Annotated in this window: 206 protein-coding genes, 4 tRNA genes, 1 pseudogene and 1 riboswitch (2 of these 212 running past the window's edge); of the genes and pseudogenes, 137 read left to right on the top strand and 74 right to left on the bottom strand. The window is 73.0% G+C overall.

Translation table 11 applies throughout. The features are described 5' to 3' along the window. From recN to AMYTH_RS0112700, 3 genes are all read left to right on the top strand, one after another. A protein-coding gene (gene recN / locus AMYTH_RS0112710) for a DNA repair protein RecN (RefSeq protein ID WP_027930648.1) crosses the window boundary here: on the top strand, window positions 1-1,350 show its 3' portion. It extends 441 nt beyond the left edge of the window; only the last 1,350 of its 1,791 coding nucleotides appear in the window; its start codon lies off the left edge, out of view; its stop codon occupies window positions 1,348-1,350. 104 nt (window positions 1,351-1,454) lie between these two features. Beyond that, complete coding sequence (gene steA, locus AMYTH_RS0112705) at window positions 1,455-2,639, top strand: putative cytokinetic ring protein SteA (RefSeq protein ID WP_027930647.1); 1,185 nt, start codon at window positions 1,455-1,457, stop codon at window positions 2,637-2,639. Next, window positions 2,636-3,583, top strand: a complete 948-nt coding sequence (locus tag AMYTH_RS0112700) for a copper transporter (RefSeq protein WP_020420659.1) — start codon at window positions 2,636-2,638, stop codon at window positions 3,581-3,583. Before steA ends, AMYTH_RS0112700 begins: the two co-directional genes overlap by 4 nt. Before the next feature lie 87 nt (window positions 3,584-3,670). Here the strand turns inward: AMYTH_RS0112700 and AMYTH_RS0112695 are convergent, their stop codons facing one another. Continuing rightward, window positions 3,671-4,510: a TIGR03621 family F420-dependent LLM class oxidoreductase gene (locus AMYTH_RS0112695; RefSeq protein ID WP_027930646.1), complete on the bottom strand. Its 840-nt coding sequence runs from the start codon at window positions 4,508-4,510 to the stop codon at window positions 3,671-3,673. Window positions 4,511-4,667: 157 nt separating this feature from the next. Between AMYTH_RS0112695 and AMYTH_RS0112690 the strand changes: the two genes are divergently transcribed. Continuing rightward, window positions 4,668-5,495, top strand: coding sequence for an LLM class flavin-dependent oxidoreductase (locus tag AMYTH_RS0112690; protein ID WP_027930645.1), 828 nt, complete (start codon window positions 4,668-4,670; stop codon window positions 5,493-5,495). On the opposite strand, the gene aroA is transcribed toward AMYTH_RS0112690, so the two are convergent. Next, window positions 5,488-6,774 carry a 3-phosphoshikimate 1-carboxyvinyltransferase gene (gene aroA, locus AMYTH_RS0112685; protein ID WP_027930644.1) on the bottom strand — a complete coding sequence of 429 codons (1,287 nt, stop codon included), beginning with the start codon at window positions 6,772-6,774 and terminating at the stop codon, window positions 5,488-5,490. The two genes, AMYTH_RS0112690 and aroA, sit on opposite strands and share 8 nt — an antisense overlap. A 97-nt stretch (window positions 6,775-6,871) precedes the next feature. On the opposite strand from aroA, the gene AMYTH_RS0112680 reads away from it, so the two are divergent. The 8 genes from AMYTH_RS0112680 (at window position 6,872) to AMYTH_RS0112645 (ending at window position 14,269) form a co-directional block, all read left to right on the top strand. Next, on the top strand, window positions 6,872-8,572 hold the full coding sequence (locus tag AMYTH_RS0112680) for a CTP synthase (RefSeq protein WP_017982010.1): 1,701 nt from the start codon (window positions 6,872-6,874) through the stop codon (window positions 8,570-8,572). Beyond that, window positions 8,569-9,195, top strand: coding sequence for an NUDIX domain-containing protein (locus AMYTH_RS0112675; RefSeq protein WP_027930643.1), 627 nt, complete (start codon window positions 8,569-8,571; stop codon window positions 9,193-9,195). Before AMYTH_RS0112680 ends, AMYTH_RS0112675 begins: the two co-directional genes overlap by 4 nt. A 46-nt stretch (window positions 9,196-9,241) precedes the next feature. Continuing rightward, on the top strand, window positions 9,242-10,144 hold the full coding sequence (gene xerD, locus AMYTH_RS0112670) for a site-specific tyrosine recombinase XerD (protein ID WP_027930642.1): 903 nt from the start codon (window positions 9,242-9,244) through the stop codon (window positions 10,142-10,144). 86 nt (window positions 10,145-10,230) lie between these two features. Then, window positions 10,231-11,202 carry a ParA family protein gene (locus AMYTH_RS0112665; RefSeq protein ID WP_027930641.1) on the top strand — a complete coding sequence of 324 codons (972 nt, stop codon included), beginning with the start codon at window positions 10,231-10,233 and terminating at the stop codon, window positions 11,200-11,202. Continuing rightward, entirely contained in the window at window positions 11,199-11,624 is a 426-nt protein-coding gene (locus AMYTH_RS0112660; RefSeq protein WP_026153074.1) for a hypothetical protein, read from the top strand. The genes AMYTH_RS0112665 and AMYTH_RS0112660 overlap by 4 nt, the downstream gene beginning before the upstream one ends. Then, on the top strand, window positions 11,621-12,475 hold the full coding sequence (locus tag AMYTH_RS0112655; protein ID WP_027930640.1) for a segregation and condensation protein A: 855 nt from the start codon (window positions 11,621-11,623) through the stop codon (window positions 12,473-12,475). Before AMYTH_RS0112660 ends, AMYTH_RS0112655 begins: the two co-directional genes overlap by 4 nt. Then, window positions 12,472-13,536 carry an SMC-Scp complex subunit ScpB gene (gene scpB, locus AMYTH_RS0112650; RefSeq protein ID WP_027930639.1) on the top strand — a complete coding sequence of 355 codons (1,065 nt, stop codon included), beginning with the start codon at window positions 12,472-12,474 and terminating at the stop codon, window positions 13,534-13,536. The genes AMYTH_RS0112655 and scpB overlap by 4 nt, the downstream gene beginning before the upstream one ends. Then, window positions 13,526-14,269 (top strand): pseudouridine synthase, encoded by a 744-nt coding sequence (locus AMYTH_RS0112645; protein ID WP_026153075.1) that lies wholly within the window; start codon window positions 13,526-13,528, stop codon window positions 14,267-14,269. The genes scpB and AMYTH_RS0112645 overlap by 11 nt, the downstream gene beginning before the upstream one ends. Before the next feature lie 39 nt (window positions 14,270-14,308). Here the strand turns inward: AMYTH_RS0112645 and AMYTH_RS44695 are convergent, their stop codons facing one another. From AMYTH_RS44695 to AMYTH_RS0112630, 3 genes are all read right to left on the bottom strand, one after another. Next, a complete protein-coding gene (locus AMYTH_RS44695) occupies window positions 14,309-15,706 on the bottom strand; it encodes an MFS transporter (RefSeq protein WP_037322517.1) in 1,398 nt (465 codons plus the stop codon). Then, the gene (locus tag AMYTH_RS0112635; RefSeq protein WP_027930638.1) at window positions 15,703-16,461 is read right to left on the bottom strand and encodes a DUF899 domain-containing protein; all 759 of its coding nucleotides are present in this window, start codon (window positions 16,459-16,461) and stop codon (window positions 15,703-15,705) included. The genes AMYTH_RS44695 and AMYTH_RS0112635 overlap by 4 nt, the downstream gene beginning before the upstream one ends. A 67-nt stretch (window positions 16,462-16,528) precedes the next feature. Then, window positions 16,529-17,548, bottom strand: a complete 1,020-nt coding sequence (locus tag AMYTH_RS0112630; RefSeq protein WP_027930637.1) for a sigma-70 family RNA polymerase sigma factor — start codon at window positions 17,546-17,548, stop codon at window positions 16,529-16,531. A 136-nt stretch (window positions 17,549-17,684) separates the two neighbouring features. Here AMYTH_RS0112630 and recQ point away from each other — a divergent pair, with 136 nt between their 5' ends. Both recQ and AMYTH_RS0112620 read left to right on the top strand, forming a co-directional pair. Next, window positions 17,685-19,520: a DNA helicase RecQ gene (gene recQ / locus AMYTH_RS0112625; RefSeq protein WP_020420645.1), complete on the top strand. Its 1,836-nt coding sequence runs from the start codon at window positions 17,685-17,687 to the stop codon at window positions 19,518-19,520. Continuing rightward, on the top strand, window positions 19,520-19,876 hold the full coding sequence (locus tag AMYTH_RS0112620; protein WP_027930636.1) for an arsenate reductase family protein: 357 nt from the start codon (window positions 19,520-19,522) through the stop codon (window positions 19,874-19,876). Before recQ ends, AMYTH_RS0112620 begins: the two co-directional genes overlap by 1 nt. Before the next feature lie 392 nt (window positions 19,877-20,268). On the opposite strand, the gene AMYTH_RS0112615 is transcribed toward AMYTH_RS0112620, so the two are convergent. Together AMYTH_RS0112615 and AMYTH_RS0112610 are read right to left on the bottom strand one after the other, a co-directional pair. After that, window positions 20,269-21,468 (bottom strand): cation:proton antiporter, encoded by a 1,200-nt coding sequence (locus AMYTH_RS0112615; RefSeq protein ID WP_017982020.1) that lies wholly within the window; start codon window positions 21,466-21,468, stop codon window positions 20,269-20,271. 4 nt (window positions 21,469-21,472) lie between these two features. Next, window positions 21,473-21,955: a cation:proton antiporter regulatory subunit gene (locus AMYTH_RS0112610; RefSeq protein ID WP_026153076.1), complete on the bottom strand. Its 483-nt coding sequence runs from the start codon at window positions 21,953-21,955 to the stop codon at window positions 21,473-21,475. Between the two features lie 115 nt (window positions 21,956-22,070). On the opposite strand from AMYTH_RS0112610, the gene cmk reads away from it, so the two are divergent. The 9 genes and pseudogenes from cmk to AMYTH_RS0112570 all read left to right on the top strand — a co-directional run bounded on the left by cmk (window position 22,071) and on the right by AMYTH_RS0112570 (window position 34,997). Then, window positions 22,071-22,772 carry a (d)CMP kinase gene (gene cmk, locus AMYTH_RS0112605; protein WP_027930635.1) on the top strand — a complete coding sequence of 234 codons (702 nt, stop codon included), beginning with the start codon at window positions 22,071-22,073 and terminating at the stop codon, window positions 22,770-22,772. Next, a pseudogene (locus AMYTH_RS47860) lies at window positions 22,769-23,447 on the top strand (lysophospholipid acyltransferase family protein). The gene cmk and the pseudogene AMYTH_RS47860 overlap by 4 nt, the downstream one beginning before the upstream one ends. After that, window positions 23,444-24,868: a ribosome biogenesis GTPase Der gene (gene der, locus AMYTH_RS0112600; protein WP_027930634.1), complete on the top strand. Its 1,425-nt coding sequence runs from the start codon at window positions 23,444-23,446 to the stop codon at window positions 24,866-24,868. The pseudogene AMYTH_RS47860 and the gene der overlap by 4 nt, the downstream one beginning before the upstream one ends. Before the next feature lie 141 nt (window positions 24,869-25,009). Continuing rightward, window positions 25,010-28,870: a Pls/PosA family non-ribosomal peptide synthetase gene (locus AMYTH_RS0112595; RefSeq protein WP_027930633.1), complete on the top strand. Its 3,861-nt coding sequence runs from the start codon at window positions 25,010-25,012 to the stop codon at window positions 28,868-28,870. After that, window positions 28,858-30,108, top strand: a complete 1,251-nt coding sequence (locus AMYTH_RS0112590; protein WP_027930632.1) for a M1 family metallopeptidase — start codon at window positions 28,858-28,860, stop codon at window positions 30,106-30,108. Before AMYTH_RS0112595 ends, AMYTH_RS0112590 begins: the two co-directional genes overlap by 13 nt. Before the next feature lie 242 nt (window positions 30,109-30,350). Further along, on the top strand, window positions 30,351-31,469 hold the full coding sequence (locus AMYTH_RS0112585; RefSeq protein ID WP_027930631.1) for a sugar ABC transporter substrate-binding protein: 1,119 nt from the start codon (window positions 30,351-30,353) through the stop codon (window positions 31,467-31,469). Between the two features lie 91 nt (window positions 31,470-31,560). Then, on the top strand, window positions 31,561-32,334 hold the full coding sequence (locus AMYTH_RS0112580) for an ATP-binding cassette domain-containing protein (protein ID WP_017982028.1): 774 nt from the start codon (window positions 31,561-31,563) through the stop codon (window positions 32,332-32,334). A 14-nt stretch (window positions 32,335-32,348) separates the two neighbouring features. Next, on the top strand, window positions 32,349-33,776 hold the full coding sequence (locus AMYTH_RS0112575) for a sugar ABC transporter permease (RefSeq protein ID WP_027930630.1): 1,428 nt from the start codon (window positions 32,349-32,351) through the stop codon (window positions 33,774-33,776). 45 nt (window positions 33,777-33,821) lie between these two features. Next, entirely contained in the window at window positions 33,822-34,997 is a 1,176-nt protein-coding gene (locus tag AMYTH_RS0112570; RefSeq protein WP_027930629.1) for an ROK family transcriptional regulator, read from the top strand. A 284-nt stretch (window positions 34,998-35,281) separates the two neighbouring features. On the opposite strand, the gene AMYTH_RS0112565 is transcribed toward AMYTH_RS0112570, so the two are convergent. Next, window positions 35,282-37,069, bottom strand: a complete 1,788-nt coding sequence (locus AMYTH_RS0112565) for a gamma-glutamyltransferase family protein (RefSeq protein WP_027930628.1) — start codon at window positions 37,067-37,069, stop codon at window positions 35,282-35,284. Window positions 37,070-37,152: 83 nt separating this feature from the next. Between AMYTH_RS0112565 and AMYTH_RS0112560 the strand changes: the two genes are divergently transcribed. Further along, window positions 37,153-38,145: a LysR family transcriptional regulator gene (locus tag AMYTH_RS0112560; protein WP_027930627.1), complete on the top strand. Its 993-nt coding sequence runs from the start codon at window positions 37,153-37,155 to the stop codon at window positions 38,143-38,145. Here AMYTH_RS0112560 and AMYTH_RS0112555 read toward each other — a convergent pair. Next, window positions 38,040-38,423 (bottom strand): VOC family protein, encoded by a 384-nt coding sequence (locus AMYTH_RS0112555; protein WP_027930626.1) that lies wholly within the window; start codon window positions 38,421-38,423, stop codon window positions 38,040-38,042. The genes AMYTH_RS0112560 and AMYTH_RS0112555 overlap by 106 nt on opposite strands. A gap of 17 nt (window positions 38,424-38,440) precedes the next feature. After that, on the bottom strand, window positions 38,441-39,757 hold the full coding sequence (gene lysA / locus AMYTH_RS0112550) for a diaminopimelate decarboxylase (RefSeq protein WP_027930625.1): 1,317 nt from the start codon (window positions 39,755-39,757) through the stop codon (window positions 38,441-38,443). Between the two features lie 150 nt (window positions 39,758-39,907). On the opposite strand from lysA, the gene AMYTH_RS0112545 reads away from it, so the two are divergent. Continuing rightward, entirely contained in the window at window positions 39,908-40,411 is a 504-nt protein-coding gene (locus AMYTH_RS0112545; RefSeq protein WP_020420622.1) for an OsmC family protein, read from the top strand. On the opposite strand, the gene AMYTH_RS0112540 is transcribed toward AMYTH_RS0112545, so the two are convergent. The 4 genes from AMYTH_RS0112540 to AMYTH_RS0112525 all read right to left on the bottom strand — a co-directional run bounded on the left by AMYTH_RS0112540 (window position 40,366) and on the right by AMYTH_RS0112525 (window position 44,202). Next, window positions 40,366-41,286 carry an ABC transporter substrate-binding protein gene (locus AMYTH_RS0112540; RefSeq protein ID WP_027930624.1) on the bottom strand — a complete coding sequence of 307 codons (921 nt, stop codon included), beginning with the start codon at window positions 41,284-41,286 and terminating at the stop codon, window positions 40,366-40,368. The two genes, AMYTH_RS0112545 and AMYTH_RS0112540, sit on opposite strands and share 46 nt — an antisense overlap. A 186-nt stretch (window positions 41,287-41,472) precedes the next feature. After that, the gene (locus AMYTH_RS0112535; RefSeq protein ID WP_027930623.1) at window positions 41,473-41,952 is read right to left on the bottom strand and encodes a pyridoxamine 5'-phosphate oxidase family protein; all 480 of its coding nucleotides are present in this window, start codon (window positions 41,950-41,952) and stop codon (window positions 41,473-41,475) included. 67 nt (window positions 41,953-42,019) lie between these two features. Beyond that, window positions 42,020-42,766 (bottom strand): IclR family transcriptional regulator, encoded by a 747-nt coding sequence (locus AMYTH_RS0112530; RefSeq protein WP_027930622.1) that lies wholly within the window; start codon window positions 42,764-42,766, stop codon window positions 42,020-42,022. After that, a complete protein-coding gene (locus AMYTH_RS0112525) occupies window positions 42,763-44,202 on the bottom strand; it encodes an APC family permease (RefSeq protein WP_027930621.1) in 1,440 nt (479 codons plus the stop codon). The genes AMYTH_RS0112530 and AMYTH_RS0112525 overlap by 4 nt, the downstream gene beginning before the upstream one ends. A 242-nt stretch (window positions 44,203-44,444) precedes the next feature. Between AMYTH_RS0112525 and AMYTH_RS0112520 the strand changes: the two genes are divergently transcribed. Together AMYTH_RS0112520 and AMYTH_RS0112515 are read left to right on the top strand one after the other, a co-directional pair. Beyond that, on the top strand, window positions 44,445-45,845 hold the full coding sequence (locus AMYTH_RS0112520) for an APC family permease (protein WP_027930620.1): 1,401 nt from the start codon (window positions 44,445-44,447) through the stop codon (window positions 45,843-45,845). 11 nt (window positions 45,846-45,856) lie between these two features. Continuing rightward, window positions 45,857-47,773, top strand: a complete 1,917-nt coding sequence (locus tag AMYTH_RS0112515) for a primary-amine oxidase (RefSeq protein ID WP_027930619.1) — start codon at window positions 45,857-45,859, stop codon at window positions 47,771-47,773. On the opposite strand, the gene AMYTH_RS0112510 is transcribed toward AMYTH_RS0112515, so the two are convergent. Continuing rightward, a complete protein-coding gene (locus tag AMYTH_RS0112510; protein ID WP_027930618.1) occupies window positions 47,694-48,698 on the bottom strand; it encodes a LysR family transcriptional regulator in 1,005 nt (334 codons plus the stop codon). The genes AMYTH_RS0112515 and AMYTH_RS0112510 overlap by 80 nt on opposite strands. Window positions 48,699-48,797: 99 nt before the next feature. On the opposite strand from AMYTH_RS0112510, the gene AMYTH_RS0112505 reads away from it, so the two are divergent. The 4 genes from AMYTH_RS0112505 to AMYTH_RS0112490 are packed head-to-tail and all read left to right on the top strand — an operon-like array spanning window position 48,798 to window position 52,726. After that, a complete protein-coding gene (locus AMYTH_RS0112505) occupies window positions 48,798-50,072 on the top strand; it encodes a CitMHS family transporter (RefSeq protein ID WP_027930617.1) in 1,275 nt (424 codons plus the stop codon). A gap of 8 nt (window positions 50,073-50,080) precedes the next feature. Beyond that, a complete protein-coding gene (locus AMYTH_RS0112500) occupies window positions 50,081-51,373 on the top strand; it encodes an acyclic terpene utilization AtuA family protein (RefSeq protein ID WP_027930616.1) in 1,293 nt (430 codons plus the stop codon). After that, on the top strand, window positions 51,373-51,681 hold the full coding sequence (locus AMYTH_RS0112495; protein ID WP_228685280.1) for an AtuA-related protein: 309 nt from the start codon (window positions 51,373-51,375) through the stop codon (window positions 51,679-51,681). Before AMYTH_RS0112500 ends, AMYTH_RS0112495 begins: the two co-directional genes overlap by 1 nt. 10 nt (window positions 51,682-51,691) lie before the next feature. Beyond that, complete coding sequence (locus tag AMYTH_RS0112490) at window positions 51,692-52,726, top strand: DNA polymerase IV (RefSeq protein ID WP_027930614.1); 1,035 nt, start codon at window positions 51,692-51,694, stop codon at window positions 52,724-52,726. Between the two features lie 393 nt (window positions 52,727-53,119). Here the strand turns inward: AMYTH_RS0112490 and AMYTH_RS0112485 are convergent, their stop codons facing one another. After that, entirely contained in the window at window positions 53,120-53,647 is a 528-nt protein-coding gene (locus tag AMYTH_RS0112485) for a CGNR zinc finger domain-containing protein (RefSeq protein WP_027930613.1), read from the bottom strand. A gap of 51 nt (window positions 53,648-53,698) precedes the next feature. Between AMYTH_RS0112485 and AMYTH_RS0112480 the strand changes: the two genes are divergently transcribed. Continuing rightward, entirely contained in the window at window positions 53,699-54,616 is a 918-nt protein-coding gene (locus AMYTH_RS0112480) for a DMT family transporter (protein WP_027930612.1), read from the top strand. On the opposite strand, the gene AMYTH_RS0112475 is transcribed toward AMYTH_RS0112480, so the two are convergent. Further along, window positions 54,522-55,460 (bottom strand): zinc-binding dehydrogenase, encoded by a 939-nt coding sequence (locus tag AMYTH_RS0112475; RefSeq protein ID WP_027930611.1) that lies wholly within the window; start codon window positions 55,458-55,460, stop codon window positions 54,522-54,524. The genes AMYTH_RS0112480 and AMYTH_RS0112475 overlap by 95 nt on opposite strands. A gap of 57 nt (window positions 55,461-55,517) precedes the next feature. On the opposite strand from AMYTH_RS0112475, the gene AMYTH_RS0112470 reads away from it, so the two are divergent. From AMYTH_RS0112470 to AMYTH_RS0112460, 3 genes are all read left to right on the top strand, one after another. Further along, window positions 55,518-56,372, top strand: coding sequence for a universal stress protein (locus AMYTH_RS0112470; protein WP_027930610.1), 855 nt, complete (start codon window positions 55,518-55,520; stop codon window positions 56,370-56,372). Window positions 56,373-56,873: 501 nt separating this feature from the next. Continuing rightward, window positions 56,874-57,644, top strand: coding sequence for an ABC transporter ATP-binding protein (locus AMYTH_RS0112465; RefSeq protein WP_027930609.1), 771 nt, complete (start codon window positions 56,874-56,876; stop codon window positions 57,642-57,644). A 2-nt stretch (window positions 57,645-57,646) separates the two neighbouring features. After that, window positions 57,647-59,491 carry an FtsX-like permease family protein gene (locus AMYTH_RS0112460; RefSeq protein WP_027930608.1) on the top strand — a complete coding sequence of 615 codons (1,845 nt, stop codon included), beginning with the start codon at window positions 57,647-57,649 and terminating at the stop codon, window positions 59,489-59,491. On the opposite strand, the gene AMYTH_RS0112455 is transcribed toward AMYTH_RS0112460, so the two are convergent. The 3 genes from AMYTH_RS0112455 to AMYTH_RS0112445 all read right to left on the bottom strand — a co-directional run bounded on the left by AMYTH_RS0112455 (window position 59,472) and on the right by AMYTH_RS0112445 (window position 62,449). After that, window positions 59,472-60,659 carry a cytochrome P450 gene (locus AMYTH_RS0112455; RefSeq protein WP_027930607.1) on the bottom strand — a complete coding sequence of 396 codons (1,188 nt, stop codon included), beginning with the start codon at window positions 60,657-60,659 and terminating at the stop codon, window positions 59,472-59,474. The genes AMYTH_RS0112460 and AMYTH_RS0112455 overlap by 20 nt on opposite strands. 15 nt (window positions 60,660-60,674) lie before the next feature. After that, entirely contained in the window at window positions 60,675-61,604 is a 930-nt protein-coding gene (locus AMYTH_RS0112450) for a PDR/VanB family oxidoreductase (RefSeq protein ID WP_084022574.1), read from the bottom strand. 83 nt (window positions 61,605-61,687) lie between these two features. Next, complete coding sequence (locus tag AMYTH_RS0112445; RefSeq protein WP_027930605.1) at window positions 61,688-62,449, bottom strand: IclR family transcriptional regulator; 762 nt, start codon at window positions 62,447-62,449, stop codon at window positions 61,688-61,690. Between the two features lie 89 nt (window positions 62,450-62,538). Here AMYTH_RS0112445 and AMYTH_RS0112440 point away from each other — a divergent pair, with 89 nt between their 5' ends. Next, the gene (locus tag AMYTH_RS0112440; protein ID WP_027930604.1) at window positions 62,539-62,955 is read left to right on the top strand and encodes a winged helix-turn-helix domain-containing protein; all 417 of its coding nucleotides are present in this window, start codon (window positions 62,539-62,541) and stop codon (window positions 62,953-62,955) included. Here the strand turns inward: AMYTH_RS0112440 and AMYTH_RS0112435 are convergent. Continuing rightward, window positions 62,948-63,286 carry a cupin domain-containing protein gene (locus tag AMYTH_RS0112435; protein WP_020420599.1) on the bottom strand — a complete coding sequence of 113 codons (339 nt, stop codon included), beginning with the start codon at window positions 63,284-63,286 and terminating at the stop codon, window positions 62,948-62,950. The genes AMYTH_RS0112440 and AMYTH_RS0112435 overlap by 8 nt on opposite strands. A 169-nt stretch (window positions 63,287-63,455) precedes the next feature. Between AMYTH_RS0112435 and AMYTH_RS0112430 the strand changes: the two genes are divergently transcribed. Genes AMYTH_RS0112430 through AMYTH_RS0112410 form a run of 5 tightly spaced genes read left to right on the top strand, consistent with a single transcriptional unit; the run spans window position 63,456 to window position 68,161 of the window. After that, the gene (locus tag AMYTH_RS0112430) at window positions 63,456-64,280 is read left to right on the top strand and encodes an ABC transporter permease (RefSeq protein WP_027930602.1); all 825 of its coding nucleotides are present in this window, start codon (window positions 63,456-63,458) and stop codon (window positions 64,278-64,280) included. After that, window positions 64,265-64,975 carry an ABC transporter ATP-binding protein gene (locus tag AMYTH_RS0112425; RefSeq protein WP_027930601.1) on the top strand — a complete coding sequence of 237 codons (711 nt, stop codon included), beginning with the start codon at window positions 64,265-64,267 and terminating at the stop codon, window positions 64,973-64,975. The genes AMYTH_RS0112430 and AMYTH_RS0112425 overlap by 16 nt, the downstream gene beginning before the upstream one ends. Further along, window positions 64,962-65,972 (top strand): ABC transporter substrate-binding protein, encoded by a 1,011-nt coding sequence (locus AMYTH_RS0112420; RefSeq protein WP_027930600.1) that lies wholly within the window; start codon window positions 64,962-64,964, stop codon window positions 65,970-65,972. The genes AMYTH_RS0112425 and AMYTH_RS0112420 overlap by 14 nt, the downstream gene beginning before the upstream one ends. 2 nt (window positions 65,973-65,974) lie before the next feature. Next, window positions 65,975-67,132, top strand: a complete 1,158-nt coding sequence (locus AMYTH_RS0112415) for an LLM class flavin-dependent oxidoreductase (RefSeq protein ID WP_037322516.1) — start codon at window positions 65,975-65,977, stop codon at window positions 67,130-67,132. 60 nt (window positions 67,133-67,192) lie between these two features. Further along, entirely contained in the window at window positions 67,193-68,161 is a 969-nt protein-coding gene (locus AMYTH_RS0112410) for a serine hydrolase domain-containing protein (protein ID WP_027930598.1), read from the top strand. Here the strand turns inward: AMYTH_RS0112410 and AMYTH_RS0112405 are convergent. Beyond that, a complete protein-coding gene (locus AMYTH_RS0112405) occupies window positions 68,151-69,059 on the bottom strand; it encodes a proline dehydrogenase family protein (RefSeq protein WP_027930597.1) in 909 nt (302 codons plus the stop codon). The genes AMYTH_RS0112410 and AMYTH_RS0112405 overlap by 11 nt on opposite strands. Before the next feature lie 11 nt (window positions 69,060-69,070). Next, complete coding sequence (pruA, locus tag AMYTH_RS0112400; protein WP_027930596.1) at window positions 69,071-70,696, bottom strand: L-glutamate gamma-semialdehyde dehydrogenase; 1,626 nt, start codon at window positions 70,694-70,696, stop codon at window positions 69,071-69,073. A gap of 96 nt (window positions 70,697-70,792) precedes the next feature. Here pruA and AMYTH_RS0112395 point away from each other — a divergent pair, with 96 nt between their 5' ends. After that, complete coding sequence (locus AMYTH_RS0112395) at window positions 70,793-72,349, top strand: PucR family transcriptional regulator (protein WP_027930595.1); 1,557 nt, start codon at window positions 70,793-70,795, stop codon at window positions 72,347-72,349. 9 nt (window positions 72,350-72,358) lie between these two features. Next, the gene (locus tag AMYTH_RS0112390) at window positions 72,359-72,676 is read left to right on the top strand and encodes a nuclear transport factor 2 family protein (protein ID WP_027930594.1); all 318 of its coding nucleotides are present in this window, start codon (window positions 72,359-72,361) and stop codon (window positions 72,674-72,676) included. 408 nt (window positions 72,677-73,084) lie between these two features. Here AMYTH_RS0112390 and AMYTH_RS0112385 read toward each other — a convergent pair whose 3' ends face one another. Next, entirely contained in the window at window positions 73,085-73,537 is a 453-nt protein-coding gene (locus AMYTH_RS0112385; protein WP_027930593.1) for a hypothetical protein, read from the bottom strand. 122 nt (window positions 73,538-73,659) lie between these two features. Between AMYTH_RS0112385 and AMYTH_RS0112380 the strand changes: the two genes are divergently transcribed. After that, on the top strand, window positions 73,660-74,400 hold the full coding sequence (locus AMYTH_RS0112380; RefSeq protein ID WP_027930592.1) for a TetR family transcriptional regulator: 741 nt from the start codon (window positions 73,660-73,662) through the stop codon (window positions 74,398-74,400). A 77-nt stretch (window positions 74,401-74,477) separates the two neighbouring features. On the opposite strand, the gene glgB is transcribed toward AMYTH_RS0112380, so the two are convergent. From glgB to malQ, 9 genes are all read right to left on the bottom strand, one after another. Further along, a complete protein-coding gene (gene glgB / locus AMYTH_RS0112375; protein WP_027930591.1) occupies window positions 74,478-76,664 on the bottom strand; it encodes a 1,4-alpha-glucan branching protein GlgB in 2,187 nt (728 codons plus the stop codon). Further along, complete coding sequence (locus tag AMYTH_RS0112370) at window positions 76,661-78,052, bottom strand: maltokinase N-terminal cap-like domain-containing protein (RefSeq protein WP_027930590.1); 1,392 nt, start codon at window positions 78,050-78,052, stop codon at window positions 76,661-76,663. Before AMYTH_RS0112370 ends, glgB begins: the two co-directional genes overlap by 4 nt. A 1-nt stretch (window position 78,053) precedes the next feature. Continuing rightward, the gene (treS, locus tag AMYTH_RS0112365; protein WP_027930589.1) at window positions 78,054-79,865 is read right to left on the bottom strand and encodes a maltose alpha-D-glucosyltransferase; all 1,812 of its coding nucleotides are present in this window, start codon (window positions 79,863-79,865) and stop codon (window positions 78,054-78,056) included. Between the two features lie 102 nt (window positions 79,866-79,967). Beyond that, complete coding sequence (locus tag AMYTH_RS0112360) at window positions 79,968-81,953, bottom strand: maltotransferase domain-containing protein (protein WP_027930588.1); 1,986 nt, start codon at window positions 81,951-81,953, stop codon at window positions 79,968-79,970. A 1,551-nt stretch (window positions 81,954-83,504) separates the two neighbouring features. Next, window positions 83,505-85,640, bottom strand: coding sequence for a glycogen debranching protein GlgX (gene glgX / locus AMYTH_RS0112355; protein ID WP_027930587.1), 2,136 nt, complete (start codon window positions 85,638-85,640; stop codon window positions 83,505-83,507). Between the two features lie 254 nt (window positions 85,641-85,894). Next, window positions 85,895-87,601, bottom strand: coding sequence for a malto-oligosyltrehalose trehalohydrolase (gene treZ, locus AMYTH_RS0112350; RefSeq protein WP_027930586.1), 1,707 nt, complete (start codon window positions 87,599-87,601; stop codon window positions 85,895-85,897). Continuing rightward, on the bottom strand, window positions 87,598-89,868 hold the full coding sequence (gene treY / locus AMYTH_RS0112345; protein WP_027930585.1) for a malto-oligosyltrehalose synthase: 2,271 nt from the start codon (window positions 89,866-89,868) through the stop codon (window positions 87,598-87,600). The genes treZ and treY overlap by 4 nt, the downstream gene beginning before the upstream one ends. Further along, the gene (glgX, locus tag AMYTH_RS0112340) at window positions 89,865-91,982 is read right to left on the bottom strand and encodes a glycogen debranching protein GlgX (RefSeq protein WP_027930584.1); all 2,118 of its coding nucleotides are present in this window, start codon (window positions 91,980-91,982) and stop codon (window positions 89,865-89,867) included. The genes treY and glgX (AMYTH_RS0112340) overlap by 4 nt, the downstream gene beginning before the upstream one ends. 58 nt (window positions 91,983-92,040) lie before the next feature. Next, complete coding sequence (gene malQ, locus AMYTH_RS0112335; protein ID WP_027930583.1) at window positions 92,041-93,981, bottom strand: 4-alpha-glucanotransferase; 1,941 nt, start codon at window positions 93,979-93,981, stop codon at window positions 92,041-92,043. 57 nt (window positions 93,982-94,038) lie between these two features. Here malQ and AMYTH_RS0112330 point away from each other — a divergent pair, with 57 nt between their 5' ends. Continuing rightward, window positions 94,039-95,304 carry an alpha-amylase family protein gene (locus AMYTH_RS0112330; protein WP_027930582.1) on the top strand — a complete coding sequence of 422 codons (1,266 nt, stop codon included), beginning with the start codon at window positions 94,039-94,041 and terminating at the stop codon, window positions 95,302-95,304. Here AMYTH_RS0112330 and AMYTH_RS0112325 read toward each other — a convergent pair. The 3 genes from AMYTH_RS0112325 to AMYTH_RS44690 form a co-directional block, all read right to left on the bottom strand. Next, entirely contained in the window at window positions 95,298-96,086 is a 789-nt protein-coding gene (locus AMYTH_RS0112325) for an SDR family NAD(P)-dependent oxidoreductase (RefSeq protein WP_027930581.1), read from the bottom strand. The two genes, AMYTH_RS0112330 and AMYTH_RS0112325, sit on opposite strands and share 7 nt — an antisense overlap. 196 nt (window positions 96,087-96,282) lie before the next feature. Beyond that, window positions 96,283-96,582 (bottom strand): hypothetical protein, encoded by a 300-nt coding sequence (locus AMYTH_RS0112320; RefSeq protein WP_017982079.1) that lies wholly within the window; start codon window positions 96,580-96,582, stop codon window positions 96,283-96,285. 72 nt (window positions 96,583-96,654) lie between these two features. After that, entirely contained in the window at window positions 96,655-97,293 is a 639-nt protein-coding gene (locus AMYTH_RS44690; protein ID WP_037322514.1) for a DUF6801 domain-containing protein, read from the bottom strand. A 258-nt stretch (window positions 97,294-97,551) separates the two neighbouring features. Here AMYTH_RS44690 and AMYTH_RS0112310 point away from each other — a divergent pair, with 258 nt between their 5' ends. After that, entirely contained in the window at window positions 97,552-99,057 is a 1,506-nt protein-coding gene (locus tag AMYTH_RS0112310; protein WP_027930580.1) for an AMP-binding protein, read from the top strand. Between the two features lie 140 nt (window positions 99,058-99,197). Here the strand turns inward: AMYTH_RS0112310 and AMYTH_RS0112305 are convergent, their stop codons facing one another. Both AMYTH_RS0112305 and AMYTH_RS0112300 read right to left on the bottom strand, forming a co-directional pair. Continuing rightward, window positions 99,198-100,466, bottom strand: coding sequence for a PucR family transcriptional regulator (locus tag AMYTH_RS0112305; protein ID WP_228684731.1), 1,269 nt, complete (start codon window positions 100,464-100,466; stop codon window positions 99,198-99,200). A 210-nt stretch (window positions 100,467-100,676) separates the two neighbouring features. Then, on the bottom strand, window positions 100,677-101,831 hold the full coding sequence (locus AMYTH_RS0112300) for a helix-turn-helix domain-containing protein (protein WP_027930578.1): 1,155 nt from the start codon (window positions 101,829-101,831) through the stop codon (window positions 100,677-100,679). Between the two features lie 156 nt (window positions 101,832-101,987). Between AMYTH_RS0112300 and AMYTH_RS0112295 the strand changes: the two genes are divergently transcribed. Further along, the gene (locus AMYTH_RS0112295) at window positions 101,988-103,061 is read left to right on the top strand and encodes a DUF2235 domain-containing protein (protein ID WP_027930577.1); all 1,074 of its coding nucleotides are present in this window, start codon (window positions 101,988-101,990) and stop codon (window positions 103,059-103,061) included. Between the two features lie 70 nt (window positions 103,062-103,131). On the opposite strand, the gene AMYTH_RS0112290 is transcribed toward AMYTH_RS0112295, so the two are convergent. From AMYTH_RS0112290 to AMYTH_RS0112280, 3 genes are all read right to left on the bottom strand, one after another. Next, window positions 103,132-104,244: a CapA family protein gene (locus tag AMYTH_RS0112290; protein WP_037322513.1), complete on the bottom strand. Its 1,113-nt coding sequence runs from the start codon at window positions 104,242-104,244 to the stop codon at window positions 103,132-103,134. Window positions 104,245-104,314: 70 nt separating this feature from the next. Continuing rightward, window positions 104,315-107,572, bottom strand: a complete 3,258-nt coding sequence (locus tag AMYTH_RS44685) for a PQQ-dependent sugar dehydrogenase (RefSeq protein ID WP_051362648.1) — start codon at window positions 107,570-107,572, stop codon at window positions 104,315-104,317. Window positions 107,573-107,636: 64 nt separating this feature from the next. Next, window positions 107,637-108,596 carry a sugar phosphate isomerase/epimerase family protein gene (locus AMYTH_RS0112280; protein ID WP_027930575.1) on the bottom strand — a complete coding sequence of 320 codons (960 nt, stop codon included), beginning with the start codon at window positions 108,594-108,596 and terminating at the stop codon, window positions 107,637-107,639. A 188-nt stretch (window positions 108,597-108,784) separates the two neighbouring features. On the opposite strand from AMYTH_RS0112280, the gene AMYTH_RS0112275 reads away from it, so the two are divergent. The 13 genes from AMYTH_RS0112275 to AMYTH_RS0112215 all read left to right on the top strand — a co-directional run bounded on the left by AMYTH_RS0112275 (window position 108,785) and on the right by AMYTH_RS0112215 (window position 124,087). Further along, entirely contained in the window at window positions 108,785-109,981 is a 1,197-nt protein-coding gene (locus AMYTH_RS0112275) for an ROK family transcriptional regulator (protein ID WP_027930574.1), read from the top strand. A gap of 307 nt (window positions 109,982-110,288) precedes the next feature. Continuing rightward, on the top strand, window positions 110,289-111,515 hold the full coding sequence (locus AMYTH_RS0112270; protein WP_027930573.1) for an ROK family protein: 1,227 nt from the start codon (window positions 110,289-110,291) through the stop codon (window positions 111,513-111,515). Beyond that, window positions 111,515-113,023 (top strand): sugar ABC transporter ATP-binding protein, encoded by a 1,509-nt coding sequence (locus AMYTH_RS0112265; RefSeq protein WP_027930572.1) that lies wholly within the window; start codon window positions 111,515-111,517, stop codon window positions 113,021-113,023. The genes AMYTH_RS0112270 and AMYTH_RS0112265 overlap by 1 nt, the downstream gene beginning before the upstream one ends. Then, on the top strand, window positions 113,020-114,051 hold the full coding sequence (locus AMYTH_RS0112260; RefSeq protein ID WP_037322511.1) for an ABC transporter permease: 1,032 nt from the start codon (window positions 113,020-113,022) through the stop codon (window positions 114,049-114,051). The genes AMYTH_RS0112265 and AMYTH_RS0112260 overlap by 4 nt, the downstream gene beginning before the upstream one ends. A gap of 50 nt (window positions 114,052-114,101) precedes the next feature. Continuing rightward, entirely contained in the window at window positions 114,102-115,157 is a 1,056-nt protein-coding gene (locus tag AMYTH_RS0112255; protein ID WP_037322510.1) for a substrate-binding domain-containing protein, read from the top strand. Next, window positions 115,132-116,334: a Gfo/Idh/MocA family protein gene (locus AMYTH_RS0112250; RefSeq protein WP_063630392.1), complete on the top strand. Its 1,203-nt coding sequence runs from the start codon at window positions 115,132-115,134 to the stop codon at window positions 116,332-116,334. Before AMYTH_RS0112255 ends, AMYTH_RS0112250 begins: the two co-directional genes overlap by 26 nt. Next, a complete protein-coding gene (locus tag AMYTH_RS0112245) occupies window positions 116,327-117,478 on the top strand; it encodes an inositol-3-phosphate synthase (protein ID WP_063630391.1) in 1,152 nt (383 codons plus the stop codon). The genes AMYTH_RS0112250 and AMYTH_RS0112245 overlap by 8 nt, the downstream gene beginning before the upstream one ends. Continuing rightward, window positions 117,475-118,329 carry an SCO3242 family prenyltransferase gene (locus AMYTH_RS0112240; protein WP_027930567.1) on the top strand — a complete coding sequence of 285 codons (855 nt, stop codon included), beginning with the start codon at window positions 117,475-117,477 and terminating at the stop codon, window positions 118,327-118,329. Before AMYTH_RS0112245 ends, AMYTH_RS0112240 begins: the two co-directional genes overlap by 4 nt. Next, on the top strand, window positions 118,326-119,738 hold the full coding sequence (locus tag AMYTH_RS0112235) for an EboA domain-containing protein (protein WP_027930566.1): 1,413 nt from the start codon (window positions 118,326-118,328) through the stop codon (window positions 119,736-119,738). The genes AMYTH_RS0112240 and AMYTH_RS0112235 overlap by 4 nt, the downstream gene beginning before the upstream one ends. Continuing rightward, the gene (locus tag AMYTH_RS0112230; protein ID WP_027930565.1) at window positions 119,738-120,613 is read left to right on the top strand and encodes a TatD family hydrolase; all 876 of its coding nucleotides are present in this window, start codon (window positions 119,738-119,740) and stop codon (window positions 120,611-120,613) included. Before AMYTH_RS0112235 ends, AMYTH_RS0112230 begins: the two co-directional genes overlap by 1 nt. Continuing rightward, window positions 120,610-121,695 carry a metabolite traffic protein EboE gene (eboE, locus tag AMYTH_RS0112225; protein ID WP_027930564.1) on the top strand — a complete coding sequence of 362 codons (1,086 nt, stop codon included), beginning with the start codon at window positions 120,610-120,612 and terminating at the stop codon, window positions 121,693-121,695. Before AMYTH_RS0112230 ends, eboE begins: the two co-directional genes overlap by 4 nt. After that, window positions 121,692-123,086 (top strand): alkaline phosphatase family protein, encoded by a 1,395-nt coding sequence (locus AMYTH_RS0112220; protein ID WP_027930563.1) that lies wholly within the window; start codon window positions 121,692-121,694, stop codon window positions 123,084-123,086. Before eboE ends, AMYTH_RS0112220 begins: the two co-directional genes overlap by 4 nt. Then, complete coding sequence (locus AMYTH_RS0112215; RefSeq protein ID WP_027930562.1) at window positions 123,083-124,087, top strand: sugar phosphate isomerase/epimerase family protein; 1,005 nt, start codon at window positions 123,083-123,085, stop codon at window positions 124,085-124,087. The genes AMYTH_RS0112220 and AMYTH_RS0112215 overlap by 4 nt, the downstream gene beginning before the upstream one ends. A gap of 39 nt (window positions 124,088-124,126) precedes the next feature. On the opposite strand, the gene AMYTH_RS0112210 is transcribed toward AMYTH_RS0112215, so the two are convergent. Next, window positions 124,127-125,131 carry a 1-aminocyclopropane-1-carboxylate deaminase gene (locus AMYTH_RS0112210; protein ID WP_027930561.1) on the bottom strand — a complete coding sequence of 335 codons (1,005 nt, stop codon included), beginning with the start codon at window positions 125,129-125,131 and terminating at the stop codon, window positions 124,127-124,129. Between the two features lie 713 nt (window positions 125,132-125,844). Beyond that, entirely contained in the window at window positions 125,845-126,468 is a 624-nt protein-coding gene (locus AMYTH_RS0112205) for a GntR family transcriptional regulator (protein WP_209440856.1), read from the bottom strand. An 85-nt stretch (window positions 126,469-126,553) separates the two neighbouring features. On the opposite strand from AMYTH_RS0112205, the gene AMYTH_RS0112200 reads away from it, so the two are divergent. The 7 genes from AMYTH_RS0112200 (at window position 126,554) to AMYTH_RS0112150 (ending at window position 133,300) form a co-directional block, all read left to right on the top strand. Then, complete coding sequence (locus AMYTH_RS0112200; protein WP_027930559.1) at window positions 126,554-127,723, top strand: AI-2E family transporter; 1,170 nt, start codon at window positions 126,554-126,556, stop codon at window positions 127,721-127,723. A 51-nt stretch (window positions 127,724-127,774) separates the two neighbouring features. Then, complete coding sequence (locus tag AMYTH_RS0112195) at window positions 127,775-128,344, top strand: biotin transporter BioY (RefSeq protein WP_027930558.1); 570 nt, start codon at window positions 127,775-127,777, stop codon at window positions 128,342-128,344. Further along, a complete protein-coding gene (locus tag AMYTH_RS0112190) occupies window positions 128,344-129,573 on the top strand; it encodes a class I adenylate-forming enzyme family protein (protein ID WP_027930557.1) in 1,230 nt (409 codons plus the stop codon). Before AMYTH_RS0112195 ends, AMYTH_RS0112190 begins: the two co-directional genes overlap by 1 nt. Before the next feature lie 272 nt (window positions 129,574-129,845). Beyond that, the gene (locus tag AMYTH_RS0112170) at window positions 129,846-130,952 is read left to right on the top strand and encodes a thiolase family protein (protein WP_027930556.1); all 1,107 of its coding nucleotides are present in this window, start codon (window positions 129,846-129,848) and stop codon (window positions 130,950-130,952) included. Continuing rightward, window positions 130,949-131,623 carry an energy-coupling factor ABC transporter ATP-binding protein gene (locus AMYTH_RS0112165; RefSeq protein ID WP_027930555.1) on the top strand — a complete coding sequence of 225 codons (675 nt, stop codon included), beginning with the start codon at window positions 130,949-130,951 and terminating at the stop codon, window positions 131,621-131,623. The genes AMYTH_RS0112170 and AMYTH_RS0112165 overlap by 4 nt, the downstream gene beginning before the upstream one ends. Next, window positions 131,620-132,219 (top strand): energy-coupling factor transporter transmembrane component T family protein, encoded by a 600-nt coding sequence (locus AMYTH_RS0112160; RefSeq protein WP_027930554.1) that lies wholly within the window; start codon window positions 131,620-131,622, stop codon window positions 132,217-132,219. Before AMYTH_RS0112165 ends, AMYTH_RS0112160 begins: the two co-directional genes overlap by 4 nt. A 304-nt stretch (window positions 132,220-132,523) precedes the next feature. Beyond that, entirely contained in the window at window positions 132,524-133,300 is a 777-nt protein-coding gene (locus tag AMYTH_RS0112150) for an adenylate/guanylate cyclase domain-containing protein (protein WP_027930553.1), read from the top strand. Between the two features lie 523 nt (window positions 133,301-133,823). On the opposite strand, the gene AMYTH_RS48790 is transcribed toward AMYTH_RS0112150, so the two are convergent. Genes AMYTH_RS48790 through ispH form a run of 3 tightly spaced genes read right to left on the bottom strand, consistent with a single transcriptional unit; the run spans window position 133,824 to window position 136,428 of the window. Continuing rightward, on the bottom strand, window positions 133,824-134,078 hold the full coding sequence (locus AMYTH_RS48790) for a hypothetical protein (RefSeq protein WP_027930552.1): 255 nt from the start codon (window positions 134,076-134,078) through the stop codon (window positions 133,824-133,826). A gap of 17 nt (window positions 134,079-134,095) precedes the next feature. Then, complete coding sequence (locus AMYTH_RS0112140) at window positions 134,096-135,142, bottom strand: terpene synthase family protein (protein ID WP_027930551.1); 1,047 nt, start codon at window positions 135,140-135,142, stop codon at window positions 134,096-134,098. Next, window positions 135,139-136,428 (bottom strand): 4-hydroxy-3-methylbut-2-enyl diphosphate reductase, encoded by a 1,290-nt coding sequence (ispH, locus tag AMYTH_RS0112135; protein ID WP_027930550.1) that lies wholly within the window; start codon window positions 136,426-136,428, stop codon window positions 135,139-135,141. Before ispH ends, AMYTH_RS0112140 begins: the two co-directional genes overlap by 4 nt. A gap of 393 nt (window positions 136,429-136,821) precedes the next feature. On the opposite strand from ispH, the gene AMYTH_RS44680 reads away from it, so the two are divergent. Genes AMYTH_RS44680 through AMYTH_RS44675 form a run of 3 tightly spaced genes read left to right on the top strand, consistent with a single transcriptional unit; the run spans window position 136,822 to window position 139,267 of the window. Beyond that, window positions 136,822-137,586, top strand: coding sequence for a polyprenyl synthetase family protein (locus AMYTH_RS44680; RefSeq protein ID WP_228685278.1), 765 nt, complete (start codon window positions 136,822-136,824; stop codon window positions 137,584-137,586). Window positions 137,587-137,603: 17 nt separating this feature from the next. Beyond that, window positions 137,604-138,260 (top strand): ABC transporter ATP-binding protein, encoded by a 657-nt coding sequence (locus tag AMYTH_RS0112120; protein WP_228684728.1) that lies wholly within the window; start codon window positions 137,604-137,606, stop codon window positions 138,258-138,260. Then, on the top strand, window positions 138,257-139,267 hold the full coding sequence (locus AMYTH_RS44675) for an ABC transporter permease (RefSeq protein WP_051362647.1): 1,011 nt from the start codon (window positions 138,257-138,259) through the stop codon (window positions 139,265-139,267). The genes AMYTH_RS0112120 and AMYTH_RS44675 overlap by 4 nt, the downstream gene beginning before the upstream one ends. 80 nt (window positions 139,268-139,347) lie before the next feature. Here the strand turns inward: AMYTH_RS44675 and AMYTH_RS0112110 are convergent, their stop codons facing one another. Further along, complete coding sequence (locus tag AMYTH_RS0112110) at window positions 139,348-139,869, bottom strand: YceI family protein (protein WP_027930548.1); 522 nt, start codon at window positions 139,867-139,869, stop codon at window positions 139,348-139,350. Window positions 139,870-139,978: 109 nt separating this feature from the next. On the opposite strand from AMYTH_RS0112110, the gene AMYTH_RS0112105 reads away from it, so the two are divergent. After that, on the top strand, window positions 139,979-141,100 hold the full coding sequence (locus tag AMYTH_RS0112105) for a sensor histidine kinase (protein WP_027930547.1): 1,122 nt from the start codon (window positions 139,979-139,981) through the stop codon (window positions 141,098-141,100). Next, window positions 141,088-141,741, top strand: coding sequence for a response regulator transcription factor (locus AMYTH_RS0112100; RefSeq protein ID WP_027930546.1), 654 nt, complete (start codon window positions 141,088-141,090; stop codon window positions 141,739-141,741). The genes AMYTH_RS0112105 and AMYTH_RS0112100 overlap by 13 nt, the downstream gene beginning before the upstream one ends. A 6-nt stretch (window positions 141,742-141,747) precedes the next feature. Here AMYTH_RS0112100 and AMYTH_RS0112095 read toward each other — a convergent pair whose 3' ends face one another. After that, window positions 141,748-143,211 carry an aminotransferase class I/II-fold pyridoxal phosphate-dependent enzyme gene (locus tag AMYTH_RS0112095; RefSeq protein WP_027930545.1) on the bottom strand — a complete coding sequence of 488 codons (1,464 nt, stop codon included), beginning with the start codon at window positions 143,209-143,211 and terminating at the stop codon, window positions 141,748-141,750. 183 nt (window positions 143,212-143,394) lie between these two features. On the opposite strand from AMYTH_RS0112095, the gene AMYTH_RS50870 reads away from it, so the two are divergent. The 7 genes from AMYTH_RS50870 (at window position 143,395) to AMYTH_RS0112060 (ending at window position 148,145) form a co-directional block, all read left to right on the top strand. Further along, on the top strand, window positions 143,395-143,517 hold the full coding sequence (locus tag AMYTH_RS50870; RefSeq protein WP_267283890.1) for a hypothetical protein: 123 nt from the start codon (window positions 143,395-143,397) through the stop codon (window positions 143,515-143,517). 74 nt (window positions 143,518-143,591) lie between these two features. Then, on the top strand, window positions 143,592-143,801 hold the full coding sequence (locus AMYTH_RS0112085) for a hypothetical protein (RefSeq protein ID WP_027930544.1): 210 nt from the start codon (window positions 143,592-143,594) through the stop codon (window positions 143,799-143,801). Window positions 143,802-143,832: 31 nt separating this feature from the next. Then, on the top strand, window positions 143,833-144,351 hold the full coding sequence (locus tag AMYTH_RS0112080) for an NUDIX domain-containing protein (RefSeq protein WP_027930543.1): 519 nt from the start codon (window positions 143,833-143,835) through the stop codon (window positions 144,349-144,351). Between the two features lie 105 nt (window positions 144,352-144,456). Beyond that, the gene (locus tag AMYTH_RS0112075; protein ID WP_027930542.1) at window positions 144,457-145,218 is read left to right on the top strand and encodes a 3-hydroxyacyl-CoA dehydrogenase; all 762 of its coding nucleotides are present in this window, start codon (window positions 144,457-144,459) and stop codon (window positions 145,216-145,218) included. Between the two features lie 79 nt (window positions 145,219-145,297). Further along, on the top strand, window positions 145,298-145,945 hold the full coding sequence (locus AMYTH_RS0112070) for a TetR/AcrR family transcriptional regulator (RefSeq protein WP_027930541.1): 648 nt from the start codon (window positions 145,298-145,300) through the stop codon (window positions 145,943-145,945). Continuing rightward, window positions 145,942-146,985, top strand: a complete 1,044-nt coding sequence (locus tag AMYTH_RS0112065; protein WP_027930540.1) for an enoyl-CoA hydratase/isomerase family protein — start codon at window positions 145,942-145,944, stop codon at window positions 146,983-146,985. The genes AMYTH_RS0112070 and AMYTH_RS0112065 overlap by 4 nt, the downstream gene beginning before the upstream one ends. Before the next feature lie 26 nt (window positions 146,986-147,011). Further along, a complete protein-coding gene (locus tag AMYTH_RS0112060; RefSeq protein ID WP_027930539.1) occupies window positions 147,012-148,145 on the top strand; it encodes a winged helix DNA-binding domain-containing protein in 1,134 nt (377 codons plus the stop codon). Window positions 148,146-148,147: 2 nt separating this feature from the next. Here the strand turns inward: AMYTH_RS0112060 and AMYTH_RS0112055 are convergent, their stop codons facing one another. Further along, the gene (locus tag AMYTH_RS0112055; RefSeq protein WP_027930538.1) at window positions 148,148-149,155 is read right to left on the bottom strand and encodes a zinc-dependent alcohol dehydrogenase; all 1,008 of its coding nucleotides are present in this window, start codon (window positions 149,153-149,155) and stop codon (window positions 148,148-148,150) included. Between the two features lie 354 nt (window positions 149,156-149,509). Next, complete coding sequence (locus tag AMYTH_RS44670) at window positions 149,510-149,887, bottom strand: zinc-binding dehydrogenase (RefSeq protein WP_027930537.1); 378 nt, start codon at window positions 149,885-149,887, stop codon at window positions 149,510-149,512. An 87-nt stretch (window positions 149,888-149,974) separates the two neighbouring features. Further along, window positions 149,975-150,052: riboswitch (S-adenosyl-L-homocysteine riboswitch) on the top strand. A 15-nt stretch (window positions 150,053-150,067) separates the two neighbouring features. Here AMYTH_RS44670 and metH point away from each other — a divergent pair. The 6 genes from metH (at window position 150,068) to AMYTH_RS0112015 (ending at window position 158,295) form a co-directional block, all read left to right on the top strand. Continuing rightward, window positions 150,068-153,676, top strand: a complete 3,609-nt coding sequence (metH, locus tag AMYTH_RS0112040) for a methionine synthase (RefSeq protein ID WP_027930536.1) — start codon at window positions 150,068-150,070, stop codon at window positions 153,674-153,676. Next, entirely contained in the window at window positions 153,673-154,542 is an 870-nt protein-coding gene (locus AMYTH_RS0112035; protein WP_027930535.1) for a hypothetical protein, read from the top strand. The genes metH and AMYTH_RS0112035 overlap by 4 nt, the downstream gene beginning before the upstream one ends. A 69-nt stretch (window positions 154,543-154,611) precedes the next feature. Further along, on the top strand, window positions 154,612-155,079 hold the full coding sequence (locus tag AMYTH_RS0112030; RefSeq protein WP_027930534.1) for a DUF6292 family protein: 468 nt from the start codon (window positions 154,612-154,614) through the stop codon (window positions 155,077-155,079). Between the two features lie 130 nt (window positions 155,080-155,209). After that, window positions 155,210-156,388: a 4-hydroxybenzoate 3-monooxygenase gene (locus AMYTH_RS0112025; protein WP_027930533.1), complete on the top strand. Its 1,179-nt coding sequence runs from the start codon at window positions 155,210-155,212 to the stop codon at window positions 156,386-156,388. A gap of 104 nt (window positions 156,389-156,492) precedes the next feature. Further along, window positions 156,493-157,989 carry a sigma-70 family RNA polymerase sigma factor gene (locus tag AMYTH_RS49920; protein WP_051362646.1) on the top strand — a complete coding sequence of 499 codons (1,497 nt, stop codon included), beginning with the start codon at window positions 156,493-156,495 and terminating at the stop codon, window positions 157,987-157,989. A 60-nt stretch (window positions 157,990-158,049) separates the two neighbouring features. Then, on the top strand, window positions 158,050-158,295 hold the full coding sequence (locus tag AMYTH_RS0112015; RefSeq protein ID WP_157360582.1) for a hypothetical protein: 246 nt from the start codon (window positions 158,050-158,052) through the stop codon (window positions 158,293-158,295). A 325-nt stretch (window positions 158,296-158,620) separates the two neighbouring features. Here the strand turns inward: AMYTH_RS0112015 and AMYTH_RS0112010 are convergent, their stop codons facing one another. The 6 genes from AMYTH_RS0112010 to AMYTH_RS0111985 all read right to left on the bottom strand — a co-directional run bounded on the left by AMYTH_RS0112010 (window position 158,621) and on the right by AMYTH_RS0111985 (window position 165,447). After that, a complete protein-coding gene (locus AMYTH_RS0112010) occupies window positions 158,621-158,974 on the bottom strand; it encodes an STAS domain-containing protein (protein ID WP_027930531.1) in 354 nt (117 codons plus the stop codon). Next, a complete protein-coding gene (locus AMYTH_RS0112005; protein WP_027930530.1) occupies window positions 158,971-160,050 on the bottom strand; it encodes a cobalamin B12-binding domain-containing protein in 1,080 nt (359 codons plus the stop codon). The genes AMYTH_RS0112010 and AMYTH_RS0112005 overlap by 4 nt, the downstream gene beginning before the upstream one ends. Window positions 160,051-160,058: 8 nt before the next feature. Next, window positions 160,059-161,726, bottom strand: a complete 1,668-nt coding sequence (locus AMYTH_RS0112000) for a PP2C family protein-serine/threonine phosphatase (RefSeq protein ID WP_228684726.1) — start codon at window positions 161,724-161,726, stop codon at window positions 160,059-160,061. A 79-nt stretch (window positions 161,727-161,805) separates the two neighbouring features. Beyond that, the gene (locus AMYTH_RS0111995) at window positions 161,806-163,005 is read right to left on the bottom strand and encodes an ROK family protein (RefSeq protein WP_027930528.1); all 1,200 of its coding nucleotides are present in this window, start codon (window positions 163,003-163,005) and stop codon (window positions 161,806-161,808) included. A 49-nt stretch (window positions 163,006-163,054) separates the two neighbouring features. Further along, entirely contained in the window at window positions 163,055-164,233 is a 1,179-nt protein-coding gene (gene xylA / locus AMYTH_RS0111990; RefSeq protein WP_027930527.1) for a xylose isomerase, read from the bottom strand. Window positions 164,234-164,340: 107 nt separating this feature from the next. Next, the gene (locus AMYTH_RS0111985; RefSeq protein ID WP_017987899.1) at window positions 164,341-165,447 is read right to left on the bottom strand and encodes an ABC transporter ATP-binding protein; all 1,107 of its coding nucleotides are present in this window, start codon (window positions 165,445-165,447) and stop codon (window positions 164,341-164,343) included. Window positions 165,448-165,552: 105 nt separating this feature from the next. Between AMYTH_RS0111985 and AMYTH_RS0111980 the strand changes: the two genes are divergently transcribed. Further along, complete coding sequence (locus AMYTH_RS0111980; RefSeq protein WP_027930526.1) at window positions 165,553-166,695, top strand: ROK family transcriptional regulator; 1,143 nt, start codon at window positions 165,553-165,555, stop codon at window positions 166,693-166,695. 107 nt (window positions 166,696-166,802) lie between these two features. On the opposite strand, the gene AMYTH_RS0111975 is transcribed toward AMYTH_RS0111980, so the two are convergent. After that, complete coding sequence (locus AMYTH_RS0111975; RefSeq protein ID WP_027930525.1) at window positions 166,803-167,789, bottom strand: NAD(P)-dependent alcohol dehydrogenase; 987 nt, start codon at window positions 167,787-167,789, stop codon at window positions 166,803-166,805. 92 nt (window positions 167,790-167,881) lie between these two features. Between AMYTH_RS0111975 and AMYTH_RS0111970 the strand changes: the two genes are divergently transcribed. Then, window positions 167,882-168,574 carry an alpha/beta fold hydrolase gene (locus AMYTH_RS0111970; protein ID WP_027930524.1) on the top strand — a complete coding sequence of 231 codons (693 nt, stop codon included), beginning with the start codon at window positions 167,882-167,884 and terminating at the stop codon, window positions 168,572-168,574. A 29-nt stretch (window positions 168,575-168,603) separates the two neighbouring features. Here AMYTH_RS0111970 and AMYTH_RS0111965 read toward each other — a convergent pair whose 3' ends face one another. Continuing rightward, window positions 168,604-169,065 carry an OsmC family protein gene (locus AMYTH_RS0111965; protein WP_027930523.1) on the bottom strand — a complete coding sequence of 154 codons (462 nt, stop codon included), beginning with the start codon at window positions 169,063-169,065 and terminating at the stop codon, window positions 168,604-168,606. Beyond that, window positions 169,062-169,697 carry a GntR family transcriptional regulator gene (locus tag AMYTH_RS0111960; RefSeq protein ID WP_027930522.1) on the bottom strand — a complete coding sequence of 212 codons (636 nt, stop codon included), beginning with the start codon at window positions 169,695-169,697 and terminating at the stop codon, window positions 169,062-169,064. Before AMYTH_RS0111960 ends, AMYTH_RS0111965 begins: the two co-directional genes overlap by 4 nt. A 53-nt stretch (window positions 169,698-169,750) precedes the next feature. On the opposite strand from AMYTH_RS0111960, the gene AMYTH_RS0111955 reads away from it, so the two are divergent. The 7 genes from AMYTH_RS0111955 (at window position 169,751) to AMYTH_RS0111925 (ending at window position 174,122) form a co-directional block, all read left to right on the top strand. Next, window positions 169,751-170,482, top strand: a complete 732-nt coding sequence (locus AMYTH_RS0111955; RefSeq protein ID WP_027930521.1) for a Type 1 glutamine amidotransferase-like domain-containing protein — start codon at window positions 169,751-169,753, stop codon at window positions 170,480-170,482. A 79-nt stretch (window positions 170,483-170,561) separates the two neighbouring features. Next, entirely contained in the window at window positions 170,562-170,828 is a 267-nt protein-coding gene (locus AMYTH_RS0111950) for a DUF1876 domain-containing protein (RefSeq protein WP_027930520.1), read from the top strand. A 28-nt stretch (window positions 170,829-170,856) separates the two neighbouring features. Continuing rightward, a complete protein-coding gene (locus AMYTH_RS50280) occupies window positions 170,857-171,156 on the top strand; it encodes an alcohol dehydrogenase catalytic domain-containing protein (protein WP_027930519.1) in 300 nt (99 codons plus the stop codon). Between the two features lie 10 nt (window positions 171,157-171,166). Continuing rightward, on the top strand, window positions 171,167-171,538 hold the full coding sequence (locus AMYTH_RS50275) for an MDR/zinc-dependent alcohol dehydrogenase-like family protein (protein ID WP_027930518.1): 372 nt from the start codon (window positions 171,167-171,169) through the stop codon (window positions 171,536-171,538). Between the two features lie 57 nt (window positions 171,539-171,595). Then, on the top strand, window positions 171,596-172,171 hold the full coding sequence (locus AMYTH_RS0111935) for an RNA polymerase sigma factor (protein WP_157360780.1): 576 nt from the start codon (window positions 171,596-171,598) through the stop codon (window positions 172,169-172,171). Continuing rightward, window positions 172,168-173,328 carry a hypothetical protein gene (locus AMYTH_RS0111930; protein ID WP_027930516.1) on the top strand — a complete coding sequence of 387 codons (1,161 nt, stop codon included), beginning with the start codon at window positions 172,168-172,170 and terminating at the stop codon, window positions 173,326-173,328. The genes AMYTH_RS0111935 and AMYTH_RS0111930 overlap by 4 nt, the downstream gene beginning before the upstream one ends. Before the next feature lie 176 nt (window positions 173,329-173,504). Beyond that, on the top strand, window positions 173,505-174,122 hold the full coding sequence (locus AMYTH_RS0111925) for a class I SAM-dependent methyltransferase (protein ID WP_027930515.1): 618 nt from the start codon (window positions 173,505-173,507) through the stop codon (window positions 174,120-174,122). Window positions 174,123-174,128: 6 nt separating this feature from the next. Here AMYTH_RS0111925 and AMYTH_RS0111920 read toward each other — a convergent pair whose 3' ends face one another. Further along, window positions 174,129-175,433 (bottom strand): cytochrome P450, encoded by a 1,305-nt coding sequence (locus AMYTH_RS0111920; RefSeq protein ID WP_228684724.1) that lies wholly within the window; start codon window positions 175,431-175,433, stop codon window positions 174,129-174,131. A 93-nt stretch (window positions 175,434-175,526) separates the two neighbouring features. On the opposite strand from AMYTH_RS0111920, the gene AMYTH_RS0111915 reads away from it, so the two are divergent. After that, window positions 175,527-176,120 carry a TetR/AcrR family transcriptional regulator gene (locus tag AMYTH_RS0111915; RefSeq protein ID WP_027930513.1) on the top strand — a complete coding sequence of 198 codons (594 nt, stop codon included), beginning with the start codon at window positions 175,527-175,529 and terminating at the stop codon, window positions 176,118-176,120. Window positions 176,121-176,206: 86 nt separating this feature from the next. Next, on the top strand, window positions 176,207-177,817 hold the full coding sequence (locus AMYTH_RS0111910) for an SLC13 family permease (RefSeq protein ID WP_027930512.1): 1,611 nt from the start codon (window positions 176,207-176,209) through the stop codon (window positions 177,815-177,817). A 49-nt stretch (window positions 177,818-177,866) separates the two neighbouring features. On the opposite strand, the gene ligM is transcribed toward AMYTH_RS0111910, so the two are convergent. The 3 genes from ligM to AMYTH_RS0111895 are packed head-to-tail and all read right to left on the bottom strand — an operon-like array spanning window position 177,867 to window position 180,681. Beyond that, the gene (gene ligM, locus AMYTH_RS0111905; RefSeq protein WP_027930511.1) at window positions 177,867-179,270 is read right to left on the bottom strand and encodes a vanillate/3-O-methylgallate O-demethylase; all 1,404 of its coding nucleotides are present in this window, start codon (window positions 179,268-179,270) and stop codon (window positions 177,867-177,869) included. Between the two features lie 5 nt (window positions 179,271-179,275). Beyond that, a complete protein-coding gene (locus AMYTH_RS0111900) occupies window positions 179,276-179,965 on the bottom strand; it encodes a 4-carboxy-4-hydroxy-2-oxoadipate aldolase/oxaloacetate decarboxylase (protein WP_027930510.1) in 690 nt (229 codons plus the stop codon). Then, a complete protein-coding gene (locus AMYTH_RS0111895; protein WP_027930509.1) occupies window positions 179,962-180,681 on the bottom strand; it encodes a PIG-L deacetylase family protein in 720 nt (239 codons plus the stop codon). Before AMYTH_RS0111895 ends, AMYTH_RS0111900 begins: the two co-directional genes overlap by 4 nt. A gap of 162 nt (window positions 180,682-180,843) precedes the next feature. Here AMYTH_RS0111895 and AMYTH_RS0111890 point away from each other — a divergent pair, with 162 nt between their 5' ends. From AMYTH_RS0111890 to AMYTH_RS0111865, 6 genes are read left to right on the top strand one after another with little or no spacing between them, the layout of a single operon-like run. Further along, window positions 180,844-181,689, top strand: coding sequence for a methylenetetrahydrofolate reductase (locus AMYTH_RS0111890; RefSeq protein WP_037322506.1), 846 nt, complete (start codon window positions 180,844-180,846; stop codon window positions 181,687-181,689). After that, window positions 181,686-182,549 (top strand): formyltetrahydrofolate deformylase, encoded by an 864-nt coding sequence (gene purU, locus AMYTH_RS0111885; RefSeq protein ID WP_027930507.1) that lies wholly within the window; start codon window positions 181,686-181,688, stop codon window positions 182,547-182,549. The genes AMYTH_RS0111890 and purU overlap by 4 nt, the downstream gene beginning before the upstream one ends. A 10-nt stretch (window positions 182,550-182,559) precedes the next feature. Then, window positions 182,560-182,904 carry a protocatechuate 3,4-dioxygenase gene (locus AMYTH_RS0111880; RefSeq protein WP_027930506.1) on the top strand — a complete coding sequence of 115 codons (345 nt, stop codon included), beginning with the start codon at window positions 182,560-182,562 and terminating at the stop codon, window positions 182,902-182,904. Between the two features lies 1 nt (window position 182,905). Next, on the top strand, window positions 182,906-183,745 hold the full coding sequence (locus AMYTH_RS0111875; protein WP_027930505.1) for a class III extradiol dioxygenase subunit beta: 840 nt from the start codon (window positions 182,906-182,908) through the stop codon (window positions 183,743-183,745). After that, entirely contained in the window at window positions 183,742-184,443 is a 702-nt protein-coding gene (locus AMYTH_RS0111870; RefSeq protein ID WP_027930504.1) for an alpha/beta hydrolase, read from the top strand. The genes AMYTH_RS0111875 and AMYTH_RS0111870 overlap by 4 nt, the downstream gene beginning before the upstream one ends. A gap of 12 nt (window positions 184,444-184,455) precedes the next feature. Further along, window positions 184,456-184,731, top strand: coding sequence for a muconolactone Delta-isomerase family protein (locus AMYTH_RS0111865; protein WP_027930503.1), 276 nt, complete (start codon window positions 184,456-184,458; stop codon window positions 184,729-184,731). A 326-nt stretch (window positions 184,732-185,057) separates the two neighbouring features. Here the strand turns inward: AMYTH_RS0111865 and gabT are convergent, their stop codons facing one another. Beyond that, complete coding sequence (gene gabT, locus AMYTH_RS0111860) at window positions 185,058-186,386, bottom strand: 4-aminobutyrate--2-oxoglutarate transaminase (protein WP_027930502.1); 1,329 nt, start codon at window positions 186,384-186,386, stop codon at window positions 185,058-185,060. A 73-nt stretch (window positions 186,387-186,459) separates the two neighbouring features. Here gabT and AMYTH_RS0111855 point away from each other — a divergent pair, with 73 nt between their 5' ends. Next, window positions 186,460-187,332, top strand: coding sequence for a LysR family transcriptional regulator (locus tag AMYTH_RS0111855; RefSeq protein WP_027930501.1), 873 nt, complete (start codon window positions 186,460-186,462; stop codon window positions 187,330-187,332). A 150-nt stretch (window positions 187,333-187,482) separates the two neighbouring features. Here the strand turns inward: AMYTH_RS0111855 and AMYTH_RS0111850 are convergent, their stop codons facing one another. The 6 genes from AMYTH_RS0111850 to AMYTH_RS0111825 all read right to left on the bottom strand — a co-directional run bounded on the left by AMYTH_RS0111850 (window position 187,483) and on the right by AMYTH_RS0111825 (window position 189,783). Then, on the bottom strand, window positions 187,483-188,091 hold the full coding sequence (locus tag AMYTH_RS0111850) for a LysE family translocator (RefSeq protein WP_027930500.1): 609 nt from the start codon (window positions 188,089-188,091) through the stop codon (window positions 187,483-187,485). 221 nt (window positions 188,092-188,312) lie between these two features. After that, complete coding sequence (locus AMYTH_RS0111845; protein ID WP_027930499.1) at window positions 188,313-188,831, bottom strand: hypothetical protein; 519 nt, start codon at window positions 188,829-188,831, stop codon at window positions 188,313-188,315. Between the two features lie 167 nt (window positions 188,832-188,998). After that, a tRNA-Val gene (locus AMYTH_RS0111840) sits at window positions 188,999-189,073 on the bottom strand. A gap of 1 nt (window position 189,074) precedes the next feature. Beyond that, window positions 189,075-189,145 (bottom strand) — tRNA-Cys (locus AMYTH_RS0111835). A 25-nt stretch (window positions 189,146-189,170) separates the two neighbouring features. Next, window positions 189,171-189,243, bottom strand: a tRNA-Gly gene (locus AMYTH_RS0111830). A 114-nt stretch (window positions 189,244-189,357) separates the two neighbouring features. After that, on the bottom strand, window positions 189,358-189,783 hold the full coding sequence (locus AMYTH_RS0111825; RefSeq protein ID WP_017987927.1) for an SsgA family sporulation/cell division regulator: 426 nt from the start codon (window positions 189,781-189,783) through the stop codon (window positions 189,358-189,360). A gap of 383 nt (window positions 189,784-190,166) precedes the next feature. Here AMYTH_RS0111825 and AMYTH_RS0111820 point away from each other — a divergent pair. From AMYTH_RS0111820 to AMYTH_RS0111750, 15 genes are all read left to right on the top strand, one after another. Then, window positions 190,167-190,241: transfer RNA gene (locus AMYTH_RS0111820), tRNA-Val, on the top strand. A 214-nt stretch (window positions 190,242-190,455) separates the two neighbouring features. Continuing rightward, window positions 190,456-191,262 (top strand): IclR family transcriptional regulator, encoded by an 807-nt coding sequence (locus tag AMYTH_RS0111815; RefSeq protein ID WP_027930498.1) that lies wholly within the window; start codon window positions 190,456-190,458, stop codon window positions 191,260-191,262. Window positions 191,263-191,831: 569 nt separating this feature from the next. Next, the gene (locus AMYTH_RS0111810) at window positions 191,832-193,355 is read left to right on the top strand and encodes a sugar transferase (RefSeq protein WP_027930497.1); all 1,524 of its coding nucleotides are present in this window, start codon (window positions 191,832-191,834) and stop codon (window positions 193,353-193,355) included. Between the two features lie 17 nt (window positions 193,356-193,372). After that, a complete protein-coding gene (locus AMYTH_RS0111805) occupies window positions 193,373-194,038 on the top strand; it encodes a PIG-L deacetylase family protein (protein WP_027930496.1) in 666 nt (221 codons plus the stop codon). Beyond that, window positions 194,035-195,108 (top strand): class I SAM-dependent methyltransferase, encoded by a 1,074-nt coding sequence (locus AMYTH_RS0111800; protein ID WP_027930495.1) that lies wholly within the window; start codon window positions 194,035-194,037, stop codon window positions 195,106-195,108. Before AMYTH_RS0111805 ends, AMYTH_RS0111800 begins: the two co-directional genes overlap by 4 nt. Window positions 195,109-195,324: 216 nt before the next feature. Next, a complete protein-coding gene (locus AMYTH_RS0111795; RefSeq protein ID WP_027930494.1) occupies window positions 195,325-196,599 on the top strand; it encodes a class I SAM-dependent methyltransferase in 1,275 nt (424 codons plus the stop codon). Further along, window positions 196,600-197,403: a glycosyltransferase family protein gene (locus tag AMYTH_RS0111790; RefSeq protein WP_017987933.1), complete on the top strand. Its 804-nt coding sequence runs from the start codon at window positions 196,600-196,602 to the stop codon at window positions 197,401-197,403. Further along, window positions 197,403-198,428, top strand: a complete 1,026-nt coding sequence (locus AMYTH_RS0111785) for an NAD-dependent epimerase/dehydratase family protein (RefSeq protein WP_027930493.1) — start codon at window positions 197,403-197,405, stop codon at window positions 198,426-198,428. Before AMYTH_RS0111790 ends, AMYTH_RS0111785 begins: the two co-directional genes overlap by 1 nt. Window positions 198,429-198,500: 72 nt before the next feature. After that, window positions 198,501-199,427: a glycosyltransferase family 2 protein gene (locus AMYTH_RS0111780; protein WP_027930492.1), complete on the top strand. Its 927-nt coding sequence runs from the start codon at window positions 198,501-198,503 to the stop codon at window positions 199,425-199,427. After that, window positions 199,424-201,580, top strand: a complete 2,157-nt coding sequence (locus tag AMYTH_RS0111775; RefSeq protein WP_027930491.1) for a glycosyltransferase family 2 protein — start codon at window positions 199,424-199,426, stop codon at window positions 201,578-201,580. Before AMYTH_RS0111780 ends, AMYTH_RS0111775 begins: the two co-directional genes overlap by 4 nt. Window positions 201,581-201,611: 31 nt before the next feature. After that, a complete protein-coding gene (locus AMYTH_RS0111770) occupies window positions 201,612-201,971 on the top strand; it encodes a hypothetical protein (RefSeq protein WP_017987937.1) in 360 nt (119 codons plus the stop codon). Continuing rightward, window positions 201,968-203,209: a lipopolysaccharide biosynthesis protein gene (locus AMYTH_RS0111765; protein WP_027930490.1), complete on the top strand. Its 1,242-nt coding sequence runs from the start codon at window positions 201,968-201,970 to the stop codon at window positions 203,207-203,209. Before AMYTH_RS0111770 ends, AMYTH_RS0111765 begins: the two co-directional genes overlap by 4 nt. After that, complete coding sequence (locus AMYTH_RS0111760) at window positions 203,206-205,215, top strand: hypothetical protein (protein WP_027930489.1); 2,010 nt, start codon at window positions 203,206-203,208, stop codon at window positions 205,213-205,215. Before AMYTH_RS0111765 ends, AMYTH_RS0111760 begins: the two co-directional genes overlap by 4 nt. Beyond that, window positions 205,212-205,775 (top strand): acyltransferase, encoded by a 564-nt coding sequence (locus tag AMYTH_RS0111755; RefSeq protein WP_017987940.1) that lies wholly within the window; start codon window positions 205,212-205,214, stop codon window positions 205,773-205,775. Before AMYTH_RS0111760 ends, AMYTH_RS0111755 begins: the two co-directional genes overlap by 4 nt. Continuing rightward, window positions 205,772-206,002, top strand: coding sequence for a hypothetical protein (locus AMYTH_RS0111750; protein WP_020420727.1), 231 nt, complete (start codon window positions 205,772-205,774; stop codon window positions 206,000-206,002). Before AMYTH_RS0111755 ends, AMYTH_RS0111750 begins: the two co-directional genes overlap by 4 nt. 5 nt (window positions 206,003-206,007) lie before the next feature. On the opposite strand, the gene AMYTH_RS0111745 is transcribed toward AMYTH_RS0111750, so the two are convergent. Next, on the bottom strand, window positions 206,008-207,345 hold the full coding sequence (locus tag AMYTH_RS0111745; protein WP_228684722.1) for a glycoside hydrolase family protein: 1,338 nt from the start codon (window positions 207,343-207,345) through the stop codon (window positions 206,008-206,010). Between the two features lie 68 nt (window positions 207,346-207,413). Here AMYTH_RS0111745 and AMYTH_RS0111740 point away from each other — a divergent pair, with 68 nt between their 5' ends. From AMYTH_RS0111740 to AMYTH_RS0111720, 5 genes are all read left to right on the top strand, one after another. Beyond that, window positions 207,414-208,250, top strand: coding sequence for a glycosyltransferase family 2 protein (locus tag AMYTH_RS0111740; RefSeq protein ID WP_027930487.1), 837 nt, complete (start codon window positions 207,414-207,416; stop codon window positions 208,248-208,250). A gap of 36 nt (window positions 208,251-208,286) precedes the next feature. Next, on the top strand, window positions 208,287-209,093 hold the full coding sequence (locus tag AMYTH_RS0111735; protein WP_027930486.1) for a glycoside hydrolase family 16 protein: 807 nt from the start codon (window positions 208,287-208,289) through the stop codon (window positions 209,091-209,093). Window positions 209,094-209,175: 82 nt separating this feature from the next. After that, on the top strand, window positions 209,176-209,790 hold the full coding sequence (locus AMYTH_RS0111730) for a malonic semialdehyde reductase (protein ID WP_017987945.1): 615 nt from the start codon (window positions 209,176-209,178) through the stop codon (window positions 209,788-209,790). Window positions 209,791-209,864: 74 nt separating this feature from the next. Then, window positions 209,865-211,892: a threonine--tRNA ligase gene (thrS, locus tag AMYTH_RS0111725; protein ID WP_027930485.1), complete on the top strand. Its 2,028-nt coding sequence runs from the start codon at window positions 209,865-209,867 to the stop codon at window positions 211,890-211,892. After that, window positions 211,889-212,440, top strand: coding sequence for an HIT family protein (locus AMYTH_RS0111720; protein WP_027930484.1), 552 nt, complete (start codon window positions 211,889-211,891; stop codon window positions 212,438-212,440). The genes thrS and AMYTH_RS0111720 overlap by 4 nt, the downstream gene beginning before the upstream one ends. Before the next feature lie 52 nt (window positions 212,441-212,492). On the opposite strand, the gene AMYTH_RS0111715 is transcribed toward AMYTH_RS0111720, so the two are convergent. Next, entirely contained in the window at window positions 212,493-213,041 is a 549-nt protein-coding gene (locus AMYTH_RS0111715; RefSeq protein WP_027930483.1) for a YceI family protein, read from the bottom strand. A 94-nt stretch (window positions 213,042-213,135) separates the two neighbouring features. Between AMYTH_RS0111715 and AMYTH_RS0111710 the strand changes: the two genes are divergently transcribed. The 6 genes from AMYTH_RS0111710 to AMYTH_RS0111685 all read left to right on the top strand — a co-directional run bounded on the left by AMYTH_RS0111710 (window position 213,136) and on the right by AMYTH_RS0111685 (window position 217,452). Beyond that, window positions 213,136-213,642: a MarR family winged helix-turn-helix transcriptional regulator gene (locus tag AMYTH_RS0111710; protein ID WP_027930482.1), complete on the top strand. Its 507-nt coding sequence runs from the start codon at window positions 213,136-213,138 to the stop codon at window positions 213,640-213,642. 144 nt (window positions 213,643-213,786) lie between these two features. Then, the gene (gene pgsA / locus AMYTH_RS0111705) at window positions 213,787-214,395 is read left to right on the top strand and encodes a phosphatidylinositol phosphate synthase (RefSeq protein WP_027930481.1); all 609 of its coding nucleotides are present in this window, start codon (window positions 213,787-213,789) and stop codon (window positions 214,393-214,395) included. Beyond that, complete coding sequence (locus AMYTH_RS0111700; protein WP_027930480.1) at window positions 214,395-215,309, top strand: phosphatidylinositol mannoside acyltransferase; 915 nt, start codon at window positions 214,395-214,397, stop codon at window positions 215,307-215,309. Before pgsA ends, AMYTH_RS0111700 begins: the two co-directional genes overlap by 1 nt. Continuing rightward, on the top strand, window positions 215,306-216,445 hold the full coding sequence (locus tag AMYTH_RS0111695) for a glycosyltransferase family 4 protein (RefSeq protein WP_027930479.1): 1,140 nt from the start codon (window positions 215,306-215,308) through the stop codon (window positions 216,443-216,445). Before AMYTH_RS0111700 ends, AMYTH_RS0111695 begins: the two co-directional genes overlap by 4 nt. Continuing rightward, a complete protein-coding gene (locus AMYTH_RS0111690) occupies window positions 216,442-216,936 on the top strand; it encodes a hypothetical protein (protein ID WP_017987953.1) in 495 nt (164 codons plus the stop codon). The genes AMYTH_RS0111695 and AMYTH_RS0111690 overlap by 4 nt, the downstream gene beginning before the upstream one ends. 9 nt (window positions 216,937-216,945) lie before the next feature. Then, the gene (locus AMYTH_RS0111685) at window positions 216,946-217,452 is read left to right on the top strand and encodes an XdhC family protein (protein ID WP_027930478.1); all 507 of its coding nucleotides are present in this window, start codon (window positions 216,946-216,948) and stop codon (window positions 217,450-217,452) included. A gap of 60 nt (window positions 217,453-217,512) precedes the next feature. On the opposite strand, the gene AMYTH_RS0111680 is transcribed toward AMYTH_RS0111685, so the two are convergent. Then, window positions 217,513-217,821: a hypothetical protein gene (locus AMYTH_RS0111680; RefSeq protein ID WP_027930477.1), complete on the bottom strand. Its 309-nt coding sequence runs from the start codon at window positions 217,819-217,821 to the stop codon at window positions 217,513-217,515. Between the two features lie 43 nt (window positions 217,822-217,864). Beyond that, complete coding sequence (locus AMYTH_RS0111675) at window positions 217,865-219,988, bottom strand: elongation factor G-like protein EF-G2 (protein WP_027930476.1); 2,124 nt, start codon at window positions 219,986-219,988, stop codon at window positions 217,865-217,867. Window positions 219,989-220,196: 208 nt separating this feature from the next. Here AMYTH_RS0111675 and pdxS point away from each other — a divergent pair, with 208 nt between their 5' ends. The 8 genes from pdxS to yajC all read left to right on the top strand — a co-directional run. Then, window positions 220,197-221,111 carry a pyridoxal 5'-phosphate synthase lyase subunit PdxS gene (gene pdxS, locus AMYTH_RS0111670; RefSeq protein WP_027930475.1) on the top strand — a complete coding sequence of 305 codons (915 nt, stop codon included), beginning with the start codon at window positions 220,197-220,199 and terminating at the stop codon, window positions 221,109-221,111. Window positions 221,112-221,198: 87 nt separating this feature from the next. Beyond that, a complete protein-coding gene (gene pdxT / locus AMYTH_RS0111665; protein WP_017987958.1) occupies window positions 221,199-221,834 on the top strand; it encodes a pyridoxal 5'-phosphate synthase glutaminase subunit PdxT in 636 nt (211 codons plus the stop codon). After that, window positions 221,831-222,583: a YebC/PmpR family DNA-binding transcriptional regulator gene (locus AMYTH_RS0111660; protein ID WP_020420710.1), complete on the top strand. Its 753-nt coding sequence runs from the start codon at window positions 221,831-221,833 to the stop codon at window positions 222,581-222,583. Before pdxT ends, AMYTH_RS0111660 begins: the two co-directional genes overlap by 4 nt. Window positions 222,584-222,759: 176 nt before the next feature. Then, on the top strand, window positions 222,760-223,278 hold the full coding sequence (locus AMYTH_RS0111655; protein WP_027930474.1) for a DUF4262 domain-containing protein: 519 nt from the start codon (window positions 222,760-222,762) through the stop codon (window positions 223,276-223,278). A gap of 96 nt (window positions 223,279-223,374) precedes the next feature. Continuing rightward, window positions 223,375-224,004, top strand: a complete 630-nt coding sequence (gene ruvC, locus AMYTH_RS0111650) for a crossover junction endodeoxyribonuclease RuvC (protein WP_084022571.1) — start codon at window positions 223,375-223,377, stop codon at window positions 224,002-224,004. After that, window positions 224,001-224,594 carry a Holliday junction branch migration protein RuvA gene (gene ruvA, locus AMYTH_RS0111645; protein ID WP_027930472.1) on the top strand — a complete coding sequence of 198 codons (594 nt, stop codon included), beginning with the start codon at window positions 224,001-224,003 and terminating at the stop codon, window positions 224,592-224,594. Before ruvC ends, ruvA begins: the two co-directional genes overlap by 4 nt. A gap of 12 nt (window positions 224,595-224,606) precedes the next feature. Beyond that, window positions 224,607-225,665 (top strand): Holliday junction branch migration DNA helicase RuvB, encoded by a 1,059-nt coding sequence (gene ruvB, locus AMYTH_RS0111640; protein ID WP_369794346.1) that lies wholly within the window; start codon window positions 224,607-224,609, stop codon window positions 225,663-225,665. A 97-nt stretch (window positions 225,666-225,762) separates the two neighbouring features. After that, window positions 225,763-226,083, top strand: the 5' portion of a protein-coding gene (gene yajC, locus AMYTH_RS0111635) for a preprotein translocase subunit YajC (RefSeq protein ID WP_027930471.1). Its footprint extends 72 nt past the window's final position; the window shows 321 of its 393 coding nt (coding positions 1-321); it begins with the start codon at window positions 225,763-225,765; the stop codon falls past the right edge of the window.

Genomic DNA, 226,083 nt, shown 5'->3' with positions numbered 1-226,083 from the left:
CTCGACCGGTTCGCCGGGGACGACGTCGCCGAGCCGCTGCGCCAGTACCGGGAGGTGCGCGACGAGTGGCTCGCGGTGGTCGCGGAGCTGACGGAGCGCACCAGCCGCTCCCGTGAGATGGCGCAGCAGGCGGACCTGCTCAAGCACGGTCTGGACGAGATCGCCGCGGTCGACCCGAAGCCGGGGGAGGACGCGGAGCTGGCCGAGCAGGTCAAGCGGCTGACCGCGACCGAGGAGCTGCGGGCCGCGGCGAGCGGCGCGCAGGCCGCGGTGTCCGGCGCGGCCGACGGCGACCCGGACCAGCCGGGCGCGCTCGGCCTGATCGGCGAGGCCCGGCGGCGGCTGGCCGGCGCGGACGACTCGGCCCTGCGCGACCTGGAGCCGCGGCTGGCCGAGGCCGAGATGCTGCTCAACGACGTCGGCGCCGAGCTGGGCGGCTACCTCGACGGGCTGGACGCCGACCCGGGACTGCTCGAGCAGATCCTCGCCAGGCAGGCCGAGCTGAAGACCCTGACCCGCAAGTACGCGCCCGACATCGACGGCGTCCTGGCCTGGGCCGAGGACGCGAACTCGCGCCTGGCGTCGATGGACACCTCGGAGGAGGCGCTCGCGGCGCTGGCCGCGCGGCGGGACGAGCTGGCCGCGCAGCTGGCCGTGCACGCCGCCGCGGTGTCGGCGGCCCGCACCGTCGCCGCAGCCGAGCTGGCCGGCGCGGTCACCGAGGAGCTGTCCGGCCTGGCGATGGGCCAGGCCCAGATCGAGGTGACGGTGAAGCGCCGGGCCACCGACGCGTCCGACCCCCAGGCGCTGCGGGTGGACGGCGAGCTGGTGCACGCGGGCGGCTCCGGTGTCGACGACGTCGAGCTGATGCTCAAGGCGCACCCCGCCGCGCCGGCGATGCCGGTGCACAAGGCCGCCTCCGGCGGTGAGCTGTCCCGCGTGATGCTCGCGATCGAGGTCGTGCTGGCCGACGCCGACACCGTGCAGACGCTGGTGTTCGACGAGGTCGACGCCGGGGTCGGCGGCCGCGCGGCCATCGAGATCGGGCGGCGCCTCGCTCGCCTCGCGCGCACCCACCAGGTGCTCGTGGTGACCCACCTGCCGCAGGTGGCCGCGTTCGCCGACCGGCACCTGGTGGTCGACAAGGGCACCGCGGAGGGCGTCACGCGCAGCGACGTCAAGACGCTGCGCAAGTCCGAGCGGGTGGTCGAGCTGGCGCGGATGCTCGCCGGGATGGAGAGCACCGAGACCGGGCGGGCGCACGCGGAGGAACTGCTCGCGGTGGCCGACGCGGACAAGGAAGCGGCGGCGAAACCGCGCCGGAAGACCGGCAAGCGCACCAAGCGCTGACCGTCCACACGCGCCGGTCCACCGGGGAGATCACGCCGAGAAACCGGATTGTGCACGGCGTGTTGCGAGCGGACATCCGGCGTTCGTTTGCCACCATCGGACGCATGAAGCTTCCCGGTCTGCTCAACCGCAACACCGAGGCCCTCCCCGGCATCGTCGGCGTCGCCCGGGTGGACCGGCGCACGCGCGACCTGCTCCGCCGCGTCGGCCCCGGCGACATCGTGGTGCTGGACCAGATCGACCTGGACCGCGCCACCGCCGACGCGCTCGTCGAGGCCGAGGTCGCCGGGGTGGTCAACGCCTCGCCGTCGATCTCCGGCCGGTTCCCCAACCTGGGCCCGGAGATCCTGGTGAACGCCGGCATCCCGCTGCTGGACAACGTCGGCGGCGAGGTGCTGCGCCGCATCAAGGACGGCAGCCGCATCCGGCTGCACGAGGGCGGCGTCTACGTCGGCGACCGGCACGTCGCCAGCGGCAGCGAGCAGACGCCGGACAGCGTCGCCGACCAGATGATCGAGGCCAAGGCCGGGATGTCCACCCAGCTGGAGGCCTTCTCCGCCAACACCATCGAGTTCCTGCGCCGCGAGCGCACGCTCATCCTCGACGGGGTCGGCGTGCCCGAGGTGCGGGTGCCGCTGCGCGACCGGCACGTGCTGGTCGTCGCACCGGGCAAGGGGCACGCCGAGGACCTCAAGGCGCTCAAGAAGTACATCGCCGAGCACCGGCCGGTGCTGATCGGCGTGGACGGCGGCGCGGACACCCTGCGCGCGCAGAAGTACCAGCCGGACATCATCGTCGGCGACCCGTTCGGCATCGACGCCGAGACGCTCAAGTGCGGCGCCGAGGTGGTCGTCCCGGCCCAGCCGGACGGGCACGCGCCGGGCGTGGCGCGCATCCAGGACCTGGGCATCGGCGCGGTCACGTTCCCCGCGTCCGGCAACCCGGAGGACCTGGCGCTGCTGCTCGCCGACGCGCACGAGGCCGGGCTGGTCGTCACCGTCGGGTTCCAGGCGACGCTGCGGGAGTTCCTCGACCACGGCCGGTCCGGGTCGAACCCGTCGACGTTCCTGACCCGGCTCAAGCTCGGCACCCGCCTGGTCGACGGCAAGGCGGTCGCCGCACTGCACCGCAGCCGCGTCTCGCTGGGCGCGGTGGTGCTGCTCGTCGTCGCCGCGCTCGTCGCGGTCGCGGTCGCGCTGCTCATGTCCGACGTCGGCGGGGCGTACCTGGACTGGGCGCGCTCCACCTGGGATTCCTTCACAAGCTGGGTCAAGGGGCTCTTCACGTGATTTCTCTGCGGTACCACATCGTCTCGATCGCGGCGGTGTTCCTGGCGCTCGCCGTCGGCGTCGTGCTCGGGTCGACGGCGCTGAACGGGGCGCTGCTGTCCGGGCTGTCCGACGAGAAGGGCAAGCTCGCGTCGCAGGTGTCCGACCTGGAGGCCCAGCGCAACGCGCTCAACGCGCGGCTGTCCGACGCGGACGCCTTCGCCGGCTCGCTCGGCCCGAAGGTCGTCGCGGGCGCGCTGGACCGCCGCTCGGTCGTGCTCGTCACGACGCAGGAGGCCAACCCGGCCGACCGCGACGCGCTGCGGCAGCTCATCGAGGCCTCCGGCGCGCGGGTGTCGGGGGAGCTGCAGCTCACGGACTCGTTCACCGATCCGGCGAAGGCCGACCAGCTGCGCCAGGTGGTGACCCGGCTGCAGCCGGCCGGTTCGACGTTCCCGACGGCGGGTGACCCGGGCACGCTCGCCGGTGCGCTGGTCGGTTCGGTGCTCCTGCTCAACAAGGACACCGCGCAGCCGCAGTCCACAACGGACGAACTGGCCGCGGCGATCGCGGGCCTGCAGGACGGCGGGTTCGCCAACGCCAGCCCGGGCATCGGGCCGGGCCAGCTGGCACTGGTGCTGACCGGCGGCCAGGCGACGGGCGACGGGGCCGGCGACAAGGCCGCGACACTGGCCCGGTTCGCGGCGCAGCTGGACCGCTCCGGCGCGGGCACGGTGCTCGCGGGCGACCCGGCGTCGGCCGAGGGCACCGGCGCGATCGGCTTCGTGCGGGCCGACACCTCGGCGACGTCCATCCTGTCCACTGTAGACAACGCGAACACGGCGGCCGGGCGGATCAGCGCGGTGCTGGCGCTCAAGGAGCAACTGGACGGCGGGACCGGGCGGTACGGCATCGCGGGCAACGCGCAGTCGCCCGCGCCCGGGGTGGCACAGCCGGGGAGCTGACTGCCGCCGCTGCCCGCCGGGGTTGACCCGGCGGGCAGCGTATAACGACCCATACCGCGCGGCTCTGAGTGATCAGATCTTGGGCGATCAGTTCCCGGCCAGGGCCTCGACCACCGGGATCGCCGCTTCCAGGGCGTGGGCGTTGATCGTCACGTACGAGACCCCGAACTCGTCCCGGCGGCGGCGCAGCGTGTCCACTACCGTGGCCGTGTCGCTGGTCAGCACCGCCGGGTTCGTGTTGTCCCTGGCCGCCGCCGGGTCGATGCCGAACTGCCGCATCCACTCCGGGAGCGGGCCGTCGCCGATGGCGAACACGTTCACGCTCAGCTCCAGCTCGTCGAAGCGGGCGCCGGCCGCCTCCCGGAGCACCGGCAGGCGCTCGCGCAGCTCCTCCTCGCTGCTGGTGTGCACCGCCACGATGTCGGCCTCCTGGGCGGCCAGCCGCAGCAACCGGGTCCCGCTGCCCGCCACCATGATCGGCGGCGTGGGCTGCTGCACGGGCCTGAACGTGCCGTCGGCGAACAGCTTCCGCACCGCCTGGATCGCCTCGCCCACCTGCCGCACCCGCTCGCCCGCGCTGCCGAAGGGCACGCCCAGCAGCTCCGCCGTGCCGCCGGCGTCCCCGCGGCCCGCGCCAAGACCCAGCTCGAACCGGCCTTCGGACAGCTGGTCGAGCGTCGCGGTTTCCCAGGCGATGCGGCCGGGGGAGTGCATCGGCGCGGCGAGCACGAACGTGCCGATCCGCAGCCGGGAGCTCGACGCGGCGACCGCGGCCAGCGCCGGGACCGACGCCTGCACCCCGGCCGCGTCGGGCACCAGTAGCGTGTCGAAACCGAGGTCCTCGGCGCGACGGGCCAGGCCCGCCCAGTGGCTCGCGGGCCCCGGCTGCCCGGTGACCAGGCCGAACCGGAAACGGCGATCGGTCATGAAAACCAGTCCTTCCCCAGATGATCTTGAGCTAAGATCGAAAGTACTCCACGGGACCGTGCCTGCCACCGAACCACAGCCGCAGAGGCAGCACCGCGAGAAATGTCCGGAGCGGGCGGCACTGTCAGTTCGTGATGCCCGTTTTCTGGAGGAATTCATGCATTTCGGTCTCGGCCTGCCCATCGGCAGCCCCGAACAGCTCACCGACTGGGCCCGGCGCGCCGACGACGGCCCGTTCCGCACCCTCGGCCTGCTCGACCGGATCGTCTACGACAACCCCGAGCCGCTGGTCACCCTCGCCGTGCTCGCCGGCGCCACCACCCGCGTCCGCCTGCAGACCGAGGTCCTGCTGGCGCCGCTGCGTGAACCCGCCCTGCTCGCCAAGCAGGCCGCCACCCTGGACCGGCTCTCCGGCGGCCGCTTCACCCTCGGCCTCGGGGTCGGCGGCCGCGCCGACGACCACCAGGCCACCGGCACCGACCCGCGTCAGCGTGGCCGGATCCTCGACGAGCAGATGACCCGCATGCGGCGGATCTGGTCCGGCGCCGAAGGGATCGGGCCGTCCCCGGCCACTCCCGGCGGTCCCGAGGTCCTGTTCGGCGCCTTCGCCGACCCCGCCCTGCAGCGGATCGCCCGGCACGGCGACGGGTTCCTGTGCGCCGCGCCCCCGCAGTGGGCCGGCGACCTGTTCGCCAAGGTCGAGCGGTTCTGGACCGACGCGGGCCGCGACGGCCGCCCGCGCATGGTCGCCCAGGTCAACGTCGCACTCGAGTCCGATGTGGACGAAGCGCGCACCGCGATCCTGGACTACTACGGCTTCACCGGTGACTGGGCGCGGCAGACCGCCGAGCGCATGCTCACCACGCCGGAGCAGGTCCGCGAAGCCGCCAAGCACTTCGCGGACCTCGGCGCCGACGAGCTGATGCTCTACTGCTGGGGCACCGACCCGGGCCAGGTCGACCGTCTGGCCGACGTGGTCAGCTGAGCATCCCCGCCCAGGCGGTGGTGAACCCGGGGAAGGTCTTGCCGACCGTCGCCGGGTCCTCGACCTCCACGCCCGGCACCCGCAGGCCGAGCACCGCGCCGGCCATCACCAGCCGGTGGTCCTCGTAGGTGTGGAAGACGCCGCCGTGCATCGGGGCCGGGGTGATCGCCAGGCCGTCCGCGGTCTCGGTCACCCCGGCGCCCAGCGCGGACAGCTCGGTCGCCAGCGCGGCCAGCCGGTCGGTCTCGTGCCCGCGCAGGTGCGCGACGCCGGAGATGACCGACGGCCCGTCGGCGAAGCACAGCAGCGCGGCGATCACCGGGGTCAGCTCACCCACCTCGTGCAGGTCGAGCCGCGCGCCCGGGATTTCGCCCGTTCCGGTGACGGTCAGCCCCTCCGGGGTGAGCTCCACGCGCTGGCCCAGCTCGGTCATCAGGCTGCGCAGCCAGTCACCCGGCTGGGTGGAGTACTCCGGCCAGCCCGGGATGCGCACCGTGCCGCCCGCGGCCGCCGCGGCCACCACGAACGGCGCCGCCGTGGACAGGTCCGGCTCGACCGTGAAGTCCGGGCAGGACAGCCGTGCCGGGCCGACGTGGAACTCCTGCCCGTCCCGCTCCGGGGACGCGCCGAACCGGCGCAGCATGTCCAGCGTCATCGCGATGTGCGGCTCGCTCGGCGGGGTGCCGCCGGTCAGCCGAACCGTCACCCCGGCCTGGAACGCGGGACCGGCGAGCAGCAGCGCCGACAGGAACTGGCTGGAGGCGCTGGAGTCCAGGTCGACCTTCCCACCGGGCAGGCCGCCGTGCCCGCGGACGGTGAACGGCGGCGCGCCCCGGCCCTCGTCGTCGATGTCCGCGCCCGCCTCGCGCAGCGCGGCCAGCAGCGGCGCGATCGGGCGGCGGCGGATGGCCTCGTCCCCGTCGAAGGTCACCGGCGCCGACCCCAGCCCGGCCAGCGCGGGCGTGAACCGCGCGACCGTGCCCGCGTTGCCCAGCACCACGTTCGCCGGTTCGGTCGAGCCGTGGGCGAGCGGGCGGACCAGCACGTCGTCGCCGCGCCGCTCCCAGCCGCCGCCCAGCGACTCCAGCGCGCCCAGCATGAGCCGGGCGTCCCGGGAGTCCAGCGGGGCGCGGACCAGGGTCGGCTCACCGGCCAGCGCGGCCAGCACGAACGCCCGGTTGGTGATCGACTTGGAGCCGGGGACGCGCACCGTCGCGTCGAGCGGGCCGGGCGCGACCGGCGCGGTCCAGGTGGGCTGGGAAGCGGGGGGCTGGGTCACGGTGCCTCTTTCACGCGCGAACGTCTGACGTGACCCATCGAACTACGTGGGCGCGGCGAGCGAGCGTCCGGGGGCCGGTGCGATAAGGTGGAAGCCCGTGGGACTTCAGCCGCGGACAGCCAAGTATGTTTTCGTCACGGGGGGCGTCGCCTCCTCCCTGGGCAAGGGCCTGACGGCCTCCAGCCTGGGCCAGCTCCTCACCTCTCGCGGCCTGCGGGTCACGATGCAGAAGCTGGATCCCTACCTCAACGTGGATCCAGGCACCATGAACCCGTTCCAGCACGGCGAGGTGTTCGTCACCGAGGACGGCGCCGAGACCGACCTGGACATCGGCCACTACGAGCGCTTCCTCGACCGGGACCTCTCCGGCTCGGCGAACGTCACGACCGGCCAGGTCTACTCCGAGGTCATCGCCAAGGAGCGCCGGGGTGAGTACCTCGGCGACACCGTGCAGGTCATCCCGCACATCACCGACGAGATCAAGCGCCGCATCATGGCGGTCGCCGAGTCCGACGGGACCGGGCAGCAGCCGGACGTGGTCATCACCGAGGTCGGCGGCACGGTCGGCGACATCGAGTCGCTGCCGTTCCTGGAGGCCTGCCGCCAGGTGCGGCACGAGATCGGCCGGGACAACTGCTTCTTCCTGCACGTGTCGCTGGTGCCCTACCTGGCGCCGTCGGGCGAGCTCAAGACCAAGCCGACGCAGCACTCGGTCGCCGCGCTGCGCAACATCGGCATCCAGCCCGACGCACTGGTGTGCCGGGCCGACCGCGACCTGCCCGAGGACCTCAAGCGCAAGATCGGGCTGATGTGCGACGTGGACACCGAGGCCGTCATCGCCTGCCCGGACGCCCGGTCGATCTACGACATCCCGAAGGTGCTGCACCGCGAGGCGCTGGACGCCTACGTCGTGCGCCGCCTCGGCCTGCCCTTCCGCGACGTCGACTGGACGGTGTGGGGCGACCTGCTCGACCGGGTGCACAACCCGTCCGAGACCGTCCGGGTGGCGCTGGTCGGCAAGTACATCGACCTGCCCGACGCCTACCTGTCGGTCACCGAGGCGCTGCGCGCGGGCGGGTTCGCCCACCGCGCCAAGGTCGAGATCGTGTGGGTCGCCTCCGACCGCGCGACCACCCCGGCCGGCGCGGCCGCCGCGCTGGGCGACGTCGACGGCGTCCTGGTGCCCGGCGGGTTCGGCGTGCGCGGCATCGAGGGCAAGATCGGCGCGATCCACTACGCCCGCACCCGCGGCATCCCGGTGCTCGGGCTGTGCCTCGGCCTGCAGTGCATGGTCATCGAGGCGGCCCGCAACCTGGCCGGCATCGAGGGCGCGAACTCGGCCGAGTTCGACGACACCACCGAGCACCCGGTGATCTCCACGATGGCCGACCAGAAGGACGTCGTCGCCGGCGAGCGCGACATGGGCGGCACGATGCGGCTGGGCGCCTACCCGGCCAAGCTCAAGCCCGGCTCGCAGGTCGCGAAGGCCTACGGCAGCACCGACGTGTCCGAGCGGCACCGGCACCGCTACGAGGTCAACAACGCCTACCGCAAGCGGCTGTCCGACGCCGGGCTGGTCTTCTCCGGCACCTCGCCGGACGACCGCCTGGTCGAGTTCGTCGAGCTGCCCGCCGACGTGCACCCGTTCTTCGTGGGCACCCAGGCGCACCCGGAGCTCAAGAGCCGCCCGACCCGGCCGCACCCGCTGTTCGACGCGTTCATCGACGCCGTCGTCCGGTACCGCACGGCGGACCGGCTGCCGGTCGAGCTGCCCGAGCCCACCGTGAGCGCGCATTGACCGCCCCCGGCGAGCACGACTTCCGGGTGGTGTCCAGCAAGGACGTCCACATCGGACGCGTGGTCGGGCTGCGGATCGACGAGGTCGCGATGCCCGGCGGCGGCACCGCCAAGCGCGAGGTGGTGGAGCACCTCGGCGCGGTCGCGATCGCCGCGGTCGACGACGAGGGCGCGGTCACCCTGGTCCACCAGTACCGGCACCCGCTGGGACGGCGGATCTGGGAGCTGCCCGCCGGGCTCCTCGACCACGCCGGGGAGGACCCGGTCGAGGCCGCGCGGCGCGAGCTGGCCGAGGAGGCCGGGCTCGCCGCCGCGCGGTGGGAGACGCTGGTCGACGTGGCCGCCTCGCCCGGGTTCACCGACGAGGTCGTGCGGGTGTTCCTGGCGCGCGACCTGACGGCGGTCGACCGGGACGTCCACGGCGACGAGGAGGCCGACCTGGTGGTGCACCGGGTGCCGCTGGCCGAGGCGGTGCGGATGGCGCTGTCCGGGGAGATCGTCAACGGCGCGACCGTCGGCGGGGTGCTCGCCGCGCACGCGGTCGTCCACGACGGCGCGCCGTCGCGGCCGTCGGACGCGCCGTGGCGGGACCGGCCGACGAGGTTCGCCGATCGCATTTCCTGACGGCACGCTCTAGGGTGTCGGCGTGCATGTTCTGCCGGCCGCCGAGGTGGTCACGGCCTATCTCGATCATCTCGCCGTGGAGCGCGGGACGGCACGCAACACCCTGGACAGCTACGCCCGCGACCTGCGCCGGTACCTGCGGTACCTGGAGCGGGCCGGGGTGCGGGACTTCCGGCGCGTCACCGAATCCGACGTGACCGGGTTCGGCGCGGCGCTGCGCGAGGGCGACGAGGTGCACCCGCCGCTGGCCGCGTCCTCGGCGGCGCGGGCGCTGGTCGCGGTGCGCGGGCTGCACCGCTTCGCGCACCTCGACGGGCTGACCGAGGACGACCCGGCCCGCGAGGTGCGGCCCCCGGCGCCGGCGAAGCGGCTGCCCAAGGCGCTGCCGGTGGACGACGTGCTGCGGCTGCTGGCGATGCCGCCCGCCGAGGGGGAGCGGCCGCTGCGCGACCGGGCGCTGCTGGAGCTGCTGTACTCCACCGGGGCCCGGATCTCCGAGGCCGTCGGGCTCGACCTCGACGACGTCGACCGCGAGGAGCGCACTGTCCTGCTCGACGGCAAGGGCGGCAAGCAGCGGCTGGTGCCGATCGGCCGTCCCGCGGTCGAGGCGCTGGAGGCCTACCTGGTGCGCGCTCGCCCGGTGCTGGCGCTGCGCGGCCGCGGCACCGCGGCGCTGTTCCTCAACGCCAGGGGGACCCGGCTGTCCCGGCAGAGCGCGTGGCAGGTCCTCAAGACCAACGCCGAGCGCGCCGGAATCTCCACCGGCGTGTCGCCGCACACGCTGCGTCACAGTTTCGCGACCCACCTGCTGGAGGGCGGAGCGGACGTCCGGGTGGTCCAAGAGCTGCTAGGCCACGCTTCGGTGACCACGACACAGGTCTACACCCTGGTCACGATGAACACTCTGCGTGAGGTATATGCTACGGCCCATCCTCGGGCGCTGGGTTGACCTGATCGCCTCCGGCGAGTTGCTTTGGCGACAAACGGCTCGCCGAATAGGCTGCGGCCAACCCGTCGAACGAGGAGTTTCGCGCCATGTCGACACCGCAGCCCTCGACCAGATCGGTCTCGGCCGCATCGGCCGCCGCGAACCTCGACAACCTGACCATCGCGACAGAGGGGGAGCCCGACATCGTGGACTCTGTCGTGGCCGTGGGCGCCGAAACGAACGGCAAGCCCAAGCTCGGCCCGACCGGCAGACCGTTGCGTGAGATTCCCGAACCGCCCCTGCTGGACAAGCACGGCCCGGCCACGGTGCTGGCCATGTGCAACCAGAAGGGCGGGGTCGGCAAGACCACGTCGACGATCAACCTGGGCGCCGCGCTCGCCGAGTACGGCCGCCGGGTGCTGCTGGTGGACTTCGACCCGCAGGGCGCGCTGTCGGTGGGCCTCGGCGTGCAGCCGCACGAGCTGGACCAGACGGTCTACAACGCGATCATGGAGCGGTCGGTGACCGCGCAGGACATCCTGCGGCACACCAGTGTCGAGGGCATGGACCTGCTGCCGAGCAACATCGACCTGTCCGCCGCCGAGGTGCAGCTGGTCGCCGAGGTGGGGCGCGAGCACACGTTGCTCCGGGTCGTGCAACCCCTCATCTCGGAGTACGACTATGTTCTGGTCGACTGCCAGCCATCGCTCGGGTTGCTCACGGTGAACGCGCTCACGGCCGCCGACGGCGTGATCATCCCGCTGGAGTGCGAGTTCTTCAGCTTGCGTGGCGTGGCTTTGTTGATCGACACGATCGAGAAGGTACGCGAACGCTTGAACCCCAAACTGGATATCACCGGCATCCTGGCCACGATGTTCGACCCGCGGACCCTCCACTCACGGGAGGTCATGGCGCGGGTCGTGGAGGCCTTCGGCGACACCGTGTTCGACACGGTGATCAACCGCACCGTGCGGTTCCCGGAGACCACCGTGGCCGGTGAGCCCATCACCCGCTGGGCCCCCAAGTCCGCCGGCGCGCAGGCGTATCGCGCGCTGGCGCGCGAGGTGATCGCTCGGTGAGCAGGCGAGCCTCCCTCCCCGGGGCTTCGGAACTCTTCCGCCTGACCAGCAGCCCGGCCCTCGACGTGCCCGCACCGCCCACGCCCGCCCCGCAGCGCCCGGAGGCGCAGCGGCCGGGCAACGGGCAGAACTCCGGGCACCGCGAGCAGCTGGAGCGCAGCGCCGCCGGGCGGCGCGGCAGCGGACGTCAGAAGCACGATTCGAAGATCACCGTCTACGTCTCCGGCGACGAGCTGGTCGCGATGGAGCAGGCGCGGCTGAGCCTGCGGGCCCAGCACGGCCTGGCCATCGACCGCGGCCGTCTCGTGCGGGAAGCCGTGGCGGTGCTGCTGGCGGACTTCGACGAACACGGCGCCGACTCGGTGCTGGTGCGCCGCCTCCGTGAGGGCGGCCTCGACTCCGAGGAAGCCGCCGGGACGTGAGCGAGAACGGGGCTCCGGTCGACGGGGCCCAGCCCGTCGAGGATTCCGCGGCGCCGAAGTTCAAGGTCCGCCTGGACAACTTCGAGGGGCCGTTCGACCTGCTGCTGCAGCTGATCTCGCAGCACCAGCTCGACGTCACCGAGGTCGCGCTGCACCAGGTCACCGACGACTTCATCGCCTACACGCGGGCGTTGGGGCCGGAGTGGGACCTGGACGAGGTGACGGAGTTCCTCGTCATCGCGGCGACCCTGCTCGACCTGAAGGCCGCGCGGCTGCTGCCCGCGGCCGAGGTCGAGGACGAGGACGACCTGGCGCTGCTGGAGGCGCGGGACCTGCTGTTCGCCCGGGTGCTGCAATACCGGGCGTACAAGCAGGTCGCGGCGCTGTTCGCGGAGCTGGAGGCCGGGGCGCTGCGGCGGTACCCGCGGTCGGTGTCGCTGGAGGAGCGCTACGTCGGGCTGCTGCCCGAGGTGACGCTCGGGGTGGACGCGGACAAGCTGGCGGAGATCGCGCTGGCGGTGTTCCGGCCCAAGCCGCCGCCCACGGTGTCGCTGGACCACATCCACGCGCACCGCGTGTCCGTGCGGGAGCACGCGGCGCTGCTGCGGCTGAAGCTGGCCTCGCGGGGCGAGGCGACGTTCACCGAGCTGGTCGAGGACTGCGAGCACACGGTCGAGGTGGTGGCCCGGTTCCTGGCGCTGCTGGAGCTCTACCGCGAGTCCAGTGTGCAGTTCGAGCAGGACGAGCCGCTGACGATGCTGCGGGTGCGGTGGACCGGTGGATCGGTCTCGGAGGCCGAGGCCGCCGCCGAGGCGGACCGGGCCCGCGTCGAGGAAGAGGAGTACGGGTGAGTCCCGAACAGGAACCGGCCCGGCCCGAGGGCGAGGTGGCCGCGCAGGGCGAGGTGCCCTCGGCGCCCGGCGCCGAGCCGGGTGACGTGGCGGAGGCGGAGCCGGCACGCGAGGCCGAGACGCTTGCTGCTGAGCAGGAGCCCGCCGATGGTGGATCGCCTTCCGAGGAGGCGCCCGCGCCCGATGCGGAGGCGGACGCCGCGCCTGCGGCGCAACCCGCGGAGCCCCGGCCTGAGGCGGCGGAGGCCGAGGCCGTGGAGCCTGAGGTAGCGGCGGAGGAGGCGCCGTTCGCGCCCGATGCGGACGGCGCGCCTCCTACGGAGGCCGGCGCGGCGCCTTCCGCGGAGAGCGCGGAGCCTCCCTCCGCCGAGGCCGAGCCTTCTACCGCCGAGGCCGAGGAGCCTGGGACCGAGCAGGCGTCCGGCGAAGCCACACTGCCTCCGGAGGACGCGCCCCTGCCGGACTACCCGGAGGAGCCCGACGAGGGCCTCGTCGCGGTGGGGGACGGGCTTCCGGACCTCACCGAGCACTCCGCGCTGGCCGCGGCGCTCGAAGCGCTCCTGCTGGTCGTCGACTCGCCGGTCAGCGAGGAGGCGCTCGCGAGCGCGCTCGGCCAGCCCGAGCCGCGCGTGACGCAGACCCTGCAGGTCATGGCGGCCGAGCTCACCGAGCGCGGCAGCGGCATCGACCTGCGCCGGGCCGGCGAGGGGTGGCGGCTCTACACCCGCGACACCTACGCGCCCTTCGTCGAAAAGCTCCTGCTGGACGGGCAGCGCTCCAAGCTGACCCGGGCGGCGCTGGAGACTCTCGCCGTCATCGCCTACCGGCAGCCCGTCACGCGTTCCCGCGTCGCGGCCGTCCGCGGCGTCAACGTCGACGGTGTGATCCGCACCCTGCTCGCCCGCGGTCTCATCGAGGAGAACGGCGCCGACCCCGAGACGGGTGGCACCCTGTACGTGACGACCGAACTGTTCCTCGAGCGGCTGGGCCTGTCGTCGCTGACCGACCTGCCGCCGATCGCCCCCCTGTTGCCGGAAGTGGACTCCATCGATGACATCTGAGCCCGAAGCCGAGGGCGTGCGCCTGCAGAAGGTGCTCGCCAAGGCGGGCGTGGCCTCGCGCCGCGCCGCCGAAGACCTGATCGTGCAGGGCCGCGTGAGCGTCGACGGCAAGGTGGTCCGCGAGCTCGGCCGGCGTGTCGACCCGGACAGTGCCGTGATCCACGTCGACGGCACCCGGGTCATCCTCCGCGAGGACCTGATCCACCTGGCGCTGAACAAGCCCCGCGGCGTGCACACCACGATGTACGACGACCAGGGCCGCCCGTGCGTCGGCGACTACGTGCGCGACCGCAGCGAGCGGCTGTTCCACGTCGGCCGCCTCGACGCCGACACCGAGGGCCTGCTGCTGCTCACCAACGACGGCGACCTCGCGCACCGGCTGATGCACCCCTCCTACCACGTGCCCAAGACCTACCTGGCGGAGGTCGACGGCAGGGTGCCGCGGGGCCTGGGCAAGGAGCTCAAGGAGGGCATCGTGCTGGAGGACGGCCCGGTGCGCGTCGACGCCTTCCGGGTCAAGGACAGCATGGGCGGGCGCACCCTGCTGGAGATCGTGCTGCACGAGGGCCGCAAGCACATCGTGCGGCGCCTGCTGGCCGAGGTCGGGTTCCCGGTGCGCAAACTGGTGCGCACGGCGATCGGCGACGTGCAGCTGGGCAACGGCAAGCCGGGCACGATCCGCAAGCTCAACCGCGAAGAGGTCGGCGGCCTCTACCGGCGCGTCGGTCTGTAGCGGCGCCCGCCGATCGACGGCGGGCGCCGCCGTGGACCACTACCGGGCCGGGGTCACGGCCGCAGCGCGGGGCGCACTGGCCCGCCCCGGAATGCCGAGCGCGACGAGCACGCCGGTGAACGCGAGCACGGCCACCGCGCCCATGCCCGCCGAGAACCCCGTGCTGAACTCCCCGGGCGAGGTGTAGCCGCCGCCCGCGGCCGCGAACACCGCGACCGTGACCGACGTGCCGAACACGCCGCCGAAGATCCGCAGCATCATGAACGCGCCGGATGCCTGGCCGATCTCCGGCGGGCTCACCGCGGCGACCACCGCCCGCTGCGCCGCCGGCATGGCCATCGTCACGCCGACGCTGCCGAGGACCAGGGCAGGCAGGATCTCCAGGTAGCCGGTGCCGGCGTCGGTGATCAGGGCGATCCAGCCCATGCACACCGACTGGAGCAGCAGCCCGCCCGCCACGAACGCGCGCTCGCCGAACCGGTCGGCCAGCCGCCCCGCGATCGGCGCGCACACCATCAGCGTCGCGGTCCACGGCACCAGCCGCAGACCGGCGACGAACGGCCCGTCACCGTGGACGATCTGGAAGTACTGCGCCAGGAAGAACATCGTCCCGTACAGCGAGGCGAACACCAGGAAGTTCGCCGGGTTGGCGGTGGCGAACGCCCGGGACCGGAAGAAGCGCATCGGCAGCATCGGGGCCTCGGTGCGCCGTTCCCAGAACACGAACGCCACCACCAGCGCGACCCCGACCACGAGCGCGCCCAGGACCTCGGCGCTGCCCCAGCCCGCCGCGTTCCCGCGGACCAGGGCCCAGACGATGCCGAAGCCCGCCGCGGTCACGAGCCCCATGCCACCCAGGTCGAGCCGCTTGGCCGGGCCGAAGCTCTCGCCGACGTGCCGCCTGGTGAGCAGGATCGTGATCAGCCCGGCAGGCAGGTTCAGCCAGAAGATCCACTGCCAGGCCAGGCCCTGCGCGACGGCACCGCCGATGAACGGGCCGCTGAAGGTGGCCAGACCGGTGATCCCCAGGTACAGCCCCATCGCCCTGCCCCGCTCGTTCGGCGGGAACGCCGCGCTGACCAGGGTGAGCGACAGCGGCAGCACCATCGCGGCCCCGGCCCCCTGGAACGCCCGGGCCGTGACGAGCGCACCGATGCCCGGTGCCAGCGCGCACGCCACCGACGCGACCGTGAACAACGCCAGGCCGGCGACGAACACGCGGCGGCGGCCGAACCGGTCACCCAGCGCCGCGCCGGTCAGCAGCAGCACCGCGAACGCCAGGTTGTAGGCGTTGACCGTCCACTCCAGCGATTCGAGCGACGCCGACAGGTCCTGCCGGATCGACGTGAGCGCCGTCGTCACCACCAGGCTGTCCAGGGCCATCATGAACGACGCCGTCGACGCCAGGCCCAGGACCCAGGCCTGCCGCGGGGTCACCGGGCGCCGCGCGGTTCGGCGCGGGTGAGCGGCGGGCGCTGATCGTTCGGGTCGTCCGGGTCGGGCTCGCCGAACCACCGCGACGGGGCGTGCCGGCCGTACTCGTCGTGCCAGTCCCACCACTCGTAGGGCGCCGTCTGCGGGTAGCCCTCCGGCGAGTCCTCCCAGGTTTCCTGACGGCCGAGCGCGGTCAGGTCCAGGTAGCTCCAGTTGGTACCCAGCGCCTCGTCGCCACGGTTGTTGACGAAGTAGGTGCGGTACACCCGGTCGCCGTGGTGGATGAAGGCGTTGGTGCCGTGCCACTCGTCGACGCCGAAATCGGCGTCGAAGTCGTCGGTGATGGTGTACCAGGGCATCTGCCAGCCCATCCGCGCCCGCACGCGCTCGATGTCGGCCTGCGGGGCACGCGAGGCGAACACCAGCGTGGTGTCCCGCGCGTTGATGTGGGCGAGGTGGCCGAGGTTGTCCGCCATCATCGAGCAGCCGCGGCAGGCGTGGTCCGGCCAGCCGTGCACGCCCGGTTCGAAGAAGGCGCGGTAGACGATCAGCTGGCGGCGGCCGTCGAACAGGTCGAGCAGGCTCGCCTCGCCCTCCGGCCCGTGGAACCTGTAGGGCTTCGTCACCTCCACCCAGGGCATCCGCCGTCGCTCGGCGGCCAGCGCGTCGCGCGCGCGGGTGAGTTCCTTCTCCTTGACCAGCATCCGCCGGTGCGCGGCCGCCCACTCGGCCGGTGACACGATCGGTGGTGTGTGCATGAGTCCGCCTTCCCGTTTCGTCGGATACCGGTACCGACACCGGCGGGGCCGGGAACTGGTCGGCGGATCACAGGCGCAGCGTGCGCGGGAAACCGAACCTGGTCAGATGCGAGTTGTCGAACCGGGTCAGCGCGCTGACCCGGTCGCCGCTGAGGGTAAGGACGAGCACCCCGTGCGCGTGCAGCACCGGGGTCCGCGGGTCGCGGACGTAGTAGCCGAACGCCGGCTGGCCGTTCGCCCTGGCCGGGTACAGCACGTACCGGCGGCCGTCGCGCATCACGACGGTGTCCAGGAAGGTCCGGATGGCGTCGAGCCCCTGGTACTCCAGCGGCAGCGGCGGCATGGTCAGCCACGCGTCGTCGGTCAGCAGGGCCACGATCGCCTCGACGTCCCCGGCCTCGAACGCGCGCGCGAAGGTGTCCACGATGCGGCGTTCCCGGGGCGAGTCCGGCAGCGGCGCGTCCGCCCGGCCCGGCAACTCGCCGGCCAGCGCGCCGCGTGCCCGGGTGAGCGCGCTGGTCACCGCGTTCTCGGTGGTGTCCAGCATCTCCGCCACCTCGGTGGCCCGGAAGCCCAGCACGTCCCGCAGCACCAGCACCACCCGTTGCCTGGGCGGGAGGTGCTGCAGCGCGGCGAGGAACGCCAGCGACACCGACTCCCTGGCCTCGTACCGGGCCTCCGGCCCGGCCAGGTGACCGGCGGCGGCCTCCAGCAGGTCGTCGGGACACGGTTCGAGCCAGCTCGGCTCCGGCCGGCGGCGGGATGGTTCGGGCAACGGAACGCCTCCTCGGGGGCTCGGGTGATCCCGTGGGCGGCGCGCCTCGGCGCGCAGCGCGTTCAGGCAACGGTTGGTGGCGATCCGGTACAGCCAGGTCCGCACGGAAGCGCGGCCCGCGTAGCCGCCGAGGCCGCGCCACGCCGCCAGCAACGTCTCCTGCAGCATGTCCTCGGCGTCCTGGACCGAGCCGAGGATGCGGTAGCAGTGCACCTGCAGCTCACGCCGGAAGGGGTCGACGAGCGCGCGGAAGGCCTCACCGTCGCCGCCGCGCGCCAGGGCCAGGAGTTCCTCGTGGTGGGTCGGGTGCATGGCGGCTCCTTCGTTCGCGCGGGGTCCTCACTGTGGTGGACACCGCCGGTCCCGGAAAATGGTCGCTTCGCGCGGCATGACCGGGCATCTCGTGTGGCGGCGCCCGGCGACCGCGGCGAGCCCCTAGGATCGCGGCGTGGCCTCCGCTGAAACCATCCCCGTGAGCGACGCGCTGCAGACGCTGCGCCGCGTCTTCGGTTACGACTCCTTCCGCGGTGACCAGGAAGCGATCGTCGAGCACGTGATCGGCGGCGGCGACGCGGTCGTGCTGATGCCGACCGGCGGCGGGAAGTCGCTGTGCTACCAGATCCCGTCGCTGGTGCGCCCCGGCACCGGCGTGGTCGTCTCGCCGCTGATCGCGCTCATGCAGGACCAGGTCGACGCGCTGCTGGCGGTCGGCGTGCGCGCCGGGTTCCTCAACTCCTCGCAGGACTTCGAGCAGCGCCGCGAGGTCGAGGCCGCGTTCCTCGCGGGCGAGCTGGACCTGCTGTACCTGGCGCCGGAACGGCTGTCCATGGAGTCCACGCGGAACCTGCTCGACCGGGGCAAGGTCGCGTTGTTCGCCATCGACGAGGCGCACTGCGTGTCCCAGTGGGGCCACGACTTCCGGCCCGACTACCTGGGCCTGTCCGAGCTGCACGAGCGCTGGCCGGACGTGCCGCGCATCGCGCTGACCGCGACCGCCACGAAGGCCACGCACGCCGAGATCGTGTCCCGGCTCAACCTCGGCGAGGCGCGCCAGTTCGTGGCCAGCTTCGACCGGCCCAACATCCAGTACCGGATCGTGCCGAAGGCCGAGCCGAAGAAGCAGCTGCTCGACCTGATCCGGACCGAGCATCCCGGCGACGCGGGCATCGTGTACTGCCTGTCGCGCAACTCGGTGGAGAAGACCGCGGAGTTCCTGGTGGCCAACGGGATCAGCGCGGTGCCGTACCACGCCGGCCTGGATTCCCGTACCCGCGCGCGCAACCAGGCCCGGTTCCTGCGCGAGGACGGGCTGGTCGTGGTGGCGACCATCGCGTTCGGGATGGGCATCGACAAGCCGGACGTGCGGTTCGTGGCGCACCTGGACTTGCCGAAGTCGGTCGAGGGCTACTACCAGGAGACCGGGCGCGCAGGCCGGGACGGGCTCCCGTCGACCGCGTGGCTGGCCTACGGGCTGCAGGACGTCGTGCAGCAGCGGCGGATGATCCAGACCTCCGAGGGCGACGACGCGCACCGCAGGCGGCTGTCGCAGCACCTGGACGCGATGCTCGCGCTGTGCGAGACCGTCGAGTGCCGGCGCGCGCAGCTGCTGAACTACTTCGGCCAGCCCGGGCAGCCGTGCGGCAACTGCGACACCTGCCTGACGCCGCCGGAGTCGTGGGACGGCACGATCGCCGCGCAGAAGCTGCTGTCCGCGGTGTACCGGCTGCAGCACGAGCGGGGCCAGAAGTTCGGCGCCGGGCAGATCATCGACATCCTGCTGGGCAAGCAGACGCCGAAGGTGACGCAGCACCGGCACGACCAGCTCACCGTGTTCGGGGTGGGGCAGGAGCTGTCGGAGAGCGAGTGGCGCGGCGTGGTGCGGCAGCTGTTGGCGCAGGGGCTGCTGGCCGTCGAGGGCGACTACGGGACGCTGCTGCTGACCGAGGCCAGCGGCGAGGTGCTGGGCCGCAAGCGCGAGGTGCGGATGCGCCGCGAGCCCAAGCGCGCCGGCCGGGCGGCCGCGGCGACCGCGAAGCGCAAGGCGGCGGCGGAAATGCCGGAGGAGGCGCGGCCGGTGTTCGAGAAGCTGCGGGCCTGGCGGTTCGAGGAGGCGAAGAACCAGGGCGTGCCGGCGTACATCGTCTTCAGCGACGCGACCCTGCGTCAGATCGCCACCGAGCAGCCGTCTACTTTGGACGAGCTGGCCGGGGTGAGCGGCGTCGGGGAGAACAAGCTCGCCCGCTACGGCGAGCAGGTGCTGGCGACCCTGGCGGGAGGCGAATAGTGGAGATCTGGGTCAACCCGCGGTGCTCGAAGTGCCGTTCGGCGCTGTCGATCCTGGACGAGGCGGGTGTGTCCTACGAGGTGCGCAGGTACCTGGAGGAGCCGCCGACGGTGGCGGAGCTGGACGCGGTGCTGAAGCGGCTGGGCCTGGACCCGTGGGACATCGCGCGGATGCAGGAGCCCGAGGCCGTCGAGCTGGGGCTGAAGAGCTGGCCGCGCGACGAGGCGACCCGGGGCCGCTGGCTGACGGCGCTGGCGGAGCACCCGAAGCTGATCCAGCGCCCGATCATCACCGCCGACGACGGAACAACGGTGGTGGGGCGGACGGAAGAGGCAGTGCGCTCGGTTCTGGCTTGACGGCGGCACCGCCGTGCCCTGAACAAAACCCGAGCTGGGTGGTCATCCCGTCGCCTGACACGCAACGATCACCTTGAGCCAGGGCCGCAACCCGCGCTGGGTCCGGCAGCCGAAAGCACAAAGCTTGCGGCCCTGGCTCAAGGTGATATGCACAAACCGGAAGGCGACGGGATGACCACCCGGCGACCACCTTCGCCCAGGCGAGGTCAGGCACCCCTAGGTCATCCCGGAGCCTGCCCGTCCGGCGAGGACTATCTCTTGATCTTTGAAGCGGCGCCCGATCATCACCGCCGACGACGGAACCACGGTGGTGGGGCGGACCGAAGAGGCCGCGCACTCGTCCTGCCTTGAGGGGAGCCGGCGACCACACTGTCGCCGCCCCCCGGGGGAACTCAGCCCGCGCTGGAGGTCGCCGGCTCGTGGCCGTGTCCGCGCCGCCGCTGCAGGCCCTTCGCGAGCGGCTCGACCACGCGGGCCGCGATGGGGCCGAGGATCGCCATCAGCAGCACGTACGCGGTCGCGAGCGCGGCCAGCTCGTCGACCACCGCGCCGGCGGACACGGCCAGCCCGGCGATGACGATCGAGAACTCACCGCGCGCCACCAGCGCCGCACCGGCGCGGGCGCGGCCCAGTTTCCCGACGCCCTGCCGCCGCGCGGCCCACCAGCCGGTCGCCACCTTCGTCAGGGTGGTCACCACCGCGAGCAGCACGGCCCAGCCGAGCACCGGCGGGATGGACGCCGGGTTGGTGTTCAGCCCGAACACCACGAAGAACACCGCGGCGAACAGGTCCCGCAGCGGCTCCAGCAGCCGCGTGGCGTTGTGGGCGGTCGAGCCGGAGATCGCGATGCCGAGCAGGAACGCGCCGACCGCGGCGGACACCTGCATCGCCGAGGCGAGCCCGGCCACCAGCAGCGCCGCGCCGAGCACCTTGAGCAGGAACACCTCGCGGTCGTCGGAGTCCACGATCGCCGACACGTACCGGCCGTACTTCAGCGCGATCACCAGGACCACGGTGATCACCAGCAGCGAGATCCCGACGGCCTCCAGGCCGCCGAGGAAGCTGACGCCGCCCAGGAGCGCGGTCAGGATCGGCAGGTACAGCGCCATCGCCAGGTCTTCGAACACCAGGATCGACAGCACCACCGGGGTCTCCCGGTTACCGAGCCGGCCGAGGTCGCCGAGGACCTTCGCGATGATCCCGGACGAGGAGATGTAGGTGACGCCCGCCATCACGATGGCGCCGATGGGGCCCCAGCCGAGCAGCAGCGCGACGGCCGCGCCGGGTGCGGCGTTGAGCACGATGTCCAGCAAACCGGCCATCCACGAGCGTTTCAGCCCGGTGAACAGCTCGGCCGCCGAGTACTCCAGGCCCAGCAGCAACAGCAGCAGCACGACGCCGATCTCGCTGGCCAGGTGCGTGAAGTCGCCGATGTCGCCGAGCGGGATCAGGCCGCCCTGCCCGAAGGCGAGGCCGCCGAGGAGGTAGAGCGGGATGGGGGAGAGGCCGATCTTCCCGGCGAGGCGTCCCAGGACGCCGAGCACGAAGAAGACGGCCCCGAGTTCGATCAGGGCCAGTGCGGTGTGCTCCAAGGGCTCAGCCGTTCTTCAGGATCTTGAGGGCGCCCTCCAGGCCTTCCGACGTGCCGACCGCGACCAGCACGTCACCGGCGGTGAACGTGAAGTCCGGGGTGGGGGAAGGGTGCACCTGGCCGGCGCGCATGACGGCGACCACGGACACGCCGGTCCGGGTCCGCATCGCCGTGTCGCCGAGGGTGCGGCCGTCGAACGGGGAGTTGGCCTTGATGGGCAGCTGCTTGGTGTTGATGCCGGGGACCTCGCGGTGCTCCTCGGTGAGCTGCGCGACCAGTTGCGGGGCGCCGAGCAGGTTCGCCAGCGCGCCGGCCTCGTCGGCGGTCAGGGGCAGGGACGCCAGGCACGCGTCGGGGTCGTCGGACTTGGACACGATCAGCTCGATCTGCCCGTCCCGGTGCGTGACCACGCCGATGCGGCGGCCGTTCCGGGTCGCGAAGTCCTTCCGCACACCGATGCCCGGTAGGGGCGTTACTTCCACGTTCACGACCGCCACGGTACCGGTGCGGTCGCCGCACCGCGGGCCAGGCACAATGGAGAACCGCAGGTACAGACCGATCGAGACGGCGAGGAGAGCATCGGTGGCGGGAGCCCTACGCGGCGTGGTCGCTCTGGACGGACCCTCGGGAACGGGGAAGACCACGGTGGCGCGCAAGCTCGCCAGGCGCCTGTCGGCCGGCTACCTCGACACCGGCGCGATGTACCGGGTGGTGACGCTGGCCGTGCTGCGCGCGGGCGTCGACCCGGCCGACGGTCCCGCGGTCGCGGAACTGGCCCGGACCACCGACTTCGCCCTCGGCACCGACCCGTCGGCGCCGAGCGTCCACCTGGCCGGCGAGGACGTGGCGGCCGAGATCCGCGGCGCCGAGGTCAACCACGCGGTGTCGCCGGTGTCGGCGGTGCCCGAGGTGCGCGAGCTGCTGGTCGCGCGGCAGCGGCGGATCATCGGCGAGGTGCTCGACGAGATCGGCGGCATCGTCGTCGAGGGCCGCGACATCGGCACCGTCGTCACCCCGGACGCCCCGCTCAAGGTCTACCTGACCGCGGACCCGGCGGTGCGGGCCGCGCGACGCAGTGCCCAGGACACCGCCGCCGGGCGGCAGAGCAGCCAGGCCGAGGCGCTGGCGTCGGTCGACCGGCGGGACCGGCTCGACTCGACGCGCGCCGTCGCGCCGCTGAAGGCCGCCGACGACGCGGTGCACCTGGACACCACCGAGCTGTCCATCGACCAGGTGCTCGTCGCCCTGTCCGAGCTGGCAGGCCGGCGCGGCCTGCTGGGCACGTGCGCGCAGGTCACGCGGTGAGCCCTGCCGGTCTTCCGGACGGCGCGTCGGCGCGGCTGCACGACGCCGCCCGGTTCGTGGGGACCCACCTGTTCAAGCCGGCCTACCGGCTGCGGATCCGCGGGCTGGAGCGGGTGCCGAAGACCGGGCCGGTGCTGGTGGTGGCCAACCACAGCTCGATGGTCGAGCCGCAGATCATCTTCGGAATGTTGCCGCGCCGTTCGGTGTTCCTCGTCAAGGAGGAGATGTTCACCGGGGCGGTCGGGTGGTTCCTCCGGCGCATCGGACAGGTGCCGGTGCGCCGGGGTGAGCCCGACCGGGCGCCCCTGCTGACCACGGCGGACGTGCTCAAGGGCGGCGGGCTGGTCGCGGTGTTCCCGGAGGGGACCCGCGGCGAGGGCGATGTCACCAGCGCCGAGCGCGGCGCGGCCTGGCTGGTCCGGGCCTCCGGCGCGGTGGTCCTGCCGATCGCGGTGCGCGGGACGCGGCGTCCCGCGGGCAGCGGGCGGCGGTTCCGGCCCCGGGTCGACATCCTGGTGGGTGAGCCGTTCCCGCTCGAGGTCGTCCCGCGGCCGGGCCGGGCTGGACGAGGCGACCGGGCGGCTGCGGGACGAACTCGCGGGCCTGGTCCGCACCCTCGACGAATGGCGTGCAGCGCAGGGCGAGCCCGTGCGCGGGAAGAAAGCGGAGTTATGACGGAGCTTGACGGGACCTGGTCGGACGAGGCGGAGTTCACCGCGCTCGACAGCCAGGCCGACGACACGGCGTCCGAGGAGGAAGCCGAGCTGAGCCAGCCCGTGCTGGCCGTCGTCGGGCGCCCGAACGTGGGCAAGTCCACCCTGGTGAACCGGATCCTCGGCCGCCGCGAGGCGGTCGTGCAGGACACGCCCGGCGTGACCCGGGACCGCGTGGCTTACGACGCGCAGTGGTCCGGCCGCCGGTTCACCGTGGTCGACACGGGCGGCTGGGAGCCGAGCGCGACCGGGCTGCAGGCCGCGGTCGCGGCACAGGCCGAGCTGGCGATGAACACCGCGGACGCGGTGCTGGTCGTGGTGGACGCCTCGGTCGGCGCGACCGCGACCGACGAGGCCGTGGCGAAGGTGCTGCGCCGGTCGAAGCGCCCGGTGCTGCTGGCGGCCAACAAGGTCGACGACGAGCGGCTGCTGTCCGACGTGGCCTCGCTGTGGTCGCTCGGCCTCGGCGAGCCGCACGCGGTGAGCGCCCTGCACGGCCGCAGCTCGGGCGACCTGCTCGACGCGATCATCAAGGTGCTGCCCGAGGCCCCGCGCGAGCGTGAGGCCGTCGCCGGGCCGCGCCGCGTCGCGCTGGTCGGCAAGCCGAACGTGGGCAAGTCCAGCTTGCTCAACAAGCTCACCGGCGAGCAGCGGTCCGTCGTGGACTCGGTCGCGGGCACCACGGTCGACCCGGTCGACTCGCTGGTGGAGCTGGACGGCCAGGTGTGGCGGTTCGTCGACACCGCGGGCCTGCGCAAGCGCGTGCACACCGCGAGCGGCACCGAGTACTACGCGTCGCTGCGCACCAAGGCGGCCATCGACTCCTCCGAGGTCGTCATCGTCCTGCTGGACGCCAGCGAGCCGCTGTCCGAACAGGACCTGCGCGTGCTGACGTCCGTGGTGGAGTCCGGCCGCGCGTGCGTGCTGGCGCTGAACAAGTGGGACCTCGTCGACGAGGACCGCCGCCACCAGCTGGAGAAGGAGCTCGACCGCGGCCTGGTGCGCGTCACCTGGGCCGAGCGGGTCAACATCTCCGCGCTCACCGGGCGTTCGGTGCGCAAGCTCGCGCCTGCGCTGCGGACCGCGCTCGCCTCGTGGGACCAGCGGGTCCCGACCGGGCAGCTGAACTCGTGGCTGTCCGAGCTGATCGCGGCCACCCCGCCGCCGGTGCGCGGCGGCAAGCAGCCCAAGGTGCTGTTCGCGACCCAGGCCGGCATCCGCCCGCCGACGCTGGTGCTGTTCACCACCGGGTTCCTCGAGGCCGGCTACCGCCGCTTCATCGAGCGGAAGTTCCGCGAGCGCTTCGGTTTCGCGGGCAGCCCCGTGCGCATCAACGTGCGGGTGCGGGAAAAGAAGCCGCGGCCCGGCAAGAAGGGCAAGTGACGCAACGAGGTGTGACGGCGGCGACACCCCGGTGAGACCGCCCGGCCACCTGCCGTTCACCTCGGGTAGAGTCATCGTCCCGCGCGGGCGCCTCACACTTTTCGCGAGTTCCGGCCCGAACGCTGGCGGAAGGTGAACTCGATGGGCGCGCCCGTTCTCGATCCGACGCTGCCCGGGGTCCTGGCCCCGGACCGGGCCCTGTTCCCCGGCGGACCGGCCGCCGCGCGGCGCACGCTGCTGGACGTGCTGGCCGACACCGCCGCGCGTCACCCGAACGCGGCGGCGCTCGACGACGGCGAGCGGGTGCTGAGCTACCGCAGGCTGTCCGAGGAGGCGCAGGCGCTGGGCAGGCGGCTCGCCGCCGAGGGCGTCGGCCGCGGCGACCGCGTCGGCGTCCGGATCTCCTCCGGCACCGCCGACCTCTACGTCGCGATCCTCGGCGTGCTCGCCGCGGGCGCGGCCTACGTGCCGGTGGACGCCGACGACCCGGACGAGCGGGCCGAGCTGGTGTTCGCCGAGGCCGGCGTGTGCGCGGTGCTGATGGACGACGGGCTGACGATGCTCGCCGAACCCGGCCGCCGCACCGGCGCGCCCGCGCCGGGGGACGACGCGTGGATCATCTTCACCTCCGGATCGACGGGCAAGCCCAAGGGCGTGGCGGTCAGCCACGGTTCCGCGGCCGCCTTCGTCGACGCCGAGGCCCGGCTGTTCCTCACCGAGGAGCCCGTCGGCCCCGGTGACCGCGTGCTGGCCGGGCTGTCGGTCGCCTTCGACGCCTCGTGCGAGGAGATGTGGCTGGCCTGGCGGCACGGCGCGTGCCTGGTGCCCGCCCCGCGTGCGCTCGTGCGCACCGGCGTCGACCTCGGGCCGTGGCTGGTCGCCCAGCGCATCACGATCGTGTCCACCGTGCCGACCCTGGCCGCGTTGTGGCCGGCCGAGGCGCTGGAGGACGTGCGGCTGCTCATCTTCGGCGGCGAGGCGTGCCCGCCGGAGCTGGCCGAGCGGGTCGCCGTCGAGGGCCGCGAGGTGTGGAACACCTACGGCCCGACCGAGGCGACCGTGGTCGCCTGCGCCGCGCCGCTGACCGGGGAGGGCCCGGTGCGGATCGGGCTGCCGCTGGCCGGCTGGGACCTCGTGGTCGTGGACGCCGCGGGTGAGCCGGTGGCGATGGGGGAGTCCGGTGAGCTGGTGATCGGCGGCGCCGGCCTGGCCCGCTACCTCGATCCCGTGAAGGACGCGGAGAAGTTCGCGCCGCTGCCCGCGCTGGGCTGGGAGCGCGCCTACCGCAGCGGCGACCTGGTGCGTGCCGAGCCCGCGGGCCTGGTGTTCCTCGGCCGCGCCGACGAGCAGATCAAGCTCGGCGGCCGCCGCATCGAGCTGGGCGAGGTGGACGCCGCACTGCAGGCCCTGCCCGGGGTCGCCGGAGCCGCCGCGGCGATCCGCACCACGAAGGCAGGCAACCAGGTCCTCATCGGGTACGTCGTGCCGCAGGGCGAGTTCGACACCGATGCCGCTTCCGCGCTGCTCCGTGACCGGCTGCCGGCTGCCCTGGTGCCGCTGCTCGCGGTGGTCGACGACCTGCCGACCCGCACCTCGGGCAAGGTCGACCGCGCCGCGCTGCCCTGGCCGCTGGCCACTGTGGACAGTGCCGCGACGCTGACGCCGACCGAGTCGTGGCTCGCCGAGGGCTGGGCGGAGATCCTGGGTGTGCCGGTGACCGATCCGGGCGCCGACTTCTTCACCTCCGGCGGCGGCAGCCTCACCGCCGCGCAACTGGTCGCGCGCATCCGCACCCGGCACCCGCAGGTGTCGGTCGCCGACCTCTACCGCCACCCGAAGCTCGGCCAGCTCGCCGCGCTGCTCGACGGCCTCGACGGGGAAACCGCGCGGCGGCGCGACGTCCGCCCGGTTCCGCGGCGAGCCGGAGCCGCGCAGGCCGTGCTGGGCCTGCCGGTGCTCGCCCTGACCGGCCTGCGCTGGCTGACCGCGCTGGCCGCACTGTCCACTGTGCTCGCGCTGACCGGCGTCGCGTGGGCGCCCACCGTGCCGTGGTGGTCGCTGGCCCTGGCCTGGCTGGTGCTGTTCAGCCCGCCCGGCCGCATCGCCATCGCGGCCGGTGGCTCGCGGCTGCTGCTGCGTGGCGTCCGCCCCGGCGCCCACCCCCGCGGCGGCCGGGTCCACTTGCGACTGTGGGCCGCGGAGCGGCTCGCCGAGGCCGCCGGCGCCGCGGGGATCTCGGGCGCGAGCTGGATGACGCTGTACGCCCGCGCGCTGGGCGCGAAGGTCGGCAAGGACGTCGACCTGCACACCCCGCCGCCGGTCACCGGCCTGCTCAAGCTGGGCCGCGGGGCGGCCGTGGAACCCGAGGTCGACCTGTCCGGCCACTGGGTGGACGGCGACGTGGTGCACATCGGCAAGATCCGTGTCGGCGCCGGCGCCCGGGTCGGCGCGCGCAGCGTGCTGCTGCCCGGCGCACGGATCGGCAAGGGCGCGGAGATCGCCGCCGGGTCGACCGTGCTGGGCGCGGTGCCCGCGGGGCAGCGCTGGGCCGGTTCGCCCGCGCGGCGCGACGGCAAGGGCGCGCTGCGGTGGCCGTCCAGCCGCCCGCCGCGGTCGCGGTTCTGGGCCTTCGCCTACGGGACGGCCTCGTTCGTGCTGGGCCTGTTCCCGGTGCTCGCCGCCGTGCCCGGCCTGCTGGTACTGGGCGCCGCGGTCGCGGGCACCACGACGATCGGCGCCGCCCTGGGCGCCGCGCTGCTCGCCGTGCCGGTGGCGACGGTGGCCGCGTTCGGCACCTACGCGCTGCTGGTGCTGGTGTCCGTCCGGCTGCTCGGGCTGGGCCTGCACGAGGGCTACCACCCGGTGCACGGCCGCATCGCCTGGCAGGTGTGGGCCACCGAGCGGCTGATGGACCTCGCCCGCCAGGTGCTGTTCCCGCTCTACGCCAGCCTGTTCACGCCGGTGTGGCTGCGGCTGCTGGGCGCGAAGGTCGGCCGTGGCGCGGAGGTCTCGACCGTGCTGGCGGTCCCGCGGATGACGCAGGTCGACGACGGCGCGTTCCTCGCCGACGACACCATGGTCGCCACCTACGAACTGGGCCACGGCTGGCTGCACGTCGCGCCGACGCGCATCGGCAAGCAGGCGTTCCTCGGCAACTCCGGGATGGCCGCGGCCGGGCGCGCCGTGCCCAAGCGTGGTCTGGTCGGGGTGCTGTCCTCGGCGCCGCGCAAGGCGAAGAAGGGCTCGTCGTACCTGGGCATGCCGCCGATGCCGCTGCGCCGCGCCGTAGAGGCGGCCGACGCCAGCCGCACGTTCGCGCCGCCGCTGCGGCTGAAGGCCGCGCGGGCCGCGGTCGAGCTGTGCCGGATCGTGCCGGTGATGTGCGCGGTCGCGCTCGCGGTGCTGGTGCTGGCCGCGCTGGCGGCGGTGTGGTCGGCGGCGGGCCTGCTCGTGGCCGCGGTCGCCGCGCCGGTCGTGCTGGTCGTCGCCGGTCTGGTGGCCGGGGCCGTGACCACCGCGGTGAAGTGGGCGCTGACCGGGCGGTTCCGGGCGGTGGACCACCCGCTGTGGAGTTCGTTCGTGTGGCGCACCGAGCTGGCCGACACGTTCGTCGAGACGCTCGCGGTGCCGTGGCTGGTGAGCTGGAGCGCGGGCACGCCGCTGCTGCCGTGCTGGCTGCGCACGATGGGCGCGAAGATCGGCCGCGGGGTGTGGCTGGAGACGTACTGGCTGCCGGAGACCGACCTGGTGCGGCTGGGCGACGGCGCGACCGTGAACCGGGGGTGTGTCGTGCAGACCCACCTGTTCCATGATCGGATCATGCGCATGAGCGAGGTGACTGTGGCCGAGGGCGCGACCGTCGGCCCGCACGGGATCGTGCTGCCCGGCGCCAGCGTCGGCGCGCGCACCACCGTGGGCCCGGGTTCGCTGGTGACCCGCGGCGACGCCGTCCCGGCCGACAGCCGCTGGCTGGGCAACCCGATCGCGGCGTGGCGGGCGTGAGCCGCGCCGACTACACGCTCGGCCACGGCAGCGACGACTACCGGGTCACGCACTACGACCTGGAGCTGGACTACAAGATCGGGCCGAACCGGCTGAGCGCGCGAGCGGCCCTGTCCGCGGTCGCGGCTGGCGAGCTGAGCCGGATCCCGCTCGACCTGGCCGGGTTCGCGGTCAAGGGTGTGCGCGTGGACGGGCGGACCGCGAGGTTCACCCACCGCGGCGGCAAGCTGGTGGTGCGCCCGGTGCGGCCGGTGCGCGGGGAGTTCACTGTCGAGGTGCGCTACTCCGGCAACCCGCGGCCGGTCGCGAGCCGGTGGGGCGAGATCGGCTGGGACGAGCTCACCGACGGCGCGCTCGTGGCGAGCCAGCCCACCGGGGCGCCGTCCTGGTTCCCGTGCAACGACCGGCCCGGCGACAAGGCGTCCTACCGCGTCGCGCTGACCACCGCGTCGGCCTACACGGTGCTGGTGACCGGCGACCTCGTCACCCGCCGCGCCGGGGGCAGTGCGACCACGTGGGTGTTCGAGCGGCGCGAGCCCACCGCGCCGTACCTGATGAGTGTCCAGATCGGACGGTACGACGAGCTGATCCTCGATGGGGTGCAACGAATCGCGGTGCCCCGGCGGTTGCGTGCCGCGGCCGCGCACGACTTCGGGCGCCAGCCGGAGATGATGCGCAGGCTCACCGAGTGGTTCGGGCCGTACCCGTTCGGCGAGTACGTCGTGGTGGTCACCGACGACGACCTGGACGACCCGATCGAGGCGCAGGGCATGGCGATCTTCGGCGCCAACCACGTCGACGGCCGCCGCACGTTCGAGCGGCTGGTGGTGCACGAGCTGGCGCACCAGTGGTTCGGCAACAGCCTCACCGTCGCCGGCTGGCGGCACATCTGGCTCAACGAGGGCTTCGCGACCTACGCGGAGTGGCTGTGGTCGGAGGCCTCCGGCGGCCCGTCCGCGGAGGCGCTGGCGCGCGACTGGCGGTCCCGCGCCGGCACCGACGTGGCGATCGGCGACCCGGGCGTGGCGCGCCTGTTCGACGAGCAGGTCTACAAGCGCGGCGGCCTGGTCCTGCACGAGCTGCGCGGCCGGGTCGGCGACGAGGTGTTCTTCGGTCTGCTGCGGACCTGGGTGGCCGGGCACGCGCACGGCACCGTCACCACCGAGGACTTCATCGCGCACGCGGAGCGCGCCGCCGGTGTGCCGCTCCGTGACGAGTTCGCCTCCTGGCTCGGCTGAGCCACCGCGATCCCGCACCGGGCGTAGCTTCGCCCGCTCCTGGCCGTCTGAGCAGCGAGGACGTCCCTTTCGGGCAACGTGCCGTCGCCGTTCGTCCCGCTCCCGCCACGGCTTGAGGATCGCGGCCCTTTTGTTACCGGAACGTGTCGGATCGGGCTTCCCCTCACACGCGGTCACGACGTATGTTGTCGGCCACAACATTCAAATGTTGTGAGTCACAACATTCCTGCCAAGGGGACGCAATGAAGCGGAGAAAGACCCTCGCGCTGGCCGCCGCGGGCACCGGGCTTGTCCTGGCGCTGACCGCGTGTGGAGCGAACAGCGCCAACAACAACAGCGGTGGGAGCGGCGGGTCGGACAACGGCGGCCCGAAGGTCGGCGTGATCCTGCCCGAGACCGCGACCTCGGCCCGCTGGGCCGGGTTCGACCAGCCGATGCTCCAGTCGGCCCTCACGAAGGCCGGGCTCAGCCCGATCATCGAGAACGCCCAGGGTGACAACCAGCGGTTCGCGCAGCAGGCCGACAGCATGCTCAGCCAGGGCGTGAAGGTCCTGATCATCGCCGCGCCCAGCGGTGACGTCGGCGCCACGGTCGAGCAGAAGGCCAAGCAGCAGGGCGTGCCGGTCATCAACTACGACCGCCTCAACCTCGGTGGCAGCGCCGACTACTACGTCAGCTTCGACAACGTCCAGGTCGGCCGCCTGCAGGGCCAGGCGCTCGCGGACGCGCTGAAGACCAAGCCCGGCGCCCAGGTCATCGAGATCGAAGGCTCGCCGACGGACAACAACGCGACCCTGTTCTACAACGGGCAGCAGGAGATCCTCGGCCCGCTCTACAGCTCGGGCGGGCTGAAGAAGGTCGCCAGCCAGCGCATCGACAAGTGGGACAACGCGGTCGGCGGCGCGACCTTCGAGCAGTTCCTGTCCGCCAACGGCGGCAAGGTCGACGGTGTGCTGGCCGCCAACGACGGCATGGCCGGCGCCGTGATCACGGTGCTGCAGAAGAACGGCCTCGCCGGCTCGGTCCCGGTCACCGGCCAGGACGCCAGCGCCGCGGGCCTGAAGTCCATCCTGCAGGGCCAGCAGTACTCGACGGTGTTCAAGCCGATCCAGCAGGAGGCCGACGCCACCGCGCAGCTGGCCGCCGCGCTGGTCAAGGGCGACACGGCGGGCGCCGACGCCATCGCCAAGCAGACCTCCACCGACCCGACCGGCAACCGCACGGTCAAGTCGGTGCTGCTGCAGCCGTTCTCCATCACCAAGGAGAACGTGAAGATGGTGGTCGACCAGGGTTACGTCAAGGCGAGCGAGATCTGCGGCGGCGACACCGCCCCGGTCTGCCAGCAGCTGGGCATCTCCTGACGGCACGCGGAGCATGGGGGCGCGTGGTCCGGAAACCCCGGACCGCGCGTCCCCTCCACGCGTGTCTCCCACGGATAGCGGAGGTTCTTCCATGAACGAGCCCGTCCTCGCGCTGCGAGGCGTCAACAAGAGCTTCGGGCCGGTGCACGTCCTGCACGACGTGGACTTCCAGGTGCGCGCGGGGGAGGTCACCGCGCTGGTCGGCGACAACGGCGCCGGGAAGTCCACGCTCGTCAAGTGCATCGCGGGCATCCACCCGATCGACAGCGGTGAGGTCCTCTTCGAGGGCAAGCCGGTCCACATCCACAACCCGCGCGAGGCGGCCGCCCTCGGCATCGAGGTCGTCTACCAGGACCTCGCGCTGTGCGACAACCTCGACATCGTCCAGAACATGTTCCTCGGCCGCGAGCGCAACCAGCGCGGGCTGCTCGACGAGGCGGCGATGGAGCTGGCCGCGCGCAAGACCCTGGCGTCGCTGTCGGTGCGCACCGTCAAGTCGGTCCGCACGCCGGTGTCGTCGCTGTCCGGCGGGCAGCGGCAGACCGTCGCGATCGCCAAGGCCGTGCTGTGGAACAGCAAGGTGGTGCTGCTCGACGAGCCGACCGCCGCGCTCGGCGTCGCGCAGACCCGGCAGGTGCTCGACCTGGTGCGGCGCCTGGCCGAACAGGGCCTCGGCGTGGTGCTGATCAGCCACAACATGAACGACGTGTTCGAGGTGGCCGACCGGATCGCCACGCTCTACCTCGGCCGGCTGGCCGCCGACGTCGCCACCAAGGACGTCACGAACAGCCAGGTCGTCGAACTGATCACCGCGGGCCGGTCCGGCGACCTCGGCCTGGCCCGCCCCGAGACCGCGGCCGTGTGAGGAAAGAAGTGGCCATGACTGAAACCCCCACGAAGCCCGGCGGCCAGCCCCCGGCGGCGATCTCGGACTTCGGCATCGACACCACCTCGCGGTCCACCCGCGAGGCCATCGGCGACTACTTCGGGCGCCTGCGCGGCGGCGAGCTGGGCGCGCTGCCCGCGCTGCTCGGCCTGCTGGTGCTGGTGCTGGTGTTCACCGGGCTCTCGGACACCTTCCTGTCCCTGAACAACATCGCGAACCTGTTCGCGCAGGGCGCCGGGCAGACCATCATCGCGATGGGCATCGTGCCGGTGCTGCTGCTCGGCGAGATCGACCTGTCCGCGGGCACCGCGTCCGGCCTGGCCGCGTCGGTGATGGCGCTGCACTTCACGCAGGACGGCAATCTGCTCGGCAACTTCGGCAGCACGGTGTTCTACGGCTTCATCGTCGGCTCCATCGTGGCGGCGGCGCTGTGCGTGTGGATGCGCGTCTGGATCGGCGCGGTGCTCGCGCTCGTCGTGCCGGTGTTCCTGCTCGCCGGGTTCCCCGCGAACCCGTGGATCGAGATCGTGCTGGCGATCTGCGTCGGCGTCGTCATCGGCGCGCTGACCGGCACCATCGTGGCCAAGATCGGCATCCCGTCGTTCGTGGTGACCCTGGCGCTGTTCATCGGCTGGTACGGGCTGCTGCTGCAGCTGGTCGGCGAGGGCGGCACGATCTCCATCCGGCAGAGCGACGTGCTGTACCAGGTGGCCAACGGCAACCTGTCCATCCTGGCCGGCTGGATCATGTTCGCGCTCGCCGCGGGCGGGTACGCCGCGGTGGTCCTGACCCGCCACTTCGGACGGTTGCGGCGCGGACTGGTGGCGCAGCCGACGACGATCGTGGTCGTCAAGGCGGGCGCGGTGCTGGTGCTCGGCGCGGTCGCGACCTACCTGCTCAACACCAACCGCTCGCCCAACCCGAACCTGACCACGATCGCGGGCGTGCCCTACGTCGTCCCGATCGTGCTGGTGTTGCTGGTGGCAGGCACGTTCGTGCTGGACCGCACCCGCTACGGGCGGCACATCTACGCGGTCGGCGGCAACAAGGAGGCCGCGCGGCGCGCCGGCATCAAGGTCGACAAGATCCGGATGAGCGTGTTCGTGATCTGCTCGGCGGTCGCGGCGATCGGCGGCATCGTCTACAGCTCCAAGGTCGGCGCCGTGGACGGCAACTCCGGTGGCGGCAACACGCTGCTGTTCGCCGTCGGCGCGGCGGTCATCGGTGGCACGTCGCTGTTCGGCGGCCGTGGACGGCTGCGCGACGCGGTGATCGGTGGTCTCGTGCTGGCGACCGTCCAGAACGGCCTCGGCCTGCTCGGGTTCCAGGCGGCTACGGTTAACATCATCACCTGCCTGGTCCTACTGGTGGCGGCAGCCGTCGACGCGCTTTCCCGCAAGCGTGCCGCGGTCGCGCGCTGAGGCACGGGTGAGGACCGCCGACCACCGGCCAGCAGGGAAGCGCAGGTGACGACCACACCGACCGCGGGCACCCGCCCCGACGACGTGCGCCGGCACAACAGGGCCGCCCTGTTGCGCCGGCTGCACGTCCATGGTCCGTCCACACGGGCCAGTCTCGCCACCGACCTCGGGCTGAACCGCAGCACGATCAAGGCCCTGGTGGACGGGCTGGCCGAGGACGGGCTCGTCGAGGAGCGCGTGCCGGCCCAGCGCAGCGGGGCGGGCCGCCCGTCCCTGCTGGTGCTGCCGCAGCCGCAGGCCGCGGTGGTGCTGGCGATCGACATCCGGGTGGAGCGGGCCGGGATGGCGCTGGTCGGGATCGGCGGCGAGATCCTCGGGCGGGGCGGGTGGAACATCCGCTCCACCACCAACGACCCGCGCGAGGTGTTCACCAAGATCGTCGACACGGCGGGCCCGCTGATCGACGAGCTGGGCGTCCACCCGGTCGCGGCCGGCGTGTCGGTGCCGGGCGTGGTGCGGCACCAGGACGGGTTCGTGCACGAGGCGCCGAACCTGCACTGGACCGACATCCCGCTCGGCGCGTGGCTGTCGCGGGCCCTGCAGCTGCCCGTGCACATGGGCAACGACGCCGAGCTGGGCGCGCTCGCCGAGCACCTGCGCGGGGTGGCGCGCGGCTACGACGACCTCGTCTACATCGGCGCCGAGGTCGGCGTCGGCGGCGGCGTGATCTCCAACGGGGTGTCCATGCGCGGCGCCGGCGGGCACCACGTGGGCGAGGTCGGGCACATGGTGGTGCGGCCGCAGGGGCGGCAGTGCTACTGCGGATCGCACGGCTGCTGGGAAACCGAGGTGGGGGAGCGGGCGCTGGCGCGGGCGCTGGGGCTGGACGAGGACAGCCCGGTCGGCGCGATCGTGCACGAGCTGCGGCTGCTCTCCGCCGACGGCGAGGCGCCGGACGTGCTCGCGGAGTTCACCGAATGGCTCGCGCTCGGGCTCGGCAACGTGGTCAACCTGCTGTGCCCGCAGCTGGTCGTGCTGGGCGACCTGTTCACCGCGCTGCCCCCGGCGCTGGTCGAGCACGTGGAGCGAACGGTGCGGCAGCGGAGCCTGGTGAGCCGGGCCCTCGCCGGAACGCGGGTCGCGACGTCGGCGCTGGGCACGGACGCGAAGCTGCTGGGCGCCGCGGAGCTGGCCTTCGAGACGGTGCTTGCGGACGGTTGAGCCCGGGCGGGTGCGCCGAGTTCAGGCTGGCCCCGGTCGGGCGGAAACCCTGGTTGCGGGCGGCGAGCGCGTAGGTGGTTGTCAGCTTCCTGACCGCGCATCGCGAGACGTTGCGGCACTCGGGTGCCGGGCTGGGGGCGGAAATGGCGCGGAGGTGGGTGTGCCGGCTGCTGGGCGGCTCGGGAAGCAGCCACCTTCGGTGCTGCCGCTTGACACGGGCAGGAAAACAGCGGTTCGCGGGGATGGGTGCGAACCGCTGTTTTCCCTTCGGATGCCGGAGGAAACTACCGTCCGGCGGCGTAGCCCTGCATGCCTCGCGGGTTCGCACCCGCGGACAGCACACCGGTTTCCGGGTCGCGGGCGACCGCGCACAGGCGGCCTTCCGACCACGGGTCGGCGACCTCGACGTCGTGCCCGCGCCGCCGCAGTTCCGCGATCGCGGATTCGCCGATGCGCGACTCCACCGTGACGCTGCCCGGTTTCATCGAGCGCGGGTAGAACGAGCTCGGGAAACTGTCCGTGTGCCAGTTCGGCGCGTCGATCGCGCCCTGCAGGTCGAGGCTGCCGCGCACCTTCCCGCGCAGCGCGACGGCGAGGAAGAAGTGCACGCTCCACTGGTCCTGCTGGTCCCCGCCGGGCGTGCCGAACGCGAGCACCGGCACGCCGTCGCGCAGCGCCATCGACGGGGACAGCGTCGTGCGCGGGCGGCGGCCGGGCACCAGCGAATTGGGCAGCCCCTCGTCCAGCCAGGACATCTGCAGCCGGGTGCCCAGCGGGAAACCCAGGGCCGGGATGACCGGGTTGGACTGCAGCCAGCCGCCGCTCGGGGTGGCGGCGATCATGTTGCCCCACCGGTCGGCCACGTCGAGGTGGCAGGTGTCGCCGCGGGTGGCGCCGTCCTTGGCGACGGTCGGCTCACCGGCGCCCGCGGCGGGTGGCGGCGGGACCGCTCCGCCGACCGACAGTTCGGCCTGCTTGCTCAGCCGCGGCCGTCGCCCGTCCGGGGAACCCGGCCGCAGCTCCGTCGAGGCCCGCTCGTCGATCATGGCGCGGCGGGATTCGTTGTAGGACGCGGAAAGCAGGGTGTCCAGGGAGACGTCCGCGCTGTCGCCGTACCACGCCTCGCGGTCGGCCATGGCAAGCTTGGTGCCCTCGATCAGCGTGTGCAGGTACTCCGGCGTGCCGTACTCGAGGCCGTCCGGCAGCAGGGCGAGCTGCTGCAGGAACGACGGCCCCTGGCTCCACAGGCCGCACTTGGCGACCGTCCAGCCCTGCCAGTCGTAGGTGACCGGGTCCTCGTAGCCGGCTTCGAACGCGGCGAGGTCGTCGGCGGTGAGGGTGCCGGCGTGCCGCTCGCCGGAGGTGTCCATGGTCGGCCGGGCAGCGGCCTCGGCGATCGCCTCGGCGATGAAGCCCTCGCGCCAGATCCGGCGGGCGGCATCGATCTGCGTCTCCCGGCCCGCGCCGGCGGCCTCGGCCTCGGCGATCACGCGCCGCCAGGTCGCGGCCAGCGCCGGGTTGCGCAGCATCTCGCCGGGCCCCGGCGGGCGCCCGTCACGCAGGTACACCTCCGCCGAGCTGGTCCATTCGGTCTCGAACAGCTCCCGCACGCTGGCCACGGTCGAGCCGATCCGCTCCACCGCCGGGTGCCCGTTCTCGGCGTAGCCGATCGCGTATCTCAGCACCTCGGCCAGCGTCTTCGTGCCGTGGTCGCGCAGCAGCAGCATCCACGCGTCGAACGCGCCGGGCACGGCGGCGGCCAGCGGACCGGTGCCGGGCACCAGGTCCAGTCCGAGCGAGGTGTAGTGCGCGACCGTCGCCCCGGCCGGGGCCGGACCCTGCCCGCACAGCACGCGCGGCGCCTGCCCGGCGGGCGCGAGGATGATCGGGACCTCGCCGGCGGGGCCGTTCAGGTGCGGTTCGACGACGTGCAGCACGAACCCGGCGGCCACGGCCGCGTCGAAGGCGTTGCCGTCGTCCTCCAGCACCGCCATCGCGGTGGCGGAGGCGAGCCAGTGGGTCGACGACACCATGCCGTGGGTGCCTTGCAGCGTGGGGCGGGTGGTGAACACGGTCCGAGTAGACACCCTCGACCGGGTGAACGTCCAAGACATCTGTGACACCATCGCCATAGCTGTTCGCTATGGATGGGAGCGTGGTGGAACGCCGCCAGCTGGAGTACTTCGTCGCGATCGTCGAGCACGGCGGGTTCACCGCGGCGGCCAAGGCACTGCACGTCGCGCAGCCCTCGCTGTCCCGCGCGATCGGCAAGCTCGAACACGAGCTGGGCGTCACGCTGTTCCACCGGGTCGGGCGGCACGCGGTGCTGAGCACCGCCGGGGAGGCGCTGGCCGACCGGGCCCGGCTGGTGCTGCGCGACCTGGACGCGTTGCGGGCTGCGGCGGGCGCGATCGGGGACGGCGCGGCCGGGCGGGTGGACGTCGCCGCGACCTCGTCGTCCGGGCTGGAACCGGTGACCAGCGTGATCGCCGAGCTGGCCCGGCGGCACCCGGGGGTCACCGTCAGCACGTCGTCGGCGATGTCGGCGGCCGAGGTGGTCGCGATGGTGCTGCAGGGCAGGTGCGAGGTCGGGGTGTGCGGCAGCGCGGAGCGCCCGTCCGGGCAGGGGCTGGTGACGCACCACCTGCGGGACGAGGAGTTCCTGCTGGTCGTGCCGCCGGGCGCCCTGGACGTGCCGGGGCCGTCGGTGGGCCCGGAGGTGCTGCGCGGCATGCGGTTCGTGGTCACCAAGCCGGCCACGGCGGTGCGGGCCCTGTTCGACCGGCTGGCCGCGACCGTCGGGGACATGACGATCGCGGCCGAGGCCGGGGACCGGGGCGTGGTGCTGCCGATGGTGCTCAAGGGCATCGGCGCCGGGCTGATGCCGGACGGCTGGTCCGACCTGGCGCTGCGGGCGGGCGCGGACGTCTACCGGTTCGACCCGCCGGAGCGGCTGCCGCAGTGGCTGGTGCACCGCGGCGGCCCGCTCACCGCGGCGACGCGCGCGTTCATCGACACGACGCTCGGGACTGCGCCGGCGGGTCAGGACTCCATGGCGGCGCGGTCGGAGTCGCTGCGGAGCACGCAGAACTCGTTGCCCTCGGGGTCGGCGAGGACGGCCCAGCCGGACCCGTCCGGGTTCCGGTGATCGGCGACGAACGTGGCGCCGAGGCCCAGCAGCCGCGCCACCTCCACCTCGCGCGAGGTCTCCGGGCGCAGGCACAGGTGGATCCGGTTCTTGATCGTCTTGGGCTCCGGCACCTGGTTGAAGTGCAGCACCGGACCCTCCGCGAGCAGCACCTGCGTCTCCGGGTCGCCCGGCCGGTCTTCCGGGTGGAGCGGACGGCCGGTCACCGCGCTCCAGAACCGGGCCAGCTCGTAGGCGTCCGCGCAGTCGATCGCGACGTTCTGCAATACCGAGACCATGCGCCGAGCTTCCCCGATCAGCCGAGGTCGCGGCGCAGCAGGTCCTCCTCGGTTTCGCGGCGCACGAGCACGCGTGCTGCGCCGCCGGCGACGGCGACCAGCGGCGGGCGGCCCACCAGGTTGTAGTTCGACGCCAGCGCGTGGTGGTAGGCGCCGCTCACGGGCACCGCCAGCAGGTCGCCGGGGCGGATGTCGGCGGGCAACGGCACGTCCTCGGCCAGCACGTCCCCGGCCTCGCAGTGCCTGCCGGCGATGGTCCACGGGCGGCGCGGCGCCTTGGTGTGCCGTCCGACGAGCCGGGCGGTGTAGCGCGCGCCGTACAGCGCCGGGCGCGGGTTGTCGCTCATGCCGCCGTCGACCGCGACGAACCCGCTCTTCACCGCGGCCACCCGGTACAGCGTGATCCCGGCCGTCGCGACGAGCCAGCGGCCGGGTTCCAGCACCAGCCGCGGCACCGGGATCCGGTGGCGGTCGCACTCCAGGCGCAGCGTGCCCAGGATCCGGCGGGCGGCGCCGGTCAGGTCGAAGGCCGGCTCGCCCGCGCGGTAGGGGACGGCGAAGCCGCCGCCCAGGTCGAGCTGGTCCAGCATCACCCCGTGCCGCTCGCGGACCTCGGCGAGCAGGCGCACCATGCGGCGCACCGCTTCGGCGTACGCGCAGGTGTCGCGCACCTGGGAGCCGAGGTGGCAGTGCAGCCCGGCGGCGCGCAGGCCCGGCTGGGCGAGGACCTGCCCGACGGCGTCCAGCGCGGCGCCGGAGGCGAGGGAGAACCCGAACTTCTGGCCCTCGACGGCGGTGGCCAGCGCGCGGTGTGTGTGCGCGTCGACGCCGGGGGTGACCCGCACCAGGACCCGTTGCCCGGCGGGGGCGAGCGCGGCGAGCTGGTCGATCTCGTCGGCCGAGTCGGCGACGATCCGGCCGGCGTGCGCGGTGAACGCGGCCTTGAGGTCCTCCGGGGTCTTCACGTTGCCGTGCACCAGGATCCGCTCGCCCGGCACACCCGCCGAGCGCGCCATCGCGATCTCGCCCGCCGAGCACACGTCCGCACTGAACCCCAGCACCCGGAGCACGCCCCGCACCGGCAGGGCCTTGGTGGCGAACGCGATCTCGGCGTCCGGGAACGCGGCGCGCAGCGACTCGGCGCGGCCGCGGATCTCGGTTTCGTCGAAGACCTGCACCGGCGTGCCGAACCGCGCGGCGAGCCGCGTCAGCCGCACGCCGCCGCAGGTCAGGTCGCCGCCCCCGGCGAGGCGGGTCGTGCGCGGCCACAGGCCGGGTTCCAGCGGCGGTTCTCCGGCGAGCCCCACGCTGGGCAGCACTTCGGCGAGTGTCATGACGTCCTCCTTCGGTATCCCTGCACCGAAGGAGATCTCCGCAGCGGCCCGCGCGGACCCCGGGCTGACGCGGCGATGACACGCCCTGGCCCGGTCTTGATCCGGCCTTGACACCGGCGTGAGCCCGTTCACGCGGTCATACTGGCGGGCATGGACGCAGGCGAACTCAGGGAACTGCAGGCCCCGCTGAAGGAGCGCTACCGGGAGGACCCGGCACAGGCGCTGATCACCTTGCGCGCCAACGCGGAGCTCGACGGGCTGGGCATCTCGTGCAAGGTGGAGACCGGGCGGGCGGTGGTCGAGGCCGGCCTGCACCCGGCCACCGGCGGTGACGGCAGCCTCGCGTGCTCCGGCGACATGCTGCTGGAGGCGCTGGTCGCGTGCTCCGGGGTGACGCTGCGGGCGGTGGCGACGTCGCTGGGGCTGGAGATCCGCGGCGGGACCGTGCGGGCGGAGGGCGACCTGGACTTCCGCGGCACGCTCGGGGTCGACAAGTCCGCGCCGGTGGGGTTCCAGGCGATCCGGTTGTCGTTCGACCTCGACACCGACGCGTCCGAGGAGCAGCTCGCCACGCTGCGCAAGCTGACCGAGCGGTACTGCGTGGTGTATCAGACGTTGCGGACGCCGCCGGAGATCGAGGTGCGCCTCGCCTGACCCGGCTCGACGGTCCCGATGCCGTGCAGCACGTGGGCGAGGATCTCCGCGCCCCGCACGACGCGCGGGCCGGGGCGGTTGAAGTAGGACGGGCCGTCGAGGATCCACACCTGCCCGCCGCGCACCGCGGGCAGGTCCGCCCAGCCCGGTCGGCTCGTGATCAGGCCGAGTTCGGCCTCGGTGCGCTCCGGCGGCAGGCCGCAGGGGAGCAGGAGGAGGACGTCGGGTTCCGCGGCGGTCACCTCGGCCCAGTCGATGGCCTTCGTGTGCTCGCCCGGCCGGGCGAGCAGGGGCTCCCCACCGGCGGCGGCGATCTGTTCGGGCACCCAGTGGCCTGCCGGCCAGACCGGGTCGAGCCATTCGATCGCGGCTACCCGCGGCCGGGGCAGGTCCCGGGTGCGCTCCCGGAGGTCCGCGAGCCGGGCGCGCAGTTGCGTGTGTTTCGCGCGGGCGACGTCCGGCACACCGAGGACGTCGCCGAGCAGCAGCAGGCAGTCCAGCACCTCGGCGAGCGTGTGGGGTTCGAGGCTCAGCACCCGCGGCCCGGCGTCCATCATCCGGACGGCGTCGGCGACCCGGCGGTAGGACACCGCGCAGACCTCGCAGAGGTCCTGGGTGAGCACGACGTCGGGCTGGAGCTCGGCGAGTTTCCCGGCGTCCAGGGCGTAGAGCGCGGAGCCGGCGTGGGCGCCGCCGACGGCCTGCGAGATCTCGCGGCTGCTCATCGAGGTATGCAGCCCGCTGCTGGTGACCACGGGCACGTCCTCGATGCCCGGCGGCCAGTCGCATTCGTGCGTCCGCCCGACCAGCTGCCCGGCCAGCCCCAGCTCGGCCACCAGATCAGTGGCGGCGGGCAGCAACGAGACGATCCGCACGCTGCGAGCCTAGGCGGGACCGCCGCCGCGACGCCATGGGGCGCCGCCGGACGGTCAGGTGCCCTCGACGACCGTCGAAGACTGGCAAGCGGTGCTCGATCCGGTGGGTCCCGGGGCTGGCCGCACTCCTACGAGGAGAGTCCCGCTGCCGGGCGTTCCCAGCGCCGTTCCAGCGCTGCTGAACCGTCAGCCCTGGCGGGACGCGAGCAGGTCCTCCACCGCCTTGGGCAGCGTCGTCTCGAAGTCGAGCAGCTTCGCCCAGTCCGGCTCGATCGTGATGACCACCATCTGCTCGTACAGCGCCCGCACGCCCTGCTCCCAGGACTCGAACACCTCGGCGGGCGTCACCTTCCGGGACGCCTCGATGTAGGCGCCGGGGACGCCGTCGACCAGTTCCAGGCGTGCGGTGCCGCGGATCAGCAGCACGCGCGGGGGCCACGGGTCCATGCGGTCGACGGTGATCGCCACTCGCGGGTTCCGGCGCAGGGCCGCGACCTTCGCCGACTTCGGCACGGTGGCCATGACCAGGTGCGAGCCGTCCCACCAGAACCCGATCGGGATGACGCGCGGCTCGCCGTCCAGTCCGTCGTACGCCAGCCGCGCGGGGATGTCCGACTCCAGCAGCTCCTGCGCGATCGGCTTGGCCAGTTCAGCGGTGACATCCATGTCCGTCTCCTCCGGTTCGGGGTGTGTCACGCCGGGGACGGAGCCGCTCCCGCGTTCTCGACATCGCTCACGCGAGAAGTGGCGCCAGTTGCCCGGCGTGGTCGCGCACCAGCGCCACCAGCTCGGCGTTCGGCTCGGCGACCCGTTCCGCGGGCCCGCTCACCGCGAGCCCGGCGACCAGCTCGCCGGTCACCACGTCCCGGATCGCCACCGCCAGGCAGCCCTTGCGTTCCAGCAGCTCACCGCACTGCCGGGCCAGCCCGTCGCGCGCGACCGCGGCCAGTTCGGCGTCCAGGCGGTCGGCGTCGACGATCGTCCGCTCGGTGAACGACCGCAGCTCCCGCACCACCGCGCGCCAGTCGGCCTGCTCGGCGAGCAGCAGCTTGCCCAGCGCGGAAACGTGCGGGTAGCGGGCGAGCAGCGCCCCGTCCGACGGCGGGTGGTCCGGGTCCGGGTCGACGAGCGTCAGCCGCCCGGTCCGGTAGGACGCCAGGTGCACACCCCACCGCACCCGTTGCCGCAGGTGCTCCACGATCGCCCTGGCCGCCGCGGGCGGGCGCACCGCCACCGGGGTCGCCAGCCGCCCGGCGCGACGCCCCAGCGCGAACCCCCGCAGGTCCGGCAACCGCACCAGGTACTCCTCGCCGACGAGCAGGTTCAGCAGCCGGTAGGTCGTCGCCGGGGGCAGTTTCAGCGCGGCCGAAATCTCCTTCGCCGTGACACCCGGCCCGGCCGCCACGACCTCCTCCAGCACCGCCAGCGCGCTGCGGACCGCCTTCGGCTGGCGGCCGGACAGCGGCGTCTCCGGGCTCACCGCTCGCCGCCGAGCAGGTCGGCCTCGGACGTCTCGTCGTAGATGCCGATCCGCGCCAGGTCCCGTGGCCGCCGACGGCGCAGCCAGGCGAACCAGGCCAGGCCGGCGAGCGCGCACAGCCCGAACACCGCCGGGTACGGGCCGCCCAGGTTGTCGACCGTGAACACGACCAGCGCTGCCAGCAGCGCGGGCGCGGTGATCGCGCCGACCACCAGCGCCCCGCGGGTCAGCTCGCCGATGCGGTACAGGAACACCGGCGCCGCCACGCACACCAGCAGGTACGCCACCAGGTAGCCGAACACCGCGACGTTGAGCAGCGTGACGAACACCGACGTGGTGCTCATCCCGGCGGCCATCAGCACGACCGGCGCCACCGCGACCGGCGGCAGCACGGCCAGGATCGCGACGTGCGGCGTCCGGTACCGCGGATGCGTCCGGCCCAGCGCGGCCGGTGCCACGCCCTCGCGCCCCATGGACAGCAGCACGCGCACCAGCGCGCTGCCGGTCGCCAGCGTGCACGCGAGGAACGACGCGGCGATGCCGAGGTCGAGCAGGTAGGACAGCCACGGCAGCTGCTGCAGCGCGGCCAGCGTGCTGACCGGCTCGGCCTGCCCGGCGAGCCCGCCCGGCAGCGCGCCCAGCCCGATGACCTGCGTGTACGCCGCCACCAGGTACAGCACGCCGCACAGCGCGGCCGTGCCCTGCACCGCCCGCGGCACCGTGCGGAACGGCCGCCGGGCCTCGACCCCGTAGGACGCCGCCGCCTCGAACCCGATGAACGCGCCGAGCGCGGGCAGCACCCCGGCCGCGATCCCGCCGACGCCCCGGTCCGGCGCGGTCGGCGCCAGCCCGGGGCCGACCCTGGCCAGCAGCAACCCGAACACCACCAGCATCAGCGAGATCGACACGGCCTCGGCGACGAGCACCACCGTCGCCGACAACCGCACACCCCGCAGCACGCACGCCGTCGCCAGCCCGCCCAGCACCAGCACGAGCACCGCGACCAGGCCCCAGCCCAGGTCCAGGCCGGCGCGCCGTAACAGGTCCTGCAGGTAGACGCCGGACCCGGTGAGCGCCGCCATCGTCAGCAGGCCGTAGCCGATCAGCAACGCGCAGCCGCACGCGAACGCCGCGGCCGGGCCGAGCCCCTTCGCGGTCAGGCTGTACAGCGACCCGGCCGCCGCCATGCGGCGCGTGAACTGCGCGATCCCCAGCCCGATGAGGAGCGCGAGCACGGTCGCGACGACGAACGACCACAGCACCCCGGTCCCGGCCCCGGCCGCGGCGACCGCGGGCGCGGCCGCCATGGCCGCCGACGGCGCCGCGGCCGAGATCGACTGCGCGAACACCTGCAGCGGACCGAGGTTGCGGCGGTCGAGCCCGGACATCGGGGACTCGCGCCGCAACGGCGGCAGCACCCGGGGTGGCACGGACATCCGGCATTTCCTCCTCTGTGGACGGTAACCCGGCACTGTAACTCCGGGGTTACGTCCGAGGACATGGCCGCGAGCGTCAAATGAGAAAAACGCCGCAGCCGTTCCCGCGTTGGGAGAACGCCCCCACGGGACTTCCCGGTGCCGGAGACCGGGGTTTGACCGGGGGCTGACGGCGGCGCAACGTTGCTGCTCAACGCTGTGCAGCCGTCACCGGAAATCCCCGCTGAGTCCCCGGAGGTCTCATGGATACGCCACGGTCGCTGACCGGTTCACTGGGCGCCGGCTCCATCGTCTTCATGGTCGTCGCGGCCGCCGCCCCGCTCACGGTGGTCGCCGGCAGCGTGCCGCTGGGCGTCGCGCTCGGCAACGGCGCCGCCTTCCCCGCCACCTTCGTGCTCTGCTGCGTGGTCCTGCTGCTGTTCGCGGTCGGGTTCTGCGCGATGAGCCGCCACGTGCCCAACGCGGGCGCGTTCTACGCCTACGTCCGCGAGGGGCTCGGCCGCGCGCCCGGCCTCGGCGCCGCGTTCCTCGCCCTGGTCACCTACACCGCGGTGCAGCTGGCCGTCTACGGCTACCTCGGCGCCGCCCTCGACGGCCTGGTCCAGCACTACGGCGGTCCCGCGCTGCCATGGTGGGTGTGGTCGCTGGCCGCGCTCGCCGTGGTCGGCCTGCTCGGCTACCGGCACATCGAGCTGAGCAGCAAGGTGCTCGGCGTGCTGCTGCTGTGCGAGGCCGGGATCGTGCTGGTCTTCGACGCGGTCGTGACCGTGCGCGGCGGGGACGGTGGCCTGTCGACGGCGTTCCTGCAGCCGGCGCAGATCGGCTCCGGCTCGGTGGGCATCGCGATCATGTTCGCCATCGCGAGCTTCATCGGGTTCGAGGCCACCGCGGTGTTCCGCGACGAGGCCCGCGACCCGGCCCGCACGATCCCGCGCGCCACCTACCTGTCGCTGCTGCTCATCGCCGGGTTCTACACGCTGTCCAGCTGGGCCGTCGTGTCGGCGTGGGGCGACACCGCCGCCGTGGAGCAGGCCGGCGCGGACCCGGGGAACATGCTGATCACCACGGTCGGCCGCTACCTGGGCACCGCGGGCGCCGACGTCGTGCAGGTCCTGCTGATCACCAGCCTGTTCGCCGCGCTGCTGTCGTTCCACAACGTCATCGCCCGGTACGCGTTCTCGCTCGGCAACTCCGGCGCGCTGCCCGCCGCGTGCGGCCGCAGCCACCACCGGCACGGTTCGCCGCACGTCTCCTCGCTCGCGCAGTCGGTCAGCGCGGTCGTGTTGATCGCGGTGTTCGCCCTGGTCGGGATGGATCCGGTCACCCAGGTGTTCTCGTGGATGGCCGGCACCGCGACCCTCGGCGTGCTCGTGCTCATGACGCTGACGTGCTTGGCCGTCGTGGTGTTCTTCCGCCGCACGCGGGTGGACCGGCGCGCCTGGCACACGTTCGCCGCGCCGGTGCTCGGCCTGGCCGGGCTGGCGGGCTGCCTGGTGCTGACCGTGCTCAACTTCCCGACGCTCATCGGCGGCTCGTTCGGCCTGGCCGCCGTCATCTTCGCCATCCTCGCCGGAGCGTTCGCCCTCGGGGCCGTGCTCTCGGCCGTTCTGCGCTCGCCCGCCACCGAACCCGCCATCGCCTGAAAGGATCGTCGATGACACTCGCCGAAGAACGCACCACCACGACGCACCCGCTCGACCCGATGACCGAGGACGAGGTCCGCGCGGTCCGGGAGGTGCTCAGCGCCGCCGGGCTGCTGGGGGAGTCCGTCCGGTTCGCCTTCCTGGCGCTGGAGGAGCCGGGCAAGGCCGTGGTGCGCGCGCACCAGCCGGGTGACGAGGTGGACCGCCGGTTCCGGGCGATCCTGCTCGACCTGGCCGACGGCTCGTCGAAGGACGTCGTCGTGTCGGCCACGCGGTCCACTGTGGACGAGGTGCGGGAGATCGACCCGGTCGCCGACGGCCAGCCGCCGATCATCGACACCGAGTTCGAGCTGATCGAGGACATCCTCAACGCCGAGCCGCGGTGGACCGACGCCCTGCGCAAGCGCGGCCTGGACCCCGCCACCGTGCGCGCGGTGCCGCTGTCCGCCGGTTCCTACGATCACCCCGGGGAGACCGGCCGCCGCGTCGTGCGGGCGCTGGGCTTCCAGCAGTTCCACGAGAAGGACCACCCGTGGGCGCACCCGGTGGACGGGCTGGTCGCCTACGTCGACCTCACCGCCCGCGCGGTGACGAACGTGATCGACCACCGGGAGCTGCCGGTGCCGCAGGAGCCGGGCAACTTCGATGACCCGGCGCAGACCGGGCCGCACCGCACCACGCTCAAGCCGATCGAGATCACCCAGCCGGAAGGCCCGAGCTACGCGGTCGAGGGCAGCCGGGTGCGGTGGGAGAACTGGGACCTGCGGATCGGCTTCAACGAGCGGGAAGGCCTGACCCTGCACGAGATCTCGTTCCACGAGCGGCCGGTGCTGTACCGGGCGTCGGTGGCCGAGATGGTGGTGCCCTACGCTGACCCGTCGCCGGTGCGGTTCTGGCAGAACTACTTCGACTGCGGCGAGTACATGTTCGCCCGCTACACCAACTCGCTGGAGCTGGGCTGCGACTGCCTGGGCGAGATCCGCTACTTCGACGCGGTGGTGGCCGACGACCTCGGCGAGCCGCGCACCATCCGCAACGCGATCTGCATGCACGAAGAGGACTTCGGTGTGCTGTGGAAGCACAGCGACATGTTCGCCGGCTCGCACGAGACGCGGCGGCAGCGGCGGCTGGTGGTGTCGTTCTTCACCACGATCGGCAACTACGACTACGGCTTCTACTGGTACTTCTACCTCGACGGCACGATCGAGCTGGAGGCCAAGGCCACCGGCATCACCTTCACCTCGGCCTACCCGGCGGAGGGGCACGAGTACGCCACCGAGATGGCGCCCGGCCTGGGCGCGCCCTACCACCAGCACCTGTTCTGCGCGCGGCTGGACGTCAGCGTCGACGGCGACCGCAACGCCGTGGACGAGGTCGACGCGGTGCGCGTGCCGGTGAGCGAGGCCAACCCGTACGGCAACGCCTTCCGGGAGGCCCGCACGCGGTTGACCCGCGAGTCGGAGTCGGCGCGCGCGGCCGACAACACCCGCGGGCGCGTGTGGCACATCGTCAACCCGGACCGGCGGAACCGCTTCGGCCGCAACCCGGCCTACGTGCTCCACCCGGAGGGCCAGCCGACGCTGCTGGCGGACGAGTCCTCGTCGGTGCACGCGCGGGCCACCTTCGCCACGAAGCACCTGTGGGTGACCCGCTACTCGGACGACGAGCGCTACCCGGCCGGTGACCTGGTGAACCAGAACCCCGGCGGCGCCGGGCTCCCCGCGTGGACCGCGGCGGACCGCGACATCGACGGCGAGGACATCGTGCTGTGGCACACCTTCGGGCTGACGCACTTCCCGCGCCCGGAGGACTGGCCGGTGATGCCGGTGGACTACACCGGGTTCAAGCTCAAGCCGGTGGGGTTCTTCGACCGGAACCCGACGCTGGACGTGCCGCCGTCGACGGGCGGTCACTGCCACGGCGGGTGAGCCAGCGCGTGTGAGCCGGCAGGCCGTCGCCGCGGTCCCGGGCCTGGAGGAGGGCCTCGGTGAACGCGGCGACGGCCCGCGGGCGCGGCCGGGACGGGTCGCGGACCAGCGCGATCGTGCGCTCGGCGCGCGGCCCGTCCAGCGGCAGGCTGCGCAGCCCGGCGAAGGCCACCAGGGGCAGCACCAGGCCGGGGATCGCGGAGACGCCCAGCCCGGCGGCGGCGAGCCCGGCGACCGCGGCGATGTTGCGTGCTTCGATCGTGTGGCCGGGCGCCACCCCGGCCTCGGCGAGCGCGTGGTCGACCAGCGGGCGGATGCTGCTGCCGGGGGAGAACGCGATGAACGGCTCACCCTGGATCCGTTGCCAGGACAGGGTCTCCGCGTCCGCGAAGGGGTGGCCGGGCGGGAAGACGCAGCAGCACTCGTCGGCGGCCAGCGGCTGCACCTCCAAATCGTCCGGGGGCTCGCCGACGACGGTGACCGCGAGGTCCACCGCGCCCGCGCGCACCCGGGCGAGCACCTCCTCCGACAGGCAGTCCTCGATGGACAGTTCGACGTCCGGCAGCTCCCGCCGGTAGCGCGCGATGACCGGGGGCAGCAGGATCGCCGCCAGCGACGGCAGCGTCGCCACCCGGACGTGCCCGCGGGTGCCGGCGAGGAACCCGGTGAAGTGCCGCAGCCCGGCGTCGAACGAGGCCAGCACCTCACGCGCGATCCGGGTGAACTCCACGCCCTCCGCGGTCGGCACGAGCCGCCGGGTGGTCCGCTTGAACAACGCGACCCCGACCTTGCGCTCCACCTCGGCGACCGTGCGGCTCAGCGACGACTGGGCGAGGTGCAACCGCTGGGCGGCCGTGGTGAACCCGCCGGCGTCGGCCACCTCGACCACCGCCCGGAGCTGCTGCACCGTCAGATCCATGCGCATGGTGCATGAGTCTATGCCGAACTCTTGTTTGACCCCGATAGCTGTGATGCCGCAAAGTCGGCAGACGTCACCGTCGACAGCGCACTGGAGGTCCACGAGATGCTTGCCCTGGCGGGCTTTCTGACGATCGGCGTGTTCCTCGCCGGGGTGCTCTCGCGCCGCGTCTCGGTCCTGCTGGCGCTGACCGTCGTGCCGGTCGTCGCCGCGCTCGCCGTGGGCGCGGCCCCGCGGCTGGGCGAGCTGATCGGCAAGGGGCTCACCACCGTCGCCCCGGTCGCGATCATGATCACCTTCGCGGTCCTCTACTTCTGCCTGATGATCGACGCCGGTCTGTTCGACCCGGCCGTGCGGCGGATCCTGCGGTGGGCGGGCGGTGACCCGCTGAAGATCACCGTCGGGACCGCGGCGCTCACCGTGCTGGTCGCCCTCGACGGCGACGGCGCTTCGACGTTCCTGATCACGGTGTCCGCCCTGCTCCCGCTCTACCAGCGGATGGGGATGCGCCGGCTGGTGCTCGCCGGGGTCGTCGCACTCGGCGCCGGGGTGATGAACCTGGTGCCGTGGGGCGGCCCGACCGCGCGGGCGATGGCCGCGCTGGACGCCGACAGCGGCCGCATCTTCCTGCCGCTGCTGCCCGCGATGCTGGCCGGGATCGCGTGGGTGCTCGTCGCCGCGTGGCTAATCGGCCGCGCCGAGCGCAAGCGGATCGGGGTGCTCGACCTGGACGGCCCGGCCGCCGCGGTGGAACGCACCCGGGCCGAGCGCGTCCGGTACTGGGCCAACGTCGTGCTCACCCTCGCGCTGGTGGCCGCCCTGCTGGCCCAGGTGGCGAAGCTGGAGGTGCTGTTCGTCGGCGCGTTCGTGCTCGCCCTGCTGATCAACCGTCCGAAGTGGAGCCAGCAGCAGGAGCTGTTCGAGAAGCACGGGCACAACGTGGTGCTGGTGACCACGATGATCTTCGCCGCCGGGGTGTTCACCGGGATCCTGTCCGGCACCGGGATGATCGAGGCGATGGCGCGGGCACTGGTGAGCGTCGTGCCGGACTGGGCGGGCGGCGCGCTGCCCGCGCTGACCGCGTTGACCGGGATGCCGCTGAGCCTCGTGTTCACCCCGGACGCCTACTACTTCGGCGTGATGCCGGTGCTCGCCGAGACCAGCGCCGCGCTCGGCGGCGACCCGGCCGAGATCGCCCGAGCCGCGCTGCTCGGGCAGATGACCACCGGGTTCCCGCTCAGCCCGCTGACCGCGTCCACGTTCATCCTCGTCGGCATGGCGGGCGTGGACCTGGGCGAGCACCAGCGGTTCGCCTTCAAGTGGGCGTTCGGGACCACCGTCGTGATGACCGCCGTCGCCCTGGCCGTGGGCGCGATCTAGGGGAGAGCATGGACTGCGTACGGATCGGCGGGGGGGCCGGCTTCGCGGGGGACCGGTTCGAGCCCGCGGAAGCGCTCGCCCGCGACGGGGAACTCGACGACCTGGTGCTGGAATGCCTGGCGGAGCGCACGATCGCGCTCGGCCAGCAGCGCAGGCTGGCCGACCCGACGGCGGGGTACGACCCGCGGCTGGTCGCCCGGTTCGAACGGCTGCTGCCGCTCTGCGCCGCGCGGGGCGTGCGGGTGATCACCAACATGGGCGCGGCGAACCCGCTCGCCGCCGGCCGGGTGACGGCGGACCTGGCCGGGCGCCTCGGCCTCGGGCTGACCGTCGCGGTCGTGACCGGCGACGACGTGCTCGACCGGATCGACCCGTCCGCACCGGCCCTGGAGACCGGGCGGCCGCTGGCCGCGCACGGGGAACTGGTGTCCGCCAACGCCTACCTCGGCGCGGAGCAGATCATGCCGGCGCTGGAGACCGGTGCGCACGTGGTGCTCACCGGCCGCGTCGCCGATCCCTCGTTGTTCACCGCGCCACTGGCCCAGCGGCTCGGGTGGGACCTGCGCGACGCCTCGGCGATGGCCGCCGGGACCGTGGCCGGGCACCTGCTCGAGTGCGCCGGGCAGCTCACCGGCGGGTACTTCGCCGACCCCGGCCGCAAGGACGTGCCCGGACTGGCCGAGCTGGGGTTCCCGTACGCCGACGTGACCGCTGACGGTGACGTGGAGGTGTCGAAGCTGCCCGGCACCGGCGGTCTGGTCTCCCGCGCGACGGTGCGGGAGCAACTGCTGTACGAGGTCACCGACCCGACGGCCTACCTGACCCCGGACGTCACGCTCGACCTGCGTGAGGTGACCGTCGCCGAGACCGGGCCGGACCGGGTGGCGGTGCGTGGCGCGGTCGGGCGGGCGCGGCCGGAGAAGTTCAAGGTCAGCGTCGGCTACCGCGCCGGGTGGCGGGCCGAAGCCGGGATTTCCTACGCCGGACCGGGCGCCCGGGCCCGCGCCGAACTGGCCGGTGAGGTGGTCCTGCGGCGGCTCGCGGGCACCCGGGTGCGGGCCGACGTGCTGGGCGCGGAGGGGTCGCCGGAGTGCCGGCTGCGGATCGCCGCGTCGGCGGCGGACCGGGCGGCGGCCGAGGTCGTGTGCCACGAGGTGGAGGCGCTCTACACGAACGGGCCTGCCGGGGGCGGAGGCGTCCGGACGGCCGTGACGGAGGTGATCGGGATCGTGTCCACGCTGATCGACCGCGACCGGGTCGAGCCGGCGGTGACCGTGATCGGGGGGCATGCGTGCGGGTGATGTTGCACGAGGTCGCGCACTGCCGCGCCGGCGACAAGGGCGACACGTCGATCCTGTCGCTGTTCCCCTTCGACGACCGGCATTTCGCGGACCTGGAGCGCGAGGTCACGGCGGAGCGGGTGCGCGAACACCTCGCTGGTCAGGTGCGCGGCGAGGTGGTGCGCTACGTGCTGCCGAAGCTGTGCGCGCTGCAGTTCCGGTGCCGTCAGGCGCTCGACGGCGGGGTCACCACGTCGCTCGCACTGGACACCCACGGCAAGGGGCTGAGTTCGCGTCTGCTGGCGATGGAGATCGAGCTGTCCGGCTAGCCTGGGTGGCGTGTCTGCGGACGACTGGGTCCTGCACGTGGACCTGGACCAGTTCATCGCGGCGGTCGAGGTCGCCCGGCACCCCGAGCTGCGCGGGAAACCGGTCGTGGTCGGCGGGAACGGGGACCCTTCCGAGCGGGCGGTCGTGGCCACGGCGTCGTACGAGGCGCGCGAGTTCGGGATCCAGTCGGGCATGCCGTTGCGGACGGCGGCGAAGCGGTGCCCGGACGCGGTCTTCCTGCCGGTCGACAAGGAGGCCTACGAAGAGGTCTCGGAGCGGGTGATGGCGACGCTGCGGAGCTTCCCGGTGGTCGTCGAGGTGATCGGGTGGGACGAGGCGTTCGTCGGCGCGCGGGTGACGGACCCGGAGGCGCTGGCCGCGGACATCCGGGCGCGGGTGGCCGCGGAGACCGGGATGTCGTGCGCGGTCGGGATCGGGGACAACAAGGTGCGAGCCAAGATCGCGACCGGGTTCGCGAAGCCGGGCGGGATCTACCGGCTGACACGGGCGAACTGGGTCGCGGTGATGGCCGACCGCCCGACCGACGCGCTGTGGGGGATCGGCCGCAAGACGGCGAAGAAGCTGGCGGACGCCGGGCTGACCACCGTGCGGGACCTCGGCACGGCCGACCCGGACGACCTGGCGGCGCGCTTCGGGCCGACGATGGGCCCGTGGTACCGGCTGCTCGCCCAGGGGGCCGGGGACACCGAGGTGACCGCGACGCCGTACCTGGCCCGGTCACGGAGCCGGGAGACGACGTTCCAGACGGATCTGGACGACCGCGCTTCGGTGGATGCGCAGGTGTCGGCCCTGGCGGCGCGGGTCGCGGAGGACGTGCTGGCCGAGGGGCGCCCCGCGGTGCGGATCGGGGTGAAGGTGCGGTTCAAGCCGTTCCTCACCTACACCCGCAGCCTGACCCTGCCCGCGCCGACGAGCGACCGGGCGGAGATCGAGCGCGCGGCACTGTCCCTGTTGGACCGTTTCGAGTGGACCCGCCCGGTGCGCCTGCTGGGCGTGCGAGCCGAGTTCAACCGCGACGAGTGACGCATCGCCCCGGGGTCGGCGGTTTCGGGGATGGGCGGAGCGGCTGACTCTGCCGGCGCGGCGGGCAAGGGCGCGGGCTGGATGTGCGGCGCGCGTGGTGCCTGAGGTGCCGATGTGGTGGGTGGGTGGTCTGGCCTTGTCGGGTTGGGCAAGTGCGCGGGGCCGGGTGCCGTGGTGCCGGGTGCCGTGGTGCCGGGTGCGGGGGCGCGGGTCTGACCTTGCGGGTCCGCGCACGACTGCGTGGGGCTCGCGGTGGGGTGGCCGGTCTGATTCTGCCGGGCTTGGGGAGTGCGCGTGGGGTCGGTTGGGGCCGCACCTGCGGCGCCGGCTGTGGCGGGCGGATCGCCCGGCGCTGCCGGGTCGTGCGCGAGTGTGGGAATCGCGCGTGGCTTGTCAGCGCCGGGCGCGGTGGTAGTGGCGGCGGGCGCGCTCGCGGTTGCCGCAGTCGGCGGAGCTGCACCAGCGGCGGGAGCCGTTGCGGCTGCGGTCCAGGAAGAGCCAGCCGCAACCGTCGTCGGCGCAGCGGCGCAGCCGGGTCAGGTCCTCGAACTGCAGCAGCCGCCACGTCTCCAGCGCCAGCGCGTCGCGCAGGTCCCGGGTGCCGTGGACCGGGATCCGCCACTCCAGCGGCACCACCGACGCGACCTCCGCCCGAGCCAGCGCACCCACGATCAGGCGACGCAACGGTTCGACGTCCCCCGGGTCCGCGCCGGTCGCCAGCGGCTCCAGCACCCGGTGGGCCGCCTCGCGGAGCTCGCGCACCTCGGCCACGCCACCGTCCGGGACCACGGTGAACCCCGCAGCCTCGGCCCACCGCCGCAACGCGTCGTCGTCCGGCAGCCGCTCCTCGCGTCGCGCCGGGTCCAGGCGCCACGCGACCGTGTTGACCAGGTCGAGCGCCACATGACCGCCGACGAACATCTAATGAGCATAACAGTGTTTGACTGTTAGGTCTACGGGTAGCCGAGGGGTATGCGACCTGCCTGGGGTGTCGCGACGGGGGCGCTTGCCGTCTCCGCGTCGGCCGTGCTCATCGAGCTGTCCGGGACGGCGCCGGGCACCGCCTCGTTCTACCGGTGCCTGTTCGCGCTCGCTCCGCTGGCGGTGCTCGCCCGCGGCGAACACGGTGGCGCGCTCGAGCGAGCCGAACGGGTGCGCGCGGTCCTGGCGGGCGCGTTGTTCGCCGGGGACAGTCTGCTGTGGACACAGGCGATCGGCGAGATCGGGGCCGGCCTGTCCACGGTGCTGGTCAACCTGCAGGTGGTGCTCGTGCCGGTGATCGCGTGGGTGGCCGACCGGGAGCCGGTGTCCCGCCGCTACTTCGCGGCGGTCGCGCTGGTGCTGCCGGGGGTGGTGCTCGCCGCGGGCGTGACCGGCGGGCCGGCGTCGCTGGCCGGGACGATCCACGCGTCGCTGGCCGCTCTGTGCTACTCGGGCTTCCTGCACCTGCTGCGCCGCGGCGGGCAGGACGGGCGGACCCGGCGGGCATACCTGGTCGTCACCGCTTCCGCCGCGGTCGTGTCGCTGGCTGCCGGGTTCCTCTGCTACGGGCTGGACCTGACGCCGGGGTGGGCCGCGGTCGGCTGGCTGGTGGTCGTCGCGGTGTGCGGGCAGGTCGTCGGCTGGCTCCTGGTCGCGACGAACACGCCGCGGCTGCCGAGTGCGGTCGGGGCGGTGCTGCTCCTGCTCACGCCGGTGGGCGCGGTCGTGCTGGGCGCGGTGGTGCTGGGGGAACGGCTGTCGCCACCGCAGCTGCTCGGCTGCGCCCTGGTGCTGGCCGGCGCGGTACTGGCGACTAGATCACCAGCAGCGTCTTCCCCTTGCCGCAGCGGGACTCCAGCGCGCGGTGCGCGTCCGCGGCGCGACTCAGCGGGAAGGTCTGCCCGATGACCGTGTGCACCGTGCCGCGGGCGGCCAGGCGCAGCATCCGTTCGATGCGGGCGCGGCGGCCGGGCTCGTACTCCCGCAGCTGCTCCAGGCCGTAGGCAGTCACCTCCCGCCGCACCTCGTCCACCGCGACCGGCGCGCCGCCGGCCCACCCGTAGTTCGAGTACCGCCCGCCCGTGACGACCAGCTTGGCCGCGGCCCGGCCCAGGTCGCCGCCGACTCCGTCGAACGCCACGTCCACCGGTCCCACCTGGTCGGTCCAGCCGGGCTCGCTGTAGTCGGCCACCGCGTCCGCGCCCAGCGCGCGCACCATCTCCAGCTTCTCCGCGCCCCGCGCCGCGCCGGTCACGTGCGCCCCCGCCACGTGCGCGAGCTGCACCAGCAAGGTGCCGAGCCCGCCCGCGGCCGGCTGCACCAGCACCCGCTCACCTCGCCGCACCGCGGCCCGCTCGAACACCGCCAGCGCGGTGGATCCGTCGTGCAGCAACGCCACCGCCTCCCGCAACCCCACACCGGGCGGGACGCGGATCAGCTGCTCGGGCGTGGCCAGCACCTGTTCGGCGTACGCGCCGTCGACGTCGGCCAGCACCCACGCGCCGCACCACGACGGGTCCGCCCCCGCGCCGATCTCCGTGACCTGCCCGGCTACCCCCGCGCCGGGCACGTACGGCGGCGTCACCCCGAACAGGTGCCCGGCCTCGCCGCGGCGGATCGCCGTGTCGATCCACAGCACGCCGGCCACCTTCACCTCGACCACGACCTGCCCCGGCCCCGGGTGCGGGTCCGGCACCGCCTTCACCCGCAGCACTTCGGGGCCGCCGAACCGCACCGCCTCGATCACGCGCATGTGGCCAGGCTGCAACCTCCACCGCGCTGGAGGTCAAGCGTGAGTAGCGTGGGCGGCATGGCGGACGAGATCGTGGTCGGGGTGGACGGTTCGGCGGCGGCGCTGGACGCCGTCCGATGGGCGGCGGGCGAGGCGGCGCTGCGGAAGCTGGCGCTGCGGCTGGTCTACGCGGCCGACGTCACCGGTGGCCGGTTCGACGGCGGGCTGCCGGTGCCGCAGAGCTTCTTCGACGAGCTGCAGCGCGCCGGGCAGCAGCTGCTCGCGGACGCGGCGGCCGTGGCGGGCGAGGTGACCGTGTCGACGGAGATGCCGCTGGAGCCGGCGGTGCCGCTGCTGCTGGAGTGCTCCCGGACGGCGCGGATGGTCGTGCTCGGCTCGTCCGGGCGGGGCGGGTTCACCGGGATGCTGGCCGGGTCGACGGCCGTGTCGGTCAGCGCGCACGCGTCGTGCCCGGTCGCGGTGGTGCGTGGTCGCCCGGGCGCCGCCGGCCCGGTCGTCGTGGGCGTCGACGGCAGCCCGACCAGCGAGGAAGCGCTGAACGTGGCGTTCGACGAGGCCGCGTGGCGGGAAGTGCCGCTGGTGGCGGTCCACGCCTGGAGCGACGCCGACTACGGCGTCCCCCTGCCCGCCGCGGACCTCGACTGGGCCGAGGTGGAGCGCGAACAGCGGCGCCTGCTGGCCGAACGCTTGGCGGGCAGGCAGGAGCGCTACCCGGACGTGCGCGTGGAGCGGGTCGTGGTGCGGGACCGCCCGCGGGACGAGCTGCTGGCCCGCAGCCGCGACGCGCAGCTGGTCGTCGTGGGCAGCCGCGGCCGGGGCGGGTTCCGGGGGCTGGTGCTCGGGTCGACGAGCCAGGCGCTCATCCACCACGCCGACTGCCCGGTGCTGGTGGTGCGGCCGCAAGCTGCTTGATCGCTGGTCGCGCGGCCGCGGGTAGCGGGGGTGCCTGCTGCGCGGGGGCTGAGCCCGGTAGCGGCGGGCGGTGCGGCCGGTACGCCCCACTTTAAGGGTGCCTGCGGCCGGTAGGGGCCCCGCTGGGCGGGACAACCGGGAGGGGTGCGGCTGGGCGGCCGGTTCACCCCCGCTTCGCGGGGCGGAGGTGGACCGGTTGGTGGGCCCGCTCGGGGCTGGTGCGGTGCGTGGCGGCCCCGCTGTGCGGGCTGCCGGGAGGTGGTGCGGCCGGCGGTGATGCCCCGCTGCGCGGGGCTTGAGTGCGGGAGGCGGCGCGTCCGCGTGGCCGGCGGTGATGCCCCGCTGCGCGGGGCTGCCCGCGGCGGTCGTCGCGCATACCGTTCCGCTTCGCGGGGTGTGTCCCAGGGAATCCGCGCCCGCCGAGGGGTAGGGCCAGCCCCACCGGGGATTCGGTGGCCGGCACCGCTGACCGGCGCCCCGATCCGCGATGGGATCTAACCCATGACAACGCCTCTGGAAACCGCCGTCGCCGGCAGGCATCGGCCGCACGGGCAGCCCGCCGTCGAGCTTCGGGCCGTTTCCCGCACCTACGCCGCGGGCCAGCACGAGGTCCGCGCGCTCGACGGGGTCAGCGTCGCCTTCCCCGCCGGGTCCTGGACCGCCGTCATGGGGCCCTCCGGCTCCGGCAAGTCGACCCTCCTGCACTGCGCCGCCGGCCTGGAACGCGTCACCACCGGGCAGGTGTTCCTCGGCGGTGAGGACATCACCACCGCCGACGACGCCCACCTCACCGCGCTGCGCCGCAGCGAGATCGGCTTCGTCTTCCAGAGCTTCAACCTCATCGGCTCGCTCACCGCGGAGCAGAACGTCGCGCTCCCACTCCGGCTCGCCGGCACCCGGCCGTCCACGAAGGACGTTCGCGCGGTGCTCGCCGCCGTCGGGCTCGACGACCGCCGCCGGCACCGGCCCCGCGAACTGTCCGGCGGCCAGCAGCAGCGCGTCGCGATCGCCAGGGCCATGGTCACCCGCCCGCGCGTCCTCTTCGCCGACGAACCCACCGGCGCCCTCGACTCCACCGCGGCCCGCAAGGTCCTCGGCCTGCTGCGGGACCTCGTCACCGCGGGCCAGAGCATCGTCATGGTCACCCACGACCCGTCCGCCGCCGCCAGCGCCGACTCCGTGGTGTTCCTCCGCGACGGCCGCGTCGTCGACCACGCCGTCACCCCGACCGCCCGTGAGGTCGCGGACCGCCTCGCCCGGCTGGAGGCCTGACCGTGTTGCGACTGTCCTGGAACACCTTCACCGACCGCTGGCCGCTGTTCCTCGGCGCCATCCTCACCGTCTGCCTCGGCGTCGCGCTCGTCCAGTCGTCACTGCTGATCCTCGTCTCCGCCGCGACCGCGGGCGGCGAGGTCGTCGAGGCGGTCACCCTGCTCGGCCTGACCCTGGGCATCTCGGTGTTCCTCGCGGTGTTCATCGTCAGCTCCACCTTCGCCTTCACCGTCGCCCAGCGCCGCCGCGACCTGGCGCTGCTGCGGCTCGTCGGCGGCGGCCGCGGCCAGGTCCGCCGACTGCTGCTGTCGGAGGCCCTGCTGCTGGGCGTGCTCGGCACCGCCTTCGGCGTCCCGCTCGGCCTGCTGGTGATGCGGGTCCAGACCTGGCTGCTGCGCGAACTCGGCTTCGTCCCGTCCGCGTTCACCCCGCGCTGGCAGGACTGGATCCTCAGCGTGTCCGCGGGCATCGGGCTCGGTGTCGCGATCGCCGGGGTGCTCGCCGCGTCCCGGCGCGCCGCCAAGGTGCGCCCGCTGGAGGCCCTGCGCGAGACCGGCGCGGCGGCCCGCGTCATGACTGGCGTCCGCTGGTTCTTCGGCGTGCTGTTCCTGGCCGGGGCGGTCGCCATGGCGACCGTGTCCGCGTTCGCCCCGCCCGAGGGCGCCATCGCGCTGTCGATCAACACCGCGCTCGCCGCCGCGGTCGCCCTGACCGCGCTGAGCCCGCTGGTCGTGCCCGCCGCCGGGCGCCTGGCCGGGCTGGTCCTGCGCGGGCCGCTGGGACGCCTGGCCGAGGCGAACCTGCGCGACGGCGTCCGTCGCAGCGCCTCCACCGCCGCGCCGCTGATCGTGCTCGTCGCACTGCTGGTCGCCCAGGCGGGCACGCTCGCCACCATCGGCAAGGGTGCCGAAATCGAGCAGCGCGCCGACATCCGCGGCGACCTCGTGGTCACCACCACCGGACCGTCCGATCTGGACGTTCCCGGCGTCGCCGCGGTGTCCCCGCAGACCCGGGTGCCGGTCTCGGTCGTCACCTACAGCGACGACGACACCGACACCGAACAGGGCTACGCGGCCGCGGTCGACCCCGCCGCCTACGCCGCGACCCACGTGCGCGTCCCGGAGCAGGGATCGCTCGCCGACCTGACCGGGCCGACTATCGCCGTCGCCGACGGGTTCCAGCCGCTCGGCAGCACCGTCACCGCCCGGATCGGCGACAGCGAGCTGGACCTGCGGGTCGTGGCCGTGCTGCCGGCGACGCTCGGCGGCGGCGCGGACTTCCTGCTGCCGCGCGAGATCGTGCCCGCCCCGGTGCTGGCCGCCACGCCCACCGAATCCATCGTGCGCCTGGCGCCCGGCGCGGACCCGAGCACGCTCGCCGGCCGCGGCGAAGTGACCACAGTGGACGACTGGATCGCCGCCACCAGCGCGAAGCGGCAGGACACCAGCACCGGCATCATGACCGTGATCATGGGCCTGTCCGGGCTGTACGCGCTGATCGCGGTGGTCAACGCCGTGGTCATCGCCGCAGCTGACCGGCGCCGCGAGTTCGCCGTGGCCAGGGTGACCGGGCTGACCCGCGCGCAGGTGGTGCGGTCCGCTGTGCTGGAGTCCGGCGCGGTCACCGGCATCGGACTGGCGCTGGGCGGCCTCGCCGCGACCACGACCCTGATCGGGATCTCCGCCGCGGCGGGCCGGATCGCCGGGCAGCACGTCCTGGTGGTGCCGTGGGCGCTGATCGCGATCGTGGTGCTGGGCGCGTTCGCGGTGGTCGGCGCGACCAGCGCGTGGACGGCGTTGTCCGCGACCCGGCCCAGCCCGGTGTCGCTCACCGGCGCGGCGGAGTGAGGTGCAGCCGCATCGGCAGTGACTGCCACGCGCGCAACGTGTTGTTCAGGTGGCGGGTGCCCGGCCCGAGCAGTTCGAACCGGCGCACCCGCTTCGCCAGCGCGGTCAGCAGCGCCTCGGCCTCCAGCCGGGCGACGTGCTGGCCCACGCACTGGTGCAGGCCCATCCCGAACCCGACGTGGCCGGACGGGTCGCGGCTCAGGTCGAAGACGTCCGGATCGGCCCAGCGGCGCGGATCCCGGTTCGCCGCGCCGAGGAACATCAGGATCTTGTGCCCGGCCGGGATGGTCACGTCCGCGACGCGGGTGTCCCTGGTGGCCGTGCGGAAGAACGTCTGCACCGGCGACTGCCAGCGCACCGCCTCGTCGAAGGCCGCCCGGGCCAGCCGGGGCTGCTCGCGCAGCCGGTCCCACTCGCCCGGGTGGGTGGCGAAGGCGTAGAGCACGGCGGCCAGCCCGTGCACCGTCGTGTCCACGCCGGCCGTGAGCAGCGACCGGACCACCAGCGGCGCCTGCTCGTGGGTGATCTCGCCGCGGTCGGCGGCCGCCCAGATCGCCGCGCCGAACCCGTCGGCGGTGAGGCGGTCGCGGGCGCACTGCTCGTTCACCCACCCCGACCACCGCGGCATGTCCGCGGCCAGCGAGGTGACCAGCTCGTTGCGCGGGCCGAACGCGTTGAAGGCGAAGTTGCCGTAGGGCAACAAGTTCTCGCGCCCCTCGCGGCCGATCCCGACCGCGTCCGGGAACACCCGCAGCGGGAACGCCTCGGCGAGCGCGGGGACGACGTCCAGTTCGGTGTCCAGCGCACGCTCGACCAGGTCCTCGGCCGCGGCGAACCAGTCCTCCCGCAGCTTGCGCAGCGCGCGCGGGCCGAGGATGCCGGACAGCACCCGGCGCGGGGCGTCGTGGCGCGGCGGGTCCGTCTCAAGCAGCAGACTGGGCGGCCGCCACGGCTCCTCGACGTGGAAGTCGGCCAGCCCGACCCCCGCGGCGGAGGAGAAGTCCTGCCAGTTCACCAGCGCGGCGTGCACGTGCTCGTAGCGGGCGAGGGCGTAGACGTCGTAGCGGCTCAGGCGCACGACCGGGCCGGCGTCGCGCAGCTTGGCGTGCAGGGGTTCCGGTTCGGCCAGGACCTCGGGCGCGAACGGGTCGGTGTCGTCGGTGATCACGAGAGTCTCCTCAGGTCACAGGTCGAGGACGAGGCGGTCGGTGCACGAGCGGGACACGCACACGAACATGACCTCGCCCGCGGCCCGCTCGTGGTCGGCGAGGATCGAGTCGCGGTGGTCCGGAACTCCGGCCAGGACACCGGTTTCGCAGGTGCCGCAGGTGCCCTGCCGGCACGACGAAAGCACGTCCACGCCCGCGCCGCGCACCGCTTCCAGCACCGAGATCCCCGGCGTGACGGTGACGGTCGTGCCGGTCCGCCGCAGCTCGACCTCGAACGGCTCGTCCCGCGCCGGCGCCTGCTCGCGTGCCGTGAAGCGCTCGACGTGCAGCGAGAACGGCGGCCAGTCGCGGCAGGCGGATTCGACGGCGGCCAGCAGGGGAGCGGGCCCGCAGCAGTAGACCTTCGTGCCCGGGCGAGGGGTGCCGAGCCAGGACGCCAGGTCGAGCAGGCCGTGTTCGTCCTCGGGCACCAGGTGCACGCGGTCGCCGTACGCGGCGAGCTCGTCGGTGAAGGCCATCGACGCGCGGCGGCGACCGCCGTAGAGCAGCGTCCAGTCGGCGCCGAGCAGGTCGGCCTGGTGGATCATCGGCAGCAGTGGGGTGATGCCGATGCCGCCCGCGACGAACAGGTAGCGCCCGGACGGCACGAGCGGGAAGTTGTTGCGCGGTCCGCCGACGCCGACGCGGTCGCCAGGCCGCAGCCGGTCGTGCACGTAGGCCGAGCCGCCGCGACCCGCGGGCTCGCGCAGCACGCCGATGCGGTAGCTGTGCGCGTCCCAACGGTCGCCGCACAGCGAGTACTGCCGGGTCAGCCCGTTCGGCAGCACGAGGTCGATGTGCGCGCCGGGGGTCCAGTCCGGCAGCCGGCCGCCGTCCGGACGGGACAGGGTCAGCGCCACCACCCCCTCGGCGCGTGCTTCGCGGGCGGTGACCTCCAAGGTCACGACTTGGCTCACCGGACGCCTCCTTGCGCTGGGTTGCTGGCACGCAGGATGCGGTTCCGCGGCGACGGGCGGCGACCGGGTTCTCAATGAATGAGAGGCGAGGGCGGGAGCGAGCGGGTGATGCCCCGCGCGGCGGCCATCAGGATGCCGGTGACCGCCCTGCTCTCGGCCGTGTTCGGCACGATGACCGACAGGGCCGCGACGACGCCGCCGCGGGCATCCTTGACCGGCACCGCGACGCCGAGCGCTTCCTCGTGGATGTGGCCCGGGCACCAGGCGAAACCCTGCTTGCGGATGTCGGCGAGCGTGCTCCGCAGGCGGTCCGGGGTGGTGATCGTGTTCGCGGTGTAGGCCCGCAGCGGCCCGGCGAGCACGCGGTCGCGCAGGTCGGCGGGCCCGTGGGCGAGCAGGACGAGACCGGAGGAGGACGCGTGCATCGGCAGCCGCCCGGCGATGCGGGTGTAGTTGATGACCGCCTTCGGCGCGGACAGGCGCTCCAGGAAGATCACCTCGTCGCCGTCGCGGACCCCGAGCTGCACGTGGTGCCCGACGACCGCGTGGACGTCCTCCATGAACGGCATCGCGGCGTCGCGGAGCGTGGCCGTGGGCGAGGCACGAAGGGCCAGCTCCCACATCCGCACGCCGATCCGCACCCGGCGGTCGTCGTCGCGGGTGAGCAGGCCGTGGCCGGTGAGTTCGGCGACCAGGCGGGACGCGGTCGCCAGGTGCAGCCCGGTCCGGCGGGCGATCTCGGAGACCTGCAGCACCGGCTCCTCCGGCGTGAAGGCCTCGAAGATCCGCACCGCGCGGGAGAGGACGGATTCACCGGTCGGCTGCCTGGCCACGGCCCGAGTGTGCCACGGATCCGCGGCCAACCCGGCCCACCTGCCGGGACGCGATTGACCGGCCCGCGCCGGCGTGGCTTGCTGGGATCATGACGCGGTCCCTCACCCGGGTCGACCGGCCGGACGGCGCGGTCGAGCTGCACATCGTGGTCCACGGCGATCCGGATCGCATCGGCGCCGTGATCGGCGAAGCGCTCGGCGCGCTGGAACCCGCGCCGGAACCGGCACTGCGCATCGACACCACGTCGCGCCGGGTCCGCTCGCACGGCGCCGAGGTCGAGCTGACCCGGCTCGAATACGAGCTGCTGCTGTTCCTGGCGCGCCATCCCGGCCGGGTCTTCGACCGCGCGGCCCTCACCGAGCACGTGTGGCGCCTGCCCGGGCCGAGCCGCGGCCGCACGATCGACGTGCACGTCCGCAAGCTGCGCAGCAAGATCGACCGGTTTTCGATCACCACCGTGCGTGGCGTCGGCTACCGGTTCGACGGCCGCGCCGACATCACCTGAGGACGCGCCCCACCTCCGGTGGCGGCGCCTTGAACTCCAGCCACCGGCTGTCCGTCACCGCCGCGACCGTGTGCCGCACCCCGCGCGGGTGCACCAGCGTGTCCCCGGCGCCGAGCCGCGCCTCCCGCCCGTCCACCGAGCCGGTCAGCTCACCGGACAGCACGTAGATGAAGCTGTCGTGGTCGTGGAAGTGCTCGGGCGAAGCCACCCCGGCGGGGTATTCCAGTTCGAGCAGCAGCCCGCGCTCGGTGTTCTGCAGGACGCGGAAGCGGCCGGAACCGCCGAGGAGCGGGAGTCCCTCGACGGAGGTCAGTGGCTGGAAGTCGGTCACCGGGGCAGCCTGACCGCCGATCACCTGTCCTGTCAACGTTTCCCGAAGCGGTGAAAGAAACTCCGGCCTGCTCAGCGGAATCGGTTCCGCGATCCGGGAGCACATTGACCCACCCGATCGTGGGAGGAAGCATTTTCGGTGAAACCCCCGAAAAAATGGGAGAAGATCCGTGTCGCTTTCCGCAACGGACGTTCTCGCGCGCCCGGAGGAGGCAACCGGGACGCGGCCGCGTCCGGCCCGGAGACGCCGCCTGCCCGACCTGCGCCGCTGGATCAGTCCACTCGCGCTGCTCGCCCTGTGGCAGCTCGCGTCCTCGACGGGCGTGCTGTCCCCGGACAAACTGAGTTCACCGTGGACGGTCCTGCAGGCCGGTGTCGAGACCGCGCGGTCCGGCGAACTGGGTGAGGCGTTCGCCGTGTCGATCGTGCGCGTCGGCCTCGGCTTCGCGTTCGGTGCCGGCGTCGCGCTGGTGCTGGGCGTGGTCGCGGGCCTGTCCCGCTGGGGCGGGGTGCTCATCGACCCGCCGGTGCAGATGCTGCGCACCCTGCCGTTCCTGGGCCTGATCCCGCTGTTCATCCTGTGGTTCGGGATCGGCGAGGAACCGAAGATCGTCCTGGTCGCGCTGGGTGTCGCCTTTCCGCTCTACCTCAACATCTACTCCGGCATCCGCAACGTCGACGACCACCTCGTCGAGGCCACCACCGCGCTCGGCTACACCCGCTGGGAACGGCTGGTCCACGTGGTGCTGCCGTCCGCGGTGCCGCAGACGCTGGTGGGGCTGCGGCAGGCGCTCGGCGTCGCGTGGCTCGCGCTGATCGTCGGCGAGACCGTGAACGCCGACGCGGGCCTTGGCTACCTCATCAACAACGCGCGCGAGTTCCTGCGCACCGACGTGATCGTGGTCGGCCTGATCGTCTACGCCGCGCTCGGCCTGATCACCGACGCGCTGGTCCGCCTGATCGAACGGAGGGCGCTGCGGTGGCGCGGGAACTGATCGCCAGGGTGCACGGCCTGACCAAGCGCTTCGGCGAGCGCGCCGTGCTGTCCGATGTGGACCTCGAGATCGGGCGCGGCGAGTTCGTCGCCCTGCTCGGCCGCAGCGGCTCGGGCAAGTCGACGCTGCTGCGGATCCTCGCCGGGCTGGACACCGCCATCGAGGGCGAGGCCAGGGTCGAGGGCGCGGTGTCCGTGGCGTTCCAGCAACCGCGGCTGCTGCCGTGGCGGCGGGTGTGGCGCAACGTCGTCCTCGGCCTGCGCGACCGCGGCCGCGACCGGGCGCTGGCCGAACGCGCATTGGCCGAGGTGCGCCTCGCCGACCACGCCGACGCCTGGCCGCGCACCCTCTCCGGCGGTGAGGCGCAACGGGTCTCGCTCGCCAGGGCGCTGGTGCGGGAACCGGACCTGCTGCTGCTCGACGAGCCGTTCGGCGCGCTGGACGCGCTGACCCGGCTGGCGATGCACCGGCTCGTCGAGGACCTGTGGCGCGAGCACCGGCCGGGCGTGCTGCTCGTGACTCACGACGTGGACGAGGCGCTGCTGCTCGCCGACCGCGTCCTCGTGCTGGGGGAGGGGCGGATCATCGCCGAGCACGTCCTGGACCACCCGCGGCCCCGAGCCGTCTCCGACCACATCGACGTTCGCGCCAGGGTGCTGGCCGATCTGGGAGTGACCGACCATGCGATTGTCTAGGATCCTCGCCGTTGTCACCGCGCTCGCGCTGTCGCTGACCGCGTGCGGCGGGGCGAGCGAGCCGTCGTCGAGCCCGTCCGTGCCGCCGCCGGTCAGCGCGGCCGACCTGGCGAAGGTGACGTTGAAGGTGGGCGACCAGAAGGGTGGTTCGCAGGCCCTGCTCAAGTCCGCCGGCCTGCTGAACGACCTGCCGTACAAGATCGAGTGGTCGACCTTCACCTCCGGGCCGCCCCTGCTGGAGGCCGCCTCGGCCGGCGCGATCGACATCGGCGGCGTCGGCAACACGCCGCCGATCTTCGCCGCCGCCGCGAAGGCGAAGATCTCGATCGTCAGCTCCGCGCAGGGCAACGTCGCCAGCGACGCCCTGCTGGTGACCGCCGACTCGCCCCTGCGGACCGTCGCCGACCTCAAGGGCAAGACCATCGGCGTGGCCAAGGGCAGCTCGGCGCACGGCCAGATCCTGCTGACCCTGGCCAGGAACGGACTGTCCACGAAGGACGTGAAGCTGTCCTTCCTGCAGCCCGCCGACGCCTACGGCGCGTTCACCCAGCACCAGATCGACGCGTGGGCGGTCTGGGACCCCTACACCTCGCAGGCCAAGCTGGAGGCCAACGCCCGCGTGCTGGCCGACGGCACCGGCGTCGCCAACGGCTACACCTTCCAGGTCGCCGGGCACAACGCGCTGTCCGACGCCGGCAAGAACGCCGCGATCCGCGACTACGTCGTGCGGATCGCCAAAGCGCAGCAGTGGGCCGACACCCACCGCGAGCAGTGGGCCCAGGCCTGGTCCGCGGAGACCGGGCTGAAGCCGGAGGTCACGCTCGCGGCCGTGCAGAGCGGCCCGGACCTGCCCGTGCCGCTCGACGACAAGGTGATCGCCTCCGAGCAGGAGCTCGCCGACGCGTTCGCCGACGACAAGGTGCTGCCCGGCAAAATCGATTTCGCGGAATTCACCGATACCCGGTTCGCCGCCGACCTGGCCGCCGCGAGGGGATGACGATGACGATCACACCGCACTGGTTCCTGCCCACCACCGGCGACGGCCGGACCATCGTGGAACGGTTCCACGCCAACCGGTCCCTCGGGCCGGTGGCACAGCGCGAACCCACCATCGACTACCTGGCGCAGGTCGCCCGCGCCGCCGAGCAGCTCGGCTTCGAGGGCGTCCTCACCCCGACCGGCACCTGGTGCGAGGACGCCTGGCTGACCACGGCGGCGCTGATCCGCGAGACCAAGCGGCTCAAGTACCTCGTCGCGTTCCGCCCCGGCGTCATCTCGCCGACCCTGGCCGCCCAGATGGCCGCCACCTACCAGCGGATCTCCGGCGGGCGGCTGCTGCTCAACATCGTCACCGGCGGCGATTCGATCGAGCAGAAGCGGTTCGGCGACTTCCACGACCACGACCAGCGCTACGCCCGCACCGACGAGTTCCTCACCATCGCGCGCGGGGTGTGGAGCGGCGAGCCGTTCGACTTCACCGGCGAGCACCTCTCGGTCGAGGGCGCGACGGTGCTCGCCCCGCCGGACCCGGTGCCGCCGCTGTACTTCGGCGGCTCGTCCCCGGCCGCGCTGCCGGTCGCGGCCAGGCACGCCGACGTCTACCTGACCTGGGGCGAGCCGCCCGCGCAGGTCGCGGACAAGATCCGGCGCGTCCGGGAGCTGGCCGAGGCGCAGGGGCGGACGATCCGGTTCGGCATCCGGCTGCACACCCTGTCCCGGGACAGCTCGGCCGAGGCGTGGGCGGAGGCGCAGAAGCTGCTCGACGCGCTGAGCCCGGAGCAGGTGGCGAAGGCGCAGGCGCAGCTGGCCGCAAGCGAGTCCGAGGGGCAGCGGCGGATGGTCGCCCTGCACGGCGGCGGCCTGGACCGCGGCGTGCGCGGGCTGGAGATCCACCCCAACCTGTGGGCCGGAATCGGCCTGGTCCGCGGCGGCGCGGGCACGGCACTGGTGGGCAGCCACGGCGAGGTCGCCGACCTCATCGAGGAGTACCACTCGCTCGGCATCGAGGAGTTCGTGTTGTCCGGGTACCCGCACCTGGAGGAGGCGTACTGGTTCGCCGAGGGCGTGCTGCCCGAGCTGGCGCACCGCGGTCTGCTGCGCGGCACCCGCGACCAGCGAACCGCACTGCGCGAGGAGCGGCACGTCGCCGCTCAGTGAATCCAGGGGCCGCGCGATAAACAGGTGAGCCGATTCCCTCCACCCGGCAGGATGGTCCGGGTGGAGGGAATCGACGCGCTCGTGGACGAGACCGGGTTCTCCGGCGTCGTCCGGGTGGACTCCGGTGGCCGCACGTTCGCCCGCGCCTACGGCTTCGCGCACCGCGGGCTTGAGGTGCCCAACACCGTCGGCACCCGGTTCGCCCTGGCCAGCGGCACCAAGGGGCTGACAGCGCTGGCCATCGCCGCGCTCGCCGAGCGCGGTGTCCTCGGCCTGGACACCACCGCCCGGTCGCTGCTCGGCGACGACCTGCCGTTGATCGGCGACGAGGTCACCGTCGAACACCTGCTCGCCCACCGCTCGGGCATCGGCGACTACTGCGACGAGGACGTCGACCGGCCCGTCACCGACCACATCCTGCCCGTGCCGGTGCACGAGCTGGCCGCCACCGAGGACTACCTGCGCGTCCTGGACGGGCATCCGCCGAAGTTCCCGCCCGGGGAGCGGTTCTCCTACTGCAACAGCGGTTACGTGGTGCTCGCCCTCCTCGCGGAGCGGGCCGCGGGCCGCCCGTTCGCCGGCCTGGTGCACGATCTGGTGTGCGAGCCCGCCGGCATGACGAACACGGCGTTCCTCCGCTCCGACGAGCCCGCGGCCGGGGTCGCCCTCGGCTACGTCGGCGAGCGGCGGACCAACGTGTTCCACCTGCCCGTGCTCGGCAGCGGCGACGGCGGGATCTACGCCACCGCCGCCGACGTCCACGCGTTCTGGACGGCGTTGTTCGCGGGGCGGATCGTGCCGCTGTCGCGGGTGCGCCAGATGACCGCACCCCGCAGTGACGTCCCGGAGGAGGGCCTGCGGTACGGGCTCGGGTTCTGGCTCGACGGCGACGCGGTCCGCCTGGAGGGCTACGACGCAGGTGTGTCGTTCCGGACCGTCCACAGTGGCGCGACGACCTGGACGGTGCTGTCCAACACCTCCGACGGCGCGTGGCCGCTCGCCCGCCGGATCGCCGAGCTCACCGCGTGACGAGCGCCCGGAGGAAGAACGCCAGGTTCGCCGGACGCTCCGCCAGGCGGCGCATGAAGTAGCCGTACCACTCGTCGCCGTAGGGCAGGTAGACCCGCACCGCGTGGTCGCGTGCGAGCCGCCGCTGCTCGGCGTCCCGGACGCCGTACAGCATCTGGAACTCCCAGTCCGGCCGGTCCTTCCCCAGTTCCGCGGCGATCGCGATCATCCGCGGATCGTGAGTGGCGACCATCGGATGCCCCGCGCCGTCCATCAGCACCCGCAGGCAGCGCACGTACGACCGGTCCACTTCGGACTTGTCTTGAAATGCGACGGACGCGGGCTCGGCGTACGCGCCCTTGCACAACCGGACCCGCGAGCCCGCGTACGCCAGGTCCCGGCAGTCCTGCTCGGTGCGCCGGAGGTAGGCCTGCAGGACCGCGCCGACCCACGGGAAGTCCACTCGCAGCTCCCGCAGCACGCCGAGGGTGGCGTCGGTCGTGGTGTGGTCCTCCATGTCCAGCGTGACCGTGGTGCCCGCGGCGGCCGCGGCCGCGCAGATGCGGCGCGCGTTGTCCAGGGCGACGCGGTCCCCGTCGGGCAGGCGCAGCCCGACGGCGGACAGCTTCACCGACACCTCGGCGTCCGCCGCCAGACCGTGGTCGGCCAGCAGCGTCAGCAGCTCGGCGTAGGCCTTCACCGTCGCGGCGGCCATCGACGGGTCGGTGGTGTCCTCGCCGAGGTGGTCGAGCGTGACCGCCCGGCCGCTGCCGATCAGGCCCGCGGTCACGGCCAGCGCGTCGTCCACAGTGGATCCGGCGACGAACCGGCGGACCACGGGGCGGGTCAGCGGGGTCCGCTCGACGAGGGACCGGCAGGCCGGCGACCCGGCCGCGGCGAGCAAAGCGGTGCGCAGCACGGCGGTCCTCCTCAGCGCTGGTGCGGGTAGCCGGCGGAGGTCGGCGGCACGAAGGTCTCCTTGATGGAGCGCGGGCTCACCCAGCGGAGCAGGTTGTGGATCGACCCGGCCTTGTCGTTGGTGCCCGACGCCCGCCCGCCGCCGAAGGGCTGCTGCCCGACGACCGCGCCGGTCGGCTTGTCGTTGACGTAGAAGTTGCCCGCGGCGAACCGCAGTTCCTCGGTGGCGTGGGCGATCGCGGCCCGGTCGGTCGCGATGATCGACCCGGTCAGCCCGTACGGCGCGACGCTCTCCAGCTGGCGCAGCACGGTGTCGTAGGACGCGTCGTCGTAGACGTGCACCGCGAGCACCGGCCCGAAGTACTCGGTGGTGAACACCTCGTGCTCCGGGTGGTCCGAGGCGAGCACGGTCGGGCGCACGAAGAAGCCCTCGCTGTCGTCGGCGGTGCCGCCGGCGAGGACCTCCAGCCGGTCGTCGGCGCGGGCGCGGTCCAGCACCCCGGACAGCCGGTCGAACGCACGCCGGTCGATCACCGCGCCGAGGAAGTTGCGCAGGTCGGTCACGTCGCCCATGGGCAGCGACTCGACCTCGGACAGGAAGTCGTCCCGCATCCGCGTCCACAGCGAGCGCGGGACGTACGCCCGTGAGGCGGCGGAACACTTCTGGCCCTGGTACTCGAACGCGCCGCGGACGAGCGCGGTGCGCAGCACGTCGATGTCTGCGGACGGGTGGGCGAGCACGAAGTCCTTGCCGCCGGTCTCGCCGACGATCCGCGGGTAGGTGCGGTAGTTCGCGATGTTCGCGCCGACCTGCGACCACAGGTGCTGGAAGGTCCGGGTGGAGCCGGTGAAGTGGATGCCGGCCAGATCGGGCGAAGCCAGCGCGACCTCGGAGACGGCCAGGCCGTCACCGGGCAGCAGGTTGATCACACCCGGCGGCAGGCCGGCTTCTTCGAGCAGCCGCATCGTCAGGTGCGCGGCGAAGCTCTGCGTGGGGGAGGGTTTCCACAGCACGACGTTCCCCATCAGCGCGGGTGCGGTGGGCAGGTTGCCCGCGATCGCGGTGAAGTTGAACGGGGTGATCGCGTAGACGAACCCCTCCAGCGGCCGGTGGTCGGTGCGGTTCCAGACGCCGGGGGAGCTGGCGGGCTGCTCGGCCAGCAGGCGGCGGGCGAAGGCCACGTTGAAGCGCCAGAAGTCGGCCAGCTCGCAGGCGGCGTCGATCTCGGCCTGGTGCACGGTCTTGGACTGGCCGAGCATGGTGGCGGCGTTCAGCTTCGCGCGCCAGGGGCCGGTGAGCAGATCGGCCGCGCGGAGCAGGATCGCGGCGCGGTCGTCGAAGGACAGCTTCCGCCACGCCGGGGCGGCCTCGCGGGCGGCGGCCAGCGCGTCGCGGGTGTCCTGCTGGGTGGCGGAACCGAGGACGCCCAGCACGGCGCGGTGGTTGTGCGGCTGGACGACGTCGATCCGCGGCCCGCCGCCCATCCGCTGCTCGCCGCCGATCGTCGCGGTCAGCTCGAGCGGCTCCTTCGTCAGCTCGGCGAGCGCCGCCTGCACTTCGGCTCGCTCCGGGCTGCCCGGCGCGTACTGCAGGACCGGCTCGTTGGCCGGGGTGGGCACGGTTGTCACGGCATCCACGGCAGCTCCTCCTCGGTGTCGGATGTCTCAACGGTAGGAACGCCGTGGTCGCGGAAGGTTGTGAGTTCGGCCAGTTTCGCGACTACTGTTTGTCCGGTGGCACAACTGCGGCAGGTCCTGATCGCGCTCGGCGATCCGCTCGTCGAGGTGGAGGTCGCGCCGGACGGCCTGGACGGCGAGGTCGGCGACGTCGTGGTGCTGGAACCCGACGACGACCCGGAGCTGCGGCGCGGCGACCTGGCGCTGGTGATCGGGGCGCGCGGGCGGGCGGCGGTGCCGTTGATCCGCGCGGCCGGGCGCCGGGGCGCGGCTGCGGTGGCGGTCAAGGTGGAGTCCGAGTCGGCGTTGCCGCTGCTGCGGTCCGCGGCGACCGACGCCGGGGTCGCGTTGCTGGCGGTCGCGGCCGACGTGCGGTGGGAGCAGCTCGCGACGCTGGTGCGCGGGGTGCTGGAGGCCGCCCGCGGCGCGGCGGACGAGGACGCGGGGGAGACGCTCGGCGACCTGTTCTCGCTGGCCCAGACGATCGCGGCACTGACAGGCGGGATCGTCAGCATCGAGGACACCGCGAGCCGGGTGCTGGCGTACTCGCGGTCCGACGACGAGGTGGACGAGCTGCGGCGGCTGTCGATCCTGGGCAGGCAGGGGCCCGCGCCGTACCTGAAGATGCTGCACGAGTGGGGCGTCTACCAGCGGTTGCGGGCGACGGAGGAGGTCGTGCGCATCGAGGAGCGGCCGGATCTGGGCATCCGAACGCGGCTGGCGATCGGGGTGCACGCGGGCGGGCGGCCGCTCGGGTCGATCTGGGTGCAGGAGGGAGCGGCGCCGCTGGCCGCCAGGGCGGAGCAGGCCCTGATCGGCGCGGCTCGGGTGGCCGCGCTGCACCTGGTCCGGCGGCGCAGCGCGGCGGGCACACGGTTCCGGGAGAACCTGCTGGCCGGGATGCTCGACGGGCGCAGCGACCCGGTGTCGGTGGCCCGGCAGATCGGGGCCGACCCGGCGAAGCCGGCCGCCGTGGTCGCCTTCGCGCCGCGGGAGGCCGAGCCGGTGGACCGGTCGGAGCTGGAGCTGCGGCGGTCCGCGCTGGCGGCGGTGATCTCGGTGCACGCCGCGGCGTACCGGCGCAGCGCGATGGTGACCCAGCTCGGCGACCGGACGTACGCGTTCCTGCCCGACCTGCCCGCGGGGGTGTCGCTGCTGGACCTGACGCGGGAAATGGTGGCGTCGGCGGAGATCCCGGTGCGGGCGGCGGTCGGCCGGGTGGTGGCGGTGGCGGACGTGGGGGTGTCGCGGCAGGAGGCGGACCGGGTGCTGGACGCGATGGCGCGCGGACTGGACCTGGAGGTGGCGACGCTGGCGGACGTCCGGTCGCAGGTCCTGGTCAGCGAGACGCTCGCGATGCTGGCCGAGCAGCCGCGCCTGCGTGACCCGCGGCTGACGGCGTTGCGCGCGGAGCACCCGGACCTGGCGTCCTCGCTGCTGGCGTACCTGGACACCCTGGGCGACGTCCGTTCCGCGGCGCGCGCACTGAACGTGCACCCGAACACGGTGCGCTACCGCGTCCGCCGGGCGGCGGAGGTCGCCGGGATCGACTTGGCGGACCCGTTGGAGCGGCTGTTCGCGTCGCTGCAGCTGAGGCTGCCGCCCGGTGTCTAAGCTGGCGTGATGACCGAGCTGCCGCCCGCCGTCCAGCAGGTGTTCGACGCGACCAACCGTGGTGACAGCGAAGCGTTCCTGGACGCCTTCACCGAGGACGGCCAGGTCGACGACTGGGGCCGCACCTTCACCGGCCGCGCGGAGATCGCGGGCTGGAACGACCGCGAGAACATCGGCGTGCAGGCGCACTTCGAGGTGCGGGACGCCCGGACGACCGGCGACACGACGACAGTGACGCTCCAGGTGAGCGGCAACGGCTTCAACGGACCCGGCACGTTCGAGTTCCTTCTGCGGGACGACCACGTGGCGCGCATGCGGATCCGCTGACTCCCGGGCGAGGGGGACGGCCCGGCCGCTGCCCTCGGGCGTATAACGACCAATACGGTGCCGCCCTGAGTGGACGGCAGCCCGGCTGAGTGCCGACAGCGCCGCGCCGCGCGGATGTACTCCAGTACTGCCGTCGCGAACGGCCTGCACGGACACCGTTCAAGCCAGACCGGCCGCCCTCGGAGCCGACAGTGCCGCCCGGCGCCGCACCGGGAAAGCGCTCACCCCTCGCCGAGTGGGAACAGCCCGCCGCGGCCCGGTAAGCGCTTATGGGCGTCAGCGGTAGCGCCCATTGAGCCGGTGGCCACCAGCGCCATGCGGCGCGGCGGTGCTGCCTCCGCCCCGGGAAAGCGCTCACCCCTCGCCGAGTGGGGACAGCCCGCCGCGGCCGGAAGGCGCCTACGAACCTCAGCGGTAGCGGCCGGCCGAGCGGATGGCGGCCAGCACCGCCGTCAGGCTCGGCAGCCAGCGCTGCTGCGGGTCGGGCGGCACGATCCACCGCGCGAGGTCGGCGGGGCCGTGGGTGCCCGGCATCGGGATCGACGTGCCCGCCGTCAGCACCCGCACGTCGCGGGGGAGGAACTCGGCGTCGCTGCCCAGGATGTCTGCCTCGACCAGGAAGATGACCACCGAACCGTGCTTGGTGGGCACGCTCAGCGCGGGCCCGCGGCAGCCCTGGCGCGCCAGGTTCTCCAGCACCTGCTCGGCGCGCGCCCGCGGCACGGCGACCGCGCCGATGCCCGCCCCGATCACGAAGTTGAGGGTGCCGTTCTGCCAGTGGACCGGCCAGCCGAACGTGCGGCGGTAGTCCACGGGCGTGCTGGTCGGACGCTTGGTGCCCAGGTCGTGATCGACGCTCATGACGAGCCCCCTTCCCGGTGAGGCGGGGCACCAAAGCGGCAGTGCCCGGATCGGCGGTGGATGACTGTGATGCTAATGGCACTGCGTGCCCTTAGCAAGCCCGGCCTGTTAGTTTCGTCCTCATGTCCGACGAGTCCCGGTCCGCGCCGCGACCGCGGGTGGGCAGGACCACCGCGGGGCGCAGGCGGCTGCGGCACGCCCTCACCGTGGCGGCGATCGAGAAGTTCTCCGAGCAGGGGTACGACGCCACCACGGTCGACGAGATCGCGTCGGCCGCCGGTGTCGGCCGGCGCACCTTCTTCCGGTACTTCCGGTCGAAGGAAGACGCGATCTTCCCGAACCACGAGGAGGTCCTCGGCCGCATCGAGCAGCTCTTCGCCACCGCGGACGAGCGGCAGAACCCCCTCGAGGTGGCGTGCGCCGGCGTCGGCCTGGTGCTCGACTCCTACCTCGCCGACCCGGACGTCTCGGTCAAGCGCTTCGCCCTCACCCGCACCGTGCCTTCGTTGCGGGACAAGGAGGTCGCGAGCGTCGACCGCTACCAGCGCGTGCTCGCGACCTTCCTGCGTGCGCGGTTCCAGGCGGCCGGCGACCCGCTGTGGGACCTGCGTGGCTCGGTCGCCGCGGCGGCGGTCGCGGCGGCCCACAACCACGTCCTGCGCCGCTGGCTGCGCAGCGGCGGCGCCGAGGACGCCCACGCGCACGCGAAGGAGGCGTTCGCGCTGGTGATCGACGCCTTCGCCGACACCGCCGCCCCCCGCGCGGACCGCGACGACGAGTCGGTGGTCGCCGTGCTCAGGACCTCCGCCCCGCTGTCCGAAGTGGTCCGGCAGATCAGCCAGGCGCTGCGCTCCGCCGACTGAAACGGCACGGTGAAACGGCACGGGGTGCCACTCCCGCCGGAGTGGCACCCCGTGCCATTAGTGCTGGTGGTCGACGGTCACTCCTCCGGAGCGAGCCAGAGCACCCCGGACGGCGGCAGTTGCAGCACCGCCGACGCCGGCTGGCCGTGCCACGGCTCCAGCTCGGCCTCGACCGCCCCGTAGTTGCCCACCCCGGAGCCGCCGTAGATCTCCGCGTCGGTGTTCACGACCTCGCGCCACCGGCCCGCGGCGGGCAACCCGACCCGGTAGTCGTGGTGCGGCATCCCGGCGAAGTTCGCCACGCACGCCAGCCGCGAGCCGTCCTCGCCGATGCGCAGGAAGCTCAGCACGTTGCCGCCCGAGTCGTTCGCGTCGATCCAGGCGAAGCCCTCCGGCGTGGTGTCCGCGCTGAACAACGCCGGCGACGACGTGTACGTGGAGTTCAGGTCCCGCATCAGCTTCTGGATCCCGCCGTGCAGCGGCTGTTCCAGCAGGTGCCAGTCCAGCGACCGCTCCTCCGACCACTCCTGCTCCTGGCCGAACTCGCCGCCCATGAACAGCAGCTGCTTGCCGGGGTGCGCCCACATGAACGCCAGCAGCGACCGGACCCCGGCGGCCTTGTTCCAGTCATCGCCGGGCATGCGGCCCCACAGCGAGCCCTTGCCGTGCACGACCTCGTCGTGCGACAGCGGCAGCACGAAGTTCTCGCTCCACGCGTACACCAGCGAGAACGTCATCTCGTTGTGGTGGTAGGACCGGTGCACCGGATCGTGCGCCAGGTAGTGCAGCGTGTCGTGCATCCAGCCCATGTTCCACTTGAACCCGAACCCGAGCCCGCCCAGGTGCGTCGGCCGCGTCACACCCGGCCACGCCGTCGACTCCTCGGCGATCATCACCACGCCCGGGTGTCGCTTGTAGACGGTCGCGTTCAGCTCCTGCAGGAACCGCACCGCATCCAGGTTCTCCCGCCCGCCGTACTGGTTGGGCACCCACTGGCCCTCCGGCCGCGAGTAGTCCAGGTACAGCATCGAGGCCACCGCGTCCACCCGCAGACCGTCCAGGTGGTACTCCTCCAGCCAGAACAGCGCGTTCGCGACCAGGAAGTTGCGCACCTCGTTGCGGCCGAAGTCGAACACGTACGTGCCCCAGTCCAGCTGCTCGCCGCGGCGCGGGTCGGCGTGCTCGTACAGCGGGGTGCCGTCGAAGCGCGCCAACGCCCAGTTGTCCTTGGGGAAGTGAGCGGGCACCCAGTCCACGATCACGCCGATGCCGCGCTGGTGCAGCCGGTCCACGAAGTACCGGAAGTCGTCCGGGTGGCCGAACCGCGCGGTCGGCGCGTAGTAGGAGGTGACCTGGTAGCCCCACGACCCGCCGAACGGGTGCTCGGCGATCGGCAGCAGTTCGACGTGCGTGAAACCCATGTCCTGCACGTAGTCGGCCAGCTCCTCGGCCAGCTCGCGGTAGCCCAGCCCGGGCCGCCACGAACCGAGGTGCACCTCGTAGACGCTCATCGGCGCGTTGGCCCAGTTCGTGGCGTTGCGCTTGGCCAGCCACTCCTCGTCGGACCACTCGTAGGCCGACGCGGTGACCACCGACGCGGTCGCGGGCGGCTTCTCCGTCGCGAACGCCATCGGGTCGGCCTTCTCGTGCCACTGCCCGTCGGCGCCGAGGACGCGGAACTTGTAGTGCGTCCCGATCTCCACGCCCGGGATGAACACCTCCCACACCCCGGACGAGCCGAGCGAGCGCATCGGGTGCGACCGGCCGTCCCACCCGTTGAAGTCGCCGATCACCCGCACCCCCCGCGCGGTCGGCGCCCACACCGCGAACGACGTGCCGGTGACGACCCCGCTCGGCGTCTCGTAGGACCGCGGGTGCGCGCCCAGCACGTCCCACAGCCGCTCGTGCCTGCCCTCGCCGATCAGGTGCTGGTCCAGCTCGCCCACCGTGGGCAGCCACCGGTACGGGTCGTCGAGCGTGCACACCTGCCCGTCGTAGTCGACCTCCAGCCGGTAGTCGCCGGGGTGCTCGGGCACCGTTCCGGCGAACAGGCCGTCCACGACCCGTTCCAGGTCGAACTTGTGGTCGGCGGCGACCACGCTCACCCGGCGCGCACCGGGCCGCAGCGCCCGCACCACCACCGCGTCGCCCACGGTGTGCACACCGAGGACCGAGTGCGGGTCGTGGTGCGAGCCGGCCAGCAGCCGGTCGATGTCGCCGGGCGGCGGGGCCGCCTCGGGCAGTTCGGCTGGGACCGCGTTCACGGTTGTTCGCCTCCTGCGGTGATCCGTGCGATGGATGCCAGCGGTACGGTCAGCCATTCCGGCCGGTTGGCGTGTTCGTAGGCCACCTCGTAGACGGCCTTGTCGAGCTCGAACGCGCGCAGCAGGTCGCCGTGCGCCCGCGGGTCGCCCACTGTTTCCGGCGCCGCCTTGGCGTAGCCGTCGCAGAAGGCCGACCGGTTGCGCCGCGCCCACTCCAGCGCCCGCTCGGTGAGCCGCGGATCGTCCTCGTCGTGGCCGATCAGCATCTGGTGCGCCGCGTAGTCGAACGAGCGCAGCATCCCGGCGACATCCCGCAGCGGCGAGCGCAGCGCCACCCGTTCGGCCGCCGGCGCGGCAGGCTCGCCCTCGAAGTCGATCAACAGCCACCCGGTGACGCAACGCAGCACCTGTCCCAGGTGCAGGTCACCGTGGATGTACTGCATGGACACTGGTCCGTGCGCCTCCCGCAGCTTCTCGAAGGCGGCGCGCAGCGCCGGGGCGTGCTCGGCCAGTTGCGGCACCGCGCGGCTCACGGTGTCCAGCCGGTCCCGCATCGCCTTGACCGTGCGGTCGAACTCGCCCTCGTCGGCGATCTCGTCGCCGAGGGCCCGCCGCAGGTCGCTGTGCACGGAGGCGACAGCCTGGCCGAGCCGCTGCGCCTCCCCGGCGAAATCGCCGCCCACCTCGTCGGGGGGCAGCTCGGGATCGGCCATGAGGTCGCGGACGCTGGTGGTGGCCATGGCCCAGCCGTCCACCGCGTCGGACACGAACTTCTGCAGCATCCCGATCGTGACCGGCTCCCCGTCGAGTTCGCCGGTGATCGAGCCGAGCAGGTCGGCGATGTGCTTGCTGCCCACGTCGTGCAGCGCCCGGTGCAGGCGCAGGTCCGGGTTCTCGCCCGGGGTGAGCTTGCGGAACAGCTTGAGGATGTAGTGGTGACCGAACACCAGCGAGGTGTTGCTCTGCTCCGCGCCCACCGGCCGGGCCCGCAGCCCGCCACGCAGCTCGGCGCCCGGTTCGCGCGCGAACCGCAGCGAGCCGATCCGCGCGTCCCCGGCGATCAGGTCGAGCAGCTTGCTCGTCAGGTCGGCGTCGCCGGTGGCCTCGTAGCAGGGCAGGCCCTTCTCGGTGCCGATCCAGCTCGACCCGAGGTACTCCGGCAGGTGGGCCTGGCTCCCGATGAGGAGCTGGTACGGCTCGCGCCGGTCGTCCTGCTCCACCTCGACCACGAGGTGGAGCAGGAGCGGGTCGCCGGCCATCAGGACCGTCGTGCTCAGCGGGCGCACCGCGGTGATCGGGCGGTCCTTCCCGGCGAACCACCGCTGCGTGGGCAGCCACTCCGGCAGTTCGGTCACCAGCGCGCCGACCAGCTCACGGGGATCGGTCAAGTCACTCACCTCGCCTCGCCTTCGCGTCCGCGTCCAGCAGCTGGAACCAGTAGAAGCCGTGCCCAGGCAACGTCAGCAGATAAGGCAGTTCCCCGATGTCGGGGAATTGAACACCGCCGGTGAGCTCCAGGGGCGTGTAACCGTGATGCTCCGACAGGTCCAGCTCGACCGGTTGCGGGAATCGCGACAGATTGTTCACACACAGGACGATGTCGAGCCGCCCGTCCGGCCGGATCCAGGTCCGCTTGTAGGCCAGCACGCTCGGGTTGGACCCGCCGAGCTCGACGAAGTCGCCTTCGGCGAACGCGTGGTGCTGCTTGCGGACCTCGATCATCCGCCGCGTCCAGTTGAGCAGCGACGACGCGCTGTCCCGCTGGGCCTCGACGTTGATCGCCTGGTACCCGTAGACCGGGTCCATGATCACCGGCAGGTAGATCCGGCCCGGGTCGCAACCCGAGAAACCGGCGTTGCGATCGGGCGTCCACTGCATGGGTGTGCGCACCGCGTCGCGGTCACCCAGCCAGATGTTGTCGCCCATTCCGATCTCGTCACCGTAGTACAGAACGGGTGACCCGGGCAGCGAAAGCAGCAAAGCCGTGAACAACTCGAGCTGGTTGCGGTCGTTCTCCAGCAGCGGCGCGAGTCGGCGGCGGATGCCGATGTTCGCCTTCATCCGCGGGTCCTTGGCGTACTCCGCGTACATGTAGTCGCGCTCTTCGTCGCTGACCATCTCCAGCGTCAGCTCGTCGTGGTTGCGCAGGAAGATGCCCCACTGCGCGCCGTCCGGGATCTTCGGCGTCTGCGCCAGGATCTCCGAGATCGGGAAGCGGGACTCGCGGCGCACGGCCATGAAGATGCGCGGCATCAGCGGGAAGTGGAACGCCATGTGGCACTCGTCGCCGCCGGTGGCCGGGTCGCCGAAGTACTCGACCACGTCGGAGGGCCACTGGTTGGCCTCGGCCAGCAGTACCCGGCCCGGGTACTCGTCGTCGACGACCTTGCGGCAGCGCTTGAGGAACTCGTGCGTGCGCGGCAGGTTCTCGCAGTTGGTGCCCTCCTGTTCGAACAGGTAGGGGACCGCGTCCAGGCGGAAGCCGTCGATGCCCAGATCCAGCCAGAACCGCAGGACGTCGAGCATGGCCTCCTGCACGTCCGGGTTCTCGTAGTTGAGGTCGGGCTGGTGGGAGAAGAAGCGGTGCCAGTAGAACTGGCCGCGCACCGGGTCGTACGTCCAGTTCGACGTTTCGGTGTCCACGAAGATGATGCGCGCGTCGGCGTAGCGCGAGTCGTCGTCGCTCCAGACGTAGTAGTCGCCGTAGGGCCCGTCGGGGTCGGACCGCGACTGCTGGAACCACGGGTGCACGTCCGAGGTGTGGTTGAGGACGAGGTCGGTGATCACGCGAATGCCGCGCTTGTGGGCCTCGTCGAGGAGGTAGACGAAGTCCTCGACCGTGCCGAACTCCGGCAGCACCGCGCGGAAGTCGCTGATGTCGTAGCCGCCGTCGCGCAGCGGCGAGGCGTAGAAGGGCGGCAGCCAGAGGCAGTCGACGCCGAGCCACTCGATGTAGTCCAGCCGGTTCGCGAGCCCGCGCAGGTCGCCGGTGCCGTCGCCGTTGGAGTCGGCGAAGGCGCGCACCAGCACCTCGTAGAAGACCGCGCCCTTGTACCACTGCGGGTTGTCCGGCGCCTGTTTCGCGGACTTGAAGTCGTCGGCCTGCGGCTCGACGAGCATCCCGTCGGGGGTCATCGCCTCACCGGTGTGCGGGATGCCCTCCAGACCGAGCGCCGCGTCGGGCCGGGCGTCTTCGTCCATGAACTCCACCTCTCCCCACCTCATCCGGGTGCGTTCGACTACCCCGGCGCCGGTCGGTGCGCGGGGTTCTCCGTGGAAAACTGTGTTGTGTCGGGGCCGGCCTCAGTCGCGGCCGGCCAGGCGGCGCTGTACGCCGACGACGTGCGCGACCGAACGCCAGGGTTCGAGCCGCACGTAGTTCGCCTGGCCCCAGTCCCAGGTCTCGCCGGTGACCTCGTCGTGCGCGATCAGCCGCTCGTGCCAGTCGAAGCCGAGCGCGGCCAGGTCGAGCCAGAGGGTCCCCTCCTGAGCCTGGTGCGGATCCAGGGTCACCACCACGACGACGGTGTCGCCCGTCGCCGGATCCTGCTTGGAATACGCCAGCAGCGCCGGGTTGTCCACGTGGTGGAACCGCAGCGTGCGCATCTGCTGCAGCGCGGGGTGGGCGCGGCGCACCGCGTTGAGCTTCGTCAGCCACGGCTCGAGTGAGCGGCCCTCCGCCAGCGCCTGGTCGAAGTCCCGCGGGCGCAGTTCGTACTTCTCCGAGTGGAGATACTCCTCGCTGCCCTCGCGCACCGGCTCGTGCTCGTACAGCTCGTAACCGGAGTAGACGCCCCACGTCGGCGACAGCGTCGCGGCGAGCGCGGCGCGCAGCGCGAACATGGCCGGGCCGCCCTTCTGCAGCGACTCGTGCAGGATGTCCGGCGTGTTGACGAACAGGTTCGGCCTGCCGACGTCCCAGTGCTCGACCAGGTCGACGCCGAACTCGATCAGCTCCTCCTTCGTCGTGCGCCAGGTGAAGTAGGTGTAGGACTGGGTGAAGCCGAGCTTGGCCAGGCCCCACAGGCGGGCCGGGCGCGTGAAGGCCTCGGACAGGAACAGCACGTCCGGGTGCGCGTCCTTCACGGTCTTGATCAGCCAGGCCCAGAAGTCCGGCGGCTTGGTGTGCGGGTTGTCGACGCGGAAGATGCGGACCCCGTGCGAAACCCAGTGCAGCACGACCCGCAGCACCTCGGCGTAGATGCCCTCCGGGTCGTTGTCGAAGTTGATCGGGTAGATGTCCTGGTACTTCTTCGGCGGGTTCTCGGCGTAGGCGATGCTGCCGTCCGGGCGCGTGGTGAAGAACTCCGGGTTCTTCAGCACCCACGGGTGGTCCGGGGCGGCCTGCAGCGCCAGGTCGAGGGCGACCTCCAGGCCCAGCTCGGTGGCGCGGGCGACGAAGTCGTCGAAGTCGTCGATGGTGCCCAGCTGCGGGTGGACCGCGTCGTGGCCGCCTTCGTCCGAGCCGATGGCCCACGGCGAGCCGACGTCGGTCTCGTCCGGGGTGAGGGTGTTGTTGCGCCCCTTGCGGTTCACGCGGCCGATGGGGTGGATCGGCGGCAGGTAGACGACGTCGAAACCCATGCGCGCGATGCGGTCCAGTGCCTTGGCCGCGGTCTGGAAGGTGCCGTGCACGGGGCGGCCTTGCTCGTCCCAGCCGCCGGTGGAGCGGGGGAAGAACTCGTACCAGGACCCGAACGCGGCGCGCTCCCGGTCGACCCAGATGCGCATCGGCTTGCCCTTGGTGACCAGCTCGCGCACCGGGTACTCGTGCATGATCCGGTCCACGTCGACGGACAGCGCGGGGCCGACGCGCTCGGCGAGGTAGCGGTCGGTGTCGCGCAGGGCGTGCGCGGCGCTGGCGAGCAGGGCGCGCTCGCGGCGGCGGTCCGGGCGGCGCGAGACGCGGTCCAGCAGGCGGGCGCCGGTCTCCAGGTCGTTGGCCAGTTCGGTGGCGTCCTGCCCGGCGGCCACCTTGACCTTGACGGCGTGCTTCCAGGTGGACCAGGGGTCGCTCCACGCGTCGACGCGGAAGGTCCACAGGCCCTCGGCGTCCGGGACGATGACCGCGCCGAAGCGGTCCAGACCAGTGCCCTGCTCGACCATCCGGGTGCGGCGGGAGATCCGGTCGTGCGGGCCGCGCCAGGACACCGTGGCGGCGACCGCGTCGTGACCCTCCCGCCAGACCGTCGCCGAGATCGGAACGTGTTCCCCCACCACCGCTTTCGCCGGGTAGTGGCCACAGCTGACCGCTGGGGTCACGTCGTCGATGCCGAGCCGGCCGGTCATCGGCAGCGCCCCTCTCACCGTTGTTGTCGAATATGCAGCCCCACCCGACGGCCCGGTGGGGACGTACAGGTCTTCGGAAGGAGGTACCCAGCTGCGAACGTGCGCAAACTACCGCCTCGGGTGTCACTCTCCGTCGGCGGGCCACGTGTGTCCAGTGTGGTCATCGACTGGTAACCCACGCGTCACGGCGTGGTTCGCTTCGGCGCCTTCCACCGCGCACTTTCGACCCCTCAACGGCGTTCAGGCAAGTCGGGTAACACCAACGGGCGTCAGCTCGGAAGGGCTTGCCGTGTCTGGGATCGGGATGCCCCGTCGTACCCGCCGGTAACCCTGGGGGCGCCGGTTTGGTTGCGGGGGAAGTGGCGGGGTTCGGGCGATGATCGTTGGGCGGGGGAGGGGTTCGGATGGTGGTGGGTGGTGGCTGCCGGGGGCAGGTGGTGGTGCCGGTGGTGGTCACGCTCCGCTCTGGCTGGAAGGTGGTCGGCGGGGCCCGTGCTGCTTCGGGTGGAAGGTGGTCGCTGGGCCCCGTGTTGCGCTGGGTGGAAGGTATTCACTGGGGCCGGCGCTGCTCCGGGGAACGGGGTTCTCGCTGCGGCCTGTGCCCGCGCCCACCTCTTCACAGCGAGTGCAGTGCAGTGCCATGCCGCGCGCGCGAAGCGGGAGCGCGGCGGCCGGCGTCTGCCGCGCCGGCCGCCGCCGCGCGCGTCGCCGGCGTGGGCGCTCGGTCCCGCTTCGCGGGCGCGGCGGCAGCTGCCACCGGGCGTTGCCGGCCGGGCGTGCTCCGGCTGGGAAGCGTGCCACCGTTGCGCGGGCGAGCTCGCGTTGCTGGGCGGGGTGCTTCTGCTGCGGAAGCGCTCCACCGTTGCGCGGGCCTGGTCCTGCATCGCGGGCGCCGCGCCGTTGTCGCCGGGCGGGCGGCTCCGGCTGGGAAGCGCGCCATTGGTGCGGGCGTGCTCGCGTTGCCAGGCGGGGTGCTTCCGCTAGGGAAGCGCTCTGCCGTTGTGCGGACGTGCTCCTGCTTCGCGAGCGCCGCGCGCTTGCCACCGCGCTGTTGCCGCCGGCTGGGTGTGCTCCCACGGGCACGGCGTCGTTGCCGCCGTGCGCGTTGCCCGGCGGGGTTCCTTCCGCTGCGGAAGCCCGCTGTGGGTGCGTGGTGCGCTCCCTCTTCTGGGGCACCGCGCCGGTTGCTGCCGGGCGCGCCGCTGGGCGGGCGTGGTTGTGCTGCGCGGGCGTCGCTGTGCGGGCACCGCGCCGGTTGTTGCCGGGCGAAGCACGCCACCGCCGCTGTGCGGGCACCGCGCTGGTTGTCGCCGGGCGCGCCGCTGGGCGGGCGTGGTTATGCTGCGCGGGCTTCGCTGCGCGGGCACCGCGCTGGTTGTCGCCGGGCGCGCCGCTGGGCGGGCGTGGTTGTGCTGCGCGGGTGTCGCTGCGCGGGCACCGCGCTGGTTGTCGCCAGGCGCGTCGCTGGGCGGGGGTGGTTGTGCTGCGCGCGGCGTCGCTGCGTGGGCGGGGTTGCGCTGTGCGCGGCGGGGCCCCGCCGCCGTGGGTGCTCTACCTGGGCGTGATGTCCCGTGGGGCGCGGAGCAGCAGCAGCGCCCTCGCGGGCAGGGTCAGCCTGCTGCCGGGCGTGAGGGCGCCCGGGTTGGCGGGGCTGCCGTCCGGCGTCGTGGTGTCCAGGGTCGGCTTCAGGGTTTCGCCGAACTCCGGGCCGGGCAGGGTGACCTTCACCGGCTCGTCCCCGGAGTGCAGGATCAGCAGCCACGAGTGGTCGGCGATCAGTTCGCCCTCCCGGGTGCGGGACTGGCTGTTCGACCCGTCGATCCACATCATCAGCGTGCGGCGGCCGCCGTCGAACCAGTCCTCCTCCGTCATCTCCTCGCCGTCGGGGCGGAACCAGATCAGGTCGGGGCGCCCGGTGGGCGTCGTGCGGCCTTCGAAGAACTCCGGCTGCCTCAGGGCCGGGCTCGCGGCCCGCAGGTGCACCAGCCGGCGCGTGAAGGCCAGCATCGCGGTCGCGTCCGGGTCGCCGGACCAGTCCAGCCACGACGTCTCGTCGTCCAGGCAGTACGCGTTGTTGTTGCCGCCCTGGGTGCGCCACAGCTCGTCACCCGCGACGAGCATCGGGGTGCCCGTCGACAACAGCAGCGTCGCGAGCAGGTTCCGCGCCTGCCTGGCCCGCAGCTCCCGGATCTCCGGATCGTCGGTCTCGCCCTCCGCGCCGTGGTTCCAGGAGCGGTTGTCGTTCGTGCCGTCGCGGTTGTCCTCGCCGTTGGCCTCGTTGTGCTTTTCGTTGTAGGACACCAGATCCCGCAACGTGAAGCCGTCGTGCGCGGTGATGAAGTTGACCGACTGCCACGGGCGGCGCAGGTTGTGGTCGTACAGGTCCGACGAACCGGACAGCCGGAACGCCAGGTCGTCCACCCCCACCGCGCCGCGCCAGAAGTCACGCACCGTGTCGCGGTAGCGGCCGTTCCACTCCGCCCACTGCGCCCCGAAGTCGCCGACGCGATAGCCGTGCCCGGTCACGTCCCACGGCTCGGCGATCAGTTTGCACCCGGACAGCACCGGATCGGTGGTGATCGCGGTGAGCAGCGCCGAGTCCCGGTCGAACGCGCCGCCGCCTGGCCTGCCGAGCGTGCTGGCCAGGTCGAACCGGAACCCGTCGACACCCATCTCGGTCGCCCAGTACCGCAGCGAGTCGGTGACCAGGCGGATCACCGTCGGCGAGCGCGGCTCCAGGGTGTTGCCGCAGCCGGTCAGGTCGATGACGTTGCCGCGGCCGGCGTGCAGGTAGTAGGCCGGGGCGTCCAGGCCGCGGAACGACAGGGTGGGCCCGTCCAGGCCGCCCTCGCAGGTGTGGTTGAAGACCACGTCGAGGATGACCTCGATGTTGGCCGCGTGCAGGGCGGCGACCATGGTGCGGAACTCGGCGACCTCACGCCCCGGCTCGCTCGCGTACCCGGCGTGCGGCGCGAAGTAGCCCAGCGGCGAGTACCCCCAGTAGTTCTTCCGTCCGGTGCGCACCAGGTAGGGCTCCTCGGTGAACCAGTGCACCGGCAGCAGCTCCACCGCGGTCACCCCGAGCCGCACCAGGTGCTCGATCGCCGCCGGGTGGGCCAGGCCCAGGTAGGTGCCGCGCAGGTTCGCCGGGATCTCCGGGTTCCGCTGCGTGAAGCCCTTCACGTGCATCTCGTAGATGACGGACTCCTCGAACGGCACCTCGGGCTTGGCGCCGGTGTCCGGGCCGCCGTGCGAGGTGACCACCGACAGCGGCACGCTGCCCAGCGAGTCGACCTTGGAGCGGCGGTGGTGCATCGGATCGCCCGCGTGGCCGAGCGCGGCGGAAAGGTCGGTGAGGGCGCCGGTGATGCGCGTGGCGTACGGGTCGACGAGGATCTTGTCCGGGTTGCAGCGCAGGCCGCGCGACGGGTCGTACGGGCCGTGCACCCGGTAGCCGTACTTCTGGCCCGACGTCACACCCGGCACCAGGCCGTGCCACACGCCGAAGGTGCGCTCGGTGAGCTCCACGCGGCGTTCGGAGCCGTCCTCGCTGATCAGGCACACCTCGACGGCGTCGGCGACGGTCGAGGTGATGGCGAACCGGACGCCCCCGCCCTCCGGGTGCGCGCCCAGGGGGAAGGGGCGCCCGGCGAGGACGAGGTTGTCGGTGGCAGGTCGGGTGGCCATGCTCCGATTCTCCCAGCACCCCCCGACAGTTTGGTCACCGCCGAACGGTGTCGATCAGGCCGGGGTGCCGGGCGGGTGGTGACGGCGGGTGGCCGCGGCGGCGGTGTGCGGGGTCGTTCGCGCTGGTCGGTGCCTTCTGCGCGGAGGGACGGGTGGGGGTGGATGGGGCCGGTCGCGGGGGTGGTGAGGGTTTGGTCACCGCCGCACGGGGGCGATGGCGACCAAGTCCGCGGACGTCCGGTGACCTGGCGTGATCAGCTGAGGGTGTCGATCAGGACGAACGTGTCCGGGGGCAGCTGGGCGGCCGTGGCGTCGCCCCAGGAGAGCAGCACCTTGCCCGCCGGGTCGCCCAGGTCGGCGGCCTCGGGACCGAAGTTGCACACCAGCCGCAGGGCGCCGCGGTCGAGGACCAGCAGCGGGCCGTCCGCGCGCACCTCGAACCGGTCCAGCCACGGGTCCGCCAGCTCCGGCCGGGACCGGCGCAGCGCGATCAGCGACCGGTACAGGTCGAGCATCTCGCGGTGCCCCTCCTTGGCCGGCTCGGACCAGTCCAGCCGCGAGCGCTCCACGGTCGCCGGGTCCATCGGGTCCGGCACCTCGGCCTCACCCCAGCCGTGGCGGGCGAACTCGCGGCGGCGGCCCGTCCGCACGGCCTCGGCCAGCTCCGGGTCCGGGAACGACGCGAAGAACTGCCACGGCGTGCGCGCCGCCCACTCCTCGCCCATGAACACCATCGGCGTGTACGGCGAGCAGAACACGATCGCCGCGCCGCAGGCCAGGCGTCCCGGCGACACCGAAGCGGACAACCGGTCGCCGGTGGCCCGGTTGCCGATCTGGTCGTGGTTCTGCAGGTAGATCAGGAACCGGTGCCCGGGCAGCGTCCGCGTGTCGACCGGCCGCCCGTGCGTCCGCTCCCGGAACGACGACCACGTGCCGGCGTGGAAGAACGCCTGCCGCAGCGTCTTCTCCAGCGCCCCGGGCGCGCCGAAGTCGGCGTAGTACCCGCTGGTCTCCCCGGACAGCGTCACGTGCAGCGCGTGGTGCAGGTCGTCGCACCACTGGGCGTGCAGCCCGTACCCGCCGCCCTCGCGGGCGGTGACCAGCCGCGGGTCGTTGAGGTCCGACTCGGCGATCAATGTCAGCGGCCGCCGCACCGCCGCCGACAGCGCCTCCACCTCCACCGCCAGCTCCTCCAGCAGGTGCGTGGCCCGCCGGTCGCTCAGCGCGTGCACCGCGTCCAGCCGCAGCGCGTCGACGTGGAAGTCCCGCAGCCAGCCGAGCGCGTTGTCCAGCACGTACCGGCGGACCTCGTCGGACCCCTCGCCGTCCAGGTTCAGGCCGGGGCCCCAGTCGTTGCTGCCCGCGAAGTAGGGGCCGAACCGGTCCAGGTACGCCCCCGACGGCCCGAGGTGGTTGTAGACGACGTCGAGCACCACGGCCAGGCCGCGTGCGTGGCAGGCGTCGACGAACCGCTTGAACCCGTCCGGCCCGCCGTAGGGCTCGTGCGCCGCGCCCCACAGCACCCCGTCGTAGCCCCAGCCGTCGGTGCCGTCGAACGAGTTGACCGGCAGCACCTCGACGAACGTGACGCCCAGGTCGACGAGATGGTCCAGCCGGCCGATCGCCGCGTCGAACGTGCCCTCCGGGGTGAACGTGCCGATGTGCAGCTCGTAGATCACCCCGCCGGGAAGCGCCCGCCCTGTCCACGACCCGTCGGTCCAGTCGAACGCGGAGTGGTCGTAGATCCGCGACGGCCCGTGCACGCCGTGCGGCTGCCACGACGACCGCGGATCGGGAAGCGCCTTCTCGTCGTCGTCGAGCACGAACGCGTAGTCGGCGCCCGGCGGCGCCGGCACGTCGGAGAACCACCAGCCGCCGCCACCGGCCGTCATCTCGTGGTCGGCGCCGCCGGTGCGCACGCGCACCCGCGAGACGGCGGGCGCCCACACCCGGAAGGTCATGACTCTCCCCGCACCAGCAGCGCGACCGGATAACGCGCCAGCATCTCCGACAGCTCACCGGTGACCGCCGCGCCGGTGATCGCGTCCGTCCACTCACCCGCGGGCAGCGGCAGCACCGTGCCGCGCCAGCCGCCGCCCTCGGCCAGCCCCACCGGCAGCCGGGTGGCCACCGTGATCAGCCCGGTGCGCTCGAAGGCCACCACGTGCGCGGCGGCCGGGCCCTCGGCGTGCAGGCGGCGGTAGCCGGTGAACAGCTCCGGGGAGTCGCGGCGCAGGGTCAGCGCCCGGTGCACGACGAGCAGCTTCGCCGCGCCGGAGGAGTCGACCGGCGGCAGCCACCCGCCCTCGATCTCCTCCAGCAGCGCGGCGCGCAGCGCGTAGTCGACCGGCCGCCGGTTGTCCGGGTCGACCAGCGAGAAGTCCCACAGCTCGGTGCCCTGGTAGACGTCCGGCACGCCGGGCGCGGTGAGCTGGATCAGCTTCTGCGCCACGGAGTTCGACCATCCCGGTTCGCGCACCCGCGCCACGAACGCCTCGACCTCGGCCGCCAGGTTCGCGTCGCCGAGGACCTCGTCCGGCCACGCCGCGACCGCCCGCTCGAACTCCTCGTCGTGGTCGGTCCAGGTGGTGCGGAGCTTGCTTTCCTTGGCCGCCTTGTCCAGGTAGTCCCGCAGCCGCTCCGGGGTGATCGGCCAGGCGCCCACCAGCGTCTGCCAGGCCAGCAGGTTCAGCGACGGCTCGTCGATGCCGTGCCGGGCGGTCCACCGCCGGACCGCGGCGGCGAACTCGCCGGGCACCTCCGACAGCACCGCCAGCCGCGCCCGCACGTCCTCGGACCGCTTCGTGTCGTGCGTGGTCAGCGTCGTCATCGCGCCGGGCCAGCCTGCCTCACGAGCGGCGGCCATCGCGTGGAAGGCGTCCACGGAGGCGCCGAAGTCGTTGGGGGAGCCGCCGACCTCGTTGAGCGCGGCGAAGCGCGTGTAGCGGTAGAAGGTGGTGTCCTCGGTGCCCTTGGCGACCACCATGCCGGAGGTCTGCTGGATGCGGGTGGCCAGCTCGCCGTGCGGGTCCTCGCGCACCTGGAAGTCCAGCGCGTCGATCGCCTCGGCCAGGTCGGGGCGCGCGGCGCGGGCGGCGGCGATCGCGGCCGCCCAGTGCGCCTCGCCCTCGGGCAGGTAGGACCGGTACACCGGGAACGCGACCATCGTCTCGGCCACCGCCCCCTGCGCCGCCTCCGGCTCGACGCCGCGCACCAGCGCGGCGATCCGGCGCACCTCGGCCACCAGGATCCGGTCGGTCACCAGCCGCCGGGCCCTGTCCTCGACCTCGTGGTAGTCCACCGGCTGGCCCAGCGACCGCGCCAGCTCGGTCAGCGGCGCCTCGCCGTCCGGGTCGACGAACAGCCCGGTGATCTCGCGCAGCGCGTCGTAGCCGGTGGTGCCGTCGACCGGCCAGCTCTGCGGCAGGTCCTCGCCCGGGTGCAGGATCTTCTCCACCACCAGCCACGCCTCCGGCGCGCCCGCACGCAGCATCCGCATGTAGCCGCCGGGGTCGGCCAGGCCGTCCGGGTGGTCCACGCGCAGGCCCGTGACCTCGCCCTCGGCGACCCAGCGCAGCACCTCGCCGTGGGTGGCGTGGAAGACGTCCGGCAGCTCGACCCGCACCGCGGCGAGCGTGGTGATGTCGAAGAAGCGGCGGTAGTTCAGCTCCGCGTTGCCCCGGCGCCAGCCCACCAGCTCGTAGTGCTGCCGCGCGTGCACCTCCTGCGGGCTGCCCTCGCCGGTGCCCGGCGCGATCGGGAACCGGTGCTCGTAGTAGACCAGCTCGTCGCCGTCGACCCGCAGCTCCGCCACGTCGGCGTCGTCACCGAGGACGGGCAGCAGCACCCTGCCGCGCCGCCAGTCGACGTCGAAGTAGTCGGCGTGTGCCGAGCCGGGGCCGTGCCGCAGCACGTCCCACCACCACGGGTTCGCCTTCGCGACCTCGACCGCCATGTGGTTGGGCACGATGTCCACGACGAACCCGAGCCCCGCGTCCCGCAGCCGCTTCGCCAGATCCCGCCGCGCGTCCTCGCCGCCCAGCTCCGGCCGCGCCCGCGTCGGGTCGACCACGTCGTAGCCGTGGGTGGACCCGGGCGTCGCGTGCAGCACCGGCGAGGCGTACAGGGCGCCGACGCCGAGCCTGCGCAGGTACGGAATGCGGTCGGCGGCGTCGGCGAAGGTGAACTCCGGGCGCAGCTGCACCCGGTAGGTGGCGGACGGTCTCATGCGTCCACCCGCTGCAGCACCACGAGCGAACGGGCAGGCAGGTTCATCGTGCCGCCCGCCGCCACCGGCTCACCCGGCTCCTCCGCGACGGTCCCGGCCTCGGTGTCGACCACCACCGCCCAGCCCGCGCCGTAGTCGGCGTTCGGCAGGGTCAGCTCGATGTCCTCGTAGTGCGCGTTGAACGCCAGCAGGAACGAGTCGTCGGTGACCTTCATGCCGCGCGGGTCGAGGTCGTTGATGCCCTCGCCGTTGAGGAACGCGACGATGGCCTTGCCGAAGCCGTCGTCCCAGTTCTGCTCCTTCATCTCCTCGCCGGAGGGGGTGAACCAGGCGATGTCGCGCAGCTCCTCGCCCTTGCCGATCGGTTTGCCCGCGAAGAAGCGGCGGCGCCGGAACACCGGGTGCTTCTTGCGGAACGCGGCGAGCGCGGCGGTGAACTCGACCTGGTCGGCGTTGGCCTTCGCGAGCGACCAGTCCATCCAGGAGATCTCGTTGTCCTGGCAGTAGACGTTGTTGTTGCCCCGCTGGGTGCGGCCCATCTCGTCGCCGTGCAGCAGCATCGGCACCCCCTGCGACAGCAGCAGGGTGGCGAGCATGTTGCGGCGCTGCTTGGCCCGCAGCGCCAGCACCTCCTCGTCGTCCGTCTCGCCCTCGACACCGCAGTTCCACGAGCGGTTGTCGTCGGCGCCGTCCCGCCCGTCCTCGCCGTTGGCCTCGTTGTGCTTGTTGTTGTAGGACACCAGGTCCTGCAGCGTGAAGCCGTCGTGCGCGGTGACGAAGTTGATCGAGGCGTACGGGCGGCGGCCGTCGTCCTGGTACAGGTCGGACGATCCGGTGAGCCGGGAGGCGAACTCGCCGAGCGTCGCGGGCTCGCCGCGCCAGAAGTCCCGCACGGTGTCGCGGAACTGACCGTTCCACTCCGTCCACAGTGGAGGAAAGTTGCCGACCTGGTACCCGCCCGGCCCGACGTCCCAGGGCTCGGCGATCAGCTTGACCCGGCTCACCGTCGGGTCCTGCTGCACCAGGTCGAAGAACGTGGACAGCCGGTCGACGTCGTAGAACTCTCGGGCCAGGGTGGCGGCGAGGTCGAAGCGGAACCCGTCGACGTGCATCTCGGTGACCCAGTACCGCAGCGAGTCCATGATGAGCTGCAGCGTGTGCGGGTTGCGCACGTTCAGCGAGTTGCCGGTGCCCGTGTAGTCCATGTAGTACTGCGGCTCGTCCTCGACCAGCCGGTAGTAGGCCTGGTTGTCGATGCCGCGCATGGACAGGGTGGGGCCGAGGTGGTTGCCCTCGGCGGTGTGGTTGTAGACGACGTCGAGGATGACCTCGATGCCTGCTTCGTGCAGGGCCTTGACCATGCCCTTGAACTCCTGCACCTGGCCGGCCTGCTCGGGCAGCGCCGCGTAACCCTCGTGCGGGGCGAAGAAGCCGATCGTGTTGTAGCCCCAGTAGTTGCGCAGGCCCTTCTCGGCCAGACCGTGGTCGGTGATGAACTGGTGCACCGGCATCAGCTCGATCGCCGTGACGCCGAGCTTGGTGAGGTGGTCGATCACCGCCGGGTGCGCGAGCCCGGCGTAGGTGCCGCGCAGCCGCGGGGGCACCTCCGGGTGGTTCATCGTGAGGCCGCGGACGTGCGCCTCGTAGATCACCGTCTCGTTGTAGGGCGTGCGCGGCGGCCGGTCGTCACCCCAGTCGAAGAACGGGTTGACCACCACCGCGTGCGGCACGTGCGCCGCCGAATCCGCGTCGTTGCGCTCGTCGGGCGAGCCGAACGGGTAGGCGAACAACGCCTCGTCCCAGTCGACGTGACCGGCGATCGCCTTGGCGTACGGGTCGATCAGCAGCTTGTTCGGGTTGCAGCGCAGGCCGCGCGACGGGTCGTACGCGCCGTGCACGCGGTAGCCGTAGCGCTGGCCGGGGCCGACGCCGAGCAGGTACCCGTGGTGGACGAACCCGTCGACCTCGGTCAGGCGGTGCCGCTCCTCGGTGCCGTCCTCGTTGACCAGGCACAGCTCGACGTGATCCGCGACCTCCGAGAAGACGGCGAAGTTGGTGCCCACACCGTCGTAGGTGGCACCCAGCGGGTAGGGCAATCCGGGCCAGGGCGGCACAGGTTCTCCTCTTTGCGTTCGCGAGCCGTGTTCCGACGTGTGCCCAATCTAGCGGTCTTCAAGCACTTCGCCCGGTGAACGGGCGCGCGGCGCGCAATTCCTTCACGAAGTGGCGCAGTCGTGCGTCCGCGAAGAACTCCTCCACGGTGACGGGCAAGGGAATCCGCCAGTTCGGGTACTCGTCCGTCGTGCCGGGCAGGTTGGGCTGCCGCACCTCGCCGACCACGTCGGCGGGCGCGGTCAGCAGCAGCCGCGACGCGGCGGACGCGAGCAGGGTGTGCAGCGCAGCCACCGGGTCGTCGTCCGGGATGCCCTGCGCCCGCGCGAACGCGAGCAGGTCGGCGCGCTCGGTCTCCGCGGCGGCCCGTTCCTCCTCCGCCGGCCCGTCGAGCAGTCCCAGTTCGGCCCGCACGCGCACGTGCTCGCCGGCGAGCCAGCCGGCGACGGTCGGCAGGTCGTGCGTGGTGATGCTCGCCATCGCGTCGGCGTCCCACTCCGCGGGCGGGACGAACGGGTGGCCGGGCGAGTCGTAGTCGCGCTGGAACCACAGCACCGCGGAGCTGAGCACCCCGCGCTCGTGCAGGGTCTTGGTCACCGCGGCCTCGACCGTGCCCAGGTCCTCGCCCACGACGACCGCGCCCGCGCGGTGCGCCTCCAGCGCCAGGATGCCGAGCATCGCCTCGGCGTCGTAGTGCACGTAGGTGCCGCGCGACGGCGGCTCGCCCGGCGGGATCCACCACAGCCGCCACAACCCGGCGACGTGGTCGATCCGGATGCCGTCGGCGTGCCGCAGGACGCCGCGGATGACATCGCGGAACGGCGCGTAACCGAGTTCGGCGAGCCGGTCCGGGCGGAACGGCGGCAGGTTCCAGTCCTGGCCCTGCTGGCTGAAGGCGTCCGGCGGCGCGCCAACGGTCACCTGCGCGGCGAACGCGTCGCCCAGCGCCCAGGTGTCCGCGCCGCCCGGGTGCACGCCGACCGGCAGGTCGTGCACGATGCCCACCGGCATCGCGGCGGCCGCCTCGCGGGCGTGGCCGAGCTGGTCCTCGCACAGCTGCTGCAGCCAGCCGTGGAAGGCGATCCGGTCGGCCAGCTCGGCGCGGGCTGCGGCGACCTCCGGGCCGTGCGGGTCGCGCAGCGGCACCGGCCACTCGCGCCAGTCCGGGCCGTGCCGTTCGGCCAGCGCGCAGAAGGTCGCGAAGTCGTGCACGGCGTCGTCCAGCGGCGCGGGCTCGTGCAGCGGCCACAGCAGTTCCAGCGCGGCCAGCTTGGCGCTCCAGACCGCGTCGTAGTCGATCAGGTCCGCGTTGTCCGGCCGCAGGGCCAGCACCCGGGCACGCAGGTCCTCGCCGGCGCGCGCGAACTCGGGCGTGTCGGTGATCCGGAGGTAGAGCGGGTTGGCGTAGCGGCGGCTGGCCGGCGAGTAGGGGGAGCGTTCGACCGGGTGAACCGGGCTGATCGCCTGCACCGGGTTGACCAGCAGCACGCCCGCGTCCAGCTCGGCGGCCGAGCGTCGCGCGAACTCCGCGAGGTCGCCGAAGTCCCCGGCGCCCCACGACCGCTCCGAACGCAGCGCGTAGAGCTGCAACATCCAGCCCCAGGCCGGGGGCACCTCGGGCAGGCGGTGCGGCACGACGGCGAGCACCACGTCCTGCTCGGCGGTCTCGACGCGGTGCCAGCCCAGCGGCAGATCGGCGGGAAGCATCCGGCCGATCTCCCGGCGGGTGCCGTCCTCCAAATGCAGGACAGCGGGCCCGCCCGCGTCGTGTTCGGTACCTTCTCGCAGCACGAGCGTCGGGGGCAGCACCGTGGCCGCCCGGCGTTCGCGGACCGCGGCCAGCTCGCGGCGGATCGCGTCCGGCCCGGAGGCGTCCACCCCGAACTGGGCGAGAACGGCGACGACGACGTCCGGCTCGACCTCGACCTCGCGTTGTTCGGCGTTCTCGTACCGGGTGGCCACTCCGTAAGCGTGCGCGAGGGCGGTCAGGTCGGCTTCCACCCGTTCAGGATCCAGGTCCCGGCCGGGGGCCGCCACACGACGAGAAGAGGAGAACGCATGGGGCGCTGGGCCGATCACGCGATCTGGTGGCACGTCTACCCGCTCGGCTTCACCGGCGCGCCCGGCGGGGCGCTCCCGGCAGGCAGCGAGCCGCAGCACCGGCTCCGGCGGCTGGAGAACTGGCTCGACTACGCCGTTGAACTGGGCTGTTCCGGTCTGATGCTGGGCCCGGTGTTCGCGTCCGAGACCCACGGCTACGACACGGTCGACCACTTCCGGATCGACCCGCGGCTGGGCGACGACGCCGATTTCGACCGCCTCGTCGCGGCCGCCCACAGCCGCGGGCTGCGGATCGTGCTGGACGGTGTTTTCAACCACGTTTCGCGCGCCTTCGGGCATCCGGAGTGGTTCCGCCGCGACGGCGCCGACTACGCGGTGTTCGAGGGGCACGCGCACCTGGTGGCGCTGGACCACGCCCAGCCGGCGGTCGCGGACTACGTGGGCCGGGTGCTGGACCACTGGCTCGGCCGCGGGGTGTCCGGGTGGCGGCTGGACGCGGCGTACGCGGTGCGGCCGGAGTTCTGGGCGCGGGTGCTGCCCGGGGTGCGGCGGCGGCACCCGGACGCGTGGTTCGCCGGCGAGGTGCTGCACGGCGACTACGCGTCCTACGTGGCACGCGGCGGGCTGGACACGGTGACGCAGTACGAGCTGTGGAAGGCGATCTGGAGCTCGCTGCACGACGGGAACTTCTTCGAGCTGTCCTGGGCGCTGAAGCGGCACGACGAGCTGATGGGGTCGTTCGTGCCGCAGACCTTCGTCGGCAACCACGACGTCACGCGGCTGGCGAGCCGCCTGACCGACGAGCGGCACCTGGCGCACGCGCTGGCGGTGCTGTTCACCGTCGGCGGCGTGCCCAGCGTCTACTACGGCGACGAGCAGGCCTTCCGCGGCGTCAAGGAGGAACGGGAGGGCGGCGACGACGAGATCCGCCCGGAGTTCCCGGCCGACGCGGGGCAGCTCGCGCCCTACGGCTGGCCGGTGTACCGCCTGCACCAGCGGCTGATCGGCCTGCGGCGGCGGAACGCGTGGCTGGTGCGGGCGCGGACGGAGGTCGAGCACCTGACGAACCGGGCGATGGCGTTCCGCTCCCGCTCCGGCGACGACGAGATCCTGACGCTGCTGAACACCAGCGACGACGCGTACCGGTTCCCGGTGGACATCGACGGGCTGCGGGTGCTCGACTCGTCGTCACCGGACGGGAAGGCGCCGCTGCCCACGCTGCCGCCGCACGGCTGGGCGGTGCTGGGCCGGGCGTCTCAGTAGAAGATCGGGCCCGGCGTGCCGCCGCCGGCCGGGATCGGGTCGCCGGTGATCGCGGCGCTGCGCGGGGAGGCGAGAAACGTGACGACGTCGGCGACCTCGGCCGCGGTGACCATCCGGCCGATCGCGCTGCCGCGGCCGAGCAGCGCCTCCGCTTCCGCCACGGTGACGCCCCGGGCGCGCGCGACGCCCTCGACCATCGCCGGGGTGCGTTCGGTGACGGTCAGCCCGGGGTGCACGACCGTCACGTTGATCCCGTGCGGGCCGAGTTCGTCGGCGAGGTTCTTGGTCAGGGCGGCCACGCTCACGTTGCGGATCGAGCCGAACGGGCTGCCGGTGCGGCGCGCGTTGAGGCCGGAGACGTTCACGATCCGTCCCCAGCCGCGCTCGGCCATGTGCGGCGCGACGGCGCGCGCGAACCGCAGGTAGCCGAGCACCTTCGTCTCGATCTCGGTCCGCAGGTCGTCGTCCTCGAGCGCGGCCAGCGCGGTGGGTTTCGTGGGGTCGGCCGGTTGTGCCGCGGAGTTGACCAGGATGTCCACCCCGCCGAACTCCTCGACGGTGCGCGCGACCGCGGCGCGCACGGCCTCGTCGTCGGTCACGTCCGCGGGGACGGAAAGCGTGTTCCCGCCGATCCGGGCACGTGCTTCCGCGAGCGCCCGCGCGTCGCGGGCGACGATCGCCACGTCGGCGCCTTCGGCGGTCAGCGCCTGCGCGACCGCGAACCCGATGCCCCGGCTGCCGCCGGTGACGATGGCCTTCTTCCCGCCCAGCCGGAGATCCATTCCGGGATTGAACCAGAGCCGCTGCCCGACCGAGCGTGGCGCCAGCCGGGCACGCCAGGCCGGGCGAGGCGTTGTCCGGTGGCCGCGCTCACGCGCGGCCGTCAAGCGGAGCGCGGCCGCTTCCAGGGCAACGTCGGCTCGGCCGCGCTGCTGCGCGGCGGGCGGGCACGCGGCGGGGGCGGTCCCGAAGGGGCGCTCAGGCGGTCTCCTCCGGGCGGCGCCGCTCGATCATGGTGTCCGGGGCCGACTCCGGCACCTCGGTGCGCAGGTCGGAGTCCCGCAGCACCTCGCGTGCCTGCGCCTCCGGATCGGCGCTGCCGGCGTGTTCCTCTTCCGGCAGCAGGGTCGAGCGCGTCTCCGCGCGGTCGTCCACCGCGTTGCGCTCGTCGAACACCCGCGGCCGGTCGAGGTCGTGCTCGGCGCGGACGCGGTTCTCCTCGGCGGGCGACATCTCGGTGGCGCCCAGATCCAGTGGTTCCTCGTTGCGCGGTGTCACGCGGGTGGGCTACCCGATCACCGGGGCCGCCACACCCCGCGCGGCCCGGCGCCCGGGCCGCGCGGGGTCGGGTCAGCGGATCCGCTGCTCGGTGGCGGCCTGCGCGGCCTCGGTGATCTGCACGGTGGCGAGGACGTTGTCCTGCCCGGGGTCCTGCGTGCACTGGGAGTCGAAGGTGCCGAGGCCGGTGTCGGAGCCGTCGGCCTTCTTCGGGTGCAGGGTCAGCAGCAGGTCGCCGACCGACACCGTCGCCTCGCCGGGCTGGGTGAAGGTCAGCGACGGCGTGGTGCCGGTCGCGGTGACGTCGAAGGCGCCGGAGGCGGGGATCGCGGTCGGCGGGATCGTGGTGGGGACGGTGACCGGCAGGGTCGCCTCGGGGGCGGCGACCGTGGCGGCGGCCTGCGCGGTGCCCTCCACCGTCTTGGCGCCGACCAGGTTCAGGCCGGCCGTGGCGGTCGAGGACACGGTGGCGACGGCCTCGATGCCGAACTCGGGCGTGGGCCTGCCGACGGTCGCGGTGGCCGGGATGTCGGCGTTGATCACGACGCTGATCGGCTGGTTGCCGATGAGCGGGAACGGACAGGTGTAGGTCAGCGTCAGCGTGGCCGGATCGGCGGCGCTGGTGCCCGCTCCGGCGAGCAGGCCGGCGGCGGCGGAAACCGCCAATACCGATCCGGAGACGATTCCGCCGACGATTCTCTTCCGATTCATGCACATCTCCATTGATAATCGCAGAAAAGGATTACTGATGAGTAATGTAATGACAGGAAATTGCTCCGGCAAGGTTGTCCGGAAAACTTGTCACCGGTTGCATGGGTTTCCGCGGGGAAGTTGGCATCTCCATCGAAAGATGCCTGGAACTGCGGATTTACCGGTCGCACTCACGTGGCTGACAAGTATCGATTCGCTCCGCTGGCACCCCGCTCACAAGTTTTGACACCCCATTCACAAGATCACTACGGTTCCGTCGTGACCCAAACACTCGCGTCCCTGCCGCAGTTCCTGGCGACCTGGGCGCGCCGGGACCCGGACGCCCGCGCGGTGTCCGACGGCACCCGCTCGCTCACCTGGGACGAGCTGGACCGGCGCGTGACGTCGGTGGCCGCGTGGCTGCGGCGGTTCAGCTTCGACGGCGTGCGCGCCGCGATCCTGGCCGACGAGGGCGTGGACTGGGTCGTCGGCTTCCTCGCCACCCTGCGCGCCGGGCTGGTCGCGGTGCCCGCCTTCGCGCCAGGGCGCGACGACGCCTGGCTCGCCGCGACGATCATCGACGCCGCGCCGGAGATCGTGCTGACGACCGGGGACAAGCTGCTCGACGTCCGCGCGCTCCTGGACGCCGCCGGTGTGGAGGTGTGGCGGATCGTCGCGATCGACACGGTGCCCGGTGACCTGTTCGACCTGGACGAGCCGGATCCCGCCGACATCGCCTGCCTGTGCTACACCTCCGACTCCGTGGGGGTGGTGATCACCCATGCCGGGCTCGTCGACAGCGCCGCGCACGCCGCCGGGGCGCTGCGCCTCGGCGACCGGGCGGCGGTGGTCGTCAACTGGCTGCCGCTGTGCCAGATGGGTCTGCCGTTCGCGGTCGCCGCGCCGGTGTTCGCCGGGTGCCCGTCGGTGCACCTGCCACCCGACCGCGTGCGGGAGCGGCCGGAGATCTGGCTGCGCGCGCTAGCGGCCAATCCGGGCGCGGTGACGGCGGCGGCGAACTCGTTCCTGGCGCGCTGCCCAGTGCCCGACGGGCTGGACCTCGGCGGTGTCCGGGCGGTGCTCGACGTGGGTGAACCGGCGCGGCACCGGGCGGTGCTGCCCGGGTCCGGCCTGCGCCCGGACGCGCACCGGGCCGCCTACGGGCTGCTGGAGGCGACCGGGCTGGTGTCCATCGGGGACGGTCCGGTGTCGAGCGGGCGGCCCGGCCGCGCCGTCGCGATCGTCGACCCGGGCACGCGCCGCTCGCTGCCTGCCGGCGCGGTGGGGGAGATCTGGGTGACCGGACCGACGGTGGCGCGTGGGTACTGGCGGCGGCCGGCGGCGTCGGCGGAGACGTTCTGCGCGCTGCTGCGGGACGAGACCGACGCGGGGGAGCCGGGCTGGTGGCTGCGGACCGGGGACGTGGGCTTCCTGTCCGGCGGCGAGCTGACCGTACTGGGGCGGCTGGAGAACCGGTTGCCCGCCGGGGAGGCGGCGGTCCAGGCGGAAGCGGTGGAGGCGACGATCGAACGGGTCGTGCCCGAACTGCTGCCCGGCTCGACGGTCGTGTTCGCGGTCGAGGAGGAGGTCGTGGTGCTCGCCGAGGCACCGGGCCCACTGACCTGCGCGGCGGCCGTCGAGCAGGCCGTCGCGGACGGATACCGCCTGCGCGTGCGAGACGTGCACGTGGGGCTTCCGGGAAGCCTGCCGCGGACCGTCGCGGGCAAACCCGCGCGTGCCGCCTGCCGGGAGGCGTATCTGGCTAGCGCGCCGGCCGTTTCCTAGGGCGCGGCCTCCAGGACGAAGAACGGCCGACGCCAGAACCGCACCGGGACGGGCGGGCAGATGTCTGTTTCGGCACCTGCCCCACGTGCGGGCCCGATGCCTGCCGCCTCGCCCGCGCTACAAGGCGGACCGGTCCTGGCTCATCCAGCGGCGGGCGTCAGCAGTTCCGTCGCGCGCAGCGCGATTTCCAGCCGCAGCCGGTGTTCCGGGTCGTTCAGCCGCTCGCCGAACAGTTCTTCGATCCGCCGCATCCGGTAGCGCACCGTCTGCGGGTGCACGCCCAGCCGCTCGGCCATCTCCGGCGCGCTCCCGCTGGACTGCAGCCACGCCAGCAACGTCTGCCCGAGCCGCGCGCGCTGCTTGTCCGTCAGTCCGTGCAGCGGCGCGAGGCACGCGTCCCGCAGCTGTCCGATCAGGAACTCGTCCGCCAGCAGCCACAGCGTGGCCAGGTGGTCGTCGGCGTGCAGCACCGGCTCCCGCGGGAGGATGCGGCGCACGCTCAGGTCCATCGTCCGGCGCGCCCAGCGCAGCGACACCGCCGCCTCCGCCAGCGGCACCCGCGGCCCGATCGCGACGCGCCAGCCGCGCAGCGCGGCCTCCAGGCCCTCCGGCGGCGCGGCCGCGAGCAGGCACGGCTGCGGGCTCTCCAGATCCGCCAGCACCCCGGCCGGCAGCGCGGGCGGCGGCAGCCGGTGCTGGTCGCGCCGCGGCTCCAGCGCCATCGCGACCACCTTGTCCGGCACGTGCCACCCGGCGGCCGCGGCCAGCCCCTCGACCGCCTGCGGCGCCGGCGCGGGCTCGGACAGGACCAGGCCGAGCAGCTGCCTGCGTTGCCTGGCCCGGGTGCCGGCCGCGCGGGCCTGCGCGGCGCGATAGCCCTGCACCGACAACGCGGAAATCTCGTCCACATAGGCCAGCACCGCTTCGGCGCCGGTGTAGAGGAGATCGGACGGCAGCCCCTTCGCCTGGCCGACCTTGGCGATGTAGCGCCACGCGGCCAGCCCGCCGACGCGGTAGGCGGTCTGGATCTGGTCCAGCGGACGCCCCTCGCTGTACTCGATGCGGCCGAGGTGCCGGAACACGCCGATCCAGTTGTCCTGGGACACCGCGGGGTTGCCGATGTTGTCCAGGCACTGCCCGACCGCCTCGCGCACCCCGCGCACGATGACCTCGCCGAACGGCCCCTCCAGCGGGCGGGCGTACTCCGGCACCGTCCGCTGGATCTCGGCCAGGATGACCCGCGTCAGCGCGTCCGCGTGCGGGCGGAACACCGCGGCCAGCTCGCGCGGCAGCGACGCCCACAGCGTGCTCGCGCGCCCCTGCGCCGGAGCCTCACCGGGCGGGCGGCGCGGGTGTGGCGGCCGCGGCGGCGCGGTGCGTCCGGGCCGGACCTCGGCATCGATCGTCATGTCAACCCCTGCTCGGGAAACCGCAGCGCTGCGGTGGGTGGAGATCTTCGCGGCCGGCCCCGTGCGCGTGGCCCGCTCGCGGAGCCAACATGGCATCACCCGGGTCGCGTTGGCAAGAACCGTTGACACACTCCGAATTCCTGCGCCACCCGTTCGGGTGACGGGTGTCGAGACGGGTGACACCCGGACGAGGGCTCATTCGCGCGTGCCTCACAAAGTCCCCTCCTCGGCGCCGAGTTGCCTGCGCAGCACCAGGTGCAGCCCGAACCGCGTGTCCGCGTCGTCCAGCCGGTCGCCGAACAGCTCGCGCAACTGGTGCAGCCGCGCCCGCACGGTCTGCGGGTGCACCTGCAGGCGGCGCGCGATCTCCGGCGCGCCGCCCCGGGTTTCCAGCCACGCGAGCAGGGTTTCGCCCAGCCGGGCGCGTTGCCTGCCGCTCACCGAGTCCAGCGGGGCCAGGTACTTCGCCTGCAGCCGGTCGGCGAGGAAGTCCTGCGAGCGCAACCAGATCGCGTCGAGGTGCTCGGCGCACCACACGACGTCCCCGGGCAGGGCGAGCCCGCGCCGGGCCAGCCGGTGCGCGGCCGGGGCCAGTACGAGCGGAACCGGCGGCGACACCGCGGCGCGCGCGGGTTTTTCCCAGTTGCCAGACAGGATCCCGACCGTCCGTTGCGGACTGGGCGTGATCAGGCAGGGGCGGTCGCCGTCCAGATCGGCGAGGACCTCGTCGTCCAGCAGGCCGGCAGGCAGGTTCTCGGCGTGTTCGAGGGCGATCACGGCGACCCGTTCGGGCAATGGCCATTCCGCGGCCTCGGCCGGGCCCGCGAGACTCGGCTGCGGCTCGGCGAGGATCAGCGTGGCCAGGCGGCGCCGGCGCTCCTCGGGTCCGGACGGCTGCCGCGCCTCCTGGAACCCTTCCAGTGCCGTCGCGGACAGCTCGTCGACGAACGCGAAGATCGCTTCGGCCGCGGTGGTGAGGGTCTGCGGGCCGGCCCCGAGATCACGCAGCACCGGGGTGAGGTACTGCCAGGCCACCCGGCCGCCGATGCGCACAGCGGCTTGCAGGGCGTCGAGCGTGCGGCCCTCGTCGAACTCGCGCCGCCCGCGGCGCCGGAACTGGCGGACCCACTCGCTGTGGTCCGGGTGCGGGTTGCCGATGCACCGGAAGCAGTGCCGCACCGCCACCTCGATGCCCTCGGCCAGCGCGCGGCCGAACCGGCCCTCCGGTGGCCCGGAGTACTCCGGCACCTCCCGCCGCACCTCGCGGACGATCGCCTCGGCGAGCGGCCGGGTGTGCGGCTCCAGCGCCACCGCGAGCCGTCTCGGTGCGGCCGCCAGGGCCTGCGCACTGCGGTAGTCCGGCACTTCCGCCCCCTTGACGCGCCGCAACAAAACCTGAAGCCGACTCGCGTTCTTGCTGGTCAGCGACCCGGCCGGACGATGCTACCGCCTGGTAGCCAGAGCGGACAGTAACCCTCGGCACTCGATCGGCGACAAACCGGGCGTCGAGGGGAGCTGTGCATGACCAAGCGGCTGGTGATCTGCTGCGACGGGACCTGGAACACGCCGGACCAGCCGGCGCCGACCAACGTGTCGCGGGTCGCGCTGGCGGTCGCGCCCGCCGACGGGGCCGGGCGCGAGCAGCGGATGTTCTACCACCCCGGGGTCGGGACGCGACGCGGCGAGCGCCTGTGGGGCGGGGCGTTCGGGTTCGGGCTGTCCCGCAACGTGCGCGAGGCCTACCGGTTCCTGGTCCGGACCTTCGAGCCGGGTGACGAGCTGTTCCTGTTCGGGTTCAGCCGCGGCGCCTACACCGCGCGCAGCCTCGCCGGCCTGGTGCGCAACTGCGGGATCCTGCGGCCCGAGCACGAGGACCGGATCGGCGAGGCGTACGCGCTCTACCGCGCCCGCGGGTCGAAGACGCATCCGCGCTCGGCCGCGGCGGAGCTGTTCCGCCGGTCGTACTCGCGCGAAACGCGGATCCGGTTCCTCGGCGTGTGGGACACCGTCGGGTCGCTCGGCATCCCGCTGTCCGGGCTGCGGCTGGTCAACCTCGTCAACCGGCGCTGGCAGTTCCACGACACGGAGCTGAGCTCCAGCGTCGACGCGGCGTACCACGCGCTGGCGATCGACGAGCACCGCCCGCCGTTCCGGCCCGCGCTGTGGCGGCCGCGCGCGGGCACGATCGGGCAGCGCGTCGAGCAGGTCTGGTTCGCCGGGGTGCATTCCGACGTCGGCGGCGGCTACCCGGACCGGGCACTGGCCGACATCAGTCTGCTGTGGATGGTCGAGCGGGCGCGGGCACACGGGCTGGCCTTCGAACCGGGCGCGTTCGCGGCCGCGGAACTGGACCCGCTCGGCCGGGCGCACGAGTCGCGCACGGGGTTCTACAAGCTGATGCCCCGGCACGTGCGGCCGCTGGGCACGTCGTCCCACGAGTACGCGGCGTCGAGCGCCGTGGAGCGGCAAGCGATGGTCTCCGGGTACGCCCCGAACCTCGACGCGTACCTCTCCGAGGGCGGCGCGGTTCTCCCGGTCCGCAGCGACGAGGGAGAGCGCTTCCCGGCGGCCAGCCCGGAGCCGGAACCCGCCTGAGCGCAGGACTCGCGCGTCCGGTTCCAGCGTCACCCGGTCCCGCAGCGACCGGCCGGCCGCGCCGGGCTCGTCAGCCGCGGGTCAGGCCTTGCGCGGCGGCGCCGCGGCTGAGGACCACTTCGTCGGTCCGCGCGAGGGCTTCCGCGGCGCGCGCCCGGTCCAGGGCGGGGTCGTCGGCGGTGCGCAACCGGATCGGCGGGCCGAGGTCGATCACCGTGGGCACGTACTCGGCCCGGTCCACCGTCCAGCCGTCGCCGGCGCGGGTGAAGTGGAACCGGCCGATGAGGCCCTCCTCGGTGGTGCCGCGCGGTTCCGAGTGCCTGGCGATCGAATTGCCCAGCCCGTAGGCGACCCACTTGCCGCCGATCTTCTCCATCGGCTGCACGACGTGCGCGTGGTGCCCGATGATCAGGTCCACCGCGGGGTCGGCCAGCACCCGCTGCGCGATCTGCCGCTGCGAGGCGGTCGGCTCGTGCTGGTACTCCGCGCCCCAGTGCAGGCTCGCGATCACCACCTGCGCCCCGGCCGCCCGCGTGGCCCGCGCTTCCGCCAGCACCGCGTCCGCGTCGAGGGTGTTCGACACCCACTGCTTGCCGCCGGGCAGCTTCTTGCCGTTGAACCCGAACGTGTAGGACACGTGCCCGACCTTCACGCCGTGCACGTCCAGCACCAGCGGCGTGCGGGCCTCCTGCTCGGTGCGGGCGGAGCCGGTGTGCCGGATGCCGGCCTCGTCCAGTTCGTCGAGCGTCCGGTCCACGCCGTCGGTGCCGGTGTCGATCGTGTGGTTGGACGCGGTCGAGCAGTCGTCGTACCCGGTGTCGGCCAGCGCGTCGGCGATCTCCGGCGGCGCGCTGAACTCCGGGTAGCCCTGGAACGGGCCCTCCGCGGGCGCGAGCGGCGTCTCCAGGTGGCACACCGCGAGGTCCGCGGAGCTGATGTCGTCCCGGATCCCGGCCAGCAGTGGCCGGTAGTCGCGGGTCCCGCCGCCGTCCGCGACCGCCTGGTCGGTCAGCGCGGGGTGGATCAGCACGTCCCCGGTCGCCGCCACGGTGAAGCCCGGGCCGGCGGCCGCGGCGGCCGCGGGCGGTGCGTCCGGCTGCGGCGGGGCGTCTTCGTCCGGCGCGAAGCAGGCGGCGAGCAGCGCGCCCGCCGTCAAGCCCGCGAGAACCAGACGGATGCGCATGGTTCCCGATCCTGCCAGAGGGCCACTCCCGGTGCGGCTCGGCACCGAGAGTGGCCCCAAGATCACCCGGTCAGGCCTTCAGCGACTCCGACAGGGCGGTGGCGTCGCGACGGAGAGTCTCCGACGCGACCCGGTCCGGCACGTTCCACCGCTGGCCGGCGAGGACGCCGAACAGCCGCAGCGCCTCCTGCGCCGGCCGGACCCGGCCGGCCTTCGCGTGCGACTCGGCGAGGTCCAAGGTGCCGCGCAGCTGCACCGCACCCGCCTTGGTCACCCAGCCGGCGTCGCGGAACCGGTCGATCAGGGCGCGCATGTCACCGAACGACGTCCCGGTCGTGAAGTTCACGGCCTTGGTCGTGGTGAGCCCGGCCTGGTCGGTCACGGTCACCGACAGCTGGTGCGCCCCGAGCGGCAGCCGCCACAGCTCCAGCGGCTTGCCCGGCGTGACCGGCTGACCGTCCACTGTGGCCTGGACCCCGGCGACCCCGGAGGTGGCGTCGGTGGCGGTGACCACCGGTGTCAGCGCCGCGGAGTCCCCGAAGGCCTGTCCCTCGGTCACCCCGGCGACCGTCACCGCCGGCGCGGTCTTGTCGATCTTCACCGTGAGCGTGCCCGGCGCGGAGACGTTGCCGCCGTTGTCCGTCGCCCGGTACAGCACGGTCGTGGTGCCCTCGGCCGACAACGTGACCGGGTTGGCCGCGTTCGCCCAGGTGACGCCGTTGTCCACGGAGTACTGCCTGCTGGACACCGTGCCGTTGTCGGTCGCGGTCACGGCCAGCGTCACGTTGCCCGTGTACCAGCCGTTCGCCCCGGTCGGGGCCGACGGCGTCAGCGCGGCCGACACCGCGGGCGGCGTCTTGTCCGCGACCCCGGCGCCCTGGAAGGTGAAGGCGTCGACGTCGACCCCGCCGCTGGAGGTGACGAACAGCTTGCCCGCGCCCGAGGGCAGCCCGGTCAGCTGCGTGGTCACCGTCTGCCAACCGTCGCCCGCCGGGACGTCGACCGTGGCGAACGGCGCCGCGTCGGCGGCGTTCCACCGCAGCTGCAACTGGCCGGCGCCGTGCGCCTTGGTCTGCACCCCGGTGATGCCGCTGAAGTTGACCGGGTCGTAGGCCAGCCAGTCCCCGGCGTCGAAACCGGTGACCGAGCGCAGCCCGGACGCGCTCGTGTCGTCGGTGATCGTCACGCCGCTGGTCTCGTCCGCGTGCTCGCCCTGCATGAGCTTCGGGTTCAGCACGGCCTGCGCCTCGCCGGTCGCGGGCGGCACGCCGCCTGCGCCGTTGTCGGTGTAGGTCACGTTGAGCACGCCGAAGACGTTCTCGGTCTCACCGTGCCCGGCGTCGGTCGGCGTGGCCACGGCGCCGGTGCAGCCGGTGCCGCTGTTGACCGGGTGCCCGTGCTGGTTGTGGCCCAGACCGAAGGCCCACGCGACCCGGCTGCACACCGGGGTCGTGCCGTCCTCCGGATCGTTGACCGTCACCGCGTAGGGGATCGCGTCGCCCCAGTCGAAGAACCCGCCGTGCACCGGGGCGGTCAGGCCCACCGTGGGCGCGGTGTTGCCGGTGGTGACCTGCTCCGACGTCAGGCCGTGCTTGCCCGCCGGGTCGGTGACGCGCAGCCGTGCCTCGACCTGGCCGTTCTCGGTGTAGGTGTGGGTGGCCTGCGGTCCGGTGGCGTCGAACGTGCCGTCACCGTCGAAGTCCCACTCGTAGGTCAGCGCGCCGCCCTCGGGGTCGCTGGACGCGCTGCCGTCGAAGGCCACGGTCAGCGGCGCCTGCCCGGACGACGGGGTCGCCGTCATCCGCGCGGTCGGGGCCTTGTCGCCCGGCGCGAAGTCGATCCGGTACAGGCCGGCGTCCGGGTTCTGCCGGAAGAAGCCGTCGCCGTAGTCCAGGACGTAGAGCGAGCCGTCCGGACCGAACTCGAGGTCCATCGGGTTGTCCCAGATCGGCTGGCCCAGCGTGGACAACTCGGCGTTGGGCAGGAAGTTCTCCAGCTTCGTCACCGGCCCGTCCGGGCCGGACAGCGTGAACGCGGCGACGTAGTCCTGCGAGAACTCGCCGAAGAACGCCTTGCCGTCCCAGTACTCCGGGAACTTCGTCGGCGACGGGTTGTTCGCGTCGTAGTGGTAGACCGGGCCGCCCATCGGCGCCTGGCCGGTGCTGGAGCGGAACGCGGTCAGCTCGGGCCACGGCTGGTCGCTGTCCTTGTCGCCGTACCAGAGCGTGGCCGGGGTGGCCGGCGGCAGCTCGCGCAGCCCGGTGTTCCAGCGCGAGTCGTTGACCGGCGCGGCGCAGTCGAAGGCCGGGCCCGGGGTGAGCGTGGCGAAGTCGAAGTCCCGGTAGGGCTGGGTGTTGTCGGCCGTGCAGAACGGCCAGCCCGAGTTCATCGCCTTCGTCGTGGTCTGCCACTCGACGTAGCCCATCGGGCCGCGGTTCGGGTCGGCGGTGCCGGCGTCGGGGCCGTAGTCGCCCCACATCACCGCGCCGGTCGCCTTGTCGACCGTCATCCGGAACGGGTTGCGCAGGCCCATCACGAAGATCTCCGGCCGCGTCAGCGGCGTGCCGGGGGCGAACAGGTTGCCCTCGGGGATCGTGTAGGAGCCGTCCTCGTTGACGTGGATGCGCAGGATCTTGCCGCGCAGGTCGTTGGTGTTGCCCGAGCCGCGCCGCTCGTCGAGGCCGGGGTTGTAGCCGGGCGCGTCGTTGATCGGCGTGTAGCCGTTGACGTTCGGGCCCGAGGCGGGCGTGTTGCCGCCGGTCGACAGGTACAGGTTGCCCTGGGCGTCGAAGTCGACGTCACCGGCGACGTGGCAGCACTGGCCGCGGTTGGTCGTGACGCGGATGATCTCCTGCTCGGTGCTCAGGTCCAGCGCCTCGCCGGTCCACTTGAACCGCGACAGGACGTCGTAGCCCTCCCACTGCTTCCAGTACGAGTCGTCCGTGCCCGCGGGCAGCGTGTTCGGCGCGGAGCCGGCCGGGGTGTTCAGTTTGGGCGAGTAGTAGAGGTAGACCCAGTGGTTCTCGGCGAACCCGGGGTCCAGCGTCACCGTCTGCAGGCCCATCTCCGAGTTCTGGTAGACGGGGATGGTGTTGACGACCTTCGTCACGCCGGTCTTCGGGTCGGTCAGCCGCACCTCGCCGCTGCGCGCGGTGTGCAGGACGCGGTTGTCCGGCAGCACGGCCAGGTCGATGGGCTCGCCCACGTTCTTGGTGAGCGTGATCTTCTCGTAGTTCTCCCAGTGCAGGGCGGCGTCTTCGTCGTGGGCCGCGGCGGGCACGGCGAGGCCGAGCACCGGCAGGGCCGTCACCGCGGCGGCGGTGATCAACCGTCTGAGGGCAGGATGCATCGCGAGATCACTCCGGTGGGATTTCGACGGGGAGGGGGAGGGGTCAGCCGCGCAGGTTCTCCAGCGCCTGGTAGCTGCGCAGCGCCGCGGCGAACGAGCCGGGCGGGTTGGGCAGCGTGCTGGGCGCGGTGTCCTGCTCCCAGATGCCGTGGTAGCGGCCGCGTCCGTTGACCCGCTTGAGGAACCGGCGGTAGGGCAGGTCGCCCGCGCCGAACTCGACGATGTCGTAGCCGTTGGGGTTTTCCGGGTTCTCGTCGCCGTCCTTGAGGTGCAGCAACGGGTAGCGGTGCGGGGCACGGGTGATGTAGTCCGCGGGGTCGAAGCCGGGGAAGCGGTACTGGCCGACGTAGGCCCAGTACACGTCCATTTCGAGGTAGACCAGGCTCGGGTCGGTGTGCTCCAGGAAGACGTCGTAGAGACGGACCTCCGGCTGGTCGGTGGCGAAGGCGAACTCGCCCGCGTGGTTGTGCTGGTAGAACTTCAGGCCGCGGGCGCGTGCCGCGGCGCCGAAGGTGTTGAACTCCTCGGCCGCCGCCCGGTAACCGTCCACTGTGTTCACGTTGCTCGGGGCGTTGGCGGTGCCGATGTGCTTGAGCCCGAGGATTTCCGCGTTGTCGAGTTCGCCCTGCAGGTTGGTGCGGAAGTTGTTGAGGCCGACGTGGCTGCCGACCGCCTTGAGCCCGAAGTCCTTCAGCAGCTGGGCGATCTCCGGCACGGTGATCTGCCGTCCGAGGATCGAGGTGCTCTGGGTGTAGCCCGCGAACTCGATTTCGCGGTAGCCGATGCGGGACAGCTCCTCGAACACGGCCCGGAACCCGAGCTGGGAGACCTTGTCGCGGACGCTGTAGAGCTGGATGCCGATCTGGTTCTGCGGGACGAGGCGGCCGCCGCCCTGGCTGGCGACGGCGGGCAGCGATCCGGCGAGCGCCGCGGCGCTGACCGCGACGGTCGCCCCCGCCGCGGAGCGCAGGAAACCGCGGCGGTTGAACGACGAGTGGGACACGGATTTCTCCTTCAGCCGAGTGTGAACCGACCCCCTTGCCACGTGCGCCGGTCAACGTAGGCAACTTCCGCCGAAAGTGTCCAGAGTTTCGGATTTCCCGGAACAAAGTTCGGCCGCGTCTGCTCAAAAGGGGCGGCGGCGGGTCTACAGTCGGTGCACGCGCGAGCAGCGAGGAGGCTGGTGCCCCCATGACCACCAGCGGTTTTCCCCCGTCGGCCGAGACCCGTGAGCAGGCCGGGCTGCTCGCCCTGCTGCGGGACGAGGGCCCGATGGCGCGGGTCGAACTGGGTGAACGGCTCGGCGTGCCCCGGGCCCGGCTGGCCGCCGAGATCACCCGGCTGGCCGAAGGCGGGCTCGTGGAATCCGGCGGTCCGGCGGCGAGCCGCGGCGGGCGCCGGTCGACGCTCGTGCGCCTGGCCGACGACTTGCGGTTCCTCGGCGTCGACATCGGGGCGACCTCGGTCGGCGTCGCGGTGACCGACGGGCGATGCGAGGTGCTGGCGCACGCGGTGGAGGACTGCGACGTGCGCCGTGGGCCGGTGCCGGTGCTGGACCGGGTCGAGCAGCTGGCGGCGAAGGTGCTGCAGGACGCCCCCGGGCGGCTCGCGGGCGCCGGGATCGGGCTGCCCGGGCCGGTGAGCTTCCGCGACGGGATGCCGGTCGCGCCGCCGATCATGCCCGGCTGGGACCGCTTTCCCGTGCGTGACCGGCTCGCCGGGCACTGGGGCTGCGCGGTGACGGTCGACAACGACGTGAACGTGATGGCGCTGGGGGAGCGGCACGCGGGGGTGGCCAGGTCGCTCGACGACCTGATCTTCGTGAAGGTGGGGACCGGCATCGGCGGCGGAATCGTCGTCGGCGGCCGGGTGTACCGCGGGGTGGCCGGCACGGCGGGCGACATCGGGCACATCAAGCTCGACGACTACGGCCCGGCGTGCGCCTGTGGGGAGGCCGGGTGCCTGGAGGCGTACTTCGGCGGGGCGGCGCTGGCGCGGGACGCGCAGACGCTGGCGCGCAGCGGACGGTCGCCGTACCTCGCCGAGCTGCTGGCGGACCGGCCCGTGCTGACCGCGCGGGACGTGGCGGAGGCGGCCCAGGCCGGCGACTTCGCGGCGGTGACGCTGGTCCGCGAGGGCGGGCGGCGGCTGGGGCAGGTGATCGCGTCGCTGGTGAGCTTCCTGAACCCGGGGATGGTCGTGATCGGCGGCGGCGTGTCCCGGCTGGGGCACACACTGCTGGCCGAGGTGCGGTCGTCGGTCTACCGGCGGTCGCTGCCCCTGGCGACCGGGAACCTGCCGATCGTGCTCTCGGAGCTCGGCGACCAAGCCGGTGTGATCGGGGCCGCCTGGCTGGCCTCCGACCACGCCTTCAGCGTGCCGGCCTGACCTCGGTGCGGGTGGTGCGAGTGGCGTGAGGCGGCCGCGGGTGGCTCGGCCTGGCGCGGTTTCGTGCGTGTACGTCACGGTGTCGGCACGCTTCGCAGCCACGGTCTCGCGACTTCCACTGAACGGAAGCATGTCATCAATCGTGCACACTTTCGGCAGTCCGGTTCAAAAGTAACGATCTGACTGTTACTCCTTTTGCCGGATTGTGGCAGAAGTACCCCGCCAGTCAGAGTAGGCGGCGTACGCCAGAGCACTGAGACGGCAGCACTGAGACCGGCCAGTTTCCCAACGAAGTGGAGCGTCCGCGGTGCCCCAACCTTCCGACCGGCCGACGGATCGCGCCGGTGTCCGCAGGGCGAACCTCGCCCTGCTCGTCCGGCTTCTGCGCCGCCACGGGGGGCTTTCCCGCGCGCAACTGGCGACCCTGAGCGGCCTCAGCAAGGCCACCGTCTCCGGCCTCGTCGCCGAGCTGGAGATCCGCGAGCTCGTCCAGGCGGGCGGCCGCCACGAGGGCGGCCAGGGCAGGCCCGGCCAGCTCGTCGAACTCCGGCCGCGCGGCCACTGGGGCATCGGGCTCGAGGTGGACGAGGACCACGTCGGCGTGACGGTCCTCGACCTCGCCGGCACCGCCACCACCCGCCGCCGCGCCGCGTGCGACGTGCGGGCCCTCGGGGCGGCGCGCGCCCTCGACGAACTGGCCGCCCTCGTGCTCGCCGCGCGGTCCGAAGTGGACGACGTCGCGGGCATCGCGGTGGCGGTGCCCGGCCTGGTCGACACCGCGGCCGGCGCCGTCCGCCTCGCGCCCGGCCTCCGGTGGCGCGGCGTCGCCCTCGCCGACGGGCTCGCCGCCCGCACCGGGTTCCCCCTCGACCGCATCGTCGTCGGCAACGACGCCAACTTCGCCGCGCTCGCCGAAGCCGACGACGGCGCCGCCCGCGGCTGCTCCGACGTCGTGTTCCTGCACGGCGGCATGGGCGTCGGCGCCGGGCTGATCACCGGCGGCGGCCTGATCGGCGGCGCGGCGGGCGAGGTCGGGCACCTGTCGCTGGAACCCACCGGCCGTCCCTGCGTCTGCGGCCGCCGCGGCTGCTGGCAGACCGCCGTCGGCATCGACCCGTTCCTGCACTCGCTGGCCGGCCCCGGCGACCTGGTCCACGACCCGTCCCTCGACCTGGCCCAGCGCACCGCGATCGTGCGACGGCGCGCGCAGGACGGCGACCGCCGCGTCCTCGGCGCGCTCGTGCAGCTCGGCGCCGCCCTCGGCCACGGCGTCGCGGTCCTGGCCGACGTGCTCGACCCGCGGATCGTGGTCCTCGGCGGTTACTTCGCGCCGCTGTGCGAGTGGCTGGCCGAGCCGGTCCGCGCCGAACTCGCCGCCCGCTCGGTGACCGCCGAGACCGGCGGCCCCCGCATCGTGGCGTCCCGGCTCGGGTTCGCCGCGGTCGGCACCGGCGCGGCGCAGGCCGCGATCCGGCCCCTGCTGGACAATCCGACGCTGGCCCCGGCCGGCGCCCCGGTGAGCGTGGAGGCGTGATGACCGAAGACCTGCTGTCCATGCGCGGCATCGTCAAGACGTTCCCGGGTGTCCGGGCGCTGGACGGTGTCGAGCTGTCGGTGCGGGCGGGGGAGGTGCACTGCCTGCTCGGCCAGAACGGCGCGGGCAAGTCGACCCTGATCAAGGTCCTCGCCGGCGCCCACCAGCCGGACGCGGGCGAAATCCGCTGGCTCGGCGATCCGGTCACGCTGTCCTCGCCGGTCGTGGCGCTGCGCCGCGGCATCGCGACCATGTACCAGGAGCTCGACCTCATCCCCGCGTTGTCGGTGTCGGACAACATCTTCCTCGGCCACGAGCCGGCGCAGGCCGGCTTCACCCGCGACCGGCAGGCCCGCGTCAAGGCCGCCGAGCTGCTCGCGCGGCTCGGCCACCCGGAGATCCACCCCGACCGCGAGGTCGGCGACCTGTCCGCGGCCGGCCAGCAGCTCGTGTCGATGGCCCGCGCGCTGGCCCACGACGCGCGCCTGATCGTGATGGACGAGCCGACCGCCGCGCTCGCCGCCGACGAGGTGGACAACCTGTTCCGCATCGTCGCCGAGCTGACCGCCGAGGGCGTCGCCGTCGTCTACATCTCGCACCGGCTGGAGGAGATCCGCCGCATCGGCAACCGCGTCACCGTGCTCAAGGACGGCGCCACCGTCGCCGCCGGGCTGGAAGTCGCCGACGTGACCACCGACCACCTGGTGTCGCTGATGTCCGGCCGCCGCGTCGAAACCGTCTACCCGGAACGCCTGGAATCCACAGTGGACAGCTCGACCGAGCTGCTGCGCGTGGAGAACCTGACCCGTCGCGGCGAGTTCGAGGACGTCAGCTTCACCTTGCGGCGCGGGGAGATCCTCGGCGTGGCGGGACTCGTCGGCGCCGGCCGCAGCGAACTGCTGGAGACCATCTTCGGCGGCCGCAAACCGGACGCTGGCAAGGTCTTCGTCGAGGGCAAGCGCCTCAAGCCGGGCGACGTGCCCAGCGCGGTCAAGGCCGGGATCGGCCTGGCGCCGGAGGAACGCAAGAGCCAGGCGCTGCTGCTGGAGATGTCGGTGGCGCACAACGTGACCCTGGCCAGCCTGCCCGCCTACAGCCGCTTCGGCTTCACCGACCGCGCCCGCGAGATCGGGGACTCGGCCGAACGCCTGCGGCAACTGGATTTGCGCCCGGCCGATCCGCGCCGCCCGGTGGGCACGCTCTCCGGCGGCAACCAGCAGAAGGCGGTCGTGGCGCGCTGGCTCGTGCGCGGCTGCTCCATCCTGCTGCTCGACGAGCCCACCCGCGGCGTCGACGTGGGCGCGCGGGCCGAGCTCTACCGGCTGATCCGCGAGCTGGCCGCCGATGGCGTCGGGCTCGTGCTGGTCTCCAGCGAGATGCCCGAGGTGCTCGGGCTCGCCGACCGCGTGCTCGTGATGCGGGAGGGCCACGTGGTCCGCGAGGCGCCCGCGAGCGAGCTGACCGAAGCAGACGTGCTGAATCTGGTGATGGAGGGAAGTGCGGCATGACGAAGGACCCCTCGTCGGTGTTGCCCGAGGCCACGCAGGCCCCGCCACCCCGGGCCGCGCCGCCGGCCCCGAAGGCCGCGCGCGGCCGATTCCCGGTGGACGCCCGGCTGGCCGGGCTGTTCGGGGTGTTCGTCCTGCTGTGCCTGGTGGGCTGGCTGACCCGGCCGGACGCGTTCTTCACCGAGGGCAACCTGTCCACCATCCTGCGGCTCGCGGCCGCGATCGGCGTGGTCAGCGTCGGCATGACGTTCGTGATCATCAGCGGCGGCATCGACCTGTCCGTCGGCTCGATCGTGGCGCTGTCCAGCGTGTGGGCGACGACGCTGGCGACACAGGCCTACGGCCCGGTGGTGATGGTGATCTGCGCGCTCGCGGTCGGTCTCGGCTGCGGGCTGATCAACGGCGTGCTGGTGTCCTACGGCAGAGTGGTGCCGTTCATCGCGACGCTGGCGATGTACGCCTCGGCACGCGGGCTCGCCGAGCGGATCAGCGGCCGGCAGACGCAGGTCGTGCGGGAGACCGGTTTCCTGAGCTTCTTCCGCGGTGACTTCCTCGGCATCCCGGTGCTGATCTGGATGTTCGCGCTGGTGTTCGTGGTCGGCTGGGTCCTGCTCAACCGCACCACGTTCGGCCGCCGCACGTTCGCCGTCGGCGGCAACACGGAGGCCGCGCGCCTGGCCGGCATCAACGTCAAGCGGCACACCGCGCTCGTCTACGGCGTGGCCGGGTTGTGCTGCGGCATCGCGGCGATCATGGTGGTGGCGCGCACCACCTCGGGCGCCTCCACCAACGGCCTCTACTACGAGCTGGACGCGATCGCCGCGGTCGTCATCGGCGGCACCCTGCTCACCGGCGGCCGCGGCACCCTGATCGGCACGCTCATCGGCGTCCTGATCTTCACGGTGCTGGGCAACATCTTCACGCTCAACAACCTCGACACCGACATCCAGAACATCGCCAAGGGCGCGATCATCGTCCTGGCCGTCCTGCTGCAGTTCCGCACCAACCGCGCCCGCAAGTCCACTTAGGAAAGACGAACCCCGAAACCCCTCCCCGACGACGACCACTGGAGCTCGCCATGTCCGGACCATCCTCCCTCGCCCGCCGCCGCTTCCTCACCGGCGGCGCGGCCGTCGGCGCAGGCGCCCTGCTGGCCGCCTGCACCTCCAACGAGTCGCCGCAGTCGGCCCCGCAGGCCGTCGCGGGCAACGCGGGCCAGAACTCCCAGCCCGGCAAGCACGTCACCATCGGCTTCTCCGCGCCTGCCGCCGACCACGGCTGGATGGCGGCGATGACCAAGAACGCCCGCGCGCAGGCCGGCCAGTTCTCCGACGTCACCTTCACCGCCACCGAGGGCACCAACGACGTCAACCAGCAGATCGCCCAGGTCGAGACGCTGATCAACCAGAAGGTCGGCGTCCTGGTGATCCTGCCCTTCGACGGCAAGGCGCTGACCCAGGTCGGCCAGCAGGCGATGGACGCGGGCATCCCGGTGGTCAACGTGGACCGGGTGTTCGACACGCCGCTGGCCTACCGCACCTGGATCGGCGGCGACAACTACCGGATGGGCGTCAACGCGGGCAACTACATCGCGGGCGAGCTGAAGAAGAAGGGCGTCACCAGCCCGGTGATCGGCGAGGTCGCCGGCATCGACTCGCTGCCGCTGACCCAGGAGCGCAGCCAGGGCTTCCGCGACGCGCTGGCCAAGCACGGGTTCGCCGTCGGCCCGCGCGTGTCGGCGCAGTTCACGCCGGAGAGCGGCGAGCAGATGACGTCGAACCTGCTGCAGTCGGCGCCGAAGCTGGACGCGCTGTGGAACCACGACGACGACCAGGGCATCGGCGTGCTCGCGGCGATCGACAACGCGCGCCGCAGCGAGTTCCTCATGGTCGGCGGCGCGGGCTCGCGCAACATGATGGACCTGATCAAGGCCGACAGCAGCGTCATCAAGGCGACCGTGCTCTACAGCCCGTCGATGGCGTCCTCGGCGATCGCCCTGGCCCGGCTGCTCGGCCAGGACAAGGGCATCGGCGACCTCGCCGAGCACGAGATCCCCGCGAACGTCACGACCTACTCGGCCGTGGTGACCAAGGAGAACGTCGATTCCTATGCCGATGTCGCCTTCGACTCCTGACCCCGCGGGCGCCTCGATCGGGGTGGGCATGGTCGGGCACGCCTTCATGGGCGCCGTCCACGCCCACGCTTGGCGCTCGGTCCACCGGTTCTTCGACGTGCCGCTGGCGCCGCGGCTGGCCGTCCTCGGCGGCCGCGACCCGGAGCGCACGAAGGCCGCCGCCGCCAAGCAGGGCTGGCCGGACGTCGAGACCGACTGGGCCACCCTGGTCGCGCGCGACGACGTCGGCATCGTCGACATCTGCACGCCGGGCGACTCGCACGCCGAGATCGCGCTGGCCGCGCTCGCCGCGGGCAAACACGTGCTGTGCGAGAAACCGCTGGCCAACTCGGTCGCCGAGGCCGAGGAGATGGCCGCGGCCGCCGAAGGCGCCGCGGCCAACGGGCAGCGGGCGATGGTCGGGTTCAACTACCGGCGGGTGCCCGCGATCGCGCTGGCCCGCAAGATGGTCGCCGAGGGCAGGCTGGGCACCATCCGCCAGGTGCGGGCCGCCTACCTGCAGGACTGGCTGGCCGACCCGGCCACGCCGATGACCTGGCGGCTGCGGCGGGACAAGGCCGGGTCCGGCGCGCTGGGCGACATCGCCGCGCACGCGGTGGACACCGCCCAGTTCGTCCTCGGCGACCGCATCAGTGGCGTCTCGGCGATGACCGAGACGTTCGTGCGGGAGCGGCCGCTGTCCGGGGAGCCGGGCAGCGCGCTGGGCGAGGTCGACGTGGACGACTGCGCGGTGTTCCTGGCGCGGTTCGCCGGCGGCGCGGTCGCCACGTTCGAGGCCACCCGGTTCGCGCTGGGCCGCAAAAACGCGCTGCGGCTGGAGATCAACGGGTCGCGGGGCAGCCTGGCCTTCGACTTCGAGTCGATGAACGAGCTGTCCTTCTACGACGGCGACGACGACCCGGCCGAGGCGGGCTTCCGGCGGATCCTGGTGACCGAGCCGGACCACCCCTACGTCGGGGCGTGGTGGCCGCCGGGGCACCTGCTGGGTTACGAGCACACCTTCACCCACGAGATCGCCGACTTCCTCACCGCCATCGGCGAGCAGCGCGACCCCGAACCGGGGTTCGCCGACGGCCTGCAGGTCCAGCGGGTGCTGCACGCGGTGGAGGAGAGCGCGGGCAACGGAACGTCCTGGGTCGGCGTATCAATGTCGACCGAAAGGGTGATCGATGCCTGAGAGAACTGGATTGTGGCTGGTCGGCGCGCGTGGCTCGGTGGCCACGACGGCGATCAGCGGGCTGCTCGCGATGCGGTCCGGCCTGACCGGGCCGGACGGCTGTGTGACCGAGCGGCTGGACGTGGCGCCCGGCGTGCTGCCGGGCTGGGACGAGCTCGTCGTCGGCGGGCACGACCTGGTGGACACGCCGCTGGAGAAGAAGGCGGAGCAGCTCACCGCGGGCGGGCTGCTCCCCGCCGGCCTGCTGCCGGCGATCCGCGACGGCCTGCGTGCCGTCGAGGCCGACCTGCGTCCGGTGCCCAGCGGGCGCACGCAGGCCGAGACCGCCGCGCGGCTGGCCGACGACCTGCGCGAGTTCCGCACCCGGCACGGCCTGTCGGCCGTCGTGGTGATCAACGTCTCGTCCACGGAACCCCCAACCGCGGACGCGCCGGAGCACCACGACCTCGACGCGCTCGTGGCGGCGATGGACGAGCCCGGCCGCGAGGTGCTGCCCGGCAGCTCGCTGGCGGCGCTCGCGGCGGTGTCGGCGGGGTGCCCCTTCGTGGACTTCACGCCGTCGACGGGCATCCGGTTGCCCGCGCTCACCGAATTCGCCCGGCGGCAGGGGCTGCCCTACGCCGGATCGGACGGCAAGACCGGGGAGACGCTGCTCCGGTCGGTGCTGGCGCCGATGTTCGCGGCGCGGGCGCTGAAGGTGCGCTCGTGGTCGGGCACCAACCTCCTCGGCGGCGGCGACGGCGCCACCCTGGCCGACCCGGTGAAGGCGGCGGGCAAGCTGGAGTCCAAGGCCCGCGGGCTGGCGGCCCTGCTCGGCGACGACGTGGTGGCCCCGCTGCACATCGACCACGTGCCGGACCTCGGCGAGCAGAAGACGGCCTGGGACCACGTGTCCTTCGAGGGCTTCCTTGGTGCGCGGATGACCCTGCAGTTCACCTGGACCGGCTACGACTCGGCACTGGCCGCGCCGCTGGTGCTGGACCTGGCGCGGCTGACCGCGGCCGCGTACCGGGCGGGCGAGACCGGGCCGCTGGGGCAGCTCGCGTTCTTCTTCAAGGACCCGGTCGGCACCGGCGAGCACCGCTTCGCCGAGCAGGCGCGGGCCTTGGCCGAGTGGGCCTCGTCGCTGGGACGGCAGAAGTGAACCCGTACGTGCAGCTCGTGCGGGCACCGGCCGCGCTGAGCGTCCTCGGCGACACCGTCGCGGGCGCCGCCGCGGCCGGCCGTCCGTTGCGGGGACGGCGGCTCGCGCTGCCGCTGGCCTCGGTGGCGATCTACTGGTCCGGCATGGCGCTCAACGACTGGGCCGACCGCGAGCTGGACGCGGTCGAGCGCCCGGAGCGGCCGATCCCGTCCGGCCGGGTCAGCCCGCGGCGCGCGCTCGGCGTCGCGGCGGGGCTGACCGGCGCGGGCCTCGGGCTGGCCGCGGTCGCCGGTGGCCGCGACGCGCTCAAGGTCGCCGCGCCGCTGGCCGCGGCGGTGTGGGCCTACGACACCGTGCTGAAGAAGACCCCGCTCGCACCGGCCGCGATGGCGCTGTGCCGCTCGCTGGACGTGCTGCTCGGCGCGGGCCGCTCGGGTGCGGCGAAGGCGCTGGTCCCGGCCGCGGTGCTCGGCGGGCACACGCTCGGGGTCACCGCGTTGTCGGCGGGCGAGGTGCACGGCGCGTCGCCCGCGCGCGCGGCGGGCGCGCTCGCGCTGACCTCGGCGTCGGCCGCCGCGGCGGTGTCGGGGCGCGGCGGCGCGGCCGGGCACCGGGTGGCGGCGCTGGCCGCGGCCGCCGGGTACGGCGTGAGCGTCGGGTCGAAGCAGTACGCGGCGGTGCGCAAGCCGACCGCGGCCGTGGTCCGGACGGCGACGGCCGCCGGCATCCACGGCATGGTCCCGTTGCAGGCCGCGCTCGCGGCCCGGCGCGGCGGGGTGCTCGGCGCGGGCCTGGTCGCACTGGCGCTGCCGCTGGCCAAGCGGCTCGGCCGGAAGGTGAGCCCGACATGAGCGGCTACCACCTCGGCTACGGCACCAACGGGTTCGCCAACCACCGGCTGGACGACGCCCTGGCGATCATCGCCGAACTCGGATACACCTCGGTCGCGCTCACGCTGGACCACCAGCACCTCGACCCGTATGCCGACGACCTGTCCGCGCGGGTGGACCGGGTCGCCGCCCGGCTCGACGAGCTGGGCCTGCGCTGCGTCGTGGAGACCGGCGCGCGGTTCCTGCTCGACCCGTGGCACAAGCACGAACCGACCCTGGTCAGCGAGAACGCGGACAAGCGGCTGGACTTCCTGGCGCGGGCGATCCGGGTCGCGGAGGGACTGGGCGCCGACTGCGTGTCGTTCTGGTCCGGGGTGTCCACTGTGGACGAGGCGACCGCGTGGGAGCGGCTGCGGTCGCGGATGCCCGCGGTGCTGGCCGAGGCGGACCGGCGCGGTGTCCGCCTCGGCCTCGAACCGGAACCCGGGATGCTCGTGGAAACGCTGTCCGACGCGCTGCGGTTGCGCGCCGAACTGGGTGATCCGGACTTGCTCGGGATCACCCTCGACGTCGGGCACTGCGTCGCCGTGGAGCCGCAGGACGCGGCCGCGTGCATCCGGCAGGCCAAGGGGCTGCTGGTCAACGTGCAGCTGGACGACATGCGGCCGGGTGTGCACGAGCACCTCGAGTTCGGCGACGGGCAGCTGGACCTGCCCGCCACACTCGCCGCGCTGGACGAGATCGGCTACACCGGGGTGGCCGCGGTCGAGCTGCCCCGGCACAGCCACGCCGCGCCGCAGGTCGCCCGCGCCGCGCTGACCGCGTTGCGGGCCGCGCGGCTCGACCAGTCCTGGCTGGGCGAGGCGCAACGGCGCATCACCGGTGAGCCCACGGCCGTGCGGACCCTGTTCCCGGCGGCCGGACGGCACGTCGGCCGGGGCCCGCTGCACCCGGGCTCCGATCCGGACGGCCTGGTCCACGGCACCGCCGACGACCTGGCCCGGACCCGGCTGCTGACCACGCTCGCCGCGGCGCTGCCCGCCGGGGAGTTCGCGGCGGAGCTGGCCGACCTCTACCGCTACGGCGACGGCGCCGAGCGGCGGGGCGTGCTGCGGGCGCTGTCCGCGGTCGGCGACAAGGCCGTCGCCACCGGCCTCGAACTGGTCCGCGACGCCCTGCGCAGCAACGACACCGGCCTGATCGCCGCCGCGCTCGGCCCGTTCGCCGCCCGCCACCTCGACCAGCACGGCTGGCGCCACGGCGTGCTGAAGTGCCTGTTCACCGGCATCCCGCTGGCCGCGGTCGCCGAACTGGACCGGCGGGCCGACGACGAGCTGCGCCGCATGATCACCGACTACGCGGGGGAGCGCAGGGCCGCCGGCCGCGCCGTCCCCGCCGACGCACTCCGCTTCCTGGAAGAGACACCCTGATGCGCCTGTTCGATCCGCACATCCACATGACCTCCCGCACCACCGACGACTACGAGGCCATGTACGCCGCCGGCGTGCGGGCACTGGTCGAGCCCGCGTTCTGGCTGGGCCAGCCGCGCACCGGCGTGTCGTCGTTCACCGACTACTTCGACGGGCTGATCGGCTGGGAACGCTTCCGCGCCGCGCAGTTCGGCATCCGCCACCACTGCACCATCGCGCTGAACCCCAAGGAGGCCAACGACCCGCGCTGCACGCCGGTGCTCGACGTGCTGCCGCGCTACCTCGCCAAGGACGGCGTGGTCGCGGTCGGCGAGGTCGGCTATGACTCGATGACCCCGGCCGAGGACGACGCCTTCGCCCGCCAGCTGGAGATGGCGAAGGAGCACGACCTGCCGGTGCTCGTGCACACCCCGCACCGGGACAAGCTGGAAGGCACCAAGCGCACGCTCGCCGTCGTGGCCGAGTCCGGCATCGCGCCGGAGCGGGTCGTGGTCGACCACCTCAACGAGGTCACCGTCGGCCTGGTCAAGGAGTCCGGCTGCTGGATGGGCTTCTCCATCTACCCGGACACCAAGATGGACGAGCAGCGCATGGTCGCGATCCTGCGCGAGCACGGCACGGAGAAGATGCTGGTCAACTCCGCCGCCGACTGGGGCCGCTCGGACCCGCTGAAGGTGCACAAGACCGGGCTGGCGATGCTCGACGGCGGGTTCACGGAGTCCGATGTGGACACCGTGCTGTGGGACAACCCGGTCACCTTCTACGGCCAGAGCGGGCGGCTGGTGCTCGACGAGCTGCCCGGCTTCAGCGCGGCCAAGGAGACCTTCGAGGGCAACTCCGTGCTGCGCGGCGGGCGGGACGAGGCGGTCGCGTGACACCCCTGTCCTACTGCACCAACGTCCATCCGGCCGAGGACCTGCACGGGGTCCTCGGCCAGCTCGACTCCTACGCGCTGCCGGTGCGGGAGCGACTGGGCGCAGACCGGCTCGGGCTCGGGCTGTGGCTGGCCGCCGACGTGGCGTCGGCGCTGGCCGCCGATCCGGCCGAGCGCAAGCGGTTGCGCGCCGAGCTGGACGCCCGCGGGCTGGAAGTGGTGACGCTCAACGCCTTCCCGTACGGCGGGTTCCACGACCCGGTGGTCAAGCAGAAGGTCTACCGTCCACGGTGGACCGACCGGGCACGCGCGGAGTACACGCTGAACTGCGCGACCGTGCTGTCCGGGCTGCTGCCCGACGACGCCGCGTTCGGCAGCATCTCCACGCTGCCGCTGGGCTGGCGTGAGCCGTGGACGCCGGAGGACGACACGGCGGCCCAGCGGCTGCTCGACGAGGTGACCGCCGGGCTGCGCGCCCAGGACCGCACGATCCGGCTCGCCGTCGAGCCGGAACCCGGCTGCATCCTGGACACCGTGCACGACGCGGTGACCTGGCTGGCCGGGCGGGTCGATCCGGCGCACGTCGGGCTGTGCCTGGACACCTGCCATCTGGCGGTGTCCTTCGCCGACCCGGCCGGCGCGGTCGCCGAGATCACCGCGGCCGGGCTGGACGTGGTCAAGGTCCAGATGTCGGCCGCCCTGCACGTCCCGGACCCGCGCGACCCGGCGGCCCGGGAGGCCCTGGCCGCGTTCGACGAGCCGCGGTACCTGCACCAGACCCGGGAATCGGCCGGCGGCGACGTCCGCAAGGCCGACGACCTGGGCGAGGCGTTCGCGGACCTGCCGGGGGAGGGGCCGTGGCGCGTGCACTTCCACGTGCCGCTGCACGCGACCCCGGCGGCGCCGCTGTCCTCGACCACCGAGGTGCTGTCGCAGGCCCTCGCCGCGCTGCCGCCGGAGCAGGCGCACCTGGAAGTGGAAACCTACACCTGGACGGTGCTGCCGGAGGCGCACCGGCAGGACCTCATCGGCGGGATCGCGGCGGAACTGTCCTTCGCCGCGGGATTGGTGGCATCGAAGTGAAACCGCTCCTGGTGCTCGACGTCGTGGGGATGACCCCGCGGCTGCTCAAGCACATGCCGAACGTGGCGAAGCTGGGGCAGCAGGGCTGGCAGGCGCAGCTGGACACCGTGCTGCCCGCGGTGACCTGCAGCGTCCAGTCCACGTTCCTGACCGGGCGCATGCCCAGCGAGCACGGCATCGTCGGCAACGGCTGGTACTTCCGGGAGCTCGGCGAGGTCTTCCTGTGGCGCCAGCACAACAAGCTGGTCGAGGGCGAGAAGCTGTGGGAGACCGCGCGGGCCGAGCACCCCGGGTACCGCGCGGCCAACGTGTGCTGGTGGTACGCGATGGGCGCGACCACCGACTTCACCGTCACGCCCCGGCCGATCTACTACGCCGACGGCAAGAAGGCCCCGGACTGCTACACCCGCCCGCCGCAGCTGCACGACCGGCTCACCTCGCGGCTGGGCGAGTTCCCGCTGTTCCAGTACTGGGGCCCGACCGCCTCGATCGCCTCCACGGACTGGATCGTCGGGGCGACCTCGGCGATCCTGCGCGAGGACCGGCCCGACCTGACGCTGGCCTACCTGCCGCACCTGGACTACGACCTGCAGCGGTTCGGCCCGGACTCGCCGCAGGCCATCGCGGCCGCCCGCGCGGTGGACGCGTCCGTCGCACCGCTGCTCGACCAGGCCAGGGCGGACGGCGTGGGGGTCGTGGCGCTGAGCGAGTACGGCATCACCAACGCGCACCGGCCGGTCGACGTCAACCGGCTGCTGCGCCGCGAGGGCCTGCTGGAGGTCTACACGCAGGACGGCATGGAGTACCTCGACCCGTGGACCTCGCGGGCCTTCGCCGTCGCCGACCACCAGGTCGCCCACGTCTACGTGGCCGACGAGGCGGACCTGACGCGGGTGCGCGACCTGCTGACCGAACTGTCCGGTGTGGACGAAGTGCTGGACCGGCAGGCCCAGGCGCGCTACGGCATCGACCACCCGCGGGCGGGCGAGTTCGTGGTGACCGCGGAGCCGGACGCGTGGTTCACCTACTACTACTGGCTCGACGACGACCGCGCGCCGGACTTCGCGCGCGGCGTGGAGATCCACCGCAAGCCCGGGTACGACCCGGCCGAGCTGTTCTTCGACCCGGCCGATCCGCTGGTGAAGGCCAAGGCGGGGCTGAACCTGGTGCGCAAGAAGGCCGGGCTGCGGTACGCGATGAAGACCACGCCGCTGGACCCGTCCCCGGTGCGCGGCTCGCACGGGCGGCTGCCGGACTCGCCGGACGACGGGCCGGTGCTGCTGTGCGGGGACGCGGGCGTGCCGGAGCGGGAGCGGCTGGCCGCCACCGACGTCCGGGACCTGCTGCTGAGTGTGCAAGGACTGAAGGCGAGCGAAGGGAGCAGGCGATGAGCCGTCCGGTCACGTTGTTCACCGGCCAGTGGGCCGATCTGCCGTTCGAGGAGGTGTGCCGGCTCGCGTCGCAGTGGGGCTACGACGGGCTGGAGATCGCGTGCAGCGGCGACCACTTCGAGGTCGACCGCGCGCTCGCCGAAGACGACTACGTGGCGGGGCGGCACAAGATCCTGGAGTCCTACGGCCTCAAGGTGTGGGCGATCTCGAACCACCTGGTCGGGCAGGCGGTGTGCGACGACCCGATCGACGAGCGGCACCGCAACATCCTGCCCGCCCGCGTCTGGGGCGACGGCGAGCCCGAAGGCGTGCGGCAGCGGGCCGCCGCGGAGATGGCCGACACCGCCCGTGCCGCGGCGAAGCTCGGCGTGGACACCGTCATCGGCTTCACCGGGTCGAAGATCTGGAAGTACGTGGCGATGTTCCCGCCGGTGTCGCAGGAGGTAATCGACGACGGGTACGCCGACTTCGCCGCGCGCTGGAACCCGATCCTCGACGTGTTCGACGAGGTCGGGGTGCGGTTCGCGCACGAGGTGCACCCGTCGGAGATCGCCTACGACTACTGGACGACCCGCCGGGCGCTGGACGCGGTCGGCAACCGCCCGGCGTTCGGGCTGAACTGGGACCCGTCGCACTTCGTGTGGCAGGACCTGGACCCGGTCGGGTTCATCCTGGACTTCGCCGACCGGATCTACCACGTCGACTGCAAGGACACGAAGAAGCGGTTCGACGGCCGCAACGGGCGGCTCGGATCGCACCTGGCGTGGGCGGACGCGCGCCGCGGGTGGGACTTCGTGTCCACCGGCCACGGTGACGTGCCGTGGGAGGAGTGCTTCCGCGCGCTCAACTCGATCGGCTACCGCGGTCCGATCTCGGTGGAGTGGGAGGACGCCGGAATGGACCGCCTGCGCGGGGCGGAGGAAGCGGTCGGCTTCATCCGCAACCTGTTGTGGGACAAGCCGTCGGCGGCCTTCGACGCCGCCTTCAGCACCGAGAAGTGAGGGGAGGGCGCCCGGCCGCGTGGCCGGGCGCCCTCGCCGTCAGCTGAACAGCGCGCTGTAGCCGTTGAGCGCGGGCTGGCCGCCGAGGTGCGCGTACAGCACGGTCGAGCTGGCCGGGATTTCCTTGCGGGACACCAGGTCGATGAGCCCGGCCATGGACTTGCCTTCGTACACGGGGTCGGTGACCATGCCCTCGGTGCGGGCGGCGAGCTTCATCGCGTCCAGGGTCTGCTCGTCGGGGATGCCGTAGATGCCGGCGTGGTAGCGCTCGTCCAGCTCGACGTCCAGTTCCCGGTCGACGCCGAGCAGCGACGCCGTGTTCCGCGCGATGCGGGCGATCTGGTCGCGGGTCTCCGTCGGCTTGGCGGAGCCGTCGATGCCGAGGATGCGGCGCGGCCGGTCCTCCTCGAGCGCGGCGAACCCGGCGATCATGCCTGCCTGCGTCGACCCGGTGACCGAGCAGACGATGATGGTGTCGAAGTGGACGCCCAGCTCGCGCTCCTGCTCGGCGACCTCGGCGGCCCACCGGGCGAAGCCGAGCCCGCCGAGGCGGTGGTCGGAGGCGCCGGCCGGGATCGCGTACGGCTTGCCGCCGCGCTCGCGGATCTCGTCGAGGGCCTGCTCCCAGCTCTCCTTGAACCCGATGCCGAACCCGGCCTTGACCAGCCGCACCTCGGCGCCTGCCAGGCGGCTGATCAGGATGTTGCCGACCTTGTCGTAGACGGCGTCCGGCCAGTCGACCCAGCTCTCCTGCACCAGCACGCACTTGAGCCCGGCCCGCGCCGCGACGGCCGCGACCTGACGGGTGTGGTTCGACTGGACGCCGCCGATGGACACCAGGGTGTCGCACCCCTGGGCGATCGCGTCCGCGACGAGGTACTCCAGCTTGCGGGTCTTGTTGCCGCCGAAGGCGATGCCGGAGTTGCAGTCCTCGCGCTTGGCCCACACGGCGGCGCCGCCGAGGTGGGCGGTCAGCCGGTCCAGGCGGTGCACCGGCGAGGGGCCGAAGAGCAGCGGGTACCGCTCGAAGTCGTCCAGGGACATGGGGGCTCCAATCAGGGGTTGGGGTCGGCAGGGGCTACGGGTGGGCGCTTCGCGCGGGGTGCCGGTCGGGGCCGTGGTGCGGGTGCGGGCTCGGTCAGGGGATCGCGGCCGCCGGTGGCTGATCCCGGGTTGGCGGGTATCGCCGCCGGGGGCCGTGTTGGTGGGTCGGCGGGTGGTGTCGGGTTAGCGCGTGGCGTGGCGTTGGCGGTGCGGCTGGATTGGCAGGTGGCGCTGGGTTCGCGGGTGGTGTCGGGTTGGTGGTGCTGGCGGGTTGGCGGGTGGTGCCGCGGCGGGTTGGCAGGTGGTGTCGGGTTGGCAGGTGGCGTTGTGTTGGCGGCGCGGCTGGGTTGGCGGGTGGCGCTGGGTTGGCGATGTTGCCGGGTTGGTGGGTAGTGCGGCGGCGGGTTGCCGGGTGGTGTCGGGTTGGCGGGTGGCGTTGTGTTGGCGGCGCGGCCAGCGTGGTGCTGGGTTGGCGGGTAGTGCGGCGGCGGGTGGCGCCGGGTCGGTGGGTGGTGCTGCGTTTGCCGGTGGCGTTGGGTGCCGGTTGTGCTGGATCGGTGGGTGGCATGGCTCGGCGGGTGGCCGTGCGATCGGCCCTCGGGTAGCTCTGCGCCGGGGATGGGCCTGGCCCCGCCCGCGTCAGGTGCTTCGACCCGGGGCGGGTGTCTCGTGGTCCTGGGCGTCAGTGGCGCGCCCCGGGGCGGTCCGGCGGGTCAGTCGGCGAGGTCCTCCAGCTCTCGCCAGATCTCGGTGGTCACCGTGGTGGCCGTGGCCGCGTCGCGGGCGCGGCAGGCCTCGATGAGCCGCTCGTGCAGCTCCACGGACTGGTGCCCGGCTCCCTCGCCGAACCGGATCCGCTCCAGGCGGCGGATCAGCGGCGTGTAGCGGTCGATCGTCGCGGCGACCGCGCGGTTTCCGCAGGCGCGCACCAGCACGTCGTGCAGTTCGTCGTCCGCGCGCAGGGCCCCGTCGACGTCCCCGGCGCGGGCCGCGGCGGCGAAGCGGTCGTTGGCCGCCGCCATCGCGTCGCAGTCCGCGTCGCTCAGCCGCGGGACCGCGGTGCGCGCGGCCAGCTCGTGCATCGCCCGCACCACCGCCGCCGCGTCGCGCACGTCCCGCGACAGCAGCGGCGTGACCCGCGTGTGGCTCTGCGGCTTGGTCTCGATCAGGCCCTCGTCGGCCAGCCGGGCCAGCGCGTCCCGCACCGGGGCGCGTGACAGGCCCAGCTCCTCGGCCAGGTCGGCGTCGCGCACCACGATGCCCGGCGCGAGATCACCCCGCACGATCGCGTCCCGGATGACCTGGTGCGCGGTTTCCCGCAGCAACGTCCGCCGCACTCGTTCCACAACTGACATGTTAGATGTCAATCGCGGCCGAGACCAGCCCTGTTTCACCAGCCCTTTCCCGGGTTACTCGCCCAGCGTGGCGGCGTCACCAGCGGATGCGGAGGGGCCAGACGAACTGGTCGGCCAGCCCCGTGACGCCATCAGCGGCCCGGTCGCCGACGCCGAAGCCGTCGCCGAGCGCATCAGCAGCGAGGACCGCCCGCTGGGCCCGCCCGGCAAGCCGATGAACAAGCGCTCGCCGTTCTTCATGGGCATGGCCGCGGCCGCCGGGGCGGCCGTCACCGCGGGCGGCGTCTGGTTCCTGTTCATCGCCAGCGGCACGCTCGTGCTCATCGGCGTCGCCCTGTTCGCCGCGATCGGTCTGGAACCGGTCGCGTCCTGGCTGGTCCGGCGTGGCCTGCCGCGGCCGCTGGCGGTCACGGTGATCGTGATCGGCGGGCTGGGCCTGGCCGCCGGGTTCTTCGCCGCGCTCATCCCGCCGCTGGTCGACCAGGCCGTCCGGTTCATCGACCAGGCGCCGGAGTACGTGGCGCGGCTGGGCGACCGCAGCTCGTGGCTCGGCCAGGTCAGCGCGCGGTTCGACCTGCAGCGACGCCTGCAGAGCACGTTCAGCGACCCCGACCCGGCCCTGGTCAACGGGCTCCTCGGCAGCGGCCGCGCGGTGCTCGGCACCCTCACCGACACCCTGATCGTGCTGGTCCTGACGATCTACTTCCTCGCCGACTTCCCGCGGCTGCGCGCCACGATCTACCGCTTCGTCCCGCACACCCGGCGTCCGCGGGCGATCCTCATCGGCGACGAGATCTTCGCCAAGGTCGGCTCCTACGTGCTGGGCAACGTGGTCATCTCGATCATCGCCGGGGTGCTGGGGTTCATCTGGTTCACGATCTTCGGCATCCCGTACCCGGTGCTGCTGGCGCTGCTGCTCGCGGTGCTCGACCTGATCCCGGTGATCGGCGCGATCATCGCCGGGGTCGTGGTGAGCCTGGCCGCGCTGACCGTGTCCTGGCCGGTGTGCCTGGCCACCGTCGGGTTCTTCGTCGTCTACCGGTTCGTCGAGGACTACCTGCTGACCCCGAAGATCATCGGCCGGTTCGTCGACGTGCCCGCGCTCGTCACGGTCGTCGCGGTGGTGCTGGGCGGGGTGCTGCTGGGCATCGTCGGCGCGCTGGTCGCCATCCCGGTGGCCGCCGCGGTGCTGTTGTTCGTACGGGAGATCGTCTTCCACCGCATGGATCACAGCTGAATGTGACCTGCGTCTTTCCCGCCGCGGCGGAGCACGGGTTACCGTTCCCGCGTGTCCCGCCCCGCCCTGCCCGCAGGTGACCTCGCCCGCACCGTCGTCTTCGCCGCGTTCATCGCCGTGCTCGGGCTCTTCCCGGGCCTCTACGTCGGCGGCTCCGGCGTGCCGATCGTGCTGCAGAACGCCGGCCCGCTCCTGGCCGGCTGCGTGCTGGGGGCGCGCCGCGGCACCGCGTCGGTCGTGTTGTTCCTGGCGCTCACCGCGATCGGCCTGCCGCTGCTGTCCGGCGGACGCGGCGGGATCGCGCCGTTCATCGGGCCCAGCGGCGGGTTCCTGATCGGCTGGATCTTCTCGGCGCTGGTGGTGGGGCTGATCGTGGCGCGGCTGAAGCGCCCCAACGTGCCGGTGCTGCTGCTCGCCGCCGCGGCCGGCGTGGTCGCCGACTACGTCTTCGGCATCACCTACCTCGGCATCTACACCGGTGACCTGGGCGCCGCCGCCGTGCAGTCGCTGGTGTTCCTGCCCGGCGACGCGGCCAAGGTCGTCGCGGTCGCCCTGATCGGCGCCGTCGTGCACCGCGCGCTGCCCGGCAAGCTCGTGGGATCGGCGTCGCGGAGCGAGTGATGGACCCGGACGGCCGGGCGTACGGCGCGGCCCGGTGGCTCGCCGCCCGCGGGATCGGCGAAGGCTCGCGGGTCGCGCTCGACGTGCCCGACGTGCTCCCGTGGTTCCTGGGCGCGGATCTGCTGGGTGCCGCGTCCCTGGTGGTCGAGCCGGCCTGGACACCGGCCGAGCGGGCCGCCGTGCTCGCCGACGCCCGCCCGGACCTCGTGGTCACCGCTGCGGCCCCGCCGCCTGCCGGGCCGGTCGAGCAGGCCGGTGACGGGGAGACGTTCTTCTACCTGCCGACGACCTCGGGCAGCAGCGGCAGTCCCAAGGTCCTGGTGCGCACCCGCGACTCGTGGCTGCGCAGCTTCGCCGCGCTCGGACCGCTGCCTGGGCCGGTGCTCATCCCGGGGCCGCTGAGTTCGTCGTTGTTCCTGTTCGGTGCGCTGCACGCGCGGTGGTGCGGCCGGCCGGTGGTCACCCTGCCACGCTGGGACGCCGAGGCCGCGGCCCGGACGGAGGCCGCCACCGTGCACCTGGTGCCGGCGATGCTGTCCGCGCTGCTCGCGGTGCTGGAACGGCGTGGCGGGCGGTGCGCCTTGCGGACGGTGGTGTGCGGCGGCGCGCACGTCGGCGACGAGCTCCGCGAGCGCTTCGCGCGGGTGCTGCCGGAGGCCGAGCTGGTCGAGTACTACGGCTCGGCGGAGCACTCGCTGATCGCGATCCGGCGCGGCGCCGGGGGACTGCGGCCGGTGCCCGGCGTGGAGCTGGACGTGCGCGACGGGGTGCTGTGGGTGCGGTCGCCGCTGGCCTGCGCCGGGCAGCTCCGCGATGGCGACCTGCGCGCGGCCGGGGACTGGACGACCGTGGGCGACCTGGTCGAGTTCGACGCGTCCGGCGCGCTGATCGTGCGCGGCCGGGCGGGTGCCACGATCTCCAGCGGCGGGCGGCTGGTGCCCGCCGAGGAGGTCGAGGCCGTGCTGCGGACCGCGCCCGGGGTGGTGGACGTGCTCGTTACCGGCACTCCGCATCCCCGCCTGGGCGAGCTGGTGACCGCGGTGGTGGAAGGTTCGCCCCGGCTGGGTGAGCTGCGGGCGGTGGCCCGGGACCGGCTGTCGCCCGCGAACCGCCCACGGCGGTGGCTGGCGGTCGAATCGCTGCCGCGCACGGCGTCGGGGAAGCCGGCGCGGGCGCTCGTCGCCGCGGGGCTCGCGGACGGGACGCTGCCCGTGGAGCCGTTGAGGTGACCATGGCTGCCGTGATCGCCTTGTGTGACGGGCCGGCCCGGGTGTTCGTCGCCGCGCAGCTCGGGGCTATGTCGGTGGAGCTGCTGTCGTGACTGTGCCTGTGGTGGTGGCCGCGTGTGTCGGGCTGGGGCGGGTGTTGGTCGCCGCGCGGCTGGGGGCGCTGGATGTGGAGTTGCTGTCGTGACTGTGCCTGTGGTGGTCGTCGCGTGTGTCGGGCTGGGGCGGGTGTTGGTCGCCGCGCGGCTGGGGGCGCTGGATGTGGGGCTGCTGTCGTGACCACGCCCGTTGTGATCGCCGCTCGGCGGACCGCCATCGGCAACGCCTTCGGAGCCCTGCGCGGGGTGCCGGTCGACGAGCTGGCCGCGCCCGTGCTGCGGGCTGCCCTCGACGACGCCGGTCTGTCCACAGTGGATGACGTGGTGCTGGGGAACGTGTTCGGGCCGGGCGGGAACCCCGCGCGGGTCGCCGCGTTGCGGGCTGGCCTCGCGGTGCCCGGGGTGACCGTCGACCGGCAGTGCGCGAGCGGGCTGGCCGCGATCACCCTGGCGGCCGCGATGATCCGCGCCGGTGAGGGCGAGGTGTTCCTCGCGGGCGGGGTGGAGAGCGCCTCGACGGCGCCGTTCCGCGCCTGGCGGGTGGACGGGAGCAGCGAACCGGGCGAGTTCTACACGCGGGCCCCGTTCGCGCCGGCGGAGATCGGCGATCCCGACATGGGTCCGGCGGCCGACCTGGTCGCCGCGGAGGCCGGGATCTCGCGGCAACGGCAGGACGCCTTCGCCGCACGCAGCCACGCCCGCGCGGTCGCGGCGCAGCGGGCGGGCCGGTTCGACGCCGAGATCGTGCCGGTCGGCGGCGTGGTGCGGGACGAGCGGCCGCGCGACGGCTTCACCGAGGCGCGGCTGGCGCGGTTCCGGCCCGCGTTCACCCCGGACGGCACCGCGACGGCAGCGAACTCGTGCGGAATCAACGACGGCGCGGCGGCGGTGCTGATCGTGAGCGAGCGCGTGCAGCGGCGGCTCGGGGTGCCGGGGCTGCGGCTGGCCGCGTCGGCGACCTCGGCGGTGGACCCGAACCGGCTCGGGCTCGGCGCGGTGCCCGCCATGCGGCGCGTGCTGGACCGGCGGCCGGACGTGGTCGAGTTCAACGAGGCGTTCGCCGGGCAGGCGCTGGCGTGCCTGGACGCGGCCGGGATCGACGAGGAGGTCGTGAGCCCGGACGGCGGGGCGATCGCGCTGGGTCACCCGTGGGGAGCGTCGGGCGCCGTGCTGGTCGTGCGGCTGTTCGGCACACTGGTGCGGCGGCGGGCCGGGACGTGCGGGCTGGCCGCGCTGTCCGCAGGCGGCGGGGTGGGTGTGGCGACGAGGTGGGAGACGGGATGATCGAGTTCGAGGGCGTCGGGCACGCGTACGGCTCGCGGGTCGTGCTGTCCGATGTGGACTTGCGCATCCCGGAGCGGCGGGTGGCTTTCGTGGGCGCCAACGGTTCCGGCAAGTCCACGCTGGCGCGCATGATCAACGGCCTGGTGGCCCCCACGGAAGGCCGTGTCCTGGTCGACGGTCTGGACCCGGTGCGCGAGGGCCGGGCGGTGCGCAAACGGGTCGGGTTCCTGTTCACCAACCCGGACAGCCAGATCGTGATGCCCACCGCCGGTGAGGACGTCGCGTTTTCGCTGCGCCGGAGTGGGCTGTCCAAACCGGAGCGCGCCGGGCGGGCCGCGGAGGTCCTGGCGCGCTACGGCCTCGGCGACTACGTGGACCACCCGGCGCACCAGTTGTCCGGCGGGCAGAAGCAGTTGCTGGCGCTGTGCGCGATGCTGGTGCTGGAGCCGGACATCCTGGTCTGCGACGAGCCGACGACGCTGCTGGACCTGCGCAACAAGCGGCGGTTCGCCGAGACGCTGGCCGGACTGCCCCAGCAGGTGGTCCTGGTGACGCACGACCTGGAGCTGCTCGGCGGCTTCGACCGGGTCGTGGTGCTGGACGCGGGCCGGGTCGTGGCGGACGACGCGCCGGGGCCGGCGCTGGCGTGGTACCGGAAGCTGATCGCGTGAACGCCTGGTACGAGCCGGGGACGAGCGTCCTGCACCGCACCCCGGCGGGGGTGAAGTTCCTGGTGCTGCTGGCGCTCGCCGTGGTGATCTTCGTGTTGCGGTCGCCGGTGTGGCTCGGGGTGTTGTGCGCCGCCGCGGTGGCCGGTTACGCGGTCGCGCGGGTGTCCTGGCGGCGGTGCTGGGGGCTGCTGCGGTCGCTGGGGCTGCTCGTCGCGGTGGTGTTCGCGTTGCAGTGGTGGCTGCTCGGGCTGGAGCCTGCGGTCGTGGTGTGCCTGCGGATCGTCGCCGCGCTCGCCGCCGCGAACCTGGTGACGGTCACGACCCGCGTCGACGACCTGGTGGCCGCGATCGAGCGCGGGCTGGGCCCGTTGCGGCGGTTCGGGGTGCGGCCGGAACGGCTCGGGTTGCTGGTCGGGTTGACGCTGCAGGCCGTGGCGACGCTGACCGGGATCGCGGGCGAGGTCCGGGAGGCGGCCAAGGCGCGCGGCGCGGACCGGTCGGTGGTCGCGATCACCGTCCCATTCCTGGTCCGGACGTTGCGGCACGCCGACGAGCTCGGGGAGGCCCTCGCCGCGCGCGGTGAGGGTGATCGCTGACGCGTCGCGGGTGATTGCGGGCGCTGTCCTGGTCCCTTGGTGACTGGTGGGGCCGGCGGTGGCTGGCGGTGGGGTGGTGACCGGTGAGGCCGTCGGCGGCCGCCGCAGCTGGCGGCGGGGGCGGTCGTTGAGGCGTCGCGGGGGTGATTGCGGGCCGCTGTCCTGGTCGCGTGGTGACCGAGGTGGCCGCGGTGGCTGGCGGTGGGGTGGTGACCGGCGAGGCCGTCGGTGGCCGCGGTGGCTCGCGGTGGGGGTGATCGCTGACGCGTCGCGGGTGGTGATCGCGGGCCATTATCCTGGCGCGGTGACCGACGAGGCCCCCGGCGGCCGCCGCAGCAGGCTTGGCCAGGCGTTGCGCGAGGTCGACCGGCGGGAGAGCCTGCTCCGCACCGCGCGGTTCGTCCGGCGGCTCGCTCCCGGCGACAGCGAGATGGGCGACCCGCTGTCCACGGCGGGTCGTCTGCCGTCGCACAGGCTGGCGCGCGCCCTGGCCGGCAACCCGGAGCCGAGTGTGCTCCGCGAGCTGGGCCTGACCGCGGTCCAGGTGTGGCAGGCGTTCACCGATTCCCGGCGCGCCACCGAGACCGCGGGCATCACGATCCTGTTCACCGACCTCGTGGGCTTCTCGACGTGGGCGCTGGAAGCCGGGGACGACGCGGCGCTCCGCCTGCTGCGCGAGGTCGGGCGCGTGAGCGAGCCCGAGATCACCCGCCGCGGCGGCCGCGTGGTGAAACGCCTCGGCGACGGCCTGATGGCGGTCTTCGCCGAGCCGGAAGCCGGGGTGGAGGCGGCGATCGAGGCGTGCGCGCGGGTCGCCGAGCTGGAGATCTCCGGGCACCGGCCGAGCCTGCGGGCGGGCCTGCACGCCGGGACGCCGCGCAAGCTGGGGCACGACTACCTGGGCGTGGACGTGAACGTGGCCGCGCGGGTGGCGGACGCCGCGGGCGGCGGGCAGGTCCTGATCTCGGCCCCGGTGCGGGAGGCGCTCGACCCGGAGCGCTTCGAGGTGCGCCGCAAACGCTGGTTCCGGGCGAAGGGCACACCCCGGGACCTGGAGATCTTCGCGGTCGAGCCGCGCTGACACCCGCGGCCGGTGGACGCCGCAGATGGGGACATGACGCCCGCGGCCGGTGGACGCCGCAGTGGGGGCATGACACCCGCGGCCGGTGGGCGGCGCAGATGGGGACACGGCGCCCACCGGCTTGTCGCGGCCCGGAACCGGACCGTCGTGGGGCGGACCCGCCGAGGGCGGCGGGCCGCGGGTTTGTCCGGATTGATCGAGGTGGGACGCTCCTTCCTTGGCTGGTGGCTGGTGGCTGGTGGCTGGTGGCTGGTGGCTGGTGGCTGGTGGCTGGTGGCCGGTGGCCGGCCGGCATGGCTGGCTGGGTGGCCGGCGGGTCTGGCCCGGCTTGACCTGGTTGGGGTCTATTGCGGCATGGCCTGGCATGGCCCGTGTTGGCGTGGCCGGCCTGCCCCGGCCGGGCCAGGCCGGTCTGGCGTGGCGCCGATCAACCCCGGGCCTACCGGCGCCTCGCCCGGATCGACGTCTCACACCGGCCGCTGCCGGGCCGAGCTGGTGCTTGTGCCCTCGCCCCGGCGGGGGATCACGCTGGGGCGCCGCCGGCGAGGAGGGGGTCGTTGCGGACCCACAGGACCGGGCCGACGCACCGCCAGTCGCCGGGTTGCCAGCGGCCGAAGGTCTGCCCGGCGATGCCCGCGGCCTGGCAGAAGTAGGCGCTGCCCAGGTCCTGCACCGGCGCCCAGCCTGCCTCCTGTGCGGACGCCGGCACCTGCGTGAGCGCCAGCGCCGAGCCGAGGGTGGCGACGGCGATCAGGCTCCGGATGACGTTTCGCTTCATGACTCCTCCACAAGTGTTCACAACGAGTCCCACCACCAGGTGATGGCGGGGATGGGCACCGGGTCGGGGCATGGGTCCGACGGCTCGTCGGCCCAGCGCGGGTCCTCGCCCGGGCCGGTGTATCCGTGGTAGCGCGGCACCCGCAGGGCCCAGTCGGTGTTGCCGCGGATCGCGTGGCCCAGCCCGTCCAGGTAGGTCCGCAGCGCGGCACTGACCGGCTTGGCCGCGACCTCCGAGCGCAGGCGCAGGAACCGGTTCATCACGCGGTCCCGCAGCGCGTAGGCCCGCACCACGGCCTCCTCCGCGCCGAGCCCGTGCCGCGCGCGCAGCACGTTGATCAGGTTGATGCCGGTTTCGCCTTCGTCTTCCTCCTTCCGGTAGGAGTGCAGGTCGTTGTCCCACGAGGCGACGAGGATCGTCATCTCGGTGAGCGCCCGCACCGCCGGTGAATCCATTTCCGCGGCCGGAACCTCCTGCCCCGCGGCGATTTCGAGCATCGCCAGCGTCGGCGGCCCGCCCGCGCTGTTCAGCCGGATCGCGGTGTACTCGGCCAGGTCTGGCATGCGGCCGCGGCCCCGGCACGCGATCTGCCACGCCACCCCGAACAGCCACGCGCGGTGGGCTTCGGCGAACCGGCGCACCTGCACGGGCGTCGCGCACGCCGCGAAGGTGCGGCCGATGTCCTGCAGCGCCAGGACCATCGGATCGCCGTCCGGCGGCGGGTGCCACGGGTTCTCCAGCGCGCGCTGCGCGTGCCCGGCCATCACCAGGAACTCGTGCGGCGAGCGCGCGAACTCACCGGAGTCGCACCGGGCGTCGTCGAACGCGAAACCCCAGTACACCCAGTGCGCCGCGGCCTCCACGTTCTCCGTGATCCCGTCCGGGGCGAAGCGGGCGTAGAACTCGGCGCTGTTCGTGCCCACGATCCGCGTCCGCTCCGTCTCGTCGCGATAGAAGCGGACCCGGTCCAGCCAGGCGATGGCGCGTTCCTCGATCAGGTCGACGTCGGGGTGGATCCGCGACTCGACCGGGCAGTAGAACGGCCGCAGCCGCACGGTGGTCACGACGGAACCGCCGGTTCGCCGAACCGCACGGTTTCCACCGCGGCGACCCGCTCCTCGACCGTGACCGGGCCGAGCCCGCCCAGCGCCGCGACCATCCGGTCCACCAGCTCCGGCGGCGCCGAGGCGCCCGCCGTCACCGCGACCGTGGTGGCGGTGCGCAGCCAGGCGAACCGGATGTCCTCGCACCGGTCGACCAGGTGCGCCGGCGTGCCGTGGCGGTGGGCCAGCTCCACCAGGTGCCGGGAGTTGGCCGAGTTGGCCGAGCCCGCGACCAGCAGCAGGTCCGCCTCGTCCAGCACCGCGCGCACCGCGGCCTGCCGGTTGGTCGCGGCATAGCAGATGTCGTCCGACCGCGGCCCGCGCAGCGCGGGGAACCGCGCGCGCAGCGCGTCGACCACCCCGGCCGTCTCGTCCACCGCCAGCGTCGTCTGCGTCAGGTAGGACACCCGCGACGGATCCGGCACCCGCAGCCCCGCCACGTCGCCCGCGGTCTCCACGACCACCGTCGACTCCTTCGCCTCGCCCGCGGTGCCGACGACCTCCTCGTGGTCGTGGCGCCCGATCAGCACCACCGTGTCGCCGCGCCCGGCGAAGCGCCGCGCCTCCGCGTGCACCTTCGACACCAGCGGGCAGGTCGCGTCGACGACCCGCAGCGCCCGCTCCCGGGCGTGCGTGCGCACCGACGGCGGCACCCCGTGCGCGGAGAAGATCACCAGCTGCCCACGCGGCACGTGGTCCAGCTCGTCGACGAACACCGCGCCGCGCGCGGCCAGCTCGTTGATCACGTGGGTGTTGTGCACGATCTGCTTGCGCACGTAGACCGGGGGGCCGTGCTCGGCCAGCGCCCGCTCCACGGTGCGGATCGCCCGTTCGACACCCGCGCAGAACGACCGCGGCGCGGCCAGCCGCACCACGCGCGGCCGCATCGCCTTGGCTGCCGCGGCCAGCTCCGCGCGAACTGCTTCGCCGTGTCCCTGGCGCAGATTCCCCGTGTTGAGGTGTCCCACCGCGAGGGCAGGCCCCGGTGTACCGGCCGGCGCGCCTGCCCAGTCCGGGGCCAGGGCGGCTCGCCCGCCGGGCGGGATCCCCGGTGGCGGGCCCGATCCGGCCAGGACGACCCCGTCCGCGACGCGCAGCCCGCGGCGGCGCAGTCCCCCGGCGAGCAGGGGAGCGGCCGGGCACGGTTCGGTGCCGCCGTGCCAGCGGATTTCGTTTGGCACCAGCACATCGGCGCCGGGCGCGGCGAAGAGCGGCACCACTTTCCCGGTGCGGATGGGGACGGTCATGCGGGTCCTCCTGTTCCGCCCATTTCGGGCGGCGGTTCGAACGAAGCGGAAAACGCTGCCAGACAAGGGATTTCGGGTTTCCGGTGATCGCCGGACAACTCCACGGTGCCCGAAGCGCGGGCCCGGTTTCAAGCCCGCCGCGCAGCTTCATTCGAACGAGTTTTTGTTTCCGTTGCGCCGCAACGGGTTCATCGCGCCGCTGAGTTGTTCACCGTCCGCGATGAGGAAACGCGAATCCTCGCTCACATGGTCGGCCCCGGCTCCCGGAAGTGTGGTGCGGCGAATTCGCCGTTTCACCCGTCCGCTCCGGTGCTACTTCTCCGACCGCGTCTTTCCCCAGCACTCGAGGAGAATTCATGTCGACTCGGCTCGCCGATGTGACCGCACCCCGACCTGCGGCGCGGCCGCCCGTCGATGCACCGCCGGCTCGCCGCCCGCTACCACGGCGACGACCGCGAGGCGGCCGCGCGCTTCGGGGTGAACGCCGCGATCCTGCTCGGCGACCTGTGCCTGGCCTGGGCCGACGAAATGCTGCTGACCGCGGGCGTGGACGACGACGACCTGCGGCGGGCCGCGCCGGTGCTGCACGCGATGCGCAGCGAGGTCATGGTCGGCCAGTACCTCGACCTCGGCGGCGAGTGGACCGAGGACGTGCTCGACCGCGCCTGGCGCGCGCTGCGCCTGAAAACCGCCGGCTACACCGTGGAACGGCCGTTGCAGATCGGGGCCGCGCTCGCCGGGGGCGGCCCCGATCTGCTGCGCTGGTGCACCGCCTACGGCCGCCCGCTCGGCGAGGCGTTCCAGCTGCGCGACGACCTGCTCGGAGTGTTCGGCGAACCCGGCACCACCGGCAAGTCCGTGCTCGACGACCTGCGCGAGGGCAAGCAGACCGTGCTGATGGCGCTGACCTGGCGGCGGGCGCGGCCGGGGCAGCGCGAGGTGATCCGGCGGCTGCACGGCGATCCGGACCTGGACGCCGACGGCGCGGCGCGGCTGCGGGCCGTCATCTCCGACACCGGCGCCGAAGACGCGGTCGGCGAGCTGATCGAGGCCAGGGCCCGCGAGGCGCTCGCCGCGCTGGAGGCGGCGGACCTGCCCGCGACGGCCCGTCGCGCCTGCGCGGAACTCGTGCACCAGGCCACCCGCCGGACCCGCTGACCGGGAAGGGAGATCCGGTGTCCACAGTGTCCAATTCGGACTACGTGTTGCAGGCGGTGAACCTGCACAAGTCTTTCGGGGCGCGCCACGTGCTGCGGGGCGTCGAGTTCGGGCTGCGGCCCGGCGAGCTGCTCGGCGTCCTCGGCGAGAACGGCGCGGGCAAGTCCACCCTGCTGCGCATCCTCGCCGGGGTGCTGCGCGCCGACCGCGGCGAAGTGGTGCACCGCGGCCGGCTCGGCTACTGCCCGCAGCGGATCGTCGTCAACGACGAGCTGACCGTGGGCCAGCACCTGCGGTACTTCCAGAGCGCCTACCACCTGGAAGACCTGACGGTGGCCGAGTCGGTGGCCGAACGGCTCGGGCTCAACCCGTTCCGGCACACCCGCGCCGGGGTGCTCTCCGGCGGCACGCGGCAGAAGCTCAACCTCACGCTGGCGCTGATGCACGACCCGGACGTGGTGCTGATGGACGAGCCGTACCAGGGGTTCGACTGGGAGAACTACCTGACCTTCTGGACGCTGACCGACCAGCTGCGCGCGCAGGGCCGGTCGGTGCTGGTCATCTCGCACCTGGCGCACGACACCGAACGGTTCGACCGGCTGCTGCGGCTGGCCCGCGGCCAGGTCGAGCCGACCGACGCGATGGCGGGCGCCGAACTCGAGGCGGCGTCATGACCGTCGGTGAGCTGGTGGAACGGGCCCGGCGCTGGCAGGCCGGGATCGCGGACTCGACGACCTGGCACGCCGCGTTGCTGAAGGCGATCGCGTTCGAGGTCGCGCAGCACGCGCGCAACCGGCTGGCGCTGTCGCTGGTGGTGTTCTTCATCCCGTGCTGGCTGGCGATCGTGCGCACGGTGATCCCGTCGCGGCCGATCGAGTACCAGTCGCGGATCGCGCCGGCGCCGATCACGGTCGACGCGAGCGAGCTCGCCCTGATCTCCGGCGCGCTCAACGCGCTCACGCTGATCATCGGGTTCATGCTGTTCGCGTCGGTGCGGCGGGCGCGGGAGTTCGACCAGCGGCTGGTGATGGCCGGGTTCCCGCGGCCGGTGCTGCTGCTGGCGAAACTGGCGGGGCTGGTGCTGGTCGCGACGGTGGTGTCCGGCTACGCGAGCATCGTGATGGGGTTCTACTGCGATCCGCACTCCGGCGGGATGCTGTTCCTGAGCCTGCTGTCGGCGGGGCTCATCTACGGCGGGCTCGGGGTGGCGCTCGGGGTGGCGGTGCCGACCGAGCTGGCCGGGATGTTCGTGATCATCATGGTCAGCCTGGTCGACGTGATGGTGCAGAACCCGGTGATCAACCCGGGCAAGGACCAGGCGGTGCTGCGGTTCCTGCCCACGTACGGGCCGATGCAGAGCGGGGTCGCGGCCACGTTCACCGACTCGGCGTCGTTCGGGTACCTGATGCTCGGGCCGCTGTGGCTGCTGGTGTTCGCCGCGTTCGGGCTGGGCGCGTTCTACCTGCGGACCAAGGACCACTCGCGGCACACGGGCGGTCCCGGCGAGCCGGAGGCGGCGGCGGTGACGGTGCGGCTGCGGGCGGACGGGACGCTGGAGGTGGAGTCGCGGCGCGGGCCGGTGATGGTGTGCACGGAGCAGCCCGCGCCGCTGCGGATGCCGGAATGGCTGCCGCTGTCGGAGAAATCGCTCGGCTCGGCGAGCGCGGCGCTGGGCGGTTGACGCTCGCCTGCACGGTGTTCGCCAATCCGCACGGGGGTGGGCCACCCCGCCGGCGGGGCAATGCCCGCCGTGTGGGCGGTTCAGGCCCGCTCGGCGACCAGCTCCAGCTCCAGGTCGAGGTGACGCCCGGTCATGCCCTTCATCGCCGTCACGCCGAAGGCGTAGCGGTCCACCCGGCTGTGCGCGCGCACTCGCAGCCGCGGGCCCTCGGTGACCGCCGAGTCGACGTGGACGTCCAGTGGGCCGTTGGTGCCGCGCACGGTCAGCGTTCCGCGCAGGACCCAGCCGGCGCCGTCCCGCTCGATCGTCGTCGAGGCGAAGGTGATGTCGGGGTGCCGCTCGGTCTCCAGGTACTGCCCGGACCGCACCGTGCGGTCGCGAGTGGCGTTGCCGGTGTCGATGCTCGCCGCGTCGATGGTGGCGGCCACCGCGGAGGAGGTCACCGGGTCGGCGACCGTCACCCGCCCCTCGCGCAGCCGGAACGTGCCGCGCACCGGGCCGAGGCCGAAGAAGTGCCGCGTGGTGAACGACAGGCGTGACCCGGCCGCGTCGATGCGGTAGGCGCCCGCGGCGGGGATCTCGATCGTGCTGGAAGCCGTCATGACCGCCAGTCTGGCGGAGAACCACCGGCCGCGCGTCGACCGACGGTGGGGACCGAGGTCGACTTTGGTCGCTGGTCGTCACGGCTCTCGCACCCGTACGCTCCTCCACGTGCACGGGGAGTTGCTCTGCGAGCGGGGGAGGACGGCGCTGACCATCGCCGCCTCGGCGGGGTTCGCGGCGACGGCGGCGGGGGAGATCGTCTCGGGTGTCCGGGGCGCGCCGCTCGTCGCGGATCTCGTGGTCGGCGTCCTCGGCTGCGCGCTGGTGCCGTTGCTGTTCCGGTGGCCGGTGCCGTCCGCGGTGGTGCTCATGGTGCTGACCGCGTTCGTCCCGACCGCGACGCCGCCGGCGAGCGTCGGTGTCGTGCAGATCGCGCGGCGCGGTCCGCTGGCCGTGGCGGTGGGGGTCGCCGCGGCCGGGGTCGCCGGCCACCTCGTGCGCGGACTGTGGCGGCCGACGCCCGGCCTGCCCTACGAGTGGTGGGTCGTGCTGGTGGTCCTCGGGCACGCCGCGCTCGTCGGCGGCGGCGCGCTCGCCGAAGCCCGCCGCCAGCTCATCCTGTCGCTCACCGAACGCGCCCGTCGCGCCGAGGCCGAGCAGGGCCGACGGATCGCCGAGGCCCGCGCGGCCGAGCGCACCCGCATCGCCCGGGAGATGCACGACGTGCTCGCGCACCGGCTGTCGCTGCTGGCGACCTACGCCGGGGCGCTGGAGTACCGGCCGGACAGCTCGCCGGAGCGGATCGCGCAGGCGGCCGGCGTCATCCGGGCCACGGTGCACCAGGCGCTGAACGAGTTGCGGGACGTGATCGCGCTGCTGCGGGACACCGACGAGGATCCGGACGGGCCGCTGCCGACGCTGGCCGGGCTGTCCGAGCTGGTCGAGGAGTCGCGCGCGGTCGGCACGCCGGTCGAGGTGCGGGACACGCTCGACGCGGCCGCGGTGCCCGGCGCCACCGGCCGCACGGCCTACCGCGTGTTGCAGGAGGCGCTGACCAACGCCCGCAAGCACGCCCCCGGCAGCCCGGTCCGCGTGGAACTGGGCGGCGCGCCCGGCGCCCGGCTGCGCATCGTGGTGTCCAACCCGGTGTCCGGCGCCGCGCCGGGCCCGGGCGGTGGGGTCGGGCTGGTGGGGCTCACCGAGCGGGTGCGGCTGGCCGGCGGGCGGCTGGATCACGGCGCGGTGGCGGGGGAGTTCCGGTTGGCGGCGGAGTTGCCGTGGCCGGCGTGACCCGCGTGCTGATCGTGGACGACGACGCCCTCGTGCGGTCCGGTCTGACGATGATGCTCGACGGCGCGCCGGGCATCGCCGTGGTAGGGCAGGCCGGCGACGGGGACGAGGTGCCTGCCGCGCTCGACGCGCACCCCGCCGACGTCGTGCTGATGGACATCCGGATGCCGCGCCTGAACGGGATCCTCGCCACGCACCGGACGCGCGCGCGGCCGAACCCGCCCGAGGTGGTCGTGCTGACCACGTTCGACACCGACGAGAACGTGCTGCGCGCGCTCCGCGCCGGGGCGAGCGGGTTCCTGCTCAAGGACGCGCCGCCCGCGGAGATCGCCGACGCCGTGCGCCGGGTCGCCGCGGGCGATCCGATCCTGTCCCCGCGCATCACGCGACGGCTCATGGACCGGGCCGCGGTCGAAGCCGGATCCTACGAACGCGCCCGCGCCGCCTTCGCCGCACTCAGCCCGCGCGAGCACGAAGTCGCCCTCGGTGTCGGCCGTGGCCTGACGAACGCCGAGATCGCCGCGGAGCTGTTCCTCAGCGTGGCCACGGTGAAAGCGCACATCACCCGGATCCTGTCCAAATTGGACGCCGGCAACCGGACGCAGATCGCGCTCATGGCGCACGACGCCGGTTTCTGTTGAGCGCCGTCAGCGTTGCACGACGCGGAACGTCTTCAGCTGCGGGTCCGCCGGGTCGGGCAGGTACATGCCCGCGTCGAGGCCGCTCAGCAGGTAGTCCACCACGGGCCGGGTGATCACCTCGCCCGGCGCCACCGCGGGCACCCCCGGCGGGTACGGGCTGATGACCTCCGCGCACACGCGCCCGATCGCCTCCTCCGGCGGCACGTCCTCAATGGGACCGAAGAACGCGTCGCGCGGCAGCATCGCCTGCTCCAGCTCCAGTTCGCCCGGCTCGGGCAGGTCGACCGGTTTGGCGGGACGGATCTCGCCGGCGCGGTCGGCCAGGTCGCGGATCGCGGTGAGCAGCCGCCCCGTGGTCTCCTCGTCGTCGGCGATCGTGATCTGCGCGGCCATCCGCCGGTGGTCGGACAGTCCCATGTCGAGCCGGTGGTGCTCGCGCAGCCATTCGCTCGCGTCGTAGCCGGACCGGTCCAGCTCCGCGAGGTCCAGCACGATCTTGAGCGGATCGTGGTCGTCGGCCAGCCGCGGCCCGACCAGGTCGTCCCGCTCCATCACGCGGATCCCGGGGATCGCGGCCAGTTCCGCGCGCACCGACGCGGCCAGTTCGAGCGCGCGTCCCAGCAGCTCCTCGCCGTGCTGCACCATCTGCCGCCGCCAGCCGTCGAGCCCGGCGAAGATCAGCGCGCTCGGGCTCGTCGTGCCGAGCAGGTCCGCCCGCGACGCCAGCGCCTGCGGGTCGATCCGGTCGCCCCGCAGGTGGAACACCGAGCCCTGCTCCAGGCCGCAGCCCATCTTGTGCACGCTGGTGACGCACATGTCGGCGTCGGCGTCCATGGCCCACGACGGCAGGTCCGGGTGGAACGGGAAGTGCGCGCCCCACGCCTCGTCCACGATGAGCGGCACGTCGTGGTCGTGGCACACCCGCGCGGTCTCCCGGATCGCGGCGCACCCGCCGTAGTCGGTCGGCGTGATCAGCAGCATCCCCTTGGCACCGGGGTGCGCTGCGAACGCGTCCCGGACGTCCTCCGGCCCCGGTGGGTGCGCGAGGTGGAACCGCCCGTCCCACCGCGGGTGCACCCACACCGGCCGCACGCCGCTGATGATCAGCCCGGCCACCACGGACTTGTGCGCGTTGCGGGACACCAGCAGCTCGTCGCCCGGTCCGGCGACGGCGAGCATCGCGCTCTTCACCGACAGGGAGCTGCCGCAGGTGGAGAAGTACGCCTCCTCGGCGTCCACGGCGTCGGCCATCAGCTCCTCGGCCTTGGCCAGCACGCCCTGAGACATGCGGCGGTCGTCGAGGCCGTTCATGAGGATGATGTCCGAGGCGAACACGTCCCGGCCCACGACCTCGGCCAGCCGCGGGTCGACGCCGCGCCCCTGTTTGTGCCCGGGCGGGATGAACCCCAGGTGACCGCGTTCGCGGTACCGCTGGATGGCTTCGATCACCGGCGCCTGCGCATGGTCCACGCGGCCGGGGTTTCCCCCTGCGGGCCAACGGCAAACTCCGTCCCGATCCCCGGAAAGGTGTCCCCCGTTCATGGGATTCCGCGTGGCGGCCGCTGCTGGCCGCGTGTTAATTTCCGACCTCGCCGTGGCTGTGCACGACGCTGGAGGGGAACGTATGTGTGCCAAGCCTGTTCCGGGCGCGCGATGAGCGACCGGACACCCATTTTCGACGACGTGGTCGCCGCGATCGGGCTCGACTGGTCCGAACTGCAGGCCGACGAGGTGACGTCGGCGGCCGAGGGGGTCGTGGAGGAGACAGTCTCGTGACCCGGCCGGGCTCCGATCGCGTGGAATCCGGCGTTGCGGTGGCGGAGGCAGGCGGGAGCCGCCATTCTGCGAGCATGGCGGACGGGACCGAAGCCGGGCCGGGCGAGCTCTTCTGGCAGATCGTCGAAGTTCTCCACGTACCGCGTTCGCTCGCCGAGCAGGAGCTCGCGCGCTCCCGCTCCGACGTCGCGAAGGGCATCGTCCGGCCGGGTGATCCGGCCGAGCCCTACGCGCTGGCCTGGCGGCGCATCCGCAGCCAGTTGGCCGGGCAGAACCTGGCCTGACCGACCGCGGCCGGCCAGTACGATCCGGTCCATGAAGATCGACCGCCCGCTGCTGTTCGCGCCGCAACGCTGGGAGTGGGGCGGTCTCGACGCCGTGTTCTCCACCTCGGCGCCTGCCGACGAGCTGGTCACCAACGTCCACGTGGCCGGTTTCGTCGGCGACCGGATCGTCGTGTGCCGGGACGAGCGGTACGGCTGGTTCCTGCCGGGCGGCACGCGGGAGGCGGGGGAGAGCATCGGCGAGTGCGTCGCCCGCGAACTGGCCGAGGAGGCCGGCGCCCGGCTGGCCGGCGAGCTGCGATGGATCGGCGCGCACCACTGCGTCAGCGACCGGCCCGAGCCCTACCGCCCGCACCAGCCGCACCCGGAGAAGGCGTGGCTGTGGTGCGCGGCCGAGGTGGAGATCGTCGGCGAGCCGGGCAATCCCGATGACGGCGAGCAGGTGGTGGAGGTCCGCCTCGCCGCGGTCGCCGAGGCGCAGGCGCTGCTCGGCGCGAGCGCGGACTGGATGCCGGACCTGATCGCGCTCGCCGTCGAGTCCCGCGGCTGAGACATCCGCCCCGCGGCCCTTCCCCACGCGGTAGATCTCCCTTAACGTGCGCTAAGCAAGGTTCCGGCTGCGGCCGGAACGGGCGAACGGAAGGGGTGTTGCGACATGGAGGTCGGCAACGCGGTCGCGCTGGTGACCGGTGGCGCGTCCGGGCTCGGGCTGGCGACGGTCAGGGAGCTGCACGGCAAGGGCGCGAAGGTCGTCATCGTGGACCTGCCCTCATCGCAGGGTGAGGCGGTGGCCAAGGAGCTGGGCGACGGGGTGGTGTTCGCCGCGGCCGACGTGACCGACGAGGCTCAGGTGTCCGCGGCGCTGGACGCGGCGGAGGCGCTGGGCACGCTGCGGATCGCGGTGAACTGCGCGGGCATCGGCAACGCGCACAAGACCGTGGGCAAGCAGGGGCCCTTCCCGCTGGACGGGTTCGTCAAGGTCATCAACGTCAACCTGGTGGGCACGTTCAACGTGATCCGGCTGGCCGCGGAACGGATCGCCAAGGCCGAGCCGGTGGGTGAGGAACGCGGCGTCATCGTCAACACCGCGTCCGTGGCCGCCTTCGACGGGCAGATCGGGCAGGCCGCGTACTCGGCGTCCAAGGGCGGCATTGTCGGGATGACGCTGCCGATCGCGCGGGATCTGGCGAGCCTGCAGATCCGGGTGGTGACGATCGCGCCGGGGTTGTTCCACACGCCGCTGTTCGCGACCCTGCCGGAGGAGGCGATCGCCTCCCTGGGCGCGCAGGTCCCGCACCCCTCGCGGCTGGGCGATCCGACCGAGTTCGCGGCGCTGGCCCGGCACATCGTGGAGAACCCGATGCTCAACGGCGAGACCATCCGGCTCGACGGCGCCATCCGCATGGCCCCGCGCTGACCTGGCACGCGGCGGCGGCGCCCCGGCCCGCCGCCGCGTCCCGTTATCGTTTTCCGGTGACTTCTTCGATGGGCTGGACATGACGCGACCCGCGGGCGCGTGGCGGGAGTACGGACCGCTCGAACTGACCCCGATCCTGGCAGCCGCCCTGGAAGCCTTCTACGAGCAGGGCTTCCACGGCACCCCCGTGCGGGACATCGCGCGGCGGGTCGGCCAGACGGTGCCGGCGCTGTACTACCACCACGAGAACAAGGAGGGCGTGTTCACCGCGCTCGTCGAGGAGGCCACGAGCGACCTCGACTGGCGGGTGCGGCAGGCCGTCGAGGAAGCAGGCGAGCGGCCGGACCTGCAGCTGGTCAACGCCGTCGAGGCGATCGTGCTGCACATGGCGCACCGCACCCGGCTCGCCGCGCTGGACTTCGAGCTGCGGCACCTGTCCCCGGCCAACCGCAAGCGGTACGCCGCGCGGCGCAAGGAGATCGAGGTCCTCGTCACGCGGATCGTCTCCGACGGGGTGGCCGAGGGGCTGTTCGTCGCGGAGCGGCCCGCTGAGACCGCGCGGGCGCTGCTGGGCATGCTCCAGTCCATCGGCCGCTGGTACCACCCGGACGGCGGCCCGCTGTCGCCGGACGAGCTGGCCGAGCGCTACGTCGACATCGCGCTGATGACCGTCGGCGTGCGCAAGCGGCCCGCGGCCCGGGCACGCCGGAAGGCCCGCTCGGCATGACCGTGGAGATCGCCGCGCTCGCCGACGGCGCCGCGCATGACCCGCTCCTGGACGACGCCGGTCAGGTGCGGCGGCCGCTGGTCGTGGTCGACCTCGACGAGCCCGTGCCCGCCGACGTCGTCGAAGCCGCCGCGCGGGCGGCCCGGACGTCCGAACGGATCCTGGTCGGGGTCGCCTGCCGTGCGGTCGACGACGAGCGCTGGGCGCTGGCCGACGCCCTCGACCTGACGTTCGCGGCCACCGGCTGCGGCAGCGGCCCCCAGTTCGCGGCGAGCGACGACCCGGCGGGCGACGCCGAGGTGCTGCGGCAGGCGGCCGAGGCGAACCCGCAGGCCGCGCTGGTGCTGAGCCAGGTGCTGCGGGCGAGCGGCCGCCTGGACGTCGGCGCGGCGCTGGACGTCGAGTCGTTCGCCTACTCGACGCTGCTCGGCGGGCCGGAGTTCGCGCGGTGGCTGGGCGATCGCGGGAACCGGCCGCTGCCCCCGCCCGCGACCGAACCGCCGGTGTTCCTGGCTCGCGACGGCGACGTGCTCCGCGTGACGCTCAACCGGCCCGACCGTCGCAACGCGTACGGCCGCGAGCTTCGGGACGCGCTCACCGACGCCCTGCGGGCCGCCGCGGCGGAGGACTGCCGGGTGGTGCTCGACGGGGCCGGTCCGGCGTTCTGCTCGGGCGGCGACCTCGACGAGTTCGGCACCACCCCGGACCTGGTCACCGCACACTTCGTCCGCACCAGGGCCGGTGCCGCGCGGGCGCTGCACGCGATCGCCGGGCGCGCGGAGGTGCGCGTGCATGGGGCGTGCGTCGGCGCGGGCATCGAGCTGGCGGCGTTCGCGGGCCGCGTGGTGGCGCATCCGAACACCGTGTTCCGGCTGCCGGAGGTCGCGATGGGCCTGATCCCCGGCGCGGGCGGCACGGTGAGCGTGCCGCGCCGGATCGGCCGGTGGCGCACGCTGTGGCCCGCGTTGTCCGGGCGGCCCCTGAGCGCCGTGACTGCGCTGGACTGGGGCCTGGTCGACGCCATCGAGGACGGATTCTGACCGCTTTGCGGCCTAGCGTTCAGATCATGACCGACCGTGTTTCGTGGACCGCCGTCCAAGCCCGCCGGCTCGACCGGCACTTCCTGTCCCGCCCCGGGGCGAGCCCGGCGGACGTCGTCGCCGCGATGTGCGGCGCGCACGCCCAGGTCCGCACCGCCGCGGAGATGTCGGTCGCCCTGCGCACCGGCGGCACCACGGACGACGTCCGCGATGCGGTGGCCGACCACACGCTGATCCGCACCTTCGGCCCACGCGGCACTGTGCACCTGCTGCCGGCCGACGACCTGGCGTTGTGGACCGGTGCGCTTCCCGCGGTCCCACAGCGTTCGACCATGCCGTCCGCGGTGCGGCTCACCGACGAGCAGACCGACCGGATCGTCGAGGCCGTCGCGGACGCGCTCGCCGGCGCCGAACTGACCGCCGACGAACTCACCGAGGCGCTCGTCGACCGTGTCGGTTCGTGGGCGGGAGACCTCGTCATGCCGGCGTTTCAGGGGTTCTGGCCGCGCTGGCGCCAGGCATTGGCGACGGCGGCGCACCGCGGCGCGCTGTGCTTCGGCCGCGACCGCGGGCGGCAGGTCACCTACACCAGCCCGCGCCGGTGGCTGCCCGGGTTCCGGCCCGCGGAGACCGAAACCGCGCTGACCGGCGTGCTCGCCCGGTACCTGCACGCCTACGGGCCGGCCACGCCCCAGCACTTCGCGCGCTGGCTGTCCGCTCCCGTGGAGTGGGCGTCGGCGTTGTTCGCCCGCAGCGCCCTGCGTCCGGTCGATCTCGACGGCGAGCGCATGTGGCTGAACGCCGACGACACCCTGCCGGGTAGGCGGACACCGCCCGCGCTGCGGCTGCTGCCGCTGTTCGACGCCCACGTCGTCGGCAGCTTCCCGCGGGAACTGCTCTTCCCCGGCGTGGCCGCGCACCGGTGCCTCGCCCGCGGGCAGGCCGGCAACTTCCCGGTGCTGCTCGTCGACGGCGTGGCCGGCGGGCTGTGGCACCAGCGCCGCTCCGGCCGGGCGGTCCACCTCACCGTCGAACCGTTCACGACGCTGAGCGCCGCGCACCGGCTCGAGCTGGACGAACATGTGGCCCGGCTGGGGGAGGTCCTCGGCCGGGAGCCGCGGCTGACGATCGGCCCGGTGACGGTCGGCGCGCACGCCTGAGGTCAGCGGCGGGGGTCGACGTGGATCTTCGGCGCCCCGCCGGCGGGCCGGTCACCGGCGAGCACCGCGGCCACCTCGCCGAGCCCGACGGTGGCGGCGACCAGCGGCACCGGGTCGACCGCGCCGCTCGCGTACTGCTCGATCGTGCCGGCCAGGCCGGGGGAGGCCGAGAGCACGCCGACCGCGGTGACGTCCTTCAACGCCAGCAGGCGCGTGTCGAGCAGGCTCGGCCGCCCGGCCAGGCCGATGTAAACGACCCGGCCGCCCGGCTCGACCAGTTCCACCGCCCTGGCAGGCAGTTCCGGCGCCCCGGACGCGTCGATCACGGCGTCGAACGGCAGCTCCGGCAAGCGGTCCGGGGACCAGGCGTTCCGGAAACCGAGCGAGCGGGCGAACTCCAGCGACGCGGCGGTGGCGCCCAGCAGGTGCACCTCCGCGCCGGCCGCGCGGGCGAACATCGCGCACAGCAGGCCGATCGTGCCAGGGCCGAGGACGAGGACCCGGTCGCCGGGCCGCGGATCCGCGCCTCGCACCGCCCGCAGCGCGTTGCCGCCCGGCTCGACCATCGCGCCCGCCGCCGCCCCGACCGCGTCCGGCAGCGGGTGCAGCGCGGTCACCGGCACGGCGAGGCGCTCGGCCAGCGCGCCCGGCCGCCCGCCGCGAATCCCGATCTCGGTGCGGGTCTCGCACAGATGCTGGCGGCCGCCGCGGCACCGGCGGCAGGCGCGGCAGCCGAGCATCGTGTCCCCGGTGACCCGCCTGCCCAGCCAGGCCGGGTCGACGCCGTCGCCGGATTCCACGACCGTGCCGCACCACTCGTGGCCCAGCCGCATGGGATACCGGGCGTGCCCGTCGTGCAGGTAAGGCATGCTGCCGTCGAAGAACTCCGCGTCCGTGCCGCAGATCCCGGCCCGCGCCACGGCGACGACGACCTCGCCCGGCGCGGCGGACGGCGGCTCGACCTCGACCACGGCGCCCGCGCCGGGAGCGGTGACCACGAACGCGCGCATGGCCCGAGCGTAGCGGGAAAGATCCACTGTGGACGGCAATGGGCACAAAGTCCTCACTTTGAGGACTTCCGCCTTGCCCGGAACGGTCTTCCCGGGCGCATACTGGAGGAGCACGTGCGGGTGCTCGGGGCACCGCACGGCGGGGAAAGCGGGTTCCGTCGGGGGATGGTGCCCGCGGGAGGTCGATGCCCGGCCGGTCGGGGCCACTGGGCAGGCGGTCTCCGACGGCGGGCCGGCTTGGGGAAGCCGGCCCGCCGTTCTACGTTCCGGGTCGGTTCTCGATCGGGCCGGCTGCCATCAGGATCTGGTCGAACCGCGCCGGGCCCGGCGCCGGCTCGTCGCGGTCGTACACGCTCAGCAGCCGCACACGGCGACCCGGCCGAACAGCGCCATGTTCCCCAGCGCGGCGTCCAGCACCGCTCCGCCGACATTGTCGAAGTAGACGTCGATGCCGTCCGGGCGCACCTCGCGCAGGGCCTCGCCGAGGTCGCCAGTGGTGCGGTCGACCGCCGCGTCGACCCCGAGCTCACGCAGCCAGGCGCCCTTCTCCGGCGAGCCGGTGATGCCGACGACCCGGCAGCCGTGCTGCTTGGCGATCTGCCCGGCGAGCGCCCCGGTGACCCGCGAGGCCGCCGAGACGACGAAGGTCTCGCCCGGCTTCGCGGCCCCGTACCTCCCCGGTCGTGCTGTTCGTTCGTGTCGGGAGCAGGAACAGGAGGCCGCGCGAGGCATCGGGCGACTTCCTCACCTCCGGCCGGGTGCGTCCACATCGCGGGAACGGTTTTGGTGCCGCCGCGGGGCGTCCAGTACTGTGTTCGCCAGGCCGAGAGGCGCTGCAACGGACCCAGGTCCGCCACGCTCGGCCCCCGTGAACCGCAACAAGGGCGCCTCCCGACAGTTGGGAGGGCGCCGGTGGACACGACGAAGGCTCTGCGGGAAATCCTGAGCGACCGGGTGGCCGTCCTCGACGGCGCCTGGGGCACGATGCTGCAGGGCGCGGGCCTCACCCCGGCCGACTACCGCGGCGACCTGATCGGCGACCACCCGCAGGACGTCACCGGCGACCCGGACCTGCTCAACCTCACGCGCCCCGACCTGATCCTCGACGTGCACCGGCAGTACCTCGCCGCGGGCGCGGACATCACCACGACCAACACGTTCACCGCGACCAGCATCGGCCAGGCCGACTACGGCCTGCAGCACCTCGTCCGCGAGATGAACGTGCGCGGCGCCCAGCTGGCCCGCCAAGCCGCCGACGAAGCAGGCGGCAAGTTCGTCGCCGGCTCGATCGGGCCGCTCAACGTCACCCTGTCCCTCTCGCCGAAGGTCGACGAGCCCGCCTACCGCGCGGTCACCTTCGACGAGGTCCGCGACGCCTACGCCGAGCAGATCGCCGCGCTCGCCGAGGGCGGCGTCGACCTGATGCTCATCGAGACGATCTTCGACACCCTCAACGCGAAGGCCGCCATCGCCGCGGCCCGCGAGGTCGCCCCGCACCTGCCGCTGTGGATCTCGGTGACGATCGTCGACCTCTCCGGGCGCACCTTGTCCGGCCAGACCGTCGAGGCGTTCTGGAGCGCGATCGAGCACGCCCGCCCGCTGGTCGTGGGTGTGAACTGCTCGCTGGGCGCCGAGGAGATGCGCCCGCACGTCGAACAGCTCTCCCGGCTGGCGGGCACCTACGTCGCCTGCCACCCCAACGCCGGCCTGCCCAACGCGTTCGGCGGCTACGACCAGACGCCGGACGAGACAGCCCGCATGCTGGGCGAGTTCGCCGGCACCGGCATGGTCAACATCGTCGGCGGCTGCTGCGGCACCGGCCCCGAGCACATCGCCAAGATCGCCCAGGCGGTCTCCGGCGCGGCTCCGCGCGAGGTGCCGCCGCCGCGCACCCACACCCGGTTCAGCGGGCTGGAGCCGTTCGAGATCGGCGCCGACACCGGGTTCGTGATGATCGGCGAGCGCACCAACGTCACCGGCTCGGCCAAGTTCCGGCGGCTCATTGAGTCCGGCGACTACCAGGCCGCCGTCGACGTCGCGCTGGACCAGGTCCGCGGCGGCGCCAACCTGCTCGACGTCAACATGGACGCCGACCTGCTCGACTCCGAGCACGCGATGACGACGTTCCTCAACCTGATCGCCACCGAGCCGGAGGTGGCCCGCATCCCGATCATGGTCGACAGCTCGCGGTGGAGCGTGCTGGAGGCCGGGCTCAAGTGCGTGCAGGGCAAGGGCGTGGTCAACTCGATCAGCCTCAAGGAGGGCGAGGAGCAGTTCCTGCGCCAGGCCCGCCGAATCCGCGACTACGGCGCCGGTGTCGTCGTGATGGCCTTCGACGAGAAGGGCCAGGCCGACACCACCGAGCGCAAGGTGGAGATCTGCGCCCGCGCCTACGACCTGCTCACGCGCGAGGCCGGGTTCCCGCCCGAGGACATCGTCTTCGACCCCAACGTGCTGGCCGTCGCCACCGGCATCGCCGAGCACAACGGCTACGCCAAGGCGTTCATCGAAGCGCTGCCGCTGATCAAGCAGCGCTGCCCGGGCGCGCGCACCAGCGGCGGCATCTCGAACCTGTCGTTCTCCTTCCGCGGCAACGACGTCGTGCGCGAGGCGATGCACTCGGCGTTCCTGTTCCACGCGGTGCGCGCCGGCCTGGACATGGGCATCGTGAACGCCGGCCAGCTCACCGTCTACGAGGACATCCCCGCCGACCTGCTGGAACTGGTCGAGGACGTGTTGTTCGACCGGCGCGAGGACGCCACCGACCGGCTGGTGGAGTTCGCCGAGACGGTCCGCGGCCAGGGCCGCAAGCGGGTGGTGGACCTGTCGTGGCGCGAGGCTCCGGTGGCGGAGCGGCTGCGGCACGCGCTGGTGCACGGCATCGTCGACTACATCGAGGACGACACCGAAGAGGCGCGGCAGAACTTCGCGCGGCCACTGGAGGTCATCGAGGGTCCGCTGATGGACGGCATGAAGACCGTCGGCGACCTGTTCGGCTCGGGCAAGATGTTCCTGCCGCAGGTGGTCAAGAGCGCGCGCGTGATGAAGCGGTCGGTGGCCTACCTCGAGCCGTTCATGGAGGCGGAGAAGGAGGAGCTGCGCCGGTCCGGGCAGGTGAGCACCGAGCGCGGCCAGGGCAAGATCGTGCTGGCCACCGTGAAGGGCGACGTGCACGACATCGGCAAGAACATCGTCGGCGTCGTGCTGGGCTGCAACAACTACGAGGTGATCGACCTCGGCGTGATGGTGCCCGCGGCGAAGATCCTGGACACCGCGGTCGCCGAGAACGCCGACGCGATCGGCCTGTCCGGGCTGATCACGCCGTCGCTGGACGAGATGGTGTCGGTCGCGACGGAGATGCAGCGGCGCGGGCTGAAGATCCCGCTGCTGATCGGGGGCGCGACCACGTCCCGGCAGCACACCGCGGTGCGGATCGCGCCGGCGTACGACCACACGACGGTGCACGTGCTGGACGCGTCGCGGGTCGTCGGGGTGGTGTCGGACCTGCTCGACCCCGACCGCGCGGCGGCGCTGGACACGGCGAACCGCGCGGAGCAGGAGCGGTTGCGTGAGCAGCACGCGGGCAAGCAGCGCCGCCCGATGCTCACGCTGGAGCAGGCGCGGGCCAACCCGGAGCGGGTGTCCTTCGACGACCTGCCCGTGCCGTCGTTCACCGGGGTGCGCGCGGTGTCGCCGGGGCTGCCCGCGCTGCGCGAGATGATCGACTGGCAGTTCCTGTTCCTCGCGTGGGAGCTGAAGGGCAAGTACCCGGCGATCCTGGAGCAGCCGGTGGCGCGGGAGCTGTTCGACGACGCGAACGCGCTGCTCGACGAGATCGTCGCGAACGAGCTCCTGGAGGCCCGCGGCGCCTACGGCTTCTGGCCCGCGCACAGCGAGGGCGACGACATCGTGCTGGAAAACGGGGTGCGCTTCCCGATGCTGCGCCAGCAGACGTCCAAACCGGACGGTCGCGCGAACCGCTGCCTCGCCGACTACGTGGCGCCTGCGGGGGACCACCTCGGCGGGTTCGCGGTGACCGTGCACGGGGCCGAGGAGCTGGCGCGCCACTACGAGTCCCAGAACGACGACTACCGGGCGATCATGGTGAAGGCGCTGGCCGACCGCCTGGCCGAGGCGTTCGCCGAGTACATCCACCTGGAGGCGCGGCGGGAGTGGTTCGAGCCGGACGCGCAGCCGTCGCTGGCGGACCTGCACGCCGAGCGGTTCCGCGGGATCCGGCCCGCGCTCGGCTACCCGGCGAGCCCGGACCACAGCCAGAAGCGGGAGCTGTTCGACCTGCTCCAGGCGTCGGACCTGGGCCTCGGGCTGACGGAGTCGTTCGCGATGACCCCGGCGGCCAGCGTGAGCGGGCTGATCTTCGCCCACCCCGAGTCCCGGTACTTCACCGTGGGCCGCCTCGGACGCGACCAGGTGACCGACTACGCCCGGCGACGCGGACTGCCGCAGCCGGAAATCGAGAAGTGGTTGCGCCCCAACCTGGACTACGATCCCGCGGAGTGACGATCTCCGAGGAGCTCCGTGACACGGATGTGGTCACGGACCTGCAGCTGTGGTTCCCGGCGCCCAGCCTTGGGGATGCCGTGACGGCCTGCCAGCACTTGATCGCGGCGCTGGGAGCGTGGCGGTTTTCGATCGGGCCGGCCAACAGCGATCCGCCGGGACCGTACGACGCCCGGCTGCTGATCCGGTCCCGATCCCGGGACGGCGAAAGCGGGATCCAGGCGATCCGGCGGGTGGCGCTCGGGCACCTGGAGGTGATCGGGCTGGACCCGGCGCTGCTGGAGGTCACCGAGATCGGCGGGCAGCCCTTCGGCCGCGTCTACCGCGCCGAGTTGCCGGACGGCACGTTCGCGACGATGTTCGTCAAGCGTGGGCAGGACCCGTTCGGCACCGAGCCGGAGGAGATCGAGGTCGAAGAGCTCGAACCGCTCGGCCCGGAGGGCGGGTTCGACGAGGACGAGATCCGTGAAATTATGGAGCTGGCGCACGCTGTCACCAGCACGCGGGTCGTGATCGTCGCGGAAATATCCGGCGCGGACGGGATCGATGCGCGTGACATGGTGCGCGGCCTGGCCGGCGAGCTCCGGCGGCACACGCTCCCGTCGGAGGAGGACATCGAGGTCAGCGAGCCGCGGCGGCGGCCGAGCGGCACGATCGAGGTCGCCGCGCTCGTGGGTGGCACCGAGCGGGAGGCGTTCGAGGCCGTGGAGGCCGCTGCCCGGGCGCTGCGGAGCTTCACCTGGCTCGAGCCCGCCACGGTCGACGATCCCCATCGCGGGGACCACTTCGCCGTCGAGGCGGTTCCGCAGGCGCAGTTCGTCCGGCTGGAGGTCCACGCGGCGACGGGACTCGGCGTGGTCGGTTGAGGGGTTTTGGTCACCCGGTCAGGTGGTAGTCCGCCCGCACGGCCGACTACTCACTCAACGGGGCGTGAGATGCATCTGGAATACGAGCACGCGGCGGCCTCCGGGCTGCGTCGTTACGTCAACACCGTCGCCGAGGAGCTGGGCTGCAGCGGCGAGGCCTACTACGCCCACCTGGACCCGCCGCCGGCGTACGCCTACCTCGCGCTCGACGACCGGTTGCGCGACCACCCCGCCCAGGACACGGCCCTGGTGTGGAACGAGCACGACGGCTGGGCGGTGGCGATCGAGACCACGGCCGGGCACGAGCTGAGCGTGGTCCGCTACTACGGGACCGACCTGCTGCCGCCGCCTCCCGAGGTCGCCCGGTTCGTGGCCGAGGTCTTCGAGGGCCGCGCCCCCGACGCGGCGCCCGTGGGCACCACCGACGGCGCCGCGGTCCGCCAGCACCTGGCCACCTACGCGATCCCGTACCAGGATCGGCCTGCGCAGCGGCCCGGACGGCCCGTCGAGCGGTCGCGCCGCGGCCCGGCCCGCTGATCCAGGCGGCCGCCCACCGCGGCCGGCGCCTGAGCGCGCCGAGACCACCATCCACGACCTCCCCGGAAACCGTTGCAGCGCCGGGCGCTTTCCGGCACACTGCCGCAATCGCACCACCTGGGGAGGGATCGTGGTCGCGCGCACCGGGGTCGTCGTCGTGGGGGCCGGGCCCGCCGGGCTCGGCCTCGCCAACGTGTTGCGGGACAGGGGAATCGGCTGCGTGGTGCTCGAGGAGCAGACCCGCGCCTTCATCGAGGCCCGCCCGCGCGCCGGCTTCATCGAGGAGTGGGCGGTGCGCGCGCTCGACGAGCGCGGCCTGGCCGACAAGCTGTTGTCCACCGCGCCGAGCCAGGGCCGCTTCGAGTTCCGGTTCGAAAACGGCCGCCACCCCTTCTCCTACGAGCAGTGGGCCGGCCAGCGGCACTTCGTCTACCCGCAGCAGCTCCTCGTCACCGACCTGGTCGCGCACTACGCCGACAAGGGTGGCGACATCGAGTTCGGGGTCCGGGAAGTGGCACTGCACGACATCGAATCGGCCACGCCCGCGGTCACCTTCACCGCAGCCGACGGCACCGCCCGCCGCCTCGGCTGCGACTTCATCGCCGGCTGCGACGGCGCGCAGGGCGTCACGCGGCGTCACCTCGCAGGCAATCTGCTGACCCACGACTACGGCATCGGCTGGCTGGCGCTGCTCGCCGAGGCCCCGCCCAGCGCCGACGGCGTGCTGTTCGGCATCCACCCCCGCGGGTTCGCCGCGCACATGGCGCGCACCCCCACCGTCACCCGCTTCTACCTGCAGTGCCCGCCGGGCGACTCCGAGGACAACTGGCCGCACGAGCGCGTCTGGTCCGAGCTGCACCAGCGGCTGGGGGTGCCGGACGGTCCGCTCGTCGAGGGCGAGCTGATCGAGAAACGCGTCCTCGACATGCACAACTACGTCCACGAGCCGATGTCCCGCGGCAGGCTGTTCCTGGCAGGCGAGTCGGCGCACCTGGTCGCCCCGATCGCGGCGAAGGGCCTCAACCTCGCCCTGCACGACGCGTTCCACCTGGCCGAGGCGATCGAGGCCCACTACGGCGGCGACGACGGCCCGCTGGCCCGCTACTCGGACACCTGCCTGGCCCGCGTGTGGCAGTACCAGGAGTTCTCGCAGTGGCTGTCGGACATCTTCCACAGCTCCACCGTCGACCCGCCGGCCGACCCGTTCCGCGCCCGGCTGGCGCAGGCCCGGCTGCGCCGTCTGCTCGGGTCGCCCGCCGCGGCGGCCTCGTTCAGCGAGATCTACATCGGCAAGGCCGCGGATTTCTGACCAATCCCGTGCGGTGATCCACGCGGCATGGCAGGCTGCCCCGTAACGAAACTCGCGAGTGCGGAGTCTCCTCGGGCAAAGGCGCCCGGGCGACGAGGAGGACCATGGCGGGGGACACGGACGTCGATGCCGACCTGATCGAGGCGGTCCGCGCGGGCGACCTGCTCGCCTACGACCGTCTCTTCCGGCGGCACCTGCCCGCGGCGCGCCGGGTGGCGTCGATGATGTGGCGGGACCGGTCCGAGGTGGACGACCTGGTCGCCGAATCGTTCCTGCGGGTGCTCGCGGCGATCCGCGACGGCGCGGGTCCGGCCGAGCGGTTCCGCCCCTACCTGCTGGTGACGCTGCGGAACCTGGCGATGGACTGGGGGCGCCGCCGCGAGCGGTGCGACCCGTGGGCCGTAACCCGCGACGAGGGCGCGCCCGGCGTCGAGGAGATCGTGATCGACCGGCTCACCGGCCAGGTGGCGCTCTCGGCGTTCGAGACCCTGCCGCCACGCTGGCGGTACGTGCTGTGGCACACCGAGATGCTGGGCACCCGGCCCGCGGCGCTGGCCGCGGAGCTGGGCATGACCGCCAACGGGGTCGCCGCGCTGGCGGTGCGTGCCCGTGAGGGGCTGCGGCAGGCGTTCCTGCAGGCCCACGTGCCCGCGGCGCGCGCCGAGGACTGCCGCAGCGTGCGACGGCGGCTGGGGGCGTGGACGCGCGGGAAGGTGACCGCGCGGCAGGGCCGGGCCGTGTCGGCGCACCTCGCCGGCTGCCCCAAGTGCCACCGGGTCGCCGCGGTGCTGGAGACCGTCAACGGCGGGCTGCCCGCGCTGGCGTTGCTGCCGCTGCTCGGACGGCTGCTGGGCGGCGGCGGGGCGCCCGCGGCGTCGATGGCCGCCGGTGGCGGGGTGACGGCGATCTCGAAGATGGCCGCCGCGGTCACGCTCGCGGCCGTCGCGGCCGTTGCCGGACCTGCGGTGGTGCCCGACCGGGCGGTTGCGCCGGAGACCCTGGCCGCGGCGCCGGTGCGGCCTGTCGCGCCGGACGTCGCCGCTGTGGCTCCGCAGGTCCGCGTCCCCGGCACGGTCGGCGCCGCGCTCGCGGAGAGCGGGGCGAAGGACGGCCGCCCGAACGGCAACGGTCCCGCGAACGGCAAGGGTTCTGCGACCGGTAATGGCGTCGCGACCGGCAAGGGCACCGCGACCGGCAAGGGCATTGCGACCGGTAACGGCATTGCGACCGGCAAGGGTTCTGCGAACGGTAACGGTGCTGCGACCGCCAAGGGCACTGCGAACGGTAACGGCGCCGCGAACGGTAACGGCATTGCGAACGGTAACGGCATTGCGAACGGCAACGCCGGGGCCAACGGAAACGCCGAGGCCAGGGGTGCCGCGGGAGCCAGGAGCAGCGCCGGGGCCAAGGGCAATGGCGAGGTCAAGGGCAAGGGCGCGGTGATGAGCGCGACCGGCCAGGCCAAGGCCGCCGCACCGAAGGCGGCCAAGCCGCAACCCGCGAAGCTGGAACGCCCCGAGCCGAAGGCGGCCAAGCCGAAACCCCCGAAGCTGGAACGCCCCGAGCCGGAGGCGAATCCCGGCAAGTCCCCGCGGAAGTGAGGGCCCACCAGCCACCCACTCGGCTGCTCGCGCAGCGGGACTTGTCCGAGTAACTCGCAGGTGGTGGTGCCTGTGGTTGCGGGTGCGTTGCTCGCGCAGCAGGACCTGTTCGAGAAGCTCGCGGTGGTGGTGCCTGTGGTTGCGGGTGCGTTGCTCGCGCAGCAGGACCTGTTCGAGAAGCTCGCGGTGGTGGTGCCTGTGGTTGCGGGTGCGTTGCTCGCGCAGCAGGACCTGTTCGAGAAGCTCGCGGTGGTGGTGCCTGTGGTTGCCGGTGCGCTGCTCGCGCAGCGGGACTTGTCCGAGTAACTCGCGGTGGTGGTGCCTGTGGTTGCGGGTGCGTCGCTTGCGCAGCGGGACTTGTCCGAGTAACTCGCGGTGGTGGTGCCTGTGGTTGCGGGTGCGTCGCTTGCGCAGCGGGACTTGTTCGAGTAACTCGCGGTTGGCGGCGGCCCGCGGTTGCCGGTGCGTGGCTCGCGCAGCGAGAGCCTGTTCGGGTGGCCCGGGCGGAGGTAGCGGGCTCGCTCGCGGAGCCACTCCGGGTTCAAGCGGTGCCGCGGCACTGCCGCCACACCAGCCAAGGTCCGCGCGCCCGATCTGCCCCGGCTCGAGGCGCAGGAACCGAACCCCGAGGCTAGTCGGGATCCCCCTGGCCGTCCTTCCGCGCCGGGGCGGTCAGGTAGTCCAGCGTGCGCGTCATGTCGAGCAGCCGCTCCAGCACCGGCGGCCGGTCGTCCAGGTGCAGGTTCGCCCCGGCGCCCTGCACCCGCCGCGCGATCATCAGCAGCGTGGACAGCCCGTAGGAGTCGCAGAAGTCCAGCGACCCGAAGTGGAGCCGGACGTCGCGCAGGCCCGGGGCCAGCCGGGCGGTCACCTCGCGCAGCAGGTCGTCGCCGCTGCGGTAGTCCAGGTCCCCGGCGAGGACGCCGTGCAGCGTCCGGGCGTCGTGGGTGGTCCAGCTCGTCGTCAGCGGCCGCGGTTCGGTCATCCCGGCCCGCCCTGGCCGGTCCCGAGGCGACCGGACAACTCCTCCCGCGCCTCCGCCAGCAGCGCGGTCGCCCTGGGGAAGTCCCGCAGCTCACCGGCCAGCAGGTCCAGCGCCGGGATCAGCGAGCCCGGCGGCACCCCGCGCGCCGCCAGGATGTCGGCGGTCCAGGTCAGGAACGCGGTGAACAGCGAGGCGTCGCCGGTGTAGAGCGCGGTCGACAGGAAATCGACGATGTGCGCCAGGTCCTCGATGGTGTACTGGCGCTGCAGCTCGGTGTACTCGCGCATCGCGGGCAGGCGCTGTTCGAGCCCGGCGTACACCGCGCGCACCAGCTGCGGCGAGCTGCGGCGGACCAGCGTGTACTCCTGGTCGGCCAGGTGCGGCAGGTCGTCGATCGGCTGGTGCGGGGCGTGCGGCCGGGTCAGCGGGTCGTCCGCGAGCCGGTCCGCGGCGGCGCGCGCGTCGGGCGCCCACGCCTCCGCGCCCAGCAGCCGCGCCCACCGGCCGTCCGGGCCGAACGCGGCGCCGCCGGCGATCACCGGCACCCCGGCGGCCTGGCACGCGCTGATCGTGGCGTGCGCGGCCGGCAGCCGGGTGGGCAGCGAACCGGACAGCGCGACCGCCTCCGGCCCGGTGCGGTGCAGGTGCGTGATCAGGTGCGGGGTGGGCACCTGCGCGCCCAGGTAATCGACCCGGAACCCGCGCAGCGTCAGCACTTCGGCCAGCAGCCGCGCGGGCAGCGCGTGCCATTCACCGTCCACACAGGACACCGTGATGCGCCCGCGGGTCACCCGGGGCCGCGGCGTCTCGCGGACGAGGTGGACGATCGCCCGCTCGTTGATGGCCGTCGCCGCGTGCTCCTGCGCGACGCTGATCCGGTTGGCCGCCCACTCGTGCCCGACCCGGCGCTGCACCGCGCCGATGACGTCCAGCAGCACGGCCTCCGTCCCGACGCCGCCGTGCAGCGCGGCCAGCACCGCCTCGGTGGCCGCGTACTCGTCGCCGTCGAGGACGGCGTCCCACAGCCGCTCGGCGTGGTCCGTGGTGTTCGCGGGCTGTGTCACGGTCTTGTTCATGCTGCTACCTACGGTGATCCGGGACCGCGCACGGCGGTCAGGTGCCGCTCGCGCGGGGCGGTGATGGCGAGCAGGGCCATGTCGTCGTGCAGTCCGCCGCCCACCCATTCGCTCGCGAGCATCTGCACGCGCTCGACGACCGCCTCGGCGGGCATCCCGGCGCACTCGCCGAGCACGCGGCGCAGCCGGGCCTCCCCGAACATCTCGCCGCCGAGCGGGCCGCCCCGCGCCTCGGTGATGCCGTCGGTGTAGAGCAGGCAGGTCTCACCGGGGGCCAGCACGATGTCCTGACCGGACACCTCGATCTCCGGCAGCACCCCGATCAGGCTGCCGCGGCAGACGACCTCTTCGACCGTCCCGTCGGCGCGGACGACCAGCGGCGGCAGGTGCCCGGCGCTGGTGACCCGCAACCGGACCTCCTGGCCGTGCCGGCACGCCGAGACCAGCGCCAGCGTGGCGAACCGCGTGTGGTGCGAACTGAGCAACGACGAGTTCAGCAGGCGGAGCATGCGGCCGTGGTCGTCCGCCATCGGCAGCAGCGCGTGCAGCGTGTTGCGGATCTTGCCGGTGAGCACGGCGGCCTCGAGCCCCTTGCCGCACACGTCGCCGAGCAGGGCCAGCGACTCGCCTTCCCCGAGGTGGTGGACGTCGTAGAAGTCGCCGCCGAGCCGGTCGGTGTCCTGGGCCGGACGGTACCCGCCGGCGAACTCGACCCCGCCGATCTGCTCCAACACCGGCGGCAGGAGCTCTTCGGTGAGGACCTCGGTGATCGAGCTCTGCTGTTCGAACAGGCGCGCCGCGGACATCGCCGCGCCGGAGCGGGCGGCGAACAGGCGCGCGAACACCTCTTCGTCCTCGGTGAAGGCGTGGTGTTCGGTGCGGCGCAGCAGGATCAGCGCGCCCGCCGGCACCCCGTGGCCGGGCAGCGGGGTCACCACGACCGAGCCGACCCGGCCGAACCCCTCCGGCACGATCCACGTCGGGGCCTGGGCCGGGTCGATCCAGCGGGACGGCACCGGCGGGAACCCCTGCAGCGCCTCGGCCAGCCCGGGCAGCTCGTCCGGGTCGATCTCGAGGGTCAGCGGGCACGGCCGCGCACCGCGCACGCAGACGACGGCGGAGTAGCGGCCGCGCGTGCCCGGCGCGACGATCCAGGCCGCGTCGGCGAGGTGGCCCGCGGACAGTTCGGCGGCCACCTCCATGGTGCGGGGCACGTTGAGTGACCCGAGCAGCGCGTCCGAGGCCGCGCTGAGGAAGGCGGTGCGTTCCCGTTCCCGGCGCAGCGCCTCGCGCGCCGCGTGGAGCTCGGTGGTCTCCACGAGCCACCACATCACCGGCCCCTCCGGCTGCCGGACCGGGTGCGCGTCGAAGGTCCGGTCGTCGACCCGGCCCGCCGCGACGGCAGGTCCGGCCGCGTGGGCGGCACACAACCAGGCCGAGACGCAGTCGGCGAGCAAACGCCCGGGACGCAGCGCGGGGAACAGCAGACGGGCGGCTTCGTTGGCCGCGTGGACGGTGCCGTCCGGGGCGGCGAGCAGGGCGGGGTGCGGCGCACCGTCCCAGCCCGCGTCGATCCCGGCGGGGGAGGCGGAGACGAGACGGTCGGATTCAGTCAAGACGTGGGCGCCGGCGTGCCCGCTCCCTTCGAACGTGGTCGGGGTGAGATGCCTCGGCATCAGCTTCCCTCAGCGCGCCGGACGGGAGCAAACCGGGCCGGTGATCAACCGGGGCCGGCCGGTCCCGAACCCGCGCCGGTCACGGCAGCCAGCGGGCCGGGTCGGTGAGGACCCCGGCCAGTTCCCGGTACGCGGCGCCGGTCGCGCCGGGGGCGGGGATGTTCTTCGCCGCGTGGATCGCGGGCGGGGTCCACCGCGCGGACAGCACGCGTTCCCGCAGGCGGCTCTCCAGCTCCGGCCGCAGCAGGTCCGCCACCTGCGCCAGGTGCCCGCCGAGCACCACCGTCGGGATGTCCAGCACGTTGATCACCCCGGCCAGCGCCACGCCGAGCGCCTGTGCCGCAGCGGTCACCGCCTCCCGCCCCCGCGCGTCGCCCGCAGCGGCGAGTTCCGCCAGGTGCGCCGGGGTCGACGCGGGTGTCAGGCCGGCGGCGGCGAGCAGCGCGTCCCGGCCGGCGTAGGTCTCCAGGCAACCCGTCGACCCGCAGCGGCAGGCCGGGCCGGCCGGGTCGACGCACACGTGGCCGATCTCGCCCGCCCACCCGTGCCGCCCGGCCATCACCTCGCCACCGACGACGGCCGCGCCGCCGATGCCGATCTCGCCTGACAGGTACACGAAGTCCGGGAACGGGCCCGGCCGCCCCGGCGCGACCTCGGCGACCGTGCGGGCCGCGAGGCTGGCCTCGTTGCCCACCCGCAGCGGCAGTCCGGCCACCGCGGCCGGGTCGAGCAGCTCCGCGGGCCGCACGCCGGACCAGCCGAGGTTCGGCGCGCGCAGCAGGGTGCCGGTGGCGGCCGCGACGATGCCGGGCAGCGCCAGGCCCGCCCCGACCAGCCGCAGGCCTTCTGGCAGCCCCGCCAGCACCCGTGCGGACAGCGCGCCCAGCCGGTCCAGGGTCGCTTCCGGATCGCTTTCCACCAGGTCGGCGTACTCCAGCGACTCGGCGACCACGCGGCCCCGCAGGTCGACCACCCGCACGGCGAGGAACCCGGCGTTGACCTGCAGCCCGACCGCGGCCAGCCGGGAGCCGGGCACCAGGGGAGTGGCCGGACGGCCGCGCCTGCCGCCGCCGTCCGGCTCGATCTCGCCGAGCACCCCGCCCGCGACCAGCTCGTCGGCCAGCCGCGTGGCGGTGGTGCGGGTCATCGAGGTCGCCGCCGCCACGTCCGCCCGCGACAACGGCCGGGCGGACGCACACACGGTGCGCGCCACCAGCGCCAGGTTGCTCGCCCGCAGGCTGGACTGGCGGGCGCTCGTCTGCTGATCGAGGGCGGTCACGGCGGCGATCCTAACCGGCGCACTGATTTCGTCCAGTCGATGGACGAAATCAGCCGATCAGGTGCTCGAGCGCGAGCTGCTGCAGCTGGACGAACCCGTAGTCGCGCTGGGCCGCCTTCTCCGGGTCGAAGCCGTCGTCGGCGGCCAGGAAGTCCGCCACCGACTCGCCCGCGCCCAGCGTCGGCTCGGCCAGTTCGAGGACCCCCGCCCGGTCCCACGCCTCGCGGACGCGCGGGTCCTCGCGGAAGGCCTTCGCCTTGTCCGCCAGCATCAGATATGTCGACATGCACGCCCGCGCCGAGTCCCAGATGCCGTCCATGTATTCGGTGCGCGAGGGCTTGTAGTCGAAGTGCCGCGGGCCGGTGTAGCGGGGCGCGTCCGGGGAGCCCGGGAAGCCGTTCTCCAGCAGGTCCACCGTGAAGAACGCGGAGATCAGGTCGCCGTGGCCGAACGCCAGGTCCTGGTCGTACTTGAGGCCGCGCTGGCCGTTGAGGTCGATGTGGAACAGCTTGCCGCTCCACAGGGCCTGGCCCAGCGCGTGCGTGTAGTTGAGGTTGGCCATCTGCTCGTGCCCGGTCTCCGGGTTGAGGCCGACGATGTCGCCGTGCTCCAGCTGCGCGATCAGCGCCAGCGCGTGGCCGACGGTGGGCAGGAAGATGTCGCCGCGCGGCTCGTTCGGCTTGGGTTCCAGGCCGATCCGCAGGCCGTAGCCCTGCGACTTGATGTAGCCGGCGACGGTGTCCAAGCCCTCCTTGTAGCGCTCGAACGCGGCGTGGATGTCCTTGGAACCGTCGTACTCGGAGCCTTCGCGGCCACCCCACATGACGAAGGTGCTCGCGCCCATCTCGGCGGCGATGTCGACCGCCTGCAGCACCTTGCGCAGGCCGAAGCGGCGCACGCCGCGGTCGTTGGAGGTCAGGCCGCCGTCCTTGAACACCGGGTGGCTGAAGGTGTTGGTGGTGACCATCTCGATCACCAGGCCCGCCTTGTCGGCGGCGTCCTTGAGCCGTCCGGTGAGCCGCTGCTTCGTGGCCAGGTCGGCGTCGAAGGGGAAGACGTCGTTGTCGTGGAACGTGATGCCCCACGCGCCCAGCTCGGCGAGCTTGTCGGAGTACTCCCACGGGTCCAGCGCCGGGCGGCTCGGGCCGCCGAAGGGGTCCGTGCCAGTCCAGCCCACGGTCCACAGGCCGAACGAGAACTTGTCCTCAGGGGTCGGTTGGCGCACCATCGCAGCTCCTCCGGGTTTTGTTTTCCGGAGTAACTTATTCGCGAGGGGTGCGGACAGTCAAGGGGCCGGTGGCGGATCCGCCACCGGCCCCTCGTGGTGTCGTCGGGTCAGTCGGCGGAGGGCAGCCGCTCGCCCGTCTCGGGGTGGAAGGCGTGCACCTCCTCGGCGTCGCCGACCGCGATCTGGACGGTCTCGCCCAGCTGCGGCGGGCGGCGGCCGTCGGCGCGGACCACGAACCGCTCCACGCGGTCGCCGATCTTCACGCCGCCGTGGATGTAGGCGTCCGCGCCCAGCTCCTCGACCAGTTCGACGGTCAGCTTCGCCGCCTGCTCACCCGCGCCGGCCAGGCGCAGCGACTCCGGCCGCAGGCCCAGCGTCACCGACTCCACCCCGGCCGAGCGCGCCGCGGCGAGCGTCGCGCGGGGGAGCGGCACGGTCAGCCCGTCGAGCTGGGCGCCGTCCGGGGTGAGGGCGACCGTCTTGAGGTTCATCGCGGGCGAGCCGATGAAGCCGGCCACGAAGGCGTTGCGCGGGCGTTCGTACAGGTTGCGCGGGGTGTCGCACTGCTGGAGCTTGCCGTCCTTGAGCACCGCGACGCGGTGGCCCATCGTCATGGCCTCGACCTGGTCGTGCGTCACGTAGATGGTGGTGGTGCCCAGGCGCTTCTGCAGCGCGGCGATGTTCGCGCGGGTCTCCACACGCAGCTTCGCGTCCAGGTTGGACAGCGGCTCGTCCATCAGGAACACGGCGGGCTCGCGGACGATCGCGCGGCCCATGGCGACGCGCTGGCGCTGACCACCGGAAAGCGCTTTCGGCTTCCGGTCCAGGTACGGGGTCAGGTCGAGCAGGGCGGCGGCCTCGCGCACCCGCTCGGCGATCTTGGCCTTGGAAACCCGCTTGAGCTTGAGCGCGAAGCCCATGTTCTCGGCGACCGTCATGTGCGGGTAGAGCGCGTAGGACTGGAACACCATCGCGATGTCGCGGTCCTTCGGCGGGACGGCAGTGACGTCCTTGCCGTCGATGTGGATGGCGCCCTCGTCGACGTCCTCCAGGCCGGCCAGCATCCGCAGGGCGGTCGACTTGCCCGAGCCCGACGGGCCGACCAGAACCAGGAACTCGCCGTCGGCGATGTCGAGATCGAGGCTGTCCACGGCCCGGACCGGCGGGTTGCCGGGGTAGAGCCGCGACGCCTGCCGGTAGCTGACCTCAGCCATGGGGACCGCCCTTCACGTCACGTCGTCGTACCCGGACTGTCTATCCGGGCGGCCGCGGTGCTGGCCAGAGTTCGTCAATTCACTAAACTGACAAACGTGGAGGCGATGGGCGCGCAGGCGATGCGGCGGCACAACGTCGCGCTGGTCATGGAGCTGATCGCCAGGGACGCGCCGGTGTCGCGGGTCGAGCTGGCGCAGCGGACGGGGCTGACGAAGGCGACGGTGTCCAGCCTGGTGGCGGAGCTGACCGGGGCCGAGCTGGTGCGGGACCTCGGGCCGGAGCCGGGCCGGGCGCCGGGCCGTCCGGCGGGGCGGCTCGTGCTCGATCCGTACGGGCCGGTGGCGCTGGGGCTGCAGTTCGGGGCCGGGCACATCGCCGGGGTGATCCTGGATCTGTCGGGGCGGCCGCTCGCGCGGGAGCTGCGGCGGTTCGACGTGGCCGGGGCCGGTGCGGCGGAGGGTGCGCGCGCGGCGCGGCCGGTGCTGCGGCGGCTGTTCGACGAGGCGACCACGGCCGGGCGGCTGGTGGCCGGGGTGGGGGTCGCGGTCGGCGGGCTGGTGTCGCGGGGACTGGTGACGGCGTTGCCCCTGGGGTGGCGCGGGGTCGACGTGCGGGCGCTGGTGGCAGGGGAGTTGCGGGCGCTGGACCTGCACGGGCTGGACGTGCTGGTGGCCGGCGAGGTGGCGTGCGCGGCGCTGGCCGAGTACCAGGCCGGGGCGGCGCGGGACTGGTGGTACCTCGGCGGCGAGGAGGTGATCGGGCTCGCGCCGCTGAACCCGGCGGCCGAGCTGGCCGGCGACCTGGGGCACGTCCCGGTGCGGCGCCGCGGTGAGGTGTGCGCCTGTGGCGGGCGGGGGTGCCTGGAGCTGTACGCGGGCCGCGCCGGGATGGCGGCGTCGGCGGGCGTGGCGGATGCGGGGGTGGCCCGGCTGCTGGGGGTGGAGGAGCCGCTGGTGGGGCGGGTGCGCGCGGCGGACCCGGCGGCGCTGCGGGCGGTGGACCGGGCGAGCGAGGCGATGGCCGACGCGCTCGTCGGGGTGCGCGCGCTGCTCGCCCCGGAGACGATCGTGCTGGGTGGCCGACTCGCGGCCTTCGGGGAGCCCTTCCGGCAGCGCGTGGTGGAGCGGCTCGCGCCCGGGCTGACCCTGCGCCCGGCGAAACTGGGCGCCGACGCGGCCCTCCGCGGCGCGGCGGGCAGTGTGATCGCTCGGGTGGTGGCGGACCCGCTGAGCTGGATCGAGGGCTGACCGTCCCCGTTGCTGTTCGGCGCCGCGAGACGTGGCGGCGCGGGAAGCGGTACCCCCGCCGGGGGGAAGGTGGTGGCGGGACGTGTGTGCGGCGCGGCGGGCGGCACTCAGAGCGTGATCACCACCTTGGCCCGCGCGTGTTCGGTCTCCAGGTAGCGGATCGCCTCCGCCGTCTTCTCCAGCGGGAAGCCCCGGTCGATCACCGGCTCCACGCGGCCCGCCTCGATCAGCTCGGTCAGGGACGTGAGCAGCGCCCGGTTCGACGAGCCGGAGAAGTCCGCGATCCGCTGCCGGGTGAACCGGGACGCGAGCCGTCCGCGGATCATCAGGCCCATCGGGCCGAACACGCTGCCGCCGCGGGACACGCCTCCGCCGGAGAGCAGGAGCGTGCCCTCCGGTGTCAGGACCCGGCGCAGGTCTGCGAGCGAGCGGTTCCCGACGAGGTCCAGCACCAGCTGGTAGCGGTTCATGCCCCGGGCGAAGTCCTCGCGCGTGTAGTCGACGACGTGGTCCGCGCCGAGCGAGGTCACCAGTTCGACGTTGCGCGTGCTGCACACCGCGGTCACCGTCGCGCCCAGCGCCTTCGCGATCTGCACCGCGAACGTGCCCACCCCGCCGGACGCGCCGTTGACCAGGACGTGCTGTCCCGCCCGCAACCGCCCGGCGTCGCGCAGCCCGACGAGCGCGGTGCTGCCGGCGAGCGGCACCGCGGCGGCCTGCTCGAAGGTGAGCTTTGCCGGCTTGGGCGCCAGCCGTTCCGCGGGCACGCACACGTACTCGGCGAAGGCGCCGTCGGACTCGCCGGTGTCGCCGTACACCTCGTCGCCGGGGGACAGGCCCGTGACGCCGTCCCCCACCGCGTCGACGACGCCGGCCACGTCCCGGCCCCGGATGCGGAACCGCGGGCCGCGCAGGGAACGCGCGGCGAGGCGGAGGACGTAGGGATCGCCGCGCATGATGTGCCAGTCGTAGGCGTTGACCGCGGCCGCGCGCACGCGGACGAGGACCTCGCCGGACGAGGGCCGCGGCTGGGCGGTTTCCCGCAGGGAGAGCGTGTCGGGTGAGCCGTACCGGTCCTGGACGATCGCCTTCATCGGAAGCCTCCGTGTCGTGGCGGTACGGCGACCGTAAGGCGATCCCGGTAAAACCGGTATCGGGGACAACCCTGACGTTCTAGGCTCTGCCGATGATCGTCATCCTCGTCCCCGGCTTCTGGCTCGGCGCGTCGTCCTGGCGCGACGTCGAACCCCCGCTGAGCGCCGCCGGCCACACCGTGCGCGCGCTGACCCTGCCCGGCCTCGAAGCGGACGCCGACCGCTCCGGGATCGGCGTGCGCGACCACGTCGCCGCCATCGTGGCCGCGATCGACGCGGAGGACGAGCCGGTGGTCCTGGTCGGTCACTCCGGCGGCGGGCCCCTCGCCTACGCCGCCGCCGACGCCCGCCCGGACCGCGTGGCGCGCATCGTCTTCGTCGACGCCGGGCCGCTGTCCAGCGGCGCATCCATCAACGACGCCCTGCCCGCGGAAGGCGCCGACGTGCCGCTGCCGGACTGGGCGGCGTTCGAGGAAGCCGAGCTGGCCGGCCTCACCGGCGAGCTGCGCGAGCGGATGCGCGCCGAGGCGATTCCCGAGCCGGCTGCCGTGACCCGCGAACCGGTCGAGCTGTCCGACGAGCGCCGCCGCGCCATCCCGGCGACGGTGATCTGCACGTCGATGCCCGCCGCCCAGGTGCGTGAGCTGATCGCCGCGCAGCACCCGTACGTGGCCGAGCTCGCGGCGATGAGCGACGTGGATCTGGTCGACCTGCCGACCGGGCACTGGCCCCAGTTCAGCAGGCCGGCCGACCTCGGCGCGGCGATCGTGGCCACGCTCGGTTAGTCCACTCCGGATTTCCGTGATCTCCGCGGTCAGGCGACGTGGATCACCGGGGCGTGGTGGACCGGGAAGTTCACCGAGTTCGCGATGAAGCACAGTTCGTGCGCCCGGTGGTGCAGCTCGGCGGCCTTGTCCGCCGCGCTCGCGTCGGTGATCGTGACCTCCGGGTGCAGTGTCACCTCGGTGAAGTGCCCGCCGCCGCCGGCGGTTTCGGCCATGCGGCCGGTCGCGGTGTCCAGGTAGCCGGTGACCGTGATGCCGTGCCGGGCGCACAACGCCAGGTAGGTCAGCAGATGGCACTGCGACAGCGACGCCACCAGCAGCTCCTCGGGGTTCCAGCGGGCCGGGTCGCCGAGGAAGGCCGGGTCGGCGGTCGCCGCGATGGGCGCCTTGCCCTCGGCGGTGACGTCGTGCCCGCGGTCGTAGGCGCGGTAACCCCCGTCGGTGGAGCCGTTCCAGCTGACCGTGACCTCGTAGCCGTGTTCCTTGCTCATCGGGATGTTCCTCCGGGTAGTGCGGACAGGGTGCTCAGGACGTGGTCGCGGGCCAGGGCTGCGGCTGACGGCCCATCCCCGGCGGTGATGGCCCCGACGAGCCGGCGATGCTCGTCGTCGACCTGGCCGGTGCGGCTGGGGGCGGACAGGGAGTCCCGTGTGGACACGAGGATCCGGTCCCACACGCGGTCGAGGAAGCCGAGTGCGAGGGAGTTCCCGGCGAGGACGGCGACGTGCCGGTGGAACTCGCGGTTGTGCCGCACACCGGCGATCAGGTCGCCGGCCCGGGTGGCGCGGTCGGCGTCGTCGGCGTGACCGGTCAGCCGGGCCAGCGCGGCGGGCGCGATCTCCCCCGCCTGCTGCCGCTGAGCGGCCAGCTCCGCGGTAAGCGCTTCCAGGGAGGCGCGGACGAGGTAGGCCTCGCGTAGTTCCGCATCGCTCAGCCGGATCACGGTGACGCCACGCTGCCCGCTTTCGACCAGGCCGTCGCTTTCCAGGCGCCGCAACGCCTCCCGCACCGGCGTGCGGCTCACGTCGAGCCGCTGCGACAGGTCGAGTTCGGTGAGGCGCTGTCCGGGCGGGAAGGCTCCGCCGACGATCAGCTCCCGCACGCGGTCGTACGTCGTCTCCACGGCATGCACTGTATACAATGCATGCAAGCGACGCCAGTCCGTAGGATCACGCCATGGCAGCCGACGAACCGACGATCCTGGCCACCTCCGGCGGCGTCCGGGCCTCGGCGCGACTGGACTGGGAGGTCGGCCCCCTGACGCGCTACGCGGTCGAGCTCGCCGGCGTCACCGGCCGCGCGCCTCGGGTGTGCTTCCTGGGCACCGCCTGCGGCGACGACCGCCGCCTGACCGCCACTTTCTACGAGAACGCGTGGCGCGAGGGGTGGGCGGGCAGTCACGTGGCGCTGCTGCCGATGCCGAACATCGCCGACCTCGCCGGGCACCTGCTGTCCCAGGACGTGATCTGGGTGTGGGGCGGCAGCGTCGCCGGGCTGCTGGCGCTGTGGCGGTTGCACGGCCTGGACGCGGTGATGCGCGACGCCTGGCAGGCCGGGGTCGTTCTCACCGGCGTGTCGGCGGGCTCCATCTGCTGGCACACCGGGGGCACGACCGACTCGTTCGGCCCCGAGCTGCGGCCGGTGACCAACGGGCTCGGCCTGCTCCCGTGGTCCAACGGCGTCCACCACGACAGCGAACCCGCCCGGCGGCCGCTGTTCCAGTCGCTGGTCGCGGACGGCACGCTGCCGCCCGGCTACGCGACCGACGACGGGGCCGGACTGCTCTACCGCGGCGGCGAACTGGCCGAGGCGCTCGCCGAGCGGGACCGCGCCGGGGCGTACCGGGTGGAACGCGGCCCGGACGGCGACGCGGTGGAGACACCCCTGGACGTGCGCCGGATCCGCTGACGCACGCGGTGACTTCCGGCCCTTCCTGCGCCCCGCCGGCCGGAGCAGCGTGGAAGCCGGAGACCACCGGGAGGCTGCCATGCGGGACAAGAACTGGCGCGTCGACATCGTGATCGACGAGCACGAGACGCGCACCCGCGCCACGGCGCGGCTGCGCACCGGCGAGCGGACCAACCTGGTCGGGATCGGGACAGCCCGCCTCAACCCGGCCGACACCAACGTGCCCGAGATCGGCGACGAGCTGGCCACCGCGCGGGCGCTCAGCGATCTGGCGCACCGGCTGCTCGACGCGGCCGCGGGCGACATCGAGGAAGTGACCCACCAGCCCGCGCACCTGCGGTACTGACAGCGCTGCCGGCCAGGGGAGGACCGTGATGAAAGCGGCTGTCGTGTCCGAGACCGGCGCGAAGCTGGAGATCCGGGACCGCCCGGTGCCGGAGCCCGGACCGGGCCAGGTGCTGGTCCGGATGCTCGCCAGCGCCTTGTGCCACACCGACGTCCACCTCCTCCAGGGCGACTGGCCGCTGCGGCCGAGCCCGTCGTCGATACCCGGGCACGAGGGCGTCGGGGTGGTGGAGGCGCTGGGGCCCGTCGCCTCGCTGCACCGGCCTGGGGAGCGCGTGGCGATCAGCTGGCTCGGCTCGGCGTGCGGGCACTGCGAGCGTCCCGGATGAACTGTCCGCTGTGGACGCCGCCGCGCTGACGTGCGCCGGGACGACCGCGTTCCGGGCGGTCAAGGTGTCCCGGCTTGCCTCGGGGGAGCTGGTCGCGGTGTTCGGCGTCGGCGGGCTCGGACCTGGCCCGCCGGGTGGGCGCGTCGCGCGGCCCGCCCGCGGCGCACTGACGGTGCCGCTGTTCGACGCGGTGACCGGCTCGATCGCCGGGACCCGCCGCGACACGGCCGACGTGTTCACGCTGCACGCCGCCGGGCGGACGTGCGTGGTGGCCGAGACCCGCGAGCCGGAGGAGGTCAACACCTGCCTCGCCGAACTGCGGGCCGGCGAGATCCCGGCCAGGGTCGTGCTCGACCTCGGCGCGTCGCTCTGGACGCTGTGACAACATCAGGCGGGGTGACAACACCAGGCGCGGTGCCGGCCACTGTCCGGTGTGACCATGCAACTGACCGGACTGGGGGCACCGGTGGAGCCGGGCGACGCCGATCTGTGGGCGCGGGCCGCGCGGGGTGACCGCGAGGCCTTCACGGCGCTCTTCGAACGCCACGCGCAGGCGGTGTGGAACCACGCCTACCGGCTGACCGGCTCCTGGGCCAGCGCCGAGGACCTCACCTCCGGGACTTTCCTGGCCGCGTGGCGCAGACGCGGCGACGTCACATTGGTGCGCGACAGCGCGCTGCCCTGGCTGTTCACCGTCGCGGGCAACCTCGCGCGCGACGAGCACCGGGGCCGGGCGCGGCGGCTGCGGCTGCTGCGCCGGATGCCCGCTCCCGCTGCGGTGTCCGACCACGCCGACGGCGTCGCCGACCGCATCGACGCCGAGGTGCGTCTGCAGCGGATCGTCGACGCCGTCCGCGCCCTGCCCGCGGCGCAACGGCAGGTCGTCGAGCTGTGCCTGCTCGGCGAGTTGCCGATCGCCGACGCCGCCGCCCTGCTCGAGGTCGCCGAGGTGACCGTGCGCGCACACCTGTCGCGCGCCCGCGCCCGGCTCCGTGCCCTGCTGGAGGAGAAATGAGCCACACCCTGCCGCCGCGCCGCGAACTGCCGCCCGAGGTCCGCGAACGGATGCGCGCGACCGTGCGAGCCGGGATCGCCCCCCACCGCGGCCGCGCGCTCGTGGCCGGCGCCGCCGTGATCGTGCTCGTCGCCGGGGTGCTGGTCGGCGCCCAGTTCTTCCGCTCGTCCGCGCCGGTTCCCGCCGGTTCCGGCGGTGTGGACGACCGGTGCTGGGCCGCGATCGAGTCCGCGGGCAAGACCGGGCAGGTCCCGCCGCGGCAGGAGTGGCGCGCCACCGGCAGCCACGTGCTCGGCGACGCCGTCGTCACCTCCTACCTCGCCGGCGGCAGGCCGGTGTTCTGCGAGACCACGGCGACCACGGTCACCGTGTCCGATCCGGCCGCCGAGCCGGCCTACGCCGCGGGCAGCCGCGCCGGGCTGTTGCTCTACACCGGGACGGGACTGGCTGCCGGGGTGGCCGATCCTTCGTGGCCGGCCATCGAGCTGTCCCTGCCCGATGGCCTCGGCATCACCGTCGAGCCGGTCATGCCGGGGACCGGCGCGTTCACCGCCTTCACCGCGACCGACCCGGCGACCACGACCCTGTGGGCCGGGATGTCCGTCCAGGGCCAGAAGACCCGCCCCGGGCCGCGGGTCGAGCTGCCGCCGGCCCCGGCGCCGCTGGTCAACGTCGTCGACCGGCCCGGTGACCGGACCTCGCCCGCCGGCCGGGCGCTCGGCGAATGCCTGGCCGCGCTGCCCGCACCGCCCGCCGACGCCGACGGCTACCAGCCCGGCGGCCTGCTGGAGCACGGGCCGTACCGCGTGGTGCTCGGGCGCAGCGCCGCGCACATGATCGCGTGCGTGACCGGGCCCACCGGATCGTCACTGCACCTCGACACGTTCCTCGGCACGTCGATCCCGGTCCGCAGGCTGTCGGTGCCCGCGCAGGCCGGGAAGGTGCCGTTCGTCGGCCTCGCGCCCCGGTCGGCCACGAGCATGGTCGCCGACTTCGGCACCGGGGAGGCCGTCACGGTGCCGGTCGTGAACGGGACGTTCGCGGTCTGGCTGCCCGACGGCGCGAAGCCGGTGTATCCCGACACGGGTGAGGCGTGGGTGCGGGTGCAGGACGCGCGAGGGGCCGCCCTCTACAACGGCTCGGTCGTGCTTCGCTGACAGTGCGACCGAAGGGGCGCCGCCACGGCACCCGGCATGGGCCCGCGCCGGTCGTGCTCGTCCACTTCGGACCTATCCGGGTGCGCACGGGCCGCACACTGGTCTGGCGAGGTGAACTGGCCGGTGCGGGTCTTTCGGCACTACCGCCGGCCGCCCGGTGGGGGCACCGTGCAGGCGTGGGCATCTACCAGCAGCAGGTGCTGCCGCGGCTGATCAACGTGCTGTGCGGCATGGAAGTGGCAGGCCCCTACCGGGCGCGCGCGTGCGCCGGCCTGCACGGGCGGGTCCTGGAAATCGGCTTCGGCTCCGGCCACAACGTCCCGTTCTACCCGGCCGCGGTCACCGCCGTGCACGCGATCGAGCCCTCCGACGTGGCCTGGAAGCTGGCCGCCGAGCGCGTCGCCGCCTCGTCCGTCCCGGTCGAGCGGTCCGGCCTGGACGGGCAGTCCGTACCGCTGCCGGACAACACCTGCGACACCGCCCTGTCGACCTACACGCTGTGCACGATCCCGGACGTGGTGGCGGCGCTCAAGGAGGTCCGGCGGGTGCTGAAACCCGGTGGCACGTTGCACTTCCTCGACCACGGTCTGGCCGAGGACGGCAAGGTTCAGCGCTGGCAGCACCGCCTGGACCCCCTGCAGGGGCGCGTGTTCGGCGGCTGCCGCCTGACACGCCGGATCGCCGACGTGGTCACCGAGGCCGGGTTCGTCATCCGCGAGCTCGACCGGTTCTACGAGAAGGGCGCGCCGAAGTCCCTCGGCGCGGATTACCTCGGCGTGGCGGTGTCCCCGTGACCCGGCTCAGCGCAGCCGCGCCGGCAAGTGTTCGAAGCCCCGCAGGATGCGGGTGCTCCGGCGGGTCGCGCCGGGCGTGAGGCGCAGCTCCGGGAAGCGGTCGAACAGCGTCCGCAGACCGACCTCGCCCTCCATGCGGGCCAGCGCGGCGCCCAGGCAGTAGTGCCTGCCCGCCGAGAACGAGATGTGCTCGCGGGCGTTTTCGCGGCGGACGTCGAACCTCGCGGGGTCCTCGAAGACCTCCGGGTCGCGGTTGGCGCCGGCCAGGATCGTCGTCACCACCGAACCCCCGCGCACCCGCACGCCGCCGACCTCGGTGTCGCGCAGGCAGGTGCGCCCGGTGAGCAGCACCGGCGGGTCGACGCGCAGGATCTCGTCGACCGCGTTCGGCCACAGCGACGGCTCCGCACGCACCGCGGCGAGCTGGTCGGGGTGGTCGTGCAGCAGGGTGATCCCGTTGCCGAGCAGGTTCACCGTCGTCTCGAAGCCCGCGGCGAGCACCAGCCCGGCGGTCGCCCGCAGCTCCAGATCGGTCAGCCCGACCCCGTCCTCGCGCGCCGCGACCAGCTGGCTGAGCAGGTCGTCGCCGGGGTCGGCACGCAGGCGCTCCAGGTGGTCGCCGAGCCAGGCGTCGAAGTCGGCCAGCGCCGACTCGACCGCGCGGAACTCCCGCCACGGCAGCCCGAGGTCCAGGCTCGGCGCCGCGGCGGTGCCCAGCTCCAGCACCCGCTGCCGCTGCTCCGGCGGCACCCCGAGGATCTCGGCGATCACGGTCACCGGCAGCAGCGCGCAGTAGGCCTCGACGAGGTCGACGGGCCGGTCCGGGTCGAGCGCGTCCAGCAGCTCGCGGGCGATCTCTTCGGTGCGGGAGCGCAGCTTCTCCACGGCGCGGACGGTGAACACGCGGGTCACGAGCTTGCGGTAGCGGGTGTGGTCCGGCGGCTCGGTCGCCAGCAGCGACGGCGGCGCGATCGGGTGCAGCCTGTCCGACGCCGACCACTCGCTCAGCCGCGCCAGCACCCCGTCCGACCCGGCGCCCACGCCGGCGCGGAAGTCGTTGCTGGTCAGCACTTCCCGCACCGTCGCGTGGCTGGTCGTGACGTACGCGAACGAGCCTTTGTAGAGCGGGCCGTGGCCGCGGATCTCGTCGAACAGGCCGGACAACGCGGCGGTGGGGGAGACCGCGGCCTCGGCCACGAGCCGCGCCTGCAGGTCGCCGCGCCGGGCCGCGGCACGCAGGACCGTGCGGGGCAGTGCGTGGCCGATGCCCCAGCGCACCACCGGTTTCACGCCGTCCTGCAGCCGGGTCATCACGACATCCACCTCCACCGTGGTACTGCCGGGTACCAGGCACGGTAGAGCCGGACGTGCCGCCCGGTCAAGCGGCTGGGTTAGGTTGGCGGAGTGACGGACGTCGACGTGGCGGGCACCGGGTTCCGCGACCGGCTGCTGCAGGGCATGGCCGCCGCCCTGCGTGAACGGGACTACCACGACGTCACGATCGCCGACGTGGTCAACCACGCCCGCACGTCGAAGCGCACCTTCTACGAGCAGTTCGCGAGCAAGCAGGAGTGCTTCGTCGAGCTGCTGCGGCAGACCAACGCGCGGATGATCCGGGACATCGCGGCCGCGGTCGAGCGGGACGCGCCTTGGCAGGCGCAGGCGCGCCAGGCGGTGGAGGCGCTGATCGCGTCGATGGAGAGCGATCCCGCGCTGTGCCTGAGCTGGATGCGGGCGGCGCCCTCGCTGGGCGAGGCCGGCCGCGCGCTGTCCCGCGAGACGATGGACTCGTTCGTGACGTTGATGCGCACGCTGGCGGACACGCCGGAACTGCGGGCGGCCGGTGTGGTGCCGCCGTCGCGGGAGCTGGCGATCACCCTGTTCGGCGGGCTGCGCGAGCTGATCGCGATCACCCTGGAAGAGGGCGGGAACCTGGCGGGCACGGTGGACGTGGCGACCGAGGTCGTCATGCTGCTCATGGGACCCCGGGCACGCTGACCTGCCCCGGCGCCCGCGGCCTGCGCCCGGCGGAAACCGGACACGAAAGAGTGACGTGGGTCACGTTCGTCGCTATCGTCCCTTTCATGTCCACAAGTGAGGAACGCACCAGGGAACGTACGGAGAGCGTGACCTCGGCCCTGCTGACCGGCGGCACCTACCGCGGCCTCGCCGAGCAGAAGCTGTCCCCGGCGGAGGAGCGGTTCGAGCGGGCCCGGCGGACCGTCGGCTTCGTGCTCGCCCCGCTCGTGACCATCGTCTTCCTGTTCGTGCCCACCGCGCTGGACTCCAGCCAGCAGACCCTGGCGGCGGTCCTGCTCGGCGTGGTGGTGCTGTGGGTGTGCGAACCGGTGCCGATCCCGATCGGCGGCCTGATCGGGGTCGCCGCCATCGTGGTGCTCGGCGTGCTGCCCGCCGACGACGTGCTGGAGCCGTTCGGCTCGTCCACGGTGCTCGTCTTCATCGGGGCGTTCATCCTGGCGCAGGCGATGCTGCGGCACGGTCTGGCCCGCCGGTTCGCCTTCTTCATCCTCTCCGTCCCCGGCGTCGGCCGCAGCACCTGGCGCGTCATCGCCGCGCTCGGGTTCGTCACCTGCGTGATCTCGGCGTTCATCTCCAACACCGCGACCGTCGCGATGCTGCTGCCCACGGCGGTCGGCCTGCTGACCGTCATCGCCGAGCTGATCCGCGGCCGCATGCCGGAGGGGGAGCGGTTCGACCCGCTGCGGCTGCGGGTGGGCATCGCGCTGATGCTCGTCCTCGCCTACGGCGCCAGCGTCGGCGGTCTGCTCACGCCGATCGGCTCGCCGCCCAACCTGATCGGGCGCGGCCTGATCGAGGAGGCCACCGGCGAGCGGATCTCGTTCCTGCAGTGGACCACGATGGCCCTGCCCGCCTGCGTGGCGATGTTCGTCGTCCTGATCGTGCTGCTGATCCTGCTCAACCGCCCGGAGATCAAGAAGCTCACCGGCGTCGAGGAGTACGTCGCCGGTGAGCGGGCGAAGCTGGGCCGGTTCTCGGTCGCCGAGCGCAACACCCTGATCGCCTTCAGCATCACCGTGGTGCTGTGGGTGACGCCGGGCATCGTGGCACTGGTGGCGGGCAACGACTCCCGCGCCTACGAACTGGTCAGCGACCGGCTCGACGAGGGCATCGTCGCCGTCCTCGGCGCGGCGCTGCTGTTCGTGCTGCCGACGAACTGGCGGGAGCGCCGGTTCACCCTCACCTGGTCCGAGGCCGCCCGCATCGACTGGGGCACCATCCTGCTGTTCGGCAGCGGCATCATCTTCGGCTCGCTGCTGGCGGACACCGGGCTCGCGGAGCGCGTGGGCACCGGGCTGGCCGGGGCGCTCGGCATCGGCAGCGGGATCGCGCTGACGGTCTTCGCGGTGCTGCTGGCGATCCTGGTGTCCGAGACGACCTCCAACACCGCGTCGGCGGCGGTGGTGGTGCCGATCGTCATCCCGATCGCGATCGCCGCCGGGGTCGACCCGTTCACGCCGGCGCTCGCCGCGACCTTCGCCGCGTCGTTCGGGTTCATGCTGCCGGTGTCCACGCCGCAGAACGCGATCGTCTACGGCTCCGGCGCGGTGCCGATCACCAAGATGATCCGATCCGGCGCGGCCTTCGACGTCGTCGGCGCGATCCTGATCATGCTGCTGATCCCGGTGATGGTCGCCGCGGTCGGCTTCGCGTGATGGATGACCGGTCGCCACCCCCGTCGGGTGGCGACCGGCCTGCTCGGGGTCAGACGGTCACGGCGGTGCGCCAGCCCGGCTGGTAGGACTCCCGCGCCATCGCCGAGTACGGGGCGGGGCTGACGATCGCGCGGACGGCGAACTGCTCGTGCGGCTGGACCGTGGTCTTGCGGCTGCCGCCGCCGGGCTCGCCCCAGACGACGGTGACCTCGGCGCCCAGCGGGACGTCCGGGTTGACCGTCGCCAGGGAGAGGGCGGTGCGTTCGTTGGCGCTGTAGCCGGTGAACAGGGACAGGCCCACGAGGTTGCCGTCCGCGTCGGTGACGGAGTCGAAGTTGGACGATCCGTAGTTGGCGTTGGGCAGGTCGAAGAACTGGTAGACCGGCCCGTCCTTGGCGACCGGGTTGGCCAGCAGCTTGCCGACGTCCTCGGCGTTCCAGGCGAGGGTCACCTTGCGGCGCTGGGTTTCCGGGTCGATGGCGGCCAGCGCGTCGCGGCCGATGAAGTCGTGGTCGAACTTCACGAACGAGCCGTAGCCGAGCTCCCAGGGGTTGAGGTAGTAGTCGCGGATGTCGTCGGAGACGAAGCTGCCGGCGAGCGCGTTGGTGGCCTCGTAGCTCTCGGCGGGCAGCCATTCCCGGTACGCCCGCAGCTCCTCGCTCGTGTACACGGCGGGCAGGGGCGACGGGATCCAGCCGGATTCCAGGGTGTTGCACGAGTAGGCGCGGGCGCCGCAGGGTTCGAGGCCGAACTCGCGGCCGGCTTCCAGGATGGCGTCGCGGATCTTGTCGTAGGTCTCGTAGGGGCCCCAGATCTCCAGTCCGGGCGCGCCTGCCATGCCGTGGCGCAGGGTGCGGACACGTTCGCCGGCGATGGTCAGGTAGCCCATGCGGAAGAACTTGACCTGCTCCACCGGGCCGCCGTTGACCTTCTCGATGACGTCCCAGGCGCGCGGGCCCTGGATCTGGAAGCGCCACAGGTCGCGGCTGACGGGCTTGCCGTAGGGGCGGGAGGGGGAGCGCTGGTCCAGGCGCACGTCCACGTCGTAGCCGCGGGTGGCCTGGTAGGTGAGCCAGTTCGCGACGGGGGCGCGGCCGACGAAGACGAACTCCTCCGCGGCGAGGTGGAACAGGATGCCGTCGCCGATCACACCGCCCTCGGGGGAGACCGGCACGAACTGCTTGGCGGTGTTGACTCCGAACTTGGCGACGCTGTTGATGCCGGTGTCGGAGATGAGCTTGAGCGCGTCCGGGCCGGAGATGAACAGGTTGACCATGTGGTGGCTCTGGTCGAACAGCACCGCGGTCTCCCGCCAGGCGGTGACCTCGCGGCGGAAGTTGGTGAACTCGCTCGGCACGACGGGGTAGATGTAGGCGCCGATCTGGGAGTCGCGCAGCAGCTGGACCGTGTTTCCGGCCTGGTCGAGCACTTCCTGCAGGTTCTTGGCGGTCATGCGGGTCATCCGTTCTGGTAGGGGACGTAGGTGACGCCCAGGTCGGTGAGCTTGCTGCGCAGGCCGTAGCGGTCGAGGCCGAGTTCGCCGTCGCGGAAGGCCTTCCGCGTGGCTTCTTCCTTCTCCGCGCGGGCGCGGGACTGGTCGAGGGCGCGGTCGAGGTCGGCGCGGGGCACGACCATGACGCCGTCGTCGTCGGCGAGGACCGCGTCGCCGGGGCGGATCAGCTGCCCGCCCACGACGATGGGCACGTTGACCGCGCCCGCGGTGGCTTTGACGGTGCCCTGCGCCGACACGGAGGCCGACCACACCGGAAAGTTCATCGCGCGAAGGTCAGCGACATCGCGGACGCCGGTGGTCGTGACCAGCCCGCGCACGCCCCGGAACTGCAAGGCGGTGGCGAACAGTTCGCCGAACAGGCCGTCGAGGCAGGGAGACGTGGTGGTGACGACGAGGAGGTCGCCGGGCCGGCACTGTTCGACAGCGGCGTGGATCATCAGGTTGTCGCCCGGCCAGCACAAGACCGTGACAGCGGTGCCGCCGACCCGGGCGCCGTCCTGGATCGGGCGCAGCTCCGGGCCGAGCAAACCGGTGCGCCCCAAGGCCTCGTGCACGGTCGCCACACCGAACTCGGCGAGTGCGTCGACCTTCTGGATGGGGGCGCGGGGCGGGTCGGTGACGATGACCGTCCTCATGCGAGTTCCCCGGTCACCTGCGGGTAGAGGCGCATGTAGGCCTCGCCCATGGTGTGGTGCGGCAGCCCGAGGTTCGGGCCGGCGTTGCGCTTGACCTGCACGCCGCGGCGTTTGGCGAGATCGGTGTAGTAGTCCCACATGTGCTGCTGCGCGGGCAGGCACTCCATGGCCTTGCGTTTGGTGTCGAACACCTCGGTGATGTCCAGCAGCACGTTCGGTTTGAAATCGCACTGCTCCGGCTGGTGCGGCTCGAAGAAGAACACCGGCGGCGCGCCCAGCGGCTCGCCCGGCGCGTCGTAGCCGATGGCCTGCGCCAGCACCCGCGCCTGCAAGGCCATTCGGGCGGCGGCGGGGTGGTCGCCGTTGTAGGGGTCGGCCGGCGGATGGGTCAGCACCACCGACGGGTTGACCTCCCGGTAGACCCGAACCATGCGGTCGACCAGCTCCGGGGTCTCTTGCAGCGGGTAGTCGCCGGCGTCGAGGAACTCGATCTCGGCTCCCAGCACTGCGGCGGCGTTTTCCGCTTCGCCGCGGCGGATCTCCTTGATCTCGTCCAGCGCTTTGCCCTCGCGCCAGGCCTTCGCGGACTCGCCGCGCTCGCCGAAGCTCAGGCACAGCACCTTGGCCCGCCGGCCCCGGCTGGTGGCCAGGGCGATCGCACCCGCCGCGCGCCAGACGAAATCCCCCGCGTGCGCGCTGACCACCAGTAACGTCATCGCCTTCTCCTCGTGTCGTCGTCGGCACCCACGATGGACACTAGGAGCCGCGCGGGGCGGCCGTGAGGTCCTCCAGGCGGCTCCGGTGTGCGTCATTTGTCGCGCCCGGGGCTGTCTCGATGCCGGGCGAAACCCCGCGCCGGCTCGGGTCTACTGGGCTGCATGAGCCACTCCGGTCGCCTGGCGGATCTCGTGCGCGCCACGAGCTACGAGGTCATGCCGTTCGCGAGCACCGAACGGAAGGTCCTCGAGCACGTGCCGGTGACCGTGCCGCTGACGGTCACGGTCACCGAGGCGAAGGGCCTCGACACCACCCTCGACCTCACCGAACGGCTGCTCGGCCACGGTTACCGCGCCACCCCGCACCTCGCCGCGCGGTTGTTCCGCGACGACCGGCACGTCGCCGACGTGGCGTCCCGCCTGCGGGAGGCCGGCGCCGACTCGGTGTTCGTCGTCGGCGGCGACGCGCCCGCCCCGGCCGGGCCCTACCCCGACGCCTACGCGCTGCTGCAGGCGCTGGAACGCACCGGGCACTCGTTCCGCGCGATCGGCATCGGCGGCTACCCCGAGGGCCACGGCGTCATCCCGCAGGAGGCCGTCGACCTTGCGCTGAAACAGAAGGCGCCGCTGGCCACGCGGATCCTCACGCAGATCTGCTTCACCGCCGCGACCACCCACGCCTGGGCGGAGCGGATCGCCGCGTCCGGCATCGACCTGCCCGTCCACGTCGGAATCCCCGGACCGGTCAACCGGCAAAAGCTGATCCGCATCTCGGCCGGTCTCGGTCTCGGCCAGTCCGCGCGGTTCCTGCGCAAGCAGCAAAACCTGTTGTGGCGGTTCCTGCTGCCCGGCGCCTACCAGCCCGGCAAACTGGCGCGGCGGCTCGCGTCCCGGCCCGCCGGGAACATCCGCGGCCTGCACATCTTCACCTTCAACGAGCTCGAAGGCACCGAACGGTGGCGGCAGGGCCTGCTGGCCTCGCTCGGCACCCCGGACGGCCGGTCATGATCGTCGCCGAGGACTACGGCAGGCTCATCGTGCAGGGCGCCGACCGGCCCGGGATCGTGTCGACCGTGTCGGCGATCCTGGCCGGGCACGGCGCGAACGTCGTCGCGCTCGACCAGTCCACCAGCGACCCCGCCGGCGGCCGGTTCTTCCAGCGCACCGTCTTCCACCTGCCGGACCTGCCGTCGAAGCTGCCCGCGCTGGGCGAGGCGCTGGACGCGAGGCTGGTGGACGAGCTCGGCCTGACCTACCGGCTGGTCGAGGCGCGGCGGCACAAGCGCGTGGCGATCCTGGTGTCCAAGATGGACCACTGCCTGCTGGACCTGCTGTGGCGGCAGCGGCGCGGCGAGCTGCGCATGACGGTGCCGATGGTGATCTCCAACCACCCCGACCTCGGCGACGACGTGCGGCAGTTCGGCATCCCGTTCTTCCACGTGCCGGTGGAGAAGGAGCGCAAGGCCGAGGCGGAGAAGGAACAGCTGAACCTCCTCAAGGGCAACGTCGACCTCGTGGTGCTGGCCCGGTACATGCAGATCCTGTCCGGCGGGTTCCTGGACGACCTCGGCGTGCCGGTGATCAACATCCACCACTCGTTCCTGCCCGCGTTCATGGGCGCGGGCCCGTACCAGCGGGCGAAGGAACGCGGCGTGAAGCTGGTCGGCGCGACCGCCCACTACGTCACCGAGGACCTCGACGAGGGGCCGATCATCGAGCAGGACGTCATCCGCGTGTCGCACCGCGACTCCGCCCGCGACCTGCAGCGCCGCGGCGCCGACGTGGAACGGCTCGTGCTGTCCCGCGCGGTGTCCTGGCACTGCGACGACCGCGTCATCCGCGACGGGAACACCACCGTCGTCTTCTGAAGGAGGGGACATGGGCCAGGCGCGCGACGACTACGTCCTGGATCTGACGGCCAGCAGGCGGGGCTACGCCCTGAACCGGATGTGCCTGTCGCTGAAGGACGCGGCCAACCGCGAGCGGTTCAACGCCGACGAGGCCGCCTACTGCGATGCCTACGGGCTGTCGCCGGAGCAGAAGAAGGCGGTCCTGGAACGGGACTGGACCGCGATGCTCGACCTGGGAGCGTCCATTTTCTACACCTACAAGCTGGCCATGATGGACCGGAAGTCGATGCAGTACCTCGGTGGCGTGTTCACCGGCATGACCGCGGAGGAGTTCGCGGCGGCGCTGCGCTCGGGAGGGCGGAAGTTTGGCTGAGGTGATCTGGGGTCTGGCGACCTCGCACGTGCCCTCGATCGGCGCGGCGATGGACAACCGCAAGACCGGCGACGAGTACTGGAAGCCGTTGTTCGACGGCTACGCCCCGGCCCGGGAGTGGATGGCCGAGCACACGCCGGACGTGGCGATCGTGGTCTACAACGACCACGCCAACGCGGTCGATCTGGACCTGGTGCCCACCTTCGGCATCGGCACCGCCGAGTCCTACCAGGTGGCCGACGAGGGCTGGGGCCGCCGCCCGGTGCCGGTGGTGCGGGGCGCGCCGGAGCTGAGCGAGCACCTGGTGCGCGAGCTGGTGGACGAGGGGTTCGACCTGGCCACCTTCCACCGCCTCGACGTCGACCACGGGCTCACCGTGCCGCTGTCGGTGTACTGCCCGGAACCGGGGGAGGCGTGGCCGTGCCGGGTGATCCCGTTGCTGGTCAACGTGATCCAGTACCCGCAGCCGACCGCGGCCCGCTGCTTCGCGCTCGGCCAGGCGCTGGGGCGGGCGATCCGGTCGTTCCCCGGCGCGGAGAAGGTCGCGGTGTTCGGCACCGGCGGGATGTCGCACCAGCTGGCCGGCGCGCGTGCCGGTCTGATCAACAGCGAGTTCGACCGGATGTACCTGACGGCGATCGAGACGGAGCCGGCGAAGCTGGCCGCGCTGGGCCGCGAGGAGTACATCCGGCTGGCCGGGACGGAGGGGATCGAGCTGATCATGTGGCTGGTGATGCGCGGCGCGCTGAGCGAGAACATCCGGCGGGTGCACGAGACCTACCACGTGCCGGCGTCTAACACCGCCGCCGGGCTGGCGCTGTTCGAGGAGCTGGGCGCATGAGCACCTTCGTGCTGGTGCACGGCGCGTGGCACGGCGGCTGGGTGTGGCAGCGGGTGGCGCCGCTGCTGCGCGCCGCCGGGCACGAGGTGCACACGCCGACGCTGACTGGGGTGAGCGACCGGGCGCACCTGCTGAGCCCGTCCGTCGGGCTGCGCACGCACGTCGAGGACGTCGTGGCGCTGATCCGGGCGTGGGACCTGGACGACGTGGTGCTGGTCGGGCACAGCTACGCCGGGCAGGTGATCACCGGCGTGGCCGACCGGGTGCCGGACCGCGTGGCGCGGCGGGTGTACCTGGACGCGTTCGTCGGCGACGACGGGGATGCCGCGGTCGACCTGCAGCCGGAGACGATCGCCGGGCACTACCGCGAGTCCGTCGCCACGGCGGGGTTCGGGTGGCTGATCCCGGTGCGGTCGCTGCAGGTGCTCGGCGTGGCCGAGCAGTCCGATGTGGACTGGCTGAGCGCCCGGCTGACCCCGCACCCGTGGCTGAGCTACACCGAACCGCTGCGCCTGAGCGGCGCGGTGGAGCGGGTGCCCGCGGCGTTCGCCGAGTGCACCGACTGGATGCGGGTCTTCCAGCCGCACGCGGAGCGGGCCGCCGCGCGGGGCTGGCCGGTGCACACGATCGCCACCGGCCACGAGGCGATGGTCACCGCGCCCAAGGAACTGGCCGGCCTGCTGTTGTCCCTGGTCTGAGGAGGAGTCTTCGTGGAGTTCCTGGTCCGCACCGAGAACCGGCTGCCCGCCGACACGCCCGGCCAGACCCGCGACCAGCTGCGCAAGGCGGAGCGGGAGCGGGCGATGGAGCTGCGGGCGGAGGGCGTGCTGAAGCGGCTGTGGCGGGTCCCCGGCCGCAACGCCACGATCGGCCTCTACGAAGCCGAGGACCCTGCCGCCCTGCACGACGCGCTGACGTCCCTGCCGATGTGGCCGTGGATGGACGTGACGGTGGAGCCGCTGGCCACGCACCCGCAGGAGCGCTGAGCGCCCGGCGCGTCGTGCAGGGTGCGTAGCGGCTCCCGAGCGCTACGCGCGCAACGTGTCGCTGCCGGCCGGGGCCGCTTCCCTCGCCCCGGCAGCTCCGGCTGCGGCAGCGCTGCTCGCCGCCAGCCGTTCGGAGCGCCTCCGGAAGCGCCCGCGCCACCCCCAGGAGCGCTGAGTGCGCGCCGTTTCCCGGAAGTGCACGGCGCCCGGCGCGTCCCCGGAGGAGGCGCTACGCGCTCAGCGTGGCGGGCTCCGGCCGCGGTGGCGCTGTTCGCCGCCAGCCGTCGGAGCGCCCCCGGAAGCGCGAGTGCCTCGTGCTGGGAGCGTTACGCGCGCAGCGCCTCCCCGAGCACGTCCATCGCGTCGTGCAGGAGGTCGTCGCTGATCGTCAGCGGTGGCAGGAACCGCAGGACGTTGCCGTGCGTGCCGCAGGTCAGCACGATCACGCCCCGCTCGTGGGCCGCCGCCGCGACCGCCTTCGCCAGCGCCGCGTCGGGCTCGGTCGTGCCCGGCCGCACCAGCTCGACCGCGATCATCCCGCCGCGGCCGCGCACGTCGCCGATCCGCGCGTCGTCCAGCCCGCGCAGCCGGGACTTCAGCAGCGAGCCGATCTCCCGCGCGCGGGCCACGAGCCCGTCCTGCTCGATGGTCTCGATGGCGGCCAGCGCGGCCGCGCACGCCAGCGGGTTGCCGCCGTAGGTGCCGCCCAGCCCGCCGGCGTGCACGGCGTCCATGATCTCCGCCCGCCCGGTCACCGCCGACAGCGGCAGCCCGCCCGCGATGCCCTTCGCCGTCACGATCAGGTCCGGCACCACGCCCTCGTGGTCGCACGCGAACCAGTCGCCGGTGCGGGCGAACCCGGTCTGGACCTCGTCGGCGACGAACACCACGCCGTTCGCCCGGCACCACGACGCCAGCGCGGGCAGGAAACCGGGCGCGGGCTCGACGAACCCGCCCTCGCCCTGGATCGGCTCGATCACCACCGCCGCCAGGTTCGGCGCGCCGACCTGCTTCTCGATCACGTCCAGCGCCCGGCTCGCGGCCTCGGCCCCGGACAGTCCGCCGTCGCGGAACGGGTAGGACAGTGGCGCCCGGTAGACCTCGGGCGCGAACGGGCCGAACCCGTGCTTGTAGGGCATGGACTTCGCCGTCATCGCCATCGTCAGGTTGGTGCGGCCGTGGTAGGCGTGGTCGAACACGGCCACCGCGCCGCGGCCGGTGTGCGCCCGCGCGATCTTGACCGCGTTCTCGACGGCCTCCGCGCCCGAGTTGAACAGCGCGGTGCGCTTCTCGTGATCGCCGGGCGTCAGCCGGCCGAGTGCCTCGGCGACGGCCACGTACCCCTCGTACGGCGTGACCATGAAGCACGTGTGGGTGAACGCCTCCACCTGTTCCCGCACCGCGCGCGCGACCCGCGGGTTGCTCGCGCCGACCGTGGTGACCGCGATTCCCGAGCCGAGGTCGATCAGGTGGTTGCCGTCGACGTCGACCACGATGCCGCCGCCTGCCGCCGCCGCGAAGACCGGCATCGTGGTGCCGACCCCCGCGGCGACCGCGGCGCCCTTGCGCGTCATGAGTTCGCGGGATCGCGGTCCCGGGATCGCCGTCTCCAGCCGTCGCCGCTGGCGGATTTCTGTGCCCGTGCTCGTGGTCATGCCCCAGTTTCGGGAGCGATCCGTCATGCTGTCCAATACTTGGTCGGCAGATTTTTGATGCCCGGGAGGCATAATGGAGTTGCGGCACCTCCGGTACTTCGTGGTGACCTGCGAGGCAGGCACGGTCAGCCGGGCGGCCGAGCTGCTGCACATCACCCAGCCGAGCCTGTCGCGGCAGCTGCGCCAGCTGGAGGACGAGCTGGGCGCCGAGCTGTTCGACCGCGCCGGGCGGCGGATGACGCCGTCGCGGGTCGGCCGGGCCCTGCTGGCGAATGCGCGGGACGTGCTGGAGCGGGCCGCGGCGCTGAAGACGGCGGCGACCTTCCACGCGCACGGCCGCATCGACCGCCTCACGATCGGCGCGCCGACGGTGACCCTGACCGACGTGGTGGCCCCGTTCATCGCGACACTGGCCCCCGAGGACCCGACGATCGACGTGCTGGGCGCGGACGGCCTGTCCGCGGTGGAGACCCTGGCCCGCGGCGCCGACCTCGCGATCGCCACGGCCGCGCCGCGCGCGCCCTACCGGTCGCGGCGGCTGGCGGTGCTGCCGGTGTGGGCGTACGTGCCGGAGCGGCACCCGTGGAGCGGCCGGGGGAGCGTGCCGCTCGCGGAGGTGCTCGAAGAGCAGGTGATCGTCCTGCCGCCGGCGTTCACCGCGCGGCAGTCTCTCGACGCGGCGCTGCTGGAGCTGGGCACGACCTACGCGCGGGTGATCGAGGCCGCGAACGGCACGGTGGCGCAGGCGCACGCCGCGGCGGGCCGGGGCGTGGCGCTGGTGTCGGACGATCCGCGGTTCGGGCTGGTGCCGTTGCGGGTGCGCACGGGGGAGCGCCGGCTGGAGATCAAGCTGACCGCGGCGTGGGACTCACGCCACGAGGCGGCCGCGACGCTGGCGGCGTTCGCCGGGCGCTTGAGTGATTTCGTGGGGGAGCGGTACGGGTGAGCGGTCGTTGCGGAACGCGCGGGGGTCGTTGAGGAAGCAACCGCGAGCCCCACCGGTGTGAGCGTCAGCCCTTGTCGCGCAGGGCGCTCAGGTGATCGCCCGCCACCACGCGCGCGTCCATGGCATGCGGTGGAGTCCCTCCGTCGGTGGTCAGGGCAGCGCGATGCGCAGCCCGAGCCCGACCAGCAACGTTCCCATCACGGCGTCGATCGCGCGCCGCACCCGCGTCGCGGACAGCACCCGCCGCAGCGCGCCGACCACGTTCGCGAGCACGAGGAACCAGACGAGGGTCACCCCGGACGCCACAGCGGCCAGCAGCAGGTGGTCACCGGCCCCGGCGCCCTCGGGCACGAACTGCGGCAGGAGCGCCAGGAAGAACGCCGCCACCTTGGGGTTGAGCAGGTTGCACACCAGCCCCTGGCGGAACGCGCTGCCGGTGCCCGCGGCCGATCCGGGCGCGGTGTACCGGCCGCGGCGGGCCGTGAGCAGGGTCCGCACGCCCAGCACCAGCAGGTACGCGGCGCCGGCGAGCTTGACGACGGTGAACGCGACCGCGGACGCGGCGAGCAACCCGGCCAGCCCGAGCGCGGTGACGATCGCCCAGCAGAACACGCCGGTGGTGATCCCCGCCGCGCAGGCCATGCCGGCCCGCCGCCCGGACACCAGTGCGTTCTTGCTGACGATCAGGAAATCCGGCCCCGGAGCCATCGCGGCGAGCACGATGACGCCCCCAAGCGCCACGAGCTGGGTCATGGTCATCAGCCGACGATACCGGCAGGGCCGCCGCCCGCACGCGGTTTTCCGGCAAGGTCCACAGTGGACCTGGGAGACGGGCGCGGTCCTGCCGGCGCCGGTCGCTCGACGGTCAGTGGGGGCGCCCGCCGGTGGGCAGCTCGCCGTGGTGTGAGTGGGCGGCTCCGCCTACGCGAGTCGGGGTGGCCGGTCGGGCACGCTGGCGCCGGTCGCCCCTGAACGAATCGTCAGGCGGCGCGCGCCGCGCCGCCGCTGAGGCGGTTCAGCAGGTCGTCCCGGTGCAGGTCGGCCACCGGGGACAGCAGGTCGGGGTGCCGGAGCAGCACAGCGGCCTGCCGGTCGCGCACATCGGGGTCGGTGAGGCGCCGGAAGTCCGGTGCGAGGCCCGCCGCGTGGACCGAGCCGCTGACGGTGGCGGCCGCGGCCACCGCCAGTGAGCGGTCCGCCAGCAGGCACGCCGCCCAGCTGGCCACGACCTCGTCCACCCACGTGCGCCACGCGGTGTCCTCGCCCGGCACCACGTCGACGCCCGCCACCCAGTCCAGCCGCCCGGACCCGCCGGGGCCGACGACCCCGAGGAGCCCCGCGTCCAGCGCCGTGGGGTACCGCAGCCACGCGGCGACCGTCGCGGCCTGGCGGCACTGCGCGTCCGCCAGTGCGGCGCTCAGCGCGCCGCGCTCGGGCGGGTACGCGCGCAACAGCCACTGCGCGGTGGCCGCGATGACGGACGACAGGTCGGCGGACACTTCCGAACACCTTCCGGAAACGTGGGGGTCCGAGCACGCTAACAGCTCGCCGCGGCCCTTCCGGCGCACTTTTGCCGCACGTCACAGCCGTCGTGACCACAATCATGCGAGCAGTCCGGAACGCAAAAAACGCGGCGATCAGCCGATCGCCGCGTTTTTTGCACAGGTGGTGCGCGATACTGGGATTGAACCAGTGACCTCTACCGTGTCAAGGTAGCGCTCTCCCGCTGAGCTAATCGCGCGAGGTGGAGACGGGATTCGAACCCGTGTACACGGCTTTGCAGGCCGTTGCCTCGCCTCTCGGCCACTCCACCGTGCGGGCCCGAGTGGGCTCCTCCGAGCGGACGACGGGATTCGAACCCGCGACCCTCACCTTGGCAAGGTGATGCGCTACCAGCTGCGCTACGTCCGCCTACCGTGACTCCGGGTTCCGAAGGCCCCCGTCGTCGTGGTGTGAGAGAACAATATCCGACCCGGCAACCCGCGAAAACAGGGGGGTGGGTGTTCCGCGCCCCCCGCGCGGGTGCTATCCAAGATCGTTTGGGATCAGGTGCGTGAGGGCGTCGTCCATGTCGATCCACAGGTGCTCGTTGCCCGGCAGCACCACGTCGTAGGTGCGGTCCAGGAAGTCGGCGAGCTCCTGGGCGGACGCCTCGAACACGGCGTGCCCGGACGGCGAGTTCAGCTCGATCATCACGGACTCGGGGTCCTCGACCGACGGGCGGATGCGGACGTCGCCGTCCCCGGCCTCGGCCAGCAGGCCGTCGGCGAGCAGGTCGCGGGCGTACACCCATTCGACCCAGCCGGCACGGCCGGTGCGGAACGCCGCCACGACCGCGTACGGGTCGCGGGTGTCGTACCGCAGCTCCACCTTCACCGGCACGGCCGGGGCACGCGGCGCGAGGAGGTCGAACACCGCTGTGGAGCGGAGCGTCACGTGGTCGTTGCGCATCGTCTTACCTTTCGTCTCCCTTCACGGCCCGCTCGGCCGAGCTTCGAGTGTGAGACGCACGTACCCGCCGTCTCGCTTCGCGAAATCCCCGGGCTTCACCCGGACGGGTTCGCGGCACCTCTCGCACTCGCGCTCGCGCGGTACCGGCCTGCGGGACCGGCCTCGCTGATCGTCTACCCACATACTGCTCGGTTTGACGCGGGCACGACAGCGTGGCTTCGCCGCCCGGCACGTGACCTGGATCGCTCCACGGCCGGGACCCACCTCGATCACCTCGGGCTTCTCCGCAGCGTGTCGGGTCATATCCGCAGCGTGTGGTCCAAAGACCACCCGTTTGCAGTGCCCGGCAGGCTATCCGCTAGAGTTCCCTCTCGTACGGACGGGGGCGATTAGCTCAGCGGGAGAGCGCTTCGTTCACACCGAAGAGGTCACTGGTTCGATCCCAGTATCGCCCACCACCGAAACCGGCCCCAGGTGAAGCCACTCTGACGTCCAGTCCCAAGGCTTCCAACCTGGGGCTGTTTTGTTTCATTCCGGCACTGGTTCCACGTCACTCTGGCGCGGGAGACCGCCGTCACCTCACCCCGTTCGGCCCCTGGGTCCGGCCTGACGGCTGCGTGAAGCGGTGTGGTCGCGGTAACATGAAACGCTCGCTCCTGCTGCTGAAACGAGGTGAGTTCGCTGTCGCCGCACCGGAACTCCGACGAGCCTCCCCCCGCCGAAGATCGCGACTACTCCCTGCGCGCCGTCGACCGGGTGTGCGCCATCCTCAACCTGCTGCAGGAGTCCGTGGACGGCATCACCCTCAACGAGGTGGTCGAGGCCACGGGGATGCCGAAGTCCTCGGCCTACCGCTACCTCTGGACGCTGGAGACCCACCGCTATGTCGAGCGTGACGAGGCGACCGGCCTGTGCCGGCTGGGTCTCGGCTTCCTCGGCATGCAGTCCCGGCACCTCGAGCTGCTGCGCGAGCGGGTGCGGCCGTGGCTGGAGGGCGTGCGGGACGAATTCGGCGAGACCGCGAACCTCGGCCTGCTGGACAGCGACCACATCATCTACATCGACATCATCGAGAGCCGCCGGGGCGTCCGGCTGGCCGCCTCGCGCGGCGACCGCGACCCGCTGCACTCCACGGCCCTGGGCAAGGCGATCACGGCGCACCTGCCCGAGGCGCGGGTGCGCGAGCTGCTGGAGCGGTCCGGGATGCCGGCGCGCACCGAGCGGACCATCGTCACGATCGAGGACTACTTCGCCGAGCTGGACAAGGTCCGGGCTCAGGGGTACGCGGTGGACGACGGCGAGAACGAGGCCGACGGGCGGTGCGTCGCCGTGCCGTTGCTGGGGACCAACCTGCCCGCGGCGATCTCGCTGAGCGCGCCGGCGGCGCGGTTCCCGCAGCGGGACGTGGCCGGGGCGGCGAAGGCGTTGCGGCGCATCGCGGAGCAGATTTCCACCCGGCCCTCCGGCGAGGTGGCGTAGGCATCCACCGGATGCGGTCCGTGATTCCGGCCCGAGGTCGCCGCGCGCCGTGGAGATTCTTTGGTGGAAAGGGAACCCCGGTGCACCGGGGAGGGCGGAAAGACGCAAGTGCGCCGAGGTTCCCTCGCCAACCAGCCGCGGCCGGGGTGTCAATGGCTGTGGCACTACAGCTGGCCGCCGCGCCGGTGAGGAACAACCGTGCGGCGGGAGCAATCCTCGCCGCCGGGCGGCCCTCCGGCAATGCCCCGAACGGGGCAATTTCAGCTTCTACGTTTTACTAGATGAAACACATGCGGAAGTGGTCAATTAACCGGCTACCAGGAGTAGTGGTTTGCGGGTGAGCAACGACCGCGGTCCGTCACCTGGCTGTGATCGAACCGTGGCCGGAGAGCTGCCGGATCACTGGGCAAATTCCTTGGAGTGGCTTGTAACACCACTCTGAACGTCACCGATTCCAGGGCAGATGCCACCCCAGCCGGGGTCGGCGGAGCAAAGAGCACGATTACTTTGCGTAATCGTCGGCGTGATCGGGGCGCGCCGGCACCCAGCCGGACGTCGCGGGAGGTCGGATGGAAGAGCCGGTGCGGAAGCCCATGCCGCTGGGGGAGGCGGTCCTGGGTTCCGAGACGCGAGGCCCCGCGGGCCACGCCCGGCTGCACGCCGTCGGCCCGGGCGAGAAGGCCACTCCACGCGCGGCCGCCCAGCCGTGGGAGAACCGGTACCGCGCCTACGTGATCACCGCGGACGTGGTCGCCACGCTCGTGGTCATCGTGACCGGCGCGCTGCTGATCCTCGACATCACCGGGCGGCCCTACTTCCTGCACGCGTCGGGGACCGCGCTCGCGATCCTCTGCTCGCTGCCGCTCAACCACGCCTGGAGCCAGCACGTGCTCGGCGAAGGCACCGAGGAGTTCCGCCGCCTCGGGCGCAGCCTCGTGATCGCCGCCGTGGTCGTCGCGCTCGCCGGGCTGCTCTTCGGCGCGCTCGACGTGCAGCCGTGGGTCTTCTACGCGGTGCCGGCCGTCGCGGTGATCGCGTTCCCGCTGCGGTACGGGCTGCGACAGGTGCTGCACCGCAAGCGGCGCGCCGGCGAGTGCATGCACTCGGTGATCGCGGCCGGGTCGCCGGACACGCTGCGCGACCTGATCGAGCGCACCCGCACCGAATCGCACGTGGGGTGGCAGGTGTCGGCGGTGTGCACCGCGACCGGGCAGGGCGAGCGCGCCACCGGCGAGATCGGCGGCATCGCGGTGGCCGGCCGCCTCGACGAGCTCGCCGACCAGGTCCGCCGCGGCGGTTACCGGGTCGTGGCGGTCACCTCCGATCCGCATTGGACCCCGGAGCGGCTGCAGCAGCTGGCGTGGGACCTCGAGGGCACGGGCGCGGAACTGGTCGTCGCCCCGGTCCTGATGGAGATCGCCGGGCCGCGGCTCAACGTGTCCGGGGTGCTCGGCATGCCGCTGCTGCGGGTTTCGGCGCCCACGTTCACCGGCGGCCGCCGCGTCGTCAAGGACATCGTCGATCGTATGGGCGCCGCCGCGCTGATCGTGCTGGCCGCGCCGCTCCTGCTCGGCATCGCGTCGCTGATCAAGCTCAACGACCGCGGCCCGGTGTTCTACCGCCAGCTGCGCGTCGGCCGCGACGGCCGCACGTTCACCATGGTCAAGTTCCGCACCATGGTCATCGACGCCGACCGCCTGCGGCACGGCCTGCTCGGCGACAACGAGGGTTCCGGCCCGCTGTTCAAGCTCCGCCGCGACCCGCGCATCACCCGGGTCGGCGCGGTGCTGCGCCGGTACTCCCTCGACGAGCTGCCGCAGCTGTTCAACGTCCTCGGCGGCACCATGTCGCTCGTCGGCCCGCGCCCGCCGCTGCCCGGCGAGACCGAGAACTACGAACGCGCCGCGCGCCGCAAGCTGCTCGTCAAGCCGGGCATGACCGGGCTGTGGCAGGTCAGCGGCCGCAGCGACCTGTCCTGGGAGGAGAGCGTCCGCCTCGACCTGCGCTACGTCGAGGACTGGTCGCTGGCGCTGGACATGGCGATCCTGTGGAAGACGTTCCGCGCGGTCACCGGAGGCCGGGGCGCGTACTGACGCCGACTCTGGCACCCTTGCCGGACGTGCAGGCTCTCACCTTCCCCCGTCTCCGCTCGGTCGCGCTGCTCGGCGCCCACTGCGACGACCTCGCCATCGGCGCCGGCGGCGCGCTGCTCACGCTGTGCGCGCACCGCCCGGACCTCGAGGTGCACGCGCTCGTCCTGTCCGGCGGCGGCACCGAGCGCGCCGCCGAGGAACAGGCCGCGCTCACCGAGTTCTGCGCGCCGGCGCGCGTCGAGCTGACCGTGCTGGACCTGCCCGACGGGCGGATGCCGGCGCACTGGAACGCGGTCAAGGACGCGGTCGCCGCACTGCGCGGCCGGGTCACGCCGGACCTGGTGTTCGCGCCGCAGCCGGCCGACCGCCACCAGGACCACCGGTTGCTCGCCGAAATCGTGCCCACCGTGTTCCGCGACCAGCCCGTGCTCGGCTACGAGATCCTCAAGTGGGACGGCGACCTCGGCCAGCCGACGGTCTACCAGCCGCTCACCGAGGAGGTCGCCGAGGCGAAGGCCGACCTGCTGGCCAAGCACTACCCCTCGCAGCACGGCCGGGACTGGTACACCCGCGACGCGTTCCTCGGCCTGGCCCGGCTGCGCGGGGTGCAGCAGCACACCCGCTACGCCGAGGCCTTCTACGTGGACAAGCTCGCGCTGGCACTCGGCGAGGGGGCGCGGTGATCACCTGCCGGGCGTGCGGCGCCACCGACGGCGAGGTCGTGCTGGATCTGGGGGAGCAGCCGCCGTGCGACCTGTTCCCGCCCGCGGCCGACCCCGGCCCGGATCCGGTGTGGCCGCTCCGGATGTGGATGTGCGCGCGGTGCGCGCTGGCCCAGCTGGCCGAGGATCCGGGCACGGCCGAGGAACCCGCCGGGGTGGAGCCGAAGGCGCTGACCGACCAGGCCGCCGCCGCGGTCGCCCGGCTGACGGGCGCCGGGCTGGTGCGGCCGGGCGCGACCGTGGCGGAGTTCGGCAGCCCGCACGGCGGCTCGTGGCTGCCGCTGCTGCGCGCCGCGGGCATGCGGGAGGCGGCCGAGGGCGAGCCCGCGGACGTCGTGGTCGACTGCTTCGGGCTGATGCACGAACCGGACCAGCGGGCGGCCATGGCCCGCCGCGCCGCGCGGCTCGCGCCCGGCGGCGCCCTGCTGATGCAGTTCCACTCGCTGGCCTCGATCGTCCGGCAGGGGCAGTGGAACGCCTTGCGGCACGGGCACTTCGCCTACTACTCCACCCCGGCCGCGATCACCCTGGCCGCCTCCGCGGGCCTGCGGCCCGGCCGCAGCTGGACCTTCGACCTCTACGGCGGCACCGTGCTCCTCGAACTCGCCCGTGACGCGAGCCCGGCGGCGGAGACCGCCGGCCTGGTGGCCGGGGAACGCGCCGCCGGGGCCGACCGGATTCCCGTCGTCGCCGGGCTCGGTCGGGCCGTCGAAGCGGGCTGCGACCGCGTCCGGGCGCGCTTGCGGGAGCACGCGGGGAAGCGCGTCGTCGGCTACGGCGCCGCGTCCCGGGCGGTGGTGTTGCTGCGCCGCGCCGGAATCGATATCGATCTGTTGCCGGAGATCGCGGACGTCTCGCCCGCGAAGCACGGTCGGCGGATGCCCGGTACCCGGATTCCAGTGGTATCAACGGAAGTCCTCACCCACCCGATCCCGCGCGCCGTCCTGCTGTTCGTCCCCGATCTCGAGCCCGAGGTGCGCGCCGCCTTCCCGCAGCTCGACGGCGACCACTGCGAGTGGATCGTGGCGTGAATCGTGGCCGGTCAATCCGGTCAAAACGCGAAGATGATCTCTTCCCAGTGACTTCTCGTGGGGTCGGGCACTACGGCGAGTGGCAGTGATCACCCGATCGGGGTGAACTGATCACCCGGTTGCTCGTAACGCTGACCACTGCCATCCCTATAGTCACGTTGACATAGGCCCCTTTTCCGGGGCGGGAGGATCGATCACCGGGGAGCACGCCGCACCATGTCAGCCCAGACGCTGTCCTGCCGCCTGTGCGGTTCGCCGGGTCTGCGCAGCGTGGTCGACCTCGGCGCGAGCCCGCCCTGCGAGTCGTTCCTCGCCGCGGCGGACCTCGACGCGCCGGAGCCGGCGTACCCGCTGCACCTGCGGATCTGCCCGGAGTGCCTGCTGGCCCAGCTGCCGCCCCTGATCGATCCCGCCGAGACGTTCACCGAATACGCTTACTTCTCGTCGTTTTCCCACTCCTGGCTGGCGCACGCCGAGAAGTTCGTCGACTCCGCGGTGAGCCGCCTCGGGCTCGGCCCGGACTCCTTCGTCGTCGAGGTCGCCAGCAACGACGGCTACCTGCTGCGCAACGTCGTCGGCCGCGGCCTGCGCTGCCTGGGCATCGAGCCGTCGGTCAACGTCGGCGCGGCCGCGCGCGCGGCGGGGGTGCCGACCCTGACCGCGTTCCTGACGCCGGAGACCGGCGCCGCGGTCCGCGCCGAGCACGGGCCCGCGGACCTGGTGGTGGCCAACAACGTCTACGCGCACATCCCGGACGTCCTCGGCTTCACGAAGGGCCTGCGGGCGCTCGTCGCCGACGACGGCTGGGTCTCGATCGAGGTGCAGCACCTGCTCAGCCTCGTCGAGCTGACCCAGTACGACACGATCTACCACGAGCACTTCCAGTACTACACGCTCGCCTCGGCGCAGCGGGCGCTCGCGACCGGCGGCCTGGCCGTGACCGACGTCGAACTGCTGGACACGCACGGCGGCTCGATCCGCGTGTGGGCGCGGCCCGCCGAAGCCGCGGGCGAGCCGTCCCCGCGGGTCGCCGAGGTGATGGACACCGAGCGCGCCGCCGGGCTGCACGACCTGTCCGGCTACGCCGGCTTCGCGCGCCGCGTCGAGGAGATCCGGCTGTCGCTGCTGGAGTTCCTGATCGGCGCGAAGCGCCGCGGCGAGCGGGTCGTCGGCTACGGCGCGCCGGGCAAGGGCAACACCCTGCTCAACCACTGCGGGATCCGGCCCGACCTGCTCGAGTACACAGTGGACCGCAACCCGTACAAGCACGGCCGGTTCACCCCCGGCACGCGGATCCCGATCCACGAGCCCGAGCGGATCGCGGCGGACCGGCCGGACTACGTGCTCGTGCTGCCCTGGAACCTGCGCGCCGAGCTGACCGAGCAGCTGGCGTATGTCGCGGACTGGGGCGGCCGCCTGGTGTTCGCGATCCCGGAACTGGAGATCGTCTCCCCGAAGAATCCCGCGCTGCACGCTGTCGAGGTGAACTGAATGAAGGTGGTGCTCTTCTGCGGCGGCTACGGCATGCGCATGCGCAACGGCCCCGCGGACGACGTGCCCAAGCCGATGCAGATGGTCGGCCCCCGGCCGCTGCTGTGGCACGTGATGCGGTACTACGCGCACTTCGGGCACACCGACTTCATCCTGTGCCTCGGCTACGGCGCGCGGCACATCACGGACTTCTTCCTGACCTACACCGAGACCGCGTCCAACGACTTCGTGCTGCGCGGCGGTGAGGTCGAGCTGCTGTCCACCGACATCAGCGACTGGTCGATCACGTTCGTGCACACCGGCGTCGAGTCGCCGATCGGCGAGCGGCTGCGCCGGGTCCGCAAGCACGTCGAGGGCGAGGAGATGTTCCTCGCCAACTACGCCGACGTGCTCACCGACGCCCCGCTCGACGTCATGGTCGACAACCTCGCCGCCTCCGACGCCGGCGCGTCGATGATGGTGGTGCCGCCGCAGTCCTCGTTCCACTGCGTGGAGTTCCGGGACGGCACCAACCGGGTGTCCGGGATCAGCTCGGCGAGCCGCCTCCCGCTGTGGGAGAACGCCGGCTACTTCGTGCTGCGGCAGGAGATCTTCGACCACCTCCCGGAGAACGGCGACCTGGTCGAGGACGGCTGCGCGGCGCTGGCCGAGAAGGACCGGCTGATCGCCTACCCCTACCGCGGCTTCTGGCAGCCCGCCGACACGTTCAAGGAACGCGCCGCGCTCGACGCGGCCTACGAAAGCGGCGCGCGGCCGTGGATGCTGTGGGAGCGCCCGGCCCCGATCCCGGCGGAGGTGCGCTGATGCGGGTCCTGCTGACCGGGCACCAGGGCTACCTGGGATCGGTGATGGCGCCGGTGCTGCGCGAGGCGGGGCACGAGGTGCTGGGCCTGGACTCCGGCCTGTTCGCCGCGTGCGTGCTCGGGCCCGCCCCGGAAGACCCGCCGGGCGATCCGGTGGACCTGCGCGACGTCACCGCCGGCCGGCTGTCCGGTGTGGACGCCGTGATCCACCTGGCCGCGCTGTCCAACGACCCGCTCGGCGCGCTCGCGCCGGAGCTGACCTACGAGATCAACCACACCGCGTCGGTGCAGCTGGCCAAGCTCGCCAAGGACGCCGGCGTGCGCCGCTTCCTCTACGCCTCCACCTGCTCGGTGTACGGCGCGGCGGGGGACGACCTGGTCACCGAGGACGCGCCGCTGCGCCCGGTCACCCCGTACGCGGAGTCCAAGGTGCGCGTCGAGGACGACCTGCACGACCTCGCCGACTCCGGGTTCAGCCCGGTGTACCTGCGCAACGCGACCGCCTTCGGGTTCTCCCCGCGGCTGCGCGCGGACATCGTGCTGAACAACCTGGTGGGCCACGCCGTGCTCACCGGCCAGGTGCGGGTGCTCTCCGACGGCACGCCGTGGCGGCCGCTGGTACACGCGCACGACATCGCCACGGCCTTCGCGGCGGCGCTGACCGCGCCCGCCGAAGCCGTGCACGACCGGGCGTTCAACGTGGGCACCGAGGCCAACAACCTCACGGTGCGCCAGATCGCCGAGTCCGTGGTCACCGCCGTGCCGGGCTCGGAACTGCTCATCACCGGCGAGGCGGGCCCCGACCCCCGCTCCTACCGGGTGGACTTCTCCCGCATCCGGGAAGCGCTTCCCGGGTACGCGGCCGTCTGGTCCGTCGAGGACGGCGCCCGCGAGCTGGCCGGGCACTACACCCGCCACGGCCTGACCATGGACGCGTTCACGCAGCGCTACACCCGTCTCGCGTGGCTGAAGTCCGAGCAGGCAGGCGGCCGTCTCGCGGAAGATCTGCGAAGACACCGAACCTGACCGCAGGGCCGCGCGTCACACGATCGAGCACCAGCCCCGCACTTCCCCGACCCGCGCACCAGCCGACCCGGTGTGCCCGCCAGCAAGGACAGCACGGCGTTGACGATCATGGATTCCCCCAGTCCCGTCACCGACTACGAGAACCTGGGCGACGCGTTCGCCTTCGCCGCCGCGCACCCGCCCCGCCGCGGGCCCGACCCGCGCGTCACCGTCGTGGTGCCGGCGAAGAACGAGGCGGCGAACCTGCGTGAGATCCTGCCCGAGCTGCCGCCCGTGCACGAGGTGCTGGTCGTCGACGCCGACACCGGGGACGGCACACCGGAGGTCGCGCGTGCGGCGCGGCCGGGCGTGCGGGTCATCAAGCAGACCCGGCGCGGCAAGGGCAACGCGCTCGCCTGCGGATTCCTCGCCGCGTCCGGCGACGTGATCGTGATGTTCGACGCCGACGGCTCGGCCGACCCCGCGGAGATCCCGCGGTTCGTGGAAGCGCTCACCGACGGCGCGGACTTCGCCAAGGGCACCCGGTTCGCCCCGGGTGGCGGCAGCCACGACATCACACACCTCCGCGCCGCGGGCAACTCCGGGCTCAACCGCCTGTCCAACACGCTCTTCAGCGCCGGGTTCACCGATCTCTGTTACGGCTACAACGCGTTCTGGCGCGATTTGGTTGCCTTGCTGAACCTGCCGCCGGTGTTCGCGCCCGCGGGCGAGGAGATGCTGTGGGGCGACGGTTTCGAGATCGAGACCGTGATCAACTGCCGGATGGCCGCGCTGGGACTGTGGATCACCGAGGTCCCCAGCGTCGAGCGGGCGCGCCTGCACGGCGAGACCAACCTGCGCACCTTCTCCGACGGCGGCCGGGTGCTGCGCACGCTGGTCGCCGAATGGCAGCGGGTCGGCCGCCAGCGCCGCAGCCGCCGGTTCGGCCTGTTCACCCCGGAGCCGGTCGTGGACACCCCGGCGCCGCTCGCGCTGGACACGGGAGCCCCCGAAGCATGACCTCGTTCGACACCACCGTGGTGATCTGCGCCTACACCGAAGAACGCTGGGACGACCTGACCGCGGCGGTCGCCTCCGCCCGCGACCAGTCCGCGCCGCCGCGCGAGATCATCGTGGTCATCGACCACAACCCGGAGCTGGAGCGGCGGGCCGCCGCGGAGTTCGTCGGCGTGACGGTGGTGCCCAACGCCGGGCGGCGCGGCCTGTCCGGCGCCCGCAACACCGCGGTCGGGCTCGCCAAGGGCGACGTGATCGCGTTCCTCGACGACGACGCCGAAGCCGCGCCGGACTGGCTGGAGCAGCTGCTGGCCGGCTACCGCGACCGGGACGTGCTGGCCGTCGGCGGCTCGGCCCGCCCGCGCTGGCCCGGCGGGCAGCGGCCGGCCAAGCTCCCGGCCGGCCGCGGATCGGTGCACGGCGAACTGGACTGGGTCGTCGGCTGCACCTACACCGGGCAGCCCACCGCGGAGGCGCCGGTGCGCAACCTGATGGGCTGCAACATGTCCTTCCGCCGCGAGGCGTTCACGCTCGCCGGGCTGTTCTCCGAGGACCTCGGCCGCATCGGGCGCACGCCGCTCGGCTGCGAGGAGACCGAGCTGTGCATCCGGCTGCGCCAGGCCTCGCCCGGCGCGCGGATCGTGTTCCGGCCGCAGGCGGTGGTGCGCCACCGCGTCACCCCGGAACGCACCACCTGGGCGTACCTGCGCCGCCGCGGCTGGGGTGAAGGGCTGTCCAAGGCCTACGTCTCGCGCCTGGTCGGCAGCGAGGCGGCGCTGTCCACCGAGCGCGACTACCTGAGCCGGACCATCCCGGCCGCGGTGGTGCGCGAATTCGGGCGGCTCGCGTTGTTCCGCACGTCCGGCGCGGCCGGCGTGCTCGGGCTGGTGACCGTGGTGTCCTCGACCGCGGCCGGGTACCTGCGCGGCAAGGCGCAGATCCGCCCGGCGCGGCCGCGCCCGTCGTCGTCGCTGGTGCACGGCCCGATCCACATCGCCACCGTGGACGCCCGCACCGCGCCCGAGGAACTGCCCGTGCCGCACCGGCCGGTCGGCCACTACCGCGCGGCGCAGGTGCTCGTCCGCGACGGCGACCGCACCCTCGACGTCCTGCTGCTCCCGGTGGAACGCGGCGTCGTGCGGCTGCCGAAGCTGGCGACCGCGCCCGCCCCGCGGCGACGGCCGGAGTTCACCCGGCCACCGGTCAGCGTCGTGATCCCGACCGCGTACCGCAAGCGGCAGGCCGTGGCCAGCGCCCGCGCCGCGCTGGCGGCCGGGTACCCGGACCTCGAGGTGATCGTGGTCGACAACCTGCCGCGGCTGCCCGAGGGCGACGACTGGCTGCGCGCCGAGGTGGAGGCGCTGGGCGCGCGGTACGTCGTGGAGCCGCGCAAGGGCGTCAGCATCGCCCGCAACACCGGCGCCCGCGTCGCGAGCCACGGCCTGATCGCGTTCGTCGACGAGAACATCACCGTCGAACCCGGCTGGTTCGACGCCGTCACCGAGGAGTTCGCCGCCGACCCCGCGGTCGGGTGCGTGACCTCGCTCGTACTGCCCGCCAGCCTGGAGACCGACGCCGAGGTCCTGTTCGAACGGCTCAAGGGCTACAGCAATTCGGTGCGGTGGCAGCGGATCGACCGGGACACCGCGCGCGAGGACCCGCTCTACCCGCTGTCCATGGCGCGCTACGGCCCGGGCAGCTGCGCGACCTGGCGGCGGGAGGTCTTCGAGGAGCTCGGCGGTTTCGACCCGCTGCTCGGCGCGGGCACCCCGACGATGGCGGGGGAGGACCTGGACCTGTTCGTGCGGCTGGCCTACGCCGGCGGCACGGTGGTCCACACCCCGCACGCCGTGGCCCGGCACATCCACCGCGCCGACTGGCTCGAACTGCGGGAGCGGATGCGCGGCTACGGCGTCGGCCTGGCCGCGATGCTCGTGCTGTCCGTGCGGCGCCGCCCGGTTTCGGCGTTCTCGATCCTGCGCCGGGTGCCCCGCGGGGCGGCCCGGCTCGCGTCCCGCACCCCGGAGCTCCCGCTGTCCGACCGCGCCGCCCGGTCGCGGTTGCGGCAGCTGCGCCGCGACGAGCGCCTCGGGCTGCTGGGTGGCGCGGCGGCGCTGATGCGGGCCCGGGGTGAGGCCGGATCCGGCCGCCGGTGAAGATGGAGGGCGACGGGCAGGAAGGGCGCGTGTGGTCGAGCAGCAGCTGAGGATCCGGCGGTACACCGCCTACGGGCTGCTTGCTGTCTGCCTCGTCACGATCGTGCTCGTCTGGTCCGGTTTGGACTTCTTCCTGCGGCCGCTGGCGGTTTTGGTGTTCGTGCTCACCGCGCCCGGCTGGGCCCTGATCTCCTACGTCAACGTGCGGCACCTGTCGGTGACCTGGGTGAGTGCGGTCGGCATCTCGCTGGCGATCACCCTGATCGTGGCGCAGGTGCTGGTGCTGACCCGTTTCTGGCACCCGGAGGCGGCGGTCGTGGCGCTCGCGTTCGTCACCGCCGTCCCGCTGGCGCACCACGTGCTGCGCAGCCGCCCGGGTGAGGCCCGATGACGGTGGACCGGAAAACCGCCCCGGGCAAGGGCATGGTGGCCGACGGGCTCGCGCTGTCGGCCTCGGCCGCGATCACCGCGCTCGCCGGGATGATCGGCTGGGTGCTGGCCGCGCGGCTGCTGCCGCCCGCCGCGGTCGGCGACACCTCCGCGTTCGTGTCCGGGTTCCTGCTCGTCGCCGGGATCGCCGAACTCGGCCTGGGGCCGGCGGTCCTGCGCTGGCTGCCGCGCGCCGGCGCGCGGCAGCCGCGGCTGCTGCTGCGCACCTACCTCGCGGTCCTGGCCGGCGGCGTGGTCGGCTCGGTCGTGTTCGTGCTCGTGCCCGCCGGGGCCGAGGTGGTGCACCGGGTGCCCGCCGGGGTCGCCTGGTTCCTCGTCGCCGGGATCGGCTGGACCCTGTTCCAGTTCCAGGACGAGGTGCTCACCGGGCTCGGCCTGGCCCGCTGGGTGCCGGTAGAGAACACCGCGTTCTCCGTGGCCCGGCTGGGACTGCTCGCCGGGCTGGGGCCGGTGGCGGGCGCGCTCGGGCTGGTGCTGTCCTGGGCGGTGCCGACGTTGATCGGGGTGGTGGTCGTGACCATCCTGATCTGGCGCTCGGTGCGCCGCACCTCGCCCGGGCTCGCGCCGGGAGTCCTGCCCGGCCGCCGGGAGATCGTGCGGCTGCTCGCGCCGTCGTACCCGGCGATGGTCTGCGTGGTCGTGCTGTACAACCTGGTGCCGCTGATCGTGCTGCACCGCTTCGGCGCCGAGGCCAACGCCGTCTTCTTCGTGGTCTGGACCGCGATCAACGCGCTCGACGTCGCCGCGACCGCGTTCGTGAACCCGCTCGTGGTGCGCCTGTCCGCCGAGCCGGGGCACGCCCGGTCGCTGGTCACCGACGCGGGCAAGCGGCTGGTGCTGGTGTTCGTGCCGCTGCTCGCCGTCGGCGCCGCGCTGGCCTGGGTCATGCTGGCGATCTTCGGTGCGGAGTACACCGCGGGCACCGACCTGCTGCGGGTGCTGCTCGCGGCCCAGGTGCCGCGGCTGGTCGTGGTGCTCGGCGTGGCCGTGCACCTGGCCGCGGGCCGGGGCGCCGGCGTCGCGGTGCTGCAGGCCGTGACTGCCGCCTCCGCCGTCGTGCTCGCCCTGCTGGTGCCGACCGAGTTCGGCTTCGGGGTGGGCATGCTCGTGGCGCAGGCGGTGATCGCCGCCGCGGTGCTGGCCGACCTGCGGCGCCGGGTGTTCGGGGCGCGTCCGTGACCGAACCGCCCACCCGGTTCCTGCGCCCGGTGCGCCCGAACCGCACCAGCCGCCCCTCGCCCCGGCCGCGGGAGCCGATGCGGTTCACCCAGCCGCCGCCCCTGGGCACGCCCACCCGCTACATCCCGGCCTCCGGCAGGCTGGCGCCGCAGCCGAAACCGGAACCGCCGTCGCGCGCGGTCGAGTCCCGGCCCCGCCTGGGCACCGGCGCCGGACGGCCCGCCTTCCTCGCCGACCCGTTCTTCGGTCCCGGCCTCGCCGGGGTCGCGGTGGTGCTGTGGATCATCGGGCTGCACCCGATCCCGCCCGAGTCGATCGGCGGGCTCGGGCTCGTCGCCGAACTGTCGGTGCCCACGCTGCTGTCCTACCCGCTGCTGGTCGCCGCGGTGGTGCTGGAGCTGCTGCGGTACCGGCCGCGCACCTGGCTGCTCTCCCTCTACACGCTCGTCGGCGTGCTCGGCGTGTACGGGCTGCAGCCCGCGGTCGAGGAGGTCGCGCGGCTACCGGTGGCCTGGCTGCACGCCGGATTCGCCGACTACATCGCCACGCACGGCGACATCCTGCACGACTACGACGCGCGGTTCTCCTGGGCCGGGTTCTTCGCCCTGGTCGCGATGATCACCCGCGCGGCCGGGCTGCCCGACGCGATCCCGTTCCTGAACTGGGCGCCGGTGCTGCTGTCCGGGCTCGCGGTGCTCGGCGTGCGCGCGCTGGCCGTGTCCGCGCTGGGCAACCGGCGCGCGGCGTGGATCGCGCCGTGGCTCTACCTCGTGGCGAACTGGACCGAGCAGGACTACTTCTCGCCGCAGGGCACGGCGATGATCCTGATGCTCGCCGCGCTGACGCTGACCTTCCGGCACCTCGTGCGGCCCCGCCTCACCGAACCGGTCAAGGCGCGGCTGCGGGCCCGGCTCGCGCCGCGGTCCAGCCCGAAGGCGCGGCTGGTCGCGCAGGGCGCGGTCGTGCTCATCGGGCTCGCGCTCGCGCCCACCCACCAGCTGACCCCGTACGTGCTCGGGGTCCTGCTTCTGCTCCTGCTGGTGTTCGGGCGGTTGTGGCCGGCGTGGATGCCGTTCGTGGTCCTGGGCGGCGCGGTGGTGTGGTTCTCGCTGGGCGCGTCGGAGTTCTGGAGCGGCCAGCTGGTCCAGATGATCCTCAGCCCGCTCGGCGACGTCGGGTCCTCGGTGGACGAGGGCATCGTGGCGCGGTTCGCGGGCAGCCCCGGCCGGCTCGTGGTGCTGACCGTGCGCATCGGGATCACGCTGTTCGTCGCGGGCATGGCGGCCTACGGCATCTGGCTGATGCGCCGCGACTCGCTGAAGTCGTGGCTGCTGCCCGCCCTGTGCGTCGCGCCGTTCGGGCTCGCCGTGGCCCAGCCCTACGGCGGCGAGGTGTTCATGCGCTGCTTCCTCTTCTCGCTGCCGGTGATGGCCCTGCCCGCGTCGCTCGCGCTGGAGAAGGCCGTCACCGCGGCCCGCAGGCTGCGCTGGCGCAACCGGCCAGGGCACACGGTCCTCGCCGCGGGGGTGCCGTGGGTCGTGCTCACCGGCCTGCTCGCCTCGACGGTCACCGCGCGCGGCGGCAACGATGCCTACATCAGCTTCCACGCCAGCGACATCGCCGCGGCGAGCTGGGCGGTGCACGAGGCGCAGCCCGGGCAGCGGGTGGACTCGCTGGTCAACTCGGTGCCGCTGTCGTTCGCGCGGGTGGGCGAGGTGTCCCAGTTCGAGGTCGACGGCTACTGCGAAGACGTCATGGACGACATCCCCGCGCTGGTCGCCTGCCTGCGCCTGAAGGGCCCCGATTATCTTGTGCTCACCGAGCCGCAGTGGGCCTACCTGAAGATCTTCGAGCAGGTGCCCGACACCTACGGCGCCGACCTCGTGCGCGAGCTCGAGGCCACCGGGCTGTACCGCCTGGTGTTCGACGACCAGGGTTCGCTGGTGCTCGGCCGGACGACGCCCGCCGACAAGTTCGTGCAGGGCAGTGGCGGAGGGAACACGTGAACCAGACCCGGTCCCTGGGACGGCGGCTGAAGGACCAGGTGCACATCGAGCTGTGGTCGATGACCGTCGGCGCGATCGTGAACGGCCTGCTCGGCAGCGCGCTGGTGCCGCGGCCGCTGCGGCTGCTGGGCTACCGCGCGTTCGGCGCGCGCATCCACTCCGGGAACATCTTCCCGGGGCTGCGGATCCACGGCGCGCTGCGCAACGTCGAGATCGGCCGCCGCACGTTCCTCAACGCCGAGTGCTACCTGGAGTCGGTCGGGCCGATCACGATCGGCGCGGCCTGCCAGTTCGGCCCCCAGGTCATGATCATCACCTCGCACCACCCGACGCTGCCCGACGGCACGGTGTCCCGCGTCGCCGAGGCCAGGCCGGTCGTGATCGGCGACCGGGTGTGGGTCGGCGCGCGGGCGCAGATCCTGCCCGGCGTGCGCATCGCCGACGACGCGGTGATCGCCGCCGGCGCGGTGGTGGCGCGGGACTGCCCGGTGCCCGGCGTCTACGCCGGGGTGCCTGCCCGCCTGGTGCGGCAGACGTCCGTCGTGGCGGAGCCGGCGTGAGCCAGGCCGACTTCCTCACCCTGGTCACGGCGCTGTTCGGGGTGGCGTTGCTCGTCGTGCTCGTGGTGCGAACGGTGCTCAAGGAGATGGCCGTCGGCCGCCGGTCGACCGACACCGCCTCCGCGCGCACCGAACGGATCCGCACCCTCGACCTGGTGGCGGTGGGGCTCACCGTGCTCACCGCGATCGGCGCGATCTGGCGGATCGTGGTGGGCCTGACGTTGTGACCGGCTCAGCCCGGCAACCGGATCGTCAGCGGGGGCACCCGCACGTTGAGCCCGCCCGACCGGACCAGCCCGGTCTCGGCCCGCGGGTTGACCACGACCTCGCCGCCCGGCGCGCTGAACTGGAGCACGTCCGCGGGGCGCTGCACGTCGACCAGCCCCTCGCGCAACCGCGGCGCCAGCCAGGTCCACGCGGCGGTCAGGCTCGTCGGCCGCAGCACCTCTGCGCCGGGCCGCGCCGCCGACCACAGCGCGGCGTAGGGCAGGTCGTCGCTGGCTTCCGGTTGCCACAGCAGCATCGCGGCCGCACCCGCCTCGGCGGCCCGCGCCACCGCGTCCAGCGTGGCCACCGCCCGCGCCTGGTCCAGCGGCACGGGGTTCTCAGCACTTCCGGCGGTGGTCCGGGTCGTGGCGGGCGGGGGAGCGGTCTCCGGGTAGAACTCCGACCACCACACCGGCAGCCCGGTGAGGCTGCGCGCCCAGCGGGTCGCGTCGGCGTAGAGCTGGCTCGCCTTGTCCGGCGTGGTGATCAGGCCCTTGTCGCGGGTGCCGGTGGAGGCGTCCAGCGCGACGAAGTCGGCGCCGTGCTTGTGCTGGTTCCAGTACTCCACGACGTCCAGCGACCGCTGGTCGACCACGCCGTAGGGGCCGCGCATCTCGGACGGGTGAGTCGTGGCCGCGGCCGAGGACCAGGTGTTCAGCACGACGTACGGGCCGCCGATCAGCGCGTCCGGCCGCACCGCCTTCACCGCGTCGTAGACCTGGTTGTACAGGTCGGTGTAGCCCTTCGCGTCCCAGGTGCCGGCCTCGGCGTCCCAGAACCCCTTGAGCTCGTTCCACACCTGGAAGTACCTGACCTGCGGGTAGCGCTTCGCGACCGTCGCGGACAGGCGTGCGAAGTCGTCGAAGTGCGCGGGCAGCGGAGCGGCGGCCAGGTCGTCCCAGTCGGTCGTGCCGGGCGCGCCGCCCTTCATCCAGTCGGGCGCGCAGCACAGGGTGATCACCGGGGTGCCGCCGGTGCGCTCGATCAGGTCCATCCGCTCGTCCAGGCGGGACCAGTCGAAGCTGCCGGGCGCCGGCTCGGGGTTGCCCACGCCGAAGCCCATGATGTGCTGGTTCTGCAGCATCGGGGTGGCGCCGAGGATCTGTTCCCCGCTCGTGCGCTGCCCGGGTGTGAGCCACGAGTCGAGGCTGTACTGTGCGTGCGTCACGCCGAGTACGAGCCCATCCCCGGCGCCGGGCAGCAGCGTCACGGCCGGTGGCGCCGGGGGGTCGTCCCGATCAGCCGGAGGCCAGCCGCCGAACAGCCCCGCCACGAGCAGGGCCACCATCGCCAAGATCCCCACGCGTGCCAGCATGCGTGACCCATCACCGTTTTGCCTGTTCAGAGCTACACCCGGAAGGGGGAAAAGCAGTGAGCGCGGCCGCGGTCTCCGTGTGCGTCCCCGCCTACCAGTCCGGCCGGTACATCGCCGACACCGTCTCCAGCGTCCTTTCCCAGACCTTCGACGACTTCGAGCTCGTCGTACTGGACAATGCCTCGACCGACGAGACCCCGGACGTCCTGCGGGGCTTCACCGATCCGCGGCTCAAGGTGCTCCGCAACGACCGTGTGCTGCCGCTGGCGGAGAACTGGAACCGCGTGGTGGCCGAATCTAGCGGCCGTTTCGTGAAGCTGGTGTGCGCTGACGACCTGCTGCACCCCGACTGCCTGCGCCGCCAGTACGAGGTGCTGGCGACCGACCCGGCGATCGCGCTGGTGTGCTCGCGCCGCGACATGATCAACGAGACCGGCGAGGTGCTCGCCGCGAACCGGGGGCTGCGCGGACTGATCGGCCGCCACGAGGCGAGCACGGTGATCCGCAAGATCGTCCGGCACGGCGGCAACCCGCTCGGGGAGCCCGGCGGCGCGCTGTTCCGGCGCGCCCAGTTCGACGCGGTCGGCGGGTGGGACGCGCGCTGGAAGTTCCCGATGGACCTGGCGCTGTGGATCGGACTGCTGGGCCACGGCGACTTTTTCGGCCAGCGGGAGTCCCTGGCGGCGTTCCGGATCGGGCGGGACTCCCTGTCGGCGCGGGCGCAGCGCGCGGAGTACGCCGAGCAGCGCGCGCTGTCCGAGGGGCTGGCCAGCGATCCGGTGTGGGGCGTGCGCCCGGTCGACCGGCTCGTCGGCGCGGCGATGGCGCCGGGCGCGCGGCTGCGGAGGCAGGCGCTGTTCCTGGTCGCGAGGCGGCAGGGCGAGCGGGGCTAGATCAACCACCCGTACGGGGGACGATAAGTTGTCGCCGTGGTGCGTCGCGTAATCATCCTGGTCGCCTGCGTAGTACTCGTGGGTGTCGCGATTCTCGCCGTACGGGTGACATCCGAGCGCTTCGACGACTCGGGCGAGCAGGCCTCGCCGACCGGGATCACCGCGGCGCCGAGCACCGCCGTGATCACCCCGGAGCGGTCCGGCGAGGCCGCGGCCAACTACGGCTGGCGGCTGACCGCGCAGGACGACTTCGACGGCCGCCGGGTCGACCGGACCAAGTGGAACATCTACGACGGGTTCAACCCGGTCTCCGGCGAGACGCTGAGCGAGAGCCAGTGCGTGGTGAAGGGCGGCACGCTCACCCTCGTCGGTGACGGCGACGCCACCGCCGCCACCTGCGGCATCGCGTGGCGCGAGGACCAGACCTACGGCCGGTGGGAGGTGCGGGCGCGCTTCCCGGCGCCTGCCGACCACGACTTCAACCCGGTGCTGCTGCTGTGGCCGGAGAGCGACACCAACACCGACGGCGAGATCGACTTCGCCGAGATCTACGACCCCGCGCGTCAGTACGTGGAGAGCTGGCTGCACGGGCCGGGCAACGTCGACGCCGGCCACACGCGCAAGGACCTCGACATCACCCAGTGGCACAACTACGCCGTGGAGTGGCAGCCCGACCACGTCACCTGCTACATCGACGGCGTCGCGTGGGCGACCTACGGCGCGCCCGGCACCATCCCGAGCGTGCCGATGCACCTGGCCATCCAGCAGAACCACAACAAGCACAAGGCCGAGCCGCCGATCCGGAGCACGGCCGAGGTCGACTGGGTGCGCATCTACGAGTGACCATCCGCACACGAGAAATAGTCAAGCGCTCAACTAGGTTGTGAGGGAGCGAAGGCACAAGATCCGTCCCCCGGGAGTACCCATGACTTCGACCGCCAGTCTCGCCGACGCCCTCCACGTCCCGCAGGACGTGCAGGACCTGCTGTTCCGCGAAGCGCGCACCGCGAACTCGTTCTCCGACGAGCCGGTCAGCGAGGAGCAGATCCAGGCGATCTACGACCTGGTGAAGTGGGCGCCGACGTCGATGAACACCCAGCCGCTGCGCGCGCTGGTGATCCGCACCGAGGAGGGCAAGCAGCGGCTGCTGCCGCACATGTCCGAGGGCAACCGCGCCAAGACCGCGAGCGCCCCGGTGACCGTCGTGCTGGCCGCCGACACCGACTTCCACGAGAACCTGCCCAAGACCTTCCCGCACAAGCCGGACGCGAAGGACCTCTTCGCCGACGAGACCGGCCGCGAGGGCTTCGCCCGCCTGAACTCCCTGCTGCAGGTCGGCTACTTCATCATCGGCGTGCGCGCCGCCGGGCTGGCCGCCGGCCCGATGACCGGCTTCGACGCCGCCGGCGTCGACAAGGAGTTCTTCGCCGACCGCAACTGGAAGTCCCTGGTCGTGGTGAACGTCGGCAAGCCGGGCGAGAACCCGTGGTTCGACCGGCTGCCCCGCCTGGACTACGACGAGGTCGTCGAGACCGTCTGAAGTCCCTCGCGGAAGGCCGCGGGCGGGCGGCGGATAGCATCGGTGGGACATCACTTCGTTCGAAGGAGCCCATCGTGAACCAGCCGTCGTCCGCCGCAGCCGCACCCGCCGCCAGCGTGGTGGTGCCGGCCGGGACCACGGCCGGAGCCGCGATCCGCGAGGCGGGCCTGCCGACCAAGGGGCCGGACGCGATCGTCGTCGTCCGCGACGCCGACGGGCGCCTGCGCGACCTGGCGTGGGCGCCCGAAGCGGACGCCTCCGTGGAGCCCGTCGCGGCGAACACCGAGGACGGCCGCAGCGTCATCCGCCACTCCGCGGCGCACGTGCTCGCCCAGGCCGTGCAGCAGCAGTTCCCGGAGGCCAAGCTCGGCATCGGCCCGCCCGTGAAGGACGGCTTCTACTACGACTTCCTCGTGGACAAGCCGTTCACCCCGGAGGACCTGCAGGCGCTCGAGAAGCGCATGAAGCAGATCATCAAGGGGGCGCAGCAGTTCTCCCGCCGCCGCTTCGACTCGGTCGACCAGGCGCGCGAAGAGCTGGCCGACGAGCCGTTCAAGCTCGAATTGATCGACCTGAAGTCCGATGTGGACACCTCCGAGGTGATGGAGGTCGGCGGCGGCGAGCTGACGATCTACGACAACCTCGACCCGCGCACCAAGGAGCGCGTGTGGAGCGACCTGTGCCGCGGGCCGCACGTGCCCACCACGAAGTTCATCCCGGCGTTCAAGCTGACCCGCGTGGCCGCCGCCTACTGGCGCGGCAACGAGAAGAACCCGCAGCTGCAGCGCATCTACGGCACCGCGTGGGAGTCGGCCGAGGCGCAGGACGCCCACCTGGAGCGGCTGGCCGAGGCGGAGCGCCGCGACCACCGCCGTCTCGGCGCGGAGCTGGACCTGTTCTCCTTCCCCGAGGAGATCGGCTCCGGCCTGCCGGTGTTCCACCCGAAGGGCGGCATCATCCGCCGCGAGCTGGAGAACTACTCGCGCCGCCGCCACGAGGAGTCCGGCTACGAGTTCGTCAACACCCCCCACATCACCAAGAGCGGGCTGTTCTACACCTCGGGCCACCTGCCCTACTACGCCGACACGATGTTCCCGCCGCTGCCCCTGGAGGGCGAGGAGTACTACCTCAAGGCGATGAACTGCCCGATGCACCACCTGATCTTCAAGTCGCGCGGGCGGTCCTACCGCGAGCTGCCGCTGCGGCTGTTCGAGTTCGGCACGGTGTACCGGTACGAGAAGTCCGGTGTGGTGCACGGCCTGACCCGGGTGCGCGGGCTGACCATGGACGACTCGCACATCTACTGCACCCAGGAGCAGATGCCGGGCGAGCTGCGGTCGCTGCTGCGGTTCGTGCTCGACCTGCTGGCCGACTACGGCCTGTCCGACTTCTACCTGGAGCTGTCCACCCGCGGCGACTCGGACAAGTTCATCGGCTCGGACGAGGAGTGGGAGGAGGCCACCGAAACGCTGCGGCAGGCCGCCGTCGACTCCGGCCTGGAACTGGTGCCGGACCCGGGCGGCGCGGCCTACTACGGCCCGAAGATCTCGGTGCAGGCCAAGGACGCCATCGGCCGGTCCTGGCAGATGTCGACCATCCAGCTGGACTTCAACCACCCCAAGCGGTTCGAGCTGACCTACACCGCCGCCGACGGCAGCCGCAAGCAGCCGGTCGTCATCCACCGCGCGCTGTTCGGCTCGATCGAGCGGTTCTTCGGCGTGCTCACCGAGCACTACGCCGGCGCGTTCCCGGCGTGGCTGGCGCCGGTGCAGGTGGTCGGCATCCCGATCGCCGACGAGCACGCCGAGCACCTGCGGGGTGTGGAGAAGGCGTTGCGCGCCAAGGGGATCCGCGTCGAGGTGGACACCAGCGACGACCGGATGCAGAAGAAGATCCGCACCCACACCACGCAGAAGGTGCCGTTCATGGTGCTGGCCGGCGCCAAGGACGTCGAGGCGGGCGCGGTGTCGTTCCGGTTCCGGGACGGCAGCCAGATCAACGGGGTGCCGGTGGCCGACGCGGTGGAGGCCATCACGAGCTGGGTCGAGCGGAGGGAGAACAGCTCGCCGACGGCCGAGGCGCTGAAGGCGGTCCTGCCTTGACCGAGCCGGAGCTGGTGGGCCAGGACGGCGTCGGGGTGCCGGACGCGCTGCAGCGCCTGTGGACCCCGCACCGGCTCGCTTACGTGCAGGGGCAGGACAAGCCGGAGGGCGACGAGCCCGAGGGGTGCCCGTTCTGCCGCCTGCTCGGCATGGACGACGCCGACGCGCTGATCATCGCGCGGGGTGAGCACGTGTGGGCGGTGCTGAACCTGTACCCGTACAACCCCGGGCACCTGATGGTGCTGCCGTACCGGCACGTGGCGGACTACCCGGACCTGACGGCGGAGGAGACGCGGGAGCTGGCGGAGTTCACCCAGCACGCGATGAAGGTGGTGCGGTCGGTGTCCGGGGCGCACGGGTTCAACATCGGGATGAACCAGGGCGTGATCGCGGGCGCCGGCATCGCGGCGCACCTGCACCAGCACCTGGTGCCCCGCTGGGGCGGGGACGCGAACTTCATGCCGGTGATCGGCCAGACGAAGGTGCTGCCCCAGCTGCTCGGCGAGACGCGCGAGCTGCTCTCGGACGCCTGGAAACGGGTCCAGTAGCGCGAAAGGGTCCGGACGGAGTGCCCGTCCGGACCCTTTTCCCGCGAGGTTCTCAGGCCTGCAGGCCGGCCTCGATGTTCAGCTCGATCTTCACCTTGTCGCTCACCACGGCGGCCGGGATGGTGGCGCCGATGCCGAAGTCGCTGCGCTTGATCTCGGTGGTGGCGGAGATACCGAAAACCTTGGTGCCCTCGGCCATGCCGTCGGCGAAGCCACCGACCTCGGCGGTCAGGGTGACCGGCTTGGTGACGCCGTGCAGGGTCAGCTCGCCGTCGATGAAGTACTCGCCGTCCTCGGCGCGCACGCCCGTCGACACGAACTTCAGCGTCGGGAACTGCTCGACGTCCAGGAAGTCGGCGCCCTTGACGTGCGCGTCGCGGTCGGCGTTCTTCGTGTCGATGCTGTCGGCCTTGATGGTGGCGGTCACCTTCGAGTCCGCGAGGTCGGCGCCGGTCACGATCTCGCCCTCGACCTCGGCAAAGCGGCCGCGGACCTTGGACACGCCCAGGTGGCGGACGACGAAGTCGACGTCGGAGTGCACCGAGTCGATGGTCCAGGTGCCCGCGATGTAGCCGGGGATCTCGGTCGTCGAAGCGGTCATGTGCTTGTCTCCTCACAACGAAGCTTGGTTGAGCCCTCAACCACACCTTAGCGAAGGAATGGTTGAGGGCTCAACTAGGGCTACTATGTGAGACATGTCCGAACCGCGATGGCTCAGCGAAGACGAACAGCGTGTGTGGCGCTCGTTCTCGGTCGCCGTCACCATGCTGCGCGGCCACGTGGATTCCCAGCTCCAGCGCGACGCCCGCATGCCGCACACCTACTACGAGGTCCTCGTCGTGCTGTCCGAGGCCCCCGGCCGCACGCTGCGGATGAGCGAACTGGCCGAGAAGTGCCATTCGTCACGCAGCCGGCTCTCCCACGCGGTCGCCCGCCTCGAGGCCAACGGCTGGGTGCGCCGGGACAGCTGCGGCACCGACAAGCGCGGCTCGTTCGCGAAGCTGACCGACCGTGGCTTCGCCGCACTCGAAGCCGCAGCTCCCGGGCACGTCGAGGCCGTCCGCGAGGCCCTGTTCGACGCGCTCACCCCGGACCAGGTGCGCGCGCTGGGGGAGATCTCCGACGCGATCCGCGACAAGCTCACGCCCCGCTGCGCCGAGGCCGTCGCGGCCGAGGAAGCCCGGCTGGACCGCCTCGCCTGAGCGCGCCCGGCGCCTTGGGCGCGCCGCGTCACCGGATCGTCGTAGCGGGTGGATAGGCTGCGGTCAGCAAACCGACCCCGCAGCCCCAGGTGGAACGCCGAGAGCGATGGACATGCCCGCCGATACCGCCACCCCGACGATCTGATGCTGAACATCTTCGCGCGAGCGTCCGTCTCGCGAGCCCTGGACCCGCTCGGCCACGCTCTGGTGCGGGCCGGGCTGACCCCGAACGCGATGACCATGATCGGCACGGCCGGCGCGATCGCCTGTGCCCTGGTGTTCTTCCCGAACGGGATGCTGCTCGCCGGCACGTTCACCGTGTGGGGCTTCGCGATGCTCGACCTGCTCGACGGCGCGATGGCCCGGGCCCGCGGCTACGGCACCCCGTTCGGCGCGACGCTGGACGCGACCTGCGACCGGCTCGCCGACGGCGCCCTGTTCGCCGGCATCGCGTGGTGGTGCTTCGCGGTCGAGCACAACCTGCGCGCCGCGGCGGCCTGCCTGATCTGCCTCGTGCTGGCGCAGGTGATCTCCTACATCAAGGCCCGCGCCGAGGCGGAGGGCCTCAAGGCAGACGGCGGCCTGGTCGAACGTGCCGAGCGGCTGATCATCGCGCTCGTCGGCACCGGGCTGGAGGGCCTCGGCGTGCCGTTCGCCGTCGAGGGCACGCTGTGGCTGCTCGCGGCCGGCTCGATCGTCACCACGGTCCAGCGGATGCTGGCCGTCGCCACCTCCGCCAGGGAGGCGGGCTGATGGGCCGGTTCGGCGAGCGGATGGCCGACCTCGGCTACGCGGCCGGCTGGAACGTGGTGCGCCGCCTGCCGGTGCCGCTGGCGAAGGCCGGTTTCGGATTGGCCGCGGACTTCGCGGCCTGGCGCAAGGGCCCCGGCGTGCGGCAGTTGCGCCGCAACCTGGCCCGCGTCGTGCCGCAGGCGGACGAGACCGAACTCGACGAGCTGACCCGGCAGGCCGTGCGGTCCTACGCGCGCTATTGGCACGAGGCGTTCCGGCTGCCCACGATGGACGCGGACGGAATCCGGTCCCGGGTGGACCTGACGATCAGCGGCGTGGAGAACCTCGACGCCGCGCTCGCCGAGGGCAACGGCGCGGTGGTCGCGTTGCCGCACAGCGGGAACTGGGACGTGCCGGGCATCTGGGCCGTCGGCCGGTACGGCCCGTTCACCACGGTGGTCGAACGGCTCAAGCCGGAGTCGCTGTTCCAGCGGTTCGTCGCCTACCGCGAGTCGCTGGGGTTCGAGATCCTGTCCGCGGACGGCGGCACCGGTTCGTTCCGGTTGCTGCTGCAGCGGTTGCGGGAGAACCGGGTGGTGTGCCTGATCGCCGACCGCGACCTGTCCGGCAGCGGGGTGCCGGTGTCGTTCTTCGGCGAGAAGACGAGCATGCCGGCCGGCCCCGCCCGGCTGGCCGCCAGCACGGGCGCCGCGCTGCTGCCAGTGGGCAGCTGGTTCACCGAGGACGGCTGGGGCATCCGCATCCACCCGCGCATCCGCGTCGCGCACCGCACCGAGGTGCCGGCCGCGACCCAGGCGCTGGCCGACGTCTTCGCCGGCGACATCGCCGCGCACCCGGCGGACTGGCACATGATGCAGAAGCTGTGGGCCGCCGATTTCGAGGAGGCGACCTTTTCGGCGGAGGAAGCGGCGTGAAGGTCGGGATCGTCTGCCCGTATTCCTTCGACGTGCCCGGCGGCGTCCAGGGGCACGTCACGGACCTGGCGCGCGCGCTGCGCGACCGCGGGCACGAGGTGTCGGTGCTGGCGCCCGCGGACGACGACGCGGACCTGCCCGACTTCGTGCACCCCGCGGGCAAGGCGCTCGGCATCCCGTACAACGGCTCGGTGGCCCGGCTGCAGTTCGGCCCGGTGTCCTACGCGCGGGTGCGGCGGTGGCTGCGTGAGGGCGGGTTCGACGTGCTGCACCTGCACGAGCCTGCCGCGCCGAGCCTGTCGCTGCTGGCGCTGAAGGTCGCCGACGGGCCGATCGTCGCGACGTTCCACACCTCCACGCCGCGGTCCCGGACGTTGTCGGCGTTCCAGCCGGTGCTGCGGCCGCTGCTGGAGAAGATCACCGCGCGCATCGCGGTGTCCGCGCTGGCGCGGCGGGTGCAGGTCGAGCACGCCGGCGGCGACGCGGTGGAGATCCCGAACGGCGTCGACGTCGAGTTCTTCTCCCGGGCCGAGCCGCTGGAGGGGTATCCGCGGGCCGGCGGCACGATCGGGTTCGTCGGCCGGTTCACCGAGCCGCGCAAGGGCATGGACGTGCTCCTGGAGGCAGCCCGCCGCCTGCTGCCGGAGTTCCCGGAGCTGCGGCTGCTGGTGGTGGGGCGCGGCGAGGCCGACGCGCTGCGCCGGATGGCGGGCCCGGAGCTGGCGCCCCACCTGGAGCTGCTCGGGCAGGTCGACGACGCCACCAAGGCGCGGGCGCTGCGCAGCGTGGACGTCTACTGCGCGCCCAACACCGGTGGCGAGAGCTTCGGGATGATCCTGACCGAGGCGATGGCGGCCGGGACGGCGGTGGCGGCGAGCAACCTCGACTCGTTCCGCCGGGTGCTGGACGACGGGCGCGCCGGGGCGCTGTTCACCACCGGCGACAGCGCGGCGCTGGCCGGCTGCCTGCGTGACCTGCTCGGCGATCCGGCGCGGCGGACGTCGCTGGCCGCGGCGGCGGGGGAGCGGGTCGCGATCTACGACTGGCCGGTCGTGGTGACGCAGGTGCTGCGGGTCTACGAGACGGCGATCGCCGCCGACCCGCGGCGGGTCAGTGCGGAGGACGCGCCGCTGTGAACTGGTTCGTGCTGGTCGTCGCGATCGTCGCGGCGATCGTCGTGCTCGGCGGGTTGTTCCTGGTCGCCACCGCCAACCGGCTGGACCGGCTGCACGTGCGGCTGGACGCCGGGTGGGCGGCGCTGGACGCGGCGCTGGCGCGGCGGGCGGTGGTGGCGCGCGCGGTGGCGGCCGTCGACGGGGCGGCGCCGGGCCTGCGCGAGGCGGCGGACATCGCGGAGAAGGCGCCGCGCGCCGAGCGGGAGGTCGCGGAGAACGAGCTGACCCGGCTGCTGGAGTCGGTCGACCGCGCCCGGCTGCCCGCGTCGCTGGCGGAGGAACTGGCCGACGCGGAGCACCGGGTGGTGATCGCGCGGCGTGTGCACAACGACGCGGTGCGGGACACGCTGGCGCTGCGACGGCGGCGGAAGGTGCGGTACTTCAAGCTGGCGGGCACCGCGCGGCAGCCGGAGTACTTCGAGATCGCGGAACCACCGGTGCCGGGCGCTTAGGATCCGCGTATGGCTACGGAAGACTCGGCGTGCGCGGTGGCGCACGGCGCGGATGATTCGCAGGCGGGCACGCGGACGCTGGTCGCGGTGTTCGCCTCACCGGTCGCGGAGTTCCTGCTGCGCTACGGCGAGGACCTCGGCTACCGGACGCTGCTGTTCGAGCCGGACCCGTCCCGAGCGGTCCCGGGCGTGAAGGTGGCGGCCGAGTTGCCGGACCTGGACGAGGACACCGATGTCGTGGTGACCGACCACCACCGGCCCGAGCTGGGCGCCGCGCTGCGGGACGTGCTCGCGCGCCCGGTGCGCTGGGCCGGGGTGATGGGCAACCCGCGGCACGAGGGCCCGCACGTGGCGGCGCTGCGGTCGCTGGGCGTGGCCGAGGCCGACATCGCCCGGGTGCACCGGCCGATCGGCCTGGACATCGGTTCGCGCCGCCCGGCGGAGATCGCGATCGCCACACTGGCGGGGTTGATCGCGGACCGCAACGGCCGCCCTGGTGGTTTCTTCGGCCGCTGAGGCGTCCGCCGGTTCCCTCCGCAGACCGCGTGCGCGGAGCTGGTGGGCGCGAGTGCCGGCTCACTCCCGGGCGGCTCGCACCGCGGCGCCGGCGGCGGCCACGTCCAGGTCCACCACCACGAACTCGCCGTCCGGCCGGCCCCGCTCGGACACCGCGAGCCCGATCAGCGCCAGCTCGGCCGCCCGGTCGCGCAGCACCCACTGCTCCGGCGTCTCCGGCTCCACGGGCCCGGTCTCGTCGCGCTGCCAGGCGGCCACGGCAGCCTCGGCGAGCGCACGCGGCAGCCGGACGGTGATCCGGCGCTCGCCGATCGCCGTGCCGATCGCCGCCAGCACCTCCGCGTCCTCGTGGTAGCGCTTGCCGGTCATGCGGCGAGAATAGGCAACCCGCCGCGGCCCGCGCTCGTGAATTTCAGGCGTGCGCCGCCACCAGGTTGTCCGGCATCGGGTCGTAGCGCGCGTGCCGCCGGGTGAACGTCGCCGTGCCGGAGCTCAGCGACCGCAGCTCCGTGGTGTACCGCAGCAGCTCGGTCGCGGGCACCTCGGCGCGCACGATGCTCCGCCCGCCGCTCACCGACTCCGTCCCCAGCACCCGGCCGCGCCGCGAGGACAGGTCGCCGAGCACCGCGCCCAGGTACTCGTCCGGCACCCGGACGTCGACCTCGTCCAGTGGTTCGAGCAGCACCACCCGCCCGTTCGCGGCGGCCTCCTTCAGTGCCAGCGCGCCCGCGGTCTGGAACGCCGCGTCCGAGGAGTCGACGCTGTGCGCCTTGCCGTCGACGAGCGTCACGCGCACGTCGACCACCGGGTAGCCGGCCACCAGCCCGCGTTGCAGCTGCGCCCGCACCCCCTTCTCCACGCTCGGGATGAACTGGTGCGGCACGGCCCCGCCGACGATCCGGTCCACGAACTCGAACCCGGCGCCCCGCGGCAGCGGTTCGACCTCGATGTCGCACACCGCGTACTGGCCGTGCCCGCCGGACTGCTTCACGTGCCGCCCGTGCCCCTTCGCCGGCCCGGCGAACGTCTCGCGCAGGCTCGTCTTCACCGGCTCGGTGTCCACTTCGGCCCCGCCTGCCCGCAGCCGGGACAGCACGACGTCGGCGTGCGCCTCGCCCATGCACCACAGGACCAGTTGCGCCGTCTCGGCGTTGCGCTCCAGCCGCAGCGTCGGGTCGCCGGCCACCAGGCGGGACAGGTTGCGTGCCAAGGCGTCCTCGTCGCTGCGGTTGCGGGCCACGACGGCCACCGGCAGCAGCGGCTCCGGCATCGGCCACGGGCGCATCAGCAGCGGGTGCTCGGGCGAGGAGACGGTGTCGCCGGTTTCGGCCGACCCGACCTTCGTCAGCGCGCACAGGTCACCGGCGACGCAGTAGGGCACCTCGCGCAGGTTCGCGCCCAGCGGCGAATACAGGTGCGCCACGCGCTCGTCGGTGTCGTGGTCCTCGTGGCCGCGTTCGGCCATGCCGTGCCCGGACACGTGCACCGGCCGCTCGGGCCGCAGCGTTCCGGAGAACACCCGGACGAGCGACACCCGCCCGACGTAGGAGTCGACGGCGGTGCGCACCACCTCGGCGGCCAGCGGCCCGTCCGGATCGGTGCTCAGCTCGGGGTGCGGGGCGCCCTCGGGCGTGGTGACCGGCGGCAGCTTGTGCTCCAGCGGCGACGGGAAGGCGCGGACGATGCCGTCGAGCACCTCGGCCAGCCCCACGCCGGTGGCCGCGCACACCGGGATCACCGGGTGGAAGGACCCGCGGGCCACGGCCGTCTCCAGGTCCGAGATCAGCGTGTCCTCGCTGATCTCCTCGCCCGCGAGGTAGCGGTCCATCAAGGTCTCGTCCTCGCTCTCGGCGATGATGCCCTCGATGAGCTCGTTGCGCGCCTCGGTCAGCCGATCCAGGTCCGCGGGCGACGGTTCGCCCAGGCGCGGCGGGAAGCCGTCCGAGTAGTCGTACAGCCGGCGCGTGATCAGCCCGACCAGGCCCGGCTCCGGGCCGCTCGCCGGCAGGTACAGCGGCAGCACGCCGGCGCCGAACGCGTCCTGGCACGCGGCGATCTCGCCCTCGGGGTCGGCGCGGTGGTGGTCGAGGCGGGAGACGATCACGGCGCGCGGCATGCCCACCGCGGCGCACTCCTCCCAGATGGCCACCGTCGCCGGGTCGACGCCTTCGGCCGAGCACACCACGAACAACGCGGCGTCGGCCGCACGCAGCCCGGCCCGCAGCTCGCCCACGAAGTCGGCGTAGCCGGGGGTGTCGATCAGGTTGATCTTGTGCCCGTCGTGCATCACCGGCGCGACGGAGAGCCCGACCGAGCGCTGCTGGCGCACGGCCGCGGGGTCGTGGTCGCAGACCGTGGTGCCCTCCACAACGGAACCGGCCCTGGTCACGGTGCCGGACACCGTGAGCACAGCCTCGGTGAGGGTGGTCTTGCCGGAGCCGGACGGACCGACCAGGACCACGTTGCGAACCTTGACCGGGTCGTCCACAGCGACCGCGGCTCCGGCATCGACGGTGCGGGCTTGTTTGTCGGCCATGGCGGGCTCCCCGGGGACGACGCTGTCGAAAGGTGTGTCCTCGATCACACACCCGGCGAGCATGGTCCGGCAACCCCGCGCGGACAGGTTGCGCCTGCGGAGCGAAAGTGGACTGCTGAAATCGCGGCGAACTGGCCTGGGGGAGCGGTCCACCGAAACCTAGACTGGACACCGAACCCCCTCTGTGTTTCGTGAAAGGCGTTCTGTCGTGTCCGAAGTTCAGTCCAGCAGTTCCGCCACGCCCGAAACGGGCACCGCGCGCGTCAAGCGCGGCATGGCCGAGATGCTCAAGGGCGGCGTGATCATGGACGTCGTCACCCCCGAGCAGGCCAAGATCGCCGAGGACGCCGGCGCGGTGGCCGTGATGGCGCTCGAGCGCGTGCCCGCCGACATCCGCGCGCAGGGCGGGGTGGCGCGGATGAGCGACCCGGACCTCATCGAGGGCATCATCGACACGGTCTCCATCCCGGTGATGGCCAAGGCGCGGATCGGCCACTTCGTCGAGGCGCAGGTGCTCCAGTCGCTCGGCGTCGACTACATCGACGAGTCCGAGGTGCTCACCCCCGCCGACTACGCCAACCACATCGACAAGTGGGCCTTCACGGTGCCGTTCGTGTGCGGCGCGACGAACCTGGGCGAGGCGCTGCGCCGCATCAACGAGGGCGCGGCGATGATCCGCTCCAAGGGCGAGGCGGGCACCGGCGACGTGTCCAACGCGACCACCCACATGCGCAAGATCCGCGCGGAGATCCGGCGCCTCACGTCGCTGCCGGAGGACGAGCTGTACGTGGCGGCCAAGGAGCTGCAGGCGCCCTACGAGCTGGTGCGGGAGGTGGCGCAGAAGGGCAAGCTGCCGGTCGTGCTGTTCACCGCGGGCGGCATCGCGACCCCGGCCGACGCGGCGATGATGATGCAGCTCGGCGCCGAGGGCGTGTTCGTCGGCTCCGGCATCTTCAAGTCCGGCGACCCCGCGAAGCGCGCCGAGGCGATCGTCAAGGCCACCACCTTCCACGACGACCCGGACGTGATCGCGAAGGTGTCGCGTGGCCTCGGCGAGGCGATGGTCGGCATCAACGTGGACGACGTGCCGGAGCCGCACCGGCTCGCCGAGCGCGGCTGGTAGTCCTCCGCGCGGGGGCCGGTCGCGCGGACGCGACCGGCCCCCGTCGCGCGGTCGTACAGTGGTTTCCGACGTGTTCCAGGAGGTCAGGTGTCCGCGGTACCGGTGATCGGCGTTCTCGCGCTGCAGGGGGACGTGCGGGAGCACGCCGCCATGGTCGAGAGCGCGGGCGGGCGCGCCGTCGCCGTCCGGCGCGAGTCCGAACTGGCCGCCGTCGACGGGCTCGTCCTGCCCGGCGGCGAGTCCACCACCATGTCGCGCCTGCTCGAGACGTTCGAGCTGCTCGGCCCGCTCCGCGAGCGGCTCGCCGCGGGACTGCCCGCCTTCGGCTCGTGCGCGGGCATGATCCTGCTCGCCAAGCAGGCCCTGGACGGCCGCCCGGACCAGCACCAGCTCGGCGCGCTCGACGTGATCGTCCGGCGCAACGCCTTCGGCCGCCAGGTGGACTCCTTCGAGGAGGACCTGGCCTTCGCGGCGCTCCCCGGCGGACCCCTGCACGCGGTCTTCATCCGCGCCCCGTGGGTGGAAAAAGCAGGCGACGGGGTCGAGGTGCTGGCCACGGTGCCCGGCGCCGACGGCACCGGCGCTAGGATCGTCGCGGTCCGGCAGGGGCCGGTGCTCGCCACGGCCTTCCACCCGGAGCTGACCGGTGACGATCGGGTCCATCGCCTGTTCGTGGAGATGGTGCGGGACGCGGCGACGACGAGCGAGACGGAGGAGAGATGAGCGGCCACTCCAAGTGGGCCACCACGAAGCACAAGAAGGCCGCCCTCGACGCCAAGCGTGGCAAGCTGTTCGCGAGACTCATCAAGAACATCGAGGTCGCCGCGCGGACCGGCGGGGGCGATCCCGAGGGCAACCCGACCCTCTACGACGCCATCCAGAAGGCGAAGAAGAACTCGGTCCCGCAGGACAACATCGAGCGCGCCCGCAAGCGCGGCGCCGGTGAGGAAGCGGGTGGCGCGGACTGGCAGACGATCAACTACGAGGGCTACGGCCCCAACGGCGTCGCCGTGCTGATCGAGTGCCTGACCGACAACCGCAACCGCGCGGCGGGCGAGGTGCGCACCGCGCTGACCCGCAACGGCGGCTCGCTCGCCGACCCGGGCTCGGTGTCGTACCTGTTCAACCGCAAGGGCGTGGTGATCATGCCCAAGAACGACCTGTCCGAGGACGACGTCCTGATGGCCGTCCTCGACGCGGGCGCGGAGGAGGTCAACGACCTCGGCGACAACTTCGAGATCGTCTCCGAGGCCACCGACCTGATCAACGTCCGCAAGGCGCTGCAGGACGCCGGATACGACTACGAGTCGGCCGACCCGACGTTCCTGCCGTCGGTCAGCGTCCCGCTGGACGCCGAGGGCGCCAAGAAGGTCTTCCGGCTGATCGACGCGCTGGAGGACTGCGACGACGTCCAGAACGTGTACGCCAACTTCGATGTCTCCGACGAGGTGCTCGAAGAGGTCGGCGCGTGACGGGAACGTGTCCGCCCTGCGTCGGATTCCATGTGAGCGACGAGGTGCTCGAAGAGGTCGGCGCGTAACACCGCACTTCCCAAGGCCCTCCGGTGCGCCCGCACCGGAGGGCCTTGGCGTGCAAGGGGAATTTTCCACCACCGGGGGGTGTCCCGCCGCCGCCGGCGTACGGCAGAATGCCGCCCGTGACCGAGACCCTCGCGCCCGAAGAATCCGACCTCCTCGAGTGGATCGTCAACCAGGCCGAGACCCGCGGCAACGCGGTGATCTCCGTGGCGGCCGACGATTCCGGCGCGGGGTACGCGTTCACGGCGTGCGTGTGGGCGCTGCACGAGGTCCCCGAGGCCGTCGTCGTCGGGCTGCCCGAGCAGATGGCGCCGATCCTGCTCGACGCCTACGTCGACCGCGCCGCCAACGGCGAGGAGTTCGTGCCGGGCAAGGTCTACGAGGACTTCTTCGAGGGCGTGCCGGTCACCTTCGAGCGTGTCGCCAAGGGGCACTACCTCGAGTACCTGGGCAGCGCGTTCCTCGTGTACCCGGACGGCGACTTCCCCGCGCTGCAGATCATCGTCGCCACGCCGGACGGGCACTGGCCGTGGAGCGCGGACGCGCCGGAGGGGTTCGCCGACTGGCAGCCGGTGCTGACCGAGAGCGGCGCGCCGGAGAGCTGGACCCCGGGCGTCGACGGTCCATAAAGGACGATCATCGGCCCCGGCGCGTCCTGCCGGGCGCGCGCCGCCCGGCGCGGTAGCCTCACCTCGAACGCGTGTTCGGCGGCAGGAGGGTGATCGGTGCGAGTGCTCGGCGTGGACCCCGGGCTGACCCGGTGCGGGCTCGGCGTGGTGGACGGGGGGACCGGCCGTACCGTCAGCTGCGTCGCGGTGGACGTCGTCCGCACCCCGGTCGACGACACGCTGGAACGGCGCCTGCTCGCGGTCTCCGACGCCGTCGAGCACTGGCTGGACACCTACCGCCCGGAGGCGGTCGCCGTCGAACGCGTCTTCAGCCAGCACAACGTGCGCACCGCGATGGGCACCGCGCAGGCCGGGGGAGTCGTGGCGCTGGCCGCCGCCCGCCGCGGGCTGCCGGTCGTCTTCCACACCCCGAGCGAGGTCAAGGCCGCCGTCACCGGCAGCGGCCGCGCGGACAAGGCGCAGGTCACCGGCATGGTCACCCGGCTGCTCGGGCTCGCGCAGGCGCCGCGCCCCGCCGACGCCGCCGACGCGCTCGCGCTGGCCATCTGCCACCTGTGGCGCCAGCCGATGCGCGACCGGCTCGCCGAAGCCGAGGCGCGCGCGGCGGAACTCGCCCGCGCGCACAAGGCCCGGCTCGCCGCGGCGGCGAAGTCGGCGGGCGCCGTGGCGGCGGTGGCCCCCCGCCGGGCGAACACGCGGACACCAGGGAAGGGAGTGCGGGGATGATCTCCTCGGTCCGGGGCGAGGTGCTCTCGGTCGGGCTCGACCACGTCGTGGTGGAGGTCGGCGGGGTCGGTCTCGCGGTGCAGGCCACGCCGTCGACGCTGGCCACGCTACGGCGCGGCGAGGAGGTCCGCCTCTACACGTCGCTCGTCGTGCGGGAGGACTCGCTGACGCTGTTCGGCTTCGCCGACGCCGAGGCCCGCGAGCTGTTCGGGCTGCTGCAGACCGTCTCCGGCATCGGGCCGCGGCTGGCGCTGGCCGCGCTGGCCGTGCTCGACCCGGACAAGCTGCGCACCGCGCTCGCCGAAGGCAACATCACCGTGCTCACCCAGGTGCCGGGCATCGGCCGCAAGGGCGCCGAGCGGCTCACCCTGGAACTGCGGGACAAGGTCACCGCGGCCGGCGGGAGCGCCGAGACCACCGCGGCCCCGGCGGCGGGCGCGGTGCGCGCCGAGGTCGTCGAGGCGCTCACCGGCCTCGGCTTCCCCGCCAAGCAGGCCGAGCAGGCCGTGGAGAAGGTGCTGGCCGCCGGTGCGGCCGACACCACCCCGGCCGTGCTGCGCGCCGCGCTGAGCACCCTCGGGCGCAAGTGAGGCTGCTGACGCGTGCACGATGAAGAGGTGACCGAGCACCCGGCGGACGAGACCCTCTCCGCGCTGCCCCAGCTGGGCGAGCGCGAGATGGAGACGACGCTGCGTCCGAGCAGGCTGAGCGAGTTCATCGGCCAGCCGCGCGTGCGTGAGCAGCTGGAACTGGTGCTGGAGAGCGCCCGGCGGCGCGGCGTGCCGCCGGACCACGTCCTGCTGTCCGGCCCGCCCGGCCTGGGCAAGACGAGCCTGGCGATGATCGTCGCGGCCGAGCTGGACGCCTCGATCCGCATCACCTCCGGCCCGGCGCTGGAACGCGCCGGCGACCTCGCCGCGATGCTGTCCAACCTCGCCGAGGGCGACGTGCTGTTCATCGACGAGATCCACCGGATCGCGCGCCCCGCCGAGGAGATGCTCTACCTGGCGATGGAGGACTTCCGCGTCGACGTGGTCGTCGGCAAGGGGCCGGGCGCCACCAGCATCCCGCTGGAGATCGCGCCGTTCACCCTGGTCGGCGCCACCACCCGCTCCGGCGCGCTGACCGGCCCGCTGCGCGACCGGTTCGGCTTCACCGGTCAGATGGAGTTCTACGCCGACCACGAGCTCGACCAGGTGGTCCGCCGCTCGGCGAAGATCCTGGACATCGAGATCGACGCCGAGGGCAGCGCGGAGATCGCCCGCCGCTCGCGCGGCACGCCCCGCATCGCCAACCGGCTGCTGCGCCGTGTCCGCGACTACGCCGAGGTCCGCGAGGACGGCAAGGTCACCCTGGCCGTCGCCCGCGCCGCGCTGGCCGTCTACGACGTCGACGAGCTGGGCCTGGACCGGCTGGACCGCGCGGTGCTGTCGGCGCTGGTGCACTCCTTCGGCGGCGGCCCGGTCGGGGTGTCCACCCTCGCCGTCGCGGTCGGTGAGGAACCGACGACGGTCGAGGAAGTCTGCGAGCCCTACCTGGTGCGCGCGGGTATGCTCGCGCGCACCCCGCGTGGCCGGGTGGCGACGGCGAGTGCCTGGGAGCACCTTGGTCTGCGCCCCCCGCCCCGCCCGGACCAGGCAGGGCCTACCCTGTTCGACTAACCGGGTGCTGGCCTGGTCAGTGGTGCCTGGCACACTCGAAAGAGCACATCCGGACAAATTGGTGAGCGGCCGGGCGTCGCACACCGAATGGAGAATCATGGAACAGCTTTTCCTGCCGTTGCTGCTCATGCTCGTCGTGGCGATCCCGCTGGTGATGGGCACCCGGAAGCAGAAGCGTGCCGTGCAGGAGCAGCAGAAGCTGCAGAGCAGCCTGTCCGAGGGCGACCGGGTGATGACCACCTCCGGCCTGTACGGCACGGTGGCGGACACCAGCAGCGACACCACGATCGACATCGAGATCGCGCCCGGCGTCGTGACGACGTGGCTGCGCCAGGCCGTGCGCGAGAAGGTCGCCCCCGAGGTGGCCGACGAGGTCGAGACCGAGGACGACGTGGCCGAGACCGCCGAGGTCACCGAG

The organism is Amycolatopsis thermoflava N1165 (genome assembly GCF_000473265.1).
GTDB classification, from domain to species: Bacteria; Actinomycetota; Actinomycetes; order Mycobacteriales; family Pseudonocardiaceae; genus Amycolatopsis_E; species Amycolatopsis_E thermoflava.
Note: the sequence above shows the minus strand (reverse complement) of the source record. Positions and strands in the feature narration are given on the sequence as shown.

What these genes read in the sequence shown, in the direction of transcription:
- steA (WP_027930647.1), top strand. Translation starts at nt 1,455, where the DNA reads ATGAAGCTTCCCGGTCTGCTCAACCGCAACACCGAGGCCCTCCCCGGC.
- AMYTH_RS0112695 (WP_027930646.1), bottom strand. Translation starts at nt 4,510, where the DNA reads ATGACCGATCGCCGTTTCCGGTTCGGCCTGGTCACCGGGCAGCCGGGG.
- AMYTH_RS0112690 (WP_027930645.1), top strand. Translation starts at nt 4,668, where the DNA reads ATGCATTTCGGTCTCGGCCTGCCCATCGGCAGCCCCGAACAGCTCACC.
- AMYTH_RS0112665 (WP_027930641.1), top strand. Translation starts at nt 10,231, where the DNA reads ATGTCGACACCGCAGCCCTCGACCAGATCGGTCTCGGCCGCATCGGCC.
- AMYTH_RS0112645 (WP_026153075.1), top strand. Translation starts at nt 13,526, where the DNA reads ATGACATCTGAGCCCGAAGCCGAGGGCGTGCGCCTGCAGAAGGTGCTC.
- AMYTH_RS0112635 (WP_027930638.1), bottom strand. Translation starts at nt 16,461, where the DNA reads ATGCACACACCACCGATCGTGTCACCGGCCGAGTGGGCGGCCGCGCAC.
- AMYTH_RS0112630 (WP_027930637.1), bottom strand. Translation starts at nt 17,548, where the DNA reads ATGCACCCGACCCACCACGAGGAACTCCTGGCCCTGGCGCGCGGCGGC.
- der (WP_027930634.1), top strand. Translation starts at nt 23,444, where the DNA reads ATGACGGAGCTTGACGGGACCTGGTCGGACGAGGCGGAGTTCACCGCG.
- AMYTH_RS0112595 (WP_027930633.1), top strand. Translation starts at nt 25,010, where the DNA reads ATGGGCGCGCCCGTTCTCGATCCGACGCTGCCCGGGGTCCTGGCCCCG.
- AMYTH_RS0112585 (WP_027930631.1), top strand. Translation starts at nt 30,351, where the DNA reads ATGAAGCGGAGAAAGACCCTCGCGCTGGCCGCCGCGGGCACCGGGCTT.
- AMYTH_RS0112580 (WP_017982028.1), top strand. Translation starts at nt 31,561, where the DNA reads ATGAACGAGCCCGTCCTCGCGCTGCGAGGCGTCAACAAGAGCTTCGGG.
- AMYTH_RS0112575 (WP_027930630.1), top strand. Translation starts at nt 32,349, where the DNA reads ATGACTGAAACCCCCACGAAGCCCGGCGGCCAGCCCCCGGCGGCGATC.
- AMYTH_RS0112555 (WP_027930626.1), bottom strand. Translation starts at nt 38,423, where the DNA reads ATGGTCTCGGTATTGCAGAACGTCGCGATCGACTGCGCGGACGCCTAC.
- lysA (WP_027930625.1), bottom strand. Translation starts at nt 39,757, where the DNA reads ATGACACTCGCCGAAGTGCTGCCCAGCGTGGGGCTCGCCGGAGAACCG.
- AMYTH_RS0112545 (WP_020420622.1), top strand. Translation starts at nt 39,908, where the DNA reads ATGGACGCAGGCGAACTCAGGGAACTGCAGGCCCCGCTGAAGGAGCGC.
- AMYTH_RS0112535 (WP_027930623.1), bottom strand. Translation starts at nt 41,952, where the DNA reads ATGGATGTCACCGCTGAACTGGCCAAGCCGATCGCGCAGGAGCTGCTG.
- AMYTH_RS0112525 (WP_027930621.1), bottom strand. Translation starts at nt 44,202, where the DNA reads ATGTCCGTGCCACCCCGGGTGCTGCCGCCGTTGCGGCGCGAGTCCCCG.
- AMYTH_RS0112520 (WP_027930620.1), top strand. Translation starts at nt 44,445, where the DNA reads ATGGATACGCCACGGTCGCTGACCGGTTCACTGGGCGCCGGCTCCATC.
- AMYTH_RS0112515 (WP_027930619.1), top strand. Translation starts at nt 45,857, where the DNA reads ATGACACTCGCCGAAGAACGCACCACCACGACGCACCCGCTCGACCCG.
- AMYTH_RS0112510 (WP_027930618.1), bottom strand. Translation starts at nt 48,698, where the DNA reads ATGCGCATGGATCTGACGGTGCAGCAGCTCCGGGCGGTGGTCGAGGTG.
- AMYTH_RS0112505 (WP_027930617.1), top strand. Translation starts at nt 48,798, where the DNA reads ATGCTTGCCCTGGCGGGCTTTCTGACGATCGGCGTGTTCCTCGCCGGG.
- AMYTH_RS0112500 (WP_027930616.1), top strand. Translation starts at nt 50,081, where the DNA reads ATGGACTGCGTACGGATCGGCGGGGGGGCCGGCTTCGCGGGGGACCGG.
- AMYTH_RS0112495 (WP_228685280.1), top strand. Translation starts at nt 51,373, where the DNA reads ATGTTGCACGAGGTCGCGCACTGCCGCGCCGGCGACAAGGGCGACACG.
- AMYTH_RS0112485 (WP_027930613.1), bottom strand. Translation starts at nt 53,647, where the DNA reads ATGTTCGTCGGCGGTCATGTGGCGCTCGACCTGGTCAACACGGTCGCG.
- AMYTH_RS0112480 (WP_027930612.1), top strand. Translation starts at nt 53,699, where the DNA reads ATGCGACCTGCCTGGGGTGTCGCGACGGGGGCGCTTGCCGTCTCCGCG.
- AMYTH_RS0112475 (WP_027930611.1), bottom strand. Translation starts at nt 55,460, where the DNA reads ATGCGCGTGATCGAGGCGGTGCGGTTCGGCGGCCCCGAAGTGCTGCGG.
- AMYTH_RS0112470 (WP_027930610.1), top strand. Translation starts at nt 55,518, where the DNA reads ATGGCGGACGAGATCGTGGTCGGGGTGGACGGTTCGGCGGCGGCGCTG.
- AMYTH_RS0112465 (WP_027930609.1), top strand. Translation starts at nt 56,874, where the DNA reads ATGACAACGCCTCTGGAAACCGCCGTCGCCGGCAGGCATCGGCCGCAC.
- AMYTH_RS0112440 (WP_027930604.1), top strand. Translation starts at nt 62,539, where the DNA reads ATGACGCGGTCCCTCACCCGGGTCGACCGGCCGGACGGCGCGGTCGAG.
- AMYTH_RS0112420 (WP_027930600.1), top strand. Translation starts at nt 64,962, where the DNA reads ATGCGATTGTCTAGGATCCTCGCCGTTGTCACCGCGCTCGCGCTGTCG.
- AMYTH_RS0112415 (WP_037322516.1), top strand. Translation starts at nt 65,975, where the DNA reads ATGACGATCACACCGCACTGGTTCCTGCCCACCACCGGCGACGGCCGG.
- AMYTH_RS0112390 (WP_027930594.1), top strand. Translation starts at nt 72,359, where the DNA reads ATGACCGAGCTGCCGCCCGCCGTCCAGCAGGTGTTCGACGCGACCAAC.
- AMYTH_RS0112385 (WP_027930593.1), bottom strand. Translation starts at nt 73,537, where the DNA reads ATGAGCGTCGATCACGACCTGGGCACCAAGCGTCCGACCAGCACGCCC.
- AMYTH_RS0112380 (WP_027930592.1), top strand. Translation starts at nt 73,660, where the DNA reads ATGTCCGACGAGTCCCGGTCCGCGCCGCGACCGCGGGTGGGCAGGACC.
- treS (WP_027930589.1), bottom strand. Translation starts at nt 79,865, where the DNA reads ATGGACGAAGACGCCCGGCCCGACGCGGCGCTCGGTCTGGAGGGCATC.
- AMYTH_RS0112360 (WP_027930588.1), bottom strand. Translation starts at nt 81,953, where the DNA reads ATGACCGGCCGGCTCGGCATCGACGACGTGACCCCAGCGGTCAGCTGT.
- glgX (WP_027930587.1), bottom strand. Translation starts at nt 85,640, where the DNA reads ATGGCCACCCGACCTGCCACCGACAACCTCGTCCTCGCCGGGCGCCCC.
- treZ (WP_027930586.1), bottom strand. Translation starts at nt 87,601, where the DNA reads ATGACCTTCCGGGTGTGGGCGCCCGCCGTCTCGCGGGTGCGCGTGCGC.
- treY (WP_027930585.1), bottom strand. Translation starts at nt 89,868, where the DNA reads ATGAGACCGTCCGCCACCTACCGGGTGCAGCTGCGCCCGGAGTTCACC.
- AMYTH_RS0112330 (WP_027930582.1), top strand. Translation starts at nt 94,039, where the DNA reads ATGGGGCGCTGGGCCGATCACGCGATCTGGTGGCACGTCTACCCGCTC.
- AMYTH_RS0112325 (WP_027930581.1), bottom strand. Translation starts at nt 96,086, where the DNA reads ATGGATCTCCGGCTGGGCGGGAAGAAGGCCATCGTCACCGGCGGCAGC.
- AMYTH_RS44690 (WP_037322514.1), bottom strand. Translation starts at nt 97,293, where the DNA reads ATGAATCGGAAGAGAATCGTCGGCGGAATCGTCTCCGGATCGGTATTG.
- AMYTH_RS0112305 (WP_228684731.1), bottom strand. Translation starts at nt 100,466, where the DNA reads ATGACGATCGATGCCGAGGTCCGGCCCGGACGCACCGCGCCGCCGCGG.
- AMYTH_RS0112295 (WP_027930577.1), top strand. Translation starts at nt 101,988, where the DNA reads ATGACCAAGCGGCTGGTGATCTGCTGCGACGGGACCTGGAACACGCCG.
- AMYTH_RS0112290 (WP_037322513.1), bottom strand. Translation starts at nt 104,244, where the DNA reads ATGCGCATCCGTCTGGTTCTCGCGGGCTTGACGGCGGGCGCGCTGCTC.
- AMYTH_RS0112275 (WP_027930574.1), top strand. Translation starts at nt 108,785, where the DNA reads ATGACCACCAGCGGTTTTCCCCCGTCGGCCGAGACCCGTGAGCAGGCC.
- AMYTH_RS0112265 (WP_027930572.1), top strand. Translation starts at nt 111,515, where the DNA reads ATGACCGAAGACCTGCTGTCCATGCGCGGCATCGTCAAGACGTTCCCG.
- AMYTH_RS0112260 (WP_037322511.1), top strand. Translation starts at nt 113,020, where the DNA reads ATGACGAAGGACCCCTCGTCGGTGTTGCCCGAGGCCACGCAGGCCCCG.
- AMYTH_RS0112255 (WP_037322510.1), top strand. Translation starts at nt 114,102, where the DNA reads ATGTCCGGACCATCCTCCCTCGCCCGCCGCCGCTTCCTCACCGGCGGC.
- AMYTH_RS0112250 (WP_063630392.1), top strand. Translation starts at nt 115,132, where the DNA reads ATGCCGATGTCGCCTTCGACTCCTGACCCCGCGGGCGCCTCGATCGGG.
- AMYTH_RS0112245 (WP_063630391.1), top strand. Translation starts at nt 116,327, where the DNA reads ATGCCTGAGAGAACTGGATTGTGGCTGGTCGGCGCGCGTGGCTCGGTG.
- AMYTH_RS0112235 (WP_027930566.1), top strand. Translation starts at nt 118,326, where the DNA reads ATGAGCGGCTACCACCTCGGCTACGGCACCAACGGGTTCGCCAACCAC.
- AMYTH_RS0112230 (WP_027930565.1), top strand. Translation starts at nt 119,738, where the DNA reads ATGCGCCTGTTCGATCCGCACATCCACATGACCTCCCGCACCACCGAC.
- AMYTH_RS0112215 (WP_027930562.1), top strand. Translation starts at nt 123,083, where the DNA reads ATGAGCCGTCCGGTCACGTTGTTCACCGGCCAGTGGGCCGATCTGCCG.
- AMYTH_RS0112210 (WP_027930561.1), bottom strand. Translation starts at nt 125,131, where the DNA reads ATGTCCCTGGACGACTTCGAGCGGTACCCGCTGCTCTTCGGCCCCTCG.
- AMYTH_RS0112190 (WP_027930557.1), top strand. Translation starts at nt 128,344, where the DNA reads ATGGACCCGGACGGCCGGGCGTACGGCGCGGCCCGGTGGCTCGCCGCC.
- AMYTH_RS0112165 (WP_027930555.1), top strand. Translation starts at nt 130,949, where the DNA reads ATGATCGAGTTCGAGGGCGTCGGGCACGCGTACGGCTCGCGGGTCGTG.
- AMYTH_RS48790 (WP_027930552.1), bottom strand. Translation starts at nt 134,078, where the DNA reads ATGAAGCGAAACGTCATCCGGAGCCTGATCGCCGTCGCCACCCTCGGC.
- ispH (WP_027930550.1), bottom strand. Translation starts at nt 136,428, where the DNA reads ATGACCGTCCCCATCCGCACCGGGAAAGTGGTGCCGCTCTTCGCCGCG.
- AMYTH_RS44675 (WP_051362647.1), top strand. Translation starts at nt 138,257, where the DNA reads ATGACCGTCGGTGAGCTGGTGGAACGGGCCCGGCGCTGGCAGGCCGGG.
- AMYTH_RS0112110 (WP_027930548.1), bottom strand. Translation starts at nt 139,869, where the DNA reads ATGACGGCTTCCAGCACGATCGAGATCCCCGCCGCGGGCGCCTACCGC.
- AMYTH_RS50870 (WP_267283890.1), top strand. Translation starts at nt 143,395, where the DNA reads ATGAGCGACCGGACACCCATTTTCGACGACGTGGTCGCCGCGATCGGG.
- AMYTH_RS0112085 (WP_027930544.1), top strand. Translation starts at nt 143,592, where the DNA reads ATGGCGGACGGGACCGAAGCCGGGCCGGGCGAGCTCTTCTGGCAGATC.
- AMYTH_RS0112080 (WP_027930543.1), top strand. Translation starts at nt 143,833, where the DNA reads ATGAAGATCGACCGCCCGCTGCTGTTCGCGCCGCAACGCTGGGAGTGG.
- AMYTH_RS0112075 (WP_027930542.1), top strand. Translation starts at nt 144,457, where the DNA reads ATGGAGGTCGGCAACGCGGTCGCGCTGGTGACCGGTGGCGCGTCCGGG.
- AMYTH_RS0112070 (WP_027930541.1), top strand. Translation starts at nt 145,298, where the DNA reads ATGACGCGACCCGCGGGCGCGTGGCGGGAGTACGGACCGCTCGAACTG.
- AMYTH_RS0112065 (WP_027930540.1), top strand. Translation starts at nt 145,942, where the DNA reads ATGACCGTGGAGATCGCCGCGCTCGCCGACGGCGCCGCGCATGACCCG.
- AMYTH_RS0112060 (WP_027930539.1), top strand. Translation starts at nt 147,012, where the DNA reads ATGACCGACCGTGTTTCGTGGACCGCCGTCCAAGCCCGCCGGCTCGAC.
- AMYTH_RS0112055 (WP_027930538.1), bottom strand. Translation starts at nt 149,155, where the DNA reads ATGCGCGCGTTCGTGGTCACCGCTCCCGGCGCGGGCGCCGTGGTCGAG.
- AMYTH_RS44670 (WP_027930537.1), bottom strand. Translation starts at nt 149,887, where the DNA reads ATGCCTCGCGCGGCCTCCTGTTCCTGCTCCCGACACGAACGAACAGCA.
- AMYTH_RS0112030 (WP_027930534.1), top strand. Translation starts at nt 154,612, where the DNA reads ATGCATCTGGAATACGAGCACGCGGCGGCCTCCGGGCTGCGTCGTTAC.
- AMYTH_RS49920 (WP_051362646.1), top strand. Translation starts at nt 156,493, where the DNA reads ATGGCGGGGGACACGGACGTCGATGCCGACCTGATCGAGGCGGTCCGC.
- AMYTH_RS0112010 (WP_027930531.1), bottom strand. Translation starts at nt 158,974, where the DNA reads ATGACCGAACCGCGGCCGCTGACGACGAGCTGGACCACCCACGACGCC.
- AMYTH_RS0112005 (WP_027930530.1), bottom strand. Translation starts at nt 160,050, where the DNA reads ATGAACAAGACCGTGACACAGCCCGCGAACACCACGGACCACGCCGAG.
- AMYTH_RS0112000 (WP_228684726.1), bottom strand. Translation starts at nt 161,726, where the DNA reads ATGCCGAGGCATCTCACCCCGACCACGTTCGAAGGGAGCGGGCACGCC.
- xylA (WP_027930527.1), bottom strand. Translation starts at nt 164,233, where the DNA reads ATGGTGCGCCAACCGACCCCTGAGGACAAGTTCTCGTTCGGCCTGTGG.
- AMYTH_RS0111985 (WP_017987899.1), bottom strand. Translation starts at nt 165,447, where the DNA reads ATGGCTGAGGTCAGCTACCGGCAGGCGTCGCGGCTCTACCCCGGCAAC.
- AMYTH_RS0111980 (WP_027930526.1), top strand. Translation starts at nt 165,553, where the DNA reads ATGGGCGCGCAGGCGATGCGGCGGCACAACGTCGCGCTGGTCATGGAG.
- AMYTH_RS0111975 (WP_027930525.1), bottom strand. Translation starts at nt 167,789, where the DNA reads ATGAAGGCGATCGTCCAGGACCGGTACGGCTCACCCGACACGCTCTCC.
- AMYTH_RS0111970 (WP_027930524.1), top strand. Translation starts at nt 167,882, where the DNA reads ATGATCGTCATCCTCGTCCCCGGCTTCTGGCTCGGCGCGTCGTCCTGG.
- AMYTH_RS0111965 (WP_027930523.1), bottom strand. Translation starts at nt 169,065, where the DNA reads ATGAGCAAGGAACACGGCTACGAGGTCACGGTCAGCTGGAACGGCTCC.
- AMYTH_RS0111955 (WP_027930521.1), top strand. Translation starts at nt 169,751, where the DNA reads ATGGCAGCCGACGAACCGACGATCCTGGCCACCTCCGGCGGCGTCCGG.
- AMYTH_RS0111950 (WP_027930520.1), top strand. Translation starts at nt 170,562, where the DNA reads ATGCGGGACAAGAACTGGCGCGTCGACATCGTGATCGACGAGCACGAG.
- AMYTH_RS50280 (WP_027930519.1), top strand. Translation starts at nt 170,857, where the DNA reads ATGAAAGCGGCTGTCGTGTCCGAGACCGGCGCGAAGCTGGAGATCCGG.
- AMYTH_RS0111935 (WP_157360780.1), top strand. Translation starts at nt 171,596, where the DNA reads ATGCAACTGACCGGACTGGGGGCACCGGTGGAGCCGGGCGACGCCGAT.
- AMYTH_RS0111930 (WP_027930516.1), top strand. Translation starts at nt 172,168, where the DNA reads ATGAGCCACACCCTGCCGCCGCGCCGCGAACTGCCGCCCGAGGTCCGC.
- AMYTH_RS0111920 (WP_228684724.1), bottom strand. Translation starts at nt 175,433, where the DNA reads ATGACCCGGCTGCAGGACGGCGTGAAACCGGTGGTGCGCTGGGGCATC.
- AMYTH_RS0111910 (WP_027930512.1), top strand. Translation starts at nt 176,207, where the DNA reads ATGTCCACAAGTGAGGAACGCACCAGGGAACGTACGGAGAGCGTGACC.
- ligM (WP_027930511.1), bottom strand. Translation starts at nt 179,270, where the DNA reads ATGACCGCCAAGAACCTGCAGGAAGTGCTCGACCAGGCCGGAAACACG.
- AMYTH_RS0111900 (WP_027930510.1), bottom strand. Translation starts at nt 179,965, where the DNA reads ATGAGGACGGTCATCGTCACCGACCCGCCCCGCGCCCCCATCCAGAAG.
- AMYTH_RS0111895 (WP_027930509.1), bottom strand. Translation starts at nt 180,681, where the DNA reads ATGACGTTACTGGTGGTCAGCGCGCACGCGGGGGATTTCGTCTGGCGC.
- AMYTH_RS0111890 (WP_037322506.1), top strand. Translation starts at nt 180,844, where the DNA reads ATGAGCCACTCCGGTCGCCTGGCGGATCTCGTGCGCGCCACGAGCTAC.
- purU (WP_027930507.1), top strand. Translation starts at nt 181,686, where the DNA reads ATGATCGTCGCCGAGGACTACGGCAGGCTCATCGTGCAGGGCGCCGAC.
- AMYTH_RS0111880 (WP_027930506.1), top strand. Translation starts at nt 182,560, where the DNA reads ATGGGCCAGGCGCGCGACGACTACGTCCTGGATCTGACGGCCAGCAGG.
- AMYTH_RS0111870 (WP_027930504.1), top strand. Translation starts at nt 183,742, where the DNA reads ATGAGCACCTTCGTGCTGGTGCACGGCGCGTGGCACGGCGGCTGGGTG.
- gabT (WP_027930502.1), bottom strand. Translation starts at nt 186,386, where the DNA reads ATGACCACGAGCACGGGCACAGAAATCCGCCAGCGGCGACGGCTGGAG.
- AMYTH_RS0111855 (WP_027930501.1), top strand. Translation starts at nt 186,460, where the DNA reads ATGGAGTTGCGGCACCTCCGGTACTTCGTGGTGACCTGCGAGGCAGGC.
- AMYTH_RS0111850 (WP_027930500.1), bottom strand. Translation starts at nt 188,091, where the DNA reads ATGACCATGACCCAGCTCGTGGCGCTTGGGGGCGTCATCGTGCTCGCC.
- AMYTH_RS0111825 (WP_017987927.1), bottom strand. Translation starts at nt 189,783, where the DNA reads ATGCGCAACGACCACGTGACGCTCCGCTCCACAGCGGTGTTCGACCTC.
- AMYTH_RS0111810 (WP_027930497.1), top strand. Translation starts at nt 191,832, where the DNA reads ATGGAAGAGCCGGTGCGGAAGCCCATGCCGCTGGGGGAGGCGGTCCTG.
- AMYTH_RS0111795 (WP_027930494.1), top strand. Translation starts at nt 195,325, where the DNA reads ATGTCAGCCCAGACGCTGTCCTGCCGCCTGTGCGGTTCGCCGGGTCTG.
- AMYTH_RS0111790 (WP_017987933.1), top strand. Translation starts at nt 196,600, where the DNA reads ATGAAGGTGGTGCTCTTCTGCGGCGGCTACGGCATGCGCATGCGCAAC.
- AMYTH_RS0111785 (WP_027930493.1), top strand. Translation starts at nt 197,403, where the DNA reads ATGCGGGTCCTGCTGACCGGGCACCAGGGCTACCTGGGATCGGTGATG.
- AMYTH_RS0111775 (WP_027930491.1), top strand. Translation starts at nt 199,424, where the DNA reads ATGACCTCGTTCGACACCACCGTGGTGATCTGCGCCTACACCGAAGAA.
- AMYTH_RS0111765 (WP_027930490.1), top strand. Translation starts at nt 201,968, where the DNA reads ATGACGGTGGACCGGAAAACCGCCCCGGGCAAGGGCATGGTGGCCGAC.
- AMYTH_RS0111730 (WP_017987945.1), top strand. Translation starts at nt 209,176, where the DNA reads ATGACTTCGACCGCCAGTCTCGCCGACGCCCTCCACGTCCCGCAGGAC.
- AMYTH_RS0111715 (WP_027930483.1), bottom strand. Translation starts at nt 213,041, where the DNA reads ATGACCGCTTCGACGACCGAGATCCCCGGCTACATCGCGGGCACCTGG.
- AMYTH_RS0111710 (WP_027930482.1), top strand. Translation starts at nt 213,136, where the DNA reads ATGTCCGAACCGCGATGGCTCAGCGAAGACGAACAGCGTGTGTGGCGC.
- pgsA (WP_027930481.1), top strand. Translation starts at nt 213,787, where the DNA reads ATGCTGAACATCTTCGCGCGAGCGTCCGTCTCGCGAGCCCTGGACCCG.
- AMYTH_RS0111700 (WP_027930480.1), top strand. Translation starts at nt 214,395, where the DNA reads ATGGGCCGGTTCGGCGAGCGGATGGCCGACCTCGGCTACGCGGCCGGC.
- AMYTH_RS0111685 (WP_027930478.1), top strand. Translation starts at nt 216,946, where the DNA reads ATGGCTACGGAAGACTCGGCGTGCGCGGTGGCGCACGGCGCGGATGAT.
- AMYTH_RS0111680 (WP_027930477.1), bottom strand. Translation starts at nt 217,821, where the DNA reads ATGACCGGCAAGCGCTACCACGAGGACGCGGAGGTGCTGGCGGCGATC.
- AMYTH_RS0111675 (WP_027930476.1), bottom strand. Translation starts at nt 219,988, where the DNA reads ATGGCCGACAAACAAGCCCGCACCGTCGATGCCGGAGCCGCGGTCGCT.
- AMYTH_RS0111660 (WP_020420710.1), top strand. Translation starts at nt 221,831, where the DNA reads ATGAGCGGCCACTCCAAGTGGGCCACCACGAAGCACAAGAAGGCCGCC.
- AMYTH_RS0111655 (WP_027930474.1), top strand. Translation starts at nt 222,760, where the DNA reads ATGCCGCCCGTGACCGAGACCCTCGCGCCCGAAGAATCCGACCTCCTC.
- ruvA (WP_027930472.1), top strand. Translation starts at nt 224,001, where the DNA reads ATGATCTCCTCGGTCCGGGGCGAGGTGCTCTCGGTCGGGCTCGACCAC.